Source organism: Pandoraea sp., from assembly GCF_041919235.1.
In the GTDB taxonomy this organism is placed as follows: Bacteria; Pseudomonadota; Gammaproteobacteria; order Burkholderiales; family Burkholderiaceae; genus Pandoraea.
Genome location: NZ_JAYRUC010000002.1, coordinates 56,448 through 262,867 on the forward strand (window position 1 = coordinate 56,448; position 206,420 = coordinate 262,867).

Sequence of the window (206,420 nt, forward strand, 5' to 3'; positions counted from 1 at the left end):
TTGCCGAACTGGCGCAGTTCCTGAGCCCGGATATCGATGTCCAGGTAACGGCGGCGCCCCGAGGTGAGCGCGTCGAGAAATTCGCGTTTGGTTTCGCGTTTGCCGTTCGAATGAACGTAATGAAGACCGTCGGCCAGGAGTGCGTCGAGTTGCTCAACGTCGCCCTCGACCATCGCGTCAAAGCGCGCCGATTCGCGTTCACGTACCGCGTCGATATGCTTCCCAGCCATGTTGATCTCCCATCTTCATCGCCCCCAAACGCGCGCGGCGTGGGTTGAAATTTACACCATCCACGCGACGTTTGCGCCGATGACTTCGCTCGTTTCATGGCGGTTGCTGGAAAACCCCGAGACACCGGAAACTTCCCGTCCGGCAAGGGTTCTAACGTCTTTAGCACTCTTCTGGAGAGAGTGCTAAAATATTTCCCCAGAGGCTAACCAGGAGTCCACCACTTGAGTACTGCCGCCACTTTGCATCCGACGACGCCGGCCACCGGCACGGCGCCGACTTCGCGTGCCCTCGCTCTCGCCCCGTCGGCCTTGATGCTGCCGGGCAGTCTGGGCAATATCGACAGCTATATCCAAGCTGTCAATCGCATTCCCCTGCTTTCCGCCGAGGAAGAGCAATCGCTCGCCAAGCGTCTGCGCGACAACGAAGACCTTGAAGCCGCCCGTCAGCTCGTGCTCTCGCACTTGCGTCTGGTGGTGTCGATCGCGCGCAACTACCTCGGCTACGGTCTGCCGCACGCCGATCTGATCCAGGAAGGCAACATTGGCCTGATGAAGGCGGTCAAGCGCTTCGATCCGACCCAGGGCGTGCGACTCGTGTCGTATGCCATGCATTGGATCAAGGCTGAGATTCACGAATACGTGCTGCGCAACTGGCGCACGGTCAAGGTCGCTACGACCAAGGCCCAGCGCAAGCTGTTTTTCAATCTGCGCAGTCAGAAGCAAGGCCTGCATGCGTTCACGCCGGAAGAGATCGATCAGGTCGCCCGCGATCTGAACGTCAAGCGCGAGGACGTCATCGAGATGGAGACGCGCATGTCGGGTGGCGATATCGCCCTCGAAGGCCACAGCGACGATGGCGACAGCGCGAGCTTCGCGCCCATCGCTTACCTGGCCGACTCGCATCAGGAGCCGACCGCCGTGATCGCCGCGCGCGAGCGCGACACGCTGCAAAGCGACGGCCTGCAAACGGCACTCGCTCGCCTCGACCCGCGCAGCCGTCGCATCATCGAAGCGCGCTGGCTGGCGGTCGCCGACGACGGCAGCGGCGGCGCCACGCTGCACGAACTCGCAGACGAGTTCGGCGTGTCCGCCGAGCGCATCCGCCAGATCGAGGTCGCCGCGATGAAGAAAATGAAAGGCGCGCTGCAAGCCTATGCGTGATGCGTCGATCCGATCGACGATGGCAACGCGGCAAATGGCCGCATGCCCCGGTTGATCGCCCTCGGGCATCGCTCGCCGAGACCCAAAGCCCCGTGAAAACTCACGGGGCTTTTTTTGTTGGACTTCGAAAGTTCACCCGTGATTTGCACCTGACTTGATGCATCGCAAGGTCGCCCGGAGGACGTGTCGTTAGAATGAATGAGTACGTGGTCATGCTGCGTGCGAAGGACGGCCCGGGGGCCGTTCGCTGCGCCGAACCCTTGTCTCGAATCCGCTCATGGTCTGCCGCCTTTCGGGGTCGCAGAACCGCTTCGAACTGGCGTCATCTGCGTGTCATCCGCCCCCGCGCTGCGGTTTGACATTTTCATGCGATAAGGCAAAATGCGCCGAAAGTCGACGCTGCTTCCAACACCCCGACTTTGCGACGCCAGGAGCCGTCACGGATGGACACCCAATCTCCTAGCAGTCTGAAGCCTCCCGCCGCCACCGCACCGGTCGCGGCGTCGCGCTCCGCCTTCGCCGCTCTGCCCGCCTGGGTGATCAAGCGCTGGCGCAACCGCCCTTCCCGTTTCATGTTCGAGATCCTGATCGTCCTTGCGATCAAGGTCGTACTCCTGTTCATCCTGAAGCACGCGTTCTTCGACGCGCCGATGGCCAAGCACATGCAACTGCCACCGGACGTCGTGGCCCGCGCCCTGATCGGGCCGCAAGCCGTAGAAGCGCCATCCCCCACCCCAAGTCAAGGTGTCCGCCATGATCAGTAGCGAAGTCGTTGACCTCTCGCGCTTGCAGTTCGCCATAACGGCGCTGTATCACTTCCTGTTCGTCCCACTCACGTTGGGCCTGTCGTGGCTGCTTGTCATCATGGAGTCGGTCTATGTGATGACCGGCAAGCACATCTACAAGGACATGACCCAGTTCTGGGGCAAGCTCTTCCTGATCAACTTCGCGATGGGCGTGACCACAGGGCTTACGCTCGAATTCCAGTTCGGTACCAACTGGGCGTACTACTCGCACTACGTCGGTGACATTTTCGGGGTGCCGCTCGCGATCGAAGGGCTGATGGCGTTCTTCCTCGAAGCCACGTTCGTGGGGCTGTTCTTCTTCGGCTGGAATAAGCTCTCGCGCATTGGCCACCTTGCAACCACGTTTGCGGTGGCGTTGGGCTCGAACCTCTCGGCGCTGTGGATTCTCGTGGCCAACGGCTGGATGAACAATCCGGTCGGGGCGCACTTCAACTACGAAACCATGCGCATGGAGCTGAGCAGCATCTGGGACGTGATCTTCAACCCGGTTGCGCAGGTGAAGTTCGTGCACACGCTCTCGGCCGGGTACGTGACCGCCGCCATGTTCGTGCTCGGCATCTCTGCCTGGTATCTGCTCAAGCGCCGTGACGTACCGTTCGCGCTGCGTTCCTTCGCCGTCGCGGCCGGCTTCGGTCTGGCCTCGACGCTGTCGGTCATCGTGCTGGGCGACGAATCGGGCTACACCACGGGCGAAGTACAAAAGGTCAAGCTCGCCGCGATCGAAGCCGAATGGGAAACGGCCAAGCCGCCCGCATCGTTCACGCTGTTCGGCTTCCCGAACCAGAAAGAAGCGCGTACCGACTACGCGGTGAAGATTCCCTGGGTGATGGGCTTGATCGCGACCCGCTCGATCGACACACCGGTGATCGGTCTCACGCAACTTCGCGACGAGCACAAGGAGAACATTCAGCGCGGCATGCTGGCCTTCGCAGCGCTTGAGAAACTGCGCAGCGGCGACCCGTCGCCGGCCGTGCGCGCCGAGTTCGACAAATACAAGGACGATCTCGGCTACGGCCTGTTGCTCAAGAAGTACACGCCGAACGTTGTCGACGCCACGCCGGAGCAGATCCTCATGGCGGCCAACGATACGATTCCGCCGGTAGCGCCCGTGTTCTGGTCGTTCCGTATCATGGTCGGGCTGGGCTTCCTGTTCCTCTTCACGTTCCTGTGGGCCTTCTGGCTGTGCGCGCGCCGTCGTCTGCTCAAACCGCGCTCGGCATGGTTCCTGCGCTGGACGGTGTGGGCGATTCCGCTGCCGTGGCTCGCCGCCGAATTCGGCTGGATCGTTGCCGAAATGGGCCGGCAGCCCTGGACCATCGCAGGCATTCTGCCGACGCACCTCTCGACCTCGTCGCTCTCCGCGAGCGACCTGTACATGAGCCTCGCGGGCTTCATCATCTTCTACACCGCGCTGCTCGTCATCGAAATGTTCCTGATGGTCAAGTACGTCAAGCTCGGCCCGTCGTCGCTGCATACCGGCCGCTACCACTTCGAGACGGAAGGTCCGGACGGTGCCGCCATCGCGGGCGAGCGTCCGGCGACTTCGGTCTGATCGTCAGGGAGAAACCATATCATGATGATCGATTACACCGTACTCAAGCTGATCTGGTGGGTGCTCATCGGCGTGCTGCTGATCGGCTTCGCCTTCTTCGACGGCTTCGACATGGGCACAGCCACGCTGCTGCCGTTCCTGGGCAAGACCGACGCCGAGCGCCGCGTCATCATCAACACCGTTGCCCCCACTTGGGAGGGCAACCAGGTCTGGTTCGTGACAGCGGGTGGCGCCATGTTCGCCGCCTGGCCGCTCGTCTACGCCGCCGCGTTCTCAGGCTTGTATTGGGCCATGCTGCTCGTGCTCTTCGCGCTGTTCCTGCGTCCGGTGGGCTTCGACTACCGCAACAAGCTGCCGAGCGCACGCTGGCGCAATTCATGGGACTGGGCGCTGTTCGTGGGCAGCGTGGTGCCGTCGCTGGTCTTCGGTGTGGCCTTCGGTAACCTGCTGCTCGGCCTGCCGTTCTCGTTCGACAACATCATGCGCTCGACGTACACCGGCTCGTTCTGGGCCCTGCTCAATCCGTTCGCACTCCTGTGCGGTCTGGTGAGCCTGCTGATGCTGCTCACGCACGGTGCCGCGCATCTGCGCATGAAGGCCGATCCGATCGTGGCCGAGCGCGCCGGACGCATTATGCGCATCACCGCGCTGGGCACGCTGCTGTTGTTCCTCGTTGCGGGTGTGCTCGTCGCCACGCATGTCGACGGCTTCGCCATCACGCAGATGGGTCCGACCGACTCGCCGGCCAACCCGCTCCTGAAGCAGGTCACGACCGGCCCCGGCCTGTGGCTGACGAACTATCACACCTATCCGTGGATGATCGCGGCACCGGTCGTCGCCTGCCTGTGCGCCTTGCTTGCCGCAGGGCTGGCGACCAGCCGCGCCTACGCCTGGACGTTCGTGGTCACCGGGCTGATGATGGCCGGCATCATTCTCACCGCCGGCTTCTCGATGTTCCCGTTCGTGATGCCTTCGGCCACGGCCCCCGGCAGCAGCCTGACCGTCTGGGACGCCACATCGAGCCAGCTCACGCTGCAGATCATGTTGATCGCCGTGGTGATCTTCCTGCCCATCATCCTGCTTTACACCGGCTGGGTGTATCGCGTGATCCGTGGCCGCGTGACGCTCGAGACGGTCAACGACAACCCGCACACGATGTACTGATCAAGGAGTCACGACATGTGGTACTTCTCTTGGATTCTCGGCCTTGGCCTCGCACTCGCGTTCGGCATCATCAACGTGATGTGGTTCGAAGCGCATGACGACCTCGAACGCCGCAGCCAGGAAGGCAACTGAGCCTGACCCGCCTGCTCGATACGAGCAAAGCGGAAATAAAAATCGCGCCCCAAGGGGCGCGATTTTTTATGCCGTGCACGTCTACCCAACCGCCTTGACGCAATGCGCGGGCTTGGCTCAACTCAGCAGCGTCTTCAGATCCTTGGCCATTGCGTCGACCGACTCGTCCGGACGCATGAACAGACGCAACTGGCCGCTCGGGTCGAAGACGTAGATGCCGGCGGTGTGATCGATGGTGTAGTTCGTCGGCGTTGAGCCTTCGACCTTGTTGACCACCACGCGGAACGCCTTGGTGACTTCCTTGAGCGCAGCGTCGTCGGCCGGACGAAGGCCCACGAAGGCCGGGTTGAACGCGGGCACGTATTGGCCCATCAGCGCCGGTGTGTCGCGCTGCGGGTCGACGGTCACGAAAATGACCTGCACGCGCTGCGCATCCGGGCCGAGCTTCTGCATGACCTGATTGAGTTCGGCCATCGTGGTCGGGCACACGTCGGGACAATGCGTGTAGCCGAAGAACATCACCACGGCTTTGCCCTTGTAATCGGCGAGCGTGCGCGTCTTGCCCTGGGGGTCTTGCAACGAAAAGTCCTGTGCGAATTCCTTGTTCCCGGTGATGTCGAGACTCTGGAACGACGGGCCGGCCTTGCCGCACGCGGCGAGAAGCACGGTGAGCCCCATGAGCAGCGTTGCGCGACGCAAGCGATTCACAGCCTGATTCATGAACGAATGACCTCAAAACGTATGGAAAGGCGCCTTCCGGACGTACAACAGGCGCGCCGGCCGAGCATGCCGTCACGCGCCTGTCTTCAGGATGCCCGCGACGGCCGAAGGTCAGCCGAGCAGGAAGATCTGGACGTAATGGTCGACCAGCAACGCCGCAAACAGCAGCGACAGGTAGACGATCGAATAGCGGAACATCGAACGCGAGAGCGCATCGGAATAATTGCGCCACAGCTTGATCGCGTAGCCGAGGAAGATGCCCGAGAGCACAACCGCCGAGACCAGATAGAGGTAGCCGCTCATGCGATGGGCGAACGGCAGCAGCGACACCGCGAACAGCACCACACTGTAGAGCAGGATCTGCAGACGCGTGTATTTCTCCCCATGCGTGTTCGGCAACATCGGCAGTCCCGAATTCACGTAATCCTGGCGGCGATAGAGGGCAAGTGCCCAGAAGTGCGGCGGCGTCCAGACGAAGATGATGAGCACCAGAATCCACGCATCGGCCGGCACGGCACCGGTGGCGGCCGCCCACCCCAGCGCTGGCGGCATGGCCCCCGCCGCACCGCCGATCACGATGTTCTGCGGCGTGGAAGGCTTGAGGATGATGGTGTAGATCAGCGCATAGCCGACGAACGTGGCGAGCGTGAGCCACATCGTGAGCGCATTGGTGTACGTATAAAGCACCGCCATGCCGGCCGCGCCGAGGATCGTCGAGAAGACAACGATCTGCCACGGTGCGATCTCGCCACGGGCGGACGGGCGCCACGCCGTGCGGCGCATGAGCGCGTCGACACGCTGCTCGATCAGGCAATTCACGGCGAAGGCGGACCCGGCGAGCAGCCAGATACCGATGGTGCCGCCGATCAGCACCTGCCACGGCACCATGCCGCGTGTCGACAGGAACATGCCGATCACGGCGCAGAAGACGGCGAGCTGCGTCACACGGGGCTTGGTCAACGCCCAGTATTGTGCGATACGGCTAGCCGGCGGATGGGGAAGGGTCGTGCTTTTCATACACTCAGAGGCAATGCGCTACGCCGAGCCAGTCGGGGCGCCAGCGAGTGGTGCGGCTGCCGGCTCCGCTGCTGGGAGGGGCTTCTGGCGGGCCGCCGGAAGATCGGCCTGATCTGCAAGGCCGACCGTAACGGACGCCGTTCTGGCGGCGCGAATGCGGTAGTTTAACATAACGAGCAAAAGCAACAGGACCGCCGCCCCGCCGTTATGGGCGATGGCATTGAGCAACGGCCATTGGAAAACGATGTTCGACAATCCGGTCGCGAATTGCACCAGCACCAGGATCAATACCAGTATCGACGGCTTTCTGAGCGCTGCATGACGCCGCAATCGGCTCGCCAGCCAGGCCAGATACAGCACCACCACCACGGCGAACGTTCGGTGCACCCAATGGATCGCCACGAGTGCGTCCATCGGAATCGCCTCGCCGCCGGCGGTTTTGCCCAAAGCGCGCCAGAGCCTGAAGCCGTTATGGAAGTCCATCGGCGGCACCCACTGGCCCTGACACGTCGGGAAGTCGGTACACGCGAGCACGGCGTAGTTGGTGCTCACCCACCCGCCAAGCGCAATCTGGAACACCAGCAACGCCAGTCCGACAAGCGCCGCCCAACGCCAGCGCAAGGCACCCGGGTCGGCCGCGACGCTGGCGAGCGGCATCTGGCGTGACGCCAGCCACCCGAGCGACCCCAGCAAAGTAAGCGCCAACATCAGATGCGTGGTGACGATCACCGGCTGCAGTTTCATCGTAACGGTCCACGCGCCGAACGCCCCTTGCACGCAAACAAGGAAGAACAACCCCGTGGCGAGCCAGGGCGACTGCTTCAACTCACGCCGCTTGACCCAGGCCATCACCATCAGCGCAATGATGAGTACGCCGACCGCCATCGCGAAATAGCGGTGAACCATCTCGATCCACGCTTTGACGAAGGTTACCGGGCCGGTAGGCAACAGCGCCTGCGCGGCGTGAATGTCCGCATGCGCGGCGAACGGCGACGACGTACCATAGCAACCCGGCCAGTCGGGACACCCGAGGCCCGAATCCGTGAGCCGCGTGAAGCCGCCGAACATAATCAGATCGAGCGTGAGGAATGTCGTCACCCAGGCCAGTTTGCGGTACTTGTTCGCGTCGCGGCGCAACAGCACCCAGCCGAGCGGCAACACCGCGATACACAGGCCAATGAAGCCCAGTTCCAGAAGGTAAAGCATCGGTTTTACGTCAGTTCTTCGTCATGTCCGGCGCTGACGCGCGCGGTCTCGGTTAGTTGGCCGGAGCGCACTCCTCAACCCGTTCCCGACCATTTGAGCAGTCGGGACAGATCGCTCTTGACCTTGCCGGGATCGGCATGCTTTGGGAACGCCATCATCAGGTTACCCAGCGGATCGACCAGGTAGATGTGATCGCGCAGGCCGGTCCCGTCCTGCGTCGGCAGCCACGCTGCCAGCGCGACCGGATCGGCGCGCAGACGACGCGTGTCCTCATACGCGGCGTCGAGCTTGTCGGACACCGGGGCATCGTCCGTCACCAGCCAAACCGTCTCGACGCGCGTGCGTTCATTGCCCTGCAACACGCGGATCTGCCGCATGTAGAACAACTTGCTCACACAATTCTCGTCACAGGCGGCGGTGTCCGCACTGATCATCAACCACTTGCCTTTGAGCGACGACAACGGCAGCGTCTCCCCCGTCGTGTCATCGCGCACAACCAACGCCGGCAACGGCCGCTGTGGCTCGATCAGCTTGCCATATGCCGACGTGCCGCCTTGCGGCTTGAACACGTAGTACATCAGATACGCCGCCACCGCAGGCGCCGCACAAACGGCGAACAGCAGCACCAGCATACGGCGTGCACGACGCCGCTGCGCCGGATCGATTGCAGGATTGCCCGTGCGCTCGGTACCTACATCTGCACTCATGCTCGCCTCATGCCCGCTTGAAGTTGTCGGTGGCGCTCGCCAGCCGGCGCCCTCGTCGATACGCCAGTCGCAGCCCCAGCAGTGCAAGAATCAGCGACATGCCGGCCCACTGCGCCATGTAACCGTAGTTGCGGTCCGCACCGGTCGCCGGCGCAGGCCAGTCACGCAGCAGATGATCGCCGGTGTCGTTCGTCTGCATGATGACGAACGGTTGCAGCGCCAACGACGTCTCGCGCGCGTAATCCGCCACATCGAGATTCTGGCGAATGGCGAGCCCCGGCGCCGAACCGCCATGACCCAACTCGAAGGCACGCGACGGATCGGGTTGCGCAATGCCCTCGATGGTGACGTCGCCTGCCGGCGTTGCATACGGCATGATCGATGTGCGATCGCGCAGATCGCGCGGCAACCATCCGCGATTGACAAGCACCACGTGATCCGGCGCGATCTGCAGCGCCATCACCACGTAGAAACCGGGCAGCTCGTTTCGCGGACGATTGTCCAGATACACCACGCGGTTCTGCAGGAACCGGCCCGTGACGCGCACGCGACGGTTCGCCACGTCGGCCAGCGAATACGCTTGCGCGCCCAACGCCATCACCGGCGCATGTTCCGCCTGCTCGATCTGCGCCTGACGGGCCAGGCGCATCTGCGCGCGCTGATACTGCCACACGCCCAGCGCCGCAGTGAGCAGCACGCCGAGCAGAATCAGCACCGCCGGTGCCGGGCGCATGCCGCGCAAAAGGGTTTTCAACACGTACGTTCCTTGTCTGACAGCGCAACGGGCGCTGGCCGAACACACTGCATTGCAGCGTGCCAGCGCGTGCCCGTTGCCCGATAATAACGAATCACCGTCATCGGACAGATCATGCGCATTATCGTTGCCATCGCCTTCGTCCTGATTCTCGGCAGTCTGGCGTCCGCATTGTTTTTCATGATGCGGGACAAGGGCCGATCGAATCGCACCGTGCATTCGCTCATGGTGCGCGTCGGCCTGTCGGTGACGCTGTTCCTGCTCATCCTGTTCGCCAACTGGATGGGATGGATTCACAGCACGGGCATAAGATACTGAGTCTCGCCCGGCCGCCCTGCGGCAAATCGCCGCACCCCATGTTTGCCGCCCCGCTTCGATCGTCGTCGCGCCATCGGTCGTCGCACGGTGCGGTGGCTAACGGCCGCGCCGCGTCCATGCGACATAAAGCCGCATTCTGCGCCTATTGCATCGGGACCGGCCGTAAAACCCTGCTGGCGGTGCCGGGGCAGTGGCCGCCCTGCAAATGGAAACGCCGCCGGAGACCGGCGGCGTCAGATACGCGTGCCGGTCTTGGCGTCAGAGCCAGTAGACCACAACGTACAACCCCAGCCAGACCACATCGACGAAGTGCCAGTACCATGCGGCGCCCTCGAAGCCGAAGTGATGCTCCGGGGTGAAATGCCCCCTGATCAAACGAATCAGCATGACGGAGAGCATGATCGCGCCCAACATCACGTGGAATCCGTGAAAACCGGTGAGCAGGAAGAATGTCGAGCCATACACGCCCGAGGTCAGCTTCAGATTCAATTCGGTATAGGCGTGGTGATATTCGTACGCCTGAAAGCCCAGGAAGACGAAGCCCAGCACCACGGTGGAGAATAGCCAGAAGATCGCGGCGCCGCGATGGTTGGCGCGCAGGGCATGGTGCGAGATCGTCAGCGTGACGCCCGAGGTCAGCAGCAGTGCCGTGTTGAGCGTCGGGATCGGCCACGGGCCCATCGTCTTGAAGGCATCGACAACGCCCGCCGGCCCGCTGTTCGGCCACACGGCGGTGAAGTCCGGCCAGAGCAGCTTGTTGTCGAGATCGCCAAGCCACGGCATCGCCAGCGTGCGCGCGTAGAACAGTGCGCCGAAAAACGCCGCGAAAAACATGACCTCCGAGAAGATGAACCAGCTCATCCCCCAGCGATAGGACGCGTCGATGCGTCTGCCGTACAGGCCGCCTTCGGACTCGGCAATCGAGTCGCCGAACCAACTGCGCAGCACCCACAGCACCCACAGCAGGCCGGCCAGCGCCGTCCATGGGGCCCAGGGTTGTCCGTTGACCCAGGCAGCGGCCGAGGCAAGCACCACCAGCAGACCGATGCTGCAGCTCACCGGATGGCGCGAGGGGGCCGGCACGAAGTAGTAAGGCGCCGTTTGGTGTTGACCGCTCATTCTTCTCTCTCCAGGCTTGGTTCTCTTTGTCTATGCCATTCACGTCGCGAGCCGAATGGCGAGCTTCGCCAGAAACACCAGCGCCACGACAAACAGGATGCCCCCGATCAGGCCCGCGACGATCAGATGCACAGGATTGAGCTGCGCCATGTCGCTGTCGTGATCCCGCCCCTTGCGCACACCGAAAAACGACCAGAACACCGCCTTGATGGTCTGGGCGAATGACAACTTGCGCCGGGTCGCTTCCTTCAGGTCATCCATTCGTGCCCTTGCCTCCTCCCGTCGCCCCGGCGTTCAACCCGCCAACCTGCGTGGCCTTTGACGCATCCGTGCGCGGGTCGGCATTTTTCTCGCCGAGGTCGAAAAAAGTATAGGACAGCGTGATCGTATTCACATCTTTGGGCAGCTTCGGATCCACCACGAACACCACCGGGAATTCCTTGGCCTCTCCGGCCTTGAGGGTCTGTTGCGTGAAGCAGAAGCATTCGATCTTCTTGAAGTAACTCGCGGCCTGCGCCGGTGCGTAGCTGGGGATGGCCTGAGCGCGCACTTCGTGGCCCTGTTGATTCGCCACTTCGTACTCGATGGTCGCGATCTGTCCCGGATGCACCGTCAAACTGCTCTTCGCCGGCTTGAAACGCAGCGGTCCATGCGCGTTGGCATCGAACTCGACGGTGATCGTGCGGCTTTCGTCCACCTGCGAATTGCGAGCGGTGATCTCGCTCGCACGATCGCCGAGCTGGTTGATGCCCACGAGTTCGCAGAACGCCCGGTAGAACGGCACCATCGCGTAGCCGAAACCGAACATCACCGCGACCATCAGCAACAACTTGCTCAAGGTACGCACATTGATTCTTCGCAAACCGCCCATATTCGCCTTGATGGCTCCCCGCTTGTTGCCGTTGCCGTCGTTGCTGTCGTTGCTATCTGTGCCTGCGGACCCGCATCGCCCGGCACGCCCGACCCTCGTGGCGGGCGTGCCGTGTCAGATACCGCCCATCAGCTTGGTCTTGATCATCACGCCGAAGAAGAAGATCAACACCACCGAGGCAAGAATCAACCCCGTGCGCAGGTTCTTCGCGCGCTGTTCCCGACTGGCGGCCATGGTCAATGCACCTTCGGCGGCGTCTCGAACGTATGGAACGGTGCCGGGCTCGGCACGGTCCACTCCAGGCCCTCGGCGCCGTCCCACGGCTTGGCTTCGGCCGCCGGGCCGCCGCGCCATGTCGGCAGCGCCACGAAGAACAGGAAATACACCTGCATCAGACCGAAACCGAACGCGCCGATCGTCGCGATCTGGTTGAAATCCGTGAACTGTGCCGGGTAATCGGCATAGCGACGCGGCATGCCGGCCAGCCCCAGGAAATGCATCGGGAAGAACGTCACATTGAACGTGATGAGCGAGCCCCAGAAGTGGAACTTGCCGCGCCATTCGTTATACATGTGGCCTGTCCACTTCGGCACCCAGTAATAGAACCCCGCGAAGAGCGCGAATAGCGAACCGGCCACAAGCACGTAATGGAAGTGCGCCACCACGTAATAGGTGCCGTGCATCTGGATATCGAGCGGCGCCAGCGAGAGCATCAGGCCGGTGAAGCCGCCCATCGTGAACACGAAGAGGAAGCCGACGGCGAAGAGCATGGGCGACTCGAACGTGAGCGAGCCCTTCCACATGGTGGCCACCCAGTTGAACACCTTCACGCCGGTCGGCACCGAGATCAACATTGTGGCGTACATGAAGAAGAGCTGGCCGGTGACCGGCATGCCCGTCACGAACATGTGGTGCGCCCACACCATGAACGACAGAATCGCGATCGACGCCGTGGCGTACACCATCGAGCTATAACCGAACAGCGGCTTGCGCGAGAACGCCGGAATCACCTGCGAGACGATCCCGAACGCGGGGAGAATCATGATGTACACCTCCGGGTGCCCGAAGAACCAGAAGATGTGCTGGTACATCACCGGATCGCCACCGCCCGCCGCGTTGAAGAACGACGTGCCGAAGTGACGGTCCGTGAGCAGCATCGTGATCGCGCCGGCGAGCACCGGCATCACGGCGATGAGCAGGTAGGCGGTGATCAGCCACGTCCAAACGAACATCGGCATCTTCATGAGTGTCATGCCCGGCGCGCGCATGTTCAGAATGGTCACGATGATGTTGATCGCGCCCATGATCGACGAGGCACCCAGAATGTGCGCACCGAAGATCGCCAGATCCTGGCCTGGCCCCATCTGCACCGACAGCGGCGCGTACATCGTCCAGCCCGCAGCCGTCGCCCCGCCCGGCACGAAGAACGACGAGATCAGCAACAGACCGCCGACCGGCAGCAGCCAGAAGCTGAAATTGTTCATGCGCGCGAAGGCCATGTCCGACGCGCCGATCTGCAGCGGGATCATCCAGTTCGCGAAGCCCACGAACGCCGGCATGATCGCGCCGAAAATCATCACCAGCCCGTGCATGGTGGTGAGTTGGTTGAAGAACTCCGGACGAATGAACTGCAGGCCCGGCTCGAACAATTCCGCACGGATCATCAACGCCATCACGCCGCCCGAGAGCAGCATGACGAACGAGAAGATCATGTACATCGTGCCGATGTCCTTGTGATTCGTCGCGAACAGCCAGCGACGCCATCCGTGCGGATGGTCGTGCGCGTGATCGTCGTGATCCGCCACGTGATCGTGAGCGATGGAACTCATACCCAATCTCCTTCCTCGAACTGGTCGAACGGCACTTAACTGTTCTTCGCTGCGCCAGCGTCGGCAGCCCCTGCGGCATTTGCCGACTTGTTGCCACGCGCTTCGCGCACCTGCGCCGGCTGCACCACGTCGCCGGTCTTGTTGCTCCAAGAGTTGCGCTCGAACGTGATAACGGCCGCAAGCTCCACGTCGTTCAGATGCGACCAGTTAGGCATTGCATTCTTGCCATGCAGCACGATGCTGATGTGGTCTGCCACCGGGCCGTTCGCGATCTTCGAGCCGTCGAGCGCGGGGAAGGCGCCACCGCCTTTGCCGTTCGGCTGGTGGCACACCGCGCAATTCGACGAATAGACCTTCTGGCCGCGTTCCATCAGTTCCTGCACGGTGTAGGTCTTGTTCGGATCGTCGGCCGACGCCGCCATGAGCTTCTTCTGCGCATCGACCCACTTGTTGTAGTCCGCTTCCGAGACGACCTTCACCACGACCGGCATGAACGCATGCTCCTTGCCGCACAGTTCGGTGCAGAAGCCACGATACTCGCCCACCTTCTCGGCCTTGAACCAGGTGTCGCGCACGAAGCCCGGAATCGCGTCCTGCTTGATCCCGAAGGCCGGCACGTAGAACGAATGAATGACGTCGTTGGCCGTGGTGATCAGTCGCACCTTCTTGTTGACCGGCACGACCATCGGGTTGTCGACTTCCTGCAGATAGGTGTTGCTCTTGGGCGTCTCGCCGTCGATCTGGCTGCGCGGCGTGGTGAGCGTGGAGAGGAACTTGATGCCCTCACCTTCGCCCTTCAGGTAGTCGTAGCCCCACTTCCACTGATAGCCGGTGACCTTGATCGTGAGATCGGCGTTGGTCGTGTCCTTCATGGCGACCACCGTCTTCGTGGCGGGCAGCGCCATGAGAATGACGATGATGAACGGCACGACCGTCCAGATCACCTCGACGGTCGTGCTTTCATGGAAATTCGCGGGTTGATGGCCTTTGGATTTGCGGTGTTTGAAGATCGAGTAGAACATCACGCCGAACACACCGAGGAAGATCACCAGGCAGATGATCAGCATCATGGTATGCAGGCTGTGCAGCTCTTGTGCGAGCTTCGTGACCGGCGGCTGGAAGTTGAGTTCGTTGACGGCCGGCCCCCCCGGCATGTCCGTAACCGCCGCCAGCACCGGAGCGCAGGCGAGCAGCGAGGCGCCCGCAAGGAAAGCCGCCAAGGCGTGTTTCGTTTTTTTCATAGCTTCCTTACCCAAAATTACCATCCAAATCCTCCCTGGCGGTCGCCCGAGATCGTCTTCATCTCTCAGGCCTGTTGGGCAAGACAACGGCGCAGCTCGCGCGCAAACGTTTCGCGGCGATGCGGCGCAAGATAGGCACCGACGGTGACCGAGCAGCGACCCGAGCGCAAGACAATGCGCGTACGCGGCGGCTTCTCGATGTCGATGCGCACCCAGCGGGGATTGAACTCGTACTGCGTCAACCTCTGTGCTGAACGTTGCTCGACCACAAGGCTCACGGGCGACAACCGAATGACCTCGTAATCTGTGGCATGCCGGGCATGAATGACGAACGCAACGCCCACCACGAGCAAGTCCAGGCCTGTGAACGGCAAGACCAACCACCCACCGCGCCACGCCGCAATCAAGGCAACACCCAGCGACACGGCGGCCAACGACAGGTAGAACAGGACAAACTGGCGCGGCGATATCGCGCAGTTGCGCTTGTGCTTCCATTCCTTCGTCACCGAACCGGCGTCAGAAGAAGAGGCTGCGAGCATCGCCGTCACCCGTGGGGCATTTTGGGTCTTTCATGTCCGACGGCCAGGAACTTACTGCGTCCGGACCGCGACAAACTGCCGCATTATAGAACGCGCATTCTCCCAGCGACAACATTGATACCGAGTATTTGGCGCGCCATACTATTCTCCTGAACTCATTGATGCAAAAGGGAAATCCGGTAATTCCCCTAGTCGAGAATTCCGGCGGCGAGTCGACTACGGGATACTCCCTATACGCCACGAATTTGACACAATGCAGCACGGCGCGACTCATTGCGGTGTCCTGAATACCTGAAGCATCCCTGCTCGAGACCGATGCCATCGCATCGCCTGACCCACGTCACGTCAATCACGCCAATCACGCGACGCAGCAAACGCCTCCCGACTTCCATCACGACGAGGGATTCGTCCGATATCCATCAACAGTAGATGCTGCGCCGGCTTTCGCATGCGACGTAATGTCGCGCCCTGAGACGGTCCGTCGCGGCCATCGCACAGCGTGCGTGCGCTTCGCTGCGGCGCCCCGCGACGCGCGCGCCGATACCCCGCATGCTACAAGCGAGACCTATTCCCTACATCGCCATGTCATGCGTGCCACGCGTTGCGTCACTCCCCGCTCGTTGACCGACGGTCTGAGCGCCTTGCATTCCGCCGCCGACTTCGACGCCCTGCGCGCGCTGCTGCAATCGTTGTGCGGCTCGCTCGGTCATCGCTATTTCAACTATCGCGGTCATTTCCCGCTACCTGGCGGGAAACGGGCGACACCGCGACTCGGCAACTTCCCCCAGGCATGGCAGGCGCACTACGACGCGCAACGTTACGCGAGCATCGATCCAGTGCTGTCGCGCGCGTGCCAGCAACTCACGCCCGTCGAATGGACCTCGGCGTTATATGCGTCGCCCGAAGCGCGGCAACTGCTTCGCGATCAGCGGGCCGCAGGATTGCGCTGCGGCGTGACATATCCGGTATTCACACCGTCGGGCGCATTGGGAACCCTGAGTCTCGCCTCACCTCGCCGTTCCCCGCGTGCGCCGCACGCGCCCGTTGCCCACGCCTGGACCCAACATGCCGGGGCAGTCCTGGCGATGCACGTGCATGAAGCCGTGTGGCGCATTGTGCAACGCGACGCGTCGCGCCATTGCGCCCCCGTCCTGACGCCCCGCGAACTCGAGTGCCTGCGGTGGGTTGCGCGCGGCAAGACCTCGTGGGAAATCGGGCGCATTCTCGCCCTCTCCGAGCATGGCGTCGTTTTTCATTTGCGCAGCGTCATGCGCAAGTTCGACGTGTCGAGCCGACACCGCGCAGCGAAGCTCGCGAGCGAATACGGATTGCTCGACGACGGCGCGACATCCGGTTCGCAAGTCATCGCTTCTGCGCCGCAAGGTCGGCAAGCGTCTTGTAACGCGTCAACGTAAACGTATCGCTGGCGGCATTCACGAACGAGCCCCCGCCCAGCCGCCCCACAGGACTGAGCGCGTGCAAGTCCACCTGGTGGGTCAGCGGGTCGAGCAACGCATCGTCCACATGCGCCGCCAACACCGTGCCGAGCACCACCCATCCGCCGCCGGGTGCGGCACTGATCTCGATGATGTCGCGCACGCGGCATTCGTAGGCAACCGACGCCTCCTGAACACGCGGCGGCCGCACGCGCGATGACGGGACCGGCGTCATGCCCGTCAAATCGAACTCCGATTCGCCGGGAGGCAACGGTGCCGCCGAGAGATTCACGGCATTGATGCACGACAGGCTCGCCACGTTCACCACGAACTCCGGTACGGCTTCGACATTGCGGAGCGTGTCCTTCTTTCGTTGCGGCGCCGGCGGCACGACGGGGCAGAACAGGACCGTCATCGGCACGCAGCATACGCCCATGAAGTACGCATACGGCGCGAGATTCGGCCGACCCTGTGCATCAACGGTACTCACCCACGCAATGGGCCGCGGCAGGATCGTACTCATCATGAAGTTGTAGATGCTCGCCTCGTCCAGCGTTGCCGGATCCAGTTCCATGTCGACTCCCAAGGTTGTCGTGCCTGTCCACCCATCCGATCGCGCTCACGGGTGGGCGCCCGTGACACCAGCCCGACCAGCCACGCCAGCCACGCCAGCCAACCGGAGCACATCATTCGCGCAACCCCACGACAATGTGAAACCGCCGCCCCCGTGGCCATAGTTGTGAAGCACGCGCGGGTGGCGCTCGTCGCGCGCTACCCGCGCCGCACGTCGCATCGGCCGAAAACCGATGCGGGCCTCGATAACCTGCAGCGCGGCCACGCCTTCGCACAGCCCGTTGCAGCGGCGAACGATGTCCTCGATCTGTCGCTCACCGATCACGGTCGACGTCAGGTCAGGATCGGCGGTGCCGCCAAGCACGATGTCGTTGTCGCGTTCGACGACATACGTCGGCGCCTGCGGATCGGAATCGTCGATGAAGCAGCCGCGCACGGCGTCGTCGCGCTTGGCACGCAGCACAATGGCGCGCGATAACGACAGATCATCGTCGCCAAACTGCCGGCTTCCGTAGCCACAGCAATTCACAACGCGGTCTGCGTTATCAAGCAATGACGCCGGATCGCCCACGCGCCGCTGCACATAGCGACCGCCAAGCTCAAGGAACATGTTCATGAGATAGCGAAGATAGCTCGCGGCGTCCGCCACCGGCACGTTCATGCGGTACGCGCAGGCGAAGCGCGGTGGAATATCCCCCTGCGCGAGGCGCTCGAGACCGGTGGCGCATTCCGCCCACCAGGGCACGCCGGCATCGCGCTGGAAATATTCGGTCAGGGTCCGCATCCGCACGCCTGAAGCCGCGTCGGCCGACAACCGGAGCATCGTTGCGTAGGTCACTCGCGCGCGTTCGAGATAGACGAGGTCGGGCGCCTGATAGAACGGATGCCAGATCGCTGCCGCGAGCGCCGACGTCGTCTGGGCCGGCCCTTCGGCCGCATGAATGGCGACATCGCATCCCGCCAGAGACATCGTCACGGCGGTCGTCAGGCCACTGACCCCGGCGCCCATCACGATAATGCGTTGGCGCGTCACGTGTGCTCCTCCGCGCAAAGCGGTCCGCGATCTTCGGGCATGTGAAGCGAGACCGGGTCGACAAAGTCGTGCGGATGGCCCGGCGTCACGCTATCGAAAGTCTGCGGCGACTTCAGACCGCTTCCCGTACCGAGCAGCACGACGCGAGCGTCAGACCCGATGCGTCCCGTCGCGAGAGATTCGCCCAGTGCGGCGTAGCCGGTGGCCGTGGACGGTTCGAACCACAGACCGAAATGCTGTGCGAGCTTGCGCGACGCAGCCATGGTCCGGACGTCGCTCACCGTGACGCAAGCGCCGCGCGTTGCGCGCAACGCATGCAGGGCCGCGAAATGATCGCGTGGGCGGCCGACCGCCAGACTGTCGGCCACCGTTTCGGGACTGACCAGCGTAGGCGACTCGGGCAATGCCATTGCATCGCCGCATTCCTGCCAATCGAGTGCGATGCTGTTCGAGCTGTCGGCCTGTGCCGCCAGCAGACGCGGCACCGCCGATGTGATGCCGAGTGCGTACAGATCAAGAAACCCCGCTGCAATCCCGGACAAAATGTTGCCGTCCCCTGTCGGCACGATCACCCAATCGGGCACCTGCCAATCGAGCGCCTCGGCAATCTCGAATGCGCATGTCTTCTTGCCTTCTCGCGTGAATGGATTGATGCCCGTATTGCGACAGCACACGCCGGCATCGTCGGCCATGCGTTCGGCGATTTCGAACGCGTCGTCGTAGGTGCCGTCGACCTCGCAGATCTTCGCTCCGTAAGCACGCATCTGCGCCAGCTTGACGAATGGCGCGCCGGCCGGCACGACGACAATGGCCGACATTCCCATCGACGCCGCGATGCATGCCAGCGACGCACCGGCATTGCCGGTCGACGCCGTCACCACGTGCTTGCAGCCGGCCTGTCTCGCGACGGCCAGCACCACTTCGGTGGCGCGATCCTTGAGCGACCCGCTTGGGTTACGCGCTTCGTCCTTGACCCAGAGACGAACGCCCCCCTCGTCGCCGCAGTCGACCAGCGGCGTTCCACCGACGACCAACCGGCTCCCCCAGTGGGCTTCGACGGGCAAAAGCGCACCGTAGCGCCACATCCCTTGTCCGTGAAACATGCTCACGATCTCTGCTGCCGACGGAGATTGCGCACCTGCCTTGCGTTGAATGCGCAAATTCTGTCCGCACACATGGCAGCGGTATCGAATGTCGCCCCACGGCTGCGGCGTCGCGCACCTCACGCACGTATAGCGATAGGAGAATGGCGATGTCACGCGAGGCACCCCGGATTGAGCAGGTGGGCCATCACGGCGTTCTGCGCATGAAGCCGATTCCCGGCCTGTTGAAAAACCCACGACGACGGCCCATCCATCACCTCGTCCGTGACTTCCTGCCCTCGGTCGGCGGGGAGGCAATGCAGATACCCGGCGTTCGGCGCTGCGAGTCGCATCACATCGGCGTCGATGCACCAGTCCCGATGCCGCTCAAACGCGTCGCGCATGGCCGCCTCGTCAACGGCGTCGCCGTGGCGCTCGGGCAGATGTCCGAGATTGCACCATGACTTGGCGTAGACGGCGTGCGCATCGGCCACGCCGTCGCGCAGATCATGGGTCACGCGTAGGCGCGCACCGGTCTGCTCGGCGAACGCGTTGGCAGACTGCATTACCTGGGGATCGAGACCGAACGACGCAGGGTGTGCGAGCGTCACGTCCATCCCCGCTTTCACGGCCGCGAGCAGCAGACTCTGCGGCACGGCCACCGGCTTGTGCCAGCTTCCCGAATAAGCCCAACTGATGCATAAACGCCGCCCGGCGAGCTCGCCCAATTGCTCGCGCATTGTCATCACGTCGGCGAGTGCCTGGCATGGATGAAAGCGGTCGCACTCCATGTTGATGACAGGTATCTGGCTCCATTGTGCAAAGGCTTCGAGATGACGATGCGCCGCACCGTATACCCAACCGGCCGGCGCACCGTACATGCGAATGGCAATCGCATCGCCGTAGGACGAGAGCACCCGTGCCACGTCCGCAATCCGCTCCGTCGAATACGGAATCTCCGCCTCGGGTAGCGCGGGCGTGTATATCCCGTGCTGTGGGTCGAGCACAATGGCATGACCGCCCATGCGCGACAGCCCGGTTTGAAAACTGCTTCGGGTGCGCAGTGACGCGTTGTAGAAGAGAAAGTAGATCGTCCGCCCGCGTAACGCGCCCTCGGTGTGCTGCGGATAGCGACGCTTGAAAGCGAGTGCCGCTTCGAGCAGCGCGCGATACGCCTGCGCGCTCATGGTCAGATCGGGGGCTAGCCAGTTGCAAGTCACACGTTTCTCCTGATCGAATATCGACGAAGCGCCGGAGACAGCACGATGCTGCCCGACTAGTGGAACGTCATCGCCTGCCTGATCGCGTCTAACGCAAACATCGCTTCTACCGCTTCTACCGCTTCTACCGCTTCTACCGCTTCTGCCGCTAATACCGCGGCATCAGCGGCATCCATCGCATCGGTCACACCCATCGAATTCATTGTGACGTCGGCGGGCCGACGGGGCGCTCGTCAAGGCGGACGCCAGCGACTCGCTCTTTGCGCAAAGCCCTCTGCACATGACATGCCCAACCGCTCGAACAAGCGTCGCGGCACCAGCGCGGCCTCCATCATCTGAACGCCGACTTGCAGCGGATCGATGCTGTCACGGATGACGCGATCGGCTTCGCTGGCGTCCAGCCCCACTGCGCACAGATGCGCTCGCCACGCGGGCAGTTCCGGCGCAAGGAAGGCCGACATCAGGTCGGGGAGCAACGCATCGAGAAACGCGCGCTCATCCGGCGACAGCGCCGGGACCCACTCGCTCGCAAAGCGGACGAACGCCGCCTGATGACGCATTTCGTCCGCGCCATGCTCACTCAGCAGAACGCGCACAGGCGGGTAGATGTCGTCACAGGCCCCCGCTTCACGCAGCGTGCCGGTGATCAATGTCTCGGTGACCGTGGCCGCCGCCACCATGGCCAGCCCTCGATGCGTGGCCGGCACCGCTTCGCACAACGCCAGAACGCGCACCACACTCAGCGATGGCCGTTGCGTCAGCTCATATCCCGTATGGGTGAGCAGATGTCTGCGAAAGCGCTCCATCATCCACGTGTGAAAGCCCTCGTCCGTGTAGATCGCAAGCAGGTCGTCACGACTGACCGAGGCGACGCCCGGAATATCGAGCATCTGCTCGACGGCACGATTGACGATGTGCAGTTCGACACGCTCCGTCTTGTTCAGGTAGTCCGCCAGCCGAAGCGCACTCAACTTCTGCCGCACCGCCTGTCCACGGTCGCAAACGAGCGGATGCATCGCGTAAGGCATGAGAGACACATTGAAGAACAGGTGATCGGGCCGAAGCGGCGGGAACGGCGCCTCCGTCGCGCAGCGGACGACAGCCGCGACGTCGCGCCACGGCCGCTGCGTGCAATCACGCTCACCACCGTTGCCGGATACGTGAGGCCCGATTTCGCTCGACGTGTGTCGATCAGGCATGGGGCGACGACGCCTCGACCGGCGCCCATTGGTGTGCCGCCAGCGATACCAGGCTGGCTCGCTCCGGCCCCAGTCCGATCCCGGCCAGCGGTGCGCCAATCTGCCGCTCGACGAAATCGACGAACCCATGCATGGCGGCATCAAGGGTGCCCTCTTGTCCCGGCGTGAGCGAACGCTCCGTCAATCCGGAATAGATCAGCACATCGGGCATTGCATCGCTGGCAAGCACGTCGCGATGCACACGCATGGGGACCCCCTGATAGGCGGAACGGAAGTAATGCGACAGGCAGTCGACCTTGTTGAGATAGACGCAATCCACGGCGTGTGCCTTGACGACGTCTCGCAACTGTGCGAGATCGAGCATGCCGATACGACGCGGCCGGCCGGTTCCCGTTCCGTACTCACCGGTCAGCATTCGAAGTGCAGTTCCAACATCGAACGGATCGTTGGACCGCAGTAGCTGGTCGGGCGAGAAGCGTTCCTGCTCGTGATCCGCACCAACCAGCGACTGGGACGCATCGTGACAATACTGCGCCGAACGCTCGCCCCCCAGCTCCGAGGGAAACGGGCCGCGACCGACGCGCGACATGATCGCCTTCGCCACACCGATGGTTCGACGGTGGTACTTCGGCGACAGATCGCCCCCTACATACGCATAAGCCGGCACGGTGTGGCTTGACGTAACGTACGGCTGGCTTCCATCGACGACGTCGAGCAGCACCGACTGCGCGCCCTCGAACAACACCCTGGCGCCTTGCTTGACGCGATTCGTGATCCATCCACGATCCGTTTCGATATATTCACGCAGTGTCTCGATCACCTTGGGCAGGCTCAGCAGCAAGTCCGACATTTCGGCGATCCACGGCGACGTCCCCCCTTCCGCGTTGATCATGCGCGTGAATACGTCCCGCATCGATGCCACGGTGTCCGCTTCGTTCGCGAGCAGATCGCCGAGCATCAGATTGACACGTGTGTCGTTGCGAACGCGCAAAGCGCGATCCGCGTAACACGGCCCGATGCCGTTGCCCGTGGTGCCGATCGTGCCGCTGCCGCGTCGATCGAGCGCAATGTGGTGGGGCTGCACGAGCGCCGCGCGCGCACTGATGCGCAACCGGCCTTCAAGAGAGATGCCCATCTCGTGCAACTGTTCGATTTCGTCGGCGAGCTTCCAGGGATTGATGGCGCACCCTGACCCGATGTATAGCGCAGCGTGCGGATGAAACACACCGGAGGGCAATTGCTTGAGCGCGATACGTCCGAAAGGCGTATCGATGGTGTGTCCAGCGTTGGCACCGCCATTGAATCGGGCGATCACGTCGTACCCTGCGGCGAGGGCATCGATGATCTTCGCTTTGCCTTCATCGCCGTACTGCAGGCCGACGAGTACGTCAGCGAAGCCGTCGGCAGTGTGCGAAGCGGTGTGGGCGGTGGGCGAGGAGGGGATACAGGTTACAGAGGTCATGCGCGTTGCATATCGTAGAAAAATCGGGGAACGGGCGCCTGCTGCGCAGCCAACTGCTCATAGATCCAGCGGCCCACGGCAATGTCCAGAATGCCCAGGCCGAAGGGCGAGAACACGATCGGCCGGTCACGCGCCGGGGGCTCGCCGCCGCAGAGCAAATGCGGCAGCGATGTGGTGACAAAGCGCCGATGGCCGGTCTCCACCTCCGTGAGGTGCAGCGAAGTCATCGCGCGCAGGCAGTGATCGATATCGTCGACCACGTTGTAGGACTCGAGAACAATCGCCGGCGCCAGGTCGCGTAGCGATAGATGCAGAACGATTGGGCAATGTGAAAACCAATCGGGGTTGTCCAGATAGGGGGACGACGCCGTTGTCGCGAACACAACGACGTCCGACGCGCGAATGGTGCGCTCGAGAGACGCTTCGGTACGCACCTCGTAGCCGAGGCGCATGCCGATTCGCCGCGCGAGCGACATGGCGTAATCGGGGTTCAGGTCGTGCACCGTCACCTCGTCGATCGGCAGCATGGCGAGCGGCAGACACTCCGCCACATGACGTGCGATGACACCCGCGCCGACGAAAGCCACGCGTAGCGGTCGCAACGGTGTCGTCGTCGCAGCACGCGCATCGGCCGCCAGACACCGCAGCGCACTGATCGCACTCGCCGACGTGCGCGCCGCGCTGATGATGCTCGCCTCCATGCACGCCATCGGATAGCCCGTTTCGACGTCGTTCAGAATAAGCACGGCGGATGCGCGCGGCATTCCGCGCTCGATATTTTCGGGAAAACTCGATATCCACTTGATACCGGTCGCCCCCTCCCCGTTGGCGTCGCGAATGTGTGCAGGCAGCGAGATGATGCGATTGCGTTGCCCGTCGGGAAAGCGCAGAAACTGACTCTCGGGATTGACCGTTTGACCGTCGTGGTGCGCCCGATACGCCGCTTCGACCGTATCGAGGACAGCGCGTCTTCCCGCGCCGATGGCGGCGTCGATCTGCTCCCCGGTAAACACGCGAAACTGCGGTAGCGATAATGCGTTCATGGCGATGAAGGTTCGAAAGGTTCGAAAGGTTCGACGAACTGGGAGGGTCCGCGCGGCGCACGCGAGCAAGCCTCGATCGATGCAGCGGACCAATCGGGGTCATAGAGCGTGTCGAGGTATTTGTCGCCCATGTCGGGCGCGATGGCGACAACCGTGTCGTGGGCGGCAATGTCCGCCGACGACATTTGCACCGCTCGCAAAACGCTCCCCGTGGACCCGCCCGCGAGCAAGCCACGCTCGGCCAGCGTGTGGCACATGCGGAGGGTCTCCGTTTCAGGGACGTAGACGATGGCATCGGGCGGCTCGGCACCCGATGCCTCGTTCGACGCCGGGCGGTAGCTCATGCCCAGCCCGGGAATACGGCGAGGCCCCGGCGGACCGCCAAATGTCACCGAGCCCACCGCATCGACGGCGATGACACGCGTCGGCAATCGATGCGTGCGCACATAGCGCAAGCAGCCCATCAGGGTGCCCGTCGTGCCGGCACCGACAAACAGATGGTCGACATCGGGATAAGCCGCGAAGATTTCCGGCGCGGTCCATCGATAGTGCGCGCGCCAGTTACCCGGATTGGCGTATTGATTGACCCACACCCAATGCGGATCGCGTGCCACTTGCGCCCGGATCCACGCGATGCGCGTTCCGAGGTAGCCGCCCTGCGCATCTCGACGTTCAACCCGCACGACATGGGCGCCCGCCGCCTGCATGGCACGGATGGCGTGGCGCGACGTGTTGGGATCGGTCACGCAAGTGAATGAGTACCCGCGATTTGCGCACACCATCGCCAGGGCTACCCCGAGATTTCCCGATGACGATTCGACGATCCGCGTAGTTGCCTGTATCGGCCCTGTCGCCTCGAGGTCTTCGATCAGTTGAAGCGCTGTCTTCAGCTTGATGGAGCCCGCCGGATTCAACCCTTCCAGCTTGACGTGCACCTTGGCGGAACACAGGCCGTCAATCGTCGTGAAGACGGGGGTTGTCGGTCTCAGGAACGCGCCGTCCACCCGCAGCCGCGGGTGGTCGCGCGATCCTTCGTGCTCCGCAGGCCCGACCTGCGGCGGCATCGCCAACGTTTCGTGCTGATACCCCACCGCCCACCTCCCGAAGTCTCGCCCCAAGGCGACGCAATCGCGTGACGTAGCGAATTGAACGCCATCCTGGACGTTCTGCGCTCACGCACGCCGTGAAGCGTCATTTAAGCGAACCGGGCGAGCGCAGAACACCTGCATAGTCGTGTAGGACGCAGGATGCGGCGGTGTGATCAAAATGCAGACAAGGGACAGGGGCCGGGATCGCCCCCGATCGTTCAGAGCGCCCGGAGCGCCTGGATGGGGGCAGCGCTCACGCAATGATTACGCGACAATTACGCGACAATTACGCAACGGTTACGCGACGGTTACGCAGAGATTACGCCGCCGGGCGGCGGGCAAAGGTTCGGCGCAACGCGCGACATACGCTACGTACGCGCGATGTCACCGTCGAGCCAGCCCACCGATAGCGAAACGCCTTCGCTAACGAAGCTCAGCGCGGCCGGCCGCCGCGCCCGATGTCCTGGATGCGCACGACAGCGTTGCCGGCCGCATCGGTTTTTTCGGGTATTTTCCAGGCATGTCCGTAGACGAGCTCGAACGTCAATGCGATCGTGCCGTCCTCACTGCGACGACGCGCCAGTGCCGCACGCAAGGCCGCAAGCCGCGCACGCCCCGTGAGTCCCATGCGACGCTCGGGAAGGGGATTTACGCCGAGCAGGCGCACGTCGCGCAACAGCGTGTCCGGCGACTCGAACGTGAGTGTGAGGCGCTCCATGTCCGTGACCGGCGTATCGAAGCCACTCGCCACCATCATGTCGCCCAGATCGTGCATGTCCGTGGGTTCGAGCACGTGCGGCACCTCATCGACTTCCGCCCAGGCCGCCCGCAATTCGCGCAATGTGTCGGGGCCGTACGCCGAAAACATCAGCAGACCGTCGGTGCTCAGCACACGATGCCACTCGGGAATGACACGATGCGGCTCGCGATACCAATGCAGGGCGAGGTTCGACCACACAAGATCGAACGTGCGCGGGCCAAACGGCAGGGCGGAGAAATCGGCCTGCACAACGCCATGCGGCGGCGCGCTGCGCAGCAGACGGCGCCAGCCTGTCGTCGCCCCCGCGGCCGCGGCGGCTTTGGCCATTGCGAACGACGCATCGAGCCCCACGCGATAAGCCTCGGGGTAACGCTCGCCGAAGCCCAGCAAATCCCCCCCCGTGCCGCACCCGGCGTCGAGCACGCGTGTCGGCTTCAATTTGATGTAATCGAGCCGGCTCGCAAGACGCGAGGCCACCTCCCGCATCAGAAAGTCCGCCTCTGACCAGTGGGGCGCGCGGCGGTCGAAAGCAGTCCGCAAAAAGCGATGGCTAAACGCAGACGGCGGGATTTGGGGAGCGGCTGAAGGCTTCATGGGACGGGCGAAATGGCGAGTCGGCAGTATACTCGCTGCTGTCCGAATGCATCGGGCACCGACGTGCGGGCGTTGTGCGCCGGTGCTTGGCGTCCTTGGACGATGCCGTCCCCTGCCTCCTCAAAGTTGACTTCGTCGCTACCAAAGACGTGCCTATTTCTCATGCTACGTTCCCGACGCTCGCCACGCTCGCTGGCCGACTTTTGCGCGTGGCGTTGCCCGATCACTGTGCGCTCTGCCATCGGCGCGCCGCGCGACAGATCTGCGCGGAATGCGCACGAGCATTCGACACCGGCCGACACGATGCCCCGCTGCGCTGTCGACAATGCGCCGTTGCATTGCCGTCGTCCATGGCACTTGCGGGCGGAAGTGACGCACCTGGCGCCGGCGGCGCGACAATTTGTCGCACCTCGTCAACCCTCGTCTGCGGACAATGCCTGCAATGCCGGCCCGCATTCGACGCGACGCTGACGCTCGCTGACTACGTGGCACCGCTCGATACACTGATGATTCGTCTGAAATACCATGGCGCCCTGCCGTTCGCGCGCGAGTTCGGAGAACGCCTAGGCGATGCGCTGGCGGCCTATGCTGACGAGGCCCCTTGGGTGGTGCCCGTCCCGCTGGCGCGCTCACGACTGGCGTCGCGCGGCTTCAATCAGGCTTGGGAACTCGCGCGCGTCGCGTCGCGACGGGCGCACCTGTGCGCGAGCGCCTATGTGCTGCGTCGCGAGCGAACGACCACCTCGCAGCGACGCCTATCGCGCGAGGCGCGCAAGCGCAATCTGCGCGACGCGTTTGTCGCCAGCGACTGCGTGCGCGGACGGCGCATCGTGTTGATCGACGACGTGATGACGACGGGCGCGACCTGCGACGCGGCCGCAGCCGCGCTCAAACGCGCAGGCGCGGCGCACGTGCTTGCGGCCGTCGTGTTGCGCACGCCGTCCACCCCGGCCTCCCCGCCCTCCCCGCCCACCCCATGACTCGGCCCCCAACGCTCATGTTCAACGTCGTTCTTGTCAGTCCCGAAATTCCCCCGAACACCGGCAACGTGATTCGCCTGTGCGCCAACACGGGCGCGCGATTGCACCTGATCGAACCGCTCGGCTTCCCTCTGGACGACGCTCGCATGCGCCGCGCCGGGCTCGACTATCACGAGTATGCCGAGATGAAGGTCCACCCGGACTGGGCCGCGTTTTTGGCGACCGAGACGCCGGATCCCACGCGGATGTTCGCCCTGACGACTCGCGGCGCGCGGCCGTTCGGGGAATTGTCGTTTGCCGAGGGCGACTGGTTCGTTTTCGGCTCGGAGACCCGCGGCCTCGCGCCAGCGCTGCTCGACACGTTCGCCACCACGCAGCGCGTGCGCCTGCCGATGCGCCCAGGCAATCGCAGCCTCAATCTCTCGAACACGGTCGCCGTGGTCGTCTTCGAGGCGTGGCGTCAACAGGGTTACGTCGGCGGGTCCTGACGGGCGAGTTCCCCGTTCCCCGTTCGATAGCCCGCCAGCATCTCGCTGTCCAAGCCGACGAATACGACGCCTTCACATCGTCAGAATGCGGGTCAATGCATCGCGCACGTCGAATGCGGCGCGCGGTCGACGGGTCAGCCCGGGTGGGCGTCGTCCTCGCGTTCGGCGCGGGCGTCGCGCCGCAGTAGCGCTTCTACCGCCGCGCGCGCGGGCAACCCGTCGAACAGGGTCGCACACACCGCGTCGGTTATCGGCATTTCGACGCCGTGCGCACGGGCCAGATCGCGCACCGCGCGCGCGCATCGCACGCCTTCGGCAACATGGCCCAACGAAGCAAGCACATCGTCGAGCGATTTGCCCGACGCGAGTTGCAAACCCACCGTGCGGTTGCGCGATAAGTCGCCCGTCGCCGTCAAGATCAGATCGCCGATGCCTGCCAGCCCCATGAACGTCTCGGGCTTGCCGCCCAAGGCGACGCCCAGGCGGGTCATCTCGGCCAGGCCACGCGTAACGAGCGCAGCGCGCGCATTGAGACCGAGGCCCAGCCCGTCGCTCACGCCTGTCGCAATCGCCAGCACATTCTTCACCGCGCCGCCGACTTCGACACCCACGAGATCGTCGCTCGAATAGATGCGCAACGCACCGAAGTGGCAGGCAGCGATGGTCAACTCGCACAGAGATGGCACCGCACTGGCAATGGTGAGCGCGGCCGGCAGCCCCTGCGCGACTTCCCGCGCAAAGCTTGGCCCCGAGAGCGCACCGCCCGCGACCTGGGGAAACACCTCGGCAACGATCTGGTGCGGCAGCAGGCCGGTCTCCGCCTCGAAGCCCTTGCACAGCCAGATGAGGTTCGCCGGCGGGTGGGACGCGAGCGCCATATGGCCGGCCAATGCACGCAAGCCAGCGACCGGCACCGCTGCAACGCACAAGGCATGCGCGCCCGTACCATGCGTCAGCGCCGTCGCGAAGTCGGCTTCGAATCGCAAACGAGGCGAGAGCGTGGAACCGGGGAGATAAACGGAATTTTCGTGGGAGGCGGTCAGTTGCTTCACGAGCGCAGCATCGCGCGCCCAGAGGACAACGTCATGGCGTGCCGCCATGTGACTCGCCATCGCGGTGCCCCAGGCACCTGCACCGAATACGGCAATCTTCATGAGGGGAGCCTCGACGCAACCGCCCGCGTGGCGCCGGTGGTCGCGTCGATAGAGCGCAAGCGCTTAGTGGGTCTGGGCGGACGAGCCGTCGGGCATCACGATGCCCGACGCCGGGGCCTCGCCATTGGCCGCCTGTTGCTCGGCCAGTTGCGCCAGGCGCTGCTCGTACAGTGCCTGGAAGTTCACTTCGGCCAAATGGATCGGCTGAAAACCCGCGCGGCTGATGGCGTCGGCCACGTTGGCACGCAGGTAGGGGTAGACGATCGTCGGGCAGGCAATGCCGATGAGCGGGTCGAGTTGTTCGACCGGTACGTTGCGGATCTCGAAAATGCCGGCTTGCTTACCTTCGACCAGGAACGCGACCTTGTCCTTGATCTTGGCCGTCACCGTCGCGATCACGGCGACTTCGAAGATTTCGTCGGCCAGGCGCTCGGCGGCCACGTCGAGTTGGACTTCAACGGTCGGCATCTCCTGTTCGAGGAAGATCGCGGGCGAATTCGGCTGCTCGAGCGACAGATCTTTCAGGTAGGCGCGCTGGATGCTGAAAAACGGCTGATTCTGGTCGGACATTTCGTTTCCTTGGGTATAAGACAGCCGCGCAGGCACGCGGCTGGGCGCGCTATTTTGCAGGCCGGATCAGGCAGCTTGCAAGAGCGGCAAAAGGCCGCCGGCACGATCGAGTGCCGACAGATCGTCGTAACCGCCGATGTGACGCTCGTCGATGTAGATCTGCGGCACGGTGCGACGACCCGTGCGCGTCATCATTTCCTCGCGGCGGGCGGGCTCCTTGTCGATCAGGATCTTCTCGATGTCCTGAACGCCGCGTTGACGCAGCAGGCGCTCAGCCATCTGGCAATATGGACAGACTTGCGTGCTGTACATCACGATCTTCGGCATGACTGGCAACTCCTCAATTACTTCACGACCGGCAGGCCGGCTTCCTGCCAGGCAGCAACGCCGCCCTGGAGGCTGAACGCCTCAGCATAGCCAAGATTGCGCAACAGCGTCTGAGCACGCGCCGAGCGTTGGCCGCTCTTGCACACGATAAGTACCGGTGCCGTCTTGTTCTTGATCATCTGCACGACTTTTTGTTCGACATCGTCGAGAGGCAAGTTGCGCGCAGATGGCAGATGGCCGCCGGCGAATTCCTCTGCCGAACGCACATCGAGCACCACGGCGCCCTTACGGTTGATGAGCTGGGTCGCTTCCAAGGTCGACAGGCCACGGCCGCCGCGCTTGAATACCGGCCAGGCCAGCATGCCACCTGAGACGAGCGCGATAACGATCAGCGCGAGGTTGGTGTAATCGGTCAAGAACGTCACAAACCACCTGAAAAATATCAAAAGAATCCGATCATTATAAAATAATCCGTGATTGCGCCGACGAGTCTCGTTGCCAATCGCTGCGCCGGACGTCGGCGGCCACCTCGCCGCTGCCCCACACGTCCCGGAATTGCTGCCGCAAAACCCCTTGCCGGGCCTTGCTGCACAAGGCGCGGCGAGCCGCGTTCGAGTCTCACCGGCTGCCCCCGCTTTCCAACTCTGACTGAAGTTCACTCATGTACAAGCTCGTTCTCATCCGCCACGGCGAATCGACGTGGAACAAGGAAAATCGCTTCACCGGCTGGATTGACGTCGACCTGACCGAAAAGGGCGTTGCCGAAGCCACGCTCGCCGGCAGTTTGCTCGCCGATGCCGGCTACTCGTTCGACCTCGCGTACACCTCCGTCCTCAAGCGGGCCATCAGAACGCTGTGGCATGTGCAGGACGCCATGGACCAGATGTGGATTCCCGTCGTCCACAGCTGGCGTCTGAATGAGCGTCACTACGGCGCACTGGCCGGCCTGAACAAGGCAGAGACGGCGGCCAAGTACGGCGACGAGCAGGTGCACGTCTGGCGCCGCAGCTACGACACGCCGCCGCCGCCGCTGGCCGCGGACGATGAACGCAGTTCGTACAACGACCCGCGTTACGCCAAGCTCAAGCGCGAGGAGATCCCGCTCACGGAATGCCTGAAGGACACCGTGGCCCGCGTGCTGCCGCTGTGGAACGAGTCGATTGCCCCGGCCGTGCGTGCCGGCAAGCAAGTCCTCATCGCCGCCCACGGCAACTCGCTGCGCGCCCTCATCAAGCACCTCGACAGCATCTCGGACGACGAAATCGCCGGCCTGAACATCCCGAACGGTACGCCGCTCGTGTATGAACTGGACGCCGACCTCAAGCCGATCCGTCATTACTATCTGGGCGATCAGGAGAAGATCGCCGGCGCGCTGGCCGCCGTCGCCGCGCAAGGCAAGTCGAAGTAATTGTCGGGGACCGCGTGAACCGATGACCGGAACCCGAGTACGCTGCCTGACGGTGCACTCGGGTTCCGCCCTCTCCGCCCTCTCCTCCGCCTCACCGCCCCTCACCGCCTCACCGCCCGCACGCCGTAATATGCCGTAACAAGCGGCAAACGCGGCGCCAGCACGCCACAAGTCGGTTCCGGCGCCCTTCGCGCCCGCCTTCGCGCCCTCGGCCCGTCCCCTGCCAACGCGCGTCCTGCCTGCGAGAGCGATGCTTTTTCGGGCGATGTCCGGGAAAATCCCATCACAACACCGCGTTCGACGGAACTTTTCGTAGAACCACTCTGGAAATCTCCCTGTCGAATGGGCAATGCCCGCCCTGCGGGCAAACGGTTATACTTCGCCAAAGTGCGCGCGCCCATTGGCGGGCGCCCCGAAAAATCCGGAATTTTCACGCCTATATGCGCCAAACCCTCAAACACATCGGCCTGATCGTGCTGGGCCTCGCGACCGGCGCGGCTGCCACCCTCGCGTTCTCGCAGGCATCCGCACAGAGCGCTACCACGCCGTTGCCGCTCGAACAGCTTCGCCTGTTGGCTGAAGTGTTCGGCCAGATCAAGCGCGAGTATGTGAAGCCCGTCGACGACAAGAAGCTGCTCACGGCAGCCATCAAGGGCATGGTGTCGAGCCTCGATCCGCATTCGTCGTACCTCGACAAGGACGAGTACAAAGAACTCCAGGAGCAGACGCGCGGGCGCTTTGCCGGTCTCGGCATCGAGATCTCGCAGGAAGACGGGCTCGTGAAGGTGATCTCCCCGATCGAAGACAGTCCCGCCTTCAAGGCCGGCCTGAAGCCCGGCGATCTCATCACCCGCATCGACGACAAACCCGTGCGCGGCATGACCCTCGACCAAGCGGTCAAGCGTATGCGTGGTGCGCCCGGTAGCAAGGTCACGCTGACCATTTTCCGCAAGTCTGAAGAACGTACGTTCCCGGTGTCCATCGTGCGCGCGGAAATTCGCGTCCAGAGCATCAAGGGCAAGATGCTCGAGCCGGGTATCGCTTATGTGCGCATCACGAGCTTCCAGGAACGTACGGTGCCGGATCTGGCCAAGAAGCTGCAGGAGCTGGCCAAGGATCAACCGATCAAGGGTCTGGTGCTCGACTTGCGCAACAACGGCGGCGGCATTCTCCAGTCGGCCGTCGGCGTGTCTGCGGCATTCATGAAGGATGGCGCCACGGTCGTCACGACCAACGGCCAGATCGAAGACGCCAAGCAGAAGTACACGGCAACGTTCGACAACTACCGTCTGTCGGCGAGCCCGGAAGATCCGCTCAAGGGCGAAGCCGCCTTCTGGAAGACAGTGCCGATGGTCGTGCTGGTGAACGCCTACTCGGCGTCGGCCTCGGAAATCGTGGCCGGTGCACTGCAGGATTCGAAGCGTGCGCTGATCATGGGCAAGACGACCTTCGGCAAGGGCTCGGTACAGACGGTACGCCAACTGTCGCCGGACACGGCGCTGCGTCTGACCACGGCGTACTACTACACGCCGAGCGGCCGCTCGATCCAATCCATCGGTATCAAGCCGGACGTGCCGGTCGACCAGAACCCGAACGGCGATCCGGACGACGTGCTGGTGACGCGCGAAATCGATTATTCGAATCATCTGCACAACACGCAGACGCCTGACGAGCAGAAGGAAATCGACGCGCGCGAAGCACGCCGCCTGCAAGAGCTGCGTCGCCTCGAGGAAGAGAACGCCAAGAAGACACCGGAAGAGCGCAAGAAGGAACGCGACCAGCGCCTGCCGGATCTGGGCAGCCCCGGCGACTTCATGCTCCAGCAAGCCGTCCATCAGCTCAAGGGCGAGCCGGTTCAGCGCACGAAGTCGCGCCTGGAGGCCAACGCAGGCCCCATGCCGAAGGACGCTTCGAAGGCCGCTGCCCCGGCAGCAGCCGGGGCCAAGACGGACCCGAAGACCGACACGGTCGTGCCTGCCAAGCCGTCTGACAAGAAATAAGCATCGGCTTTACACTACAAACCGTGCCCGCGAAAGCCGGCACGGTTTTTTTATTCTTTTCCGCTTTGCGATGAACGACGACCAGTTGCTGCGTTACTCCCGCCATATCCTGCTCGACGAACTCGGTATCGAAGGTCAGGAGCGCCTGCTCGCGGCCCATGCCGTGATCGTGGGCGCGGGCGGTCTCGGCTCACCCGCCGCGCTTTATCTGGCGGCCTCAGGCGTCGGGCGCATCACGCTGATCGACGACGACGACGTCGACCTCACCAACCTGCAGCGCCAGATCCTGCACGACACCCAGAGTGTTGGCCGCCCCAAGGTGATCTCCGGACGTGATCGCATCGCGCAGATCAATCCGGGGGTGGTCGTCGACGTCGTCAACGAACGTGTGGACGAAGCGCAGCTCGCGGCACTCGCACGCCATGCCACCGTGGTACTCGACGGCTCGGACAATTTCGCCACGCGTCACGCCGTCAATCGGGCTTGCGTGACGGCAGGCGTGCCGCTCGTGTCCGGCGCAGCGCTGCGCTTCGACGGGCAGATCAGCGTATTCGACGTGCGCGATGATGCATCGCCCTGCTATGAGTGCATCTTCCCGGCCGACGAACCCTTCCCCGAGCAGGCCTGCGCCACGATGGGGGTGCTCGCCCCGCTCGTGGGCATTATCGGCAGCATGCAGGCGGCCGAAGCCATCAAGCTCATCACGGGGGTGGGAACACCGCTTGTCGGCCGCCTACAGATGCTCGACGGACGCAAGATGAGCTGGCACACCATGCACTGCGCCCGCAATCCGGAGTGTAAAGTCTGCGGGCAGCGACACTGAATACATGGGAAAACGCCAGCCACAGAGCGGCGGCGTCCGAATCAGCCTGTGCCTCGATGAAAAAAAGCGGGCGCTCCGTCACCGGAGGCCCGCTTTTTCTCGTTGCCGCACGCGTGAGAGGCGCGCCTGTCCGTCAGGCTGCGGACAGACGCGCCAGCGCCGCCTGCATCTCTTCGGGTTCCGTTGCCGCGAGCAATTCCTGAACCGGTCGCTCCAGGTCCGGTAGATGCGCGCGAAGGATCTCCTGCTTGACCTGCAGTAGTTGGCTCGGATGCATCGAAAACTCTCGCAGGCCCATGCCGAGCAGCAGACGCGTCGCCGTCGGGTCGCCGGCCATCTCCCCGCAAACCGCCACGGGCACGCCGAACGCATGCGCCTCGCGGATCGTCATGGCGATCAGTCGCAGCACGGCCGGATGCAGCGGGTCGTAAAGATGGGCGACGGCGTTGTCCGCGCGATCGATCGCGAGGGTGTACTGAATCAGATCGTTCGTGCCGATCGACAGGAAGTCGAGCCGCTTCAGGAACATCGACACCGTGAGCGCAGCGGCCGGCACTTCAATCATCGCCCCGAGCTTCACCCCCGGGTCGTACAGCAGGCCCGCCGCATCGAGCTGCGACTTCGCTTCGCGCACCAGTTCGAGCGTCTGATCGATTTCCTGCGCGTGTGCGAGCATCGGGAACAGAATCTGGACCTTGCCGAACGCCGACGCGCGCAGAATCGCCCGCAACTGCGTGAGAAACATGCGCGGCTCCGACAGGCTCCAGCGGATAGCCCGAAGCCCCAGTGCCGGGTTCGGCGCAGTCTCGTACGTCTCGTGGCTGTCGAGCGGCTTGTCGGCGCCAACGTCGATGGTCCGGATCGTGAGCGGCAGACCGTGCATCGCCTCGACGGCACGTTTGTAGGCCTCGAACTGCGCTTCCTCCTCCGGCGCCTCCTTCTCGTTCATGAAGAGAAATTCCGTGCGGAACAGCCCAACGCCCACCGCGCCAGCGGCCACCGCCGTTACGGCATCCTCCGGCAACTCGATGTTGGCCAGCAAGGCGATCGGGGTACCGTCGATAGTCACCGCAGGGGAGTGCTTGAGACGTTGCAAGCGGCGTTCTTCCAACGCGCGCTCGCTTTGGCGGTAACTGTACTCTTCGAGCACGATCGGCGCGGGATCGACAATCACGATGCCGCTATCGCCGTCGATGATGATGACGTCGTCCTGCTTGATGAGCAGGCTCGCCTGCGCAACGCCGACCGCCGCAGGAATGCCCAGACTGCGGGCCACGATCGCCGTATGCGACGTCTTGCCGCCCAGGTCGGTGACAAAGCCCTTGAACGTCTGCGTCTTGAATTGCAGCATGTCGGCCGGCGCAATGTCGCGCGCCACGACGATCATGTCGTCGCGCGGTGTCTCGGCCACCACATGACGGATGCCGGGCGTGCCGGCAAGCGCCTTGAGCACGCGCTCGGTCACCTGCTCGATGTCCGCGCGACGCTCACGCAGATACTCGTCGTCGATGTCGTCGAAGCGGGCGACAAGCACCTCTAGCTGCGTGGTCAGAGCCCATTCCGCGTTGTAGCGGCGCTTGCGAATCAGCTTGATGACTGCGTCGGCCAGCAACGTGTCGTTGAGAATCAGCGAATGAACGTCCAGAAACGCGCCCATCTCGCCCGGCGCATCGTCGGGCAGCTCGGCCTTGAGGGTATCGAGTTCGTGTTGGACGGTCGCCTGAGCGCCGTGAAAGCGCGCGATTTCGTCATCGACCTGAGACGGGTCGAGCAGGTAATGCGGAACATCGAGCGTGGCGGGCGCGAGCAGATAGGCGCGTCCGATCGCGATGCCGCGGGAAACGGGAATGCCGTGCAGGGTGAAAGACAAGCGAGTCTCCCCAGTTCAGAGGCGAATGATTCGACCGTAATCTATGTTGCTTCGCTGCGTTCGGGGTCGCGATCGAGGTCGCGTTCAACGTAGCGTAGCGTTCGAGCGAGTGAACGGCGGTTGGGCGAATGCGCGCTCGACGCCCGCGACGCGCCTGCGAGCCGCTGCCACTCACGCAGCGACGCGTTATTCCCGCTACTCCCGCTATTCGCGCTACTCCCGCTACTCCCCTTCGCCGAACTTGTTCGCGATGAGCGCCAGGATCTCATCCATGGCTTGTTGCTCGTCCGCGCCTTCGGTCTCCACTTCGACTGTCGCACCAATGCCGGCGGCCAGCATCATGACACCCATGATGCTCTTCGCGTTGATGCGTCGAGCGTTCCGCGTCAGCCAGACCTCACTCTGAAATTTTGCGGCCAGTTGCGTCAGCTTTGCAGAGGCCCGGGCGTGCAAGCCCAATTTATTTACGATCGTCGTTTCTTGTCGAAGCATGTTTCAGTGTGACGTAGTTGGTGTGGTCGGCGCACCCGCGCCGACTTCCAGAATACCTTTAGATCCGCCGGAAAGCACCTTCTCCACGAGCGTGTCGAGCGGCACGGAGCGGTAGCACACGGCCTTGATGAGCATCGAAAGATTCACCCCGGCGACCACGCGCACTTTCGGCCCGACAAGCTGGGCCGCGATATTCGACGGCGTGGCACCGAACAGATCGGTGAGGACCAGCATGCCATTCTCTTCACGCAGCGGCTCAAGGCGTTCGCGGGCCGTGTGGACGAGCGCCGCCGTGTCCTGGTCCGGCGCGACGTCGATCGCGCCGATGCGCGCCGGGCAACCGCCGTAAATGTGCGAAACACACTCGCGAAGTGCCGAAGCGAGCGGTGCGTGGGCAATAATCAGAATTCCAGCCATGGTGCTAGGCACGCCGAGCGCCGCGCGTGTTCGAAATACAAACACAACGACGAACGCGAACCTGTCGATTTTGGGATTCTCATTTTAGCAGGCGGGCAAAAATCCCGAATTTTCATCACCTTAGAGACCGTCCGAGGCGTTTCGCCTCAAGCCGCTCCCGTCTCGCCCTGCACCGCCAGTTCCAGCGCGTCGATGAACATCTTCGGCACGTCGAATCCGGTCTGAGCCGTGATTTCCTGGAAGCACGTCGGACTCGTGACGTTCACTTCCGTGAGGCAATCGCCGATGATGTCGAGGCCCACGAGCAGCAGGCCGCGCGCCCAGAGAATCGGTGCCAGCGTCTCGGCAATCTGGCGATCACGCGCCGACAGGTCCCGCGCCTCGCCCAGGCCGCCCGCCGCGAGGTTGCCACGCACCTCGTTGCCCTGCGGAATGCGTGCGAGCGAATGGGGCACGACCTTGCCGCCAATCACAAGCACTCGCTTGTCGCCCGACACGATTTCCGGAATGAAGCGCTGCGCCATCACCGAGCTGGCCCCGTCTTCGCCGAGCATTTCGATCACCGACCCGAGGTTGCGACCGTCCGGCCCGATGCGGAAAACGCCCGTGCCGCCCATGCCGTCGAGCGGCTTGTAGATCACGTCGCCATGTTCATCGTGAAACGCGCGCAGTCGTGCAGCGTCGCGCGTGACCAGCGTCGGCGTCACAAACTGAGGGAACTCGGCGATTGCGAGCTTCTCCGAGTGGTCTCGAATCGCACTCGGCTTGTTGAACACCCGGGCCCCGGCACGCTCGGCGATCTCCAGCAACCACGTGGCGTTGATGTACTCCATGTCGAACGGTGGGTCCTTGCGCATGAGCACCGCATCGAACTCGGTGAGCGCCGCCACACGCGTTTCGACGACTTCGTACCAAACGTTCGCATCGCCGGTCAGGCGGATTTCCGTCACGCGAGCATCGACCGCCGCGCCTTGCCATGCCATCTCGTGCGGCTCGCATGCAAAAATGCGATGCCCGCGACGCGCGGCTTCGCGCATCATCGAGAATGTAGTGTCCTTGTAGATTTTGAACTGGCCGAGCGGGTCGGCAATAAAGAGAATCTGCATCGATCGGCGGAAGTCTTGAGGGTTCGAATGCACACACCGCAGCCTGCGGCGACAGGCGTCTATTCTAGCCGAGCCGCCCGTTTGCCGCCCGCTTGCCGCTGCGCGCCGCTGCGCGCCGCCCCGCTCTCCGACACGCCTCGTCCACGCGAATGCGATGCCCGGTCAACGGTTGCCCCCGCCGCCGGCCCGCCCAGTCCGAGCAGGAGCGACGCGTCGCGCACCGGGTCCAGGCGTGCGCGCATGAGCGACAAATGGGTCTTGAGCGTCTGCACGCCGATCGCACAGGCCTCACGCGTCTGGGAACGCGACTGGCCAGCCAGCAGACGCATCGCAATCTCGCGCTGCACCGGCGTGAGCGCCGTGTCCCAAAGCCGCAGCAGGAGGCGGACGGCCGGCGGGACGGTGAGGTGCAAGGCAATGCGCACCCGTTCGGTCGCTCGGCCGCCCATCCCGCACAAATGCGTTGCGTGCAGATGCAGCGTGCCGCCGGGTACCGCCACCGCCTTGCAGACTTGCGCGCCCGGCGCGGTGGGGTCCGACGAATGGAGCGTCAGTTCGTCGGCAAGCGACTGGCACGCCTGCACGACGACACACGCCTCGGGCCACGTCCCCCCCGGCATGAGCTGCCAGACCCGGCGCATGAGGGCCAGCGCCGCCGGGTCGGCCCACTCCGGCTGCCGCCGATGCCAGACGAGCGTGCCCGCCACATCGTCACCGATGGCGCCTGCCGTCTGCGCCCGAAGGTTCGACGCAGGCGGGGACATCGCCGTGAACGGCGGAAAACTCGGCCGTTCCGGCGCAGTGGCAAATTCTGCGGCAGCCATCTCGAACGCCAGGACTTCACGCGCATTGAAGCGTGGACGCAATTTGCTGCGCGACACCAGCAATCGCAAAGCACCGATGGGCGCGACGGCGCGCGCGTCCCACGCAGCCACCTCGCCGGTCTGCCTGGGCGCGGGCAGCAGGCAGACGTCGAGCAAATCGCCGTCGGGAAGGCATCGATCCAGTTCCGCGGGACGACGCAATGTTGGCGGCGAAGCCCCCGCACCATCGCGCGAGCGCCGCGCATGGCCGCATAGCAGCGCACCGTGCGCAAGCGAGCGCTGCAGCTCCGCGACCGGCGGCATGGCCCAGTCGCTGGCGGCGAGCCGCTCGCAGGCCGACAGCGGTGCCTGGGGTGCGTACCAGCGGGTGGCCTCCGATGCGGCGACCGGATCGTCGGACGCGTGACGCCAGAGCGCCACCACGCCGTCTGCCGCCAGCCGTATCCGCAGGGTCTCCAGCCATAGCGGCAGATAACCGAGCGTCGGCACCGGCAATTGATGGATTTGACGAAGGCACGTACGCAAATCCCCCTGCATTCCGATGGGTCTCCCTGTCAAAACAATTCCGAGGAAATTTCCTATTCCGCATGAGCACTGACGAACCTCCCCCATTCGGGGGATGTTGCGTGCGTCAAACGGCCGCATCATCGCTTCATTGCTGACGCGAACCGAACGACGGATGGGCACAGTACCCCGATCCGAAAGTCGAGGGGAGAACGCAGTCAACCAGTTTGCGGGGGGGCCCGCCCAGGGAAGCCCCGATTTCCGGTCGTTGCATGAGGCGACCGGTAAATGTGACGCCCGGCTAGTCGGGGGGCCAGCCGGGCGTCTTTTTCTTTTCGCTACTGGGAACGTGACACGACCGAGGCGTCCGCGCATGTTGCGCGACCTCACATCAAATTCGGAAACTTCTCAAAGTTGTCACGAGGCCGAAAGTGCGTGAACGGCTAGCGCCGCCCCGCCACCTTCGACCCCGTGGCATCAGTACGTTTCCTGATCCGGGTCGGTGCGCTCGAGTTCGACCGACGCCGCAAGCAGCGCCAGACGCGCGACCACGCCGTACATATAGAACCGGTTGGGCGGTGCCGCGCCCGGCTTTGCGTGGACGTCGGGCAGCGCCGTGTGCTCGAACGCGAGCGGCACGAAGTGCATGCCGGGAGCGTTGAGGTTCTCGTCGGTGCCGCGGCCGGTATGCACCCGGTAGAAGCCGCCGACCACGTAGCGATCGATCATGTAGACGACCGGTTCGGCCACGGCTTCGTTGATGCGCTCGAAGGTATAGACCCCTTCCTGCACGATCACGTCGTGCACTTCGAGACCTTCCTTGACCACGCTCATCTTGGTGCGCTCGCGCCGGTTCAGGTTTTTGATCTCGGCAGCGTCGTGCACCATCATCACGCCCATCCCGTAGGTACCGGCATCGGCCTTGATCACGACGAAGGGCTTCTCGCCGATGCCGTACTCGCGATACTTCTTGTTGATCTTCTTGAGCACCGCGTCGACGGTGTCGGCAAGCTTCTCTTCGCCGACGCGCTCATCGAAATCGATGCCCTCGCACTTCGCGAAGTACGGATTGAGCATCCACGGGTCGACGTCGATCATCTTGGCGAACTTCTTGACGATGTCGTCATACGCCGCGAAGTGCTGACTCTTGCGGCGAACCGCCCATCCCGCGTGCAGCGGCGGCAAAAGATACTGTTCGTGCAGCCCTTCGAGAACCGGGGGAATTCCGGCGGACAAATCGTTATTGAGCAGAATCGAGCACGGATCGAAGTTCTTGAGTCCCAGCCGGCGCGGCGAACGCTCGAGCGGCTCGATCACCACGTGCTGACCGTCGGGCAGCTCGATGGTGGTCGGCTCGGTGATGTCGTCCGACAGGCTGCCCAGGCGCACATTCAGCCCGGCGTGGCGCATGATCGTCGACAGGCGGGCGATGTTCTGCAAGTAAAACGAGTTCCGCGTGTGCCGTTCGGGAATGAGCAACAGGTTCTTGGCGTCGGGGCAGATCTTTTCGATGGCGGCCATGGCCGCCTGCACGGCGAGCGGCAGCACTTCGGGCGCCAGATTGTTGAAGCCGCCGGGGAAGAGGTTGGTGTCGACAGGGGCAAGCTTGAAGCCGGCATTTCGCAGGTCGACCGAACAATAGAACGGCGGCGTATGCTCCTGCCACTCGAGCCGAAACCAGCGCTCGATAGCGGGCGTCGCATCGAGAATCTTCTTTTCCAGGTCGAGCAAGGGGCCTTTCAGGGCCGTGACGAGGTGCGGAACCATACTTCGCTCATATCCAGAGGGAATTTCGATTGTAGAGCATCCGTCCCGCGCCCCCGCCATTCGCCATGCGCCGGGAAGGGGCACCGCGCAGTGCAGTGCCGCCTGCGTCGACGATACGTCATGCGCCTGGCGTCAGGGGCGTCAGCGGCGTCAGGCGGGCGTCACGCGGGCGTCACGCGGGCAACATCGGGAGCACGGAATCGGACCGGCCAAATCGGTGAGGCGCGGTGCAATGCCGCGATGTCGGTAGATGGGGGCGAAGCCGGCCATCGCAAGTAAAAAAAACGGGCACCCCTGGGGTGCCCGCACAATGCCGGGGGCCGGCTGTCCGTCCGGCCATCAGCAATTCTTCTCTCGCCGACGACGAATCGTTACCGAATCGTCGCGCTGCTATTTGCGTCAGACCCGACCGGGGCCGAGGCCAAACGGTGCGATGAAACGAATGCAGTCATACGGTCGGCTAATTCGACGATCCGACGATCCGACGATCCGCCGAACCGCCGAACCTGCTGTCATCAGTTGTGGTACGCCGATTCCCCGTGCGAGGTGATGTCCAGACCCTCGCGTTCTTCGTCTTCCGGCACACGCAGACCCAACACGATGTCGGCGATCTTGAAGGCGACGAAGGCAACCACGCCCGACCAGACGAGCGTGGTAATCACGCACTGGAACTGGATCCAGACCTGACCGGCAATCGAGTAATCCGGTGCGACCTTGTTGGCGACGTAGTCGTAGATCCCCGTACCGCCGAGCGACGGCGCAGCGAACACGCCCGTCAGAATCGCGCCGAGCATGCCACCCACCCCGTGCACGCCGAACACGTCGAGCGCGTCGTCGGCCTTGAGCAGGCGCTTCAGGCCGTTCACACCCCACAGGCAGATCACCCCGGCGAGCAGACCGAGCACGATCGAACCCATCGGGCCGACGAAACCAGCGGCCGGCGTAACGGCCACGAGGCCGGCGACGGCACCCGATGCGCCACCGAGCATCGACGGCTTGCCCTTACCGATCCACTCACCGGCCGTCCACGACAGCGTGGCAGCGGCGGTCGCCAGCAGCGTGTTCACAAAGGCGAGCGCAGCACCGCCGTTGGCTTCCAGACCCGAGCCAGCGTTGAAGCCGAACCAGCCGAACCAGAGCAGCGAGGCACCGATCATCGTCATCGTGAGCGAATGCGGCTTGAACGCCTCTTTGCCGAAGCCAACGCGCTTGCCCACCATGTACGAGCCGACCAGGCCGGCAATGGCCGCGTTGATGTGAACCACCGTACCGCCCGCATAGTCGAGCGCACCCTTCTGGAACAGCCAACCGGCATGTGCCGTGGCGGCGTCAGCGGCAGCCGCGTCGGTGTAGGCATCCGGACCGGCCCAGAACCAGACCATGTGGGCCATCGGCAGATACGAGAACGTGAACCAGATCACGGTGAAGAGCAGCACGGCCGAGAACTTGGCACGTTCGGCGAAGGCACCGACGATCAGCGCACAGGTAATGGCGGCAAACGCAGCCTGGAACGCCATGTACGCGTATTCCGGCACATTCACGCCTTTGCTGAAGGTCGCCGCAATCGAGTCCGGCGTCATGCCTTTCAGGAAGAGGCGATCAAAACCACCAAAGAACGCGCCCCCCTGGGTGAACGCAATGCTGTAGCCGTAAATCGACCAGAGCACGACCACCAGCGAGAAGATGATGAAGCATTGCATCAGCACCGAGAGCATGTTCTTCGAGCGCACGAGACCGCCGTAGAACAGACCCAGGCCAGGCAGCGTCATGAGAATCACAAGTGCGGTGCAGGTCAGCAGCCAGGCCGTGTCGCCCTTGTTCGGCGGTACGGGCGTCGCTGCTGCCGCAGCCGGTGCCGGTGCAGCAGCCTCAGCAGCCACAGCAGCCGGTGCAGGCGCCGCAGCCGGCGTTGCCGACATGGCGGCAGACGCTGCGGGTGAAGCGGTTTCCGAAGCGGCGGCAGGTGCCGAAGCGTCCTGCGCGAGCGCGGCGGTCGAGCCGAGGCCCAGAGTACCCGCGACGCCCGCAAAGGCGGCGGCGAGCAAGAGTTTGGCAAGCAGTTTTTTCATGATTGTTGTCTCTTATGTAGGACCTTTACAGCGCGTCTTCGCCGGTCTCTCCCGTACGGATTCGGACCACGTGCTCGACGTTTGACACGAAAATCTTGCCGTCACCGATCTTGCCGGTACGGGCGGCCTGTTCGATGGCGTCGATCGCCTGGTCGAGCAGGGCATCGCCGATGACCGCCTCGATCTTCACCTTCGGCAGAAAATCGACGACATATTCCGCCCCCCGGTACAGCTCGGTATGGCCCTTCTGGCGGCCAAAACCCTTGACTTCGGTCACCGTAATCCCCGCCACGCCGATGTTCGAGAGCGCTTCGCGCACCTCATCGAGCTTGAAGGGTTTCACAATTGCGGTAATCAGCTTCATGATGTGTCGCTCCTTAGAATGTCTTCGACAACCCTACGACGACCGTTGCCTTGGAAAGTACTTTGCCGGAATTCGCGGCGGTGTAGTACTTCTCGTCGGCATTGGTATCGACGTAGGCGACCGACACCGTGAAGTTCTTGCCGAGGTCTTTCGACAGGCCGAGCTTCCAGTCGGTATAGCCAGCGGCGCTGAAGTTGTGCACCCACTGATGCCCCACATGACCAACGGCCGAGAGGCCCCAGAAGCCGATGTCATAGGTCGCCGTGAGGTCGAGATAGCCACTGTTCGACGTGTCCTGACCGTCCGGGCTCACGAGACCGAACAGTCGGGTCAACGAGTGCGAGTACTTCAGCGTTACCGTTTTCCAGCTGAGGGCAGCGTACAGCTCGAACGTATGCGGACGTGCGAAAAACGCCCCCGACGGATACGTGCCCGGGTAGTAGTACTGCAGACCGCCGACATCGACGGTCCAGTCGGGCATGATTTCCTTCTTCCAACCGCCGTAGAAATCCATCTCGATGGGCGCGCTCACCGCCGAATTCCCATCCGAAATCCAACTGATGTTCGACGCCCACACGCCGGCATACAGACCGGATTCGTGCGAGATGTCGAAGCCGCCCTGCACCGCCGGACGCTTGGCCGTTTGCGAAATGCCACGGAAGCGGTAATCCGAGAACAAACCAATGTTGGCAGTTACCGTCAGCGGTTCTGCCGCAGCAGTCGCTGCACCGGCCGGTGCAGTGCTGTCGGCGCTCGCCTGCGCAAAAGCGCCGGTAGACATCGCCATCGCCCCGAAGAACACAGCGCCAGCCATCGCAGTTGACACTTTTTTCATCACTTTCCCCTAAGTTGAAATCTAACGTCTTGATGCAGCGTGCGGCAGTTTTCTCTACGAGTAGAGCAACTCCCGTGCCAGCGCCTGCATCTAAACGCGTGGCGACGCGCAAGATACGGATATCGAGATAAAAAATGGGCAAAATTGCGGGCGGTAGCGTGCCGTGCCAACGATGCCGCACGGCACCACGCAGCCCGTCGAACGAGGCCCGATCCTTGCGGGGCAAAGGTTCGACGGGTTCCGGTGTTGGCTGGGCACCGCAAAGGGTGTTAGAGTTGCGCCAACGTTGGCGTGCGTACCCGATGCACCACCTTGCACCGGTCGGACCGGCACGCCGAAGCACACTGACGGTGCAAGCACCATGTTGGTGCGAAGCACCGAAGCGAGGAAGGCTGATGAAACCGAACGAGATCCTGCACGACATGCAAGCCAAGGTGAGCGAGATGCTCAAGCAATCGCCCGCCAAGGATATCGAGCGCAATGTCAAAAGCCTGCTCAATCAGGGCTTCAACCGGCTCGATCTGGTGACCCGCGAGGAATTCGACGTGCAGGCTCAGGTGCTGGCACGCACGCGCGAGAAGCTCGAAGCGCTGGAGAAGCGCGTGGCTGAGCTGGAAGGCCTGCGCAGCGAGGCGCAAGACTGACACTTCACGGGGGCGCTGCGGCGCCCCCGCTGATTTCCGTGGGCTGCGTGCCATGCGTGCCCGCGAAACCCGCGCGATGGCGCATGCCGCCGATTCGTCCGGCGATACCTCCGGATTCTCGCCCCGCTATCGGAATACTCCTAAATCCGCGCAGACAATGCCGGCGCGTCGCCGCCGTCGTTCCGAAAACCCGTCCCCTTCCCATATTTCCGCCGATCCGGCATTGCACGATGCGGCGTCGGGCGGCGAACATCGACATCGATGCGATGCGTCGCGATGCTCGAAAGGGGGAGATATGTCATTGGCAGTCGTCAGCAGCCGTGCGATCACGGGGATGGCGGCACGCGCGGTCACCGTGGAGGTGCATCTGGCGAACGGGCTGCCGGGCCTGTCGCTGGTCGGCCTGCCCGACACCGAGGTCAAGGAAAGCCGTGAGCGTGTGCGCTCGGCCCTGCAGAACAGCCGGTTCGAATTCCCTGCACGGCGCATTACCGTCAATCTGGCGCCGGCCGATCTGCCGAAAGCGTCTGGCTGCTTCGATCTACCGATCGCGCTCGGCATCCTCGCGGCGAGCGGTCAGTTGCCCGAGGCCGGATTGCGCTCGCACGAGTTCGCGGGCGAGTTGTCGCTCACGGGCGAATTGCGGCCGGTTCGCGGCGCGTTGGCGATGGCCAGCGCCATGCTGGCCGAGCCGTCGGCGCGCGCGCTGGTGCTGCCCACGGACAGCGCACAGGAAGCCGCGCTGGTCGAAGGTGCCACGGTCTATGGCGCGCGCACATTGCTTGACGTCTGCGCCCATCTGGCCGAGTCCGACGAGGCGACACCCCTTGCGCGCGCCGTCGTCCCGCGCGCGCTCGCGGACATGGCCGCGTCCGACGGCAACGCCGTGCACGCAGGCGAGCGCCCCGACATGCGCGACATCAAGGGACAGGGACCTGCCAAGCGCGCGCTGGAAGTGGCGGCAGCGGGCGGACATCACCTCCTGCTCTACGGACCGCCGGGCACGGGCAAATCGATGCTGGCGACACGGCTCGCAGGGCTGCTCCCCGCGCTGAGCAAGGCACAGGCGGTGGAGGCCGCCACCCTCGCCAGCCTCGGTGCGCAGGGCTTCGACATGCGCCACTGGGGACGGCGGCCGTTTCGGGCGCCCCATCACACGGCATCGGCGGCTGCGCTTGTGGGCGGGGGCCGCACGCCGCGTCCCGGCGAAATCAGCCTCGCCCATCGGGGCGTGCTGTTTCTCGACGAGCTGCCCGAATTTCAACGTCGCGTGCTCGAAGTGCTGCGCGAGCCACTGGAACTGGGCCAAGTCACGATCTCACGCGCGGGCGGGCAGGCAACGTTCCCGGCGGCCTTCCAGCTCGTGGCCGCAATGAACCCGTGTCCGTGCGGTGACCTGGGGCATCCGTCGCGTCGTTGCCGTTGCACGAGCGAGGCCGTGGCGCGATATCGCAATCGTCTCTCGGGTCCGCTGCTCGAGCGCATCGATCTGCACGTCGAAGTCCCCGCGCTGAGCGCTGAAACGTTTGCCGCCCCGGCGAGCGGCGAGCCCAGCGAGGTCGTGGCATTGCGTGTCGGGCAGGCGCGGGCGCGCCAACTCTCGCGTCAGGGGCAGTTGAATTGCGAATTGTCGAGCCGTGCGCTGGAGGTGCAATGCGTGCTGCGCACGAGTGCCCAGGATGTCCTGCACCGCGCGCTGACGCAGCACCATTGGTCGGCTCGCACCTATCACCGCGTATTGCGCGTGGCGCGCACCGTCGCCGACCTCGAAGACTGCGCGGCGATCGAAGCCCATCACGTTGCGGAAGCCGTGCAATATCGCGAAGCCCCGCCGTCATGACGGCATCACTCCAGCGTGAAGGAATCGAGAAACTGATCGACCTGCTCTTTCGCGGGGGCTTTCGTCGCCAGGACGACCACCTGATAGACGCGATTGCCGCGTCCAACGAAACGGGCCGCGACGTAGCGCTCGGTCTTGTCGCTGGCCATGCCTTGCGCGGATACGGCCAGGCCGGGAATCGCGGGCGCGTCGCCGGCCTGACGCACCATCACTTGCACCGGTGCGGCGGCCGCCTCGTTCACGTTGGCAAGCAACCCATGCTGCAACTCGGTGAGGACCGTCTGACGCAGCGTGGCGTCGTCGTTGGGCAGCGTCACCACCCCAACGGCGAAGAGTGCGGCGTCGACCCGCGCGGCCTGCATGCGCATCGGCAACGCACCAGAGGCGAACTTCACCTCGCGCGCGTCCTGCGTCGGCTTGGCGGGATACGTCGCGGCATAGGCGCCCTCCACGTCGTGCACCTCGCGCCAATCGTAGCGAGGGGAACAGGCGGCGAGCACCATCGTCGCAGCGAACATGACGCAGACACGGACCATGCGATTCATAGACGGGAGATGACGTTTGAGCACAGGAGGCACCATTATCCGACAGGTATCGCTGACACTAAACGCTTCGTCGCGGATCCCGGTATGATCGGCGACATGAAACGCGCCATGGATTATCCATCCCACCCGTCGTTCGCCGGCGTCGCTGAGCGTTCAGCGTCGCCCGTACGACACGCACCTGCACGCCCGCGAATCGCCGGCCGCGCGGTGACGGTGCTGGCCGTGCTCGCAACGCTCTGCGCCATTGCCCCAGCGGCAGCCGCAGCGGCCGGCGACCCCACCCGGCCTGAGGCATCCCGTCTCGCCTCGGGGCAGGCCACCGGGGTCATATCCCCGCGTGAAGGATCCCCGCTTGAAGGCGACAGCGCGGCGGCGCGCATCGACGGCAAGACCCCGGCGCAACTGCAGGCTACCGTGCCGCTGGCGACGGATTTCGCCGCCCATGCACGCCGCGCCGCTTCGCTCGACGCGCCGTTGATCGTATTGGTGTCGCTGCGCGACTGCGTCTATTGCGCCCCGATCCGTCAGCGCGAACTCGCACCCCTCGTGCGTAGTGGCAAATACGAAGTGCGCGAGATCGGCATGGATAGCGCCGCGCCCGTGCGCGAATTCGATGGCTCGACGACGACGGGCGTCGCCTGGGCGCGCGCCCACGGCGTCAAAGTATCGCCGACGGTTTTGTTCCTCGATACGCGCGGGCACCCGGTCGCCGACCCGTTGATCGGTGCCGGCCTGCCTGACTTCTACGGCGCGTATCTCGACGATGCCATCGCGCGGGGACGCGCCCGTTTGCACGCCGGGAGCAGCGCCGCGACGCACCGGGATTCAGAGTAGAATCGACGTCAAATCCTTGAACAACTCTCCCCAAACGGCTGTGTCATGAGCGCTACGACCTCCCGCAAGTCTCCCTTGGGCAAGATCCTTGCCGTTGCGATCATTGCTGCGGTGGCAGTCGCCGCGTATTTCACGTTCGCCGGACAGAAGCGTGCGCCCGAGGCGACGTTCACCTTGCTGTCGGGCCAGAAACTCGACACGGATCAACTCAAGGGCAAGGTCTATCTCGTCAACTTCTGGGCGACGAGCTGCACCACGTGCATGAAGGAAATGCCGACGATGGTGCGCACGTACGAGAAGTACAAAGGCCAGGGGCTGGAATTCGTGGCCGTCGCCATGAGCTACGACCCGCCGATGTATGTGGTGAACTATGCGCAGTCGCGTCAACTGCCGTTCAAGGTAGCGATGGATTCGGACGGCAGCGTGGCCAAGCAGTACGGCAACGTGCAACTCACGCCGACAACCTTCGTCGTGGATCGCAACGGCAAGGTGCTCAAGCAATACGTGGGTGAGCCCGAATACGCCGAACTCGACAAGCTCATCGAGAAAGCACTGGCCAAACAAGCCTGACCCGAACGCATCATGGCGTCGCGTTGCGCCGCGCCCCGATACATTGACGCGTCGTCACATCAAAAGCGCCCTTCGGGGCGCTTTTGATTGCACCCCGCCATTGGCACCGAACGTCAACGCCCGCCAGCGCCCCTCAGCGTGCCCCTTCAGGATCCCCCTCAAGCGCCCTCAACCGCCCTCAACGCCCGCCGTCACCTCCGTCGCCCTGACCTCGGGTTTGCAGGCCATAACGCTTGAGCTTTTCGTAGAGCGTCGCCTTGGGCACATGCAGCGCCTCGGCCGTCGCCGCCACGTTGCCTTTGCTGTGTTCCAGCGCCTCTTGCAGCACGGCGCGCTCAAATCGGTCCACCTGCTCCTTGAGCGGCAGCGGTGCGAGCGAATCGCCCTCGGGCGCGCTCGCTACGCCGAGCACCAGACGATCCGCCGCATTTCGAAGCTCGCGCACGTTGCCCGGCCAGTCCGCTTGCATCAACTCCTGACGCATGCGCTCGGAAACCACAGGCGCGGGGCGCCCATAGCGCACTGCGGCATCCAGCATGAAGTGCTCGAACAGCGGCAGGATGTCCTCGCGACGCTCGCGTAACGGCGGCAACGCCAGCGTCACCACGTTCAGGCGATAAAACAGATCGCGGCGGAACGCGCCCTCGCGAACGAGCGCCTCCATGTCGCCCTTGGCTGCCGCGACCACACGACAGTCGACGCGAATCGACTGATTCGAGCCAAGCCGCTCCAGCACGCCGTCCTGCAACACGCGCAGCAGTTTCACCTGCAACGCCGCAGGCATGCTCTCGATCTCGTCGAGAAACAGCGTGCCGCCCGACGCATGCTCGAGCTTCCCGATACGACGTTTGGCCGCGCCGGTAAACGCGCCGACCTCGTGGCCGAACATCTCGCTCTCGAAGATCGACTCGGGCAGCGCACCGCAGTTCAGCGCAACGAACGGCGCATCGCGGCGGCGCGACAGCTCATGCAGGCTGCGCGCCACCAACTCTTTCCCCGTCCCCGTGTCGCCGTTGATCAGCACCGGCGCGTCGGTCATCGCCACGTTGGCGATGAGCGTGCGCAGCGTCTCCATCGACGGACTGCGTCCGATGATGCGCGAAGCGCGCCCGCCTTGCTCCGCCAGCTCTCGCCGCAGCGCCTGGTTCTCAAGCATGAGCTTGCGCGTCTCAAGCGCGCGCTTGGCCGATTCGATCAGCCGATCCGGCGCAAAGGGCTTTTCGATGAAATCGTAGGCGCCATCGCGGATCGCCTGAACGGCCATCGAAATATCGCCGTGACCGGTCACGAGAATCACCGGTACCTCCGGCGCATGCTGACGCAGATGCGCGAGCAGTTCCAGCCCGCTCATACCGATCAGGCGAATGTCGGACACGACGATACCGGCGAAGTCCGGCGTGATGCGCTCGCGCGCGGCCTCGGCCGAGGCGAGCCCGAAGGCGTCGAGTCCGGCGAGTTGCAGGCTTTGCAGCGTGGCACGCCGCACAAGTTCGTCGTCTTCGACGAAAAGGATCTGGAGGTTCTTGTACATCATGCGATTGTCGCGCCTGTGCGTTGCACACGGCGCAGCGTCACGAGAAATTCTGCACCACCGCCAGGAACGTTGCGCGCAACCAACTGCCCCCCGTTCTCCTGGGCGATGGACGACGAGATGGCCAGTCCGAGCCCCATGCCCTGACCGCCCTCCTTGGTACTGAAAAATGGCTCGAACAGCCGCGGCATATGCGCCGGCGAAATGCCCGGCCCGTTATCGCGCACATAGATGCGCACCCACGCGTCGTCGGCCTCCACATCGATCCAGATCGACGGCGGCGCATTCGGACTGCTGACACTGCCCACCGCGTCGATCGCGTTACCCACCAGATTGATCAACACTTGTTCCAGGCGCAAGCCTTCGCAGGCCACCTGCACGTCGTCCAGACCATCGGCAAACGTCGTCGTCAGCGAGACGCCGGCAAGGCGCACGCGCAGCAGCATCAATGTGTTTTCCAGCGCGCGGTGCACCGACGTCTGGGTGTCGCCACGGCGCGCCCGGCCCGCGAAGAGCCGCAGTTGCCCGGTGATCTTGCCCATGCGGTCGGTGAGCGACGCGATGGCTTCAAGGTTCTCCTGCGCCGCGCCATATTCGGCACGCTCGAGCAGCACGCGCGTGTTGTCGGAGAAGCTGCGCAGCGCCGAGAGCGGCTGATTGAGCTCGTGCGTGATGCCCGCGGCCATTTGCCCCAGCGCCACAAGTTTCGACGCCTGCACGAGTTCGCTCTGCGCCTCGCGCAGTTCGTGCTCGGTGCGCGAGCGCTCCTGTACTTCCGTCTGCAATCGCTGGTTGGCCGATTGCAGGTCGGCCGTGCGCTCGGCCACCCGCTCGCCCAGCTCGGCATAGGCCGCCTGCAACAGTTCGCGGCTCTTCAACATGTCGCGCACGCGCTGACGCCGCTGATTCCACGCCACGCCCAGCAGGCACGTAAACGCCGCAAGACACGCCGCCGCCACCGCCGCAATCCGTGCGTTGGCGATCACTTGATCGAGTGGCGCGAAATACATCAGCGTCCAGTCCGGCTCACCGAGCTTGCGCTGCACGGCGAGAAACCGCCGCGTCTTGCCTGCGCCACGGCCGTCGCGCACCGTGGCGACCTCGCCGTCGGCGTCGAGCCGTTCGTCCTCGGTCCAGGCGAGCGGCGTAATGTGCTGATTGTAGTACTGACGCGTGCTGTCGAGCGCCGCCTTGACCTGCGGCGTGAGCGGCTTGAGCGAGCGATATTGCCAGCGCGGCTCGGACGACAGGAACACCACGCCGTGATCGTCGGCCACGACGACGGGCTCGGACGCGTCGGCGCCAGCGCGCTGAAACCACTCCAGGTTGAGCTTGACGACCACCACGCCGCGAATCTGCCCGTCCACCATGATCGGCTGCGAGACGAAATACCCCGGCTCACCGGACGTTGTGCCCACACCGTAGAAGCGGCCCAGCGCGCCCTTGATCGCGTCGATGAAATACGGACGGAAGCGATACTCCTGTCCCACGAAGGTGGCCTTCTCGCGCCAGTTGCTCGCGGCCAGTGCCAGCCCGTTGGCGTCGATCACATAGGCCGCCGACGCCTTGGCGCGCTGACTCACGTCGAATAGATAGTCGTTGGCGCGCTGGACGACTGCGGGATCTTCCGGATGAAGCAGCAAGTCGTGCACGTACGGATGCAGCGAGAGCAGATACGGCAGGAATTCGTAGCGGTCGACGGTGCTGCGCAGACTGCCCGCGTAGCGCTCGACGCGCGCACCGGCATTGACGCGCAAATCGGCCACGCCGCGCTGCCAGCTCAGCGCGTACGTCAACCAGCAAAACAGAACGCTCGCCAAAAGCATGACAGCGATCCATGACCATCGGCGCATCGGCACAATCCTCTCGATATCGATAGGAACGTCGTCGCGCCGGCGATTCGAAGGGTCCGCAGCCGACACCGCGGCACCGGCCGGTGCCGGGCGCTGGCGTGTCCGCATCGCGTTGTCGTGCAAAGGGGTCATTGGGGCGCAGCGTACGCCTTGTCGACGTCGATGACGGCCAGTTCCGGCGATGGCGGCAGGCGGCGCACGTTGATGCCGCCTGTCGTCATCGCAAAACCAGGGAGAACCAAAGGACCACCGGGCGGCGAAGCTCAGGCGCTATTGTGCCTGTGCCGCGCCGCCCGGTGGCGAATGTTGTGCTGGCAAGGCGCCGGCGCTCGCGCGAGACGACTCACGCGCAGCGCCGGTGGCCCCGCCACCGACCGTCAGGCCAGTTCCGGCGCCCGATCGCGGGACATGGCCTGAGCGAGCTTCTTGCGATCCAACTCCTTTTCCCAGGCCGACACGACGATGGTCGCCACGCCGTTGCCGACGAGGTTCGTCAGCGCACGGCACTCGCTCATGAAGCGGTCGATACCCAGGATCAGCACCATCCCGGCCACCGGAATCGTCGGGATCACGGCCAGCGTTGCGGCCAGCGTAATGAAGCCCGCGCCGGTCACACCCGACGCCCCCTTCGAGGTCAGCATCGCCACGGCGAGCAACGTGAGCTGCTGGCCCCAGGTCAGATCGATGTTGGTCGCTTGTGCGATGAACAGCACAGCCATCGTCATGTAGATGTTCGTGCCGTCGAGATTGAACGAGTAGCCGGTCGGGATCACCAGACCCACCACCGACTTCGAGCAACCGGCCTTCTCCATCTTCTCCATCAGATGCGGCAGCGCGGCTTCCGACGAGCTGGTGCCCAGCACGATCAGCAGCTCTTCCTTGATGTAGGCGAGGAAACGGAAGATCGAGAAACCCGTGAACCTGGCGATCAACCCCAGCACGACGACCACAAACAGGAACGACGTCAGATAGAACGTGCCCATGAGCTTGGCGAGCGGCACCAGCGAAGCAATGCCGTACTTGCCGATCGTGAAGGCCATCGCACCGAAGGCGCCCAGCGGCGCAACCTTGGTGATGATGTGCACAACGCGAAAGAGCACGCCCGAGACGCTGTCGATCCAGTTCGTCACCACGCGGCCGCGCTCACCGATCATGCCGAGTGCCGCGCCGAACAGGATGGCGATCACCAGGATCTGGAGAACGTCACCCTTCGCGAACGCATCGGTGATGGTGCCCGGAATCAGGTGCAGCAGGAAGTCGACGAACGTCTCGCCGTGGGCCGCCTTCGCGGCATAGCCGGCGATGGCTTTCGGATCGAGCGAATTGATGTCGACGTTGAACCCGGCACCCGGCTTCAGAATGTGGGTCGCCGCCAGGCCGATGATCAGCGCGAGCGTCGAGACGATTTCAAAATAGAGAATCGCCTTGCCGCCGACGCGGCCGACCTTCTTCATGTCTTCCATGCCGGCGATGCCGGTCACGACGGTACAGAAGATCACCGGGCCGATGATCATCTTGATCAGTTTGATGAACGCGTCGCCGAGCGGCTTCATCTGCACAGCGAGATCGGGCTTCAGATGCCCGAGCACGATGCCGATGACGATGGCGATCAGCACCTGTACATACAGGATGCGGTAGAAGGGTTTTTTGGTCTGGGTTTGCATGATGTTTCCTCTCCAGGCAGTGGGGCAAGCCACCACCCTTGTAATCAATCCGCTGTAACGCCGCGGATTTCGCTTTGCGCAAAGCGCATTTGCTCCTCCATCACCATCTGGGCCAGCGTCTTCTTCAATTCGTTGAATTCGCTGCCTGCCGTGTCGCGCGGACGGGGGAGGTCAATGACCATGTCTCGCTTGACCGTGCCCGGCCGGTACGTCATGACGACGACCCGGTCGGCCAGATAGATCGACTCCTCGATGCTGTGTGTGACGAAAATGATCGTCTTCTTGAATTCCTCCCAAATGCGCAGCAGCTCGTCCTGCAACGTGCGTCGCGTGAGCGCGTCGAGCGCGCCGAACGGCTCGTCCATGAGCATGATCGGACTATCGAGCGCGAGCACGCGGGCAATCGCCACGCGCTGACGCATGCCCCCCGACAGATCGCGCGGAAACCGGTCGCGAAACTCGCGCAGGTTGAGCTTGCCAAGCAGCAGGTCCACGCGCTCGTTGATGTCGGCGCGACGCATCCCCTTGATTTCCAGCCCGAAGGCGATGTTCTGCGCCACCGTCATCCACGGAAACAGCGCGTACTCCTGGAACACCATGCCGCGATCCGGCCCCGGCTCGGCGGCAGCATCCGCACGGCCCTCGATACGAATCGCGCCCGACGTCGGTTGCACAAAGCCCGCGAGTGCGTTGAGCAGCGTCGACTTGCCGCAACCCGACGGGCCGAGCAGGCAGACGAACTCGCCCGCGTCGATGTTCAGGTTGATGTCCTTGAGCGCATCGACGACGCCGCCGGGAACGGGGAACTGTTTGCCCACGTGTTCGATTTCGATCAGCATGTCGCTCGCCTCACTTGGTTTCGAGACCACGGTGCCACTTGAGCAGGTGGTTGTTGAGACGGTCCATGCCCAGATCGATCACCAGCCCAAGCAGGCCGATGGTCAGCATGCCGGCGATGATCTTGTCCGACCACATGTACTCGCGCGCTTCCAGAATGCGGTAGCCGAGACCGTTGTTCACCGCGATCATCTCGGCCACGATCACGACGATGAACGCCGTGCCGATGCCGATGCGAATACCCGACAGGATGTACGGCGTCGCCGCCGGCATGATGACGCGGCGAAAGATCGTGAACTGGCTCGCGCCGAGGTTGCGCGCCGCGCGCAGATAGATGCCGTCGACATGGCGCACGCCCGCGATCGTGTTCATCAGCACGGGGAAGAACGCCCCGAGCGCGATGAGGAAGAACGCAGGCGGATTGCCCAGGCCGAACCAGAGAATCGCCAGCGGAATGTACGCGATCGGGGGGATCGGACGCACGACCTGCACCAGCGGATTGAACAGCCCGTAGATGCGCGGGCTCGTGCCCATGAGCAGGCCGAGCGGCAGCGCGATCACCGTGCCCGCGAGAAAGCCCATGACGACGCGATACAGGCTGTTGGCGGCGTCCATGAGCAATTCGCTCGACTGCAACCACGCGCCGAAGCCTTCGGCCATTGCCACGGTCGGTTTGAGGTATTGCCACCACTTGCTCACGACAGCGAGCGGTGACGGGAGAATGATCGGGTTGATCCACCCGAGGCCCGTGACGATCTGCCAGATCGCCACGACCGCGAGCGGTATCAGCACACCGCGCATCATGTGCGCGGTGCGCGAGGCGCCCGAAGCGCCCGAGGAGGCAAGTGCAGCGGCCATTCGTTTGCCTCGCCTTACTTGATGTTCAGCTTGGCTTTCGCCTTGGCCAGCAGGTCGAGCTTGACCCAGTCTTCAGCCTTCGGCACCGGGTCCTGCAGCTTGCCCACACCGTACTTCTTCATGAGGTCGGTCGTGAGCTGCACATGCGCGATACTCAGGTCGTAGCTGTAAGGCGAGTTGCCGATGGCGTCGGTGAAGTCCTGCGTCGTGATCTGATTCTTGAACATGTCTTCACGCACATACTTCTCGGCCGCTTGCGGGTGCTTGATGAAGTAGTCGGTCGCCTCGACGAACGCATACATCAGGCGCTGCGCCACGTCCGGCTTCTCCTTGTAGAGCTTCTCGGTGATCACGAGCGCGCGCACCGGCTCGCCGATCGGCGTGTCGTACGGCTTGAGCATTTCCACGCCGAAGCCCTTGTTGATGGCTTGCGATGCCTGCGGCTCCGACTGGCACATTGCGTCGATGCTGCCGGCGGCGAGCGCCTGGTTCAGATCGGCGAAGGCCATGAACATGATCTGCACGTCCTTGCCCGGCTGATCCGACCACGTCAAGCCCGCCTTGGCCAACTCGGCGTACAGAATCAGCTCCTGAGCGCCGCCGCGGGCGACCCCCACTTTCTTGCCCTTGAGATCGGCCACCTTGGTGATCGGCAACCCCTTTTTCGCCACAAGACGCACACCGCCCTTCGCGAAACCGGCGACAGCGTAAATCGGCGCCCCCTGCGCGCGCCCCGCAATCGCCGCGTCAAGCGCGCTGGCCGAGACGTCGATCTGACCCGCCACGATCGCCGGCATGATGTCCACGCCCTTGGCGAACATGCGCTCCTCGATCTTCAGACCGTACTTCGGACCGATCACCTTCATGTATGAGACAGCGCCGTAGTGGGCGAACTTCAGGTTCCCCAGGCGCACCAGATCGTCGGCAAAAGCGTGTAGCGAAGCCGCGCACAGCGCCACGGCGGCAAGACATTGCTTGAACATAAGGTCTCCTCTTTTATTTGATCGGCTGGCCTTTGCCTGTCTGGATTCCCGTCGGGACACCGGATCACGCGGCAGCACACGTCAAATAAAGCAATACCTATGCCAACGATGCAAGTCTTTGATTTTATTGGGTGAAATTGTGGAAAACCCGATGATCCATCCTACGGAAATCCGGAAAACAGGTGCGGATGGCTTCTGGATTTCCAGAAATCAGGGATGCAGGGGGGATTTCAGGCGAAGTCTCGGGGCCGATCCCGAGTTCGGTGAGGCGCAAACGGCCATTGAGGCCAACAAAGCCTCTCCTGAATGCCCATTGGCCGAGGTGGCCAGGGGCATCGAAGAGAGGCAGGTGCAGCGGCGAACGAGGTGGCGCGGCGTCAGGCCGACAAGGCTTCCGGTAGAGGCGTCTGATAGCCCAGCGCCGTGGAGATCTCGGCAGCGCAGGCCGACAGGCGCGATGAGATGTCGGGCAGCAACGCGCGAGTCATGCGCGACGACGGGCCGGACGCCGACAGCGACGCGATCACTTCCCCGGACGCATCGCGCACGGGCACCGCGATCGACACGGCTTCGGGCGCGAGCTCGCCGAAGCTCACGGCGCAATCCTGACGACGCACGTTGAGCAGTTCGGCGGCAAGGGCTTCGCGCTCGATGAGCGTGCCCGCCGTAAAGCGCTTGCGCGGACGACCCAGCACCTGCGCCCGAACGTCGTCGGACGCGAATGCGAGCAGCACACGGCCCGACGCCCCGACATACAGCGGTCGACGGTTGCCGACCACGCCGTGCACGCGCAACTCATGCGTCGACTCGACACGCGCCACACACAATGACTCTAGGCCGTCGCGAACGCGAAGCTGGATATTCTCGTTGAGCGCGCGATTGAGCGCCTGAAGATGGCGATGGGCGACCTTCACGAGGTTGACCTGCTCGTGCCCCGCCACGCCGAGCACCAGCGCCTGCGCGCCGAGCACGTAGGTCACCGGGCTGCCTTCGCGAACCACCCAGCGGTGCTGTTCGAGCGTTGCCAACAGACGAAACGCTCGCGACTTGTTCAGCCCCGCGCGCTGCGCCAACTCCGTCACACCCAGGCCTGGGCATTCTCCGACCAGCGACAGCAGCGTAAGCGCCGTATCGACCGAAGCGACTGTGTAGTCCATCAAACTTCCTCGCTATGTTGTTCGGCATAAGCGGCAAGCGCCGCCGCGAATTGGCCAAGTTTCGATTGCAGCGCAGAGAACCCGTCGTGCTTCTCGCCGCGCGATTCATTCAGGTAAAGCGCCCGGTTCAACTCGATCTGAACACTGTGGCGCCGTTCGGCAGGCCGCCCGAAGTGGCGTACCAGATCGCCGCCGCGGTAGGGCGTGTTGTGGGCCACGCGGTAACCGAGCCGCGTGAACTCGGCGATCACCCAGCGCGAGAACGCCGGGTCGGCCGTCGTGCCGTCGCCATCGCTGATGAGGACGTCCGCGCGCGACATGCCCGCATCGGGATCGAGCGCGCCGCCGAGCGAGCACATCGAGTGGCAGTCCAGATGCCACACAACGCCGTGCCGGTGCCAGGCGGCGTCCAGCGCGTCGCGCAACGCCTGCCGGTAAGGGCGGTAGTAATCGTGAATGCGCCGCTCGACTTCGGCCACCGACAGGCGCCGGTCGTAGAGCGGCACGTTCGGCGCGGCAAACCGATGCAGCAGCCCGACACCGCGCTCGCTATACGCTTGCGGACGCGCGTCATGCGGCCACAGGCTTGCAAGCATTTCAGGATCGATGTCGTGCTCCGCGCGGTTCGGATCGATGTATGCACGCGGGAAAAGCGCTGCGACGAGCGTCGCACCGTGATGGGTGGCCAGAGACCACAGCTCGTCGACATAGGCGTCGCCGCACGCCAGGATCGCGGACGTCGGTGCGATGGTGTCAAAGTCGGGCGGAAAAACGTGACCGCTGTGTGGCGCGTCGATCACCAGAGGCAAACGCCTCCCCGCCGCCCCTTGTGGCGCCTCCACAAAATATCGGCCCTCGATGACCTGACGGGACATATCGTCTCCTGGCATGCTTCCGGAACTTCCGTGCGTCAGTACTGATGGCAGACGCATCGTTTTGTCAAGCAAAACAAGGTTCGGATATTCTGAAACAACGAGGGGGCGTCGGCAAGGTGAGGCTTGTTACAGCATATTTCTCGACGAAGCGATGTCCGCCGGGCGGCTGGACCGGTCAATTCAACGGCGTTCACCGCAGATAGCGACGCGTTTCGAACGACTTGGCCGGTATGCACCGACGTGCGCGCGTCATATGGCGTGTTCCGCCGGACACTGCCTGTGATGTGTCGTAATCGACGGGCTGCCGTCTGCCCCATTCTCGGGGCCGCGCCACAGAGCACGAGCGTTGCGCACCCAAATAAAAACGCGGGCCGTCTCTCGACGGCCCGCGCGCTATGTCTGACGGCGACGTGACGCTTTCGAGTCAAATGGCGTCGGCCACCCCGGCTTCGTGCGCCTGCACGTCGGCGTGATAGCTCGAGCGCACCATCGCGCCCACGGCCGCGTGCGTAAAGCCCATCTTCCTGGCTTCTTCCTCGAACATGACGAACGTGTCCGGCGTCACGTAGCGGCGCACCGGCAGGTGGTGCGCCGACGGCTGGAGATACTGTCCGATCGTGAGCATGTCGACGTTATGGGCGCGAAGATCGCGCATGACTTCCAGAATTTCTTCGTCGGTCTCGCCCAGGCCGACCATCAGACCCGACTTCGTGGACACATCCGGATGCTTCGCCTTGAACTCCTTGAGGAGATTGAGCGAGTGCTGATAGTCCGATCCCGGGCGCGCTTCCTTGTACAGGCGCGGCACCGTCTCGAGGTTGTGGTTCATCACATCGGGCGGCGCGGCATTGAGGATACCCAGCGCGCGATCGAGACGCGCGCGGAAGTCCGGCGTCAGGATCTCGATGCGGGTTTGCGGCGAGAGTTCGCGCACGTGACGGATACAGTCGACGAAGTGCTGGGCACCGCCGTCGCGCAAATCGTCGCGGTCCACGCTCGTGATGACCACGTACTTCAGGCGCAGCGCGGCAATGGTCTTCGCGAGATTGAGCGGCTCATCGGCATCGAGCGGGTCCGGACGGCCGTGGCCGACGTCGCAGAACGGGCAACGGCGCGTGCACTTGTCGCCCATGATCATGAACGTCGCCGTGCCCTTGCCGAAGCACTCGCCGATGTTCGGGCAACTCGCCTCTTCACAGACCGTGTGCAGGTTGTGCTCGCGCAGAATCTGCTTGATCTCGTAGAAACGGGAGGTGTGAGTGGCGGCCTTCACGCGAATCCAGTCCGGCTTCTTCAGTCGCTCGATCGGCACGATCTTGATCGGAATGCGCGCCGTCTTGGCTTGCGACTTTTGCTTGGCGGTGGCGTCATAGTCGCCGTCGATCGTGTGAACTTCCTTGTTCACGGTGTCGTTCTGAGTCACGGTGGTGGTCATGATGGGGGCTTTCCAGACGTCCAATCAGGCGGCGGCGTTTGCGCTGCCGGCCGGGTCGGCCTGCGGCGCGGCTTCGGCCGACGCGGTGTGCTGTTCGAGGTGACGACCGAGTTGCTGCGCCAGTCGCGCGGCCACTTCGTCCCAGCGGGGGGCCACGCCGAGCGTGGCCATATCTACGGTTTGCAAGCCGGCATAGCCACACGGATTGATCCAGTCGAACGGTCGCAGATCCATCGCGACGTTCAGCGACACGCCGTGATAACTGCATCCGTTGCGGATCTTCAACCCGAGCGCGGCGATCTTCGCACCCGCATGCGCTGCGGTGCCGTCGCCCGCGCTCACATAGATGCCCGGTGCGCCCGCCCGGCGCTCAACGCTGAGATTATACGCGCCAAGGGTGTCGATCACCGCCTGCTCGATCAAGCGCACCATTTCGCGCACGCCGAGCTTGCGCCGGCGCAGATCCACGAGCAGATAGATCACGACCTGTCCCGGGCCGTGATAGGTAATCTGGCCGCCGCGATCGACCTTGACGAGGGGAATACCGGAATTGGCCACCAGCAAGTGGGCTGGGTCGCCCGCCAGCCCGAGCGTGTAGACCGGCGGATGCTGGACGATCCAGAGCTGGTCGGGGCCGTGCGGGCCGCGCGTGTCGGTGTAGGCACGCATGGCGTCGAACGATGTGGCGTAATCTTCGGTGCCGCGCCAGCACACTTCGATCGGGGGGGAGGTCATGGACGCAATTTTAGCGAAACCGCCGCAGTCTTGCTCGCCGCCGCGCGCTGCGGCGCCCTCAGGCGCTGTTGCCCAGCAGCAACGGTCATGCGCGAGCGCGTCTGGCCGCGATTGACCGGCCCTCGCGTCCGCTCACTCGGTCGGCTCACTCGGTCGGCTCACTTGATCCGCCCACCGGGGGGCGGCCCGCGCCGGTCGGTTCGGTTCGCTTGCCGATCGACGCGCCAAGGCCGCAGGCGTCAGCGCCCGAATCGAACAACGCGCACCCCGGCGTTGAGCGCCAGCGCACACGTCATGTCGGGCCCGCTCTGGATAGGCTCAGGCCGCAGCCGTGCAGCCGTTGGCTTCACGAGACGCCCGGCGTCCGGCGAGCCACTTGCGCAGCGCGCGGGCCAGCGGAGAGCGGTGCGTCACTTCGCGCTGCAGTTCGGCTTCCGCCTCGTCGTCGGACGACACCCAGTACCGGCGTCCGGGTTCGATGGCCAGGCGCTGACCGGGCATGAGCCAGTAATCGCGCAGATCGCCTGCGCGTGTGACCCAGACGGCCGCCCCGCGAGCCACCAGCGTATGCTCGTGGTGCAAGTCGAGGGTGACCACTTCCCCCGGACGGATGCCATAGAAGTATTGCACCTTTGTTAAATTGTTTTGCATTTTACGACCCCCACTCAGTGCGAGACAATGATTGCATCATAGGGACTGGCGGGCGTCAGACCAAACGACATATTTTCACGGCCTTGCGAATAAATCTCACATGGATCTTCGGAGACTTCCCAACCTGAGCGCCTTGCGCGCGTTCGAGGCGGCTGCCCGCCTGGAGAGCTTCTCGCGCGCGGCGGAGGAGTTGTTCGTCACGCACGGCGCCATCAGCCATCAAATCCGTGCGCTCGAGCAGGAACTGGGCACGACGCTCTTTGCGCGCAATGGCAAACGCATCAGCATTACACCGGCGGGACGCCAGTACGCCACGTCGATCCGCGGCGCGCTCGGCGACATTGCCCAGGCGACGCGCAAACTGCAGGCGGGCACGCGCAGCGAGCGGCGGCTGGTACTGACCACCATGCCATCGTTTGCAGGCCGGTGGCTTACCCCCCGCATCGGGCGCTTCATCGACCGGCATCCGGAGCTGGAAGTGGAGTTGCGGTGCAGCGCTCAACTGACCGATTTCGAGCGCGACGACGTGGACATCGCGCTTCGCATGGGCAAGGGGAATTGGCCGGGGCTGCATATCGAGAAAGTTCTGGACGACGTGTTTTTCCCGGCCTGCAGCCCGTCTTACAACCATGGCCATCTGCCGCAGACGGCCGAGGAATTCGGCCGCAGCACCTTGCTGCGCTCGGAGCGCGAGCCGTGGGCACCGTGGTTCGCGGCGGCGGGCTTCGATCTCCCCGAGCCGACGCAGGGCATGATGTACGAGGATTCCGGCATGCTCTCACAGGCAGCCATCGTCGGTCAGGGTGTGGCGCTCGTGCGGCGCTCGCTGGCCATAGGCGACATCATGGCCGGGCGCCTCGTCCGGCTCTCGGACGTCGATACGCCATGCGAGTGGGATTACTACTTCGTGTGTCCGCCCGCCGTGCTGGCGACACAACGCGTTCAGGCGTTCAGAACATGGTTTCTGGAGGAATTGACGGCATTCGAATCGGTGAAGCACATGCAGCGCCGCCCGGCACAGCCGAGCCCCGCCGCGTTGGCGGCAGGCATGGCCGACACGGCCGGCGAGATGTCGCCGCCGACACCACCGGGGCGCGACGCCTCTGCACCGCCCGACGACGGCGCAGCGACGCACGCGTGATACGCACATGCGGCCATCGCGTGCGCCGCACGTGCCGCGTGCGTCGGTTACAGCACGACTTTGACCATGGGGTGTCCGGTCAGCGCGCGATAGATGTCGTCGAGGTGCGCTTTCGAGTGCGCGCGCACCGTGACGGTCAGGCCGAGGTACTTGCCCGTGCTGGACGGGCGCATTTCCACGGTCGCCGCGTCGAATTGCGCATCGAACTCGCGCAGCAGCGCCACGATGGCGTCGGCGAAACCGTCCTGCGTCGCCCCCATCACCTTGATGGGAAAATCGCACGGAAACTCGAGCAGGCTTTCCTTCTTTTCCGTCGTCATAGTGCCTCCTTGGCGCGCTGGTAGGCCGCGTACAGCGCGTGAAAGACGGGGCCTGGCCGGCCATCGCCCACCGGCTCGCCGTCGAGCGTGACCACCGCCAGCACTTCCTTCGTGGCCGACGTGATAAGCAGTTCGTCGGCATCGCGAACCTCTGCCTCGCTGACCGGGCGTTCATGGAACGCGATGCCGCATTCGCGCGCGAGGGCTTCGAGCACGCCGTAGCGAATGCCTTCCAGAATGCGATTATCGCGCGGCGGTGCCAACATTTCACCGCCCTTGACCACCCAGACGTTGCTCGACGACGCCTCGGTCAGATTGCCGTCGCGGAACTGGATCGTTTCCTGAACGTCGTGATCTGCCGCGTATTGCGCCATCAGCACGTTACCCAGCAGCGACGTCGACTTGATATGGCAGTTCAGCCAGCGCCGATCCTCGTGCGTGACCGCACCTACGCCGTGCTCCACCTTCTCGCGGCTCGGCAGCGTGAGCGGTGTTGCGATGCCGAACACCGTTGGCACGATGTCCTTAGGGAAGCTGTGCTGACGTGGCGCCACGCCGCGCGTGACCTGTACGTAGACGCTGTGCGGATCGGCCGCGCACGTGGCGGACAAGCGTGCAAAGAGCGCTTCCCACTCGGCGCGCGAGTATGGGTTGGCGATGCGGATCTCGGCGAGGCTGCGCTCGAGCCGGTCCAGATGTTGCGCAAGCCGAAACGGCTTGCCGTGATAAACCGGCACGACTTCGTAAATGCCGTCGCCGAAGAGGAAGCCGCGATCGAGTACGGAGATTTTCGCATCGCTGAGCGGAACCAGTTCGCCATTGAGCCAGACGGTGGGGTTGTCCATGTTTGCAAGGGGCGCGCCAGACGCGCGACGAAAGGAAAAAACGCGCCCACGGGGCGCGCCTTTGCGTTGCGGCAGGCCCGCACTGCGAGCCTGCCGGACCGACGCCGGACAACGCATAGTGCAATGCTACGCGTTTTTGCCGGCGAACGTCCCGGAACCGGGACGCCGCAGCCGGTCGTTACTTCTTCACGAACATGAGACGCAGGGCGTCCCATGCACGGCCGACGAAGCTGGCCTGAGCCACGTCGCCGAGCGCCACGACCGGGAATTCGGCCAGTTGCTTGCCGTCGGCCATGACCTTGACGGTCCCGACCTGCGTGCCGTTGGCGATCGGCGCGATCAGCGGCTCGCGCAATTCGAGCTGCGGCTTGATCTTGTCGGCCACGCCCTTCGGCACGGTGATGAAGGTGTCCTTCTTCACGCCGATCTTCAACTCGCTTTCCTTGCCCTTCCATACTTTCGGCGTGGCGACGACCTGATTCGCACCGTAGACCCGCAGCGTGTCGAAGTTCTGATAGCCGTAGTTCAGCGCCGAGAGGCTGTCCTGCACGCGCGCGCGCTCGGTCGGCTCGCCCACGACGACCGACAGCACGCGGCGGTTCACGCCCGGCGTATTCGGCATCGGGCGCGACGCCGTCGACACGAGGCAGTAGCCCGCCTCGTTCGTGTGCCCGGTCTTCAGGCCGTCGACCGTCGGATCGAGATACAGCAGACGATTACGGTTCGGCTGACGGATGTTGTTGTACGTGAAGCTCTTCTCCGAGTAGATCTTGTAGTACTCGGGGAAGTCCTGAATCAGGTGCGTCGACAGCGCGGCGATATCGGCCACGGTCGTGTAGTGCTGCGGGTCGGTCAGACCGTCGACGTTCATGTAATGGGTGTGCTTCAGGCCCATGCGCTGCGCCGCGCGATTCATCAATTCGACGAAGCCCTGCTGCGAGCCGCCGACGAGTTCGGCCAGCGCGATGGAGGCATCGTTACCCGACTGAATGATCATGCCGTAGACGAGGTCGTGCACCGTGATCGGCTTGCCGGCTTCGATGAACGTGCGCGATTCGTCGCGACCCACCTTGCGAACCGAATCGCTTGGAATGACGGTCTGATCCATCGAGATGCGCTTGTCGCGAAGGGCTTCGAAGACCAGGTACGAGGTCATGATCTTCGTGAGCGAGGCCGGCTCGATGCGTGCGTCCGCGTCACCGGCGGCCAGCACCTGACCACTGGTGATATCGACGATCGTCCACGCCTTGGCCGACATCGGCGGCGGCGGAATCTGTTGAGCACGAGCGGGAAGCGTGGCAAGCGAGCCGCAAGCGACGAGCGCCGCAGCGGCGGCGGCACGGGACAGCGAAGCGTTGAATTTCATGGGCGATGTGGAAAACGATGTGAGACTCAGGGGCATCTGCGCTTGAAGGAACGCCGTGCAGCCGACACGTTCAGAGCGCACGGCACGGCGAAAGAAGACAGCGGCACCGCAGCGCCGGTGCCATGCCTGTCCGGAACATAGACCCGGCACGGCATGACAAGGTTCAGGGGCGAATTATACCCGTCGCGATTTCACGTCCCCAGCGCAGCGGGCCTGAGCGGACGAAATCGGCCGAATTTCACCCCGGGTGTATCAATGACGCCACGCGTCGACCACGATCTGTTTCAGCAGGGGCAACAGGCCATGGAAAAAGTGCTCGCCGCCCGGAATGACCACCACGGGCAACGTCTGGGGACGCGCCCAGTCCAGCACCGATTGCAGCGGCACCGTATCGTCCTGTTCACCGTGAATGACGAGCGTGTCGGCGGGCACGGTCGCCACGTCCCAGTTACTCGCTGCCGTGCCCACGAACACCAGGCGCTGCGCGGGCGTGCCCGCGGCTTCGAGTGTCTTCGCGACATGAGAGAGCACGAACGTGCCAAAAGAGAAGCCGGCGAGTGCGAGCGGCAGCGTCTCCCAGCCCGGTTGCTGGCGCATCCAATCGATCACGGCAAGCAGGTCGTCTCGCTCGCCGATCCCTTTGTCGTGCTCGCCGGCCGACTTGCCGACACCTCGAAAATTCGGGCGTACCACGGCATAGCCAAGCTGGACGAACGCACGGGCGAGTGTCTGCGCCACCTTGTTGTCGAGCGATCCGCCGAACAGCGGGTGCGGATGCGCCACGAGCGTGATGCCGCGCGGCGCGCCGGCCGGACGGTCGATGGCGATTTCGATGGCGCCGACCGGGCCGTCGATAGTGAAGCGTTCAGTCTGAGCGTTCATGGGCGATGTTTGGGCTGGAGTGCAGCGATGCCATTGCGCTGCGCAGCGCAATGGCATCGCGTCTGCCGCCGGGATCAGTCGATCAGCAGACGCTCGACGATTTCGCCTTGCGCCAGGTGCTTTTCAACGATCTCGTCGATATCGGTTTCGTCGATATACGTGTACCAGGTCCCTTCGGGATAGATCACCACGACAGGTCCTTGCTCACAGCGATCGAGGCAGCCCGCCTTGTTCACCCGAACCTTGCCGGGACCGGCCAGACCGAGTTGCTTGACTTTCGCTTTGGCGTACTCCTGCATCGCCTGTGCGTTGCAGTTGGCGCAGGAAGGACGGTCGGCGCCGGGTTCGCGCTGATTCAGGCAGAAAAACACGTGATGCTGATAGTACTGCGGCTGGGTGGCCATGGCGGGGCTTGGGGAGTGGCAACGTATAGCGGGCCATTCTAACCGACCTGCCCAGCCCGTGCGGCCCCGGGCACCGCGCGGGTACCGCACACCGCCTGGCGCAGCATGAGGAAGCGCGAAATCCAGGACGCCCGGCCCCGCATTGCAGCACCCGGCACCCGGCTCAGCGCAGACGTCGCTGCGCCGCCATGAAGATTGCACAAAACGCGGCAAGGCATGCGAAACCGAAGAATACGTTCACGCACGCGAGTACAAGCGCCTGTTGTGACGCCAGCCCCCCCACCCACGCCTGGGCCATGTGCGCCGCGGTCGTTGGGTCGACACTCGCGCCGAACGCTTGCTGCGCTTGCGAGACGGCTGCGTTATACGCCGGGTTGAGCGGCGTCATCGACGGCGTGAGCTGATGCATGAAAACGGCTTGGCGGTCCTGCATCAACACGGACATGACCGACACCGACATCGAGCTCACCAACTGACGCACGATGTTCTTTGTCTGATAGCCGTGTTGGAAGACATACTCGTCCATGCCGCGAAACGTCATTTCGGCAATCGGAATCATGGCGAACACACCGCCAAGGCCACAGAGCACCATGGGCAGGATCAGCCACCGGCTCGATACGCCCGGATAACTTTGCGAGAGGAGAAAGGCAAAGCCGAAGAGGCAGAGATAGCCGAGCAACACGAACGGTTTGAGCTGTACGAACTTCGGGCGGGCCAAGGTATAGATCGCGGCCACGACAAGACTGGTTCCCGACGCCACCGCCTGCAAGTACCCCGTTTGCTCCACGCTCCAGTTCAGCCCTTTCTGCATGTAGATCGGGAACAGATACGAGGTCGAATACGAAAAGAAGTAATACATGGCATAGCCGCCCAACCCGAGCACATAGACCGGGTTGCGCACCAGCGTACGAAAGTCGATCAGCGGCTTGCGGTGCGAGTACTGATGCCACATGTAGCCGATCGCGCAGACGGCCACCACCAGGCACAGCTCGAGCAGGTGCTGCGGATGCGAGAAGAAGTCGAAGCGCGAGCGCTGCATCATCACTTCGACGAACAGCACGCCGGCGGCGAAGAACACGATGCCGCGCATTTCGAACTCGCCCTCGTCGTGCAGGTGTTCGCGAAAATCGGGGATGACGAGCCACGTCGCAAGTGCGCCAGTGAGCGCGATCGGCACCACGGCGAAGAACACCGACGACCAGAGGAAGTGATCGACCAGATAGCTCGCGAGCAACGGCGCGAAGATCTGCCCGCCAAAAAAACCATAAGTGAAGAAGAGCAACGCCTGCAAACGCCGCTCGGGCGCAAAGCAGAGGTTGATGAGAATCCGGCTGGCCGTAAACAGCGACCCTGCGCCCAACCCGAGCACGAAACGCGCGACGGCGAGCTGCGCCGGTGTATGCGCCATGCCGCACAGCCACGCACCGAACGCCATGAGCGTGAGCGCGCACGCGAGAAACGTGCGATACCCCAGGCGTGCCGCCAGCCAGCGCTGCTTCAGAATGACGAGTATCCCCGCCACCGCGTAGAGCGTGGAGACAAAAGCATACTCTTCGGGGGCGGCGCCCACGCCACCTGCGATATGGGACGATGCGAACACGAACATGCCGTTCTCCAGCATTTCGATGCCCGTGGCAGCGGCGATCACCGCCATCAGCACGCGCCGCCGAGTCTCGTGCGAACCCCCCCATCCCCATGAACGCATCACCGCCTCGTCAATGAAAACCGCCCGGGATCTGCCTGAAGATGCCGGGCGGTCATGGCACACCGAGTATCGGCGTGCCTTACACGAGAGTCTAGGCGTTGCGCGCGCCCTCACCAATGGGATGCGGGCCAATACGTTGTTTCAGATATCGCAACAATCCGTCGCGTCGTGAAGCGCTTCAATGGCGCGTGGCGCGACTCAGCGCTGCTTGCCGGCATTGCGGGCCGGGCCGCGATGGCTCGGATCGAACATCGCGAGAAGGTAGATCAATACGAGATACGGCCAGGTCCATGCGAGCCAGCGCGCCAGCACGTTGAAGTGGACGTAGCGTCCTTGCCGCCACGACTGGAGCGCCGCTTCGTAATAGGGGTTCGCCGGCAGCAAATTGACGAGGACCAGCAATATCACGAGCGCTGCCAGCGCGAGGGCCCCGCGCAGGGCCCTCGGGCCGCGTCCGGCGATGAGCAGAACCAGCGCGCCGATCACCACCCCATAAATGGCCCCGGCCGTCACCCAGTCGAACGCCTGCGCGGGCGAGAACTGCCACGCGGACGTGATGGACTTGATCGCGAACGCGCAAACGAACATCGCGCAAAGCAACGGCACACGCGGTGCAGTGCGACGCATGGCGAGCGTCGCGAGCAAACCCGCCAGAACGGTGCCACTCGCGCTCACCACGGTCTCCCACAACGCATGGCTGGCGACGGCATCGAGGTCGGAGAGATAGTCCTGCAACTGCCCGAGTCGCGGCACCCAGTCGAGTACCCGTCCGGTGACATCGGGGTCCTGCCAGAGCCAGATCTGTCGCACCAGATCGCCGTCGCCGAAAAGAAACTGTTGGGGGTAGGCCTGCGCCCATGGCCATAGTGCGAGCAACACGATCAGCACACTCGCGTGACGTTCGAACCATGCGAAACGCAAATGCCGCAACCACCCGCGATCGAGCAGCGGACTGGTGAGCGGCACCGCGATGGCACCGCCGATGAGTGCACCGAGCGCGTTTGTGGCGAGATCGACATTCGACGCCACGCGCGTCGGCAAATACGTCTGCAACGCTTCCATGCCGCCGGAGAGCAACACCCCGAGCACGAACGCCGCGAGGACGGCCCGCGTGCCGCGCCAGGCGGGATGCAGCGCCAGCACGGCGAGCACGCCCAGAGGCAGGTACCCGAGCACGTTGGTGACGACGTCGAACAATGTCATCCAGCGCGGTAGCGGTGCGAAAAGATAGTCGAACGGCCCCACCGCCGCACGCTCGAATTCGAACGGATACAGGCTCGCGTAGGCCATCAGCAAAATCAGGCAAAGCAGCGCCTGACGCGTCAGCGGGGACGCGCGTCGTTGCCACGGTTTGACATCGTGCTCGGGCATTGGCGAGGCAGTCCTAGCGCGCCGACGCGCCCGATGCAGGCGAGGCGCCAGGCAACGCTCGCGACTGCGCCGACGCACGCGTCGTGTCCGACGGCGCGGGCACGCGCCCGGCCAGCCATTGGACCAATTGCTTCTGCACTGCGGCGGTGGCCGCAGCAAGCGCGCGCGTGCCGCCTGCGGCGTCGGCGGTCTCGGCCGGAGCCTGCGCACGCAAGGTCGTCTGCGCGAGCAGCTTTGTTCCATCGAACAGCGTGGCGCGTATCTGCACCACGCCACGGCTCATCGAAGTGCTGTCGAAGTACTGAGCAAACTCCTCGAGCTCCACACGCAACGCTGGCGCGGCCGTCGGATCGCCAGCCGATAACACCGGCCGGTCGACCGACAATGCCGCTCGCAGACGATCTTCGAAGAGCCTCGCGGGCGATGCGAGCCAGCGGCTGTTTGCATACACACGGGCCTGATCGCCGTCGCGGGCAGGCAGGCGGTAATAGATCGTGTCCGAGTCGAGCCAGCTCGGTGCATTGACCACCACCTTGAGCGGCGACAGGCGCAAAGCACCTGCGGCGGCGACGTCCGATGTGGTCACTGCGGCGTTGCTTCCCCTGATGGCCGGAGCGGCCGAAGCGACCGGCGCAACCAAATTCGCAGGCGTCGGCGGCGGGCCAAGATCGAAGCGTGTCAGCGACGCGGACGACATCGGCGCAGCACATCCCGCCACCAGCACGGCGACGCCGGCGCAGAGCCCCCACGTCGTCAACGCACGCACGCGGTCGACGACACGGCGAAGTGCACCGATGGACCGCTTCTCCCGGCCGGTCCGGTTAGCCTTGATCGTCGTGATCGTCGTGATCGCCTTGATCGCCTGCGTCGTCTCGATCGCCTGGTTCACTTCGTTTGCCTCGCTCGGCGGGTTCACGTTGTTCGTCGAGTTCGCCTCGTTGGCGTCGTGGGGGCCGTGGGGTCCGTGTGGGCCGTGCGCGTTGATCGGTTCGATCATCTCGATATCCCTTTGCATAACGGTGTCGCGATTCATCGGCCTGCCCCGCCGGGCCACGAAAAGCCCGCCTCACCCGGGCCGGGTGGCGGCGGCGAAGTGCCGAACAGCAGCGCCCGCGGATTGCGATTGATCGTCTCGGCGGCCTGCCCCACCGCCTGTGTCGTCGTGCGCAGATCGTCGGACAGTGTGTTCAGACGAGGCAGCGCTTCCTGTTGCAACGAACCTTCGAACGTCTGCATGGTGATCTGGAACGCCGCCAGACTCGACGCCGCCTGATCTGCCGCGCGTCCCACACTATCGAGGTTACGCACGAGGGGGCCCTGAGGATCGGTCAACTGATTGGTCAGTCGGTGCGCGCCCTCGAGCGTGCCGGTGAGTTCGCGCACTGTGTCGGGCAACTGCGTCGTCACGGGTTCGAGCTGCTGCGCCAAGCGATTCACGCTTTGCGCGGCAGACTTCACGCTGTTGATCGAATCGACCATGGCCTGACGGTTATCGGGCGAGAGCAGTTGGTTGACCGACGACGTCGCCGCTTCGAGCTGATGCACCAGGTTGTTGCCGCGCCGCTGTAGTTCGTCCACAAAGCTCGGGCGCAGCGGCAATTGCGCAACATGCGTTTCTGACGACGACAGCAACGTTCGGTCATGCCCATCGTCGTCCAGTTGCACGAAGGCCAATCCCGTCACGCCCTGATAGCTCAGGGTGGCGAAGGTCGACTTGGTCATCGGCGTGCCCTTGTTCACGAGAATGCGGATCAGAATCTGTCCCGGCGTGCTCGTATCGAACTTGATCGACTCGACCTTTCCGACGGCCAGGCCGCGATATCGCACGGCGGATTCGGGATTGAGCCCGGTCACGTTGGTGCGCGACACCAGGTCGTAGGGCAGGCGGACGCGATTGTCGCGATTGAACCAGTACACCGACGCGCCAACGGCGGCGAGTAGCATCAGCGTGAAGAGGCCCGCCATGAAAGCGTGCGATTTATTTTCCATCGTCGAGTAACTCCGAAATCTTGGCGCGCCGTGCGGCGGGCAGAGCCAGCAACGCGCGCCTGCCTCGCTCGCCGAGGAAGAAGCTGTGGATGAACGGATGATCGACACACACCACGTCTTCCACCGGCGCATTGACGAGCACCTTGCGATCGGCGAGGACCGCCACGCGTGTGGCAAGCATCATCACCGTATCCAGATCGTGTGTGACCATCACAACCGTCAGTCCGAGCGAGCGGTGCAAGCCGCGAACCATGGCCACGAATTCGTCCGACGCCTGCGGATCGAGACCGGCCGTGGGCTCATCGAGAAAAAGCAGTTCCGGCTCCAGCGCAATGGCGCGTGCAATTCCCACGCGCTTGATCATCCCCCCCGACAACTCCGACGGCATGCGGTTCGCCATGCGCCCCGACAGCCCGACCATCTCGAGCTTGTACATCACGACATCGCGAATCAAATCTTCCGAAAGCGTGTGCAATTCCCGCAGCGGCTGCGCAATGTTTTCGAACACCGTCATCGCTGAGAACAACGCACCGCGCTGAAACAGCATGCCGGAGCGGCGGCGCAACAGGTGCGCGGTGCGCCGGTCGATCGTTGTAATGTCGTGGCCGAAAACGCTGATGTGACCGCTTGTCGGCGACTCCAGCCCGATGATCTGCCGGATCAGTGTCGTCTTACCCGAACCCGAACCGCCGACGAGCGCGATGATCTCGCTCTGGCGCACCGTGAGATCGAGATGCTCGTGAATCGTGTGCGTCCCATAGCGTTTCGTGAGATCGCGCACTTCGATGACCGGCTCGGCTCCACCCGGCAAGGTCGAGGACACTGGCGGACAACCGGCAGTGGCGCCCCAAACCGTATCGTCACCGCGCGCCGGCACCGCCGGGACCGTCGGAGCCGTCGGCGAGGTGGGCGAACGGGGTGAGACGGGGGTTTGGGGCACGTCGGGGGTGCTGGATTCGCTCATCAGCCGATCCCCACACTGCGAAACAGAATCGCGAAGATGGCATCGGCCAGAATCACGACGGTAATCGACGTCACTACGGACTGTGTCGTGCCCTCGCCGAGGCTTTGCGTATTCGGCTTGACGCGCATGCCGAAGTGGCAGGCCACCAGCGCGATCAGCATGCCGAAGACGACCCCCTTGCCCAGTCCGATCCACAGATTGGCAATGGGAACGGCGTTGGGCAGCGTTGAAAAGAAGTATCGCAGTCCAATGCCGAGTTCGTACTTCGCCGCGATCGCGCCACCGAGCAATGCGACGATGTTCGTCCACATGACAAGCAGCGGCATGGCGATGGCCAGCGCAATGACCTTGGGCAGCACGAGCCGCAGCCCATGAGGAATATCCATCACGCGCATCGCGTCGAGCTCTTCGGTCACACGCATCACGCCCAGTTGGGCAGTGATGGCCGACCCCGAGCGCCCTGCCACGAGAATCGCAGAAAGCACCGGACCGAGTTCCCGGATCACCGCGAGACCGAGAATGTTGACGATGAACGTACTCGCCCCGTAAAGCTTCAGTTGCTGGGCAGACAGGTAGGACAGCACGATGCCGATCAGGAATGCGACGAGTGCCGTGATGCCAAGTGCCTTGGTCCCGGCACTGTAGATATTGGCGGACATCTCCAGCCACGGGGCACGAATCGGATGACGAACGACACGGCCCAGGTCGATCACGAAGCGTCCAAACATCGTGATGCCATCGCGCAGGTGCTCGCCCAGCGTGAACAGCGAATAGCCCAGCCGGCTGATCGGATCGATGCGGCGCGTGGGTGCCGGGCTCTGCCGCGTATGGTCGAATTCGGCAAGATGATCGAACAATGCACGTTGTGCCGGCGTCAGCGCAATGCGCTCGGGGTATCGACGTTGCCAATAGCGCCACAGCGCCTGCGCGCCGACGTGATCGAGCCGCTCGACACACGTCAGGTCCCACGCCAGATCGCCCTGCGGCAACGCGTGCACCAGCCGCAGCAGCATCTTCTTGCGCTGCGAGAGTGCCAACGCAGTCCACAGGCCGCGCAGCATCACCACAGGGCCTTGCGCCGAGGTGGTCAGCTCCAGAGTGGGCACGGCATCGAGGTTCAAAACGGACAATCTCCTGGCTATAAACCCGCCGGAATCCGGCAAAACGCGGTCATTGTACGGTACAGGGGCAACCGGTCGATGGCAACCCGGCGAGGGCTGAAAACGCGCCGGCGCCGACCGATTGGCGCCTCGGACAATACCGAAAAGCGAGGATTGGCGCAGCGCAGACCGGCGCGGCACCCGCCTCGCCGCTACAATAGCAGCCATGAATAACGCCGCATCTTCCTCGCCGAACACCGCCCCCGCCACTCCGGCTGCGGAGTCGTCCGAACGTCCGGCCGGCGCGGGCGCCGGATCGCCGCACGCCCCGGCCTCCCGGCGGCTCGACGGCGACCGGATTCGCTCGGGTCTGGCCTCCGCCTGCGGCGGCTGGCAGATCGACGTTGTCGACACCACGGGCTCCACAAATCTCGACCTGCTTGCCCAACTTCGCGAAGACGGGTCGAGCGCGCCTGTCGTGCGAGCGGCGATGCACCAGACGAGTGGACGCGGCCAACGTGGCCGGGCCTGGCAGAGCCTGCCGGGCGACAGCCTTACGTTTTCGCTGGCTTATGTGATGCCGGGCGGACCCGCCGAGTTGGCCGGATTGTCGCTCGCGACGGGTGTCGCGGTCGTGGAGGGGCTATCGGACCTGCCGTTGTCGGCACCGCACGCACTCGGGCTCAAATGGCCCAACGATGTGCTGCTGCGCGGCGCAAAGCTCGCAGGCATTCTGATTGAGACGGTCCCAACGGGGCCGGGACGAATCGGGGTGGTGATCGGTATCGGCGTCAATCTTCGGCGCGCCGACGATGTGGCCACGCGTATCGATCGCGCGGCCTCCCTTTCGGCCGGCGCAGCGGCCGAATCCGGCATCGCCTCACCGGCCGTCATGCCGGCCACCCCGGCAGCGGCGCTCGAATCGGTGCTGCCGGACCCCGACATGTCGTCCGTTCTCGTCGCGTTGATGCTTCGTCTTGCGGCCATGCTGAATCGCTTTGCCGAACATCGGTTCAGCGCCTTCCGCGATGACTGGGAAGCAATGCACGCCTATAGTGGGGCATCGGTTCGCATCATCGAGCACGGCCGCGACAAGCTCCATGGCGTGGCGCTCGGCGTCGATTCTCAGGGTTGCCTGCGCGTCGCGACTCACGAGGGCGAGCGCGCCATCGCCAGCGGGGAAGTGTCCGTGCGATTGCTCGATAGGGCCGACGCACCGGACGCAAAAGGAGTCCGCTGATGGCCGCCTCCCGGCAAATCCCCTCGCCGCGTTCGCCGCGACCGGTAGATGCTGCGACGCCAATGGGAACGACCTCTGACGTCTCAATCGCCGCTATCGCCCGTGCCAGGAATGTCGCGGATGTCACGAATGTCGCGGATGTCACCAAGGTCACAGACGCCACCGCCAAGGATGTCACCGATATCACGGACGCCACAAGCGGCGTCAATGGCGCGCCGTGGTTGCTCGTCGATGCCGGCAACAGCCGAATCAAATGGGCACTTGCGCCGGCGGTGCGCCCTGCGGCATGGCGCGCGGCGGCGCCATCATTTCTTGCCAGCGGCGCGGTAGACCACACCGAATGGCGCACGCTCGCTGCGCAAATTCGCGCTGGCTGGGCTGCGCTGACCTCGGGAACGGGGGACAACACCCACTTCGCTCCGAACGCGGTGCCGTCGGCCGCAGGCCAGGGCGGGCAAGACAAGGGCTTCGTGTGCCCGGCACCGGCTGGCGTCTGGCTCGCAAACGTGGCGGGCGACGCCGCAGAACAGGCAGTGCGCATGACCCTGCAAACGCTGTGGGGCACGGCATCGTCCGGTGGGCTGCACGTCTTGCGCGCCAGCGAATCGCGCGCGGGCGTGCGCAACGGTTATCACACCCCGTCGCAGTTGGGCAGCGACCGTTGGGCAAGCCTGATCGGCGCGCACGCCGCGTGGCCGGGCGAACATCTGTTGATCGTCACATTGGGCACCGCAACAACGGTTGAAGCGTTGCAGGCAGACGGCGATTATCTCGGCGGATTGATCGCGCCGGGCCCCGCGCTGATGCTGCAGTCGCTTGCCCAGGGCACCGCGCAGTTGCCGACGCTCGACGCCACGACGCCGTCCGGCGGGCAGGCGTTCGCCCGTAGCACGGCCGACGCCATCCTGCGCGGATGCGCCGCCGCGCAGGCCGGCCTGGTCGAGCGCAGTCACGCACAACTGCAGGCGCAACTCGGCGCGCCAGTGCGCTGCGTGATCTCCGGCGGGGCCCGTCAGGCGCTCGCGCAAACCCTCGCCTTGCCCTTTACCGAACACGATCAACTGGTAACCGCCGGTTTGTACGAAGTTGCGCTTCGTGCGGCAGAGTCATGCACGACGGCAGCCGGGACATCCCTTCCCGACACCGTCGACACGACGGACAAGATAGCGATGAGAGATATGGCCGGCACGGCGAATACGATCGATAGCGCTGCATCCCCGCCGCACGACGGTGAACATGCCCGAGGGGGTACCTGAGATGTTGCGTGCGCTGTTGCTTGTCATGTTCCTGGCCGCGAACGCGGCGCTTGCGGCCGTGCAGCTCGGCTGGCTGACCTGGCACGATATGTTGCCCGCCACCGGCCGTGAACCGGCGCGCGTCGAAATGCAGCTCGAGCCCGAACGAATCCGTCTCATCGGCGCAGAGATCGGCGATCAGTCACCGGCAACGGCGGCCGCCAGCGCAGCGAATGCATCGCGTGGCCCCGACGGCGCCGATTCCGCCAACGCCAACGCCAACGCCAACGCCAACGCCAACGATCATGCCAACGCGAATGCCAACGACAACGTCAGGGCAAGCGTCGCTGGCACCGACAGCACAAGCACGGGCAATGACAGGCAGCACAATACGGACGTTTCGCTAGCCACGGCATCCGCCGTGTCGGCTTCAGCGCCGGCGGCAGCCCGTCAGACCGTCGCCGCCACAGGGCCGAGCGCGGTATCGGGCGATGCGCCGGCATCCCCGACAACGACCACAACGACGACAACGGCCGCCCCCATCTGCCTCGATGTGGGCCCTTTCCCGGCTAACGACGCGCAGTCGGCGCGTGGCCTGTTGCTCGCGGCACTGCCGGCGGGACAAGGTGATCTTCAATCCGTCGCGCTCGACAAGCGGTACTGGGTGCATCTCAACCCGGTGCCCAACAAGGCGGCGGCCGACAAGCAGATCGCACAGCTTCGCTCGGCAGGCGTGACGGAGTATTTCCTGCTCAACGACGACAGCGCGAATCTCGTCGTCTCGCTTGGCCTGTTCAATGACCGGGAACGTGCCATGCACTTGATGGCGGCAGCGCAAAAGAAAGGCATTACGCCGCAATTGAACGAGCGGCCGAACGCAAAAAGCCGAATCGTGTACCGGATCGTGGGGATCAACGCGAACATCGCCAATCAGATTCGCGGCGTGGTGACGCAACAATGGTCGGCCAAGTGGGTAAGAACTTGCCCGCCGCAGGCAGGCAGCCCGCCTGCGTGAAACCTCAGTTGATGCGCTTCAATTCCACAACGGGACGCACGACGCCCGTGCGCATGCCGCGCGCATTCTTGACGACCGGAGACACCCACGGCGCCAGCCCCGTGGTTTCAGGCGACTCGACCAGACCGAGCGCCTGAAGCACCGCAACCGCAGCGGTATACAGCGCGCGCATATTGCCGTCGACGACTTTGATCGCGATACCGAGCCCTGCGGAGCGCACGCCGATCGTCTGCACACCGTCCGCGCCGATTTTCGCGACCCAGTCGCCGGGTGCCATACGCATGAATGCCAGATCGTTGCGCGCCGTGCCGGAGACCATCTCCGGCTGCTGTGTCATGGCGGCAAACAGCGTCGAGAGCGCGGCATCGTCGCTCGCGGCGAGCCGGGCATACGCGGCAGCCAACTTGTCGAGCGGCAAGGCATAGTTGGGCGCAGAGCATCCATCGATACCCAACGGCAGCGTGTCGCCGCTTACGCCTACGACATCGCCCACGCGCGCACGAATCGCCTGTTGTAGCGGATGCGCAGGGTCCAGATAAGTGTCGAGCGGCAGACCGTGTTGCACGCAATACGCGAGAAAGCCCGCATGCTTGCCCGAACAGTTGTGATGCAACGACGTCGGCCTCAGGTCCGCAGGCGCCCGTTTGCCGGTTGCGGAATAAAACGTCGGCGTGTGGCAGCCGCACTGCAAATGATGTTCGTCACAGCCTGCCTTGTTCAGCAAGCTTTTCACCCCGTCGACATGAAAGCTCTCACCGGAGTGGCTCGCACACAGCAACGCCAGCTCAGACTGCGTTAGCCCGAAATGGGCGACGCCGTCGCCCTCGACGAACGGCAGCGCCTGAAGTGGCTTGAGCGTCGAGCGCGAGAAGGTCAGAAACGACGGATCGCCTGCGGCATAGCGCAAGCGCCCATGCGCGTCGACAACGGCGACGGCACCGTAATGGACGCACTCGACGGTATCGACGCCATTCGCGCCACGTGTCACTTCAACGAGCGGAGCGAGACTCATGACTGGGTGCGAACCTTCTTGAGCAACGACGTTGTCGAGCGCTGATGTTCGAACGGAATCGCCAGCGCCTTGCCGCCCCAACTGCGAACGAGCGCGGATTCCGGCAGCGTGTCCATTTCGTAGTCGCCGCCTTTGACCAGCAGATCAGGACGCACGGCGGCGATCAGCGCCTCGGGCGTCGATTCACCAAACGTCACCACGTAATCGACGCTTTGCAGCGCCGCAAGCAGCGCCGCACGGTCGTGCTCATTGTTGATCGGACGGTCGTCGCCTTTGCCGAGCGTTCGCACCGAAGCGTCGGAGTTCACCCCGACGATCAGGCATGCGCCGAGCGCACGCGCCTGTGCGAGGTACGTCACATGTCCGCGATGCAGAATGTCGAACACGCCGTTGGTGAATACCAACGGTCGCGGCAGGGTCGGCGCCAGCGCCACGAGGGCCTCGCGAGAGAGAATCTTGGCCTCGAAATCGGCCGCAGGAATGGCTTGGGGAGTTGACATGACGATCGGTCGAAGTGAACAGGCTATTGTCCCACGCCGCATGCGTGACAACAAAAAAAGGGGCCGAAGCCCCTTTTTTGTCGATGCGACAGGCTGTCGATGCGACGAGCGCTGCCCGCGAGATTACGACGCGGTGGCGACGGCCGGTGCCGCGACCGCTGCCAGACGGCTGGTGATTTCCTTGCGGTAGCGGTTCAGGTCCTGCGCCGTTGCGAAGGTGTGCTCGAACAACAGCGACATGTTGTGCAGAATGCGCTCGACGACCTTCTTCTCCCAGCTATCGTCGAACTTGATCTGCTCGTCGAGCCAGTGTTCGAGCCACTCCGGCTCAGGCAGACGCGACTGCACCGTGTCGTTCGGGAACAGGTCCTTGTTCACGTGCAGGTTGGTCGGATGCAACGGCTTCTCGGTGCGGCGTGCCGAAGCCATCAGTACGCCGATCTTCGCGAACGCAGCCCGCGCGTTGTCGCCGAAGCTCGTGAGCGCCTTCTTCATATAGCGCAGGTAAGCGCCGCCATGACGGGCTTCGTCACGCGAAATAATTTCGTAGATGGCCTTGATGACCGGCTCGGTGTGCCACTCGGCTGCACGGCGATACCAGTGGTTCAGGCGGATCTCGCCGCAGAAGTGCAGCATGAGCGTCTCGAGCGGCGGGGCAGGGTCGAACGGAAAGCGCACTGCATGCAGTTCGGCCTCGGTCGGCACGAGGTCCGGGCGGAAGCGACGCAGGTACTCCATGAGCACCAGCGAGTGCTTCTGCTCTTCGAAGAACCACACGCTCATGAACGCGGAAAAATCGCTGTCGTCACGGTTGTCGCGCAGGAACATCTCGGTCGCCGGCAGCGCCGCCCATTCCGTGATGGCATTCATCTTGATGGTGCGCGCCTGATCGTCCGTGAGTTGGCTCGCGTCGAACTTGTCCCACGGAATATCCTTCTCCATGTTCCAACGCACTGCCTCCAGCGACTTGTACAGTTCGGGATACAGCATTTCGTTCATTTCAATTACCCCCAAGGTCGCGAGACCTTACACCAGGACTCAAGATAGTATTGTGAAAGTTTACGCCGAATTTCGACAGACAAAACGGTGAGCGTGTCGTGGACAGCCCCCGCTATCCGACTTCACGTCTTGAACCCTGCCGTCGCTGAAGGACGGCGATTTAACGCCTGTAATCTGGCCGCATCCTGGCGATCTCGCTTAGAGCGACCGTACTAAAATATGGGCAAACTCTTGAATCATAACATAAAACCCTCGTCTTCCCGGGCGCTCCGGCACCTGCATGACGGTAATGCGTCGTAATATTGACCCCCATCAAACTGTCACGCAACGCGCTTAAGCTGTAAGGCGCGACAAGCCTACCCTCTGTCAATGCACGATAGGTGTCGCTGCGTTGCCTGTCTCCCGTCTCCGCCAACGCTGGCGCCCAGAACACGTCGGCAGCGCGTCAGGGTATGTCCTCGTGCCACGGGTTGCGCGAGCGGCGTTCGATGGTCTACGCTAAAACTAATCGTTCCGTAGTTGTGACGGGGTTCGGGCAACCTTACCCGTCGGCACAGTGGTTTGTCGCAGTGGTTTGTATTTCTGCGTCTCACCTTGAGGATAGTTCTCAGTCGCAAATACGCAACAAGTTGTACCGGCCGGCGCATCGGCAGAACGACCGGCGCGCCGCCAACGGGCCTACCAACTCGACTGGATCCTTGACCGATAAGGAGCCGAGCATGGCAACTCGTCCCGCACTTTGCGCATGGCTGCGCATCGCCTGCTTTCTGGCCGCGTTGGGCGCAGCGCCCGGCGCGCTCGCATTCGACGCCGGACAACTGGCGTCTCAGGAAATCCCCGCCGCACGCCTGGTCGGCCACGGCTCGTTCTCACGCCTGGGGTTTCACCTCTACGACGCGGAACTCTTCTCCGGCGCTGAACGCGTCAGCGCGAACTGGAGCGCCCACCCCCTGGTACTCGATCTGCGCTACGCGCGCAGCTTCAGTTCCGGTACGCTCGTGCAGCGAAGTCTGATGGAGATGACAAAGCTCAAAGTGGCGACCGATGCGCAACGGCAGCACTGGGGCGAAGCGCTTGCGCGCATTCTGCCCGACGTATCGGCCGGACAGCATTTGACGGGCGTGTTTCGGCCCGGCGACGGCACGCGCTTCTTTTCGGACGGCAAGCTCATCGGCCAGATCGCAGGCGACGCCTTCGGCCGCGCCTTCTTCGCCATTTGGCTGGACCCGCGCACCAGCGCCCCCGATCTTCGCGCCGAATTGATCAGCGACGCGCGCTGAATCTCCGCCCGCGTCGGCAAGCACCGGCCTGCGGACCGACCCCGTACCGGCCACGGATGGGGCCATCCAATCGCGCTGCCTAAGCGCCCACGCGAGCCTGGCTATGGACATCGATCATGCTGCTGCGCTCACGCGCCTGACTCGCTACTTCGAGACCCTCTCGCGCCCAGGCGTCGGGAGTCTGGGCGAGTTCTATACACCCAACGTCTACCTCAAAACGCCCGTGCACGAGGTCCACAGCACGACCGAGATTGCAAGCCTGCTCACGCATTTGTTCGAACGTGTCGACGTGCCACGTGTCGAGTTCACCGCCACATTGCTGCAACACAATCAGGCACTCCTCGTCTGGAATTTGCATTTCCACACCAAGCGGTGGCTCAACGATGAACAGGTCATCCACGGCGCCTCGCATCTGCGCCTCGCCGTAGACGGACGTGTGGCCTATCAACGCGACTATTGGGACGCGACTGAAGATCTTTACATCAAGCTTCCCGTCATTGGGCGCTTATTGCGTTGGGTACGCGATCGACTGTTTCGTTGAGACGTCCGCAAGGGCGGCGAATCTCCAGAAGGCAGTATTCTTCAAAAGGCAGTTTTCTTCAATACGCCGCGCCCGCCGCCGCGTACATTCGGAACCTCGATTCACTGGCCTACGTCCGCATTGAGGCTTCCGATGACACTTTTCTATTCAATGGCGGCGTTCGCGCTAGCCGCTTCGATCACACCAGGGCCGGTCAATGTGGTGGCTTTGAGCTCAGGCGCGCGCTTCGGGCTCGGGCCAAGCCTGCGGCACGTGACGGGCGCGACGGCGGGCTTCGTCGTGTTGCTCGTCGCGGTCGGCTTCGGCGTGTACGAGCTGCTGTCCCGCATGCCCGTTCTGATGCACGTGATTCAGTGGTTCGGCGTAGCGTTCCTGCTCTACATGGCGTACAAGCTAGTGATCGACAACGGCGAACTGAACGATGGCGACACACACGGGGGGCCAACACTGGCGAAAGGCGCCGTCATGCAATGGCTCAATCCGAAAGCCTGGCTCGCGGCACTGGCCGGGATGGGCGCATACACGGCAGGCGATCCCACGCGCATCTGGCAATTCGCGGCGATCTATTTCGTCGTTTGTTGGTGCTCGGTGGGATGCTGGGCCGCCGCAGGCGCAATGTTGCGGCATCGTATGCGTGACGCGCGACGCGTGCGGCATCTGAACCGCGTGATGGCCGCGCTGTTGGCGGGAAGTGCAGTGTATCTCGTCGCGTCGGGATGAAAGCCGCAAGCCGTCGCGTCTTCACGTCTTCACGTCTTCGCATCGTCGGATCAGGCGGCGCGCGGTGCCCGGTAATGCCCCGGCGTCGCCGCGAGGAGTTGCTTGAAGGTGCGCTGGAAATGCGCCTGATCGGCGAAGCCCGCATCGAGCGCCACCTCGGCAATGGCATGACCGCGACGCAATCGTCGCCGCGCATATTGAATCCGCTGGTTCATGAGGAAAGCGTGCGGCGTGAGCCCGTACTGCGCACGGAAGACGCGCGTCAAATAAGAAGCCGAAAGCCCCGCTGCTGCGCAGATCTGCGCGAGCGACAGTGCCTCGCGGCAATGTTCACGGATGAAGTCTGCGGCGTCGCGCAGTTTGTGCGAATCGTCTCGCATCGGCTGCGGTGCGGGATTGAGCCGCTCATGCGCGTCGATAAAGAACTGCTGCACGACGCTCTCGCGCGCCAGCCGATCGTGCGTTGCGTCGGTGCAAACGTCGTAAAGCCGGTTCAACCCTTCGTACAACGCCGGATCGTTCGAGGACATCGGATCGAACAGATGCAGATCCGGTCCATGCGCGAAGCCCAACTCCCGCTGCATTTCGCGCAACCACGCCGTGTCGACGAACAGCATCCGATAGGCCCACGCTTCGTCGTCGATGGGATTGCAGGCATGGACGGCGTCGGGATTCATCACAACCACACTGCCGCGGCCCACCGTCTCACGCGCCCGGCCATTCTGATACGTACTCCTCCCGCCCGTCACGACACCGATGGAAAACGTCTCATGGCTGTGCAGCGCGTAGCACACGCGACGCCCATCGAGGACCTCGCGCGCTTCGAGAAACGGCAACGCCGGATCGCGCCAGAACGTCGATGGGTACGGACACGCCACAGTGGATTTCGACATAGGGATGAGGTTCAGTGAGAACGGCAGTTCATGCGGCCGGCGTGCCGGTGTCCGCCTCGGCGGTGGGCGACTGCGCCGAGAGCGGCGAATTTGCCGGCATTCGGATGCCCCCCACCGCGCCGGCTTCGACATGATCGAGCGGGCTGGTGCCGTCCGCTTCGGCCACGAGCCACGCGGCAATTGCGTCGCGTTGCGCGTAGGCGTCGGCTTCGCCCAGTGCGATGAGCTCCCGCGTGTAAGACGCCTCGAACAGCAGATAGCTGGCGAAGGCCGCGCCCCGCGCCTCGTCCGCGCCGATCGCGCCGAGTATCGTGCGTACGGCGCGCGGCAACTGTTGCAGGTGTCGCGCCGCAATCGGCTCGATGCGTTGACTCGGGGAAATCACGAGCGTCTCGATGGGTCGCCAGCCACTCGATTCACGATGCGCTTCGGGCACGTGCCGCAGCACGTTGTTGATGTGTTGGAGACGCTCCAGATCCGCCGACAGTCCGTCGATGAACACACTCGCGAGCGCTTGCCCGCCAATCTGCGCGAGGCTGGGATAACCGTCGATGCGCTCGCCGCTGCTGTCGAGTCCGTACTGTCCGTGCGACGCGCCGATGATCAGAATGCGAGTGGCCCCCAAATGGATCGGCGGACTCAGCGGTGCGATCTGACGCATCGAGCCATCGCCGAAATACTCCGGCTGGCCGTCGAGATCGAGTTCGATGGCGGGAAAGAGGAACGGGATCGCGCTCGACGCCAGCAAGTGCTCCACGCTCAACGGCACCGCACGCGCGAGGCGCAGCGAGCGCTTCCACGCCTGAATCGGCTCGGCGCTCTGATAGAACGTGACGTGCTGGCCCGACGAATAGGAAAGCGCGGTCACCGACAGCGCCTCGAGCGCCCCCGACGAGAACACCTCCGGCAACCGGTCGAGACGGATCGTATTGCGCAACATCTCGCCAAGCGGCGTCCAATCGAAGAGCGAGCGCGGCGAGCGTCGCAGCGCCCAGCCCAGCGAGAGCGCCGCCAGCCAGCGTGCCCCAGTGCCCGCCATGCCCAGGGAGTCCGCGCGAAACACCTGACCGGCATGGAACTGACGCCATACCGCATCGAGCTTCATCGCGCCGTGCTGGAAATCGTCGGCATGCGATGCGAGCGCCGCCGCATTGATCGCACCGGCCGAAGTGCCGCAGACGATGGGAAACGGTATCGCGCGTCGCGACGGCAGGACCTCGCGTTGAATGGCCGCAATCGCCGCGATCACACCCACCTGATACGCCGCTCGTGCGCCACCGCCCATCAGGACGAGACCGGTACGTTCGCCTGAAATCATGGGGGGCCTCCTCCCACCTTTGCCGTCGTTGTGCCTCGGGTCGCCATCGTTGCGACGCCAACGACGCTATCGCTTCGGCATTCGTTATCGGCTCGCCGGCGTCACCACTTCCACGCACCTTGCTTCGCCGCAGGCATCCCCGCAGCAGGCGCTGCCTTCGTCGATGTCTTCGTCGACGTCTTTGCCGATGTCTTGACTGCCGCCGATTTCGCAGGCGGCTTCTTGGCGGCAGGCGCGCGCTTGGCAGCCGTCTTGCCTGTCGTTTTCTTCGCCGCCCCCTCGGCACCCGCCGCACGCTTGGCGGTCGTACCCGGCTGACCCGCCGCCTTCGCTGCCCCCGTTCCCGGGTCACGCTTGGCCTGCTTCGCGGGCGAGGACTGTGCCGCCTTGGCTGCCGCCTCGGACATTTGCGCCGCTGCGGCATCGGTCATCTGTGCGGCCGACACGCCCGCCGCCTGAGCGGCAGCGGCAATCTGATCGAACTGCGCCCGCATTGCGTTGAACCACAGCGACGGATCGAGCGCGCCGTAAGCATTGGCGGCCTGCGCAAATGGCGACTGCGCGTCGCCGCCGCCCGATGGGTTGGCTTCCGCCGCACCTGCCGCACCCGCCGCTTCCGGCTCGGGTTCGGGCTCTGGCTCGGGCGCCGGCGCGCTCGCTTGCGGCTCGACATCTTGCGCCGGCTCTGCCGCCGCGAACGGCGAACGCCAGAAGTTCGCCGCGCCGCTCTGCCCGAACGGCGAGGCACCCGCCGCGCTGCTCGCGGTCCCACTCGCGTCGGCGCCGCTCGCAGCGCCGAAGTTGCCCGTGCCAAACGCGCGCAGCGTCGCGTAGGTGGCCCGCTGCACTTCGAAGGCCTGAATCGTCGAGCGCAGCACATTCAGATTGAGCGTGAGCCACTGCTCCACCGCACGCATTTCGGCGATGCGATTCTCGATTTCGTCGGGATCGAGCAAGGGTGCCGCGCTCTGCATCAATTGCGAGAGCGGCGAAGTGAATGTCGCGGGCGGGCTGAAGGCTTCCCACATCTTCTTGAGAATGTCGAAGCCGTTGGGCATGGCACTCGTCGAATCGCTCATTACGGTCTCCAGTCACGTTCGGGGACGAACGGCCTGCGGGGCGCTCCCGGCAAGCCGCGCGTATCGTGTGCGCATCGACGCGCAAGGGGTGTATGGGTATCGATCATACGCCGAGCGTGCGCCCGCGGTGTGTCAGAACGGGGCATCGCCGCCGTAGTCGGGCGCACGGCGCTCGCGCAGCGACGCAATGCCCTCGCGCACGTCCGGTCCCGCAAAGCCCATGAATTCGAGCGCGAGCGATGCGTCGAACGACGGCCCCGCGCTGCGCAGCCAGTTGTTGAGCGCATATTTGGTCCACCGAATGGCCGTGGTCGAGCCGCGCGCAAGTTTGTCGGCCACCTCGAACGCGCGGGGCAGCAGGTCCGCCTCGTCGACCGTGAGCGACACGAGCCCGATACGCTCGGCCTCTTCGCCAGACACCGGCTCGCACAGAAGCAGATAGTATTTCGCCTTCGCCATGCCGCACAGCAGCGGCCAGACGATGGCTGCGTGATCGCCCGCCGCGACGCCAAGCCGCGTGTGGCCGTCGATGATGCGCGCGTTCTTCGCGGCGATCGAAATGTCCGCGAGCAGGCCCGCGACCAACCCGGCACCCACGGCCGGACCATGCATCGCCGAGACGATCGGCTTGCTGCAGTTGATCACGTTGTAGACGAGGTCGCGGGCTTCGCGCCATACCCGGGCGCGCACCGCGAAATCGTCGGCCATGTCTTCGACGAGCGAGAGATCGCCGCCACCGGAGAACCCTTTGCCTTCGCCGCGAATCACCACGGCGCGCGTCTCGGCGTCGCGGTCGATATCGCGCCACACATCGGCCAGTTCCCGATGCATGCGATGGTCGGCCGTCGACAGACCGCTCTGGTTCGCCCCGGCGCCCATGATGAGTTCGAGCACGCCATTGGGATGTCGCTTGAACTGCAGCGACTGGTAGTGTTGATACGGGTCTTGCGACATGGCTTACCGCTCCAAAAAAATATCCCCGCACAGGCGGGGATTGGGAAGCGGCGGCACCGGACAAAGCCGGCGCCGCCGACGGTCATCAGGGTGAAATGCGTGGCGTCAGACGCGCCACATCCATGATCTACCGGGCGTGTTCACTGCGTCAGCAACGCGCGCTCACGGCGCGATTTTCCACTTGCCATCGACGATCTCGACCATCACGCGGGCGCGCTGATCGAGGCCGAGGTGATCGGTCGGACTCATATTGATCACGCCGTTCGACACATGCACGTTCCGGCTCGTCTCGAGCGCATCGCGCAACGCCTTGCGGAATTCCGGCGTGCCCGGCTTGGCCGACTTCAGCGCAATCGGAATGGCGCGTTCGAGCAGAATACCTGCGTCCCACGCATACGAACCGAAGGCCGCCACCGTGCCCGCGCCGAACTTGGCTTCGTACTTCTTGATGTAGTCGAGCGCCACTGCCTTGGCCGGATTATCGTTCGGCAGTTGCGACGCCACGAGCACCGGACTGGCCGGCAGGAACGTGTTGTTGCAGTCCTTGCCGCACACGCGCAGGAAGTCGTTATTGCCCACGCCGTGGTTGTGATACACGAGGCCCTTGTAGCCACGCTCGGCCAGCGCCTTCGGCGGCAGCGCGGCCGGCGTGCCCGCAGCGCCCACGACGACGGCGTCCGGATGGGTTGCCATGATCTTCAGGATCTGCCCCGTCACACTCGGATCGGTGCGCGCGAAGCGCTCGCTGGCGACCATCTTGATTTTGTGCAGCGCGGCGAACTTGGCGACTTCCTCATAAAACGCTTCGCCCAGCGCATCGCCCTGACCGATGAACGCCATCGTCTTCACGCCATGACGGCTCGCATGCTCGGCAATGGCCGAGGCCATTTGCGCGTCGGTCTGCGGGGTCTTGAACATCCAGTAGCGTTTGGCGTCGACCGGTTCGATGATGCGGGCCGACGAAGCCAGCGAGATCGTGGGCGTGGTGCCGCTGGCCACCACGTCGATCATCGCCAGCGAGTTCGGCGTGATCGACGAACCGATGATGACGTCGACGTGGTTCTCGGAGATGAGCTTTTTGGTGTTCTGGACAGCCGTCGTGGTGTCCGACGCGTCATCGAGCACGATGTAGTCGATCTTCTGGCCGCCGATCTCGGTAGGCAGCATGGAGATCGTGTTGCGCTCGGGAATGCCGAGCGAGGCGGCCGGGCCGGTGAGCGAGATGCTTACGCCGACCTTGACCTGGGCGGCAGCGCCGCCGGCCAACGCCAGCAAGATCGCACCCAACAGGGCAGTGCGCACGGGGTTTCGCATGAAGAGTCTCCTGATCTGGTCTGGCCCGCGCGCGTTTTTTCTATCTCGCGGAGGTCCCGGAATGGACACCTCGCGCTGCGCGGACGAAAGTTGGGCGGGCTCGCGCACCCGATAGGGGTGCGAACCGACTCAAGGAGACAAAGAATAGCGGAGCCAGAATTCCCCGCCATATCCGGGTTCACCCTATGCACAGTCTCGCCGAGGCACCGCAACCTCCTGCCGGAAGCGACATTTCAGCGCGCGGCGTCATTCGTCCAGCGGCGAGACCGCCTGATCGATGGCGCCGAAGATCGACTTGCCCTGCGCATCGAACATTTCGATGCGCACGCGATCGCCAAAGCGCATGAATTCGGTCTCCGGTGCGCCCTTGTCAATCGTCTCCAACATGCGCTTCTCGGCGATACAGGCGCTGCCCCGGCTGCGGTCCTTGTTCGAGATCGTACCCGAGCCCACGATGGTGCCCGCGCGCACATTGCGCGTCTTGCAGACGTGCGCCACGAGTCGACCGAAGTCGAACACCATGTCCTCGCCGCATTCGGGAGCACCGAACTTCCTGTCGTTCCACTTCACGGTGAGCGGACGGTGCACCCGGCCTTCGCGCCAGGCATCGCCCAGTTCGTCGGGGGTGACGGCCACCGGCGAGAAGCTGCTCGCCGGTTTGCTCTGGAAGAAGCCGAATCCCTTGGCCAACTCGGCGGGAATCAGGTTGCGCAGGCTCACGTCGTTGACCAGCATCAGCAGACGAACGCCTTCCAGCGCGCGCGCCGGGCTCGCCCCCATCGGCACATCCGACGTCACCACGGCAACCTCCGCTTCGAAGTCGATGCCGAAGTCCTCCGACGCGCACACGATGTCGTCCGTCGGTCCGATGAAATCGTCGCTGCCGCCCTGGTACATGAGCGGATCGGTCCAGAATTCGGGCGGCATGTCGGCCCCGCGCGCGCGGCGCACCAGCTCGACGTGGTTCACATAGGCCGAACCGTCGGCCCACTGGTAGGCGCGCGGCAGCGGCGCCATGCACTCGGCCGGATCGAACGCGAAGGCGTTGCGCGCGCGGTGGTGATTGAGTTCGGTGTAGAGCGTCTGAAGCTGGGGCGCGTAGAACGTCCAGTCGTCGAGTACGCGTTGCAGCGTGGGGGCGATGGCGTCGGCAATGCAGGCGCTCGACAGGTCGCGCGAGACGACGACCAGTTGTCCGTCGCGGGTGCCGTCCTTACGGGTAGCGAGTTTCATGTGATGGAGTCTGCGGGCTGGCTCAGGCCCGATAGAATGGCGCTTGAAGCCGAAGATTCTACCTGAGCGCAGCGCCCGCCCCCCCGCTGCGCACGACGGCGAGAAGAACGAAGGAACGAAGCAGACGCATGCCATTGGCTGACATGGACGACAAGATCGACACCGACGACAACGCGGTCGCGCCCTGAACGGCGGCGCACGCGATCTGTCGAACCGAGTTCATCGCAATATGAGATCCTGAGCCCATGACGTTCCGGTTAATCGCATCTCGTGCTCTCGCGCGCCCATCGCCCCTCTCGCCAAGCAGCGTCCAACGTGCCCCCGGCTTCCAACGCTGCTGACGACGCCCGCTCGCCCCCCGCCGGCCCGACCTCGCCGACGGGTTCGCGCAGGCGCGGGTTCGTCTGGGTGGGCGTGCTGGCGGCGGTCTTCTTCGCGCACGTGCTCCTCGCGCTGTGGGTCGACAACCACCGAACCCCGCTCGCCGATACGCCGATCCCCGAAATTCCGATCACGCTGATCCCGCTCAAACCGGTCGCGCCGCCCGCCCCCCCGGCCCCACCGCCCCCGGAGCCGGTCGTCAAACCCGCCCGGCGCAAGCCTGCGCGGCCAGCCCCGCCAGCCCCGCCCAACACGCTCGCCGCCCCGGCAACCGTCGACACGCCGGGGCCGCAGGCCGCCTCGGAAACCGTCGCCGGCACCGGCGATACCGCCGACGCACCCGCCAGCAGCGCACAAGCGTCGCCGCCGGCGGGCCCGCCCCTCACGGCAGCGGCAGCCAACGGCGATAGGTTCGATCCCCCGCCGTCCGTGACGCTGACGTACGACGCGTTCATGAACGGCGTACGCAATCAGACCGGTGAGCTGGCGTGGATCAACGAAGACGGGCACTATCGGCTGCGCGTGGCGGTGCCGATCATCTTCTTCGGCACGTTCGAGTTCATCAGCGAAGGCGGTTTCGACGTGAATGGCATTGCGCCGTCCCGCTACGTGGAAAAGCGCGGACGTCGCGCCGAGTACGTCACCGATTTCCATCGCGACGGCACACCGACGCTGAGCTTCTCGCGCTCGGGCCAGACCGTACCGCTGGCCCCCGGCGCCCAAGACCGGTTCAGCGTAATGATGCAACTGGCGAGCTACGCGAGAGGCAATCCCGAACGCTATACGCAGCTAGGTGTAACGCACGAGTTCACGGTGGTCGACACGGACAGCAGCGAAGTATGGCCGGTGCAATACGTCGGCACCGAAACCTTGCCAACGCCGCAGGGCTACATCGAGACCCGGCACTTCACGCGGTTGCCGCGCAAGTCGGGCGACGAGCGACGCGTCGACATCTGGCTGGCGCCGTCGCTCGACTGGCTGCCGGTGCGCGTCAAGCAAACCGAGCCGTCGGGCAACGAATTCGAACTGATCTTCACGCGTAAATCGCCTCCGTGAACGTGCCCGATGCGGCCGTCGGGCGCGAAACAAGCCCTCGCGTCAACTCTTTAGAAATTCGAGCGATGTCGGCGATTCATGGCGGCGATTCATGGCAACGGTTCATGGCGGCGCGGCGCGACGACGGAGTAGAGTGTTGCCCTGCTACTACGATTCGGCCTGCACAAGTCTGCGGTTCCTGACATAATCAGAAACATCCCATTGCATCGACGCCACTTCGCCAACGCATCGACGACACCAAGGGGCCGCTCACTATGAAAGTCAGTGCTAACGGTGCATCGATTCACTACGCCGTAGACGGCCACGGTCCTTGGCTGACGCTGGCGCATCCGCTGGGGGCCGATCTCACGGTCTGGGACGATCTGGTGCCCGAACTCGCGGCACACTTCCGGGTATTGCGATACGACAGCCGGGGCCATGGCGGCAGCGATGTAACGCGTGGGCCTTACACCGTCGAACAACTGGCGGCCGATGCGACCGCTCTGCTCAGTTCGCTGGAGATCCCGAGGACGCATTTCGTTGGCGTTTCGATGGGCGGCGCCGTGGCACAGCAAGTGGCACTTGAAGCGCCTGAGCGCATCGCCAGTCTGACGTTGATCGACACCACCGCCGGATACGACGACGCCGATGCGCAGCTGTTTCTGCAGCGCGCCGCCACGGCCCGCGAGCATGGGATGAAGGCACTGGCAGACGGCACGCTGGAGCGCTGGCTGGGCGAGCGTTTCCGCAAACGCCACCCTGAGCAGGCCGAACGCATTCGCGCGCTGGTGGCACGGGCGCACCCGGAGGGTTTCGCGGCCGCATGCGAAGCACTGGCCGCGTTCGATGTGCGGGCACGGTTACCGGAAATCGAGGCGCCGACCCTGGTGCTGGTCGGCGAGAACGATCCGTCGACCCCACCGGCCGTTGCGCGGCGCATTGCCAGCGGTATTGCCGGCGCCCGGCTGGAGATCGTGCCCGACGCCGCGCATCTGTCGATGGTCGAGCAGAAACAATTCGTAACCCGTGCCCTTGCAACATTTTTGAAGGGCGCTGCCTCTAATGTCTGAACCCGAAAATAAGCGGGCTCTGAAGCAGGACCTTTGACAAGGAGGGCCAAAAACCGTTGAATTCGTCAGCCGGTGTGCCGATAAGCGAATCATGGGGCGTTGCCTCTTGAAATCGCGCCGTGTCGCCCCTATGTGGGTATCAAGGACCATGCAGGAACACCAGGAGAGTTGCCATGCTCATGATTTACAACAGCCCGAACTATTGTATTGTCGAGTTTGCCGCAGACAACGGCAATCACGCGCTGTCTGCGGGTGGCTATGAAATCGTGGACAAAACCGCTGGCCGTGAGATTTTCCTCGACGGCTCGCTTGCCCGGCAATTCCGTGAAGAAGTGCAGAAGTTGATTGCCAGCGAGCCTTCCGAGGATGAAGTCGATGAATTCCTCGGCCAGTTCGACACCTTCATGACGAGCCCGGTCGTACTCCATTGACGCAGCACCGCACGCGGTGCAGTTGCCCACGAAAAACCCTCGCCACGGCGAGGGTTTTTTCATGGCTGCAAGCTTAACGTCGTGTCAGGCCACGAGGGTGCACGCCTGCCTCGGTACGGCACTCAGCACTGTTCCCAAGGCAGTCCGTCGAAGCGCCAGCCATTCACCGCGTTGCGGTGGTGGGTCGCGTCGAGATCGCCCTCGAAGCCGTGCAGCACCCCGTAGACATTGTGGAAACCGGCCGCCTCGAGCGCCTCGCCCGCGGTCGTGCTTCGATTGCCGCTGCGGCAGATCAGCAGCACGGGCCGCTCGCCCCCGGCGCCGGCCAGCTTGCGCACGGTTTGGACGAAGTGGGGGTTGACTTCCCAATCAGGCCCGTCGTTCCAGGCCACGTGAATCGCCCCGGCCGGGTGCCCCACGAACAAGTATTCCATTTCGCTGCGGCAGTCGACGAACAACGCATTGGCGTTGGCTTGCAGAAACTGGTGAGCCGCGCTCGGGAGCAAGAATTCCATATCGTTGGCGAGAGAGATTGAAAACGGCGCGGCGCAGGGGCGGCCGACGCGAAAACCATTACAATTATAGGTTTTCCGGCCACTCCAAGGCGACGTCCGTCATGACCACCGCTACCGCATCCGCCGCCAGTGCCCGCACGGGGACCGCACCGAACACGACGCAGCCGCCCAGTCAGTCGCCCGTGCAGCCGCGCTACACGCGCGCTCAGGCGCTGCCTGCGCTGCTCGAATCGCGCATCCTGATTCTGGACGGCGCCATGGGAACGATGATCCAGCGGTACAAGCTGACCGAAGCGCAGTACCGCGGCGAGCGCTTCGCCGACTTCGCGTACGACGTCAAAGGCAACAATGAGTTGCTCTCGCTGACCCGCCCGGACGTCATCGGCGAAATTCACCGCAAGTACCTCGCAGCGGGCGCCGATATCCTCGAGACGAACACGTTCGGCGCGACGACGATCGCTCAGAGCGACTATCACATGGCCGATCTGGCGGACGAGATGAACCGCGCGTCGGCGCGACTCGCGCGCGAGGCCTGCGACGCGTTCAGCACGCCGGAGAAGCCACGCTTCGCCGCCGGCGCCATCGGCCCGACCCCCAAGACCGCGAGCATCAGCCCGGACGTGAACGATCCCGGCGCGCGCAACGTCGACTTCGATCAACTGCGCGACGCCTACTACGCCCAGGCCAGATCGCTGCTCGAAGGCGGCGTCGACCTGTTCCTCGTCGAGACGATTTTCGATACGCTCAATGCCAAGGCCGCGCTCTTCGCCATCGACGAGCTCTTCGAAGACACTGGCGAAGTGTTGCCGATCATGATTTCGGGCACCGTCACCGACGCCTCCGGACGTATTCTGTCGGGCCAGACGGTCGAAGCGTTCTGGAATTCGCTGCGTCATGCTCGCCCGCTCACGTTCGGCCTGAACTGTGCGCTCGGCGCGACGCTCATGCGCCCCTACATCGCCGAGTTGGCCAAGCTGTGCAACACGTACGTTTCGGTCTACCCCAACGCCGGCCTGCCCAACCCGATGAGCGATACGGGCTTCGACGAAACGCCCGACGTAACGTCGAGTCTGCTCAAGGAGTTCGCACAGGCTGGCCTCGTGAATCTGGCGGGCGGGTGCTGCGGCACCACGCCGGAGCATATCGCCGAGATTGCCAAGGCGCTGGCCGAAGTGAAACCGCGCCGCTGGCCGACGCAGTACCGCCATGCCGAGGGTGCCGAAGACGACGACGCCTGAGCGCCGCCGCCGTCTGCCGCCCGAACACGACAAGATCGATTGCAAGAAGCCCGGCACGCCGCCATCGCCTCGCACGCGCGAGCGCTGGCGGGCGCGCCAAACACTGAACGGATTGCCCCATGAGCCAAACGCCCTTCGTCCCGCCGATGCGCCTGTCCGGCCTCGAGCCTTTCAACATTGGCGAGGGCTCGCTATTCGTGAACGTCGGCGAGCGGACCAACGTCACGGGTTCGAAAGCGTTCGCGCGCATGATCCTGAACGGCCAGTTCGATGAGGCGCTCGCCGTCGCCCGCCAGCAAGTCGAGAACGGCGCGCAGGTCATCGACATCAACATGGACGAGGCGATGCTCGACTCCAAGGCGGCGATGGTGCGCTTCATGAACCTGATCGCCTCCGAGCCGGATATCGCGCGCGTGCCGATCATGATCGACTCGTCGAAGTGGGAAGTGATCGAAGCGGGACTCAAGTGCGTGCAGGGCAAGGCCATCGTCAACTCGATCTCGCTCAAGGAAGGCAAGGATGCATTCGTGCATCACGCCAAGCTTATCCGTCGCTACGGCGCCGCCGCCGTGGTCATGGCCTTCGACGAGCAGGGTCAGGCCGACACCTACGCGCGCAAGACCCAGATCTGCGAGCGCAGCTATCGCGTACTCGTCGACGAAGTGGGCTTCCCGCCCGAGGACATCATCTTCGATCCGAACATCTTCGCCGTCGCCACCGGCATCGAAGAGCACAACAACTACGCGGTCGATTTCATCAACGCCACGCGCTGGATCAAGGCACATCTGCCCGGCGCGAAGATCAGCGGCGGCGTGTCGAACGTCTCGTTCTCGTTCCGCGGCAACGACATCGTGCGCGAAGCGATTCACACCGTGTTCCTGTATCACGCGATTCAGGCGGGCATGGACATGGGCATCGTCAATGCCGGTCAGCTCGGCGTGTACGAGAACCTGGACCCCGAACTGCGCGAGCGCGTCGAAGACGTGGTGCTCAACCGCCGCGACGACAGCACGGAGCGTCTGCTCGAAATCGCCGACCGCTTCAAGGGCGGTGCGCAAAAGCGCGAAGAGAATCTGGAGTGGCGCAACCAGCCGGTCGAAGCACGCCTCGCCCACGCGCTGGTCCATGGCATCACCACGTTCATCGTCGAAGACACCGAGGAAGTGCGTCAGAAGATTGCCGCCGCGGGCGGCCGCCCGATCCAGGTGATCGAAGGCCCGCTCATGGACGGCATGAACGTGGTGGGCGATCTGTTCGGCGCAGGCAAGATGTTCCTGCCCCAGGTCGTGAAGAGCGCACGCGTGATGAAGCAGGCCGTCGCGCACCTGGTGCCCTACATCGAGGAAGAAAAGGCGCGCATGGCCGCCGCCGGCGAAGACGTTCGCTCGAAAGGCAAGATCGTGATGGCCACCGTCAAGGGCGACGTGCACGACATCGGCAAGAACATCGTGACCGTGGTGCTTCAGTGCAACAACTTCGAAGTCGTCAACATGGGCGTGATGGTGCCGTGCGCCGACATCCTCGCCAAGGCGAAGGAAGAAGGCGCAGACATCATCGGACTGTCGGGCCTCATCACACCCAGTCTTGAAGAAATGTCCTATGTCGCCTCCGAAATGCAGCGCGACGATTACTTCCGTCTGCGCAACATCCCGCTGATGATCGGCGGCGCGACGACATCGCGTGTGCACACGGCCGTGAAGATCGCACCGCACTACGACGGCCCCGTGATCTACGTGCCGGATGCGTCGCGTTCGGTGTCGGTTGCCTCGAACCTGCTCTCGGACGACGCGGCCGAGCGGTACCTCGCGGAGATCAAGACCGATTACGAGCGCGTGCGTCAGCAGCATGCAAACCGCAAGGCCACGCCGATGGTTTCGCTCGCGACCGCGCGCGCGAACAAGTTCAAGATCGATTGGTCGGCCTACGTCCCGCCGAAGCCGAAGTTCATTGGTCGGCGCGTGTTCAAGAACTACGACCTGGCCGAGCTGGCGCACTTCATCGACTGGGGGCCGTTCTTCCAGACGTGGGATCTTGCCGGGCCCTTCCCGGCGATTCTGAACGACGAGATCGTCGGAGAATCGGCCCGGCGCGTGTTCGCCGACGGCAAGGACATGCTCGATCGACTCATCAAGGGGCGCTGGCTGAACGCCAACGGTGTGATCGCGATGCTGCCCGCCAACGTGGTCGGCGACGACGACATCGAGATCTACACCGACGAATCGCGCTCGGAAGTGGCCTTCACGTGGCATAACCTGCGCCAGCAAAGCGAGCGCCCCGTCGTGGACGGCGTGCGCCGCCCGAACCGCTCGCTGGCCGACTTCATCGCGCCGAAGGACAGCGGCGTCGCCGACTACATCGGCGTGTTCGCGGTCACGGCAGGGCTCGGCGTCGACGCCAAGGAGGCCGGTTTCCTCGCCACGCACGACGATTACAGCGCGATCATGCTCAAGGCATTGGCCGATCGTCTGGCCGAGGCGTTCGCCGAGTGCATGCACGCACGTGTGCGACGCGACTTCTGGGGCTATGCGAGTGCCGAGCAGCTCGATAACGAGGCCCTCATCAAGGAAACGTATGTCGGCATTCGCCCGGCACCGGGCTATCCGGCCTGCCCGGAACATTCCGTCAAGGGACCGATGTTCCACTACCTGCAGGCCCATGAAGTCGGCATGAGCGTGACGGAATCGCTCGCCATGCTGCCCGCCGCGAGCGTCTCGGGCTTCTATCTGTCGCATCCGGACAGCACGTACTTCAGCGTCGGCAAGATCGGCCCCGATCAAGTCGAAGATTTCATGGAGCGCGCCAACGTGGACGAAGCCACCGCCCGGCGCCTGCTCGCCCCGCAATTGTCGTAAGCCCTCCGCGCCGTATCCGGTGGCCGGCAAGACTACCGCCCACCGGATCGAGATGCCATAATCGCGGCGGCGCCCTCGCGCGGCGCTCGCGCAGCGATTCGACCGACGGCCGATGACCGATGACCGATGACCGGCGACCGGCGACCGGTTCGGACCGCCTCCCGGGCCGTCGCCGGTGTCATGCGCCTGTCGCAACCGAAGCGTAGTGTCCCGCCCGTTCGCGCCGATCCGACACATCGGATACTCGGCCGCCGGCGCCCGCCATCTTGCCGGCTGGCTCACCTCGAGACATTCCATGCACGCATTGCAAAGCATCCAGAATTTCCAACTCCTGCCGTTGCTCAACACGGCCGTCGCACTGTTCGTCGCGTTCATTCTGGGCGCGATCATCGGCGTGGAGCGACAAGTCCGACAGCGTACGGCCGGTTTGCGCACCAACGTGCTCGTGGCCGTGGGCTCCGCCGCCTTTGTCGACTTGTCCATGCGACTCATGCCCGGGGACACTCGCGTCATTGCCTATGTCGTGTCGGGCGTCGGCTTCCTCGGCGCGGGCGCCATCATGAAAGACGGGGCCTCGGTGCGCGGCCTGAACACCGCCGCCACGCTCTGGGGCTCGGCCGCCGTGGGCGCGGCCGCCGGCGCAGGGCTGATCGTCGAGGCGTTCGTTGTCGCCGCCTTCGTGCTGGCGGCCAACACCCTGCTGCGTCCTATCGTGAACCGCATCAACCGCGCCCCGATCAACGAGGCGACGTCGGAGGCGACTTACGCGTTGTCCGTCATCTGCGCGCGCACCACGCAGCGCGAAGTGCTCGACAAGGTGGAGGCCTGGCTGGAAGCGTCGAACTATCCTGTGCGCGCGCTCGATATCCACCCGTTCGGCGAAGCGGAAGTCGAGATCGAAGCCCTCCTGCTGCCCACGGCCGTCAAGGCCGGTGAGCTCGACGCCCTCACCGACCATCTGGAAACGCTGCCGGGGGTGAATCAGGTGTTCTGGTCGAGCCGCTCGGATGACTAAGGAAGCAACCTGACCCCCGAACGGTGAAAAAATGGCACAAAAAAAGCAGGCCCGCATTTGCGGCCTGCTTTTTTGACATCTCACGAGGTAAGGCGATGGGCACGCCCTGACGGGCGATGGACGATGGACGATGAACGTCGAAAGCCTACCGGCGACCGATTTCCCACATCACGGCTACGTTTTCCTTGCGGGATTCGCGCAGCATATCGAGCAACGGGTACGCTCGTTGCGCTAACCGCAACCGCTCCTCTTCGTCGCGCTCGTTGGACTTCTTGCCTTCGCTTTCCTTCTTCGCAGCAGCGTTGTCCTGCGCGATGGCGGCCTCCAGTTTCGCGATGGCCTCCCCCATTTCGTCTTCACCGATCGCACCGCGCTCGCCGAGCTTCTTGCCGACGAGTCCGAGCAGAAACTGCGCGAGATTTTCCAGCATGGTGATCGTGGGCGAGGCATGCGACTTGAACGTTACCAGCATGGTTGGCTCCCTATTCGAGTTATCACCACCGCCGCCCCCCTCGATCGTGTTACGCAACGCGAGGTACCGGCGGGTACCGTGCGTTCATCATACACCTGTTAAAATCCGTTGCTGACGATTCAATTGCCTGTCCGGACGTGTCCGGACGCACCCGAAACACCCGCCAATGCTACCCGCACAAAAGAATGCTCTCGTCGCGCTGATCGGCGACGTCGTCGCCGGTTTGATGCCCGCAGACGGCGCCGCGTCGACCACGCCGGCCATCCTGCTCGAACGCCCCAAAGTCGCCGCGCATGGCGACCTGGCCTGTAACGTGGCCATGCAGCTCGCCAAGCCGCTGCGGGCCAACCCGCGCGAGCTGGCCCAGAAGATTGCCGACGCCATCCTGGCCGACGCCCGTGCGCAAGGGCTTGTCGATGCCGTCGAGATCGCGGGCCCCGGCTTCATCAACCTGCGACTCGCCAACGCCGCCAAACAATCGGTCGCGCGCGCGATCCTGACCGAGGGCGCTGCCTTCGGTCGCCGTGCCGCCAGCAACGACGCCGCCCCGGTGCTCGTCGAGTTCGTCTCGGCCAACCCGACCGGCCCGCTGCATGTGGGTCACGGCCGTCAGGCCGCGCTCGGCGATACGATTTCGGCGCTGCTCGGCACCCAGGGTCGCCCGGTCCATCGCGAGTTCTATTACAACGACGCCGGCGTTCAAATCCAGACGCTCGCGACGTCGGTGCAGGCGCGTGCGCGCGGCTTCAAGCCGGGCGACGCCGAATGGCCGGAGTCGGCGTACAACGGCGACTACATCGGCGACATCGCAAAGGATTTTCTCGCGGGCAAGACCGTCCAGGCGTCCGATGGCGCGCCTGTCACCGGTAGCGGCGACGTCGAGGACACCGACTCCATTCGCGCGTTCGCCGTGGCGTATCTGCGTCGCGAGCAGGACATCGACCTGCAGACGTTCGGCGTCCGCTTCGATCAGTACTACCTCGAGTCGTCGCTCTACGCCGACGGCAGCGTCGCGCGCACGGTGCAGGCGCTCATCGACGCGGGCGTGACGTACGAGCAGGAAGGCGCGCTGTGGCTGCGCACGACCGACTACGGCGACGACAAGGACCGCGTGATGCGCAAGTCCGACGGCACGTATACGTACTTCGTGCCGGACGTCGCCTATCACATACGCAAGTGGGATCGCGGCTTCCATCAGGTCATCAATGTGCAGGGGTCGGATCACCACGGCACCGTGGCCCGCGTGCGCGCCGGTCTGCAGGCGCTGGGGATCGGCATTCCCAAGGGCTACCCCGACTACGTGCTGCACAAGATGGTCACCGTCATGCGCAACGGCGAGGAAGTGAAGATCTCCAAGCGCGCCGGCAGCTATGTCACCGTGCGCGACCTGATCGAATGGTCGGGCGGCATCACGGCGGAAACGCCGGTCACGGACCCGGCCGAGCGTGAAGACGCCCTGCGTCGTGGCCGCGACGCCGTGCGCTTCTTCCTAATTTCGCGCAAAGCAGACACCGAATTCGTGTTCGACGTGGACCTCGCGCTCAAGCAAAACGACGAGAACCCGGTGTACTACGTGCAGTATGCGCACGCGCGCATCTGCTCCATCCTCAGCCAGTGGGGCGGCGACGAAGCCCAACTGGCCAACGCCGACCTCGCGCCGCTCGACAGCGAACGCGCGCTGGCGTTGCTGCAACTGCTCGCCGAGTATCCGGACATGCTCACCCGCGCAGCCGAGGAACTGGCGCCGCACGCCGTGGCCTTCTATCTGCGGGATCTGGCGGGCGCGTTCCACTCCTTCTACAACGCCGATCGCGTGCTGGTCGACGACGAAACCGTCAAGCACGCGCGTCTGGCGCTGCTCGCGGCAACGCGTCAGGTGTTGCGCAACGGCCTCGGCGTGCTGGGGGTGTCGACCCCGGCAAAGATGTAGTTATCCAACCCTTCCGAACGGCAAACGCATCGGAACTCTGTAAGGACGGAATCGACTCGATGGCAAACAAACGTCGTCCCCCCCGCCAACGGGGCGGTACCTTTCTGGGCATCGTGCTCGGCCTGATCGTTGGGCTGGCCGTTGCCGTCGTCGTCGCGCTCTACATCACGAAGACGCCCACCCCCTTCGTCGAAAAGACGCCGCCGCGCCCGGCCGACAACTCGCCGGCCGCCCAAGCGCCCGATCCGAACAAGTCGTTGCAGCCGCGCACGCCCTTGCCGGGTGGTGTGTCGGTACCCGCTGCGCCGGATGTCGCCTCGCAGGTCGTGACCTCGCCGCTCGTGCCAGGTGTTCCGGTCACGCCGCCGCCGGCGTCTGCACCGGCGGCGCCTGGGCCGACCAAGCCGTCGCCGTCCGACATTCTCAACGGGCGGTCCACGGTGCCGGTCGCGCCCCCGACCACGCCGCCCGCGAGCGCCACGGATAACGCCAATACGGGTTACTACCTGCAAGTCGGCGCCTTCAAGTCGCAAAACGACGCCGAGCAACTGCGTGCCAAACTCACGCTGTCGGGCTTCGACGCGAAGGTCACGCAGCGCGATGCCAACGGTCTGACGCTCTACCGCGTGCGTCTCGGCCCGTATGGCAAACTCGACGAGATGAATCGGGTGCGTCAACGCCTGCAAGATGGCGGCTACGACACGGCCGTCATCCGGTTCACGAAGCAATGAACGCGAAAGGCGTTGCGCAACGAGTGCAACGCCTTTTGTTTTCTCCTCCCGCCGCCACGGCACGCCCACACGGCAGGATCGCGGCAAAGCACGCATCGTTCGGGAGGATCCGGCATTGCCGGGACGTTGAACCCGGCAGCGCATTGCCGGTCATACGCACTAGCTAATTCGCCGGAATCCGCGATATGGTCTCGCAGGGACGCCGCCCAATCGATGGGCGGCACGTCTGCCTCACTCCTAAACAACGATCATGAAAAAACTTCTTGGTGCCGTTCTGATTTCTTTCGGTTTCCTCTGCGGTGCGGCCTCGGCGTCGCCCGAAGCGCCTGTCGCGGGGACCGACTATCTGGTATTGCCGCAAGCACAGCCCACGTCGGCCGGGGCGGGCAAAATCGAAGTGACCGAATTCTTCTGGTACGGCTGCCCGCATTGCAATGCGCTCGAACCGACACTGGAAGCGTGGGTGAAGAAGCAAGGCAAGGACGTCGTGTTCAAGCGCGTGCCGGTCGCCTTCCAGGACCGCTTCGAGCCGCATACGCGCATGTTCTACGCACTGAGCGCGCTGGGCCGCGAAGCGGAACTCACGCCGAAGGTCTTCAACGAGATCCACGTCAAGCACAACTACCTGCTGACGGCGCAAACGCAAGCTGACTTCCTCGCGCAGTTCGGCATCCCCAAGCAGACGTATCTCGATGCGTATAACGGCTTCTCGACCCAGGCCAATGCGAAGACGGCCAACCGGACGTGGCAAGACTACAAGATCGACGGCGTGCCGACGATCGCCATCCAGGGCAAGTATCTCGTCTCGCCGGCCACCTCGGGCGACGCGCTGCAAAAGGCCGGCAAGCCGGCCACGACCGAGCAGCAGACGTTCGACGCGGCGCTCAAGACGGCCGACTCGATCATCCATCAAATTCGCGCGAAGAAGCTGTAAGCTTCGCCGCTAACCAAGCCCGGCCCCAGCCGGGCTTTTGCGTTATATGGCGACACACACGACATCACCGAAGGTCTTCATCACGGGCGCCTCGAGCGGATTGGGCGAAGCGCTCGCGCGTCACTATGCCGCGCAGGGCGCCATCCTCGGACTGGTCGGCCGCCGCGGCGACAAGCTCGCCGATCTTGCGGCATCGCTCCCCCACCCGCACGCGGTGCACAGCTACGCGCTCGACGTGCGCGACGCGCTCGCCCTGCGGGCGGCGGCGGGCGATTTCATGGCACGCCATGGCGTGCCGGACATCGTGATCGCCAATGCAGGCATCAGCCACGGGGTGAATACGGAAGACGCCGCCGATCTGCCGCACTTCGCGTCGGTCATGGACACCAACTGGATGGCCATGATCGCCACCTTCAGCCCCTTCGTCGCACCGATGCGCGAACGCAAGCGAGGTACGCTCGTCGGGATCGGCAGCGTGGCGGGCGTGCGCGGACTGCCGGGACACGGCGCCTACAGCGCGTCGAAGGCGGCAGCGATGACGTATCTGGAAAGCCTGCGTGTGGAACTGCGCGCCGACAAGATCGCCGTTGTAACGATTGCGCCAGGCTACATTCGCACGCCGATGACCGACGGCAATCCGTTCCCAATGCCGTTTCTGATGGACTCGGACGCGTTCGCGCGCAAGGCGGCGGCAGCGATCGCCCGTGGCAGGCGCTTCGTAGTGCTTCCCTGGCAGATGGGCATCGTGGCCTGCGCCATGCGGCGCCTGCCGCGCTGGCTCTACGACATGCTCTTCGCCCGCGCGCCGCGCAAGCCGCGATTGTCCGAGCGAAAGGCGAACGGTGCGGCTTCGGCAAGCGTCGATACGCGACCAGACGATCCGCCGGACGGACGCGCATAACCGGGACATTGGGGGCGCTGGGACATCCCCCAAAATATGGGGCGAAGTGAGGCAAGGCGGTGGGCCGCACGTTAAAGTGCTCCCCAAATACTTAACGCGCGACGTCCCTCATGAACGCCATGTCAACGCAAGCCGCGTCACGCGCTTGCAACCTTCGCGGCGTCGCCCCCCATCGACGCATCGCCCTCATTCTCTGCCTGCCACTCGCCTGGGTCGCTTCCGGCTGCGTGGCGTTGGACCCCGGCAACTGGCAAGTCGTCGGCCCGCCGGAATCCTACGTTCGGCCAGCCCCGGCCATCGTCGCGCCCGCGCCGGTGATCGTGACGCCGGCACCGACCTTCATCGCACCGGCGCCCGTGATCATCGCGCCGCGCCCGCCGATCGTGATCGGCCCGGCACAGCCGTATATCGTCGTGCCGCAACCGCAGCCGCGCACGTCTCGCGATGCCGCCCACTTCCTCAGAGAGCGATGCTATCTCGAGAAGGGCGGCTGCTACACCACGGAATACCAACAAAGGTACGAGTACGATCCCTACACCGGCACATGGGGTTGGGTCGGTCAACGAGACTACCGTTGGAAAGGCAGCCGGGGAAATCGCTAAACCCCGACACGCCTGCGCTGCGCGCCACAAACGCGCCCAAAACGCGCCCAAAACGCGCCCGAACCGCGCCGCCGCCTGCGGTCGCTCGGCGGAATTTTGACCCGTTGTGGTGCATTGCGAACCTGCGCTAGAGTGCGTGTGTAACTCCGATAGGGGTACACACGACGTTAAACCGGACTTGCCGCGATAGTGCGGAGGTATGCCGAAGGACGTTACCTTGCATACCGATCCGACGGCGGCACTCCCTAGCAAGCAGGAGAAGCATATGCAGGCAACCCCCACCAGCGCGCCGGTCATCGATCCGGCATTGCGACGCAAAGCCGTGATCGGCTCCACGCTGGGCAATGCATTCGAGTGGTTCGACTTCACGGTCTACGGTCTTTTCGCCGTGGTCATCGCGAAACTCTTCTTCCCCGCAGAAAACGATACGAACTCGCTGCTCGCGAGTGTGGCCTCGCTCGGTGTGGCGTTTTTCTTCCGCCCCATCGGCGGACTGGCGTTCGGTTTGTACGCCGATCGGGCAGGTCGCAAGTCGGCGCTCTCGGTCATGGTGCTGCTCATGGCGCTGGGCACGGGACTCATCGGTATTGCGCCGACCTATGCCACCATCGGCTTTGCAGCCCCGCTGCTGATTCTGCTCGCTCGCGTGATTCAGGGCTTCTCGGCAGGCGGTGAGTTCGGCGGTTCGACGGCCATGCTCATCGAGTTCTCGCCCCCCAATCTGCGCGGCTTCTACGGTAGTTTCCAGATGTGCTCGCAAGCGCTGGCAGTCGCGCTCGCCGGACTGTGCGCCTACGTGCTCAACTCGGCGCTGACGAAGGAAGCGCTCGAGTCGTGGGGCTGGCGTCTGCCCTTCCTGTTCGGGATTCTGATCGGCCCGGTGGGCTTTTACATTCGACGCCGCATGACCGAGTCGCCGGAGTTTCTGGCCTACGCCGCCGCGCGTGAGCCGACGCGCCGCACGCCACTCACGGACGTCTTCTCGCATCACTATCGCTCGCTCATCGCCGGCTTCGGCCTGACGGTGGCCGCGACAACATCGTTCTACGTGACGCTGATCTACACGCCGATCTACGCGGTCAAGCAGTTGGGTCTGACGCAAGGCGCCGCGAGCCTGTCGACGTTCATCTCCGCCATTCTGATTGCCGTGCTGTGCCCGCTGACCGGCTGGCTCTCGGATCGCGTTGGCCGCAAGCCGCTGATTCTGCTGTTCGTGCTGCTCTACGGCCTGACGTCGTTCTGGATGTTCACGCGACTGCACAATGCACCGTCGATGAGCAATATGCTGCTCGCGCAGATTCTGCCTGCCGTGTGCATGGGCTTCGTTTGGGGCGCGTTTCCGACGGCGGTCACCGAAGTCTTTCCGGTCGGCGTGCGCTCCACGGGCGTGTCGATTCTCTACAACCTCTCGGTGATGATGTTCGGCGGCCTCGCCCCGTTCTGGATCACGTATCTGATCAAGATGACGGAAAATCCGCTGGCGCCCGCGTATTACATTCTGCTGACCGTGACGATCAGTCTGGTGACGTACGGTTTGCTGGGACGCGATGGCCGCCAGGTTCCCGTGTCGGCACAGCACGCCTGACGACGTCGCACCGGCAACGCCAAAATCATGCCCCGGCGACCTCAGTCGGTCACCGGGGCATTTTTCATGGCAAGCCGATCAAACGGGCGAGAAACGCCAGACGCCCTTCGCATCGCGCTCACGCTTGAGTTCCCCCGCGCGCCAGAGCATGTGCAAGTGCGCAAGGGCTTCGCCCATGGCGAAGGTGGTCTGGTGCGCATCGAGCTTGCGATGGAACATGATGGGCACGATATCCCCCGCGCTTTGCGGCGACCGTGCACACGCGTCGCGCACTTCCTGCAACCGCGCGGCGTGGTGATCGCGCAGTTGCTCAATGCGTGTATGCAGTCCGGTGAACGGCCGGCCGTGCGAGGGCAGCACGAGGCAATCGGCCGGCAGATCGAGGTAGACCCCGAGCGAGTCGAGGAACAATTGCAGCGAGTTGGCTTCGGGTTCGATGTCGAACACGCTGACGTTGGTCGAGATGCGCGGCAGCACCATGTCGCCGGAGATCAGGACGTTGTGCCGATCCGAGTACAGCGCCATGTGCTCGGGTGAGTGGCCGTAACCCGCGATCATGCGCCAGTCGCTGCCGCCGATGCGCAAGGTATCGCCATCGCGCAAGCGGAAGAAGCGCGACGGCACTTCGGGCACGAGGTCGCTGAAATAGGTCTTCCGATGGCGGATCTGATCGATCATGGCTTCATCGGCGAGGCCATGCGAAATGAAGTGCGTGACGGCGAAATCGCCACCGGCATTGGCGGCATTGTTATTGTCGCCCGACGACATGAGACGGCCCCATGCGTAATCGCCCTGCGACATCGCGAGCCGAGCGTTCCAGCGCTGCTTGTCGCCGCCCTTGCAGATCCAATGCGCGAGGCCCAGGTGATCGGGGTGGCAATGCGTGACGACGACGCGCAGCACGGGCTCACTGCCAAGCGCGTGCTCGAACACTTGCTCCCAATACGCCTTGATCTGAGGATGCGTAATGCCGCAGTCGACGATGGTCCACCCGTGGACGCCATCGACCTCGTCACGGAGCAGCCACAGATTGATGTGATCGAGCACGAACGGCAACGGCATGCGCACCCAGAAGACGCCCGGCACCACTTCGTGCACGGTGCCGCCTTCCGGCAGGAAATCTCCGAGGGGATAGTTCAGTTGTTGTTCGAGGGCATTCACGGGAACCACACTCCAGATGGGCTTATTCTCTTGTTGTCGGGTTGACGCCGTCACCGATTGCATAGGATGCAAGTTGACGCTAACGTAAACGGCAATTCTATCTGCAATGGTAAGCACCTGCTTAACCCGATGCTCACATACACCATCACCGATCTCGCGCGCGAGTTCGACATCACGCCCCGCGCGATCCGCTTCTACGAGGACCAGGGCCTGCTGACACCTGCCCGAGAAGGCCCTGGCGGACGCCATCGCGTCTACACCGGACAGGACCGCACCCGCCTGAAGCTGACGCTGCGCGGCAAGCGTCTGGGACTCACGCTCTCGGAGATCAAGACGATTCTCGACCTCTACGAATCGCCGAAGGATACAGTGCCCCAGCTCAGAGTGTTCCTCGATACGCTCTCCCAGCACCGGGAAGTGCTTGAGCAACAACTCGAAGACCTCCACGCCACCCTCGACGAAGTCGCACAGCACGAAGCCCAGTGCGTCGCGCTGCTCGAAGCGGCCGGCGAGGCGGCACCGGCATCTGTCGCACGACGTACGAAGGCGGCCGCCGCCTCCCACTGACGCGCTCCCCCGGCGGCGCCCGCCGGTCAATCGCCATCGAATACGCGCTCGCCCCGGGCGGCGCTGCCCGCACCGTCCGCACCGTCTGCACCGACCGCATCGTCTGCGCCGCCTGCGCCGTCTGCACCTCCCTCTCCGCCCACCCCGATCGCCGTGCATCACTTTGGCCTCAGGAAAGCCCTTACTTTACGTTTACGTAAACGTAAAGTAATATCTGAGCACTCCGCTTTGTCGGCCCTTATGCGCTCATCATGGCAACCGTCCCTGTCCCCCACGCTGCACCGCTCGACGACGCCGTCGCCGCGAAGATTCGCGCCAGCTTCGACAAACAGGGCGTCATGACCCACTGGGGCGCGCAACTCTCGCATCTGGCCGACGGCTACTGCGAGATTTCGCTGCCCTTCTCGGACAAGGTCAACCAGCAGCTCGGCTATTTTCATGGCGGGGTGATCGGCGCCATCGCCGACTCTGCGGGCGGTTACGCCGGCTACACCCGCATCCTGCCGGACCAGGAACTGGTCACCGCAGAATACAAACTGAACATTCTCGCGCCGGGCAAGGGCGATACACTGGTCGGACGCGGCCAGGTCGTGAAAGCCGGACGCACGCTCATTGTCGCTACCGCGGAACTGTTCGCGCTCGACAACGGCAAGTGGACGCTTTGCGCACTGATGCAGCAAACGCTGTTCGTGCTGGAGGCGAATCGCTCAGCCACGTCGTCCGGCATGACCCGCTGAGCGCCGCCGGACCGAATTGCCCCCCATCAACACCGCTTCGAACCATCATCGAACATTCGCGCGGGCTAACCGCCACGCGCCACCCTCTGGAGACTGTGTCATGACCATGTTGCCCGGCCTCAATTTCATGCTCGGCGAAGACCTCGACATGCTGCGCGAATCGGTCACGAATTTCGCGTCCAAGGAAATCGCCCCGCGCGCTGCCGAAGTGGACCGGACGGACCAGTTCCCGATGGATCTCTGGCGCAAGATGGGCGAGCTCGGCGTGCTCGGCATGACGGTCTCCGAAGAGTACGGCGGCGCGAACATGGGCTATCTGGCCCACATGATCGCGATGGAGGAAATCTCGCGCGCCTCGGCCTCGGTCGGCCTGTCGTATGGCGCGCACTCGAACCTCTGCGTCAACCAGATTCATCGCAACGGCACCGCCGCGCAAAAGGCCAAGTATCTGCCGAAGCTGGTGTCGGGCGAGCATGTCGGCGCGCTCGCGATGAGCGAACCGAACGCGGGCTCGGACGTCGTCAGCATGAAGCTGCGCGCCGAGAAGCGCGGCGACCGCTTTGTGCTCAACGGCACCAAAATGTGGATCACGAACGGCCCGGACTGCGACACGCTGGTCGTCTACGGCAAAACCGACCCGGAAGCGGGCGCACGCGGCATGACGGCCTTTCTCGTGGAGAAAGGAATGAAGGGCTTCTCGGTCGCACAGAAGCTCGACAAACTCGGCATGCGCGGCTCGCACACGGGCGAGTTGGTGTTCGAGAACGTGGAAGTGCCTGAAGAGAACGTGCTGGGTCAGGTCGGCGGCGGCGTGAAGGTCCTCATGAGCGGCCTCGACTACGAACGTGCCGTGCTTGCAGGCGGACCGCTGGGCATCATGCAGGCAGCCATGGACGTGGTGGTGCCTTACATCCATGACCGCAAGCAGTTCGGACAATCGATCGGTGAATTTCAGCTCATTCAGGGCAAGGTTGCGGACATGTACACGATTCTGCAGGCGAGCCGCGCCTATCTGTACGCCGTGGGCCGTCAGCTCGACGCGCTCGGCAGCGCGCATGTGCGCCAAGTGCGCAAGGACTGCGCCGGCGTGATCCTCTACACCGCCGAAAAGGCCACCTGGATGGCCGGCGAAGCGATCCAGATTCTGGGCGGCAACGGCTATATCAACGAGTATCCGGTCGGACGCCTGTGGCGCGACGCGAAGCTCTATGAAATCGGCGCGGGCACGTCGGAGATCCGGCGCATGCTGATCGGGCGCGAACTGTTCTCGGAAACGATGTAATCGACGCCACTCACGACGCAGATTCAGGCCCAGGCAGCGGCGCTACAATCCACCGAAGTTCGCTCCTGCGCCTGTCCCGACCGGTATGAATCACTTCCCGAAACTCCTGTCGTCGCAGTTTGCTTTCGACGTCGCCCGCACCATGCTGGACGGCTTCGACAAGCATTACCGCATCTTTCGCGAGGTGTGCGTCGCGGCACGGGCATGCTTCGAGGCGGCCGATTTCACGGGCATCCAGAAGCTCCAGCGCGACCGCATCGCGTATTACGACGAACGTGTGCGTGAATGCGTCGTGACGCTCGAAGACGAGTTCGACGCCCAGTCGCTCGACGACGATGTCTGGCAGCAAGTCAAACTGCACTACATCGGCCTGCTCACCGAGCATCGTCAGCCGGAACTGGCCGAGACGTTTTTCAACTCGGTGTGTTGCAAAATCCTGCATCGCTCGTATTTCAACAACCGCTTCATCTTCGTGCGCCCCGCAGTGGCGACCGAGTACATCGAGAACGACGCCCCCGCCGCCAGACCGACGTATCGCGTGTACTACCCGGCGCAAGACGGCATGGCCGCCACGCTCGCGCGCATCGTCACGAATTTTCAGCTCGCGCGCCCGTTTGCCGATCTGACACGCGATGTCGGCTACGTGATGCGTGCCATCGACGACGCGTTCGGCGCATTCGAGCCGGCACCGAATTTTCAGATTCACGTCCTCGCGTCGCTGTTCTTTCGCAACAAGGCGGCCTATATCGTGGGACGCATCGTGAATGGCGACGTGACCACGCCGTTCGCCATCCCGATCATGCACGACGCGAACGGCAAGCTTGCACTCGATACCGTCCTGCTCACCCGCGAGCAACTCCGCGTGGTGTTCGGCTTTACGCACGCGTACTTCATGGTCGACATGGAAGTGCCTTCGGCCTATGTGCAATTCCTGCGCACGATCATGCCGGGCAAGCCGAAAGCGGAGATCTACACGTCGGTCGGCCTGCAGAAGCATGGCAAGAACCTGTTTTATCGCGATTTTCTGCATCATCTCAAGCATTCGAGCGACAAGTTCGTGAGCGCACCGGGCATTCGCGGGCTGGTGATGCTGGTTTTCACACTGCCCTCGTACCCGTACGTCTTCAAGCTGATTCGCGAGCGCTTCGCACCGCCCAAGGAGACGACGCGCGAGCAGGTGAAAGCGAAGTACCTGATGGTCAAGCAGCACGATCGCGTGGGCCGGATGGCCGACACGCTGGAGTTCTCGAGCGTCGCCTTCCCGCGCTCGCGCTTCGACGACGCCCTGCTCGCCGAGCTGCAACGCGAAGTGCCCTCGCTGCTCGAATTCGACGGCGACGCGCTCGTGATCCGTCACTGCTATATCGAGCGCCGCATGACGCCGCTCAATCTGTGGCTGCAGGCCGCGTCGGACGAGCAGGTCGAGCACGCCATGCGCGAGTATGGCAACGCGGTGAAGGAATTGATGGCCGCGAACGTCTTCCCCGGCGACCTGCTGTACAAGAATTTCGGTGTCACGCGTCACGGCCGCGTGGTTTTCTACGACTACGACGAGCTGGAATATCTGACGGATTGCCACATCCGCCGAGTGCCGGAACCGCGTAACGAAGAGGAGGCGATGTCAGGGGAAGTCTGGTACCGTGTAGGCCCGCACGACGTGTTTCCGCAGACGTTCGAGACCTTTCTGACAGGGGATGCGCGCGTGCGGCACTACCTGAGCCAGCATCATCCGGATTTCTTCGACCCCAGCCTGTGGCAGGACTACCAGGACCGGGTGCGAGCCGGACAGATGCACGACTTCTATCCGTACGATGTCTCGCTGCGCTTCGTCAATCGCTTCAGCACCGGCAGCGATGCCCCCGGTGCCCCGCCCCGTGCGGCGGCCGCTTGAGCATGCGACGTTGCCCAGCCCACGACACGCCCGCCGGATGACACGATCATGACCGAAGACAAAGACCAACCTCTCATCCATCTGCTCGATAACAACCGCGCCTGGGTCGCCAGCGTGAACGCGGAAGATCCCGCGTTTTTCGAGCGGTTATCCAAGCTGCAAACGCCCGAATACCTCTGGATCGGCTGCTCGGACTCGCGCGTGCCCGCCAACCAGATCACGGGTCTCGCGCCGGGCGAAGTCTTCGTCCACCGCAATATCGCGAACGTTGTCGTTCACAGCGACCTCAACTGCCTGTCGGTATTGCAGTTCGCCGTCGAAGTCCTGAAGGTCCGCCACATCATGGTGGTCGGCCATTACGGCTGCGGCGGCGTAGGTGCCGCGCTCGACGGCGAGAAGATGGGCCTCGTCGATAACTGGTTGCGTCACGTGCGCGATGTCTACGAGCGCCACGTCGACCAGATCGACGCACTGCCCTCGCGCGACGCCCGTCACGAGCGTCTGTGCGAATTGAACGCGATCGAACAGGTCGTCAATATCTGTCATACGACGGTATTGCGCGACGCCTGGGCGCGCAATCAACCCGTGACGGTGCACGGCTGGGTGTACGGCCTGCGCGACGGTCTGGTGCGCGACCTGCGCATGTCGGTCAACAGCCTCGAGGCCCTGCCGCGTATCTACGACCGCTGCGTGGCCGCGATGGCCGAACTACGCCATCCGCGCGCCTGAGCGATTCGCGCTGTCCGGCAGCACCGGACACCCTTCGCCGGGCACGTGGACGATGGAAGAACTGAAGCATTGGATGTGAGGGGGCTGACGGCCCCCGCCTGGGACGGCGGATCGCCCGTCCCGCAACCGATTACAGGAGACTGCCATGCAACAAGACCCGATCGTCATCGTTTCCGCTGCACGCACGCCGATGGGTGGCCTGCAAGGGGTGTTCGGCGATGTCACCGCGCCGCAACTGGGTGCGGCCGCCATTCGCGCCGCCGTCGAACGCGCCGGCCTCAAGCCCGAGCAGGTCGACGAAGTCGTCATGGGCTGCGTGCTGCCTGCCGGCCAGGGCCAGGCTCCGGCCCGTCAGGCGACCCTCGGCGCGGGCCTGCCACTCGCTGCCGGCGCGACCACCGTCAACAAGATGTGCGGCTCGGGCATGCGCGCTGCGATGTTCGCCCATGACATGCTCGCGGCCGGCAGTGCCGACGTGATCGTCGCCGGCGGCATGGAGAGCATGAGCAACGCGCCCTACCTGCTGCCCAAGGCGCGCACCGGCATGCGCATGGGACACGGCCAGGTCATCGACCACATGTTCCTCGACGGCCTGGAAGACGCCTACGACAAGGGGCGTCTGATGGGCACGTTCGCCGAGGAGTGCGCCGACCGTTACGCCTTCACCCGAGAGGCGCAGGATGCCTTTGCCATCGCCTCGCTCGAACGCGCACAACAGGCCACGAAGGACGGCGCGTTCTCGTGGGAAATCGCCGCAGTGACGGTGCCCGGGCGCAAGGGCGACACAGTCGTCGATCAGGACGAACAACCGTTCAAGGCGAACCGCGAGAAGATCCCGACCCTCAAGGCCGCCTTCCGCAAGGACGGGACCGTGACCGCCGCGAATTCGTCGTCGATCTCCGACGGCGCCGCCGCACTCGTGCTCATGCGCGAGTCGACGGCCAAGCGGCTCGGGCTCACGCCACTCGCCCGCATCGAGGGACACAGCACGTTCGCCCAGCAACCGGGCCTGTTCACCACCGCGCCGGTCGGCGCCATGCGCAAGCTTTTCGAGAAGACCGGCTGGTCGACGAACGACGTCGATCTCTATGAAATCAACGAAGCCTTCGCCGTCGTCACGATGGCCGCGATGCACGAATTCAATCTCCCGCACGAGAAGGTGAACATTCATGGCGGCGCCTGCGCGCTCGGCCACCCGATCGGCGCGTCCGGCGCACGCATTCTCGTCACGCTGATCGGCGCGCTGCGCAAGACCGGCGGCAAGCGCGGCGTTGCCAGCCTGTGCATCGGCGGCGGCGAAGCGACGGCCATGGCCATCGAACTCGTCTGACCGATTCGTCTTCCGCCTCGTCATCCGACCGGGACTCACAGGACTCACACGTTATGAAAACAGCACTCATCATCGGTGCCTCGCGCGGTATCGGCATGGAATTCGTACGGCAATATCGCGCCGACGGCTGGCGCGTCTTCGCCACGGCACGCAATGACGACGGCCTGGCCGCCCTGCGCGACTTGGGCGCCGAGCCGCTCAAGCTCGATGTCACGCGCGTCGAATCGCTCTCCGGCCTGTCGTGGCAGCTCGACGGCGTGGCGCTGGATGTCGCGCTCTACAACGCGGGGGTGAATTCGGAACGTACCACCGGCCTCGCAACGATCACGCAAGCCGAGTTCGATCGCGTGTTTCATACGAACGTGCTCGGCGCCATGCAGGCCGCCCCGCTTGTGTTGCCGCTCGTCGAGGCCGCAAGCGGCGCGTTCGGCTTTCTCTCGAGCCGCATGGGCAGCGTCGCGCTGATGGAGTCGAACGGAAGCTGGCTCTACCGCGCAAGCAAGGCGGCCGTGAACTCGGTGGTCAAGGCCACTTCGCTCGAAGCGCAGCGCGCCACATGCGTCGCGATGCATCCGGGCTGGGTGCGCACGGACATGGGCGGTGAGAACGCCGACATCGACGCGCAGACGAGCGTCGCCGGCATGCGCCGCGTGCTCGCCCGTGCACCGGGCGAGCGCGCCACGCACAACGGCGGATTCTTCAATTACGACGGTGCCGCGCTCGCCTGGTAATCGTCGGGTAATCGCCTGGTAATCGTCGGGTAATCGTGGGGATGGCTGGGGAATGGCCGAGTATCGGCGTGCGCCGCGCCAGTGGACAATGAACGCAGAAATGCAGGAACGCCGGAGCAACCATCGCAAGCGCACGACAGGGCAGCGATCGCACGGCGCCGAACGGAATAACAAGCTGTCGCTACACCGCCATATCGTTTGATTCGCGGGCCAGACGCGTCACTCGGAAACGGAGCCAACATGACGTCCGCCATCGATTTTTATTTCGACTTCGCATCCCCGTATGGGTATTTTGCGAGCACCCGCATCGACGACATTGCGACGAAGCACGGACGCAACGTCGCGTGGCATCCGATCCTGCTCGACATCGTCTACAAGGTCAACGGCTCGGGCGCACCGGTACAGCATCCGGTCAAGACCGAATACCTGCGGCACGACGTGGAACGCACCGCGCGCTTTCACGGCATTGCCTACAAGCGCCCGACGCACTTCCCGATTCCGACACAAGCCGCCGGGCGCGCCGTGCTGTGGGTGCAGGATCACCGCGGCGGCGATCTGGCGGCGGATTTCGCAAAGTCGATCTTCCACGCGCTATACGTCGACGACGTGAACATCGGCGATCCCGCCGAACTCGTACGCCTTGGCCAGACGCTGGGCATCGACGGCGCGAAGCTCGACGCCGGCATGCACGCCCCGGCCACCAAGGACCACCTCAAGGCTGAAATCGACCTGGCGATGGCGCGCGGCGTGTTCGGCTCGCCCTTCGTGATCGTGGACGGCGAACCGTTCTGGGGCTTCGACCGCTTCGCGCAGGTCGAGGCCTGTCTGCAAAAGCGCTGACAACAAGGCAAGCATCACGATGGCAAAACGCCAAACGTCGCGCAGCGGCACGACACCGGACATCACGCGCGAGGCCTGCCCCTGCGGCGGTCCCGCGTTCGACGACTGCTGCGGGCGGTATCTGGAACGCGGCGACATCGCGCCGACCGCCGAAGCGCTCATGCGCTCGCGGTACACGGCGTATGTGCGCCACAACGCCCCTTATTTGCTCGACACGTGGGCGGCACGCACGCGTCCCGCCACGCTCGATTTCGACGACGCGTCGCAATGGCTGGGCCTTCAGGTCAAGGCACATCGGCAACGCGACGACACCCACGCCGAAGTCGAATTCGTCGCCCGCTACAAGGTCGGCGGACGTGCCCACCGGCTGCACGAGCGCAGCCGCTTCGAGCGCGCCGACGACGGCCGCTGGCGCTACATCGACGGCGACCTCTTCGACTGACGTCGCCCCGAGACGGGCCTGCGAAACGAACTCAACGACAACTCACACTCCACCGGATTTCGTCATATGCCGATTCTCGAAAGCAAGCTCAACCCGCGCGGCGAAGACTTTGCACGCAACGCGGCCACGATGCAGAACCTGGTCGACGACCTGCGCGCACGCATCGCGCAACTGGCCGGGGGCGGCGGTGAGGCCGCGCGCAAGAAGCACCTCGCCCGTGGCAAGTTGCTGCCGCGCGAGCGCGTCCAGCAGTTGCTCGATCCGGGCTCGCCGTTTCTCGAACTCTCGCAGCTCGCCGCCTTCGGCATGTATCACGACGACGCGCCGGGCGCCGGCATCATCACCGGCATTGGCCGCGTGTCGGGCCAGGAATGCGTGATCGTGTGCAACGACGCCACGGTCAAGGGCGGCACCTATTACCCGATGACGGTCAAGAAGCATCTGCGCGCGCAGGAGATCGCCGAGCAGAACCATCTGCCATGTATCTACCTGGTCGACTCGGGCGGCGCCAACCTGCCGAATCAGGACGACGTCTTTCCCGACCGCGATCACTTCGGCCGCATCTTCTACAATCAGGCGCAGATGTCCGCGCAAGGCATTCCGCAGATCGCCGTGGTGATGGGTTCCTGCACGGCCGGGGGGGCCTACGTGCCCGCGATGAGCGACGAGTCGATCATCGTCAAGGAGCAGGGCACGATTTTCCTCGGCGGCCCGCCGCTCGTGAAAGCCGCCACCGGTGAAGAGGTGAGCGCCGAAGACCTCGGCGGCGCCGACGTCCATACGCGTCTGTCGGGCGTGGTCGATCACTTCGCGCAGAACGACGCGCACGCGCTGTCCATTGCGCGCAGCATCGCCGCGAACCTCAACCGTCGCAAACCGGCCACGGTTGCCGTCAAACCGCCGGTCGAGCCGAAATACGACGCCCGCGAACTGTACGGCGTGATTCCCGCCGACACGAAGAAGCCGTTCGACGTGCGCGAAGTGATCGCGCGTCTGGTCGACGGCTCCGAGTTCGACGAGTTCAAGGCCCGCTACGGCACCACCCTCGTGTGCGGCTTCGCGCACCTGTGGGGCTATCCGGTGGGCATCGTGGCGAACAACGGCATTCTGTTCTCGGAGTCGGCCCAAAAAGGCGCGCACTTCATCGAACTGTGCTGCCAACGCAAAATTCCGCTGATTTTCCTGCAAAACATCACCGGCTTCATGGTGGGGCGCAAGTACGAGAACGAAGGCATCGCCAAGAACGGCGCGAAGATGGTGACGGCGGTCGCCACCGCCAATGTGCCGAAGTTCACGGTCATCATCGGCGGCTCGTTCGGCGCCGGTAACTACGGCATGTGCGGGCGTGCCTACTCGCCGCGCTTCCTGTGGATGTGGCCCAACGCCCGTATTTCGGTGATGGGCGGCGAGCAGGCCGCGTCGGTGCTCGCGACGGTCAAGCGCGACGGCATCGAAGGCCGAGGCGGCCAGTGGAGCGCCGAGGAGGAAGACGCCTTCAAGCAGCCGATTCGCGATCAGTACGAACACCAGGGCCATCCGTACTACGCGAGCGCCCGCCTTTGGGACGACGGCGTAATCGATCCGGCAGACACCCGCACCGTGCTCGGACTCGGGTTGTCGGCCACGCTCAATGCGCCGATTCCCGAAACGCGCTTCGGCCTGTTCCGCATGTAACCGTGCGCACCGCGCCATCGAGGATTTCCACGTCATGAATCTCGCCACGCTAAAAGTCAGCGTCGACGCCCACGTCGCCACCGTCACGCTCAATCGTCCGGAGGTGCGCAACGCCTTCAACGAAACAGTCATCGAGGAATTGACGGGCGCATTTCGCGCGCTCGCCACCAACGACGACGTGCGCGTCATCGTGCTCGCCGCCGAAGGCGTCGCGTTCTGCGCGGGCGCCGACCTGAACTGGATGAAGAAGATGGCCGGCTACTCGGACGCCGAGAACCGCGCCGACGCCATGACGCTGGCCGTCATGCTCAGTACCCTCTATCGCTGCCCGAAGCCGGTGATCGCCCGCGTGCAGGGCGACGCCTACGCCGGTGGCGTGGGCCTTGCCGCAGTGGCCGATATCGTCGTCGCCGTCGACACCGCGCACTTCTGCCTGTCCGAGGCGAAGCTGGGCCTGATTCCGGCAACCATCGGCCCCTATGTCATTCGCGCCCTGGGCGAGGCGGCGTCGCGCCGTTACTTCCTCACGGCGGAGCGTTTCACCGCATCGACGGCGCACCGTCACGGACTCGTGCACGAAGTCGTTACCGCCGAGGCGCTCGATGCCACCGTGCAGGCGCTGGTCAAGGCGTTGGTCGACAACAGCCCGAACGCTGTAAAGGAATGCAAACGCCTTGTGCAGGATTTCGCGAGCCGTGAGATCGACGACGACGCCATCGCCGACACGGCGGAGCGCATTGCGAAGATCCGCGCCTCCGAGGAAGGCCGCGAAGGCGTGCGCTCGTTCCTCGAGAAACGCTCGCCGTCGTGGCGCGAGGCGTCCTGAGCCTCGCCCGCACGCCAGCGCGCATCATCGGTTACAAATTTTTTGGGGAGGGGTGACGGCGGAGATGCCGCAACGTTATCGTCGGGTTTTGCGAACTTGCCGATAACATCTTGCTACGGCACGTAAGACTACGATTTTTCACGCCATTTCCGCCTATTGCCCTGCCAAAATGCTTTGCCTACCATGCGTCCATCCCCCCACCTCCGGCCCGATGCGGCAGCGCCTCGCGCAATGCACGCCACTGGCCAGCCGGACGGAAGACGCGCGTCAAACAGCGAACGTCGTCCGTTGCGGCCCACCAAGGAGTCAATGATGGACGCCTCCATGCGCCCCCCCGCCGGCCCCGGCGATCTCGCCGCGCGCAGTCTGCGACAGGTCTGGCACCCCTGCACGCAGATGAAGCAACAGGCAAAGCTGCCCCTCGTCGCGTTGTCTCACGGCGAAGGTCCCTGGCTCGTCGATACCGACGGCGAGCGCTACCTCGACGCGATCAGCTCGTGGTGGGTCAATCTGTTCGGCCATGCGAATGCGCGCATCAACGCCGCGCTCGTCGATCAACTCGGCCGCCTCGAACACGCCATGCTCGCGGGCTTCACGCACGAGCCCGTCGTCGCGCTCGCCGAGCGGCTCTCGGCGCTCACGGGTGGCGTGCTCGGCCATGCGTTCTTTGCGTCGGACGGCGCTTCCGCCGTCGAGATCGCCCTCAAGATGAGCTTCCACGCGTGGCGCAATCAGGGGCACAGCGACAAGCGCGAATTCGTGTGCGTGCGTCACGGCTATCACGGCGAAACGCTTGGTGCGCTCGCCGTGACCGACGTCGCCCTGTTTCGCGACGCCTACGACCCGCTGCTGCGTCACGCCCACGTAGTGGCCTCGCCCGATGCACGTAATGCCCGCGACGGCGAAACGCCGGCCGACGTTGCCCGCCGCGCCGCCGCGGAACTCGACACGTTGCTCACGCAGCGCGAGGGGCGCGTGGCTGCCGTCATCGTCGAGCCGCTGGTGCAGTGCGCTGCCGGCATGGCCATGCACGATCCCGAGTACCTGCGCCTCGTGCGCGCGTCGTGCGATCGGCACGGCGCCCATTTGATCGCCGATGAGATCGCCGTCGGATGCGGGCGCACCGGCACCTTCTTCGCGAGCGAACAGGCCGGCGTCTGGCCCGATCTGCTCACGCTGTCCAAGGGCATCAGCGGCGGCTATCTGCCCCTGTCGCTCGTGCTCTCGCGCGACGCGATCTTCGACGCCTTCTACGACGACGACACCACGCGCGGCTTCCTGCACTCGCACTCGTACACCGGCAATCCGCTGGCGTGCCGCGCGGCGCTCGCCACACTCGACATCTTTGCCGACGACGACGTGCTCGCGCGCAACGCGCTTCGCGCAAAGCGACTCACGCAGGCACTCGCCCCGTTGGCGAATGATGCGCGCGCGATCCACTTCCGCCATCGCGGCATGATCTGGGCGTTCGATGCGGTATTGCCGGACACGCCCGGCGCGGCTGGCCGCTTCGCGAAGCGCTTTTATACCGAAGCCCGCGCACGCGGTGTGCTGCTGCGCCCGATCGGCGCGACGGTCTATCTCATGCCGCCGTATGTGCTCGATGACGGCACCATCGATTGGCTGGCGGCACAGACGCTCGCGGCCTTCGATGCGACGATGACACCGGGCACGGAGGTGAGCGCATGACACCCCATCCCCTGTTCGCCCGCCTCGACGCGGAACTCGCGAGTATCGACCGTGCGCATCTGCGACGCCGCCGTCGCGTGGTGTCCACGCCGTGCCAGCCGCACGTACGCGCCGACGGTCGCGACGTGCTTGCCTTCGCCAGCAACGACTATCTGGGCCTGGCCGCGCATCCAAAGGTCGTGCAGGCGCTCATCGAGGGTGCGCGGCGCTACGGCGCAGGCAGCGGCGCCTCGCACCTCATCAGCGGGCATTCGCAGGCCCACGCGGAACTCGAGGATGCGCTCGCCGACTTCATGTCGCCGCACCTCGTCGAGGGCCGCGCGCTGTACTTCTGCACCGGCTACATGGCCAATCTGGCGACGATCTCCGCGCTCGCAGGCAAAGACGCCGAGATCTTCTCCGAAGCGCTCAACCACGCCTCGCTGATCGACGGCGCCCGGCTCTCCCGAGCGCGTACGCACATCTATGCGCATGGCGATGTCGATGCCCTCGCCGCGCTGCTCGACGCCAGTACTGCCGAGACGAAGCTGATCGTCACCGACGGTGTGTTCTCGATGGACGGCGACATCGCGCCCCTGCCGTCGCTGCTCGCGCTCGCCGAGCGGCACAACGCGTGGCTGATCGTGGACGATGCGCATGGCTTTGGCGTCGTCGGCGAGAACGGCCGGGGGGTGTTCGAGCATTTCAATCTGCGCTCGCCCAATCTCGTCGTCATCGGCACGCTCGGCAAGGCCGCCGGCGTCGGCGGCGCGTACGTCGCCGCCAACCGGCGCGTCGTCGAATGGCTCATCAATCGCGCGCGGCCTTACATCTTCACAACAGCCGCTGCTCCCGCGCAGGCCCATGCGCTGCTCACGAGTCTGACGCTGATCGCCGGCGATGAAGGCCGGGCGCGTCGCGCCGCCTTGCAAGCGCGCATCGCCCAACTGCGCGACGCGCTCGCACTGCAACATTGGCAGCACCTGGTTTCACCCACCGGCGTGCAGCCGATCATCCTCGGCGAAAACGCGGCCGCACTGCACGCGCAGGCCGGTCTGGCCGAGGCGGGCCTGTGGGTGCCCGCCATCCGTCCCCCCACCGTGGCGCCCGGCACGTCGCGCCTGCGTATCGCGCTCAGCGCCGCCCACACGCCGCACGACATCACCCGGCTCGCCACCGCCATCAACGAACTCGACCGAGACTGGACGGAGCATGCGCATGGCTGATCCGAATTTCATCGTCCCCCGCGATACCCCGGCCGAACGGCCCACGCCCGCACGCCACGCGTTCTTCGTCACCGGCACCGACACGGAAATCGGCAAGACGCTCGTTGCGTCGGCGCTGCTGCATGCCGCCGCGCGCCGCGGGCTGGTGTGTGCGGGTGTGAAGTCGGTGGCGGCCGGCGCATCCGAGCGCAACGGGCGCTTCGTCAACGAAGACGTCGAACAGTTGCATCTCGCGAGCAATCTGAAGCTGCCCGACGACTGGTACTGTCCGTACGTACTCAAGGACGCCACGGCACCGCACATTGCCGCCGCCGCCGAAGGCGTCGCGCTCGACTGCGGGGTGATTCGCGCGGGCTACGCGCGTGTCGCCGCGCGTGCCGATCTCGTGATTGTCGAGGGCGTGGGCGGCTTTCGCGTACCGCTTGGCGCCGACGCCAACGCCCCGGATACCGCCGATCTCGCACGTCAGCTCGGCCTGCCGGTGATTCTCGTCGTCGGCTTGCGGCTGGGCTGCATCAGCCACGCGCTGCTCACCGCCGAAGCCATCGCCGCGCGCGGACTGACCCTCGCGGGCTGGGTCGCCAATCATGTCGATCCCGCAATGCGCCATGTCGAGGCGAACGTCGACGCGATTGCCGCGCGGCTGTCCGCACCGCTGCTCGGGCGCGTGCCGCACCTGCCCCACCCCGATGCCGCGACGGCCTCCGGCTACCTCGACATTGCGCCGCTCGTCGACGCGGCACGGCCTCGCATGTCTGAAACGCCGCCATCGGCAAGCCGGCACGCAGCGCCCTGAGCGCGCACGCCCATCGCGCGACATCAACGAATCCACAGACTCCACAGAATCCAAGGAACACCCGCATGCAAGTTCACGCACACACCGCTGCTCACGGACACGACGAAGCCCTGCGCCGCAACGACACGCCCTGGACGGTCACCGACATCGAAGCGCTCTTCGCGTTGCCGTTCAACGATCTGATCTTCCGCGCGCAACAGGTGCATCGCGCGCACTTCGACGCCAACGCCGTGCAGCTCTCGACGCTGCTCTCGATCAAGACCGGCGGGTGCCCGGAGGACTGCGCCTATTGCCCGCAGTCGGCCCGCTACGACACCGGCGTGGAAGCCGAGAAGCTCATGCCTGTGGAGGAAGTCGTCGCCGCGGCGCAGCGCGCCAAGGACGCCGGGGCGACCCGTTTCTGCATGGGAGCCGCCTGGCGCAGCCCCAAGCCGCATCAGGTCGACGCCGTGGGCGAAATGGTGCGCAGCGTCAAGGCGCTGGGGCTGGAGACGTGCGTCACGCTGGGCATGCTGCGTGACGGACAAGCCGAGCAACTGCGCGACGCCGGCCTCGACTACTACAACCACAACCTCGATACGTCGCCCGAGTTCTACGGCCAGATCATCACCACGCGCACGTATCAGGATCGTCTGGACACGCTCGCGCGCGTGCGCGACGCGGGACTCAAGGTTTGCTGCGGCGGCATCGTCGGCCTGGGCGAGACGCGCCGCGAGCGCGCCGGCCTGATCGCGCAGCTCGCCAACATGTCGCCGTATCCCGAGTCGGTCCCCATCAACAATCTCATGAAGGTCGAAGGCACGCCGCTCGAGCACAACGACACGGTCGATCCGTTCGATTTCGTGCGCATGATCGCCGTGGCGCGCATCACGATGCCGCGTGCGATGGTGCGCCTGTCGGCCGGCCGCGAGATGATGGACGACGCCCTGCAATCGCTGTGCTTCCTCGCCGGCGCGAACTCGATGTTCTACGGCGAGAAGCTGCTCGTCACGCAGAATCCGCAGGCCGAGCACGACCGCGCGCTGCTCGCGCGCCTGGGCATGCATACGTCGACCGAGGCGCAACTCGGCACCACCGGAACCCCCGGAGCCCCCGGAGCCCCCGGCGAGTGCGACGGCCTGACGGCCTGCGCCACGCACTGAGCGCGCGCCCGTCGCAGGACCGGCGTTGAAGGATGCGTTGACAGAGATTGAACGCCGCGACGGCAACGAGATCGCATGAGACGATCCGCCGGCGCGGCGAAGTTGGATAGCAAAGAGAACGGCGCGGGTGCATCGGCCTTCCGTCACGAGCGGAAGCATGGTGTCTACGTACGATGCGCGAGCGCCACCCCAATCGATCGTTTTCCGGAGGCAATATGTTCGACAAGATTCTCATCGCCAACCGCGGCGAAATCGCCTGCCGCGTCGCCGCGACGGCCGCACGGCTGGGCATTCGCACGGTGGCCGTCTACTCCGACGCCGACGCGCACGCCAAACATGTCGCCGTATGCGACGAAGCGGTGCACGTTGGCGGTGCCGCGGCGCGCGACAGCTATCTGCGCATCGACGCCATCATCGACGCCGCCAAGGCCACCGGCGCGCAGGCGATTCATCCGGGCTACGGCTTCTTGTCCGAGAACGAGGCGTTTGCCGCCGCGTGTCACGAAGCCGGCATCGTGTTCATCGGCCCGCCGGTCGGCGCCATTCACGCGATGGGCAGCAAGAGCGCTGCCAAAACCCTCATGGAAGGCGCGGCCGTCCCCTTGGTGCCCGGCTATCACGGCGACAATCAAGAGGCCGCCTTTCTTCACGCTCGCGCCGACGAGATCGGCTACCCCGTGCTGCTCAAGGCCAGCGCAGGCGGCGGCGGCAAGGGCATGCGCGTCGTGGAGCGCAGCGACGATTTCCGCGCCGCGCTCGCGTCGTGCCAGCGCGAAGCCGCGAGCAGCTTCGGCGACGAACGCGTGCTCGTGGAGAAATATCTGACGCGTCCGCGTCACATCGAGATTCAGGTGTTTGCCGACACGCATGGCAACTGCGTCTATCTGTTCGAGCGCGATTGCTCGGTGCAGCGCCGTCACCAGAAGGTGCTGGAGGAAGCCCCGGCGCCAGGCATGTCCGATGCGCGCCGCCGCGCCATGGGCGACGCCGCCTGCAACGCCGCGCGGGCGGTGGGCTATGTGGGCGCAGGCACGGTCGAGTTCATCGCCAATCAGGACGGCTCGTTCTACTTCATGGAGATGAACACGCGCCTGCAGGTCGAGCACCCGGTCACCGAGATGATCACCGGCCTCGACTTGGTGGAGTGGCAATTGCGGGTGGCCGCGGGCGAAGTCCTGCCGCGCAAGCAGGACGAGTTGCGCATTCACGGCCATGCGCTCGAGGCGCGTATCTACGCCGAGAACCCGGACAACAACTTCCTGCCGTCGACGGGCACGCTTTGCACATTGCGGCCGCCCGCAGCGGTTCAGTTCGACATCGGCAGCGCTGCCGCACCGGCCGCCGTACGCATCGATTCGGGCGTGCGCGAAGGCGACACCATCTCGCCGTTCTACGACCCGATGATCGCCAAGCTGATCGTGTGGGGCCAGGACCGCGACGAGGCGCTTGCGCGCATGCGCCGCGCACTCGGCCAGTACCGCGTGGTCGGCGTGCAAACGAACATCGCGTTCCTCGGCCGTCTGGTCGCCAGCGAGCCGTTCGCCGGGGCCGATCTCGACACCGGCCTGATCGAGCGCCATCGCGACACGCTGTTCCCGGCGGCCGCCCCCGTGCCCGCGACTGCGCTGGCGCTGGCCGTGGCCGCGCAACTGACGCGCGAAACGGTGATCGGTCGCCGCAAGTACCAAGACAGCATCGACCATCATTCGCCGTGGCAGCTTGCGACGGGTTGGCGTCTGAACGGCGACTATCAGCGCACGATGTCGTTCGATCATGGCGAGACGCGTCTGAGCGCCGTCCTCACCAGCGGGCCGCAGGGCAGCACGCTGAGCGTCGATGCGCAGACGTATCCGTATCGCTACGCACACGACGCCGGGGTGTATCGCGTGACGCTCGGCGAGCGGCGCGTTCAGGGACACGTCGACTTCGAACACGAGACGGCGCACGTCTTCGCCGACGCTCAGTCGTGGACGCTGCGCTGGCACGATCCGCTGGCACAGGCCGGTGAACAGGAAGGCGGCGAGGGCCGCTTGACGGCACCGATGCCGGGCAAGGTCATCGCCGTGCTCGCGCCGGCCGGCACGAAGGTCGAGAAGGGCGCACCGCTGCTCGTCATGGAGGCGATGAAGATGGAGCACACCATCAGCGCGCCGGCCGACGGCGAGATCGAAGAAGTGCTGTACGCCGTCGGCGATCAGGTGCCGGAAGGCGCGCAGTTGCTCGCGTTCAAGCGATAGCCCGCGTTCGGGGTGCGGCGCGCCCGCACCCCGTCGACACCACCTCGACACCATCTCGACACCATCTCGACAACATCTCGACAACATCTCGACACCACGCCGCTTTGCACGTCGGGGCGCACGCTGCCGCGCCCGGCACACAGCACACAGCCCCCGGCGCACAGCGAAAGCCAACTCGACAGCGCCGCATCGCCGCGCGTGGGCGGTGTCGCGCATCGCCCTGACGACGGGCACGAATTGACACACGCAGGACGGATTCCTCCGCGCTACCGCTTACTGCGGTATTTATCTGCGAATTTTGAGGAGGGTTCCTAGAAAATCTCACAGCGACCTAGAGAGGCGGTCGCTGCCATGGGGATTTCAGCACATTCGGAATTTTCATAAGGAATCCGAATGGGTGTTCGGAAATATTCTCGGTGTCGATTTCAACCCTGCGCGGCAAAGCCGCTCGACACCATGACTCAACGCCCACATACGTACACCGGCCAGCGCGCCCTTGCGCTTGCCGCAACTCTCACGTTGCTCGCGCTGCCTGCCAGCGTTAGCGCGCAAAACAACGTCGCCCTCTACGGCACGATCGATTCGGGGTTCGTGCACGCCAACCACACCGCCACTGGCAACGGTCCGCAATCGCGCTCGATGATCACGAGCAACATTCTCTCCGGCAGCCGCTGGGGCCTGCGCGGCACGGAGCCGCTGGGCCAAGGGCTGTCTGCGCTGTTCCAGATCGAAAGCGGCTTCAACGCGGTCGATGGCAAGCAGGGTAACGGCGGTCGCGTCTTCGGACGCAAGGCCATCGTTGGTCTGAAGAGCGCCGAGTGGGGTGAGGTCACGATCGGCCGTCAGTACGATCCGGTCGTCAACCTCGTGCAAGGGGTGACTGCCGACGGTTACTTCGGCGGCTTCTTCGCCACGCCGGGCGACGTCGACAACTACGACAACGGCGCCCGCATCGACAACTCGATCCGGTATGCCACGCCGAACTTCGGCGGTCTGCAGTTCGAAGGCATGTATGCGACGGGCAACGTTGCGGGGAAGGAAGGCGCGGGCCGCGCGTATGGCTTCGCGGGTGCCTACAGCAATGGGCCGATTGCCCTCGGCGCGGGCTTCTTCTTCGCGGATGGCGGTTCCAACCGGGTGAACGACATTACGAGTGCCGACTTTGGCGACCGCGGGTGGACCAGCAGCGCCGGCTCGCTGTTCAACTCACCGATCAACAGCGGCTTCCGTACGGCGAGCAAGGTACGCATTGCACGCCTGGGCGGTAAGTACGCCGTGGGCCCGGCGATTCTGGGACTGTCGTTCTCGCACGCGCAATACGCCAGCGATGGCCTTTCGGACTTCACCGGCACGGGGAAATTCGATACGGTCAACGCCTTTGCCACGTACGCATTGACGCCGGCGATCAACACCGGCATCGGCTATAGCTACACGCGTATGCGTGGCGATCGCAACATCGGGGCTCACTACAACCAGTTCAACGCGGGTGTCACCTACGCCTTGTCCAAGCGCACGTCGACCTATGTCATTGGCGGCTATCAACAGGCAGTCGGTAAGACGTTGAGCCACGGCCAGGCGGTGGAAGCCAGCGCATCGGTCGGCTCGTACGGTCTCGACGCCGGCGCACGGACGCAACTGCTGGTCGGTATGGGTCTGAAGCACAGCTTCTGATCGATCACGTCGATATTGGCCCGAACCCGTTGACGCACGCGGGTTGGGGTCAATTTCTCCATGATTTGAAGCACTTAACATTCAAACGAATGTTTGGACAAATGGAGCGCATTCGTCCAAAAAGCGACATTACTTACAATTTTAAGGGTTTACCCTAGAGTCGAATCCATTTAGAATTCGCCGCAGTCATCGCGGTATGCGCGGCAACAAGTGCTGTCGCAGGGAATACCCGCCGCGGTCGTCGTCGGTAGTCCGTTGTCGTAGTTCGCAGTCTCCATGCTGTATTCCGGCACATGCATCTTGGCCGGATGGAGCGTCATCCCTCCTTTTGGTTACGAGGCGTCGCTCTCTCGCGTCAGAGCCGTACCGCCGCCCGCGATTCAGGCGACGGATTGCGCGCCACAGCCTCGTACTGCCCACGCGTTGCATTAGACAACTCGATACCTCGATACCTCGATCTCGCATTGCGCGCATCGCCGGGACCGCAGACCTCGCCACCGCGAGGGCGTCGTTCCGTCGGTCCGGCGTCTCGACGGGTTTGCTGTGCCTGCCGCCGATCGCGCAGTCGGATCACGCTCGCCTGCGCTATCGCGTGGGCGCTTGGCATGCGCGCCCTGCGCGCGGCATGGCCGATGTTTTCAAAAAATGACCCACTGCTAGCCATGAACACCGACTCAGAGCGCATCACCCTCACCCTCACCCTGCATCCGAACGACCTGAAACAACTCGATGTCGTGTGCGAGCGCGTCGGTATGAATCGAGAAGCCTTCTGCCTGCTGGCCACGCACCTCGAAGGCGCTCGTGTGCTCAACGGCGAGGGATTGGCAGCGCTGTCGCGCCCGTTCGGTTTCGCAGCCGCGCTGCCCGCCGCTCTGCGCGGGGCACTGACCCGCCTCTGCAAGCGCTGATCAATGCGGCGCGCCAATGTCATGGGTGGCACCCGCGCCGGCTTCTGAGCCGACGTCTGAGCCGACATCTGGGCCAGCCCCGACTTCGCGAACCCGCCCCCCCTCCCCAACGTCAATGACGACCATACCGTCGCGCCCCCCACGCTTGGCGCGATAGAGGGCACGGTCCGCTTGCTGAAGCCACGATTGGGGCGTATCGAACGCCGCAGAGAACGGCACCAACCCCATACTCACGGTGCACTCGGCCAGCGCCATGGCGTGCCCCGCCTGCATTTGCGATTCGGCCTGCGCCACGCGTGCGCGCAAATCCACCAGCAGGCGATGCATCGTATCCTGACCCGCCACGCTCGCGGTATTCACCAGCACGGCACCGAACTCCTCACCGCCATATCGGCCAACGGCATCGACGTCACGCAATCGTTGGCGCAACAGCCCGGCAAAGCGTGCCAACGCCGCGTCGCCCGCCGCATGGCCCAACGTATCGTTGATTCGCTTGAAGTGATCCAGATCCATCAGCACCAGGCAGGCCGGCTGTCCGGTGCGCATGCAGTGCGTGTGAATCTCCGCCAGTCTCTGCTCCCACGCACGGCGATTGAGCAAGCCCGTCAGACCGTCGTGACGCGACAGATGCTCCATCTCACGCGATCGCTGCGCCAGTTTCTGCGCCAGGTCGTACGTGACCTTCCCCAGCGCTATGGGATAGAGAATCAACATCGGCAAGCTGGTGATGACATTGAACGTGTCGGTCGCCGGCGCCCAATGAAAGCCGAGCACGGCAACACCGACCAGTCCGCCAGCCAAACTCGCGAGCAGCCCCTGAAGAAATAACCGCACGCCCGCCGCGCCAATGTTGTTCATCGACATCATCGCCAGCACCACAACGCTCGGCAGCAAATTGAATTGCATCGCGGCAACCCAGAATCCCCCGAATGCTGCGTCAATGAGCAGATTCGTATGCTCGGCGCGATAAGGAACCGGCCGTGACAGCGCCAGAACGCGCGCCACATGCGGCCAGACAAACCCGTGGAAGATCAGCAGCGCCCAGAGCCAAAGCGGCGTGGACAGCGTATGTTGATAAAAGACACCCGCGACGCAGAAAAAGCCGATGCCCAGACCAATGGCGCGCAGACGATAAAGTCGGCGTACAAAACGTTTCCCCCTCCCCGCGATCGCCGCGTCGATGGTGACGGGCGACGGCACCCTTCGTCGGTCGTGCGAACCGTCCGCCCGCGCCGAATCGTCTTGCTGACTCTCTGGCATCACGCTGCTCCGATCGGCGATCACGTAACGCGCACGATGCCACCGCACCGTGGGGCCCGGAGTGGCACACCGCATACGCGGTCTACGTGTCAGACTCTCCTGATTCATTCTACTCGCGGCGCGCGCGATGCGGGCAACCTCGGCGAAACCGGTCGGAACCCGATGGATCGCACGCACCCGTACGCCGCAACGTTCGTTCAGAAGACCTCGCATCGCCCGCTTGGCCCGCATCGTCGTCCCACGACGCACTGCGGGCAGCGTCAACCTCGTGCAGCTCGTCACCGTCCCCCTCCCGACAGGGGCGCGGAGGGGTCGCGGAAGGGTCGCGACGGGCGAGACCAGACCACCGCCCCGCCTTGCACGGCATGCGCCAGGGCCGTGCACTGCCCAAAGAATTGGGAAACATCCGATAAATTTCGCGCGATAAGCGTCACCGACTCTTTATAGAGGCCCGCCTGTAACGCATGGGGAGGAAAGCGATATAACGTCGCAAGGCGCGGGGGGATTGATTACGCTGTTTGACTCGTCAACGGAGTTCCGCCATGCAAACGAATCCACTCGCGCTGTTCGGAGATCATTTGGCCCGCTTGCGTAAGGCGCGCGGCTGGTCGCAGGAAAAGCTCGCGCTGGAGAGCGGTCTGGCACGCTCGTATGTCAGTGGCATCGAGCGAGGCCGACGCAACGTCGCCCTCGTCAACATCTGCGTACTGGCCGATACGCTGGGGGTGCCCACGTCCGAGATGCTGCGCTTCGCGCAGGCAGCGCCCGGCGCCGCAGACGCCACGGCGTCGACCGATCGCACGCCGCTACCGCAAATCAGCCGCTCGCTGTGCCGCCTCGAAAACCGCGATCAGGTCTGGCTCGCCGAAATCATCCGAAGCCTCAGCTCTCGCCTGAGTCAGGCCGCCCCGCCGCCAGCCAGCGACGCCGGCACGGACACGTGCGCATCGTCCGACACGTCGCCCGACAGCAGTGTTGACGATGAGCGTGAGGATCCCGACGGCATGGACGACATGGACGACGCCAACGCGGCCTGCGCAGCCTTCGCGAGCGCATCCGGGCGACCGACCGCCCCGCCCGGCTTCGACGCAGGCGTGTCCCGGTGTCATCAGCTCGCCGCGCCGGTCGAACAGGATTACGCCATGGCCGAGAACTCCAACGCCCTGCATCCGCCCGCCCGCATCCGCGAACCGCAACGCACACCGTCGGACAGTCAAGACGCTTGCGCCGCGCCGGACATCCCCGTCAGGTCCGAGGCCATCACGCGCGAGGACCCTCCGCGTTTCCCCATCAGCGATGAAGAGTGAGCGATTGCGAGGCAATTGATTCTTAGGACATTGCGCAAAGTCTCCCCAGTATCGAGGAGACATTGCGCGATCGTTCGTCTTGTAAAAGTTACCGAGCCTCTCACCAAAGCGATCGCCTCTGCAAGGACCTCACACCCCCGCAATTGGCGTATTGGCGCGGCGTGCCACGCGCGCGCACGCCCGTCCCATCAGGAGTGTCCGCAAGTTGACGCCTGCCGCCAGTGCGGGCGGCTCGACACGACCGCCGGTTGACGCCGTCGACATCGAGTGACATCCCAAGGCGGAACCTTTCAGAATCCCGTCATCACGTCACCCGGGATGTCCGGTGTCAAACTGCGCGGCTCTGGTTGACGGGCGTGCGACATGACGTATCGCAATGCCGTCGCAGCGGTACGCAGATTGGCGCCACCACTACCGTCGGAAGGCCCGCACTCGTTGTGCCTTCTCCGAAAGTCCGCAAAAAATCCGCGTTGCAGACTCGGTAGTTCGTGCCTCGCAAACGGGGGATACCCGAGGCACCGTCCCCAATGCCGGATTTTTGTTCCAATCTTCTCGTCCCTAACAAGGAAAACATTCTTATGGACACCAATTTATTTCGATTCGGCAGACATCTGGCCGGTTTGCGCAAGAAGTACAACTGGGCGCAAGACAAGCTTGCGCTGGAAAGCGGTCTGGCGCGCTCATATCTGAGCGGTGTCGAGCGCGGCAAGCGCAATATCTCGCTGCGCAACATCTGCATTCTGGCCGACACGCTCGGGCTGCCGCCGCATGAGCTGCTGGCCTTCGACTCGTCGAACGGCGTCGCGGCGGATTCAGGCGTGACGGTGCCCTGCGATCCCTATCCGTCGCTCAACCGGGCCATGCAGAAGCTATCGGATCGCGATCAGGCGTGGATGGCCGATCTGGTGCGCACGCTCAGCTTGCGCCTGGGGCACGGCGTGTTACGCGACGAATGAAGGCAAGGCCCTTGTTCGCGACGGCGCATTCGTGTCCGGTGTCCGGCAGTGCGCTCGTCCGGGCGTCTGACGCCCTCGGGCTTCAGTCGTTTCCGAGGAAGGCGTCCACCGCGCGGTGAAACGCAATCGGGTTGGCAAGATTCATGCCGTGCGAGGCGTCTTGAATCACCATCCGACGGGCCTCCGGCATGGCGTACGCGAGCGCGTTCAACACATCCGGATAGGGCGCGGGGCTTTCCGCGCCGCCCATCAGCAATACCGGCGCATGCAAGGCGCCGAGGGCGTCGATCGGCAGGGGCGTGCGCGGCTCGGCCACCTGACCGATCAAGGTGCGAGCGTTGTCGCGCACCATCTGCTTGAACCACGGCACCATGCGACGCCACGTGTCCGGGCCGCTCACCGTGTCGATGAAGATGGCCAGTCCGCCGTCGATATCGCCGGCCTCGATGGCCGCCAGCGCCTGCTCGCGAAAGTTGCCCCGTTGGCTGTCGAGTGGAATCTGCATGGGGCCGCCGCCGATTTCCACGCCCGGGTCGGCCAGTATCAGTGAGCGCACGGTGTCGGGCGCGAGCAGTGCGGTGCGAAGCGCGACATAGCCGCCGCGCGAATGGCCGAGCACGTGAACCGGGCCGACGCCGAGCGTCGTGATGAAGGCGGCCAGATCCTCGGCATGCTGCTCACCGGAGAACATGCCGTCATGGCCGTTCCAGGCTTCGGGCCAGTAGTGGCGAAGACTCACCGAGATGACCCGCCGCCGCTGCCCCAACGGCGCCATATTCGGTTTGAAGTACCGGCAATCGCAAAGCGAACCGTGAACCAGCACGAGAGGTGCACCGATGGCGTCGGCGGGTGCGGGGGTTTCGACGTACGCCATCGGATAGCCGTTGACGTCGATCGTTTGCGGTGCGGGAGCCGGCATGGGCGACACATCAGGTGAGACGGGGCCGCCAGTATACCGAGCTTACCGCCCCCTTGCCGCAGCGCGCCGTCGACGCAGCGGGCCCGTCCGAGCAGGTTTAGCGAGTTTCCGACGCTGGTGTATGCTTGCGACTTTCCTCATTCCTGCGGCTTCCCGGCATGGCACTCAAAGCCACCATTTACAAGGCCGAGGTGCAAATCACCGACCTCGATCGCCACTATTACGCCGCGCATAGCCTCACGCTCGCCCGGCATCCGTCGGAAACCGATGAACGCATGATGGTGCGACTGCTCGCCTTCATGCTGTATGCAGGCGAACGCCTCTCGTTCGGCAAGGGCCTCTCGAGCGCCGATGAGCCCGACTTGTGGGAGCACGACTTCGGGGGCGACATCGTCCGCTGGATCGACGTCGGGCAGCCTGACGCGCGACGCCTCATCAAGGCCTCGGGCCGTGCGGCGCACGTCGACGTCGTGGCGTATGGCGGCAAGCCTGCCGCCATCTGGTGGCAAGCAACCGAATCGCAGATCACCCGCCTGTCGAACCTCACGGTGCGGATGCTCGACGAAGCGTCTGCGCAAGCGCTCACGGCACTCGCGTCGCGCACGATGCGACTGCAATGCACGATTCAGGACGGTGACGTCTGGATCGCCGACGACAGCCACAACTTTGCGGTCAACCTTGTGACGTTGCGCGCCGCCGCCAACGCCTGAGCGGTCCGGGCGCAGCGGGCCGCTCGACCGCTGCGCCGCACGCACATTCTCACGCCTTCCTCGGGCCTCGCCCCGATACGCCGCCCGCTGAGCGCCCCAATGCGCGCCGCACCTCAAGCTGCGTTACACTTGACGTTAACGTCAACCGAGTGAATGCGACCACGCCGCCGACACCTGCCTGAGCGACGATCTGACGTGTGCCGAGCGCGCGCGCCGGCACCGTCAGTGCGTGCCCGTGTGTCGCCACCTCGTTGACCCTGTCGCTGCGTCAAACGTCGTCAAATTTCGTCGCGCTCTTCGTCACGCTCCAATACGCGCCTGCCCCGCAATACATGGACATCCTGATCTATTCCCCGGACGGCAAGACCGCCCCGTACGAAACCAGCCTCGCCGAGCATCTGCGCGAGGCCAACATTCGCGGCTGGCAGCCCGGCGATGCCGCACCGGCCGACTATCTGGTGCTCTGGAAGCCGAACGCGGAAGTACTGCTGCCGCGCGCGCGTCTGAAAGCCATTTTCAACCTGGGCGCCGGCGTCGACGGCGTGCTCGGCACGCGCGGCGAAGGCGCGCACCACTTGCCGCCGGGCGTGCCGCTGGTGCGCCTGGAAGACGCCGGCATGGCCGACCAGATGGCGCAGTACGTGAGCGCCGCCGCACTGCGTTACTTCCGTCGTCTCGACGTGTTCGACGCTCAGCAAGCGCAAGGCCAATGGAAGTTTCAGAAGCCGAACCGTCTGACGGACTTCCCCGTGGCGGTGCTCGGCTACGGCACGCTCGGCGCGCATGTCGCCAAGGCATTGAAGGCGTTCGGTTTTCCGGTACGCGCGTGGCGTCGCAGCCAGCGCGGCGAGGGCATGCACGACAGCGGTATCGAATTGCATCACGGCGACGCGGGCTTCGACGCCTGCGTGTCCGGTGCCCGCATTCTGGTCAATCTGTTGCCGCTCACGCCGCAAACGGAGAATGTGCTCAACGCCCATTTGTTCGCGAAACTGGCGCAAGGCGCGTTCCTGATCAATGTGGCGCGCGGGGCACATCTGGTCGAAGACGATCTGCTTGCCGCGCTGGACAGCGGCCAGATCGCCGGGGCAACGCTCGACGTTTTCCGCACCGAACCCTTGCCGGCCGATCATCCGTTCTGGCGCGCCCCTCGCGTGACCATCACGCCGCACATTTCGGCCTTGACGTTGCGTGACGAAACCGTCGCGCAGATCGCGGGCAAGATCGCCGCGCTCGAGCGCGGCGAAGCCATTACCGGCATCGTCGATCCGACGCGCGGATACTGAGCGCTGCGCGACAGATCCCTTGCCTGAACCCCTCCGAGGAGACCACCCATGTCCTTGTCCACGTCGCATCTGCCGCAACGCGTGAAGGTGCTCGAAGTCGGCCCGCGCGACGGCCTGCAGAACGAGAAGCAGCCGGTCCCGACCGACATCAAGATTGCGCTGATCGATCGTCTGTCGGCCGCTGGCTTCGCCAACATCGAAACGACGTCGTTCGTCTCGCCCAAATGGGTGCCGCAAATGGCCGACGGCGCCGAGGTCATGGCCGGCATCACGCGCCGCCCCGGCACGATCTACTCGGTGCTCACGCCGAACATGCGCGGCTTCGAAGGGGCCGTGGCGGCCAAGGCGGACGAAGTCGTGATCTTCGGCGCCGCGAGCGAGGCGTTCTCGCAACGCAATATCAATTGCACCATCGAGGAGAGCATCGCACGCTTCGAACCGGTCGCACGCGCGGCAAAGGACGCGGGCCTGCGCCTGCGCGGCAGCATCTCGTGCGCGCTCGGTTGCCCATATCAAGGTGAAGTGCCGGTCGCCAGCGTGGTCGACGTCGTCCATCGGCTCGCGGCGCTCGGCTGCGATGAGATCGACATTGCCGACACCATCGGCGTGGGCACGCCGTCGCGCACGCGCGAAGTCATGGAAGCCTGCGCGAGCGTGTTCCCGATCGAGCGCCTGTCCGGCCACTTCCACGACACCTATGGACAAGCGACAGCCAACATCTACGCTGCGCTGCTCTCGGGCATCTCGATTTTCCACTCGTCCGTCGCCGGTCTCGGCGGCTGCCCGTACGCAAAGGGCGCGACCGGCAACGTGGCGACGGAAGACGTGCTGTATCTGCTGCATGGGCTTGGCCTCGAGACCGGCATCGACCTCGACGCCGTGGTGCGCGCGGGCGACTTCATTTCGCAGGCCATCGGCCGCCCGAACGCCTCGCGCGCAGGACGCGCCATGCTCACGAAGTTGCAGGACGCCGCGACGGCGTGCGCCTGAAGCCTTGGCGACCCATGAACTCGCGGACACTCTGTGCACGACAAGTGCACGATCAGCCATTCGACGACACTGAACCGACCATGAGCGAGACCCCGAAGACTGCCGCATTTGCCCAAGAGGAGGCGCTTCCCGAAAGCGCCCGTCACGTTGCGCGCTTGCTTGCCGGCATGGGCCACGACCAACCGATCGTGATGCTGCCGGCGACCGGCAAGACATCCGCCGAAGCGGCCGCCGGGCTCGGCTGCGAGGTGGCCCAGATCGCCAAGTCGATCATCTTCCGCCGCGCCGCCGACGATACGCCGGTGCTGGTCATCGCGAGCGGCATCAATCGCGTCGACGAGAAGAAGGTCGCTGCACAGGTGGGGGAACTGGCTCGCGCCGACGCGCGCTTCGTCAAGGAAAAGACCGGCTATTCGATTGGCGGTGTCAGCCCGATCGGGCATGTCGTCTCGCCCGTCACGCTGATCGACGAAGACCTGCTCAAGCTCGCGAGCCTGTGGGCCGCCGCCGGGCACCCGCATGCGGTATTCAGCCTGACGCCGAAGCAGCTCGTGGCAATGACGGGGGCGCCCGTCGTCGACGTGGCGCTGCGCGACTGAACGAACGCCGGCGGCGAAGTGGCCGGCGCAGCTTACCGACTCAGCCAGGACCCACCTCAAGGAGACCTGCCATGCCAAGCCCAGAACTTGTGCCGGGCCTGACATTCGAGTGGACCTATCGTGTGCCGCAAAAGGCCGTGGTCCCCGAACTTTACGACGACGTCGCGCTATGCCGCGACATGCCCGCCGTGCTTGCGACCGGCTATCTCGCGGGCATTCTCGAATGCGCGTGCCTGCAGGCAATTCGCCCGTATCTCGACTGGCCGCGCGAGCAATCGCTCGGCACGCTCGTCTCGTTCTCGCATCTGGCGGCCACCCCGGCGGGCGACACGCTGCGCATTCGAGGCACGCTCGTGGATGTCGCCGGCCGCACGCTGCGCTTCGAAGTCGAAGCCTGGGACGGTCTCGACAAAGTGAGCGCCGGCACCCACGAGCGCGTCATCGTCGATCAGGCACGATTCCACGGAAAACTGCGCGAGAAGGCGGCCAAGCTCGGCCTGCCGGTCTGATATCGCGCACCGCCCCACGTCACCTCAAGCGACCTCACGACCGTCACGAAAATTACGACGATGCATGCCTCCCCCGTTCCGTCGCCGTGCACCAACGTCTGCCGCATGAATCCGGCAACGGGCTGGTGCTCAGGTTGCTGGCGCACCCTCGACGAGATCGCCGCGTGGTCGACCATGGACGACGGCGACAAGCGTCATGTCTGGTCGCTGTTGCCCGACCGGCGAGCCGAGCATGAGGCGCCGCCGGTGCAGCATCGTCGTGTGATCGCCAACGACCCCGGTGCCGGCAACGGATGAGCCGCCTGGGCACACCACTCTCTTGTTAGCGCATATGGGAAAAATCGTTACCGTTGGCGAGACGTTCTGCGCCACGCATCATTTCTCGTCCGACTCGATCCGCGAATTCGCCGGGCTGGCGCACGACTTCAATCCATTGCATTTCGATGCCGACTATGCGGCCGCCGATTCGCGCTTCGGGGGACTGATTGCTTCCGGCACGCAGCAAATGTCGTATCTCGCCGCTTTGCTCGCCACGCACTACTCGAAAACAGCCCAGCCGCTCGGGCTTGAATTCGACATGAAACTGCGCCGCGCCGTGCACGCGGGTGACGACATCACAGTGCGCTGGACGGTCACCGACAGCCTGTGGAAGGAGAAACTCGTGGGCGACATCGTGTCGCTCGACGGTGAGGCCGTCAACCAACGCGGCGAGACGGTCATCGCCGCCACGGCCAAGATTCTCGTGTGCGCCAAACCGGTCTGACACGCCGCTCGCCCCCGTACCATCGCCCCTCACGAGATATCGCCATGACCTCGCCTGCCCTGCCCCCCGGACTTCGCGTGTTCGAGCGCGGTTGGCTCTCGTCGAACAATGTTCTGTTCCTCGGCGATGCGCCCGCGCTCGTCGACAGCGGCTACGTCACCCATTCTGACCAGACGCTCGCGCTCGTCGCGCACGCCCTGCCGGACGGTCAGCCGCTCGCGCGACTCGTCAATACGCATCTGCACTCCGATCACTGCGGCGGCAACGCCGCGCTCCAGGCCCGTTACGATTGCCGCACGTGGATACCGGCGGCCGAAGCCGATCCGGTGCGTGATTGGGACGCGCGACGGCTCTCGTTCGAGGCGACGGGCCAGCGATGCGCGCGTTTTGCCTTTGACGAAACGCTATCGCCCGGCGACGCCATGACGCTCGGTGAGCGCGAATGGCGGGTGCTCGGCGCGCCGGGTCACGATCCGCACGCGTTGATGCTTTATAACGCCACCGACGGCATCCTGATCTCCGGCGACGCGCTGTGGGAACGCGGCTTCGGCGTGATATTTCCGGAACTCGACGGCGAGTCCGGATTCGCCGAACAAGCCGCCGTGCTCGATCTCATCGAACAACTCGACGTCGCGCTGGTGATTCCAGGACATGGCAAGCCCTTCGACGATATCGGCGGCGCACTGGCCGCCGCGCGCGGTCGCCTTGAGTATCTGCAAAGCGACCCGGTTCGCAATGCTCGCAACGCGCTCAAGGTGCTGATCGTCTTCCGTCTCATGGCCGAGACGGAGCTGGCATGCACGACGCTCAAGACAACGCTCGACAGCGCGCGCGTGTGGCGCAACGCGGCCGCCATGCTTGCGCCGCCGTCGGGCTGGCCTGAGTTGCTCGACGCGCTCGTTGCAGAGCTCGCGAAGGCAGGTGCACTGCGTTACGAGAGCGCGACCGACCGGGTGTATGCGGTATAGGGCGCGGCGCCCCGAAAAAAACAACGCCGCTTGCCAGATACGGCAAGCAGCGTTTGAGGACGTGACGTGCCGGACGAACGCTACGGTCGCTTACGCGGCGTTCGTCCTGCGGCATCCTGATGCTGACCCCGCTTGGCACGCGATTTCATCGTAGCTCCCGACCTCGCCCGCTCCAAGGGGACTTTCCCTGATACGGCGCGAATCGAGCCTTTGGAACTGAAGCATTCTTCGAGTGCCCGCTCACCGGGCGACGTGCGATTCCCCCTATAATCGAACGATCGTTCGCTAACGCTGGGCACTGCGAATTGCGCGTCCACACGATCGCGCTGCCCGCCGAACGCCTTGCTCAAGGAGACTCCATGGCCCTTCCCAAGATTCTGCAAAACCTGGCGTTGCCTGTCGTGGCCTCGCCGATGTTCATCGTGAGTTATCCAGCATTGGTACTCGCGCAGTGCAAGGCCGGCATCGTCGGTTCGTTCCCGGCGCTCAATGCGCGCGAGCCGCAGATTCTCGAGGATTGGCTGTCGCAGATCACCGAGGAACTCGCTTCGTACAAAGCCGCGAATCCGGACGCGGTCGTCGGCCCGCTCGCCGTGAACCAGATCGTGCATCAATCGAATCAGCGGCTTGAGCACGACGTGCGCGTGTGCGTGGAGCATCGCGTACCGATCTTCATCACCAGTCTGCGCGCACCGCCCAAGGAAGTACTCGACGCGGTGCACAGCTACGGGGGCATCGTGCTGCACGATGTGATCAATCTGCGGCATGCCAACAAGGCGCTCGAAGCCGGCGTGGACGGTCTGATTCTCGTCGCCGCCGGTGCGGGCGGGCATGCGGGCATGCTCTCGCCGTTCGCGCTGGTCGGTGAAGTGCGCAAGATATTCGATGGCCCCGTCGTACTCTCCGGCGCGATTGCCAACGGCGGATCGATACTTGCGGCACAGGCCATGGGCGCCGATCTGGCCTATATCGGCACGCGTTTCATCGCCTCGTCGGAAGCGAACGCCAGCGACACCTACAAGCAGGCGATCGTCGATGCGAGTGCCAACGACATCATCTACACGAACCTGTTCACTGGCGTGTCAGGCAACTACATCCGCCAGAGCATTCTGAACGCGGGCCTCGATCCCGAGAACCTGCCCACGGCTGACAAGACGGCGATGAACTTCTCCAAGGCGAAGGCATGGAAGGACATCTGGGGCGCAGGTCAGGGGGTGGGACTCATGGATGACGTGCGCCCGGTGGCCGAAATCGTGGCGCGCCTGAAGCAGGAATACGACGACACGCGCCGACGGTTGGCCGGCTGAAGTCGCGCGCACGCGCGGCGCACCGCCGGGTCGGCCCGCGACGCGCGACGAAATCGACAACGCGGCCCCGCCCAAGCCCTGCGGGCGCACGATATGGCGTCGTCCCTCCCCAGTTGCCGCAAACGCCCTCTCCGCTCACGATGCGGGCGGCGGCAACGCTTCGTGGAGAGGAGTTGCCATGTCACCGTTGTCGAACCCGCGTGTCGTACCCCTCCCCCCTTGTTATCGTCCGCCCGGCGCAATGTCCGACCCCGCCATCGAGGTGCGGCCGTTGGCCCATTCGGCGATCAAGTCTGAGTACACGCTTCCCGAAGCACTACGCTCGGTGGGCGATGACTAAGCACGGCTCCATTGTTTCGCATACCGAAACATAAATTCGCCCAGGATCGGAATCGGTCGACAAACGTCAAACGTCGTCAGGAGACGACGCCAGCGCCACGTCGTAGCGTGGCAAACGGCGCGGTCTCGCCACGCGGTGACGAAATCAATAGTGCGCTCGGTCGAAGCGCAAACACGCCGCCCCTCCCAATGGCAGTCTTCCCTCACGGTCGCCGGTCGCCGCTCGGCTTCGCGCCGGCGCTGCCGTGCATCCATTCAGGCTCTCTTGAGGAGGCATTTTCATGCGGTATTCGTCACATTGTCGTGCGATCAACGCCCCCCCTTGCTATCACGCCGCCCACTCTGCGCGATCCCATGAGACGCATGCGTTCACAGCGCCCGCCTTTCCTCGCGAATTTCATGGCACACGCAACGCCCGCAAGCGCATGAGCGACAACGCATCCGCGCCCCTGCGCGCGCGCACCGACCCATCGTCCATCGGCCCTTGGTCGGTTGCATTCGCCGTGATGATGGTCGCGAATCTCACGATGCCCGCCGCGATGGCAACCCCCATGCTCTCCCGCATCCCGAACAATCGCCGGGGAGGGGGAAGCACGCCCGACAACGCCACAGCGCTCGCGTCAGAGGCGCAACAGGATTTGCCTGACGATGTCGAAATGCATCCGATCAACGCTGTGCAGATCAAATCGGACTATACCTTCCGGGAGTTTCTCCGGGCCGTGGCTACCGCCAGTGCGCCTTTCCGTCATCTGGGCAAAGCGATCGGCGAGGCGTACAGTGCCGTGAGCGACAAAGCAGTGGATCGGACAACGCTCGACGAAGCGCAGCGCGTCGGTGACGCGGTCGACGCCGCCACTGGGCTGATACCGGACGTGCAACTCGCGCGATTGCCCGGGCATCTGGCCGATCTCGTCGTCGATGCGCTCGATGGCAAGGCACCGCAGCCGGAGCGGCTTGCCGATTTCCTGCAATTGGGCGCGCCGCGCACGCGTGGCAGCCAAGTACCGATGCAGCCAGAATCCGCATCGGCACAGGCGCCGGAGTCCCATGCCGGCATCGATGCGCACGAACCGGTGAAGCGTTCCCACGTCTTCGACGCTGCATCCGATACCATGCCCGACAGCCGCCCTGTGGGAGACAGGGAAATCGTCGAGAGAGGCGCGGTCCATGCAGGCGGCGATACCGCCAATCCCGGCTTTCGCATCGAGGGCGAGCACGCGTACCTTCAGGGATACGAACAGGCGCTTGAGCCCGCGCACTTTCCGCCCGGACCCCGTCGCCAGTGGGTGACCATCGACGGTCGGCACTATCTTGGCGGCGCCTCCGGCTATTACCGCGTGACGCCCGGGGCACGCGCCGGTCTTTGGCTGGTCGACGCCCCACGCGGCACACGCGCACAAGTGCCGGTGACGTACAACGCGCAGACCGGCGAATGGCGGGCAGAGGCACCCTTGCGGCTGTGCGGCGGTGGATGCGGGCCGAGCCGGGAATCCACACCGGACAGCGTCGCCATGAGCAAAAACGACGTCGCCGATGCGATCCGCCACATCGCCGATCGCGACGTGCGCGATGCGATTCAGCAAGCCTACAGCGACCTGGCGCAGTTGCATCTGATGCGAACCAACCGTGAAGATCTGCGTCCCTGGCGCGATAACTCGATTGTCGAACACCGCCGTATCCTGGCACGGCAACTGATGCGGCTCGACCCGTACGCAACGCTGTTCGAGCAACAACGCGAGGCCGCGTTGATCACCGCAATCCACTACGACAACTATGTGGAATACGACCTCCTCAACCTCAGCCCCGAAGCCTTCTGCCAGGAGAATGCGGAAATTCTCTTTCACTACCTGCTGATCCGAGGGGTGCCCAGCCACCACATCCGAATGATCACCGTGCAGCCGCAGGGTCGCCCGCCGCATGTCATGGTGCTCTATACAGAGTCGGACCAGTTTATCGATCTGCTCGATCTCTCCACGCCTCAGCCGCCGGTGACGGGTCATGTCGATGGCATCAGCGGCGAACGATTTACGGCCGCCGTGTATCTGACGCGCGACACGACCGCGCTGCTCGACCCCTGGAGCCGGATCAAGGCGTCGTCGTTCAAGCACGCCAACGACATCGAGGAATTGATGCGTATGTTGGACTTCTCGCTCGCCGATACCGGGCACCGTCCCGCCAGCCCTTACACGGTTTCTCTGACCCGGCCTTATCCCACGCCCCGCGAGCGCGCTGCGGCGGCGATGCGTGGTGCCGCGAACATGGGAAGCTCAGGCCGTTCGGGAACCCCGTCGGGCACCTCGATCCGCTCGAACCCGAGTCTGCGGAACTCACCGATTCAACCGGCGGACGACAACCACGCCGCGTCGGATTGAAGACGATTCCCGGTCCATCTTCGTCTCGTTCCGGCCCTCGGCACATCCGTGCCCCCGCCCCTTCGGAGGAGTTCATGCCCATTGATTCGCACCACCGCGCCATGCGCGTCGCGCCATGCTACGGAACGCCTCATACGCCCCGAAATTGCCGGAACCCGCCAATGCCGTCGGCGGGTTTACCGCAAGCCTTTCGCGGTGCGCGACTCGCACGCCCCCAGTCCGTTTCGTACGGCTCGGAACGCCGCGAACGCACAGGCCCTCGCCAACCGCCGAATGGTACGGCGTGGCCGGCTGCGCTCGCGATCATGCTGGTCGCCAATCTCGCGGCGCCCGCCGCAGGTGCGGTGCCACGGCGCGCATCTCCCTCGGAGGGCGACGGCGAAGTCGGCGGTGCAGTCGCCACGACATGGAGTCCAGATGCACCGCCCACGGCCAACGCGGCGTCGCCAGCGTTCGGCGAGGTGGTCGTCAGGCCCATGGCGCGCGCTTCGATCAAGTCCGATTACACCTTTTACGATTTCGTGAATGCGGTAGCGGCGGCACGCGCTCCCTTTCATCACCTGGGGGAATCGATGGGCGACGCCTACACCATGCTCAGCGGTCAGGAAATCGATCCGCACGTGCGTCAGGGCGTTCAGCAAGGTGCCGACGTGCTCGACCTCGCAACCGGACTGCTGCCCGGTGTGCCGATGCTGCGACTCCCCGGCGATCTGGCGGACATCTTCAAGGATGGTCTCGAAGGCAAGTCCCCTGATTCCGAAAAGATCGCGGGACTTCTGCAGTACGCCGACCCGCGCACCATGGGGGCGGGACTGAAGCCTCACGCCGATTCGTCTGCGCCAGCGCATTCGCCGTCCGCACCTCGTCCTGTAGACCCCTCCTTACCGGCGCACCGCGTTGACGCACCGAGCGCCGAATTCATGCAAGATCGCCTTTCCATGCCACGGTCCGACGCCGTCCAACCCGGCAGCCAAGGCGACACGCATGACAAAGCGGAAGACGCCGGCGCGGAAGACGCGCGAGAAGCCGTGCTTTCCCCCGCTCTGCCACCCGGTGAGCCGGCGCACGTCCTCGAACCGGCGAGTCCGCTTCATATCGTTGACGAACGCCAGTATCTGCACGGCTACGAACAACACTTGCCAGTCGATCAGCTTCCCCCCGGCGAACCGTCGCGCCTCGTTCTGGTGAATGGCCACCATTACCTGAGGGGCGAAGCAGGCGACTACCGGGCACGGCGCGGTCTAAGCGCCGATCATTGGCTTGTCGATGCCCCTCAAGGCAGCGAGCGGCGCGCGCAAGTGCCAGTGACGTACGACGCGAGCACGGGGAAATGGCACGCCCACGCGCCACTGCGCCTGTGCGGCGGTGGGTGTGGTTCGAGTCGCTTGGCCCATCCGGCGGACAGCATTGCCGGCAGCTTCGACGAGATTTTCAGTGCGGTACGACACCTTCCCGACGAAAACGTGCGGGAGGCGATTCAGACGGCGTATTCCGAACTCAGTGAATTGCACCTTCGGCGAACGAATCGCGCCGATCTGCAACCGATTCGCGACAATTCGATCATCAATCACCGTACCGTGCTTCGCGACGCCATGCGCAAGACAATCGACCCGAGTTCACCGCTGATCAAGCAACAGCGCATCGCTGCCGAGATCACGGCGAACTATTATCTGTGGACTGCGGCGGCCGAAGCCTTCTGCCAGGAGAACGCCGAAATTCTCTTTCACTTCCTGCTTGAGAGCGGCATCTCAAAAAGGAAGATCCGCATGATCACGTTCAAGCCGCAAAACCGGCCGCCGCATGTCATGGTGCTCTACACGGAATCCGAACACTTGATTGCACTCCTCGACCGATCGACCCCGGTGCGACCGCTGCATCGGGACGGTATCAGCCACGAGTTCTTCCGGGAAGCCGCCTATCTGACACGCCATTCGACGATCCTTCTGGACCCATGGAGCACCCTCAAAGCCGTCTCGTTTGGAGGCGCCAGCAACCGCTTCGATGCGGGTCGCTTGATCAACCGGGCGCTCGTCGATATCGGACATACCCCCGGCAGTCCCTACATCGTCTCTCTCACGCGCCCGCTCGGCATCCATCGGACAAGCCCGAACGGCTCGTTAGGTCAGGGCAGTTTGGGGAGTTCAGGCAGTTCATCAGGCCATTCCGCGTTAAACCCACCGAGCCGGAGTGACAGTCCGTCATCCGGAGATAGCATGTCGTTGCACGAGGCTGAGCCTGACGGGTCGCGTTGATGTGCCGATCACGTCCCGCCGAACCCTAAGGGCCCCGAAGGACGCGCGTTTGCGGCCAGGAACCCGGCGCGCCTTACGCGCCGGGTTCCTGCCGCTCAGCCGGCCATGCAACCGGGCGTCAGTACGTGTACACGCCGCGCCCGGTCTTGCGTCCGAGATATCCGGCGGCGACCATCTCCTTGAGCAACGGGCACGGACGGTACTTCGAATCCGCAAATTCTTCGTAGTAGACATTCATCACGGACAGGCAGACATCCAGACCGATCATGTCGGCAAGCGCCAGCGGACCGATCGGATGATTACACCCGAGCTTCATGCCTTCGTCGATCTCCTCGGGCGACGCGAGATGCTCCGCCAACACAAAGAATGCCTCGTTGATCATCGGCACCAGAATTCGGTTGACGACGAAGCCCGGTGCGTTCTTCACCGTGATCGGCGACTTGCCGAGCTGGCGTGCGAGCGCATCGACACGCGCGTGCGTCTCGTCGCTCGTCTGCAGACCGCGAATGATCTCCACGAGCGCCATGAGCGGCACCGGATTGAAGAAGTGCATGCCGATGAACTGGTCTGGCTTGGCGAGCACGGCGGCGAGTTTGGTGATCGAGATCGACGACGTGTTCGACGCGAGGATCGCGCCGTCTTTTGCCACGCCCTCAAGTTGCTTGAGGATCTTGACCTTCAGATCGAAGTTCTCGGTCGCCGCTTCGATCACGATGTCGGCCGTGGCAAGCGATGCGTAGTCCGTCGATGTATTGATGCGCGCAAGCGCTGCATCCTTGTCCGCCGCGCTGAGCTTGTCCTTCTTGATCAGGCGGTCGAGACTGCCGGCAATCGTCGCCACGCCCTTCTGCACGGCCGCATCGCTGATGTCGACCATCGTCACCGGCAGCCCCGCCACCGCACACGCCTGTGCAATGCCGTTACCCATGGTGCCGGCGCCAATGATGCCTACGTGTTGAATCGTCATGTTGTCTCTGCTCCGTTTGTGCTGAAAGATGGCGGGAATACCGTCTTGCGCGGTGCACAAATCATAGCGCGGACACGTCGATTCGATGACACATGAAACCGCTGTGCGAAACGCGTCAGATGCGGCGTCGAATACATGCCGGATATACGCGGGATATACGCGGGATATACGCCGAATACACGCCGGATACATGCCGATTTCGCGCAGCGTTCGCGCCCATGGCGCGTCGCGCATTCGTCGTCGCTCAACGAACGAAGGGGGCAGACGCCGCTTCAAACCGCGTCTGCCCCCTTCGACGATGTTCCTTCACACGCCTGTCCGGCGCGCGCGCCTGAATCTCAGAACTTCATGCGCACGCCGCCACCGAAGGTGTCGCCGCCCGAGAGCGTGCTCACCTTGTCGTTCATGTAAGCGGCGTAGATGTCGGTCCGCTTCGACAAGTTGTAGTCGTAGCCGAGAGCCCACGTCTTGCGGTTGACGTTGCTCGCGCCTGAGCTCTTCGTGTACGCGTACGACGCGAGCACGCTGCCGTTACCCAGCGGCACCGATACGCCGAGCTGGCCGCCGTTCTCCGACACCCCGCCGCCGGTGATGTTGTTGCGGATGTACTGATACTGACCGAAGAGCTTCACGACTTGCAGGTCGTACGTCGCGCCCAATTGCACGGCTTGTTGGCTGCGAAAGCCGGCCATGCCGGCGAGGTCGTCCGGCTGCGCATCGAACTTCACTTGCTGGTAGGCGACGGTCGCGGCAAACGGGCCGTTGAAGTACAGCGCCGACGCACTCCACTTGTTCTGCCCCGTCTCACCCGCCTTGTTACCGAACGCGTACGACACGCTGCCCGAGAGTCCCTTGAAGTTCGGCGTGGTGTACATCACGGCGTTGCTCCAGCCGGAGTCGCCCACAATGCCCTGACCGCCCTCGCCAATGAACGTGTGGAACACCATCGGGCTGAACGTGTACGAATCGACGAACGGATTGAACAGAATCGTCGAGACGAAGTACGACGTGGTGAGACGACCGATCGTCACCGTGCCGGCGGTGTCCGACGACAGACCGACGTACGCGTTGCGCGAGAACATCGAATCGCCCTGGAAGCGTCCGTACTGTCCGTTCTGCGGACGGAAGAAGTCTTCGAGCACGAAGACCGCCTTCAGGCCGCCGCCGAGATCCTCGCTTCCCTTCATGCCCCAGTACGACGTCGACATGCCACCGCCGCCCTGCGTCCAGGCACGGTCGCCGCCCGGGTTCTTGACCGCGCCTGCCCAAGCGTCGACCTGACCGTACAGCGTGACGTTCGATTGTGCGAATGCGGGCGCGCTCACGCACGCACCCAAAACGAGCGCCCCGCCAATGCCCTTGGCCATACTCCGCTTCATTGACTTCTCCTTGATTTATGTCTTTTGTGTGCCGGTTCCCGGGTTGCACGGAACCTGCCGGCGCCTGCTTGCGAAGCGCCTCCCTGATAAACGGCCGTGATTCTCGCACAGGCCCGCCCTGCACAGATAGGCCAGGACAGCGTGGAAAAATGCGTCACACGAAGTGACCGGGAAATGGTGGAGAGACAAAAATCGGTCGAACATCCGCGCCACAATTAATCCCGGTATAACGAGATCGATATATTCCTTATATCGGCGGGTTAGCGATGACTCACATTCACGGCAGCATTGGGGAAACGTAGGCAGGCAGCAAGAACGACTGGCGGACGTCGTTGTGGATAGGCGTGCATCTGCAATGTTGCACATGTGCAACATTGCCTGCGTTCTTGAGGAAGGAAGAGCGGGAGGGAGGGAGGGAGGGAGGAAAAGCGTGAACGACGAAGGTACTCAGGCGACGGCGTATCGTGAATACCGTTGGCGACTGCGCTCAGCGAATGCAGTCAGCGACGGCGCTCAGCGACCTCGGCGGCCACCCTGGCCGCCGCGCGGACCGCGTGGCTCGCCTTGGGGCGTGTACAGACGCTCCCGCGGTTCTGCCGGTGCGGCCCAGTTCGGATAGGCTGCCTGGCCACGACCGCGATCGGCGCTGAAACGGCTGATGTCTTCCCGCAGCGACGCCTTGTTCATGTCCAGCATGTCGCGCCGACGCCCGCCATCCGCCCAGGCGGGGTAGGCGCACGCGAGCAACAGAAGGAAACAGTAACGAAGTCGGACACTCATGGGGGTTCAGCCATCACGCCCGGCCGCTAAGGTGGGGCCGGTTGGCACGAGACGCCGCCGACACCTGCGGGTTGCAGGTGCGCCATACGCCTCAAGAATGACTTTACCGGCTCGGCCGAGCGAGCGTCGACTGAAAAAATGTTAACGGCGGGCGTGGTCTGCAACCGTTTGTAACCGGGCCATCGCGCGGACACGAGGCGCGCTGCCCGCCCGGGCCGCCGGGCTCGGAACCGTCGGTTCTGCCCGCAGTGAGCCCGCCGGCAACGCCGGCAGAGACAACCCGTGACTTACTTCTCGATCTGCTTTTCGACGGACAGCGATATCTCGCGCAGACGCTCGCCGCGCGGCGTCACCAGGTCCTGCGCCGTGACCGTGAAATTGACCGGGCGTGCGTACTTCCGGCTCGCGCTCTGCCATTCGGCAGGCAAGCCGGCCGGGTTCGTCGTGGTCGTTCGCAGCGTTGTGACGCCACGCGTGCAGCGCGAGACCTGCGTGGCGAAGCCCTGGGCCTGACGGCGCAGATCCATCGGTGCGATCTTCTGGTAATCCCAAACGCATTCGTAGGTCGGGGCAAGGCCCGTCGCCCGGAACACCTTGCAGTCGCCCCCCGGCATCGAGTAGGTTGCCTCGTAGCTTTCGCCGCGATTGCTCTTGGCCGCCAGCGGGCCGGTGACGTCTACAAAACCGCTCTGCGCGCTCTTGGCGAGCATGAGGATGCCTTCGCACTGATCAGCGGCGAAGGCCGACTGCGCCGCGCACAGGCAGGCAAGCAGCGTCCATCGCTTTAAAGAATTCGTTGCCATCATTGGAATGTTTGACTGAGGGGCGCGGCATCGTACGGCGTGATTGCCGTGCGGGACCGCACCCATTGCAATATTGCCTTGAATGGTGCCATTAAAACCCAAAGTCGGTGCAGACGAAACTACAGGCACACGGGAAATCGTGCGTCAATTCGAGTGCGTGCGCGCCGCAGGGTTCGTACACGGCGCTCGCTCATCCAAATGGTCGATTCGCCCGCGCCACGCGTGATCTATACTCAAGTGGCAGTCGAACTGCATGGGCACTGCCGGGAACCGGTGACGGTTCGGTGCATTGCGGCAATGCCTCTTGGTGCCAAGTCTTCTTGGCCCATACCATGCCGCGCCGGTACGCGTGGCTGGCGATACCCCGATGGGGCCTCAACCGGCGGCTTAGTCCGCCGGTTTCCCTTTGGACGTATCTCTTGAAACGTCTCTTCCTTCCGCCCGACCGGCTTGTGCGATACCTCATGCCGACGGATTAAGCGAAAGTTCGGATTTCGCCTGCGGCACAGCTCTGCAACCATCCAATCACAAGACACAAGAACAACATTCGCCGGGCACGTACCTTCGAGAAGTCAACGGAGTGTTTGTGGATACCTGTACGTCGTCGGCAGTGTTTGGCTTGCGCTGTGCTCGCGCGGTTTCGCGTCGCGCGGGGTGAACCATGGGGCAAGCCACCCATCCCGACAGTCTTCGTCCCGCAAGTTCGCACAGTACCGGTGCCCACGCCCCGTCGCGCGCGCTCAAGCACGTTCGCGGTCACGGCGGCACGCTCGCCCATGTGCTCGGCGCTCTCGGCATGTTCCGCTTCCGGCACGGTCACTGGCCGAGCCGTCTGTATCTCTATCCCGAGACGCTCGCCGCACTCGTGCAGGACCTCACGCCGTTAGGCTTCTATCGGATCCAGCGACGGCTCGACGTCGCGGCCGACCTCGAGCGCGATCTGTTCTGTGTCGACGACCGGGGCAATGTGTCGATCTATCGCGTGCAGGCGCCGTCGGATTCGGCGAGCATCGATGCAGCCGCCGTTTGGCTGGGGCTGTCGCCACCGGCGGCGTGCAGCCCGGACGGACGGTCGCGTCCGGCCGCCACACCCAAGCCTCCCCGCTGACGACGCCCCTCGCACGGCGAGCGTCCGTCGCCGGACGATGGCGTTGCGCGCCGGGTCTCGTCCTCCGCCGGACGCCGCCTTCGCCCACTGACCGCTTGACCGCTTGAGCGCCCACCGGACCCCGTCGCGCCGCGCGGGGAGATCCCACCTCCGCACTTCTTTCTGCCGGAGAGATGTCATGAACCGACTCGCGATCATTCTGAATGGTTTGATGCTGCTCTATCTCGCTGCGGCAACGGTCGTCGGCGTGCAATCGAGCGCCGCCGACGGGCATGCGTTACTCGCCAGCGTGTTGGGCGTGATGCTCGCGCTTTGCGTGCTGGCGCTGCTCGCGGCCCCGTTCTATGTCGCGCTCACCGTGCTGGTCACGCAATCCGAGCGGCATCTACGGCTGGCTGCGTGGCTCCATCGGGTACTGCTCACGCTGATGGTGACGCTGACACTCATCTCGTTCCTCGCCCGCGACACCATCGAAGTCTCCGCCCCCCTCTTTGGCCTCGTCGCTGCGGTGTGCATCGTCAATCTCGTCGCCCTCTCGCGACGGCGTACACACGTCGAGGCATACCACCTCTTCGAGCATTGAGACCCTGCACACATCCCTGGCCGTGCACGCGCGTGCGATGCACGTCCATTTGCGAGCGTCGCGCGGGCGATGCTAGACTGCGCAGCATGAATCGCTGGCGCAAACTTCTCGTGCTGTGGCTGTTGTGCGTGTCCGTGCCGTTACAGGCCATGGCCGCGCTGCGCATGCATTGCGCGCCGGGAATGCCCGCGTCGGCGATGCCACCCGCCGCTGCCCAGGCGCCCGACAATGCGGTCACGGCCATGCAGGGCATGCATCGCGCGATGATGAACGCGACGATCGCGAGCCACGGCGACGCGATGCCGGGCATGGCTGCCAGCGACAGTGCCGCCTTGGACCCTGCCCAATCGCATCCGATGGCACACGCGGACCGCTCGTCAGACAGCGCGGCGTCACACGACTCGCACAGCCAGCCCACCGGTTGTTCCGCCTGCGCGGCGTGCGCCATCTGCACGGCGCTTGCGCCCAGCGGCGGGCTCCGCACACCGGACGCTCAGCCGTCCACCCCCATCCCCTTCCTGCGCACGTCGTCCAGCAGCGCCATCGTTGCCGTGCCTGAACGTCCTCCGAAAGCTCGCGCCGCCTGACGGTCCGTCGTCACGGCGAACGGCGAACGGCAAGGGCGACCTCGCCTGACGTCGCCCGCCCGCCGACCGATCGCGCACCGTCTGCATTGCCCGTCAGACTGACTTACCGCACCGTTGCATGACCGGCGTTCGCGCGCCTGTCGTTCACGCCATGAGTCCGTCTGTCAAATGACCGCGCAACGCCGGACTGTCCCGCAAACTTGCGGCGCAGATGTCCGGCAGCGCCCGCTTGACGAGACTTTCGATGACACTTTCTTCTCTACGACCGCGTGCGTGGATCGTACCGATCGCGCTATCGCTGTGGGCTGCGGGGCTCGCGCCCGCCTGCGGCGCGACAAGTGCGACGCCGGAGACGTCGGGAACGCCGGGAACGTCGGGAGCGCCGGGTACGCCGCCTCCTGGCGGCGATGGCCGCGCCGATGTGACGCGCGCCGACGACCCGGCCTCGCCCGATGCACCTGCCGGACCGCCGCCGAGCGGCGTACTCCGCGACTTCTCCCGGCCTGCACTGTCCGTGCCCGCTGACGATTGGCGCATGATCAATGCGAGCGTGTCCGGTGGGGGCCACGACATGGCAGGCCACGTCAGCGCGAACACGAGCGCCGCACCGTCGCCCTCCCCGCACGCTACTCACGCTACTCACGCTACTCACGCTGCTCCCACCGCTCCCGCCGCTCATGGCGCTCATGGCGCTCATGGCGCTTCGCCTGCGGCGGGTGCAGCGACGCAGGCCCAGGCGAATCACGAAGCGATGGGGCACGCCATGCCGACGCCACCGCCCTCCGGCACGGCACTCGACTCGCAGGCAGCGCCTGCCGGACACGACATGCGGGGAGGTGTGCGATGACGGCCTACCGCTCGCGCCCCGGCCTGCGTCTCGCGGTGGCTGCGCGGTACCGCGCGCCCACCGCATCGCGAACGCGACGGCGCCGCCACGCGCCCCGGCTGGTCGCAACGCTCGCCACGCTGCTCCTGTCGGGTTGCGCCACGTTCAGCCAAGACGGCGGCTTCGGCCCGGTCGCCGACGCGACGCAACGGCATCTCGGAACATCTGCCGTCTGGGCCCGCGACGACGCCACCGCCCAAGCCCTCGCAAAGGCGCGCGACGACCTGCTTTCCCGAACGCTCGACATCGACGCCGCAGTCCAACTCACGTTGCTCAACCATCGCGGCTTGCAGGCTACCTACGCGGAACTCGGCATTGCCGAAGCGTCGCTCGTGCAAGCCGGACGCTTGCCCAATCCCCGTTTCTCGTTTCAAAGGGTGCAAGGCGGCGGCGATATTGGCATCGAGCGCACCTGGGGGTTCGATTTCGTTCGCGTGCTCACGATGCCGCTGGCGTCGCGAATCGAAGCGCGACGGCTTGCTCAAGTCCAGGCGCAAGTCACGCAAGCGATCGTCGAACAGGCAACGCGAACGCGGCGAGCCTGGATCGAAGCCGTCGCGGCGCAGGAGCGCGTGCAGATTCTCGAGCAGACGCGTCTCGCGACACAGGCGGCCAGCGAACTCGCCGACGGCATGGCGCGTGCGGGCAACTTCAGCGCGATGCGCCGCACGCAGGAAGTGCTCGTCGATGCGGACACGGCCGCGCGACTCGCGCGTGCCCGCGAGCAGTCGGATATCGCACGCGAACACCTCGCCCGGCAAATGGGCCTGTGGGGACAACAACTGCGCTTCACGCTACCGGCGCGTCTGCCCGCGCTCCCACGCACTCGCCCGGCATGGCCCGACGCCGAAGCTCGGGCACTGCGCGAGCGCGGCGACGTTCGCGCGGCTCGCGCAGCGCTCGAGAGCACGGCAAGCGACCTGGGACTCACGCGCGCCACCCGCTTCGTCAACGTGCTCGATACCGCCTATCGCGACAACAGCGCGACGGGTTCGCCCAACCAGCGCGGTTACGAGATCTCGCTCGAAGTGCCGTTGTTCGACTGGGGCACGGCGCGTGTGGCCGGGGCGCAAGCGCGCTATCGGCAAAGCGTCGAGCACCTCGCCGATACGGCGGTCGCGGCGCGCGCCGACGTGCGTGCGCGCCGCGCACAGACGCTCGCCGCCTGGGACATCGCGGCGCATTACCGCACCACGATCCTGCCCATGCGCCAGCGTATCTCCGACGAATGGTTGCTGCGCTACAACGGCATGCTCGCCAGTGTCTTCGATCTGCTGAGCGATGCCCGCGAGCAGCGCGACACGGTCCTCGCATACATCGACGCCACCGCCGATTTCTGGCTGGCCGATGCGTCGTTGCGCGAAAGCCTTGGCGGTGGCGACCCGGACACGGACGACGCGTCGTCCGCCCCCGCAGCCACGCAAGGCGCCGGATCGCCGACACGCCCGCCCCCGTCGCCCCCGTCGCCCGTTCAACCCATCCCGACTCACCCACACGGAGGTGGCGCATGACTTCGCGCCGACGATTCCTGCGTGACGCCAGCCTCGCCGTCATGGGCGCGGCCACGGTCGAGCGCACCAGCCTCGCCGCGCTGCCCGAAGCGGCAACGCGTACCGACGCCAGCACTGCCAAGCCGCACTCACCGCCCAACGGCCGGGCGTACCGTCCCGTCGTGACGCTCAACGGCTGGACGTTGCCGTGGCGCATGCGCCATGGCGTGAAGGAGTTTCATCTGATCGCCGAGCCTGTGGTGCGGGAGATTGCCCCGGGCATGCAGGCGAACCTGTGGGGCTATAACGGACAGAGTCCGGGACCGACCATCGAAGTGGTGGAAGGCGACCGCGTCCGCCTTTACGTGACGAACCGCCTGCCCGAGGCGACGAGCGTTCACTGGCACGGCCAGCGCCTGCCCAATGGCATGGACGGCGTAGCCGGCCTGAACCAGCGCGCCATCGCGCCGGGACAGACCTATGTCTATGAGTTCGAAGCGAAACGGGCCGGCACCTTCATGTATCACCCGCACGCCGACGAGATGATGCAGATGGCGATGGGGTTGATGGGCTTCTGGGTCACGCATCCGAAAGACCCGTCGTTCATGCCGGTCGAGCGCGACTATGTCTTCCTCATCAATGCCTACGCCGTCGATCCCGGCAGCCGTACGCCGCGCGTGAACGAGATGACGGACTTCAATCTCTGGACTTGGAACAGCCGCGCATTTCCCGGCATCGATCCGCTGGTGGCGCGTCAGGGCGACCGGGTGCGCATTCGTATCGGCAATCTCACGATGACGAACCACCCGATCCATCTGCACGGTCACGAGTTCAAGGTGACGGGCACCGACGGCGGTTGGGTGCCGCCCTCGGCGCAGTGGCCGGAAGTCACGACCGACGTTGCCGTGGGTCAGATGCGCGCCATCGAGTTCGACGCCACCGAGCCGGGCGACTGGGCGTTCCATTGCCACAAGTCGCACCATACGATGAACCCGATGGGGCACGACGTGCCGACCATGCTGGGCGTGGATCAGCGTGCGATCGCCGCGAAGATTGCGCGCATCATTCCCGACTACATGGCGATGGGCGAGACCGGCGCCTCGATGAACGGCATGGAAATGCCGTTGCCGGAAAACACCCTGCCGATGATGACCGGCACCGGCCCCTACGGCCCCATCGAAATGGGCGGCATGTTCACCACACTGAAAGTCCGGCCGAACCTGCCGCGCGACAGTTACCGCGATCCCGGCGCATATCGCGCGCCACGCGGCTCGGTCGCTGTTCCGTGGCAAGGCAGCACTTCCGCGTTACCCTCTACCCATCGTCAGCCCGCTAACGCAGGCAAAACCGGAGTCAAATCATGATGCGTTCGTTGCTCTCCCGCGCCCTTTTCAACCCCTTCAACCCCTTCACCGCCCTCGCGCCGCTCGTTCTTGGCGCCGCCACACTCGCATTCGCCGCCCCCGCCTTGGCCGACGATCCGCACGCCATGCACATGCAGCACGGTCAAAGCGGCGCCGCGGCAGGCATCGGTGAACCCGGCGACGACGCGCAGGCCACCCGCACCGTGGAGGTCGACATGCGCGACACCATGCGCTTCTCGCCTGCCACGCTCACCGTGCGTCGCGGCGACACGGTGCGCTTCGTCATCACCAACCGTGGCAAGCTCCGTCACGAACTGACCCTGGGCACGGCCGCGTCGCTCGCGGAACACGCCAAAATGATGCAGCAGATGCCCGACATGATTCACGCCGAGCCAAACGCCGTCACGGTCGAACCCGGTGAGCGCAAGACGCTCGTGTGGCACTTCGCGCAAGCCGGGACCGTCGACTTCGCGTGCCTCGAACCGGGACACTTCGCCGCCGGCATGCACGGCGTCGTCAACGTGCGCTGATCGCGAACGCAGCGTTGCATGACAGGCACGCTGCGCTCGCGCCGGTTCAGTTGCAGGGTCAGTCCAGGTTCTGCCCAGGGTCAGTGCGATACCGTGTCAGTCGCACCGCTCGAGACCACCGCTGAGCGCCTGCGTCGCGTCGGCTTCGAACGCCGCCACGTCGCGCACCTTCAGCCGTAGCCGCAGCGTGACAGCGTCGTCATACGCGACGTCGATCACTTCGGCAGCGTGACGCTGCGCCATCCGGCGCAGCGTCGCTTCGTGTGCAAAGGTGCAGCGATAGCGCGGCTCTGTCGTCGGCTCGACGGCGGTGAGCGTGGCGAGCTTGAGGGCTTCGCTGACGGCCTGTCCATAGGCCCGGGTCAGACCACCTGCGCCAAGCTTGATGCCACCGTAATACCGCACGACCACCGCAAGCACGTTCGCCAGCTCCTTGTGCATGAGTACGTTGTACATGGGCTTGGCCGCCGTGCCCCCCGGCTCGCCATCGTCGTCGAAGCCCGACGCGCCTTCGCACAGCAATACCCAGCAGTAATGCGTGGCGTTGGGGTAGCGTGCGCGCAGCGCGTCGAGTTCGCGCATGGCGGCCTCGCGCGAAGTCACGGGCATGACGATGCCGATAAATCGGCTCTTCCTGATATCCAGTTCGTTCTCGACCGGTGCTGCCAATGCGTACATGCGGTTGTGGTCCCCGGGCGCCTTACAGACGCACCACGCCCTGCGCGATTTCGATGACGTTGCCGCCCACCCGGATCTGTCGATCCGCCGTGACTTCGAGCGTCAACCGGCACGGGCGCTCGACGGCATCGCCCTGCGACACCCGCGCGCGTACCGGCAGGGGATACCCCTGCCCGATCAGCCAGCCGCCAAGGTTGGCGCACGCCGACCCCGTGCCCGGGTCTTCGCTCACGCCGCCCCCCTGCGTCGTGAAGAAGTAGCGTGCCGTGACCTGCAACTCCCCATCCGTCTCGTCGTCGATGGAAAATACGTAGCCTGTCTTGCGCTCTAGGCTTGAGAGCGGCCAGCGTTCCAGTCGCGCGCTGTCGGGTTGAGCCCGAGCCACGGCGTCCGCATTGCGCAGCGGGATCAACAACTGGTCGGCCCCCGTATCGACCCATTGCGGCGCATGCGCGAGATCGTCGCGCCCCAGTCGCACCAGCGCGGCGATGTCGGCATCTGCTTCGCTCGCCTTGTGGATCTTCGGTTCGCCCGACGACGGTGCCGTCAGCGTCCAGTGATCGCCGTCGGCCTGCACCGGCACGAGGCCCGCGGCAAACTGCAACGTCACGCGTTCGCCCAGATCGCGCATGTCACGCAGCACATGCGCCGTCCCCAGCGTCGGATGGCCCGCAAAACGCATCTCATAACCCGGCGTGAAGATTCGCACGTGCGCGTCGGCCGTCTCGGAGGGAAGAATGAACGTCGTCTCCGACAGGTTGAACTGCCGCGCCAGCGATCGCATCTCCTCGTCGCTCAGACCGCGCGCGTCTTCGAAAACGCACAGCGGATTGCCGCCGAATGTGGTCTCGGCGAAAACATTGACGATACGAAATGCATAGGTGCGGCTCATGACGAATCTCCGGTTGGGGGCAGCTCAGGCAACGTCGCGACGCGCATGCTTGCGACCGGTGCGCGGTCGACACGGTGCCAACCGCGCATGCCCTGTCGGTGGCGGGCCGGCTGGCGTTGCTGAAGAAGGTTCGTAGTCTCGCACATCGAGCGGGTGCATGCGCGCCAACACCCGCGCTTTCAGCCGCCTGTACCCCTCTCCATAGGAATCGTCCGCCTCATGGCCGCGCGGCAGGCCATCTGCCCCGCGCTCCCAATTGTCACCTATTACGAGACAATCATTCGCAAATCGGATGGATTGTAGTTATCGCTCAGGACTCTAGAATGTCATTCATCGAGGCCCACCCAGCCTCTTAACGAAAGATGAAGACACAGGAGCCCATCATGCTGGACATCAGAAAAGCTGCGGACCGAGGCGTTGCCGAACACGGCTGGCTCAGCTCGCGCCACACGTTCTCGTTCGCGAATTTTTACGATCCGAAGCAAGTCGGCTTTTCCGATCTGCTGGTGATCAACGACGACCGAGTGGCCCCGGCACAGGGCTTCGGCAAGCATCCGCACCGTGACATGGAAATCTTTTCGTACGTGCTTGAGGGTGCACTCGAACACAAGGACACCATGGGCACGGGATCGGTGATCGAGCCGGGCGACGTGCAGTTGATGAGTGCCGGGCGGGGCGTGGCGCACAGCGAGTTCAATCACTCGCGTACCTCGCCGGTGCACTTTCTGCAAATCTGGATTGTGCCGAACCAGACGGGCATCGCCCCCGAGTATCAGCAACAGCGCTTCACGCCGGAGGAAAAGCGCGGTCGTCTGCGCATGATCATCTCGCCGGAGGGCAGCGACAACTCGCTGCACATCCATCAAGATGTCCGCGTGTACGCCGGCCTGTTCGACGGTGATGAATCGGCCACGCTGACGCTCGCGCCGAATCGCTATGCATACGTGCATGTGGCTCGCGGCAGCGTGCGCTTGAACGGTGTGGCGCTGGAGGAAGGCGATGGCGTGCGCGTTCGCGACGAAACCGCGCTTACGCTCTCCGAGGGCAACGACGCAGAAGTGCTCGTGTTCGACTTGCGTCCGACGGAAACGCCTGATTTCTAAGGCAAGGCAGACACACCGTACGGCTGGCTTCTCGCCGTACGGTGTCGTCTTGCACACCGCGTCATGCGCCCTCGTTCTCCATTTGGATCGGCAGCGCGTGCTCGGTGTCGCGCCAGGCCCCGTCGCCCAGCGAGAGTTCGACCACACTCAGACGGCACGCATCGAACGCCTTTTCAATGGCGTCGCGATCCATATCGCGTCCGATGAACACCACCTCGTTGATGCGGTCACCCCACGGCGATTCCCAACTCGCCTCGATGGCCGCGCGCTGCGGATCGTCTTCGGGTGGCCACTGATCCCGATCGACGGCGACCCACCACTGCCCCACCGCTTCGAGCGTCGCAGTATTCCCCGCGCGTGAGTACGCAAGCGCCCACGCCGGATGGCTCGCGGCCCAGACGTAGCCCTTGGCGCGCATGAGTCCGTCGAACGGCATCGACATGAAGGCTGCGAAACGCGCCGGATGCAGCGGCTCACGATGGCGCAGCACAAAGCTCGTCACACCGTAGGTGTCCGCTTCCGACGCGTGCTCGCCTGCGAGCGCCTGCGCCCAACCGGCCATCTGCTCCGCACGCGCCGGATCGAAGCGCGCCGTACCCAGCACCTCGGCAAGCGGCACCTGCCCGTGTTCGCTCGTCACGATGCGGGCCACCGGATTGAGGCCGACGATCAGCGCCTTGACGGCGTCGAGCCGCGCCGCGTCGACGCAATCGACCTTGCTCACCACCACCACATCGGCAAACTCGATCTGCTCGGTCAGCAGTTCGGCAAGACGTCGCCCGTCCTCCTCAGCGGCCACCTCGCCACGCTGCGCAAGCGTGTCGAGACCGTGGAAGTCTTCGAGCACATGCAAGGCGTCGACCACCGTCACCATCGTGTCGAGACGGGCGATGTCCGCGAGCGACTGTCCTGCCTCGTCGCGAAATTCGAACGTCGCGGCCACCGGCATCGGCTCGGCGATGCCGGTCGACTCGATGAGCAAGTAGTCGAAGCGGCCCTCCTGCGCCATCTCGCGTACCGCGATGAGCAAGTCCTCCCGTAGCGTGCAGCAAATGCAGCCGTTGCTCATCTCGACAAGACGCTCTTCCGTGCGCGAGAGCGCCGCCCCCGCGTTCGCGGCGTCGCGCGCCACGAACGAAGCGTCGATATTCACTTCACTCATGTCGTTGACGAGCACCGCCACGCGCAGGCCTTCGCGATTGCGCAGTACATGATTGAGCAGCGTGGTTTTGCCCGCGCCGAGAAAGCCGGAAAGCACGGTGACGGGTAGGCGACGCTCGGCGTCGCCAGATGTCGCGAGGGGAAGCGGCATGGCAGCAAAGTCCTGTGATCTTGTGAGGCAGGCCGGCGTGCGCAGCGCACGCCTCTCCTGACGGAGGCCCGTCGGCGTGCAGACGTGGCGACGCCGGCCGCAGTCGAATTAATGCAACCAAGTTGCAATAATTCAGGATGATACGGGGAGCCTCATGATTTTGCAACTCAGTTGCAATTTAAGACATCCCTCGACGCGCACGGCATGGCGTACGACATCACGCACAACATCCCGTACCCCATCGCTCTCCCTATCGCTCTCCCTATCGCTCTCCCTATCGCTCTCCCTATCACTCTGCCTATCACTGTCCCCATCACGCCCCCATCCCCCCATCCCCCCATTCCGCGCAACATGAGACACGGCAGGGCACATGGCCTTGCCCGCTTGCGCATGACCTCGCATCGTTCGCCTGGGGAACCGGCGGGCGGCTGCGTCGGTCTGCAAGGTCTGCGATACTGCGCGAGCAGCGCGGATCGCGTATCCATGCGGGGGGCCAGATCGGGTGGGAGACACCCAGCGTGTTCGCCTGCCCACGACGCACCCGCCTGCCGCCTCCTTTTCTTTAGCCGAACTCGTTTAGCCGAACTCGATATGCCGACTTTCAACATCGTCTCCAACGCCCCTCGTGCCACCGATTGGCTGCGCCGCACGACGCAGGGACTCGCGCTCGCGGCAATCGTCGGCCTGACGGGACTCTCGCAAGGGGCGTGGGCACACGCGCACCCCGTATCGAGCGAACCCGCTGCGCAGGCCACCGTCGAGGCGCCGACGTCGGTACGTGTGACGTTCGATTCGACGCTCGAAGGTGCCTTCTCGACGCTGGGCGTCGTCGATGCCCGAGGCAAGCCGGTCACCCAGGCCAAGGCCACACTCGACGCCGCGCGCAAAACGCTTTCGCTGCCGCTCCCCGCCCTCGCCGCCGGTCACTATCAGGCGAACTGGATCGCCGTGGCGAGCGACGGCCATCGCACGCAAGGCCACTTCAAGTTCAGCGTGAAGTGATGTCGGCCGATCTGGCCGCCGGGACATGGCAACCCGCCACGGCGGGACTGCTGAATCTCGCGCTGGCGCTCGCCCTCGGCGTGCTGCTCCTGCGCAGCCCGCATGCCGTACGGCGCGGACTCACGCTGCGCGTGCTGCCCGCGTTTGCGGCGGGGCTCGCCGTGTTTGCATGGGCCGCGTACGTACTCGCGAGCACCGACGCCATGACGGGCGGCGGCTGGGAAAGCGCGTCCGCCATGCTTGGCGATGTCTGGCGGGTACTCACGCAATCGCACTTCGGCCGGATGCAATGGCTCGCCGGGCTGGGCGCCGCGCTGCTCTGCGCGGGCGCCTGGGCCTGGTACGACGCCCGTCGGCGTCTGCGCACAACGTTGCCGATCGCGGACGATCCGCGCGACCGGCATCATCGGCGCGAGCATCGTCAGGAGCGTTACGCACGCATGGTCTATGCCGCCGGTGCCGTGGTGCTGGCGCTCGCCCGCGCGGGGACGGGACACGCGGCCGACGCGTCAGTCCCGTGGCTTGCCATCGGCATTCATACCCTGCATGTGGCTGCGGCGGCGTCGTGGACCGGTGCATTGCTTGTGGCGGGTTGCGCGATTCCGGGCTGGCGTCATTGGCCGGTCGGCGCGCGTGCCGCCTACGGCGAACGCCTGTCGTCGGTCGCCACCCTGGCCATGTTGGTCGCGCTCGCGACCGGGGCCTTCAACGCCTGGCGCACGCTCGGCGAGACCCCGGCGCTGTGGTTCGACAGCCAGAATGCACCGTATCTGGCGTGGCTGGGGACCAAGCTCGCGCTCGTCGTCTGCGCCGCATTGCTGGGCGCCTGGAACCGCTGGCATTTCCTGCCACGCCTGGCACTCGACACGGGAGAGACCTCGCTCGACACGACGGCCTTCGCGCGCGTGGTCGCCATCGAAGCGCTCGTCCTGGTGATGGTAATGAGCCTTGCCGCCAAGCTCGGCACGACCATGCCGCCAGGCGTCTGAGCGAATTCGATAGCAAGAAACGGAGCGCTGCATCGCCGTCGGCTCTCTACACTGAAGGCGAATCTTCAGTCATCGGGAGACCACCGAGATGCCGAACCATCCAATGAACCCTGAACATCGGTCTCGCTCCGGCAGCGCCGCCGGTCCGCGCGACGCGCCGGGCCGCGCACGGCCCGCCCCCGCGAACGGCCGCCCAGCCGTGTCGCGATACGCCTCCGACGATGCCAAGTGGGCGGCGGTCGTTGCCCGCGACAAGCAGGCGGATGGCGCGTTCCTCTATTCTGTGCGCACGACCGGCGTGTATTGCCGGGCGTCGTGCGGCGCGAGGCTGGCGCGGCGAGAAAACGTTGCCTTCCATGCGGATAGGGCGGCGGCCGAGCGAGCGGGCTTTCGTCCGTGCAAGCGGTGCAAGCCGGATCAGGACGCGCTTGACGCGCGTCATGCCGCGCTGGTGACGACCGCCTGTCGGCACATCGAGACGGCCGAGGTGCCACCGCGTCTGGAAGCCCTCGCCGCCGAAGCGGGTCTGAGCCCGCACTATTTCCACCGGCTCTTTCGCGCGGTGACCGGTGTGACGCCGCGCGCTTATGCGAATGCGCGCCGGGCCGAGCGAGTGCGCGATGCGCTGCCGGCGGCCGAGAGTGTCACGTCGGCGTTCTACGACGCGGGTTTCAATTCCAATGGCCGCTTCTACGCGAACGCCGACGCGCTGCTCGGCATGAAGCCGGCGGCGTTCCGTGCGGGCGGCCAAGCCGAATCGATCCGCTTCGCTGTCGCGCAGAGCGCACTCGGCGCATTGCTGGTCGCCGCCACCTCGCGGGGGCTATGCGCCGTTTCGCTGGGCGATGACCCAGAGGCGCTGGTCAAGGAATTGCAGGATCGCTTCCCGAAAGCGGAGCTTGTCGGCGCCGACGCCGCGTTCGAGCGATGGGTGGCCCAGGTGGTGGGCTTCGTGGAATCGCCGCGCGTCGGGCTTTCGCTGCCGCTCGATGTCCGCGGCACGGCGTTCCAACAACGCGTGTGGGAAGCGCTGCGCGACGTGCCCGCAGGGCAGACGGCCAGCTACGCGCAGATCGCCGCACGCATTGGCGCACCCCGCGCCGTGCGCGCGGTGGCGCAAGCATGCGCGGCGAACACGCTGGCGGTGGTGATTCCATGCCACCGGATCGTGCGCACCGACGGCGCGCTCTCCGGCTATCGCTGGGGCGTCGAGCGCAAGCGCGCGTTGCTGACCCATGAGCGCATGGCACGCGAGGACGGCGTAGAAAAGGAAACACCGTGACGATGCCGATCCCGTCCCTCGATTGGGCCGCGCTCGAGGACGAACTCAATCGCTTCGGTGCGGCACGCATTCCCGGCTTGCTCAGCGCGAGCGAATGCGCGGCGCTTCGCGAGATGTACGGCCGAACGACGGGACGGGCGAGCGTTACGCCAACGTCGCCCCTGTTCCGCAGCCGTATCGTGATGGCGCGTCATGGATTCGGGCAGGGGGAGTATCAGTACTTCGCTTACCCGCTGCCGCCGCGCGTCGCCGATCTGCGCGAAGCGTTCTATACGCCGTTGCGTGACATCGCGCACCGCTGGCATGCGGCGATGGGCATCGATACCCGCTATCCGCCCACGCACCGTGCCTACCTCGCGCAGTGTCATGCCGCCGGCCAGCACCGCCCTACGCCATTGCTGCTGCGCTATGAAACAGACGACTACAATTGTCTGCATCAAGACCTTTATGGAGAACACGTCTTCCCGTTGCAGGTGGCCATTCTGCTGTCGCAGCCCGGCGACGACTTCACGGGCGGCGAGTTCGTTCTCACCGAGCAGCGCCCGCGCATGCAGTCGCGCGTCGAAGTGGTGCCGCTCGCGCGCGGCGACGCGGTCGTGTTCCCCGTGCATCATCGACCGGTGAGCGGCACGCGCGGTGTGTACCGCGTCAACATGCGGCACGGCGTGAGCCGCGTGCGCAGCGGCCATCGATACACGTTAGGCGTGATCCTGCATGACGCGACATGACACTCGATCTCTTCGCCTCCCCTCGCGACACGGCCTGTCACGATAGTCCGCACATCGACGAACTCGGTCCCGGTGCGTTCGTGCTGCGCGGATTCGCGCAATCGCAACTGACGGTTCTGCAATCCAATATCGACGCGGTGGTTGCGCAAGCGCCATGGCGCCACTGGCTGACACCGGGCGGCAAGCGCATGTCGGTCGCCATGACGAACTGCGGCGACGTCGGATGGATCAGCGACCGGCAGGGCTATCGCTACGGCACGCACGATCCGCTCACGGCGCAACCGTGGCCGTCGATGCCGGACGCGTTCGCCACACTCGCGCGACACGCCGCCGAGACGGCCGGCTATCGCGACTTCGCACCCGATGCCTGTCTCATCAACCGCTATACCCTCGATGCGCGGCTCACGTTGCATCAGGATCGCGACGAGCGCGAGCTGGGCGCCCCCATCGTATCGGTCTCGCTCGGGCTTCCCGCGATCTTCCTTTGGGGCGGCCTGCAGCGCAGCGATCGCACGCGTCGCGTGCGTCTGGCACCGGGCGACGTGGTCGTCTGGGGCGGGCCGTCGCGACTCGTCTATCACGGCATTGCGAGCGTCGAGGGCAGCTTCGACGCGCAAGCCGTGCGTTACAACCTGACCTTGCGCAAGGCGCAATGATCGCGCGGCCCCTCGCCGCACACCGCCGTCATCTTGCGCTCATCTTCTTGCGCTCATTTTCTTGCGCTCACCAACTTGCGCTCATCCTCTCGCGCCGATCATCTCGCGCTTGCTCAGTACCCAACCGTGAAGCGCGCGCGCGGATGCTGGTTTTTCTCCAACTCGTCGACCAGCGCGATGGCGTAGTCTTCCATCGAAATCCAACTCTTGCCATTGGCGTCGACGAGCAGCGCGTCGCCACCGACACGGAACTTGCCCGTACGCTCACCCGGCTCGAAAAACGCCGACGGCGACAGGAACGTCCAGTTCAGCGGCGAGTCCTTCGCCTCTGCGCGCAGCACTTCCAGGAACACTCGGCCTGCGCCGGCCTCCGGCTTGTATGCCTGCGGAAAATCCGGCGCGTCGATGAGTGCCTTGCCCGGCGCAATCTCCAGACTGCCGGCACCGCCCACCACGAGCAGGCGCGGCACGCCCGCACGCTTGACCGCGTCGATGAGCTTGGCGGCGTCCATCGAGGCGAAGCGCCCGGCGCTGATCACCGCATCGTGACCGGCGAGCAGCGGTGCGAGCGACGCGGGCTGCGCGGCGTCGCCGTTGACGACGGTGAGACCCGACTCGGCCTCGACACGCTCGGCGTTACGGGCGATCCCCGTGACGGTGTGACCACGTTGCAGCAATTCGGCGGCAACGCGCGTGCCCACGCGGCCGGTAATACCAATCAAAGCGACTTTCATCAGGACTCTCCAGGGAATGACGGGGATTTCGGGACAGGGGTCAAGCGCCCAACGCGCGCAGCCGTCGTTTGGCGCGTTTCATGAATGCCATCGTAGTCGCGCCAGTCGCGCAAAAAAAGCCCATAATGACGATCACTTTGTTGCATGGATCGAGCAAGTCATGGACCGTCTCACGGCAATGCGGGTCTTCACCGAAGTGGCCGAACGCGGTTCGCTGACGGCGGCAGCGCAGCGGCTGGACATGTCGCGCGCGATGGTTTCGCGGTATCTCGCGGAACTTGAAGCGTGGCTCGGCACCCGGCTACTGCATCGCACGACGCGCGCGGTGAGCCTCACCGACGCCGGTAACGACGCCCTGCCGCGCTGCCGCGAGATGCTCGGCATCGCCGACGAGTTGGCGAGCGCGTCGCCCGCCGACAGCGCGCCGCGAGGTCTGTTGCGCGTGGCTTGCAGTACGTCGCTCGGTCAGGCGTTTCTGGCAGCGGCCGTCACGCGGTTCATCGTGCGGCATCCGGGCGTCGCGATCGATCTCGTGGTGGCGGACCGCACCGTCGATCTGGTGGACGAGCGCATCGATCTGGCAATTCGCGTGACCACGGAACCCTCGCCCGGTCTCATCGCGCGACGGCTCGCCACGTGTCATTCGGTGGTCTGCGCGGCACCGTCGTATCTCCAGCGTCATGGCACGCCCGCGCGCGCCGAAGACCTCGCCCTCCACAACTGTCTGACCTACACATACTTCAGCAAGAGCCTCTGGCAATTCACGCACAACGGCACACCGCTCGGCGTGCCCGTCGGCGGCAATCTGTCGGCCAATGAAGTCAACGTGGTTTTCGCCGCCACGCTGGCGGGCGCGGGCATCTCCATGCAGCCCGTTTATTCGGCGTTGCCGCATCTGCGCGACGGCACCTTGCGCGCGCTGCTGCCCGATTACGTGCCGCGCGAGATGACCGTCTACGGCGTGTACATGTCGCGCAAGCAGATGCCCAGCGCCTTGCGTGCCCTGCTCGACGATCTGGTCGATCAGTTCCGCACCCCGTTGTTCGAGGACACCGGTTACGCCTGATGCCGGGCCGCGCCGCCCGCTTGAGCCTTCCGCAGCGTTGCGTGCGCCGTAACGACGCAACGACGTCACTACGTATTGCCGTATTGCCGTATTGCCGTATTGCCGTATTGCCGTATTGCCGTATTGCCGTATTGCCGTATTGCCGTAATGCCGTAATGCCGTAATGCCGTGCAAGCGTCACCGAATTGACACATTGCCCGCGTAAAAACGTCGTCTGCCTGGCCCGCCCGGAGCGGCTGACGACGCCATTTCCCCATGTCAACGTCAGCCGCCTCCGACCCGATGCGGGTGTTCACGCGCGCTCCCCTGCACGACACGTCAATCGAGGACATCATGACGCACGACGACACGCCCCAACCTCACGATCCAGCGCTCGATGTCGCGCCTGCGCCCGACGACAATCCGTCCGATCCGTCGCGCCGCCGGTTGCTTCAAGGGCTGGCCGCCATCGGTGCCGCTGGCGCGGCAGGCGCCACCACCGCACTGACCGGCTGCGCTGCCGAGAGCGGTGCCGGTGTTCCGACGGCCGTCGCCGGGGGCGGTACGTTCGACGCCCAGCTCAAGGCCAACATCAAGACGGTGGTCGTGATCTATCTCGAGAACCGCAGCTTCAACAATCTGTTCGCCGATTTCCCCGGCGTGGAGAAGCCGCTCTCGAAGGTGAGCGCATCGGCCTACACGCAACTCGACCGCGACGGCAAAACGCCCATGGCGCTGCTGCCTCCGATCTTCGACGGTCTGGTGCCGCGCGCGCAGTCCATCGGCGGCAAGAAGTATCACATCGCCGAGAAAGACCTCGCCCGCCAGCCGAACGCGCCGTTCATGCTCAAGGACACCGAGGGCCAGTTGCTGCCGACGTCCGTCATCACGCGCGATCTGTGGCATCTGTTCTGGCAGAACCAGATGCAGATCAACGGCGGCACGAACAACCAGTTCGCCGCGTGGGCGAACTCGGGCGGACTGACGATGGGCTACTACGGCGAGACCGGCAAAACGCTCGACATGTACAAGATCGCGCAGCAGTACACGATGTGCGACAACTTCTTCATGGCGGCGTTCGGGGGCTCGTTCCTGAACCACCAGTTCCTGATCGCGGGGCGGCCCCCGGTGTATCCGAACGCCGCACAGAGTCCGGCCAGGAACAAGATCGCCGTGCTGGCCGATGGCCCCCAGGGCGTGCGCCTGGCGGTAGCGCCGGATTCGCCTCTATCGGCCGCCGACGGCCCGCCGAAGTTCGTGCGCGACGGCGCCATCACCCCCGACGACTTCGCGGTGAATACGATGATGCCGGCCTACCAGCCGTCTCCGGTCAAGCCCGCCGCCTCGGGCGACAAGCGTCTGGCCGATCCGTCGAACCCCGCCACGCTGCCGCCGCAGACCTTCCCCACCATCGGCGATCTGCTCTCGACCCAGGGCGTGTCGTGGGCCTGGTATGCGGGCGCCTGGCAGTCGGCGCTCGATCACAAGGGCGGTGCCGACAAGCCGAACTTTCAGTACCACCATCAACCGTTCAACTACTTCGCTCAGTTCGCGCCGGGCACGGCCGCACGGGAAACCCATCTGCGCGACGCCGGCGAGGGCGACAGCCCGATATCGAACAAATTCATCGGCGACGCGATTGCGGGCAGGCTGCCGGCCGTCACGTTCTACAAGCCGCAGGGCAATCTGAACCAGCACGCTGGCTATTCGGACGTGGCGTCGGGCGACCAGCATGTGGCGAACGTGCTCGCGCATCTGATGCACTCGCCGCAGTGGCAAAACATGATGGTCGTGATCACGTATGACGAGAATGGCGGCTGGTGGGATCACGTCGCCCCGCCGAAGGGCGATCGATGGGGCCCGGGGTCGCGCGTTCCGGCGCTGGTGGTCTCGCCGTTCGCCAAGCGCGGCAACGTCGATCACACGTTCTACGACACCACGTCGATCCTGCGTTTCATCACACGCCTGCACGATCTCCCGACGCTCGAAGGCATTGCTCATCGCAACGCCGCCTTCGCCTCGCGTGACGCCATGCCGCCAGGCGACCTGACGAAGACGCTCTCGTTCGCATGACATTGAGGCACTCGCCGAACGGGCATCGCACCTGAGGAAACGGCACCCGCCGAATCGCCCCCTGAAGCTTGGATGCAGATCCAACTTTGGGGGCCGGTTCATGCAGGCGCCCGGGGGTGCCGGGTGCCGGGTGCCGGGTGCCGGGTGCCGGGTGCTCGGTGCTTTTCGCTACGCGCTGTTAGGGCAGAGGCGATCACGCCTGTGCGTCGAGTTCGTCCGAGCGCAGCAGCAGTTTGTCGAGCAGCCGCTCGTACATGCGCAGTTCGTCATCCGTCAGCGTTTCGAACAACCGGTCGTAGTGCGAGCGTGCCGTGGCGATCACCACATGCCACGCGCGCTCACCCTGCGGCGTAAGCGTCACCTTGACCGCGCGAGCGTCATGCTCGTCCGGCGCACGACGCACCAGCCCGCGCGAAACCAGGCTGTCCGCCCCGCGGCTCGCCTGGCTCTTGTCGAGATTCGCACGTCGCGCGAGCTCCGAGTTCGACAACGCCCCCGCCGTGCCCACCGCCGCCAACACCCGCGACTCGGCCAGACTCAGTTGCACCGCGTCCGCATACGACTGACCGATGCGTTTGTCGTGCTGCTTCATCAGTCGGTGCATCTTGTACGTGAGGAACTGGTCGAGTGTTTTGTGAGCAGGCCGCATCTCAGTGTTTTTCCTTAATCGGAAACAAGCGATATTTGGTTGCAAACGCAACATTAGCACACTAGAATGGTTGTGTTAGCAACTATGTGCTCGATGGCGTATTTCGCCAATCCCGCGACGTGCACCGCGCCGTCTTTGCGCCGAGATGAGGCGCACCGCGCACGTGCCGAGCGGCCTTCTTGGGTGTCGCAACATGCATCGACCGGAAACCAACCCGCGCGCGTCGCTCTATCACGCGTATCGCGTCTATCCCCACTTTGCGCCGCCTGGCGCCGACTCGGCGGTACCCGTTGCCGTCGTCGGCGGCGGCCCCATCGGCATGGTCACGGCGCTCGCGCTTGCGCGTCACGGTGTGCGCAGTGTCGTGCTGCAGGCCGAGCAGCAAGTCTCCGAAGGCAGCCGCGCCATCGTCTTCACCCGTCGCTCGCAGGAGATTCTGCAGGCTGTGGGCGTGGCCGATGCCGTGGTCGCCAAGGGCCTGCCGTGGACCAGCGGGAATTCGTACTATCGCGGCCGGCGCGTATTCCGCATGGAGTCGCCGCTGGATGAAGACGATCGTTTCGCGCCGCTCATCAATTTGCAACAGAACGTACTCGAGAGCTATCTGGTCGACGCCATCGCGCGTGAGCCCCTCATCGAGATGCGTTGGGGCAACAAGCTCGTCGGGCTCACGCAGGATGCCCACGGCGTCGCGCTGCGAGTCGACACACCCGACGGCGAATACACGCAGCGCGCAGGCTGGGTCGTCGCGGCCGACGGGGCGCGCTCGACGGTGCGCACCGCGCTGGGTTTGCGCTTCGAGGGGGCGAGCTACGAGGGCCGCTTCGTTATCGCGGATATCCGTATCGATCTCGATCTGCCGACGGAGCGTCTGGCCTACTTCGCGCCCGACTGGAATCCCGGTAACACGGTGCTCATGCACCGGGAACCGGACGGCATCTGGCGCGTGGATTATCAATTGCCGGCGTCGGAGACCTCGGCGCATGCCCTGCAACCCGAGACGATTCGCGCGCGCATCGACGCACAGCTCGACATGATGGGACTCGGCGGCAAGCCGTGGGAACTCGACTGGTGCTCGGTCTATTCGGCGCGTGCACTCACGCTGCCGGACTACGTGCATGGCCGCATCCTCTTCGCGGGCGACGCCGCGCACCTGCTGCCGATCTTCGGCGTGCGTGGCGCCAACACCGGCTTTCAGGACGCCATCGATCTCTCGTGGAAGCTCGCCGCCGTCGTCAAGGGCGCTGCGCCGGTGCCATTGCTCGCGTCGTACACGCACGATCGCGTGGGCGCGGCACGCGAGATCATCGCAGAGGCGGGCAAGAGCACACGCTTCATGACGCCGCCCTCGCACGGCTTTCGCGTGCTGCGCGACGCCGTGCTCGATCTCTCGCTCGATCATGAATTCGTGCGGCCGCTGTTTCATTGGCGCACTTCGCGCGCACATGACTATCGCGACTCGCCTTTGAACAGTCCCAACGACGACAATGCGCAGATGGCGACCGGTCCCGCTGCCGGCGCGCCAGCGCCCAACGTCAAGCTCGGCACGAACGACTATCTCTACGACCACCTTGGCGCCGCGTTCCATCTGTTGACGTTTGGCGATGCGCCGCTCGACGAGGCCGTGCGCCGCGAGATCGCGACCTGGCGCGAGCGCGGTGTGCCGGTGACGGTGATTGCGCTGGCGGGATCGCACGCCACCGTCGCAGGCGCAGACCTCACACTGCCCGACCCCGCCGGCCGCGCCGCCGCAAAGTATGGCGCAGGCGAGCGCGCTGCATATCTCGTGCGCCCCGATCATCACGTCTGTGCCCGTTGGCTGCAGCTCGACGCACAGCGTCTTGACAGCGCACTCGCGCAGGCAACGGCTCGCGCCTGAATCCTCAGTCCCAAGTCCTGCGTCGTCACCCCGCCAAGGAAGCACTGACATGACCGCCCAACTCATCGCCAACGCCGGGCTCGAAGAGATTTACGACACCCTCGCGCTGGCCATCGACGCCGCGCCGAGCGACACGCGCGAGCTACTGCTCGCCAAGGTCGCCCTGCTGCTGGCCCATGAAATCCAGAACCCGCAACGGGTGATCGATCTCATTCGTCAAGCGGCCCAGAGCGCACAGCGCTGACCGGCGCGCACGCAGCATCGCAGCTTCAGGCGACGTGAGGTGGCTTCAGGCGGCATCAGGCGGCATCAGGCGATTTTCGTTCGTCAGGCATTGTCCGGCCGTCCGCTGGCGCGCGCCCACGCATCGGCATTGCCGCGCCGTGGTGCGCGCCGCTCAGGCACCGCTGCGGCGGCAATCGAGCCCGATCCCGGCATCGCGGACACCGTTCCGGGCCATAATGCGACACGTCTTCGCGTTCAAGGAACCTCATCATGCCCGTGACAACCCACGCAGCCGCTCAGGGCCCCACGCTCGTCGTGCTCATCGATGCCGATAACGCCGCGCCCGCCATCGTCGAAGGCCTGCTCACCGAAGTGGCCAAGTATGGCGTGGCAAGCGTGAAGCGCATCTACGGCGACTGGACCAAGCCCAATCTCGACGGCTGGAAGAAGTGCCTGCTCGAACACTCGATCCAGCCCATCCAGCAGTTTCGGTACACCGTCGGCAAGAACGCCACCGACAGCGCCATGATCATCGACGCCATGGATCTCCTTTACACGGGTCGGTTCGACGGCTTCTGTCTCGTCTCCAGCGACAGCGATTTCACGCGGCTCGCCTCGCGCATCCGCGAGCAGGGACTGATCGTGTACGGCTTCGGCGAACGCAAGACACCGCAGCCGTTCGTCACCGCCTGCGACAAATTTATCTACACCGAATTGCTCCGTCAGGAAGACGAGCCAGAGGGCGACGAAGCCCCGGCGCCGCGCAAGCGCCGCGAGGCCTCGGAACTCAAGCGCGACACGCGTCTGGTGCGGCTGCTGCGCAATGCGGTGACGGGCGTATCGGACGAGGATGGGTGGGCCAGTCTTGGCGCCATCGGCAGCCATATCGCCAAACAGGCGCCCGACTTCGATTCGCGCAATTACGGTTTCGGCAAACTGAGCGACCTCGTGGCGACCACCGGCCTGTTCGACGTCGAGCAGCATACGGGCAGCAGCGGCAACAAGGGGATCTGGGTGCGCATCAAGCCGAAGCGCGGCACGGCCAAGCGCGGCGAATGAGCGTGCCTGGGCGTTTTCGTGAAAAAATGGCGCGGAACACTTGCCACGTTCGAAAATGCCCCCTATAATCGCGGTCTTTCTAGGCTCGTAGCTCAGCTGGTTAGAGCACCACCTTGACATGGTGGGGGTCGTTGGTTCGAGTCCAATCGAGCCTACCAACGAATAAAAGCACAAGGCGTTGCGCGTTTTCGCGTAACGCCTTTTGTTTTTTCCACGTCGATCTTTCTCTTCGATTCGCTTCGCAGTGCGCGCCAGTCCAGCGCGTCCACCAACGTTACAAAACGACACATCCCAGACAAACTCGTAGCACCTGCTGCGCGAGGCGATCGATACACTTGCATCAACGTTTCCACGAAGGCCTCGCGCGCCGAGTGCATCTCACGGCGCCCTCGCCTTCGCGAATCGATCCGACTCACCGGCTTCATTGCCCACGCGCTCGCAGCGCCATCTCACGATGCATCCGCCTGCGAGCACCTCTGGAGGACACCATGAAACGCATTCTTATCCTCGCTGCCCTGGGCGCTGCCGCCGCTGCCGCTTCGGGCGCTGCATCGGCTCACGTCGACGTTGGCGTCTATCTGGGCATGCCCGCGCCGTACGTGGCCGCACCGCCGGTCTACGTCGCGCCGCAGCCCGTGTATGTTCAGCCGCGTCCGATGTACGAGGCCCCGCGCCCGGTGGTCTACTATGGTCGCGATCGCTGGGACGACTGGCGCGATCGCCGCTGGGAGCGTCGGCATGATCGCGGCGAGCACCGAGGCTGGCGTCATCGCGACGACGACTGATCTCACACCGAACGAAGCGGCCCGCCGGTTGGCGCCGGTGGGCTTTTTTTGGCGGGAAGCGGCTTCGTCGCTTTCCGCGTTCTTTTGTCTAACGCCCACCGTTGCGCCGCCGCTCACACCATCGGCACGTCGCGCAACGCGCGCTTCATCCATTCGACAAACGCCCGCGTTCGCGACGGCAGCAACCTGGCATGCGGATACACGATGCTGACGGGACGTGCCGGCCCCTCGTAGTCAGTGAGTACGCGCACCAGCCGCCCGTCGGCCAGCGGCGCGGCGACCTGATAGGAGAGGAAGCAGCCATAGCCCATCCCGTCGATGCACGCCTCGACGGCCGTGAACCCGTGACTGATTTCGAGATTGCCGTCGACCGCGACGACTATCTCGCGCCCCCCTTCCCAGAACCGCCACTGTCCGTAGCCGCCGCCATGCGTGCGGATACAGCGCTTTGCGGCCAGCTCACGCGGATGCGTCACCTCCCCCTGCTCCGCCAGACACGCCGGACTCGCCACCACCACGCGACGAATCGCGCCGATGCCCTGTGCGACAAGGGTGGAATCGTCCAGTGGCGAGATGCGAATGCCGACGTCGATGCCTTCTTCCCAGAGATTCACCACGCGATCGTTGAGCAACAAACGGCATTTGACGGCTGGATACGCGCGTAAGAATCCGTATAGCGCAGGCGCGACGTGCAATTGCCCGAACAGCACCGGCGCCGTGACCACGAGGGTGCCGCTCGGCGCTTCGTGCCGCGCGGCCAGCCGGGCTTCGGCCTCCTGAAGCGCGCTCAGGATTTGACGACACGTGTCGAGATACGTCCGCCCCTCTTCCGTGAGCGAGATGCGGCGCGTTGTCCGGTTCAGCAGACGAACGTCGAGCGACGTCTCGAGTGCCGCCAACGTACGCACGACAGCAGGAAGCGATGAATCGAGCGCGCGCGCCGCAGCGCTCAGGCTGCCCTGATCGACGATGGCGACGAACGTCTGCATGGCACGTAGTTTATCCATGGCGCCCATCATTACTCCAATTATCGGAGTGGTCAAATCAACTTTACGGCATTTATCCGAAAATCGGCTTGATGGAGAATGGGTCCATCGCGTGACGGCGCTGTCAACAGGGCCGACGCAACGCGCTTACCACAGAGACGCCCGATGAACCACCCTGCCGACGCACACGGTCAAGCCCCCGTTCACCCCATTCGCCCCACTCGCCCCACTCGCCCCGTCCGTCCGATCCGGCTATACCGGCATGCCATTTCCGGTCACTGCCATCGCGTCGAGTTGATGCTGCATCTGCTGAACCTGCCTTTCGAGTCTATCGACATCGACCTCATGACCGGGGAACACAAGCAACCGGCATTTCTCGCAATCAACCCGTTCGGGCAGATACCGGCCATCGACGACGATGGGCGAGCGCTGGCCGATTCGAACGCGATTCTCGTGTATCTCGCGAGTCGCTACGACGCTGGCGGCACATGGCTGCCCCGAGATGCCGAGGCGGCCGCCAAGGTTCAGCGCTGGTTGTCGGTGGCCGCCGGCGAGCTGGCATTCGGCCCGGCGGCCGCGCGCGTGGCGGTCTTGTTCAAGCGCCCCATCGACACCACCGCCATGATCGAGCGCGCCACGCTGCTGCTCTCGCGCACCGAGGCCCATCTGAGTGGGCCGCACGCAACGCCGTTTCTGGCGGGTGACACGCCCACGATTGCCGATGTCGCATGCTATGCGTATCTCGCGCATGCCCCCGAGGGCAATATCTCGCTCGAACCGTATCCAGCCGTGCGCGCATGGCTGGCCCGTGTGGCGGGGCTGCCGCGCTTCGTGCCGATGGCATCGACGGCTTGCGGCCTGAACGCCGCCTGAACATCAGGAGTCCATCATGAGCGCACCCGGACTGACGGCAAGCCCCGCGGCGCCGTTCCACGCAGGTGAGTTGGCCGTGCAGACGCGCGCCGGCTCTCGCGACGCAATGGCCGAAGTCGGGGCGCGCGTCATTCGTACCGCGATGCCGGATCAGCATCGCCAGTTCTTCGCACAGTTGCCGTTTGTGGTGGTGGGTGCGCTCGACCTGCACGGCCAGCCCTGGGCAACGCTGTTGAGCGGCACCCCCGGCTTTGTGCACGCCCCCGACCCGACGCTGTTGCGCGTGAACACCGTGCCGCCGCCGACCGATCCGTTGTACGGCGTCGCGACGGTGGGCGCATCGATTGGCATGCTGGGGCTGGAGCCGTCGACGCGCCGCCGGAATCGCGTCAACGGTCAGATTATCGAAGCGGATGCGCACGGTTTTGCGATTCGCGTCGCACAGAGCTTCGGCAACTGCCCCCAGTACATTCGCAAGCGTGAGATCACGCCACACGGCCATGACGAATCGCCTCGGGCGGAGCCTCCCCAAACGTCGCTCGACGACGACGCGCAACGGCAAATCGCCAGCGCCGACACGTTCTTCATCGCCACCCACTACGCAGGAGAAGGGGCGACCGAACGCAGTGCGGGCACGGATGTTTCGCATCGCGGCGGCAAGCCGGGCTTCGTGCGTGTCGACCACGCAGACACGCTGACCTGGCCCGACTTTCGCGGCAACGCCTTCTACAACACGCTAGGCAATCTACATGTCAATCCGCGTGCGGGATTGGTATTCGTCGACTTCGCGTCGGGCGATTTTCTGCACGTGGCGGGCGATGCCGAAATTCTCTGGCAGAGCGAATCGGACAGCGGCTTTGAAGGTGCCCAGCGACTCGTGCGCCTGCATGTGCGCGAAGTTCGGCGCGTGCGCGGCGCCCTGCCTGCCGAGTGGCGCGACGGCGAGGCGTCTCCCAGCGTCGAGCGCACCGGCGCATGGCCGGCAGCCTGACGTCGCGGCCTCCCCCTGCGCTTGCAGCACGCAAAAGCGCCGTGTAAAGTGTGGGCACGCCCGTCGAGTGACGGGCGTCATTTTCGCCCTCATCGATCCATGACTGCTCACGCGTCCCTCCGACTTGCCGTAGCACCGCCGCAGCGCGGGGTGGGCGCACGTCTGCGCGGACGTTTAGCAGCCGTCGCACCTCCTCCCCCGCCGACCGGCGTAGCACCACCCGCTGTGGTGGTCGCAAGCGTGAGCCCCGTGGCCTGACGCCACGGTTGGCGCGCTGGGCGTTCATCGCCTGGCACAACGCCTTTTCATCCAGATTTCAATTTCGATCCGCTTGTCTGCAGAGCGTGCATCGCGCATGACGATGCGTCGTCGCGCCGCGCATGCGACGGCATTGCGTGCCGGGTAATGGCGTCGGTCAGCCGTTTCCCACGGGTGCGGTGCCTGGCAGGCGGACATCCTGTTCAGGGGAAGATCGATGCAACTCGAAGGTCTCGCGTGGCGCCGACGTGGCGCCACGCTTCTGTTTGTCTTGCTATGGAGCGGCGGCGCACTGGCCGCCCAATGGGGGCTGGCGCATGCGTCGGCGTTTGCGTTTCTCGTCATCCGGCTCGGCGTGGCGCTGACGGCGCTCACACTCGTCGCGCTGACGCGCCGGCAATGGTGGCCGGCCGCCGGCACCCGGTGGCAAGTGGCCGGCACCGGTTTGCTGCTCATCGGCGGCTACCAGGCGGCGTATCTGCTGGCGCTCGCGAACGGCATTACGCCCGGCGCGCTCGCCACGGTGCTGGGCGTGCAGCCGATTCTCACGCTCGTGGCGCTCGAGCGCGGGCGCGACACGCGGCAGATCGCCAGACTCGCCGGACTTGCCGTTGCGCTGGCGGGTCTCGCGCTTGTCCTCGGCCAGAGTCTGCTCTCGGCCCGGCTCTCGGCGACAGGCGCCGTGTGGGCGCTGATCGCGCTCGGATGCATGACACTCGGCACCCTCGCGCAGAAAGGCTCGCGTCAAACGCCGCTCGACGTGCTGCCGCTGCAATACGCGGCCGGACTCGCCCTGGCGTTGCTCGTCGCGCCCACGCAACCGTGGCACATCGACGCGTCGTTGGGCTTCTGGCTGCCGCTGCTCTACATGGCGCTGGTCATTTCGGTCGGCGCCACCCTGCTGCTCTACCGCATGATCGCAACGGGCAATCTCGTCACCGTCACCAGTCTGTTCTATCTGGTGCCCGTGGTAACGGCACTGCTCGACTGGGGCCTCTTCGACCATCGGCCCACGGCGCTCGCCGTCGCTGGCACCGCGGCGATCCTGCTGGGACTGCGGCTCGCGCTTCGATAGGTTGATCGAGCGCCATCTAGGCTAAGATTGTCAGTCTCTGGGTGACAATGACGAGGCAAACCCTCTCGTTGTCACCTGCGCTTTCTCACATCTTGCTCACGACCGGAATCTCATCGATGGATTTGCTCGACGACATGCGTATCTTCGTCAATGCAGTGGACGCGATGAGCTTTACGGGCGCGGCGGCGAAGCTCGGGCTCTCGAAGCAGTTCGTGAGCCGCCGCATCTCGTCGCTGGAGCAGGCGCTGGGCGCGCGTTTGCTGCTGCGCACGACACGACGGCTCGCGGTGACGGACCTTGGCCGCGTCTATTACGACCGCGCGCGACGCATTCTCGACGACGTGGAAGCCGCCAATCTCGCCGTGAGCAGTCAAGGCGAGCGGCCGCGCGGCAACTTGCGGGTCTCCGCGCCGATGTCGTTCGGTACGATGTTTCTCGGATCGGTCATTCCGTCGTTCCTCACGACCTTTCCGGACGTCACGATCGAGCTGGAGTTGAACGACCGTACCGTCGACATCATCGGCGAAGGCTACGATGTGGCCGTGCGCATCGGTGCGCTGGCCGACTCGTCGCTCATCGCCCGGGCGATCGCACCCATGCGGATGGTCACGTGCGCCAGCCCGCGCTATCTCGAAACGCACGATGCGCCGCAAACGCCGGACGACCTGCACGCCCACGCGCTGCTGCCCTATGGACACAGCCAGCGCGTGAATTGGACCTACACGCGGGACGGCCACTCGGTCGAAATTCCCGTGGCCGGACGCTTGCGCGTGAACAACGGCGAACTGGCGCGCGACGCCGCCGTGGCCGGACTTGGCATCACATGGCTGCCGGTATTCATTGTCGCGCCGGCCTTGTTGAGCGGGCGGCTGGTGACGGTGCTCGACGAATTTGCGCCCGCGCCGTCGGCGATTCACGTGGTCTACCCGCAGCATCGTCAGGCATCGCTCGTGATTCGCGCATTTTCCGACTTCCTGTCGTCGGCATGCAGTGTGGCGGGCGCGCAATGGTGACGATTTGGGGGAAAGCCGAGCGTCCCGGTGCACGGGAATCGGCCGTCAGACTTGACCATCCATAGCCCGGACGGGGATACTTGACAGGTTAAAAACCCAGCTTTTCCATGCCGATGACCACGATTCTGCAACACATTCCCACGGGACAACGGGTCGGTATCGCCTTTTCAGGCGGTCTCGACACTAGCGCTGCGCTGCTTTGGATGCGCAAGAAAGGCGCAATTCCCTACGCTTACACGGCCAATCTGGGTCAGCCGGACGAACCCGACTACGACGATATCCCGCGCCGCGCCATGGCTTACGGCGCCGAGAACGCCCGTCTCATCGACTGCCGTGCGCAGCTCGTGGCCGAAGGTATTGCCGCGTTGCAGTCGGGTGCCTTCCACATCTCGACCGCCGGTGTCACGTACTTCAACACCACGCCGATCGGCCGCGCCGTCACGGGCACCATGCTCGTCGCCGCGATGAAGGAAGATGACGTCAATATTTGGGGCGATGGCAGCACGTTCAAGGGCAATGACATCGAGCGCTTTTATCGCTACGGTCTCTTGACCAATCCGGGCCTGCAAATCTACAAGCCGTGGCTGGATCAGACGTTCATCGATGAACTCGGTGGCCGCAAGGAGATGTCGGAATTCCTGATCGCCAACGGTTTCGATTACAAGATGTCGGTCGAGAAGGCGTATTCGACGGACTCGAACATGCTGGGGGCGACGCACGAAGCCAAGGACCTCGAGCATCTGAATTCGGGCATCAAGATCGTCCAGCCGATCATGGGCGTGCCGTTCTGGCGCGACGACTGCGCGATCAAGGCTGAAACCGTCACCGTGCGCTTCGAAGAAGGCCAGCCGGTGGCCCTCAATGGCAAGACATTCGCCAGCGCCGTCGACCTGTTCGAAGAAGCCAATCGCATCGGCGGCCGTCACGGCCTGGGCATGAGCGATCAGATCGAGAACCGTATCATCGAAGCGAAGAGCCGCGGCATCTATGAAGCCCCGGGTCTCGCGCTACTGTTCATCGCGTACGAGCGTCTCGTGACCGGCATTCATAACGAAGACACCATCGAGCAATATCGCGAGAGCGGTCGCCGCCTGGGCCGTCTGCTGTATCAGGGCCGCTGGTTCGACCCGCAAGCCATCATGCTGCGCGAGTCGGCCCAACGCTGGGTGGCGCGCGCGGTGACCGGCGAAGTGACCATCGAGCTGCGTCGCGGCAACGACTACTCGCTGCTCGACACCACCTCGCCGAACCTGACGTACAAGCCGGAACGCCTGACGATGGAAAAGGGCGAGTCGGTCTTCACGCCGCTCGACCGTATCGGCCAGCTCACGATGCGCACGCTCGACATCGTCGACACGCGCGAAAAGCTCATGACCTACGCCAAGGCAGGTCTGCTCAGCGCGTCGAGCGACGACGCCCTGCCGCAGCTCGAAGGCAAGAAGGACTGAGTCGGCCGGTTGACGCAGCGCCCCGCGAGGCGTTGCGTCTGTGCGGTTGGCCGCAACAGGCGGCGCGCCCTGAAAAGGGGTGCGCCGCCTTTGTTTTTGGCCGGTCGCGATTCACGCGCTAAGATAGGGGCCAAATAAGCCATATCCCAATCCTCCCGCATTCGGGGTGCGCGCCATGTCCGGTGGTCGGGACAGGCGCATGCGATGGAGACCCTGCGTTGGTACGTCTGATACTGCTATTGCTCGGCGTCGAATATTTGCGCCGCCGGGCCCGCGCCCTGATCTGGATCGGCGCGATTTTCTTCGCTTTCGGGTTGGCGTTGATCGTCGACGCGCTCGACGGTGTGGTGCACTTCCCGCTCAAGGTGTTCGCCTGGTTGCTGCTGCTCGAAGGGCTGGCCACGCTCGCCATTGTCAGCGTCGGCGTGGGAGGCCAGCGCATCGTTCGCGGACTCAAGGGCGGCACGTTCACGGGCGCCGCGTTGCTCGTCCTTTTCTTCGATCAACGGCATGGCAACTTCTGGCTGTCGATGCTCTTCGGCACCCTGTTCCTCGCCGACGGACTGTTGCAATGCGTCGCTGCCTACGTCGTGAGGTATCCGCGATGGGCCTGGGCCATGGCGGGCGGTTTGCTCGAGATCGCCGTCGCGATCTTCTTCTACCAACCGTATCCCACGCACTACAAAGGCACGCTGCCGTACGCCATCGGGTTGGGCCTCGCATTCACCGGCTGGAATGTGTTGGTACTCGCCATGCGTGCGCGGCGCATGCGCCGCGACTTCCGCGTCGAGCAGATTCTCGGCAGCCCGGAAGACAAACGCCACTTATGGAGCGACCGCCCGCGCGCCCCTCGCTGGGAGGGGCCGCCCGCTGAATCCGAGCCAGCCTTGACGGTGCATGTGTGGACGCCATCGGGCTCGTCCAAGGCGCCGGCGCGCCGCCACCCGGTGATCGATCGTTACATCGCCGCGGTCGACAAGAATGGGGTCATCTCGACAGGCCATGCCGCGCTGGAGAGCCATGAAGGCGTGTATGTGAGTCTTTATCCCGCACAGGAAATCGACCGCTCGCCGGACCAATTCGGGCAACTGTTGCGCGCCACGCGCGAAAACGACGTGCCTGGCGTGTTTCAACCGGACTATGCAACGGAGTCGAAGGCCTGGTGTCCGTCCACGGTCAAGGTCCGCATTCGCAATTACAGCCCTCGGCAATTGAACGCGTTTTGGCAGACCTATCGTCAGAACGCCACGTATAACCTCACACATCGCAACTGTTCGAGCAGCGTGGCCATGGCGCTCGAAGCGGCCATCGAAGGTCGCGTCGGCCAATGGCACGGCGGTGCCGACGCTGGCTGGTGGACATTCGTGCGACTGTGGCTCACCCCCGAGCTGTGGGTTGCGGCGCAATTGCGCAAGCGCGCGGAGACGATGGCGTGGACGCCTGGCCTGGTGCTCGATTACGCTCGCGCGGTCAGCATGCTCGTCGATCCGCGTCCGTTCGGCTGGATCACGATGTCGTCGCTCGCGCTGCGCCGCATGCGCCGAGCGCGCCGCGCGTGGCGCGACGCCGCCGAGCAGGCCGCCGTCGCGCAAGCGCAGGAAAATCGGGCATCGCATGGCTGACGGCGCCCACGGCGCCACGACGGGAAACGATCGAGACCTCGGCAAAGCGACGACGTAACGCCATTTGTACCGGCCGAGGCAACGGCAGCAGACGTCGGGGCAGCGCGGGATCGTGATTCGCGCGCCCTTCAAATGCAAGTTCCAATATGAGGATGGGTCGACATGTTCAATCGCCTATGGCGCATCGCGAGCGCCGCCCTGTTCGCCAGTCTGGTCGTCGGCCGTACCGCGCACGCAATCACGCCCGACGCCGCGCCCGCCACCATTCCTCACGGCGCCATGGTCGACCGGCAGCCGCTCGAGGCCGATCACGGATTGCCCGAGGCGGGCGAGCAGTTTCGTATTCGTTACAGCTCTATCGACGGCGTTGGCGGTATTGAAGCCCGCGAGGACACGGGCGCCGTCTTCCTGCCGAAAGGCGCAACGCCGCCCGGTGGATGGCCCGTCGTCGTGTGGGCGCATGGCACGGTGGGTGTCGCCAGCACGTGTGCGCCGTCGCTCAACGTGCGCAGCCAGCGCGACATTCAATATCTCGGCACGTGGCTCTCGCTCGGTTTTGCCGTCGTGGCGCCCGACTACCCGGGCCTCGGGTCGCGGGGGCTGCATCACTATCTGAATTCGCGCGCGCAAGCCTACAGCGTGCTCGACAGCCTGCTTGCCGCGCGCAGCGTCTTTCCGTTGCAGAACCGTGTGGTGCTCGTTGGCCAATCTCAGGGTGCGCATGCCGCGTTCTCGGCGGCAGGCTACCAGCCGCAGTACGCGCCAGACGTCAAAGTGATCGCGACCGTCCTCACGGGGACGCCGTATTTCAACGCGCAGACGTCGGCGGCCATGCTTTTCGCGAGCCAACCCGATCCGGGCGCACCCGACCCGAAGATTCCCTACGCCATGTATCTGTTCCTGTCGGCCGCCGACCGCGATCCGACGTTACGGGCGTCGCGCTACTTCTCGCCGCAGGCGTTGCCTGTGCTGAACGAGGCCCGCACGCTTTGCATTGGCGAGCTGACCGATCACTCCACGGCTGCGGGCCTCAACGCGGGCAACAGCATGCAACCGGACATCCAGAAACTGCTGGATAACCTGACCCCATCGCTTCGCTATCCAACGCTGCACATCAAGCATCCGGTATTCATCGGCATCGGCATGAAGGACATCGACGTGCCCGTCGTCATGCAACAGGCGTTTGCGCGCGATGTGGCCCAAGCCGGTACGACCACCGTCGTACATCGATATGACGGGCTCGATCACGATGCGACGGTCAATCCGTCCCTGCGCGATTCCGTGCCCTTCGTCCTGGATCAAATGGCATCGAGAAAACGTGCGCGCGCACAATAATTAGAGGATTGACTCGGAATTCTTGGATCGAGACAGGGAAGACACTCGACGAAATATCAAATAAGCCATTGATTTCAATGAGTTTATTTTCAGTTGCGACTACGCAACATGCGGCCACTTACGTAAAAATACATATGGTGCATCGCAACACGTCGTCCTATACTGAATTCGTCTCCTCCATGTCTCCTCCTGATATGGATTTAAGCCCGCATCGCGCGGGCTTTCTTTTTTTCTGCGGCCGATTCCTGCCCGCGAATCACGCACCGCCGTCCGGCGCATAGACAACGCGGCCGAGGCGATCAGTCGATGGCTGCGGCGCACGCGTCTGTCGGGGCTGCCAGCACGCCCCCCACCCCCGGTACAATCTTCAGCCCCGCCGATGCCACCCGGCACGGTGCGGCCAGCAACCCGCATCCGGACACCGACGTCACGAACGGGAGAATCGCGAACAAGGCCCACCATCGGCGCAGCGTGCGCGGCGCGGGCTTCGAGATCGATTCCGCGTCGCCGGCTCCCGAGGCGCCGGGACTGCGTTCGTCGAATGCCTCAGCGCAGGGTTGTGAAACGGTCATGGCCGGAGGACGCATCGGGGACAGCATAGTCATTGGGGGGTGTCCTGAAAAAGGCGGATTGCCGATCGCGCACGCGATCCGAGACAGGCGTTGATAGGCGTGGCGTTGGCAGGTGTCGCAACGCGGCGAATGACACGCGGCTCAGGCCGCAGGCGTTGTGTGGCCGATGAACGTGAAGCGCGGCACGAGTCCGGCGTCCGTCATGACCGGCGCATTCCAGATACGCAACAGCCGGGTACTCATGGGTAATCCGTCACGCGGATAGAGCCGCGTGTAGACAACCACCGGTTCATCGGTCTCATCGGCACGGGCGATGCCCAGCGCGAGATAACAATTGCCTTTGTAGTGACGGTAGACGCCGGCGCGGAACGCCTCGATTTCCGGCGTGGATTCCGCCGACGGCGCGGGCACATTCGTGAACATCGTCCTCTTCTCCTGCATACGACAGCCGGATACGATCCGGCCCTAAAGAACACACACCGCCGTCCCGCGTCAGTGCGGAACGGCGATGCCTACCGATTTCGCCAATGGCGCGGGCGAGATGCCGGAAGCACCGCGGAACGGCTCGTCCAGATTCACAATCAACGCGATCACCATTCCGATCGCGCCCATATGGATCGCAATGATGAAATTGCCCTTCCAAGAGCCCGGATACCGGCCATTCATCGCCATCGCCGCCAGCATGAAGAGCGAGATGACCCACCAGAACACGCCGGGCACGGTCTTCGTCGAGTTCTCGAAGCGTCCCTGCCGCGACTCTTCCAGACGGTCGAGCAAGGTCCGAATCGAGCTGGCGCTGTCCTCATGGCTCGCGACGACACGTCGTGTGGCGCCGACAAACGCCGTCAATGCCGCTTCCGTCGCTGGCGACAGATCGGGATCGGCGGTGCTCAACGTCTTCCACTCGTCGGTGACGGCAGACGTCACGTAGCCGCGCAGCAGCACGCGCGCGGCTTGCGCATCGGCGTCGCCCACCGCCTTGAGTTCGCGATCGAGACGCCGCACAACCGACGCCTCGTGCAGCGCCTGATCGTCTGCGTGGCCAAGGTTGGCCCGCACGTCGGTCAACACGTGGGCGAGCACGAAGACGATAAACGCAAGCAGGCTGCCATGAACGACATCGGCGACCGTGCCGCGAACCTCGGACGGATCGGCCAGCCGATCGAACAGCCAGACGCGTGCAAGCCAGGCGACGACAACGGCGATAAGCGCCGTGCCGAGCGCCATGCACACGAGCAACAGCGCCGTGGGCATCAACGTCATTCGGTCAACCAACCATTGCATTCGCGCACCCTCGCATCCGTTCCGGCAAGCCCTGGCGAAACGTCCAAAACGTTCAAAACGTTCATGATGGCGGTGTGCCTCGCGCCGCCGCCGATGCGGCGACTATACCTGATGCGCGGACGACGGCAACTTTGGAAAATTTCCATCCCTGTCACCGCAGACGCGGCGAACGCGAGCGCCCCGGCGAAGGGGCGCGGTCAGCGGGGGTCGCCAGCGCGTCCACCCTGCAACGTGCGCGCGTGGCACAGCGCGATTTCACGACCATGCGCTACGCAGTTTACGGGCAACATCGATATGCACCGTCACGTCGCCCACCGGTCCCTTCGGGACATCGCCCTCGCGCGGTTTTGGGAAAATTTCGTACAACGGCAACATCGCGTCGGTGACGAAACGGCTGCGTGTGCCATACACATGGCGATCGCCCATGCCCGTTTGTTGATGTACGTAGAATCGCTGCGGCACGACCAGTTGCAGCGATTCCTTTGCCCGCGTCATCGCCACGTACAACAGCCGCCGCTCTTCCTCGATGTCCTCGTCGTCGCCCGTACTCATGTCCGACGGCATGCAGCCGTCCACCACGTTGAGCACATAGACCGAGTGCCACTCCTGCCCTTTCGCGCTGTGGATCGTCGACAGAATCAGATAATCTTCGTCGAGCAACGGGGGGCCGGATTGTGCACTCGTGGCGTCAGGGGGATCGAGCGTGAGTTCGGTCAGGAACTGTTCACGCGAGCCATACGTGCCCGCAATGCGCGCGAGCTGTTCAAGGTCGGCCTGACGCACGGCCGCGTCATCGAAGCGTTGCGTGAGCAGCGGTGCATACCAGCGCAGTGCCAGGTCGACATCGGCGGGCCACGCGAGGCGCGAGTCGTGCAATGTCGTGAAAACGTCGACGAACGCTCGCCAATCGGTCGCGGCAGCCGACGGCGGCTTGAAGTCTGCAAGTACATGCGCGGGCGTGGCCGATGCCGACATGGCGTCGAGCAGGCGCGTTGCGCTCACCGGTCCGATACCGGGGATGAGTTGCGCCACGCGAAACCCCGACAATCGGCTAGCCGGGTTGTGCGCCCATCGCAGGATCGACAGCATGTCCTTGACGTGCGCCGCCTCGAGAAACTTCAAGCCACCGAATTTCACGAACGGAATGTTGCGTCGCGTCAGCTCCAGTTCGAGCGCCGCGCTATGGCTGCCGGTACGAAACAACACGGCCTGCTGCATCAAGCGCGTGCCAGTCTCCCGTTGCGCCAGTACCTGATCGGCGACCCATCGCGCTTGTCCCGTTTCATCGCTCACGTTCACGAGTTGCGGCTTGCGTGCCGAGTGCCGATCGGTCCACAGCGCCTTCGCGTAGCGCTCGCTCGACTCGGCGATGACGGCATTGGACGCATCGAGAATCGGTTGTGTGGACCGGTAGTTGCGCTCGAGCGTAACCACATGCGCAGGCTCGGCAAACTGGCCCGGGAAATCGAGAATGTTGCGGATCGTCGCCGCCCGGAACGCATAGATCGACTGAGCGTCGTCGCCGACGACGCTCAGGCCGCGTCCGTCCGGTTTCATGGCAAGCAGAATCTGCGCCTGCAGCCGGTTGGTGTCCTGATACTCATCGACAAGAACATGATCGAAGCGTGCGCCCAGTTCGCGCGCGAGTTCCGGCGCGCTCATCGTCTCGGCCCAATACAGCAGCAGGTCGTCGTAATCGAGCACGTGCTGCGCCTGCTTCGCGTCGACATAGGCGCCGAAAAGCGTCTTGAGTTGCGCCTCCCATTGCGCACACCATGGAAAGTGCTTCGCGAGCACTTCCGCGAGCGGCGCCTGACTGTTCACCACGCGCGAATAAATCGAAAGACACGTTCCCTTGAGCGGAAAGCGCGATTGCGTCGCGGAAAAACCGAGTTCATGCCGCGCGAGTCCCAGCAGATCCTCGGCGTCGCTGCGGTCGTGAATGGTGAAAGCTTCCGACAAACCGATGCGCGTTGCGAAGTCGCGCAACAGACGCGCGCCGATCGCATGAAACGTTCCAGCCCACGGCAGCGATGGCGGCTGCGACGACGCGAGCCCCAGCACCTTCTGCAGCACGGCGCCCACGCGCCGCTCCATTTCACCGGCGGCACGGCGCGAGAACGTGAGCAGCAGGATGCGATTGGGGTCGGCCCCGCGCACGATCAGATGCGCCACGCGATGCGCGAGCGTGCTGGTCTTGCCCGAGCCAGCCCCAGCGATAACGAGCAGTGGCCCACCGGGCGCGCCGTCGTCACCCACGCCGTAGTCGACGGCCTCGCGCTGGCGGTCGTTGAGTTCGGCCCACGGGTCGCGGGCGGGAGCAGTCGGCTGTTCGGACATGCGAGATCTTGGAGCGTCACGACAATTCAGGCGGTTGCCCGAAAGTACGCTCATCGAGTACTGTATATTCATACATTATAACGACGGCATCGACGCCCATCGAGCCTCTTCGGAAATTGAGACGAATCCTGGTTTCCACCCCGCTGACCGTTCACTGGTTGGCCGCATGACGATTCGCATCGGCACGTCGTCGTGGACCGACCCGACGCTCATTGCATGCCAACGGTTCTATCCGCCGGGCGTCGCCACGCCCGAGGCGCGGCTGCGCCACTACGCGTCGCAGTTCGATCTGGTGGAGGTCGACAGCAGCTACTACCGCTTGCCCGACCCTGCCGTGGCATGGCGCTGGACACAGCGCACGCCCCCGTCGTTTCGCTTTCACATCAAGGCGTTTCGCGCGTTCACTGGCCATGCGACGCCGCGCTCGGCGCTCCCGGCCGATATCGCGCGGGCGCTTGGCGCTCCCGCCGAAGCGCCGCCAGGGCCGGAGCGCCGGCTTGCGCCGCACGACATCCCGACCGAGCTCAGCACCGAATTGTGGCGCCGCTATCTCGAAGCGATTGAGCCGTTGCGTCAGAGCGGGCAACTGGCGGCGATCCACTTCCAGTTCTCGCCGCGCGTGCAAAACGACCGGGCCGGGCGAGCGCTCGTCTTCGAGACCGCGCGGCGGCTCGATGGCGAGCCGCACGCGATCGAGTTTCGTCACCGGAGCTGGTTCGACACGCCCTCGCGCGAAGCCGCCACGCTGGCGATGTTGCGCGAGACCGGGGCGGCACATACCATCGTCGACAGTCCTGGCGGACTCGACAACACCGTGCCAGCCGTGTGGGCGACAACGCGCGACGACCTGTGCGTCTTACGTCTGCATGGCCGGAATGCCGCCGCGTGGAACCGGCAAGGTGTCGGCGCCTCGTCAGGACGCTTCGTGTATGAATACAGCGCGAGCGAACTGATCGACATTTCGGCGCGCGTCCAACGGATCGCCGCGCAGGCCGACGATACCCACGTTCTCTTCAACACCAATCACGAAGATCAGGGCATGAAGAACGCGTCGGCGTTTGCGCGCGCCCTCACCGGTCTCGCCCACGGCGTGTCTTAGGGGCTTCGCGTATCGTCCGTCGCTGCGGCGCCGGCCCTGCGCGCCTTGCGCCACGCAGGCAGGTCGGCGAGACGCGCGCCTTCAGGCACGCCGCCATGCTTGCCCAGTCCGACGCGTTGCGCGCGATAGATGCCTGTGTGTCCCGAGCAGAGGTAGGCCAGCACACAAGCGATCGCCGCATAGCCGCCGATCTGTGGGCCGAAGATCTCGATGGCCATCAGCGTCGAGGCAATGGGCGTGTTGGCCGCTCCGGCGAACACTGCCACAAAGCCAATGCCGGCGAGCACGGCCGCTGGCAACGTCAAGACATGCGATAGCGCGTTGCCCAGCGTCGCGCCGATATAGAACAGCGGCGTCACTTCCCCGCCCTTGAAGCCCGAGCCGAGCGTGATGACAGTGAAGAGCGCCTTGCCGAGAAAGTCGTACCAAGGAAGCGAGGTATGGAATGCGTCGACGATGGTCGGGATGCCCAGGCCGAGGTATTGCGGCGTGCCGAGCACCGTGGCTGCCACCGCGACGAGCGCGCCCCCGGCGAACGGCCGCAGCGGGGCGTAGGCGATGCGTCGCTTCATGAAGGCGGAGGTGGCGTGCGTGGCCTGTGCGAAGGCCATCCCGGCCAGTCCGCAAAGCACGCCGGCGGCGGCGGCACTGAGTGCGCCCGTGAGCGACATCGACGCGGCGAACAAGCCGGGCGCGATCGTGTATGCGGTGTGATGCACACCCAGGGCGCGCGTGACGGCGTCGCCGACCAGCGCCGCGACGACGCACGGCAGCAAGGCGTCGTAACGCAACCGTCCGATGGCAAGCACCTCCAGGCCGAACACGGCGCCCGCGAGCGGCGTGCCGAAAACCGATGCGAAGCCGGCCGCAATGCCTGCCATCAGCAGCACACGGCGTTGTTCGCCGGACAGCCGGAAGACGTGGGTCAGTTGATCGGCCAATGCACCGCCCATCTGCACGGCAGTCCCTTCGCGCCCGGCGGATCCGCCGAACAGATGCGTGACGACCGTGCCGAAGAGCACGAGCGGCGCCATGCGCAACGGCACGACGCGTTGCGGATCGTGAATCTCGTCGATCAACAGATTGTTACCTGCCTCGACACGGGCACCGAAACGCAGATACAGCCAGCCCACGGCGAAGCCGGCGAGGGGCAGCAAACCGAGCAGCCAGGGGTGCAGCAGGCGGGTATCGGTCGCGAAATCGAGCGCTATGAGAAACAGGGCCGAAGCCGTGCCGGCCATCACGCCGACGAGCGCCGCAAGCGCGCTGGCATGCGCCGCGCGCGGCAAGACATCGACCAGATCGCGCAATGGGGAATCGTGGAACATCTTCATGGTGCAGAACGTTGAGACGAGCGACGTCGTCGACACATTGCCTGAACACTGCCGGAAGGGAATCAGGATGCGAGGGAAAACGAGGAAAAAACGAGAGAAGCCCTCGTACGCATAGCCCGCAACCTCCCGGCACGCCAGGATCTTGCAGGCATCATCAGCCCCTGGGAAGGGCGGTTTGCGCAACGAACGCCGGAGGTATGCCATCTCCGCGAAGCAGCCGCCATGCTATCAGGAAGCGCGCGCGCTCACAATGCGCAGCAGCTTCCGACACGCATGGCCCACTCGGCGCCAAGCCCCGCCCGTACCGGAACGACGGTGACGATGGGTGGCATCGTCACCGGCCGGCACCGGCACGTCGGTATTGAAACGCTTACCGCTTACCGCTTCGCGGCCTTCACCGCTTGTTCGATACGCGCGCCGACCTCCGGATCGATTTTCTTCCAGTAGTCGAACGCGCGCTCAAGCACGGGACTTCGCACCCCGGCGAGCAATGCTCCCGACACGGTCTCGACAAGACGTGCACGCCCTTCGTCGTCGAATACCTTGCGCACGAGATCGCCCGGTTGTGAAAAATCGTCGTCCTCCGGATGCAACGTGTAGGCGCTGCGCACCATGTCCCCGTCGGACGCCCAGCCGTCCTCGGCAGGACCGGTCTGGTCGGCATACGGGCGAGCGCCGCTGTTGGGCACATAGGTCGGCGCATTGCCGCTGTGCTCGAATGCCATGTGGCCGTCGAACATGTACGACTGCACCGGCACCTTTGGACGATTGACCGGCAGTTGGTGGAAGTTCGTACCGATGCGATTGCGTTGCGCATCGTTGTAAGCGAAGGCGCGTCCCAGCAGCATCTTGTCGGGCGACAGGCCAATGCCCGGCACCGTATTGCCTGGCGAGAACGCCGCTTGCTCGATCTGCGCGAAGAAGTTTTCCGGATTGCGGTTGAGCGTCATCTTGCCCACCTTGATCAGCGGGTAGTCCTTGTGAGACCACGTCTTCGTCAGATCGAACGGATTGAAGCGGTACTTCTTGGCATCGGCATATGGCATGACCTGCACCGACATGACCCAGCTCGGGTGCTCACCCCGGGCGATGGCATCGAACAGGTCGCGGCGGTGGAAGTCGGCGTCCTGACCGGACATGATCGCCGCTTCCGCGTTGGAGAAGAACGCCATGCCTTGTTCGGAATGGAAGTGGTACTTGACCCAGAATTTCTCGCCGCTCGCGTTGATCCACATGTACGTATGCGAACCATAGCCGTTCATATGGCGCCAGGTGCGCGGCAGGCCGCGCTCGCCCATCAGATAGGTCACCTGGTGCGCCGACTCCGGGTTGTTCGTCCAGAAGTCCCATTGCATGTGGTTGTCACGCAGCCCCGAGTCCGGCAGACGCTTCTGACTTCGGATGAAGTGCGGGAACTTCATCGGGTCGCGCACGAAGAAGACGGGGGTATTGTTGCCGACGAGGTCGTAATTGCCTTCGTCGGTATAGAACTTCAGGGAGAAGCCACGTACGTCGCGCCAGGTGTCAGGGCTGCCAGATTCGCCAGCGACGGTGGAGAAACGCGCGAGCATGTCGACCGTGGCCCCTTTCTTGAACAGCGCGGCCTTGGTGTAACGGCTCACGTCCTCGGTCGTCTCGAACACGCCGAAGGCACCGGCCCCCTTGGCGTGCGGCTGACGCTCGGGCACCTTCTCCCGATTGAAGTGGGCCATCTGTTCGATGAAGTGAACGTCGTGAAGCAGCAGCGGGCCATCCGCCCCGACCGATAGCGTATTTCGATCGCTGGCTGCCGGTGCGCCTGCACCGGTTGTCGATCCGGTGTCCAGACGTTCTTTCTCTTTGCTCATAATGACCTCCGACGTGAAGGTGGGTGGGGAGTGGGGAGAGAATGAGACGGTTGGATTGCGCCATGTCACCCATCGTTCAAAACATCATACAAGACGACAGGACTCACTCGCAGGCGTCCGAAGCGTTGAATATTCTTCAACGGGCGATGGATCGCTCCCGCCCGTCCCTCGCCCCGCTTCCCTTCTCCCCTTCCCCCCTTCCCGCCCTTCTCCTGCGCGCCGTATCACAAGGGGCCCACCCCGGCCGGCGACCGCAGCGAGCGTCAGCGCTCAGGCGGCCAACGCCCGGCACTGACTGACGGCCCGTTCGAAGCAGGCAATCGCGAAGTCGACCGACGCTTGCGTCGTAAAGCGTCCGAGGCTCACGCGCACCGTGCGGCTTGCGGCTTCGCTGTCGAGACCGATCGCGCTCAGCACGTGAGATGGCCGCCCCGAGGCCGAGTTGCATGCCGAGGTCGACGAAACCGCCAGATTGCCGTTGAGCATGAACGTGAAAAACCCCGCATGCCCGACCGTCAGGCTCAGCGTGTGGGGAATGCGCCGGGCGTGCGCGGCGTTGTGCACCACGCCTTCGAGTGCCCCTACCCCATCGAGCAGGTGGCGGCTCAGTTGCGCGATGCGCGCATTGTCGGTCGTCATCGCCTGCATCGCCAGCTCGCACGCGGTCCCCATGCCGACGATCTGATGCGTGGCCAGCGTCCCCGAGCGCAAGCCACGCTCATGGCCACCGCCATGCATCTGCGCCGCGATGCGCGCCATGGCGCTCTTGTTCACATACAACGCGCCGATGCCCTTCGGGCCATAGACCTTGTGCGCCGACATCGACAGCAGGTCGATGCCCATCGCCTTGACATCGATAGGGGTCTTGCCGAGCGCCTGTGCCGCATCGACATGCAACAGTGCACCCGCCGCATGCACCACCTCGGCGATGGCCGCGACGTCGGTCAACGTGCCGAGTTCGTTATTGACGAGCATGACCGACACCAGCCCCGTATCGGGACGCAGCGCCGCCGCAACGGCATCGGCGCTGATCTCGCCGGTGGCCGATGGCAGCAGATACGTGACGGGCACGCCACGGGCTTCCAGACAGGCCATCGTGTCGAGGATCGCCTTGTGTTCGAGCGCACTTGTCACCAGATGCGGGCGAGACTGCGCCAGTTCCGAATACCCCTTGAGCGCGAGATTGTTCGACTCGGTCGCGCCGGACGTCCACACGATTTCGGCAGCGTCGGCCCCGATGAGTGCCGCGACCTGTGCACGCGAGCGCTCCACGAGACGACGCGCACCGACGCCCGCCGCGTGCGAACTCGACGCCGGGTTGCCGAAGACGCCGTCCACGCCGAGACAGTCGGACATGGCGGCAATGACCGCCGCATCCGCCGGCGTAGTGGCTGCGTAATCGAAGTAATGGAGTGGTTCTGTCTCGCGCATGATCGGCCCCGGATAAAAAAGTGCCTCGATCGTACGCGCGAGAAACGAGAAAAGGCTTGCGGAATCGCCCTACAGTTAGGATTTTCGGGTAAATATCCTCCCAAAAATGTCAAAAATATAGAAATTCCATCTCGTCGCAACCGAGTGCACGCCCTGCACTACAACAACGACATGGCTACTTCGCGCGCGCCGCCGGGCGCGTCGTCGCAACGACGGCCCGGGGGTGGCGAACGCTGCTTGGCGGGTTGTCGCGATGCCTTTGCACGGCGTGCCGGGCTTTCGTCACGAGAGGGATTCGATATGCGTCGAATGCGCGTACGCCTGACCGAACCGATTGGCCAGAAAATCCGGCAATGCAATCTGTTCCTGCCGCACGAAGCCGCGTTGAGGCAACTGTCCGGCGAAAAACATGTCGACGGCGGCGCAAATGGCCGATGCCGTGGTGATCTGAATCGCACTGGCGCTGTGCCCGTTGTTGCGCTCCGCGAAGATCTTCCTCGCAAATACCTCCTGGGTGAGCACTCCGGCCCGAAGGCCGCTCACGACCACGAAGATGAGCACCACGTCCTGCAAGGTACTGGGCACGGCGCGCTTGAGAATCGTCTTGATCGTTTCCTGATCGTCCTTGAGCCTCAGTTCGTTGAGCAGCACCTTCATCAAGGCACCATGGCCCGGATAGCGCACCGATTTGTAGTCGAGGTCGCGCACGCGCCCGCTCAAGGTCTCGCACAACGTGCCCAGCCCGCCCGAGGTGTTGAATGCCTCGTATTCCACGCCGTCGAGCGAGAAGTGCTCCAGATCTTCCAAGGGCAGAACGCTCAGTCGAACACCGTCGCGAATCGCCTCGCACGGCTGGCAGTACTCGTTGATGAGGCCATCGACGCTCCACGTCAGGTTGTATTTCAGTGAGTTCGTGGGGAAGGCCGGCAACGCGCCGACACGCATCTTCACGGCGTCGACCTGATCGAAGGTGGCGGCGAGATGATGAGCCGCAATGGCGATGAAGCCCGGGGCCAGTCCGCATTGCGGCATCAGCGCGCTCGACGCGCCCTCGGCCAATTGCTGAATCGCGTGGGTTGCCGCCACGTCCTCAGTCAGATCGAAGTAGTGACATTGCGCGGCGACGGCAGCCGTCGCTGCGCGCGTCGCCATCGTGTAGGGCAGTGCATTGACGACCGCGTCGTGGCCGGCGACAGCCGTTTTCAGCGAGTCGGTGTCGGCGCCGGTCAGTTCAACGAAGGCATGCGCGTACTCACGCACCGCCGCAGACGCTTGCGCGTTCCGGTCGAAAACCGTCACCTGATAGTCGCCGCTATCGTGCAACAGGCGCGCGATGGTCTGGCCGATGTGTCCAGCGCCAAGCAAAGCGATCTTCTTCATGTTTTCCCCCGTTTGGAAGCGCCGCAGTCGAAACGTCGAGTGATGGGCGCGGCGGTACGCCGAATCGAACAAACTGATCGAACTGATCGAATCGAGGTTTGCACGCGCGCTACGACATCAATTCTAGGGAGAGTGATCGATGAAATGTAGCGTTGATTCGTCGAAAAATAGCGTGTTTTCGTCATAATGACGATTGAATTGACGAATTGAATTTTTGGGGCGCACATGACGCCGTTTGCCGACGCGCCATGCCGGGGACATCCCCCAAAGCCGCTCGCCACGACGAACGTAAATTTCCTTCCCGATGACTAAGGTGCACCTCCCCCAAGCGCCATCCGGCCCGGCATCCGGCGTTGGCCTCATCAAGGAATCGCGGTGCACCTGCCTGAATATCTCCCTGTCTTGCTTTTTCTGGTGGTTGCCCTGCTCATCGGCGGTGGGCTGCTGGTGGTCGCCAGGCCCATTCGGCCGCATCGGCCCGACAATGCGAAGAATTCCCCTTATGAATGCGGGTTCAACGCGTTCGGCGACGCCCGAAAGCAGTTTGACGTTCGCTACTATCGCGTCGCCATCTTCTTCATCGTGTTCGACATCGAGTTGGCTTTCACGATTCCGTGGGCCGTCGCGATGCGAGACGTCGGCTGGCCCGGCTTTCTCGCGATGATGTTCTTTCTGTTCATACTTGCCGTTGGATTCGCGTACGAATGGGGCAGAAAGGCGTTGGAGTGGGAGTAGCGTCGGAATCGCTCAGCGGGCCGACACCCGCGTGAGGCATGCCACGCGGGGCCGATGAAGCCGGGTTCAACCTTCAAAAAACTGAACGTGCCCGTTGCGAATTGGCAGAACGTTCGGACTGTCCTCCCCCACCTCCGCGTCGATCATCTCGGTCAGGCGCGCATTCAACGCCAGGAGCACATCGCCGTTGGCTCTCACGTTCATGGCCAAATTGTGCTGCTCGTACGGATCGGCTTCGAGGTCATACAGTTCAACGTCGTTGTCGCGGAACAAGGCCTCGAGCGTTCGGGGGCGATTGTAGGCAGTGGCGGAGAAGTAGCGGGAGAAACGATAGCGGCCGTCGAACGCGCTGCGAATCATGCCTCGATGGCGAAAATCGGGCTGTCGCGTTCTGATCCGTCGTCGAATCTCGTCAGCAGACACACCTTTTTCGTGCAGCACCTTGAGTTCCCAGGCAAGCCACTCGCTATCGTAGAACAACAGCATTGCGTAGTTGAACAACGACGCCGAGCGCACCGCATTGATCTGGGCGCGACCGGGGTCGCGCAGCAACGGCGTCAGGTTGTGGCCATGCGCGCCGTTGCCGGCAATGCGGGCCACGTCAACCGCGTCGAGTCCGGTCAGGCCGAGGAGCGTCGGCGCGATATCGATATGCGAGGTCAGCGCGCGGCACGCCACGCCCCCCGGATACGCTGGGTGACGGATCACCAGCGGCACATTGTTTTGCTCTCGATAAGCCGTCGGCCCCTTGCCTACCAACTGGTGCGCGCCGACATGGTCGCCGTGGTCGGACGTCATCACGACGATGGTGTTCTCGTCGAGTCCCAGCGCGTGCAACGTATCGAGCAGGGTCACAACGTTCGCGTCACAGTCGCGAATGCAATTGAAGTAGTAATTCTGGTAGATCGTCAGACGATCGTCATCGATTGGATAGCTGCCGACCAGTAAGCCCTCTGCGCTGTTGTACTGACGATGCGCCAGCGGACGGCCGGGCGCGTCGTAAGGCTGCTTGCGCGAGACCGAAAGCGGCACATCCCACTTCGCCCCGTAGATCGCATCGCGAGGCGGACGCGCGTTGCCGACCGCCGGTCCATCGGCGTTCTGCCGGTTGACACCAACGGGATCGGTATTCAGAAACATGGCATCGTGCGGATTCACGAGATTGACGGCGATGAACCAAGGTTTCTTCTCACTGGCCAGTTGTTGTGCGCGGGTGCGCAACCACGACACGGCAGAGGCGGTCGTCAAGCGATCGTAGCTATACCCTCCCAACACGCCCCCGACCATGTCGCCAACGCCGAAGTAGTCGTTGAAACCGTAAGACTTGATGATCTCGTTGTACCGCTCGACCGGCGCATCGTACGGCGAGTGATTCACGTGCAACTTGCTCATGTGCCACTTGCCCAGGTAGGCGGAATAGTAGCCTGCGTCGCGCATCATGGTGCCCACGGTTCGGACCTCCGTCGACATGTCGCGCTGCCACGGCACACCCGCATTGTCCAGCACCCCCGTATGCTGGATGTGCCGACCGGTATAGATGGTCGAGCGCGACGGCGAGCAAACGCACGAAGCGATCTGGTGATTGACAAAGGTGATGCCCTCTCGGCGCATGCGCTCGCGACCCGGCACCGGCATCGGCCACGCGTCTGACTGACGCTCCTGGTCGGTCAAGATGAAAAGAATGTTGTAGCCCTTTGGGGGATGCAGCGGCGCTTCGACTGGCATGGCAGCGCGGGGCGACGCCTCCCTCGCCGCCCGATTCTCCCCGGTCGCCCGAGCGTCCGCCGCGATGCTCATCCCCCCACTTGCGGCTATTGCGACGCCCAGCGACTTGAGAAACGTACGACGATCGGCTCCAACCTTCGCACCCTCCGACGAGGTCGAATCGTCGGGAACATCTCTCTCATTCTTCATGTCTGTTGCTCCATGGTTCCTGCACCCAGAATTTCGTACCGATATCCGCATTCATTAAACGCCACATTCCATCGGACTACTTATGATTTAATTGTCTGCATAGTTAATAACAGATATTGTTCAGCCGAATTCATCGCCTTTTTATGAAAGATTGCGCTTGATAATTCACTTTTTCCGCATGAATGGATGAATAGAGGGAGGATGAGATGGCAGACTCTGCAGCGGAAGTGTCGGCCCGCATACAGCAACAACTACCGCAGGCGCTGCGAAAGTTACGGGTCCGCGATCTGGAACTGTTGTGTCTGCTCGCGCGCACACGTAGTTTTGCGCGCACGGCAGAATCGGGCGCGATTACGCAACCGGCGCTTTCGAAGTGGCTTCGCGAGATCGAAGCATCGCTCGACGTGCCTCTGTTCGAGCGAACGACTCGCCGCGTGGCGCCGACCCTATTCGGCGAGGCGCTTGTCGAGCGCGCCAAGCGCGTGTTGAACGATCTGGCGGGCGTGGCCCCGGCGATGCAGGCGTTGCGCGACGGACTCGGTCAGCCGGTCACCGTCGGTGTCCTCCATGGCATGGCCAGTGTGTTGATACCCAACGTGCTCGCGGGCATGAAACGCGACGGTCCGCTACCGCGCATCAATCTATGCATCGATACACTCGAGCGCTTGCTGCCTCGTTTGCATTGGCGCGAAATCGATCTGCTGGTCTGTCGACTCGACGCGAACGCATTGAATGCGGGATTCGACGCGGTACCGCTCTACAACGACGATGATGTTTATGTTTTTGGAGGACCGCAGCACCCCCTGGCGCGCGAAGCGGCCCCGAAGTGGTCACACGCCGCCCGCTACCCATGGATCGTGGCGCCACGAGGCGCTCCGATGCGCAGCGCCATCGAGGCCGAATTCGCGCATCACGGGCTCGCGATGCCGACGGTGATCATGGAATCGACGTCGCTGATGACCAATGCCGCTGCCGCCCGCATGCTGCCATGTCTGTTTCTGAGTTCCAAACTCGCGGTTCAGCGTTCGCCCTATTCCAATGCGCTCCACAACGTTGGGTTGCGCTTCACTCATTTCGAGCGAACGGTCGGCCTGCTTCACGGTCCCAGTCCGACGACGGCCACCGTCGCGCTGATCGACGTCATGCGAGAGGTCGCGCGTACATTTCCATCGTCGGCGTCGTGAGCGGTGAGCGGTGAGCGGTGAGCGGTGAGCGTCATCCGCGTCGTCAGCGAATGGGTAATTCGGCGCCAATGCCCCCGAACGCTGCCAAAAGTACGCGACATGTCACGCAGCGGCGGCGTGCCGGATCGACCCCGCACACGCGCGGGCGAGCGGCCTTCCCCGGAACGCGCGGCTGACCATCGCTAGCGCGACAGTTCCTGACGTCTGAAGAGCCAGAGGCTTGCCAGCGTGAACGCAGCCCCGTAAGCGAAGAGCAGTCCCCATGCGGCGTCCGTCGCGCCCCCAGTGTAGCCAAGCGCACGCAGCGTCACGACGGAAAACTGATAAGACGGCAGAATCGGGGCGAGCGTCTGCAACCACTTGGGGAGCATGTCCAGCGGCACCCAGAGTCCGCCACAGAGCGATAGCGGCAAATAGACGAGATTGATAATGCCAACGGCGGATCCGGGCGCGAGAATCAGTCCCAGAAACACGCCGATCGCGGAGAATGTAAAGACGCCGCCCGCAATGGCGGCCATCAGCCGGAACATCTCGGCAATGGAAATCGTCAATCCGGCCGTCAACACGCCCAACGCAATCAAGGCGAGCGCGATCAGTTCGCCGAAGGCGAGTGCCGCGAGAACCTTGGCGAACAAATAGGCATAGGTCGGCATTGGCGAAGCGCGCTTCAGTTCCAGCCAGCCGTGACTGCGCTCCGTCACCAATCCCACGCCGATGGCGAACATGGCAGCGCCCATCGCGCCGAAGGCCGAGTAGCTGGCGAGCAGATAGTGGGCGACGGGATGGCCTTGCACCACCTGGTTCGGGTGTGCCACACCAAATACCAGAAAAAAGACAATTGGCAGGCCAATGACCGAGAGTACGTAGGCGCGCTCTCTGACCAGCTTCACAATCTCGTACTGCGCTTCTTTCACGAATACGCGGGCCATGCGGCCGCGCGCGCCAAAGCCGACAGCGGTGTTTTCAACATCGATTCGATTCATATGGGTTCTCCCGTCGCCATGACGTCAAGGTGTCACGGCGTTTTATGACGCTCGGTGAGCGAAACGAATGCATCTTCGAGGGCCGCGACGGTGAGTTCGAGGTCGGTCAAATCGGGGTCGAGCGCCATCAATTCACGAACCGTGGCCTCGGGCGCCGAAGTCGATATCAGCGTCTTGGGACCATCCACGAGCACCGACAGTACGGAATCGAGGCATACGAGCCGCTCCTTGGCCAGCGTGGTTTTGCAGGAAATCGTACGATTCCCGTTGATCGCCTTGATCTCTGCCGGCGTGCCCTCTGCGATTTTCCTGCCGGCTTTCAGCACGACAATGCGATCGGCCAGTGCGTCCGCCTCTTCCAGATAGTGGGTCGTCAGGAGGATGGTTTTTCCCGCCGCAGCGAAGCGTCTGATCTGCTGCCACATCGAACGGCGTGTTTCGACGTCCATACTGACGGTTGGCTCATCCAGAAAAAGCAGATCGGGGTTGCCGCAGATTGCAAGTGCGAACAACAAGCGTTGTTGCTCGCCTCCCGAGAGCTTGCCGAACCGGCGTGTCTCCAGCCCTTTGAGTCCGGCAATGTCCAGAATCTCCGACCTTGCCAGCGGGTGGGGATAGTAGCTTCGAAAGAGATCGATGTGCTCTTCGATCCGAAGATTCTCCGGCACGCTCGCTTCTCCCACTTGCAACAAGGCGCCCGTACGTTCGCGCGCAAGGCGTGACCCCGCCTTATGTCCGAACAGGCTGACCTCACCGGCTGTCACGCCACTCAGACCGAGAAGAATCCGGATCGACGTCGTCTTGCCGGCCCCGTTCGGCCCGAGCAGCGCGACAATTTCGCCTGCGTACAGATCGAACGACAGGTTATCCAGCGCCAGGCGTCCGTCGATGGCGCGACTCACCGACTTGAACGATGCGATCAACGGCCGGCGATCCAAATATGTCACGACATCGCGGCGCACACTGCGGGAGGTCTCTGGGTAGGTATCTAACATTTTTTCGATGGGCATGATGCTTGTAACCGTAGGGAAAAGCGAACCTCGTACGGCACGGCGGCCATGCCTGTTCGCGTGGGTGCCCGACCGCGACGGATCGCGCCAAGAGGCATGGGGCGTTCTCCATTACCCGACCCCGACGACGTGTCGGTCTTCCAGCAAACGGACCGACATGGCGCAGGTGCGAATCGAGCAACCGAGCCGCTCGGCGAGTTGCGCGAGGGTGAGTGGCTTGTCCAGGCACTCGACGATGGCACGCTCGCGGCCGTCCAGTTCGATCGGAGGCAGATAGCGCTTGAAGTGGATCCGTAGGCGCTCACCGACGCGCACGATCGCCCCGAGCGCCGCGCCAGGGCGCACGACAAACGTTGCCAGCGCATCGTCCTCGGCCCCCCCGAGGGCGTAGTGCCTGCCGGCATACAGCAGATCCTGAATGTCATAGCGCCAACACGACCAGCATGCTTCACGTGCGGTCATCGGCAATTCGATGCCGTGGCGCGCGTCGGACAGTATGCTGCTCACGCGGGACATATCCATCGTGGGAAACAACGCCGCCAGCATGCCCGTAAGCGTTCGCTTGAGCGCGTCGTATCGCGGACCGGCGTAGGGGCACGGCGCGACGGCCTGCGACGAAAGCGCGACCGTCAAGGCGTCGCTCGCGACGCACGTATCGGCCTGCCCGGGCCGGGTCAACCGGGCAAACGCGACGGCCTTCCCGGCTTGCACGAAAGCCAAGCCGTGTTCAGCGGCTGCTGTGCAGAGCGCCTTGTCGAGCACGTTGCTGATTTCCTCGACGTCGGCCTCGCTGTCGTTCAGTGGCTTGCCGAGAACCGCTTGAGCGACACGCGGCGCGAGCGCTTCGGGCAGTGGATTGGACAACCAATGGACCGCTGCGCGCAGCCAATGACCCAGCGCCTCGGCCGTGTTGCCACGCAGTGTTTCGAGTTGTGCGTGACATAAGTTCATATACAGCAGATCGCTGTCCGTTCGGGCGCCCGAGGTGACATGAAATGCCAAGCGGTAGTACTGCGCGGACTGATGAAGATCGCCGACTTTTTTGTGAATGCGCGCGAGGTTGAGCGCGTTGATATACAACAGATGCCAGTCCCGCCGACGCGGGTCCCGCAAGCTCGCTTCAATCTCCTTCTCCAGCAAGAGCGCCCCGTCGACGTCGCCCGATTTCAACTTCGCGAGTGCGGAAATATTCAGCAAATACAAGGCCAGACGCGGAGAAGCGTCTGGATTGAAGTGTTTGCGCGCAAGGTCGAAATAGTCGTTCGCATCGCGTGCGCGCCCGGTCATCACGAGGCCCCATGCCTTGCTCTGGTACAGCGACGCCTTGACGTCGTCAGGCATCGAATCGCTGGGCAGCATGCCCTGTGCCGTGCGCTCGAACCGCATCAGCGCAATCAGAATGCGCTGCTTTTGCGCCTCGACGGCGGCGCACTGCCTCGCGTCGAGCGCGCGGGTATCGATGCCATCCAGAATTTTCAGCGCAGCATCGTAGCCGCCTTCGGCGAAACATTGCCCCGCAAAGGCTTGCAGCAACGGCACATTCTGAATCGGCGCGCGCAGCGCAAGGTAGGCCCGCAGATAATTAGGCAGCGCAAGCGTCGCGAGCCGTTGCAATTGCGCGGCTTGCATTGTTCCCGCGCTCGCGTTCGGAGAGATCAGCAATCTGCCATCTCGCACACGCAGACAAGGCAACGTCAGGTTGGCTGCGGCCAACCATTGTTCCAGCACCAGCCCTGCAAACCCGCAGCCAGCCTGCGACAAGGCACGGGCAGCGGGCGCATTGAACGGAACCCATTCGATGCCGGCGACTGGCGACATTTCCTCGTCCGAACGAGCGATGCACCAGAGCTGAAAGCCTTCTTGCGGGGCAGCGTCGCTGAGCAGCTTGAGCAGGTAAAGGTTCTCGACGCCCCATAGGAGGTCGTCTTTCGGTGCCACGACAAACACATGACTGATGGCGTACTCGCGAATACGTGCGGCGATGCGGCACGCAAACTCGTAGGCCATCGCGAAGTTGCGGTTCCCGCTGCTTTCCGCGTCGACCAATTGGCTGACCGTATCGGCGTAGGCATCGACCCCTGGATAATCGTCGTGAAGGATCGGCAGTATCGGCGGTGGCTCGCACAGATCCAACTGTCCGCATAACTCACGGGCGAGCCAATGGCCGCGCCAGGGGCCGCAGCTCAGATCGGCGAATATGCACTGTCGGCCCAGCTCGTCCACCTGGGCATCGCGCGCGAGTTGCGCGAAATCATGGAAGCAATAGGCAGTGACCCGCCGCGCGCCTGGCCTTCGGCGGATGTGAACCGTCTGCACTGGAGGTTCGCCCGGATTCCGTTCAGCCGCGCGCGTCATCATCGTCTCTCGCACACAGGCCGTTGAGATACAGGATCGAATGATTGAGTCCATCGAGACCCAACATGTCATCGATCAGTCGATCATGAAAGCCGCCAAGGTTGATTACACCGAGGCCGAGCGCCGTCGCGCCCAGATTGATGTTCTGAGCAACGTGACCAGCCTCTAACAGAGTGAAGCGATAGCCTTTGTCGCGATACTTGAAGACCGAGCGATTGAACAGCGCGGTGATGAAAATGGTCACCGAGAGCTTCGATGGCAGATCGCGTTGGAATTCCACCAATGCGCGCGAAAGCTGGTCGTCACAGTTGCCGGACGAGACTTGATGCAACGCGTTGGCTTCTGGCGAGTAGTGGAATATCCCCGGGGGCAATCCTTCAACGAAGCCTGAGTGGTAAAAGTACAGTTCCAGTGGATAGAGCGCGCCGCCCGATGGGACGCTGCGAAACGCTCGATGAATGTGCGCGTTGTCGTGGTTGTCCCGCGTCAGGCCGTAGGCGAAATGCAGGATAGTGCGCAACGCCAGGAGAGAGATCGATACCGGGCGGATCGCGCTTGGGGTGATGCGTCCAAGCACCGTTTCGGCAAACCCGCGCTCGACCGGCGCCAGGGCATCGGGTAGCGCAATACTCGCCAGATTTCGGTACGGCAAGCTCTCATAGAGGCCATTCATCTCCTCCACGACACGCTCGGTCGGCAGTCCAATGTCGTAGTGGCCGGTCTTTGAGCATTCGTGGAACTGCTCCCAGGCCGTGCCCGACGATTCGCTGGCCAGCTCTGTTTCAAGCCATTTCGTGTTCAGCATCTGTCCTTCTCGCTAAGAAAGGTCCCATTCGCGCCGCTCAGGGGAATGGATGCGGATAATGGAAGTCGCCATCTGCCGGCGTGATGCCGGTGTAGCCGAGGCGCTGCGGTATCGTCCAAAGCCGTTTGCCACCGAGCGCGCGGTGGTGATACCCCATGAACAGCGGGTGATATCCGGGCACGAGCGCACGCACGACGGTCAATCCGAGATCGCGAACGTCGGGTGTGGTGATATCACTCACCAGCGCGCGGTAGCCTGACTCATGGATGCGTGAGACCAACCGCTTGAGCTGCTCGCCTGCGTTGTCGCCACACAAATTCGGCATTGCGCTGAAGTCGATCGTCTGCGCCGACTGAAACAGGAATTCCGCGTGATGCACGTGCGCCGGGTCAGTCCAGAAATTGACGTGATCGACCTGCCCGAGGATGTTGTCGAACTCTGCGTCGGCTTGCACCGGCTCGACTTCGCTTTTGATCTGAAACGCGTATCGCTCCGTGTGCGCCAACTCTTCCAGCGCTTTTCTCACCGCTTCTTCGGCGCTCGGTGCCGCCGACGCCGCGACGACAATGGGCAGAAAATCGCGCGAGTGACGCCCGACCGCCAGCACGGCAGGCACGCCCGTTTCATTACTGATGTTCATCAGGTGGATGCGGTACCCAACGTCTTCGAAGCGCGCCACCAAATCACGATTGTCGGCGGACAGCGTTGCGTTGCGGATGCGCGGCCGGGACAAACGTGCTTGCCACGTCATCGAGAAGCAGTCGCGCTCGATGACCTCGCACAGGCCGCCGAGCGCGGCCTCCTGGTAGCTGCAATGGCACGACAGGCCCGTCGAGATGGGCTGCGTAATGGCGGATTCGTCGCCGCCCTCCTGGAAAAAATAGGGCACGTAGACCATCGCTGCCGGCACATGGGTCACGCCACCGGTTGTCAGATCCACGGCGGGTGCCCAGCGCACCGGCGACGTCGTGGTGAACGGATCGAACATGAAGCCGTCGAAGGCGTGCTGCGCGTCCGAATAGAGGGCGAACTCGGTCGGGTGGACGCAATCGAAGGGGGCGTCTTCGAACGAGACCAGCGGAAATTCCCGCTTGTCGTAGATCGCCGCGCAATAGCGCTCGATGGCTTCGCCGATCGCTTTGGCCAGGGCCATGCTTCGCGTGGTCGCGGCGCCGCCGCCCACCGCGAAGTTCTGATACTCGCCGAAGGCCTCGGTGTTGGCCGCCGTGCAGTTGAACCGAAGGAACCGCGGGGAATCCGCCTCGGCCGGGTGTTCGCGTACCTGTTGAATGAGTCCAACGTGTTCGTCGAGGAGATACGGCAGGATATCGGTAAGGCGCGAGAGCGGCGCATGCACATCAATCTTCATGGTAGCCCTCGAGCTGGCGAATCTGATTCCACGCTTCGGTTGAAGTGAGTTGCTTGTGGATGTTTGTCTGCGCACGCTCGCGCAGTCCGCTGCAAACCGGGCAGCGTGGCGCCTTCATCAACTTGCGCCGATCCATCGCGCCGCTGAGCAGACTGATTTCACAAAGCGAGCCGGTGTCCCATTGAATGTTCGACTTGAACTTGACCAGGTCGAACTGGGCGACGCTTGCCAGCACCTGCAGCATCGAGCGGTGATAAGCCGCTACGTGTTGTCCGTCGAACGCATGGCGCTCCATCACGCGCCTTTCCTCGAACCCGATGGCGTTGGAATTCTGCCGCGTCTGCAGGCACGCGTAGCAAGCCGATTCCGTGGGTATCACGAGCGGTCCGCAGTAGCCGACCAGGTTCTCGAGCAACACCGGATAGAACGCGATGCGCCGGGTTACCGCGTATTCGTTCCAGCGCTCGAGCAGGAAGCTACCGCCGAACTCCGACGCCGCGACGACGAAGCCGCACGCGTCGCGCGGGCCGTCGATGAAGCGGTCCTCGTCGACAATATGGTCATGCTGCTCACGCCAGAACGCCGACGTCAGTTGGAAGTCGTCGTCGTAGAGCGTGACGTTTCGCAACATCGGGTCGTCGACCACGATGTAGTTCTCAAGGCCGTCGTCGAGCATCGCCTGCAACAGATGCTGGTTGAGCCGATTGATACCGACGAAGGCCCAGCATGTTTCGTTCAGGGTTTTGGCGATACGCGTCTGGGACTGATTGAAATGCCAGTAGAAGATGTCCGTCGGACTTTCAGTCGCGCCGCCGGGTTGCTTGATGGCGTCGACATCCGTCGGCACGATGAAGCGTTTCGCCCGAAGCAAGTCCAGCAGCGATTCGACGAGCGGACGTACCGGCCCGGCAAACAGATCCGCGAGTTCCTGCTGTGTGCATGGCTTCTGCAACATCGCTTTCTGGAGCACGCGCATGACGAGCAGTGCATTGAGGTCTGGAACGAGAATCTGCTCTACCCCTCGGCGCAAGACGATTCCGTCCATCTCCCTGGCAATTTGTATCGGCAACAATCTAAGTGTTTCATTCGGGTTCAAATCGACCTCGGCAAGTGGACAGTAAGGCGAATGAGAGATGCGGAGAAGAAGCGACCGCGAAGGAGCGCCCGGGCCGACTGCGGCGCCGAGTCAGGGGGCGAAATCAACGACACCCTGAGCGGCATCGGCAACATGCAGCGGCCCGGGCAAGCACATGCCTGCGTCAGGCAGCGGCCTTGACGACGGCTACCGCTGTGCAGCAACAGGCTGGCGTGCAGCAGCAGCAGGCGCTTGCCATCATGAGCTCGTCAGACGAACCCAGTCGGCTGTGTCGGTTGAACGCCTCCTGAATCGATTGCAGATCGCGCGGCGCATGCTGCTCGACGCGCCGCGTGTCGTCATGCCAGGCAAACGTGATTGGATCGTCCGCAAGCAATTCGAGCGCCGTGGGCGTCAGAAGCGATTGGATGCCGTTGTCGAGAACGGCGTGGGTGGTGATTTGAGACATTGCATAAACTCCTTGGTTAGGGGGAACAACATCGAGGGTTCTATGTGAGGTGACGAGCGCCATACACTGGCAGCCAAGGCGCGTCGCCCGAATCGCGGGTGACGCGTGGCCGCAATCGATGGCATCACTCAAAACATTGCGGTGTGCCCGATCACCTTCGCCGGCACATGCGATGAAGCGCTGTATGCCGTGATTGGAATCATTATTCGACTATTCCCCGCGTTGATTAGTGAAAAGAGACGATGGATAAATGTCTCGCGCGACATGAGTCGACAACGCCTCGAAGTGGCGTTCGGCAAGAATGTTGGATGAGCGTCTTAGGAGCGCTCGCATCGCAAGACGGCGCGGTGGGCGCACCACGAAATGCCGGTGTTGCCGAACGAATAGGCCGTGCCGGACACGTTGCGTCACTTGAGACCGGTAGCGCCGATGTTGGGTCTGCACGCCGAACACTCGGGCGTATGGGTCACGTCTCTCTTGATCGCCAGATTGCCGCTCTGGACGTTCAGAGCCGCGCGAAACGTTGCGGCGCGTGAGAGGTGTGAGAGGTGTGAGAGGTGTGAGAGGTGTGAGAGGTGTGTGAGGTGTGTGAGGTGAGGAAAGCGTGCCGTGAACGCGATTGGTCGGTGCAGTTCGCCATCGGTTCGAAGCAGGCCTGACGCGACTTTTCGCGCGGATGGCAAGGTTTGTCGCAACGTTGGCAGAAATTGTCGCTTTGCATCACTTTCGGTCTGGCGCAACGCATCCCATAATTTCTTGACGATGCGGGCGAAGGTTGGCTCGAGCGAGTCTGGCTGCCACTGAGGCGCCAGCGTATGGCCGAAAGCCAATGAGGACATCATGAGTATTGCAACCACCGCGACGCGATCTGTTCAGCGGCGTAGCTCGATAAAACATCTTCCCGTCAACCTGTTCGCTTCGGTCATGGGCATTTCCGGACTGTCGCTTGCCTGGCGCGGCGCGCATAAGCTGTTTGGCGCCGATGTGGCGATCGCCGAGGGCATCGGCGTCGTTGCCATTCTTACGTTCCTGGTTCTCGCAATTGGCTACGGCGTGAAGTGGGTGCGGTACCCGGCGGCTGTCAAAGCGGAGTTCAATCACCCTATCGCAGGCAACTTCTTCGGCACGGTGACGATTGCGATATTGCTGTTGTCGTCGGTGATCGGCTTTTACAGCACGGCGTTTGGTGAAGTCGTCTGGACCGTCGGCGCGATTCTGACGATCGGGCTGGCCTTCATCGTTGCCGGGCGGTTGTTCCGGGGCAAGGAAGATCCGGCGCACGCTGCACCGGCGTGGCTGATTCCCGGCGTTGCGACGCTTGATATTGCCGTGGCGGGCGGCACCATGCCGATGGCGTGGGCGCACGAGGTCAACATGTTTTCGATTGCCATCGGCACGATGATTGCCCTGGTGTTCTTCACCATGATTTTCTCTCGCGTGGTGCACCACGAGCCGTTGCCGGCTGGCATGGTTCCGTCGCTGATTATCATGATTGCGCCGTTCGAGGTCGGGTTTTTGGCGTACGTGAATATGGTCCAGCATGTGGACATGTTTGCGGGCCTGCTCTTCTACTTTGGCTTGTTCCTGTTCATCTCGCTCTCCTTCAAAGTATTTCGCCGGTCGATTCCCTTCGCCGCCTCGTGGTGGGCCATTAGCTTCCCGATAGCGGCACTGTCCAATGCGGCGATCAGGTATGCGGCTTACTCGGATACGTGGGTGCTGAAGGCGTTGGCCGGCGTTATTCTTGCCTTTCTGAGCGTTGCGATCGTGGTGCTCTTCATTCGCACGTTGCACCGTCTCTTCACGCACCGTCTCCTCGTCGGCTGAGATTGCCGTTACTGCGTGGCACCCTCGCGCGAGGGTGCGTTTTCCCTTCGGGTGGAACGCCCGACGAAACATTGGTCGTACCTTATGTCGTGGACTTTGCTAAGTATTGCTGGGCTTCTGGAAATCGCTTTCGCCTTCGGGATGAAATGGTCCAGCGGATTCAGCCGACTTTGGCCGAGCGTCTTTGCGGTCATCACGGGGTTGGCCAGCATCGGGCTGCTGACCACGGCGCTCAAGTCGCTTCCGGTAGGCACAGCGTATGCGGTCTGGACGGGCATCGGCGCGGCTGGCACCGCCGTTGTGGGGATGGTTTTCCTCGGCGAGTCGACCTCGGTCGCTCGTGTGACGTGCATCACGCTCATCATGTGTGGCGTGGCGGGCTTGCGGCTGTTTGCAGAGCAGGTCGCATAGCATCACGCGCGCACATGCGTCTCTATACCTGCATAAGCCGGGCACGTTTGTGCCGCTCGCGCGGATTGACGAGAGGTTGATTGAACCGGGCTTTCTGGCTACGGGCAAGGATGGCAATCCGGTGTGGGTGCGGTCCAAGACGAAGCACACGACGCTGTTCTATCTGAACGACCATCTGGGCACGCCACAAGAGGTGGTAGACAATACCGGCAAGGTGGTGTGGCTGGGACGGTATCGGGCGTGGGGTAAGACGAAGTCGGTGTGGGGGCAAGACGACCCGGCAGAATTTGCCAATCCGATTCGGTTCCAGGAACAGTACTGCGATGATGGTAATGCCCCCGTTTTCCACGGCCGCGAGAAGTAGAAACTAAGCGGCCATGGCCAGCCGCTGCTTCGGGGTAAAACCGCCCAATGCCATATTGGGGCGCTCGTGATTGTAAGTCCACATCCAGTC

Annotated in this window: 194 protein-coding genes, 1 tRNA gene, 4 pseudogenes and 1 riboswitch (1 of these 200 only partly in view); of the genes and pseudogenes, 100 read left to right on the forward strand and 99 right to left on the reverse strand. The window is 64.2% G+C overall.

The window, feature by feature from the left end:
* Positions 1-230, reverse strand: the 5' portion of a protein-coding gene (locus ACE3UG_RS01790; protein ID WP_374618804.1) for a nuclear transport factor 2 family protein. It extends 154 nt beyond the left edge of the window; the window shows 230 of its 384 coding nt (coding positions 1-230); its start codon is at positions 228-230; its stop codon lies beyond the left edge, outside the window.
* Between the two features lie 222 nt (positions 231-452).
* Between ACE3UG_RS01790 and rpoH the strand changes: the two genes are divergently transcribed.
* From rpoH to cydX, 5 genes are all read left to right on the forward strand, one after another.
* Positions 453-1,391, forward strand: a complete 939-nt coding sequence (rpoH, locus tag ACE3UG_RS01795) for an RNA polymerase sigma factor RpoH (RefSeq protein WP_374618807.1) — start codon at positions 453-455, stop codon at positions 1,389-1,391.
* A 443-nt stretch (positions 1,392-1,834) separates the two neighbouring features.
* Complete coding sequence (gene cydP, locus ACE3UG_RS01800; RefSeq protein ID WP_374618809.1) at positions 1,835-2,155, forward strand: cytochrome oxidase putative small subunit CydP; 321 nt, start codon at positions 1,835-1,837, stop codon at positions 2,153-2,155.
* Entirely contained in the window at positions 2,145-3,749 is a 1,605-nt protein-coding gene (locus ACE3UG_RS01805) for a cytochrome ubiquinol oxidase subunit I (protein ID WP_374618812.1), read from the forward strand. The genes cydP and ACE3UG_RS01805 overlap by 11 nt, the downstream gene beginning before the upstream one ends.
* Positions 3,750-3,776: 27 nt before the next feature.
* The gene (gene cydB / locus ACE3UG_RS01810; protein ID WP_374619293.1) at positions 3,777-4,913 is read left to right on the forward strand and encodes a cytochrome d ubiquinol oxidase subunit II; all 1,137 of its coding nucleotides are present in this window, start codon (positions 3,777-3,779) and stop codon (positions 4,911-4,913) included.
* A gap of 15 nt (positions 4,914-4,928) precedes the next feature.
* On the forward strand, positions 4,929-5,045 hold the full coding sequence (gene cydX, locus ACE3UG_RS01815) for a cytochrome bd-I oxidase subunit CydX (RefSeq protein ID WP_023597792.1): 117 nt from the start codon (positions 4,929-4,931) through the stop codon (positions 5,043-5,045).
* A gap of 117 nt (positions 5,046-5,162) precedes the next feature.
* Here cydX and ACE3UG_RS01820 read toward each other — a convergent pair whose 3' ends face one another.
* From ACE3UG_RS01820 to ACE3UG_RS01840, 5 genes are all read right to left on the reverse strand, one after another.
* Positions 5,163-5,765, reverse strand: a complete 603-nt coding sequence (locus tag ACE3UG_RS01820) for an SCO family protein (protein WP_374618816.1) — start codon at positions 5,763-5,765, stop codon at positions 5,163-5,165.
* A gap of 111 nt (positions 5,766-5,876) precedes the next feature.
* Positions 5,877-6,782 (reverse strand): heme o synthase, encoded by a 906-nt coding sequence (gene cyoE / locus ACE3UG_RS01825; protein ID WP_374618820.1) that lies wholly within the window; start codon positions 6,780-6,782, stop codon positions 5,877-5,879.
* A gap of 18 nt (positions 6,783-6,800) precedes the next feature.
* On the reverse strand, positions 6,801-7,988 hold the full coding sequence (locus tag ACE3UG_RS01830) for a heme A synthase (RefSeq protein ID WP_374618823.1): 1,188 nt from the start codon (positions 7,986-7,988) through the stop codon (positions 6,801-6,803).
* A gap of 74 nt (positions 7,989-8,062) precedes the next feature.
* A complete protein-coding gene (locus ACE3UG_RS01835) occupies positions 8,063-8,695 on the reverse strand; it encodes an SCO family protein (RefSeq protein WP_374618826.1) in 633 nt (210 codons plus the stop codon).
* Positions 8,696-8,702: 7 nt separating this feature from the next.
* Positions 8,703-9,428: an SURF1 family protein gene (locus ACE3UG_RS01840; RefSeq protein ID WP_374619296.1), complete on the reverse strand. Its 726-nt coding sequence runs from the start codon at positions 9,426-9,428 to the stop codon at positions 8,703-8,705.
* A gap of 135 nt (positions 9,429-9,563) precedes the next feature.
* Between ACE3UG_RS01840 and ACE3UG_RS01845 the strand changes: the two genes are divergently transcribed.
* Complete coding sequence (locus ACE3UG_RS01845) at positions 9,564-9,767, forward strand: twin transmembrane helix small protein (protein ID WP_023597799.1); 204 nt, start codon at positions 9,564-9,566, stop codon at positions 9,765-9,767.
* 258 nt (positions 9,768-10,025) lie between these two features.
* Here ACE3UG_RS01845 and ACE3UG_RS01850 read toward each other — a convergent pair whose 3' ends face one another.
* The 7 genes and pseudogenes from ACE3UG_RS01850 to ACE3UG_RS01880 all read right to left on the reverse strand — a co-directional run bounded on the left by ACE3UG_RS01850 (position 10,026) and on the right by ACE3UG_RS01880 (position 15,366).
* Positions 10,026-10,886, reverse strand: a complete 861-nt coding sequence (locus ACE3UG_RS01850) for a cytochrome c oxidase subunit 3 (protein WP_374618829.1) — start codon at positions 10,884-10,886, stop codon at positions 10,026-10,028.
* A gap of 39 nt (positions 10,887-10,925) precedes the next feature.
* Positions 10,926-11,147, reverse strand: a complete 222-nt coding sequence (locus ACE3UG_RS01855; protein WP_374618832.1) for a DUF2970 domain-containing protein — start codon at positions 11,145-11,147, stop codon at positions 10,926-10,928.
* Positions 11,140-11,757, reverse strand: coding sequence for a cytochrome c oxidase assembly protein (locus tag ACE3UG_RS01860; protein ID WP_374618835.1), 618 nt, complete (start codon positions 11,755-11,757; stop codon positions 11,140-11,142). Before ACE3UG_RS01860 ends, ACE3UG_RS01855 begins: the two co-directional genes overlap by 8 nt.
* Positions 11,758-11,871: 114 nt before the next feature.
* On the reverse strand, positions 11,872-11,991 hold the full coding sequence (locus tag ACE3UG_RS01865) for a cytochrome oxidase small assembly protein (protein ID WP_374618838.1): 120 nt from the start codon (positions 11,989-11,991) through the stop codon (positions 11,872-11,874).
* Positions 11,992-11,993: 2 nt separating this feature from the next.
* Positions 11,994-13,586 (reverse strand): cytochrome c oxidase subunit I, encoded by a 1,593-nt coding sequence (ctaD, locus tag ACE3UG_RS01870; protein ID WP_374618841.1) that lies wholly within the window; start codon positions 13,584-13,586, stop codon positions 11,994-11,996.
* Between the two features lie 47 nt (positions 13,587-13,633).
* Positions 13,634-14,851, reverse strand: a pseudogene (gene coxB, locus ACE3UG_RS01875) (cytochrome c oxidase subunit II); the annotation flags it as partial.
* Positions 14,852-14,892: 41 nt separating this feature from the next.
* Positions 14,893-15,366: a DUF2244 domain-containing protein gene (locus tag ACE3UG_RS01880; RefSeq protein ID WP_374618845.1), complete on the reverse strand. Its 474-nt coding sequence runs from the start codon at positions 15,364-15,366 to the stop codon at positions 14,893-14,895.
* 587 nt (positions 15,367-15,953) lie between these two features.
* Here ACE3UG_RS01880 and ACE3UG_RS01885 point away from each other — a divergent pair.
* Entirely contained in the window at positions 15,954-16,781 is an 828-nt protein-coding gene (locus ACE3UG_RS01885; RefSeq protein WP_374618848.1) for an autoinducer binding domain-containing protein, read from the forward strand.
* Here the strand turns inward: ACE3UG_RS01885 and ACE3UG_RS01890 are convergent.
* From ACE3UG_RS01890 to ACE3UG_RS01935, 10 genes are all read right to left on the reverse strand, one after another.
* Positions 16,729-17,376 (reverse strand): flavin reductase family protein, encoded by a 648-nt coding sequence (locus ACE3UG_RS01890; protein WP_374618851.1) that lies wholly within the window; start codon positions 17,374-17,376, stop codon positions 16,729-16,731. The two genes, ACE3UG_RS01885 and ACE3UG_RS01890, sit on opposite strands and share 53 nt — an antisense overlap.
* Before the next feature lie 45 nt (positions 17,377-17,421).
* On the reverse strand, positions 17,422-18,408 hold the full coding sequence (locus ACE3UG_RS01895; RefSeq protein WP_374618854.1) for an FAD-dependent oxidoreductase: 987 nt from the start codon (positions 18,406-18,408) through the stop codon (positions 17,422-17,424).
* Positions 18,405-19,511, reverse strand: coding sequence for a threonine synthase (gene thrC, locus ACE3UG_RS01900; RefSeq protein ID WP_374619299.1), 1,107 nt, complete (start codon positions 19,509-19,511; stop codon positions 18,405-18,407). The genes ACE3UG_RS01895 and thrC overlap by 4 nt, the downstream gene beginning before the upstream one ends.
* 152 nt (positions 19,512-19,663) lie before the next feature.
* Positions 19,664-20,710 carry an ornithine carbamoyltransferase gene (locus ACE3UG_RS01905; protein WP_374618856.1) on the reverse strand — a complete coding sequence of 349 codons (1,047 nt, stop codon included), beginning with the start codon at positions 20,708-20,710 and terminating at the stop codon, positions 19,664-19,666.
* Between the two features lie 56 nt (positions 20,711-20,766).
* Positions 20,767-20,913 (reverse strand): hypothetical protein, encoded by a 147-nt coding sequence (locus ACE3UG_RS01910; RefSeq protein WP_374618858.1) that lies wholly within the window; start codon positions 20,911-20,913, stop codon positions 20,767-20,769.
* Positions 20,914-20,943: 30 nt separating this feature from the next.
* Positions 20,944-21,909 carry a diiron oxygenase gene (locus tag ACE3UG_RS01915; protein ID WP_374618861.1) on the reverse strand — a complete coding sequence of 322 codons (966 nt, stop codon included), beginning with the start codon at positions 21,907-21,909 and terminating at the stop codon, positions 20,944-20,946.
* Positions 21,902-23,371: an adenylosuccinate synthetase gene (locus ACE3UG_RS01920; RefSeq protein WP_374618863.1), complete on the reverse strand. Its 1,470-nt coding sequence runs from the start codon at positions 23,369-23,371 to the stop codon at positions 21,902-21,904. The genes ACE3UG_RS01915 and ACE3UG_RS01920 overlap by 8 nt, the downstream gene beginning before the upstream one ends.
* On the reverse strand, positions 23,368-24,414 hold the full coding sequence (gene sbnB / locus ACE3UG_RS01925; RefSeq protein ID WP_374618865.1) for a 2,3-diaminopropionate biosynthesis protein SbnB: 1,047 nt from the start codon (positions 24,412-24,414) through the stop codon (positions 23,368-23,370). The genes ACE3UG_RS01920 and sbnB overlap by 4 nt, the downstream gene beginning before the upstream one ends.
* Positions 24,411-25,505 (reverse strand): 2,3-diaminopropionate biosynthesis protein SbnA, encoded by a 1,095-nt coding sequence (sbnA, locus tag ACE3UG_RS01930; protein ID WP_374618868.1) that lies wholly within the window; start codon positions 25,503-25,505, stop codon positions 24,411-24,413. The genes sbnB and sbnA overlap by 4 nt, the downstream gene beginning before the upstream one ends.
* A gap of 430 nt (positions 25,506-25,935) precedes the next feature.
* Positions 25,936-26,856, reverse strand: coding sequence for a methyltransferase domain-containing protein (locus ACE3UG_RS01935; protein ID WP_374618871.1), 921 nt, complete (start codon positions 26,854-26,856; stop codon positions 25,936-25,938).
* A 506-nt stretch (positions 26,857-27,362) separates the two neighbouring features.
* Between ACE3UG_RS01935 and ACE3UG_RS01940 the strand changes: the two genes are divergently transcribed.
* Positions 27,363-27,836 carry a ComF family protein gene (locus ACE3UG_RS01940; protein WP_374618873.1) on the forward strand — a complete coding sequence of 158 codons (474 nt, stop codon included), beginning with the start codon at positions 27,363-27,365 and terminating at the stop codon, positions 27,834-27,836.
* A gap of 17 nt (positions 27,837-27,853) precedes the next feature.
* The gene (trmL, locus tag ACE3UG_RS01945; protein WP_374619302.1) at positions 27,854-28,324 is read left to right on the forward strand and encodes a tRNA (uridine(34)/cytosine(34)/5-carboxymethylaminomethyluridine(34)-2'-O)-methyltransferase TrmL; all 471 of its coding nucleotides are present in this window, start codon (positions 27,854-27,856) and stop codon (positions 28,322-28,324) included.
* Positions 28,325-28,458: 134 nt separating this feature from the next.
* Here trmL and ACE3UG_RS01950 read toward each other — a convergent pair whose 3' ends face one another.
* The 4 genes from ACE3UG_RS01950 to ACE3UG_RS01965 all read right to left on the reverse strand — a co-directional run bounded on the left by ACE3UG_RS01950 (position 28,459) and on the right by ACE3UG_RS01965 (position 30,800).
* Positions 28,459-29,478 carry an NAD(P)H-dependent glycerol-3-phosphate dehydrogenase gene (locus tag ACE3UG_RS01950; protein WP_374618876.1) on the reverse strand — a complete coding sequence of 340 codons (1,020 nt, stop codon included), beginning with the start codon at positions 29,476-29,478 and terminating at the stop codon, positions 28,459-28,461.
* Between the two features lie 63 nt (positions 29,479-29,541).
* Positions 29,542-30,048 (reverse strand): protein-export chaperone SecB, encoded by a 507-nt coding sequence (secB, locus tag ACE3UG_RS01955; protein ID WP_374618879.1) that lies wholly within the window; start codon positions 30,046-30,048, stop codon positions 29,542-29,544.
* 66 nt (positions 30,049-30,114) lie between these two features.
* Positions 30,115-30,375, reverse strand: coding sequence for a glutaredoxin 3 (grxC, locus tag ACE3UG_RS01960; protein WP_039365451.1), 261 nt, complete (start codon positions 30,373-30,375; stop codon positions 30,115-30,117).
* 17 nt (positions 30,376-30,392) lie between these two features.
* Positions 30,393-30,800, reverse strand: a complete 408-nt coding sequence (locus ACE3UG_RS01965; protein ID WP_374618883.1) for a rhodanese-like domain-containing protein — start codon at positions 30,798-30,800, stop codon at positions 30,393-30,395.
* Between the two features lie 236 nt (positions 30,801-31,036).
* Here ACE3UG_RS01965 and gpmA point away from each other — a divergent pair, with 236 nt between their 5' ends.
* The 3 genes from gpmA to ACE3UG_RS01980 all read left to right on the forward strand — a co-directional run bounded on the left by gpmA (position 31,037) and on the right by ACE3UG_RS01980 (position 34,606).
* Positions 31,037-31,783, forward strand: coding sequence for a 2,3-diphosphoglycerate-dependent phosphoglycerate mutase (gpmA, locus tag ACE3UG_RS01970; protein WP_374618886.1), 747 nt, complete (start codon positions 31,037-31,039; stop codon positions 31,781-31,783).
* A gap of 440 nt (positions 31,784-32,223) precedes the next feature.
* On the forward strand, positions 32,224-33,783 hold the full coding sequence (locus tag ACE3UG_RS01975) for a S41 family peptidase (protein WP_374618889.1): 1,560 nt from the start codon (positions 32,224-32,226) through the stop codon (positions 33,781-33,783).
* A gap of 70 nt (positions 33,784-33,853) precedes the next feature.
* Complete coding sequence (locus tag ACE3UG_RS01980; RefSeq protein WP_374618892.1) at positions 33,854-34,606, forward strand: ThiF family adenylyltransferase; 753 nt, start codon at positions 33,854-33,856, stop codon at positions 34,604-34,606.
* Positions 34,607-34,739: 133 nt separating this feature from the next.
* Here the strand turns inward: ACE3UG_RS01980 and ptsP are convergent, their stop codons facing one another.
* The 9 genes from ptsP to ACE3UG_RS02025 all read right to left on the reverse strand — a co-directional run bounded on the left by ptsP (position 34,740) and on the right by ACE3UG_RS02025 (position 44,854).
* Positions 34,740-36,476 (reverse strand): phosphoenolpyruvate--protein phosphotransferase, encoded by a 1,737-nt coding sequence (gene ptsP / locus ACE3UG_RS01985; RefSeq protein ID WP_374618894.1) that lies wholly within the window; start codon positions 36,474-36,476, stop codon positions 34,740-34,742.
* A gap of 222 nt (positions 36,477-36,698) precedes the next feature.
* Positions 36,699-36,968, reverse strand: coding sequence for an HPr family phosphocarrier protein (locus ACE3UG_RS01990; RefSeq protein WP_374618896.1), 270 nt, complete (start codon positions 36,966-36,968; stop codon positions 36,699-36,701).
* A 3-nt stretch (positions 36,969-36,971) separates the two neighbouring features.
* Complete coding sequence (locus ACE3UG_RS01995) at positions 36,972-37,385, reverse strand: PTS sugar transporter subunit IIA (RefSeq protein WP_374618899.1); 414 nt, start codon at positions 37,383-37,385, stop codon at positions 36,972-36,974.
* Between the two features lie 146 nt (positions 37,386-37,531).
* Positions 37,532-38,491, reverse strand: coding sequence for a glutathione synthase (gene gshB / locus ACE3UG_RS02000; protein WP_374618902.1), 960 nt, complete (start codon positions 38,489-38,491; stop codon positions 37,532-37,534).
* 59 nt (positions 38,492-38,550) lie between these two features.
* The gene (locus ACE3UG_RS02005) at positions 38,551-39,852 is read right to left on the reverse strand and encodes a hypothetical protein (protein WP_374618904.1); all 1,302 of its coding nucleotides are present in this window, start codon (positions 39,850-39,852) and stop codon (positions 38,551-38,553) included.
* Between the two features lie 444 nt (positions 39,853-40,296).
* Positions 40,297-41,586, reverse strand: coding sequence for a glutamate--cysteine ligase (gene gshA, locus ACE3UG_RS02010; protein ID WP_374618906.1), 1,290 nt, complete (start codon positions 41,584-41,586; stop codon positions 40,297-40,299).
* A 515-nt stretch (positions 41,587-42,101) separates the two neighbouring features.
* The gene (gene amt / locus ACE3UG_RS02015; RefSeq protein ID WP_374618908.1) at positions 42,102-43,655 is read right to left on the reverse strand and encodes an ammonium transporter; all 1,554 of its coding nucleotides are present in this window, start codon (positions 43,653-43,655) and stop codon (positions 42,102-42,104) included.
* Between the two features lie 25 nt (positions 43,656-43,680).
* Entirely contained in the window at positions 43,681-44,019 is a 339-nt protein-coding gene (locus ACE3UG_RS02020) for a P-II family nitrogen regulator (RefSeq protein ID WP_010804740.1), read from the reverse strand.
* Between the two features lie 13 nt (positions 44,020-44,032).
* Complete coding sequence (locus ACE3UG_RS02025; protein ID WP_374618913.1) at positions 44,033-44,854, reverse strand: TorF family putative porin; 822 nt, start codon at positions 44,852-44,854, stop codon at positions 44,033-44,035.
* A 395-nt stretch (positions 44,855-45,249) separates the two neighbouring features.
* On the opposite strand from ACE3UG_RS02025, the gene ACE3UG_RS02030 reads away from it, so the two are divergent.
* Complete coding sequence (locus ACE3UG_RS02030; protein ID WP_374618916.1) at positions 45,250-45,498, forward strand: accessory factor UbiK family protein; 249 nt, start codon at positions 45,250-45,252, stop codon at positions 45,496-45,498.
* 295 nt (positions 45,499-45,793) lie between these two features.
* Entirely contained in the window at positions 45,794-47,338 is a 1,545-nt protein-coding gene (locus ACE3UG_RS02035; RefSeq protein WP_374618919.1) for a YifB family Mg chelatase-like AAA ATPase, read from the forward strand.
* A 5-nt stretch (positions 47,339-47,343) separates the two neighbouring features.
* On the opposite strand, the gene ACE3UG_RS02040 is transcribed toward ACE3UG_RS02035, so the two are convergent.
* On the reverse strand, positions 47,344-47,856 hold the full coding sequence (locus tag ACE3UG_RS02040) for a hypothetical protein (protein ID WP_374618922.1): 513 nt from the start codon (positions 47,854-47,856) through the stop codon (positions 47,344-47,346).
* Between the two features lie 36 nt (positions 47,857-47,892).
* Between ACE3UG_RS02040 and ACE3UG_RS02045 the strand changes: the two genes are divergently transcribed.
* Both ACE3UG_RS02045 and ACE3UG_RS02050 read left to right on the forward strand, forming a co-directional pair.
* A complete protein-coding gene (locus ACE3UG_RS02045) occupies positions 47,893-48,717 on the forward strand; it encodes a thioredoxin fold domain-containing protein (protein ID WP_374618924.1) in 825 nt (274 codons plus the stop codon).
* A gap of 45 nt (positions 48,718-48,762) precedes the next feature.
* The gene (locus tag ACE3UG_RS02050; RefSeq protein WP_374618927.1) at positions 48,763-49,287 is read left to right on the forward strand and encodes a TlpA disulfide reductase family protein; all 525 of its coding nucleotides are present in this window, start codon (positions 48,763-48,765) and stop codon (positions 49,285-49,287) included.
* A 178-nt stretch (positions 49,288-49,465) separates the two neighbouring features.
* Here the strand turns inward: ACE3UG_RS02050 and ACE3UG_RS02055 are convergent, their stop codons facing one another.
* The 11 genes from ACE3UG_RS02055 to ACE3UG_RS02105 form a co-directional block, all read right to left on the reverse strand.
* Positions 49,466-50,821, reverse strand: coding sequence for a sigma-54-dependent transcriptional regulator (locus tag ACE3UG_RS02055; RefSeq protein WP_374618930.1), 1,356 nt, complete (start codon positions 50,819-50,821; stop codon positions 49,466-49,468).
* Entirely contained in the window at positions 50,818-52,779 is a 1,962-nt protein-coding gene (locus ACE3UG_RS02060) for an ATP-binding protein (RefSeq protein ID WP_374618933.1), read from the reverse strand. Before ACE3UG_RS02060 ends, ACE3UG_RS02055 begins: the two co-directional genes overlap by 4 nt.
* A 269-nt stretch (positions 52,780-53,048) precedes the next feature.
* On the reverse strand, positions 53,049-54,335 hold the full coding sequence (locus ACE3UG_RS02065; protein WP_374618936.1) for a dicarboxylate/amino acid:cation symporter: 1,287 nt from the start codon (positions 54,333-54,335) through the stop codon (positions 53,049-53,051).
* Positions 54,336-54,379: 44 nt separating this feature from the next.
* Positions 54,380-55,174, reverse strand: coding sequence for an ABC transporter ATP-binding protein (locus tag ACE3UG_RS02070; protein ID WP_374618939.1), 795 nt, complete (start codon positions 55,172-55,174; stop codon positions 54,380-54,382).
* 10 nt (positions 55,175-55,184) lie between these two features.
* Positions 55,185-56,030 carry an ABC transporter permease gene (locus ACE3UG_RS02075; protein ID WP_374618942.1) on the reverse strand — a complete coding sequence of 282 codons (846 nt, stop codon included), beginning with the start codon at positions 56,028-56,030 and terminating at the stop codon, positions 55,185-55,187.
* A 14-nt stretch (positions 56,031-56,044) separates the two neighbouring features.
* Positions 56,045-57,013, reverse strand: coding sequence for an ABC transporter substrate-binding protein (locus ACE3UG_RS02080; RefSeq protein ID WP_374618945.1), 969 nt, complete (start codon positions 57,011-57,013; stop codon positions 56,045-56,047).
* A gap of 377 nt (positions 57,014-57,390) precedes the next feature.
* Positions 57,391-58,170, reverse strand: a complete 780-nt coding sequence (locus ACE3UG_RS02085; RefSeq protein ID WP_374618948.1) for an IclR family transcriptional regulator — start codon at positions 58,168-58,170, stop codon at positions 57,391-57,393.
* A complete protein-coding gene (locus ACE3UG_RS02090; protein ID WP_374618951.1) occupies positions 58,170-59,045 on the reverse strand; it encodes an N-formylglutamate amidohydrolase in 876 nt (291 codons plus the stop codon). Before ACE3UG_RS02090 ends, ACE3UG_RS02085 begins: the two co-directional genes overlap by 1 nt.
* 424 nt (positions 59,046-59,469) lie before the next feature.
* Complete coding sequence (gene lipA, locus ACE3UG_RS02095; RefSeq protein WP_374618954.1) at positions 59,470-60,480, reverse strand: lipoyl synthase; 1,011 nt, start codon at positions 60,478-60,480, stop codon at positions 59,470-59,472.
* Between the two features lie 24 nt (positions 60,481-60,504).
* The gene (gene lipB / locus ACE3UG_RS02100) at positions 60,505-61,215 is read right to left on the reverse strand and encodes a lipoyl(octanoyl) transferase LipB (protein WP_374618956.1); all 711 of its coding nucleotides are present in this window, start codon (positions 61,213-61,215) and stop codon (positions 60,505-60,507) included.
* A gap of 318 nt (positions 61,216-61,533) precedes the next feature.
* Positions 61,534-61,866 carry a DUF2917 domain-containing protein gene (locus ACE3UG_RS02105; RefSeq protein ID WP_374618959.1) on the reverse strand — a complete coding sequence of 111 codons (333 nt, stop codon included), beginning with the start codon at positions 61,864-61,866 and terminating at the stop codon, positions 61,534-61,536.
* A 100-nt stretch (positions 61,867-61,966) separates the two neighbouring features.
* Here ACE3UG_RS02105 and ACE3UG_RS02110 point away from each other — a divergent pair, with 100 nt between their 5' ends.
* Complete coding sequence (locus ACE3UG_RS02110) at positions 61,967-63,007, forward strand: transcriptional regulator GcvA (RefSeq protein WP_374618962.1); 1,041 nt, start codon at positions 61,967-61,969, stop codon at positions 63,005-63,007.
* Positions 63,008-63,054: 47 nt separating this feature from the next.
* Here the strand turns inward: ACE3UG_RS02110 and ACE3UG_RS02115 are convergent, their stop codons facing one another.
* The 11 genes from ACE3UG_RS02115 to ACE3UG_RS02165 form a co-directional block, all read right to left on the reverse strand.
* Positions 63,055-63,327 (reverse strand): DUF493 family protein, encoded by a 273-nt coding sequence (locus ACE3UG_RS02115; protein WP_374618964.1) that lies wholly within the window; start codon positions 63,325-63,327, stop codon positions 63,055-63,057.
* A complete protein-coding gene (locus ACE3UG_RS02120) occupies positions 63,324-64,172 on the reverse strand; it encodes a D-amino acid aminotransferase (protein WP_374618967.1) in 849 nt (282 codons plus the stop codon). The genes ACE3UG_RS02115 and ACE3UG_RS02120 overlap by 4 nt, the downstream gene beginning before the upstream one ends.
* A 178-nt stretch (positions 64,173-64,350) precedes the next feature.
* On the reverse strand, positions 64,351-65,538 hold the full coding sequence (locus ACE3UG_RS02125) for a D-alanyl-D-alanine carboxypeptidase family protein (RefSeq protein ID WP_374618970.1): 1,188 nt from the start codon (positions 65,536-65,538) through the stop codon (positions 64,351-64,353).
* Between the two features lie 252 nt (positions 65,539-65,790).
* Positions 65,791-66,420 (reverse strand): alpha/beta hydrolase, encoded by a 630-nt coding sequence (locus tag ACE3UG_RS02130; protein ID WP_374618973.1) that lies wholly within the window; start codon positions 66,418-66,420, stop codon positions 65,791-65,793.
* A 74-nt stretch (positions 66,421-66,494) separates the two neighbouring features.
* A complete protein-coding gene (locus ACE3UG_RS02135; protein WP_150611231.1) occupies positions 66,495-66,824 on the reverse strand; it encodes a ferredoxin in 330 nt (109 codons plus the stop codon).
* A gap of 163 nt (positions 66,825-66,987) precedes the next feature.
* Positions 66,988-68,529: an MFS transporter gene (locus tag ACE3UG_RS02140; RefSeq protein ID WP_374618976.1), complete on the reverse strand. Its 1,542-nt coding sequence runs from the start codon at positions 68,527-68,529 to the stop codon at positions 66,988-66,990.
* A gap of 198 nt (positions 68,530-68,727) precedes the next feature.
* Positions 68,728-69,900, reverse strand: a complete 1,173-nt coding sequence (locus tag ACE3UG_RS02145; RefSeq protein ID WP_374618979.1) for a VanZ family protein — start codon at positions 69,898-69,900, stop codon at positions 68,728-68,730.
* Between the two features lie 13 nt (positions 69,901-69,913).
* Entirely contained in the window at positions 69,914-70,897 is a 984-nt protein-coding gene (locus ACE3UG_RS02150) for an ABC-type transport auxiliary lipoprotein family protein (protein ID WP_374618982.1), read from the reverse strand.
* Between the two features lie 32 nt (positions 70,898-70,929).
* Positions 70,930-71,889 (reverse strand): MlaD family protein, encoded by a 960-nt coding sequence (locus tag ACE3UG_RS02155; protein WP_374618985.1) that lies wholly within the window; start codon positions 71,887-71,889, stop codon positions 70,930-70,932.
* The gene (locus tag ACE3UG_RS02160; protein WP_374618988.1) at positions 71,879-72,853 is read right to left on the reverse strand and encodes an ABC transporter ATP-binding protein; all 975 of its coding nucleotides are present in this window, start codon (positions 72,851-72,853) and stop codon (positions 71,879-71,881) included. The genes ACE3UG_RS02155 and ACE3UG_RS02160 overlap by 11 nt, the downstream gene beginning before the upstream one ends.
* The gene (locus tag ACE3UG_RS02165) at positions 72,853-73,974 is read right to left on the reverse strand and encodes an MlaE family ABC transporter permease (RefSeq protein ID WP_374618991.1); all 1,122 of its coding nucleotides are present in this window, start codon (positions 73,972-73,974) and stop codon (positions 72,853-72,855) included. Before ACE3UG_RS02165 ends, ACE3UG_RS02160 begins: the two co-directional genes overlap by 1 nt.
* A gap of 205 nt (positions 73,975-74,179) precedes the next feature.
* Between ACE3UG_RS02165 and ACE3UG_RS02170 the strand changes: the two genes are divergently transcribed.
* The 3 genes and pseudogenes from ACE3UG_RS02170 (at position 74,180) to ACE3UG_RS02180 (ending at position 77,443) form a co-directional block, all read left to right on the forward strand.
* The gene (locus ACE3UG_RS02170; protein ID WP_374618993.1) at positions 74,180-75,193 is read left to right on the forward strand and encodes a biotin--[acetyl-CoA-carboxylase] ligase; all 1,014 of its coding nucleotides are present in this window, start codon (positions 74,180-74,182) and stop codon (positions 75,191-75,193) included.
* A gap of 182 nt (positions 75,194-75,375) precedes the next feature.
* Positions 75,376-76,293 (forward strand): annotated as a pseudogene (locus ACE3UG_RS02175) (type III pantothenate kinase); the annotation flags it as partial.
* A 136-nt stretch (positions 76,294-76,429) separates the two neighbouring features.
* Positions 76,430-77,443: an SPOR domain-containing protein gene (locus ACE3UG_RS02180; protein ID WP_374618995.1), complete on the forward strand. Its 1,014-nt coding sequence runs from the start codon at positions 76,430-76,432 to the stop codon at positions 77,441-77,443.
* 4 nt (positions 77,444-77,447) lie between these two features.
* On the opposite strand, the gene ACE3UG_RS02185 is transcribed toward ACE3UG_RS02180, so the two are convergent.
* The 3 genes from ACE3UG_RS02185 to ACE3UG_RS02195 all read right to left on the reverse strand — a co-directional run bounded on the left by ACE3UG_RS02185 (position 77,448) and on the right by ACE3UG_RS02195 (position 79,945).
* Positions 77,448-78,455: an asparaginase gene (locus ACE3UG_RS02185; protein WP_374618998.1), complete on the reverse strand. Its 1,008-nt coding sequence runs from the start codon at positions 78,453-78,455 to the stop codon at positions 77,448-77,450.
* A complete protein-coding gene (gene rfaE2 / locus ACE3UG_RS02190) occupies positions 78,452-78,955 on the reverse strand; it encodes a D-glycero-beta-D-manno-heptose 1-phosphate adenylyltransferase (RefSeq protein ID WP_374619001.1) in 504 nt (167 codons plus the stop codon). Before rfaE2 ends, ACE3UG_RS02185 begins: the two co-directional genes overlap by 4 nt.
* Before the next feature lie 123 nt (positions 78,956-79,078).
* Positions 79,079-79,945, reverse strand: a complete 867-nt coding sequence (locus tag ACE3UG_RS02195) for a ferritin-like domain-containing protein (protein WP_374619304.1) — start codon at positions 79,943-79,945, stop codon at positions 79,079-79,081.
* Positions 79,946-80,673: 728 nt separating this feature from the next.
* On the opposite strand from ACE3UG_RS02195, the gene ACE3UG_RS02200 reads away from it, so the two are divergent.
* From ACE3UG_RS02200 to ACE3UG_RS02210, 3 genes are all read left to right on the forward strand, one after another.
* A complete protein-coding gene (locus ACE3UG_RS02200) occupies positions 80,674-81,234 on the forward strand; it encodes a chalcone isomerase family protein (RefSeq protein WP_374619004.1) in 561 nt (186 codons plus the stop codon).
* A 103-nt stretch (positions 81,235-81,337) separates the two neighbouring features.
* Positions 81,338-81,775: a nuclear transport factor 2 family protein gene (locus ACE3UG_RS02205; RefSeq protein WP_374619007.1), complete on the forward strand. Its 438-nt coding sequence runs from the start codon at positions 81,338-81,340 to the stop codon at positions 81,773-81,775.
* A 132-nt stretch (positions 81,776-81,907) separates the two neighbouring features.
* Positions 81,908-82,495 (forward strand): LysE family translocator, encoded by a 588-nt coding sequence (locus ACE3UG_RS02210; protein ID WP_374619010.1) that lies wholly within the window; start codon positions 81,908-81,910, stop codon positions 82,493-82,495.
* A gap of 50 nt (positions 82,496-82,545) precedes the next feature.
* Here ACE3UG_RS02210 and ACE3UG_RS02215 read toward each other — a convergent pair whose 3' ends face one another.
* From ACE3UG_RS02215 to ACE3UG_RS02240, 6 genes are all read right to left on the reverse strand, one after another.
* Positions 82,546-83,388: an AraC family transcriptional regulator gene (locus ACE3UG_RS02215; protein WP_374619013.1), complete on the reverse strand. Its 843-nt coding sequence runs from the start codon at positions 83,386-83,388 to the stop codon at positions 82,546-82,548.
* Positions 83,389-83,416: 28 nt separating this feature from the next.
* Positions 83,417-84,706: a patatin-like phospholipase family protein gene (locus tag ACE3UG_RS02220; protein ID WP_374619015.1), complete on the reverse strand. Its 1,290-nt coding sequence runs from the start codon at positions 84,704-84,706 to the stop codon at positions 83,417-83,419.
* A gap of 101 nt (positions 84,707-84,807) precedes the next feature.
* Positions 84,808-85,785 (reverse strand): PhaM family polyhydroxyalkanoate granule multifunctional regulatory protein, encoded by a 978-nt coding sequence (locus tag ACE3UG_RS02225; protein ID WP_374619018.1) that lies wholly within the window; start codon positions 85,783-85,785, stop codon positions 84,808-84,810.
* Positions 85,786-85,917: 132 nt separating this feature from the next.
* Positions 85,918-86,739, reverse strand: coding sequence for an enoyl-CoA hydratase/isomerase family protein (locus ACE3UG_RS02230; protein WP_374619020.1), 822 nt, complete (start codon positions 86,737-86,739; stop codon positions 85,918-85,920).
* Positions 86,740-86,901: 162 nt separating this feature from the next.
* Positions 86,902-88,053 carry an ABC transporter substrate-binding protein gene (locus ACE3UG_RS02235; protein ID WP_374619023.1) on the reverse strand — a complete coding sequence of 384 codons (1,152 nt, stop codon included), beginning with the start codon at positions 88,051-88,053 and terminating at the stop codon, positions 86,902-86,904.
* Positions 88,054-88,299: 246 nt separating this feature from the next.
* Positions 88,300-89,286, reverse strand: a complete 987-nt coding sequence (locus tag ACE3UG_RS02240; RefSeq protein ID WP_374619026.1) for a fumarylacetoacetate hydrolase family protein — start codon at positions 89,284-89,286, stop codon at positions 88,300-88,302.
* A gap of 315 nt (positions 89,287-89,601) precedes the next feature.
* Here ACE3UG_RS02240 and ACE3UG_RS02245 point away from each other — a divergent pair, with 315 nt between their 5' ends.
* The 3 genes from ACE3UG_RS02245 (at position 89,602) to ACE3UG_RS02255 (ending at position 92,203) form a co-directional block, all read left to right on the forward strand.
* Positions 89,602-90,723 (forward strand): DUF3108 domain-containing protein, encoded by a 1,122-nt coding sequence (locus tag ACE3UG_RS02245; RefSeq protein WP_374619029.1) that lies wholly within the window; start codon positions 89,602-89,604, stop codon positions 90,721-90,723.
* 254 nt (positions 90,724-90,977) lie between these two features.
* Positions 90,978-91,772, forward strand: a complete 795-nt coding sequence (gene pcaD, locus ACE3UG_RS02250) for a 3-oxoadipate enol-lactonase (RefSeq protein ID WP_374619032.1) — start codon at positions 90,978-90,980, stop codon at positions 91,770-91,772.
* A gap of 173 nt (positions 91,773-91,945) precedes the next feature.
* Complete coding sequence (locus ACE3UG_RS02255; RefSeq protein WP_374619034.1) at positions 91,946-92,203, forward strand: DUF3567 domain-containing protein; 258 nt, start codon at positions 91,946-91,948, stop codon at positions 92,201-92,203.
* A gap of 122 nt (positions 92,204-92,325) precedes the next feature.
* On the opposite strand, the gene ACE3UG_RS02260 is transcribed toward ACE3UG_RS02255, so the two are convergent.
* Entirely contained in the window at positions 92,326-92,718 is a 393-nt protein-coding gene (locus ACE3UG_RS02260; RefSeq protein WP_374619036.1) for a rhodanese-like domain-containing protein, read from the reverse strand.
* A 101-nt stretch (positions 92,719-92,819) separates the two neighbouring features.
* On the opposite strand from ACE3UG_RS02260, the gene ACE3UG_RS02265 reads away from it, so the two are divergent.
* From ACE3UG_RS02265 to ACE3UG_RS02275, 3 genes are all read left to right on the forward strand, one after another.
* Positions 92,820-93,956 carry a homocysteine S-methyltransferase family protein gene (locus ACE3UG_RS02265; protein ID WP_374619038.1) on the forward strand — a complete coding sequence of 379 codons (1,137 nt, stop codon included), beginning with the start codon at positions 92,820-92,822 and terminating at the stop codon, positions 93,954-93,956.
* A gap of 119 nt (positions 93,957-94,075) precedes the next feature.
* A complete protein-coding gene (gene metH / locus ACE3UG_RS02270; RefSeq protein ID WP_374619040.1) occupies positions 94,076-96,808 on the forward strand; it encodes a methionine synthase in 2,733 nt (910 codons plus the stop codon).
* 304 nt (positions 96,809-97,112) lie between these two features.
* Entirely contained in the window at positions 97,113-97,823 is a 711-nt protein-coding gene (locus tag ACE3UG_RS02275; RefSeq protein ID WP_374619307.1) for an MgtC/SapB family protein, read from the forward strand.
* Positions 97,824-97,968: 145 nt separating this feature from the next.
* Here the strand turns inward: ACE3UG_RS02275 and ACE3UG_RS02280 are convergent, their stop codons facing one another.
* On the reverse strand, positions 97,969-98,295 hold the full coding sequence (locus ACE3UG_RS02280) for a DUF1840 domain-containing protein (RefSeq protein ID WP_374619043.1): 327 nt from the start codon (positions 98,293-98,295) through the stop codon (positions 97,969-97,971).
* A gap of 166 nt (positions 98,296-98,461) precedes the next feature.
* Here ACE3UG_RS02280 and argS point away from each other — a divergent pair, with 166 nt between their 5' ends.
* From argS to ACE3UG_RS02310, 6 genes are all read left to right on the forward strand, one after another.
* On the forward strand, positions 98,462-100,225 hold the full coding sequence (argS, locus tag ACE3UG_RS02285) for an arginine--tRNA ligase (RefSeq protein ID WP_374619046.1): 1,764 nt from the start codon (positions 98,462-98,464) through the stop codon (positions 100,223-100,225).
* Between the two features lie 59 nt (positions 100,226-100,284).
* On the forward strand, positions 100,285-100,956 hold the full coding sequence (locus ACE3UG_RS02290) for an SPOR domain-containing protein (protein ID WP_374619049.1): 672 nt from the start codon (positions 100,285-100,287) through the stop codon (positions 100,954-100,956).
* A gap of 250 nt (positions 100,957-101,206) precedes the next feature.
* A complete protein-coding gene (locus ACE3UG_RS02295; protein ID WP_374619051.1) occupies positions 101,207-101,890 on the forward strand; it encodes a thiol:disulfide interchange protein DsbA/DsbL in 684 nt (227 codons plus the stop codon).
* A gap of 46 nt (positions 101,891-101,936) precedes the next feature.
* Positions 101,937-102,791, forward strand: coding sequence for an SDR family oxidoreductase (locus tag ACE3UG_RS02300; protein ID WP_374619053.1), 855 nt, complete (start codon positions 101,937-101,939; stop codon positions 102,789-102,791).
* 110 nt (positions 102,792-102,901) lie between these two features.
* On the forward strand, positions 102,902-103,393 hold the full coding sequence (locus ACE3UG_RS02305) for a hypothetical protein (protein ID WP_374619055.1): 492 nt from the start codon (positions 102,902-102,904) through the stop codon (positions 103,391-103,393).
* A gap of 199 nt (positions 103,394-103,592) precedes the next feature.
* On the forward strand, positions 103,593-104,978 hold the full coding sequence (locus tag ACE3UG_RS02310; protein WP_374619057.1) for an MFS transporter: 1,386 nt from the start codon (positions 103,593-103,595) through the stop codon (positions 104,976-104,978).
* Positions 104,979-105,056: 78 nt separating this feature from the next.
* Here ACE3UG_RS02310 and ACE3UG_RS02315 read toward each other — a convergent pair whose 3' ends face one another.
* Complete coding sequence (locus ACE3UG_RS02315) at positions 105,057-106,139, reverse strand: MBL fold metallo-hydrolase (RefSeq protein WP_374619060.1); 1,083 nt, start codon at positions 106,137-106,139, stop codon at positions 105,057-105,059.
* A 129-nt stretch (positions 106,140-106,268) separates the two neighbouring features.
* On the opposite strand from ACE3UG_RS02315, the gene ACE3UG_RS02320 reads away from it, so the two are divergent.
* The 18 genes and pseudogenes from ACE3UG_RS02320 (at position 106,269) to ACE3UG_RS02405 (ending at position 126,836) form a co-directional block, all read left to right on the forward strand.
* Positions 106,269-106,706, forward strand: a complete 438-nt coding sequence (locus ACE3UG_RS02320) for a MerR family DNA-binding transcriptional regulator (RefSeq protein ID WP_374619063.1) — start codon at positions 106,269-106,271, stop codon at positions 106,704-106,706.
* A 251-nt stretch (positions 106,707-106,957) separates the two neighbouring features.
* On the forward strand, positions 106,958-107,443 hold the full coding sequence (locus tag ACE3UG_RS02325) for a PaaI family thioesterase (RefSeq protein ID WP_374619066.1): 486 nt from the start codon (positions 106,958-106,960) through the stop codon (positions 107,441-107,443).
* A gap of 100 nt (positions 107,444-107,543) precedes the next feature.
* On the forward strand, positions 107,544-108,725 hold the full coding sequence (locus ACE3UG_RS02330) for an isovaleryl-CoA dehydrogenase (protein ID WP_374619068.1): 1,182 nt from the start codon (positions 107,544-107,546) through the stop codon (positions 108,723-108,725).
* Between the two features lie 85 nt (positions 108,726-108,810).
* Entirely contained in the window at positions 108,811-110,616 is a 1,806-nt protein-coding gene (gene aceK / locus ACE3UG_RS02335) for a bifunctional isocitrate dehydrogenase kinase/phosphatase (RefSeq protein WP_374619070.1), read from the forward strand.
* A 48-nt stretch (positions 110,617-110,664) separates the two neighbouring features.
* Complete coding sequence (can, locus tag ACE3UG_RS02340) at positions 110,665-111,345, forward strand: carbonate dehydratase (protein ID WP_374619072.1); 681 nt, start codon at positions 110,665-110,667, stop codon at positions 111,343-111,345.
* A gap of 145 nt (positions 111,346-111,490) precedes the next feature.
* The gene (locus ACE3UG_RS02345; RefSeq protein WP_374619074.1) at positions 111,491-112,675 is read left to right on the forward strand and encodes an acetyl-CoA C-acetyltransferase; all 1,185 of its coding nucleotides are present in this window, start codon (positions 111,491-111,493) and stop codon (positions 112,673-112,675) included.
* A 53-nt stretch (positions 112,676-112,728) separates the two neighbouring features.
* On the forward strand, positions 112,729-113,406 hold the full coding sequence (locus tag ACE3UG_RS02350; protein ID WP_374619077.1) for an SDR family oxidoreductase: 678 nt from the start codon (positions 112,729-112,731) through the stop codon (positions 113,404-113,406).
* Between the two features lie 240 nt (positions 113,407-113,646).
* A complete protein-coding gene (locus tag ACE3UG_RS02355; RefSeq protein WP_374619080.1) occupies positions 113,647-114,246 on the forward strand; it encodes a 2-hydroxychromene-2-carboxylate isomerase in 600 nt (199 codons plus the stop codon).
* 19 nt (positions 114,247-114,265) lie between these two features.
* Complete coding sequence (locus tag ACE3UG_RS02360) at positions 114,266-114,688, forward strand: YchJ family protein (protein WP_374619082.1); 423 nt, start codon at positions 114,266-114,268, stop codon at positions 114,686-114,688.
* A 66-nt stretch (positions 114,689-114,754) separates the two neighbouring features.
* The gene (locus ACE3UG_RS02365; RefSeq protein ID WP_374619085.1) at positions 114,755-116,362 is read left to right on the forward strand and encodes a carboxyl transferase domain-containing protein; all 1,608 of its coding nucleotides are present in this window, start codon (positions 114,755-114,757) and stop codon (positions 116,360-116,362) included.
* A 34-nt stretch (positions 116,363-116,396) separates the two neighbouring features.
* Positions 116,397-117,188: an enoyl-CoA hydratase/isomerase family protein gene (locus tag ACE3UG_RS02370; protein ID WP_374619088.1), complete on the forward strand. Its 792-nt coding sequence runs from the start codon at positions 116,397-116,399 to the stop codon at positions 117,186-117,188.
* Between the two features lie 312 nt (positions 117,189-117,500).
* Positions 117,501-118,877, forward strand: coding sequence for an adenosylmethionine--8-amino-7-oxononanoate transaminase (gene bioA, locus ACE3UG_RS02375; RefSeq protein WP_374619309.1), 1,377 nt, complete (start codon positions 117,501-117,503; stop codon positions 118,875-118,877).
* A complete protein-coding gene (gene bioF, locus ACE3UG_RS02380; RefSeq protein WP_374619092.1) occupies positions 118,874-120,082 on the forward strand; it encodes an 8-amino-7-oxononanoate synthase in 1,209 nt (402 codons plus the stop codon). Before bioA ends, bioF begins: the two co-directional genes overlap by 4 nt.
* Entirely contained in the window at positions 120,075-120,878 is an 804-nt protein-coding gene (gene bioD / locus ACE3UG_RS02385) for a dethiobiotin synthase (protein ID WP_374619095.1), read from the forward strand. Before bioF ends, bioD begins: the two co-directional genes overlap by 8 nt.
* Positions 120,879-121,018: 140 nt before the next feature.
* Positions 121,019-122,020 (forward strand): annotated as a pseudogene (gene bioB, locus ACE3UG_RS02390) (biotin synthase BioB); the annotation flags it as partial.
* A gap of 215 nt (positions 122,021-122,235) precedes the next feature.
* On the forward strand, positions 122,236-124,257 hold the full coding sequence (locus ACE3UG_RS02395; protein WP_374619097.1) for an acetyl-CoA carboxylase biotin carboxylase subunit: 2,022 nt from the start codon (positions 122,236-122,238) through the stop codon (positions 124,255-124,257).
* 456 nt (positions 124,258-124,713) lie between these two features.
* Positions 124,714-125,928 (forward strand): porin, encoded by a 1,215-nt coding sequence (locus ACE3UG_RS02400; RefSeq protein ID WP_374619099.1) that lies wholly within the window; start codon positions 124,714-124,716, stop codon positions 125,926-125,928.
* 605 nt (positions 125,929-126,533) lie between these two features.
* Positions 126,534-126,836 carry a hypothetical protein gene (locus ACE3UG_RS02405; protein WP_374619102.1) on the forward strand — a complete coding sequence of 101 codons (303 nt, stop codon included), beginning with the start codon at positions 126,534-126,536 and terminating at the stop codon, positions 126,834-126,836.
* Here the strand turns inward: ACE3UG_RS02405 and ACE3UG_RS02410 are convergent, their stop codons facing one another.
* Positions 126,837-128,096 (reverse strand): diguanylate cyclase, encoded by a 1,260-nt coding sequence (locus ACE3UG_RS02410; protein WP_374619105.1) that lies wholly within the window; start codon positions 128,094-128,096, stop codon positions 126,837-126,839.
* 542 nt (positions 128,097-128,638) lie between these two features.
* Here ACE3UG_RS02410 and ACE3UG_RS02415 point away from each other — a divergent pair.
* Both ACE3UG_RS02415 and ACE3UG_RS02420 read left to right on the forward strand, forming a co-directional pair.
* Positions 128,639-129,403, forward strand: coding sequence for a helix-turn-helix domain-containing protein (locus ACE3UG_RS02415; protein WP_374619108.1), 765 nt, complete (start codon positions 128,639-128,641; stop codon positions 129,401-129,403).
* Positions 129,404-129,981: 578 nt separating this feature from the next.
* Positions 129,982-130,359: a helix-turn-helix domain-containing protein gene (locus ACE3UG_RS02420; protein ID WP_374619111.1), complete on the forward strand. Its 378-nt coding sequence runs from the start codon at positions 129,982-129,984 to the stop codon at positions 130,357-130,359.
* Between the two features lie 82 nt (positions 130,360-130,441).
* Here the strand turns inward: ACE3UG_RS02420 and ACE3UG_RS02425 are convergent, their stop codons facing one another.
* Complete coding sequence (locus ACE3UG_RS02425) at positions 130,442-131,278, reverse strand: alpha/beta fold hydrolase (protein WP_374619113.1); 837 nt, start codon at positions 131,276-131,278, stop codon at positions 130,442-130,444.
* A gap of 158 nt (positions 131,279-131,436) precedes the next feature.
* On the opposite strand from ACE3UG_RS02425, the gene ACE3UG_RS02430 reads away from it, so the two are divergent.
* The 11 genes from ACE3UG_RS02430 to ACE3UG_RS02480 all read left to right on the forward strand — a co-directional run bounded on the left by ACE3UG_RS02430 (position 131,437) and on the right by ACE3UG_RS02480 (position 143,373).
* Entirely contained in the window at positions 131,437-131,988 is a 552-nt protein-coding gene (locus tag ACE3UG_RS02430; protein WP_374619116.1) for a YaeQ family protein, read from the forward strand.
* Positions 131,989-132,320: 332 nt separating this feature from the next.
* Positions 132,321-133,274, forward strand: coding sequence for a 2-hydroxyacid dehydrogenase (locus ACE3UG_RS02435; protein WP_374619311.1), 954 nt, complete (start codon positions 132,321-132,323; stop codon positions 133,272-133,274).
* Between the two features lie 48 nt (positions 133,275-133,322).
* Positions 133,323-134,264, forward strand: coding sequence for a hydroxymethylglutaryl-CoA lyase (locus ACE3UG_RS02440; protein ID WP_374619118.1), 942 nt, complete (start codon positions 133,323-133,325; stop codon positions 134,262-134,264).
* A gap of 80 nt (positions 134,265-134,344) precedes the next feature.
* Positions 134,345-134,863 carry a YbaK/EbsC family protein gene (locus tag ACE3UG_RS02445; protein WP_374619121.1) on the forward strand — a complete coding sequence of 173 codons (519 nt, stop codon included), beginning with the start codon at positions 134,345-134,347 and terminating at the stop codon, positions 134,861-134,863.
* 71 nt (positions 134,864-134,934) lie between these two features.
* A complete protein-coding gene (locus ACE3UG_RS02450; RefSeq protein ID WP_374619124.1) occupies positions 134,935-135,372 on the forward strand; it encodes a thioesterase family protein in 438 nt (145 codons plus the stop codon).
* 60 nt (positions 135,373-135,432) lie between these two features.
* Positions 135,433-135,669, forward strand: coding sequence for a DUF1289 domain-containing protein (locus tag ACE3UG_RS02455; RefSeq protein WP_374619126.1), 237 nt, complete (start codon positions 135,433-135,435; stop codon positions 135,667-135,669).
* Between the two features lie 34 nt (positions 135,670-135,703).
* On the forward strand, positions 135,704-136,135 hold the full coding sequence (locus ACE3UG_RS02460) for a MaoC family dehydratase (protein WP_374619128.1): 432 nt from the start codon (positions 135,704-135,706) through the stop codon (positions 136,133-136,135).
* A 44-nt stretch (positions 136,136-136,179) separates the two neighbouring features.
* Positions 136,180-137,103: an MBL fold metallo-hydrolase gene (locus ACE3UG_RS02465; protein WP_374619130.1), complete on the forward strand. Its 924-nt coding sequence runs from the start codon at positions 136,180-136,182 to the stop codon at positions 137,101-137,103.
* A 359-nt stretch (positions 137,104-137,462) separates the two neighbouring features.
* Positions 137,463-138,410: an NAD(P)H-dependent flavin oxidoreductase gene (locus ACE3UG_RS02470; RefSeq protein ID WP_374619133.1), complete on the forward strand. Its 948-nt coding sequence runs from the start codon at positions 137,463-137,465 to the stop codon at positions 138,408-138,410.
* A gap of 764 nt (positions 138,411-139,174) precedes the next feature.
* Positions 139,175-141,121, forward strand: a complete 1,947-nt coding sequence (locus ACE3UG_RS02475) for a hypothetical protein (RefSeq protein WP_374619136.1) — start codon at positions 139,175-139,177, stop codon at positions 141,119-141,121.
* Between the two features lie 305 nt (positions 141,122-141,426).
* Positions 141,427-143,373, forward strand: a complete 1,947-nt coding sequence (locus ACE3UG_RS02480; protein ID WP_374619138.1) for a hypothetical protein — start codon at positions 141,427-141,429, stop codon at positions 143,371-143,373.
* A 118-nt stretch (positions 143,374-143,491) separates the two neighbouring features.
* On the opposite strand, the gene ACE3UG_RS02485 is transcribed toward ACE3UG_RS02480, so the two are convergent.
* The 4 genes from ACE3UG_RS02485 to ACE3UG_RS02500 all read right to left on the reverse strand — a co-directional run bounded on the left by ACE3UG_RS02485 (position 143,492) and on the right by ACE3UG_RS02500 (position 147,209).
* Complete coding sequence (locus tag ACE3UG_RS02485; protein WP_374619141.1) at positions 143,492-144,340, reverse strand: 3-hydroxybutyryl-CoA dehydrogenase; 849 nt, start codon at positions 144,338-144,340, stop codon at positions 143,492-143,494.
* 338 nt (positions 144,341-144,678) lie between these two features.
* Positions 144,679-145,719 (reverse strand): porin, encoded by a 1,041-nt coding sequence (locus tag ACE3UG_RS02490; protein WP_374619144.1) that lies wholly within the window; start codon positions 145,717-145,719, stop codon positions 144,679-144,681.
* 513 nt (positions 145,720-146,232) lie between these two features.
* Positions 146,233-146,499: a hypothetical protein gene (locus tag ACE3UG_RS02495; protein WP_374619147.1), complete on the reverse strand. Its 267-nt coding sequence runs from the start codon at positions 146,497-146,499 to the stop codon at positions 146,233-146,235.
* Between the two features lie 287 nt (positions 146,500-146,786).
* Positions 146,787-147,209, reverse strand: coding sequence for a hypothetical protein (locus ACE3UG_RS02500; protein ID WP_374619149.1), 423 nt, complete (start codon positions 147,207-147,209; stop codon positions 146,787-146,789).
* Positions 147,210-147,963: 754 nt separating this feature from the next.
* Here ACE3UG_RS02500 and ACE3UG_RS02505 point away from each other — a divergent pair.
* From ACE3UG_RS02505 to ACE3UG_RS02535, 7 genes are all read left to right on the forward strand, one after another.
* The gene (locus ACE3UG_RS02505; protein ID WP_374619151.1) at positions 147,964-148,410 is read left to right on the forward strand and encodes a hypothetical protein; all 447 of its coding nucleotides are present in this window, start codon (positions 147,964-147,966) and stop codon (positions 148,408-148,410) included.
* Between the two features lie 178 nt (positions 148,411-148,588).
* Complete coding sequence (locus tag ACE3UG_RS02510; protein ID WP_374619154.1) at positions 148,589-148,993, forward strand: hypothetical protein; 405 nt, start codon at positions 148,589-148,591, stop codon at positions 148,991-148,993.
* 86 nt (positions 148,994-149,079) lie between these two features.
* Positions 149,080-149,580, forward strand: a complete 501-nt coding sequence (locus tag ACE3UG_RS02515; RefSeq protein WP_374619157.1) for a hypothetical protein — start codon at positions 149,080-149,082, stop codon at positions 149,578-149,580.
* Positions 149,581-149,824: 244 nt separating this feature from the next.
* Entirely contained in the window at positions 149,825-150,427 is a 603-nt protein-coding gene (locus ACE3UG_RS02520) for a hypothetical protein (protein ID WP_374619159.1), read from the forward strand.
* A complete protein-coding gene (locus ACE3UG_RS02525; protein WP_374619162.1) occupies positions 150,424-151,977 on the forward strand; it encodes a TolC family protein in 1,554 nt (517 codons plus the stop codon). Before ACE3UG_RS02520 ends, ACE3UG_RS02525 begins: the two co-directional genes overlap by 4 nt.
* Positions 151,974-153,320, forward strand: coding sequence for a multicopper oxidase family protein (locus tag ACE3UG_RS02530; RefSeq protein ID WP_374619165.1), 1,347 nt, complete (start codon positions 151,974-151,976; stop codon positions 153,318-153,320). Before ACE3UG_RS02525 ends, ACE3UG_RS02530 begins: the two co-directional genes overlap by 4 nt.
* A complete protein-coding gene (locus ACE3UG_RS02535) occupies positions 153,317-153,850 on the forward strand; it encodes a plastocyanin/azurin family copper-binding protein (protein ID WP_374619168.1) in 534 nt (177 codons plus the stop codon). The genes ACE3UG_RS02530 and ACE3UG_RS02535 overlap by 4 nt, the downstream gene beginning before the upstream one ends.
* Positions 153,851-153,946: 96 nt before the next feature.
* On the opposite strand, the gene ACE3UG_RS02540 is transcribed toward ACE3UG_RS02535, so the two are convergent.
* Positions 153,947-154,528: a YigZ family protein gene (locus ACE3UG_RS02540; RefSeq protein WP_374619170.1), complete on the reverse strand. Its 582-nt coding sequence runs from the start codon at positions 154,526-154,528 to the stop codon at positions 153,947-153,949.
* Between the two features lie 22 nt (positions 154,529-154,550).
* Positions 154,551-155,420 (reverse strand): PhzF family phenazine biosynthesis protein, encoded by an 870-nt coding sequence (locus tag ACE3UG_RS02545; RefSeq protein ID WP_374619173.1) that lies wholly within the window; start codon positions 155,418-155,420, stop codon positions 154,551-154,553.
* 383 nt (positions 155,421-155,803) lie between these two features.
* Here ACE3UG_RS02545 and ACE3UG_RS02550 point away from each other — a divergent pair, with 383 nt between their 5' ends.
* Positions 155,804-156,523 carry a pirin family protein gene (locus tag ACE3UG_RS02550; RefSeq protein ID WP_374619175.1) on the forward strand — a complete coding sequence of 240 codons (720 nt, stop codon included), beginning with the start codon at positions 155,804-155,806 and terminating at the stop codon, positions 156,521-156,523.
* 61 nt (positions 156,524-156,584) lie between these two features.
* Here the strand turns inward: ACE3UG_RS02550 and ACE3UG_RS02555 are convergent, their stop codons facing one another.
* A complete protein-coding gene (locus tag ACE3UG_RS02555) occupies positions 156,585-157,835 on the reverse strand; it encodes a GTP-binding protein (protein ID WP_374619178.1) in 1,251 nt (416 codons plus the stop codon).
* A 591-nt stretch (positions 157,836-158,426) separates the two neighbouring features.
* Between ACE3UG_RS02555 and ACE3UG_RS02560 the strand changes: the two genes are divergently transcribed.
* The 5 genes from ACE3UG_RS02560 to alkB all read left to right on the forward strand — a co-directional run bounded on the left by ACE3UG_RS02560 (position 158,427) and on the right by alkB (position 162,492).
* On the forward strand, positions 158,427-158,837 hold the full coding sequence (locus ACE3UG_RS02560; RefSeq protein ID WP_374619181.1) for a copper resistance protein CopC: 411 nt from the start codon (positions 158,427-158,429) through the stop codon (positions 158,835-158,837).
* Positions 158,837-159,826 carry a copper resistance D family protein gene (locus ACE3UG_RS02565; protein ID WP_374619183.1) on the forward strand — a complete coding sequence of 330 codons (990 nt, stop codon included), beginning with the start codon at positions 158,837-158,839 and terminating at the stop codon, positions 159,824-159,826. The genes ACE3UG_RS02560 and ACE3UG_RS02565 overlap by 1 nt, the downstream gene beginning before the upstream one ends.
* Before the next feature lie 88 nt (positions 159,827-159,914).
* Positions 159,915-161,108, forward strand: a complete 1,194-nt coding sequence (gene ada, locus ACE3UG_RS02570; protein ID WP_374619186.1) for a bifunctional DNA-binding transcriptional regulator/O6-methylguanine-DNA methyltransferase Ada — start codon at positions 159,915-159,917, stop codon at positions 161,106-161,108.
* Between the two features lie 2 nt (positions 161,109-161,110).
* The gene (locus ACE3UG_RS02575) at positions 161,111-161,836 is read left to right on the forward strand and encodes a 2OG-Fe(II) oxygenase (protein ID WP_374619313.1); all 726 of its coding nucleotides are present in this window, start codon (positions 161,111-161,113) and stop codon (positions 161,834-161,836) included.
* Positions 161,833-162,492: a DNA oxidative demethylase AlkB gene (alkB, locus tag ACE3UG_RS02580; RefSeq protein ID WP_374619189.1), complete on the forward strand. Its 660-nt coding sequence runs from the start codon at positions 161,833-161,835 to the stop codon at positions 162,490-162,492. Before ACE3UG_RS02575 ends, alkB begins: the two co-directional genes overlap by 4 nt.
* Positions 162,493-162,605: 113 nt before the next feature.
* On the opposite strand, the gene ACE3UG_RS02585 is transcribed toward alkB, so the two are convergent.
* Positions 162,606-163,226, reverse strand: coding sequence for an NAD(P)-dependent oxidoreductase (locus ACE3UG_RS02585; protein ID WP_374619192.1), 621 nt, complete (start codon positions 163,224-163,226; stop codon positions 162,606-162,608).
* A 160-nt stretch (positions 163,227-163,386) separates the two neighbouring features.
* On the opposite strand from ACE3UG_RS02585, the gene ACE3UG_RS02590 reads away from it, so the two are divergent.
* Together ACE3UG_RS02590 and ACE3UG_RS02595 are read left to right on the forward strand one after the other, a co-directional pair.
* Positions 163,387-164,292 (forward strand): LysR family transcriptional regulator, encoded by a 906-nt coding sequence (locus ACE3UG_RS02590; RefSeq protein WP_374619194.1) that lies wholly within the window; start codon positions 163,387-163,389, stop codon positions 164,290-164,292.
* A 333-nt stretch (positions 164,293-164,625) separates the two neighbouring features.
* Complete coding sequence (locus ACE3UG_RS02595) at positions 164,626-166,344, forward strand: acid phosphatase (protein ID WP_374619316.1); 1,719 nt, start codon at positions 164,626-164,628, stop codon at positions 166,342-166,344.
* 193 nt (positions 166,345-166,537) lie between these two features.
* Here the strand turns inward: ACE3UG_RS02595 and ACE3UG_RS02600 are convergent, their stop codons facing one another.
* Positions 166,538-166,993 (reverse strand): MarR family winged helix-turn-helix transcriptional regulator, encoded by a 456-nt coding sequence (locus ACE3UG_RS02600; protein WP_374619197.1) that lies wholly within the window; start codon positions 166,991-166,993, stop codon positions 166,538-166,540.
* Between the two features lie 193 nt (positions 166,994-167,186).
* Here ACE3UG_RS02600 and ACE3UG_RS02605 point away from each other — a divergent pair, with 193 nt between their 5' ends.
* The 5 genes from ACE3UG_RS02605 to ACE3UG_RS02625 all read left to right on the forward strand — a co-directional run bounded on the left by ACE3UG_RS02605 (position 167,187) and on the right by ACE3UG_RS02625 (position 170,941).
* Positions 167,187-168,872, forward strand: coding sequence for an FAD-dependent monooxygenase (locus ACE3UG_RS02605; protein ID WP_374619199.1), 1,686 nt, complete (start codon positions 167,187-167,189; stop codon positions 168,870-168,872).
* A 49-nt stretch (positions 168,873-168,921) separates the two neighbouring features.
* Entirely contained in the window at positions 168,922-169,116 is a 195-nt protein-coding gene (locus ACE3UG_RS02610) for a hypothetical protein (protein WP_374619202.1), read from the forward strand.
* A 251-nt stretch (positions 169,117-169,367) separates the two neighbouring features.
* Positions 169,368-170,156 (forward strand): NYN domain-containing protein, encoded by a 789-nt coding sequence (locus ACE3UG_RS02615; protein ID WP_374619204.1) that lies wholly within the window; start codon positions 169,368-169,370, stop codon positions 170,154-170,156.
* An 81-nt stretch (positions 170,157-170,237) separates the two neighbouring features.
* Positions 170,238-170,314 (forward strand) — tRNA-Val (locus tag ACE3UG_RS02620).
* A gap of 330 nt (positions 170,315-170,644) precedes the next feature.
* Positions 170,645-170,941: a hypothetical protein gene (locus tag ACE3UG_RS02625; RefSeq protein ID WP_374619207.1), complete on the forward strand. Its 297-nt coding sequence runs from the start codon at positions 170,645-170,647 to the stop codon at positions 170,939-170,941.
* A 113-nt stretch (positions 170,942-171,054) separates the two neighbouring features.
* On the opposite strand, the gene ACE3UG_RS02630 is transcribed toward ACE3UG_RS02625, so the two are convergent.
* Positions 171,055-171,948: a LysR family transcriptional regulator gene (locus ACE3UG_RS02630; protein WP_374619210.1), complete on the reverse strand. Its 894-nt coding sequence runs from the start codon at positions 171,946-171,948 to the stop codon at positions 171,055-171,057.
* Positions 171,949-172,092: 144 nt separating this feature from the next.
* Here ACE3UG_RS02630 and ACE3UG_RS02635 point away from each other — a divergent pair, with 144 nt between their 5' ends.
* The 7 genes from ACE3UG_RS02635 (at position 172,093) to ACE3UG_RS02665 (ending at position 180,542) form a co-directional block, all read left to right on the forward strand.
* Positions 172,093-172,800 (forward strand): glutathione S-transferase family protein, encoded by a 708-nt coding sequence (locus ACE3UG_RS02635; RefSeq protein ID WP_374619212.1) that lies wholly within the window; start codon positions 172,093-172,095, stop codon positions 172,798-172,800.
* Between the two features lie 16 nt (positions 172,801-172,816).
* Positions 172,817-173,791 (forward strand): pyridoxamine 5'-phosphate oxidase family protein, encoded by a 975-nt coding sequence (locus ACE3UG_RS02640; protein WP_374619214.1) that lies wholly within the window; start codon positions 172,817-172,819, stop codon positions 173,789-173,791.
* Between the two features lie 475 nt (positions 173,792-174,266).
* Complete coding sequence (locus ACE3UG_RS02645; protein ID WP_374619216.1) at positions 174,267-175,124, forward strand: DMT family transporter; 858 nt, start codon at positions 174,267-174,269, stop codon at positions 175,122-175,124.
* 116 nt (positions 175,125-175,240) lie between these two features.
* Entirely contained in the window at positions 175,241-176,137 is an 897-nt protein-coding gene (locus ACE3UG_RS02650) for a LysR substrate-binding domain-containing protein (protein WP_374619219.1), read from the forward strand.
* 113 nt (positions 176,138-176,250) lie between these two features.
* Positions 176,251-177,585, forward strand: a complete 1,335-nt coding sequence (gene argG / locus ACE3UG_RS02655; protein ID WP_374619319.1) for an argininosuccinate synthase — start codon at positions 176,251-176,253, stop codon at positions 177,583-177,585.
* A 218-nt stretch (positions 177,586-177,803) separates the two neighbouring features.
* On the forward strand, positions 177,804-179,207 hold the full coding sequence (locus ACE3UG_RS02660) for an HdeD family acid-resistance protein (RefSeq protein WP_374619221.1): 1,404 nt from the start codon (positions 177,804-177,806) through the stop codon (positions 179,205-179,207).
* A gap of 162 nt (positions 179,208-179,369) precedes the next feature.
* On the forward strand, positions 179,370-180,542 hold the full coding sequence (locus ACE3UG_RS02665; protein WP_374619224.1) for an alpha/beta fold hydrolase: 1,173 nt from the start codon (positions 179,370-179,372) through the stop codon (positions 180,540-180,542).
* A 299-nt stretch (positions 180,543-180,841) separates the two neighbouring features.
* Here the strand turns inward: ACE3UG_RS02665 and ACE3UG_RS02670 are convergent, their stop codons facing one another.
* The 4 genes from ACE3UG_RS02670 to ACE3UG_RS02685 all read right to left on the reverse strand — a co-directional run bounded on the left by ACE3UG_RS02670 (position 180,842) and on the right by ACE3UG_RS02685 (position 184,738).
* Positions 180,842-181,012 (reverse strand): DUF6726 family protein, encoded by a 171-nt coding sequence (locus tag ACE3UG_RS02670; RefSeq protein WP_374619322.1) that lies wholly within the window; start codon positions 181,010-181,012, stop codon positions 180,842-180,844.
* A 243-nt stretch (positions 181,013-181,255) separates the two neighbouring features.
* Positions 181,256-181,537: a DUF1653 domain-containing protein gene (locus ACE3UG_RS02675; protein ID WP_374619227.1), complete on the reverse strand. Its 282-nt coding sequence runs from the start codon at positions 181,535-181,537 to the stop codon at positions 181,256-181,258.
* A 69-nt stretch (positions 181,538-181,606) separates the two neighbouring features.
* A complete protein-coding gene (locus tag ACE3UG_RS02680; protein ID WP_374619229.1) occupies positions 181,607-182,398 on the reverse strand; it encodes a hypothetical protein in 792 nt (263 codons plus the stop codon).
* 255 nt (positions 182,399-182,653) lie between these two features.
* Complete coding sequence (locus tag ACE3UG_RS02685; RefSeq protein ID WP_374619232.1) at positions 182,654-184,738, reverse strand: ATP-dependent helicase; 2,085 nt, start codon at positions 184,736-184,738, stop codon at positions 182,654-182,656.
* A gap of 166 nt (positions 184,739-184,904) precedes the next feature.
* Between ACE3UG_RS02685 and ACE3UG_RS02690 the strand changes: the two genes are divergently transcribed.
* Complete coding sequence (locus tag ACE3UG_RS02690) at positions 184,905-185,837, forward strand: DUF72 domain-containing protein (RefSeq protein ID WP_374619234.1); 933 nt, start codon at positions 184,905-184,907, stop codon at positions 185,835-185,837.
* On the opposite strand, the gene ACE3UG_RS02695 is transcribed toward ACE3UG_RS02690, so the two are convergent.
* The 4 genes and pseudogenes from ACE3UG_RS02695 to ACE3UG_RS02710 all read right to left on the reverse strand — a co-directional run bounded on the left by ACE3UG_RS02695 (position 185,834) and on the right by ACE3UG_RS02710 (position 191,829).
* Positions 185,834-187,171, reverse strand: a complete 1,338-nt coding sequence (locus ACE3UG_RS02695; protein ID WP_374619237.1) for a voltage-gated chloride channel family protein — start codon at positions 187,169-187,171, stop codon at positions 185,834-185,836. The genes ACE3UG_RS02690 and ACE3UG_RS02695 overlap by 4 nt on opposite strands.
* A 138-nt stretch (positions 187,172-187,309) precedes the next feature.
* A riboswitch (Fluoride riboswitch) is annotated at positions 187,310-187,388 on the reverse strand.
* 160 nt (positions 187,389-187,548) lie between these two features.
* Positions 187,549-189,018: a catalase gene (locus tag ACE3UG_RS02700; protein ID WP_374619240.1), complete on the reverse strand. Its 1,470-nt coding sequence runs from the start codon at positions 189,016-189,018 to the stop codon at positions 187,549-187,551.
* 273 nt (positions 189,019-189,291) lie between these two features.
* A pseudogene (locus tag ACE3UG_RS02705) lies at positions 189,292-190,449 on the reverse strand (cysteine desulfurase family protein); the annotation flags it as partial.
* A gap of 282 nt (positions 190,450-190,731) precedes the next feature.
* The gene (locus tag ACE3UG_RS02710) at positions 190,732-191,829 is read right to left on the reverse strand and encodes a saccharopine dehydrogenase C-terminal domain-containing protein (RefSeq protein ID WP_374619242.1); all 1,098 of its coding nucleotides are present in this window, start codon (positions 191,827-191,829) and stop codon (positions 190,732-190,734) included.
* 375 nt (positions 191,830-192,204) lie between these two features.
* On the opposite strand from ACE3UG_RS02710, the gene ndhC reads away from it, so the two are divergent.
* Entirely contained in the window at positions 192,205-192,564 is a 360-nt protein-coding gene (gene ndhC, locus ACE3UG_RS02715) for an NADH-quinone oxidoreductase subunit A (RefSeq protein ID WP_374619245.1), read from the forward strand.
* 66 nt (positions 192,565-192,630) lie between these two features.
* On the opposite strand, the gene ACE3UG_RS02720 is transcribed toward ndhC, so the two are convergent.
* Entirely contained in the window at positions 192,631-194,478 is a 1,848-nt protein-coding gene (locus ACE3UG_RS02720; protein ID WP_374619248.1) for a sulfatase-like hydrolase/transferase, read from the reverse strand.
* A 206-nt stretch (positions 194,479-194,684) separates the two neighbouring features.
* Here ACE3UG_RS02720 and ACE3UG_RS02725 point away from each other — a divergent pair, with 206 nt between their 5' ends.
* Positions 194,685-195,662 carry a LysR family transcriptional regulator gene (locus tag ACE3UG_RS02725; protein ID WP_374619251.1) on the forward strand — a complete coding sequence of 326 codons (978 nt, stop codon included), beginning with the start codon at positions 194,685-194,687 and terminating at the stop codon, positions 195,660-195,662.
* Positions 195,663-195,844: 182 nt separating this feature from the next.
* Here ACE3UG_RS02725 and ACE3UG_RS02730 read toward each other — a convergent pair whose 3' ends face one another.
* The 7 genes from ACE3UG_RS02730 to ACE3UG_RS02760 all read right to left on the reverse strand — a co-directional run bounded on the left by ACE3UG_RS02730 (position 195,845) and on the right by ACE3UG_RS02760 (position 203,728).
* On the reverse strand, positions 195,845-196,645 hold the full coding sequence (locus ACE3UG_RS02730; RefSeq protein WP_374619254.1) for an ABC transporter permease: 801 nt from the start codon (positions 196,643-196,645) through the stop codon (positions 195,845-195,847).
* A 32-nt stretch (positions 196,646-196,677) separates the two neighbouring features.
* Positions 196,678-197,568: an ABC transporter ATP-binding protein gene (locus tag ACE3UG_RS02735; RefSeq protein WP_374619257.1), complete on the reverse strand. Its 891-nt coding sequence runs from the start codon at positions 197,566-197,568 to the stop codon at positions 196,678-196,680.
* A 198-nt stretch (positions 197,569-197,766) separates the two neighbouring features.
* Positions 197,767-200,013 carry a hypothetical protein gene (locus ACE3UG_RS02740; RefSeq protein ID WP_374619259.1) on the reverse strand — a complete coding sequence of 749 codons (2,247 nt, stop codon included), beginning with the start codon at positions 200,011-200,013 and terminating at the stop codon, positions 197,767-197,769.
* The gene (locus ACE3UG_RS02745; protein WP_374619261.1) at positions 199,994-200,815 is read right to left on the reverse strand and encodes a SagB family peptide dehydrogenase; all 822 of its coding nucleotides are present in this window, start codon (positions 200,813-200,815) and stop codon (positions 199,994-199,996) included. Before ACE3UG_RS02745 ends, ACE3UG_RS02740 begins: the two co-directional genes overlap by 20 nt.
* Before the next feature lie 37 nt (positions 200,816-200,852).
* Positions 200,853-202,184, reverse strand: coding sequence for a YcaO-like family protein (locus tag ACE3UG_RS02750; RefSeq protein ID WP_374619264.1), 1,332 nt, complete (start codon positions 202,182-202,184; stop codon positions 200,853-200,855).
* Positions 202,174-203,229 carry a TOMM precursor leader peptide-binding protein gene (locus ACE3UG_RS02755; protein ID WP_374619267.1) on the reverse strand — a complete coding sequence of 352 codons (1,056 nt, stop codon included), beginning with the start codon at positions 203,227-203,229 and terminating at the stop codon, positions 202,174-202,176. The genes ACE3UG_RS02750 and ACE3UG_RS02755 overlap by 11 nt, the downstream gene beginning before the upstream one ends.
* Positions 203,230-203,443: 214 nt before the next feature.
* Positions 203,444-203,728 carry a hypothetical protein gene (locus ACE3UG_RS02760; RefSeq protein WP_374619269.1) on the reverse strand — a complete coding sequence of 95 codons (285 nt, stop codon included), beginning with the start codon at positions 203,726-203,728 and terminating at the stop codon, positions 203,444-203,446.
* A gap of 105 nt (positions 203,729-203,833) precedes the next feature.
* Here ACE3UG_RS02760 and ACE3UG_RS02765 point away from each other — a divergent pair, with 105 nt between their 5' ends.
* The 4 genes from ACE3UG_RS02765 (at position 203,834) to ACE3UG_RS02780 (ending at position 206,330) form a co-directional block, all read left to right on the forward strand.
* Positions 203,834-204,040 (forward strand): hypothetical protein, encoded by a 207-nt coding sequence (locus ACE3UG_RS02765; RefSeq protein WP_374619272.1) that lies wholly within the window; start codon positions 203,834-203,836, stop codon positions 204,038-204,040.
* A gap of 528 nt (positions 204,041-204,568) precedes the next feature.
* Complete coding sequence (locus ACE3UG_RS02770; protein ID WP_374619275.1) at positions 204,569-205,555, forward strand: SLAC1 anion channel family protein; 987 nt, start codon at positions 204,569-204,571, stop codon at positions 205,553-205,555.
* 84 nt (positions 205,556-205,639) lie between these two features.
* Positions 205,640-205,966: a multidrug efflux SMR transporter gene (locus ACE3UG_RS02775; RefSeq protein ID WP_374619277.1), complete on the forward strand. Its 327-nt coding sequence runs from the start codon at positions 205,640-205,642 to the stop codon at positions 205,964-205,966.
* Entirely contained in the window at positions 205,947-206,330 is a 384-nt protein-coding gene (locus ACE3UG_RS02780) for an RHS domain-containing protein (RefSeq protein ID WP_374619279.1), read from the forward strand. The genes ACE3UG_RS02775 and ACE3UG_RS02780 overlap by 20 nt, the downstream gene beginning before the upstream one ends.
* The last annotated feature ends 90 nt before the right edge of the window (positions 206,331-206,420 follow it).

Coding starts and splice junctions, on each gene's coding strand:
- cydP (WP_374618809.1), top strand. CDS start 1,835: ATGGACACCCAATCTCCTAGCAGTCTGAAGCCTCCCGCCGCCACCGCA.
- ACE3UG_RS01805 (WP_374618812.1), top strand. CDS start 2,145: ATGATCAGTAGCGAAGTCGTTGACCTCTCGCGCTTGCAGTTCGCCATA.
- cydX (WP_023597792.1), top strand. CDS start 4,929: ATGTGGTACTTCTCTTGGATTCTCGGCCTTGGCCTCGCACTCGCGTTC.
- ACE3UG_RS01820 (WP_374618816.1), bottom strand. CDS start 5,765: ATGAATCAGGCTGTGAATCGCTTGCGTCGCGCAACGCTGCTCATGGGG.
- cyoE (WP_374618820.1), bottom strand. CDS start 6,782: ATGAAAAGCACGACCCTTCCCCATCCGCCGGCTAGCCGTATCGCACAA.
- ACE3UG_RS01830 (WP_374618823.1), bottom strand. CDS start 7,988: ATGCTTTACCTTCTGGAACTGGGCTTCATTGGCCTGTGTATCGCGGTG.
- ACE3UG_RS01835 (WP_374618826.1), bottom strand. CDS start 8,695: ATGAGTGCAGATGTAGGTACCGAGCGCACGGGCAATCCTGCAATCGAT.
- ACE3UG_RS01840 (WP_374619296.1), bottom strand. CDS start 9,428: ATGCGCCCGGCACCGGCGGTGCTGATTCTGCTCGGCGTGCTGCTCACT.
- ACE3UG_RS01845 (WP_023597799.1), top strand. CDS start 9,564: ATGCGCATTATCGTTGCCATCGCCTTCGTCCTGATTCTCGGCAGTCTG.
- ACE3UG_RS01850 (WP_374618829.1), bottom strand. CDS start 10,886: ATGAGCGGTCAACACCAAACGGCGCCTTACTACTTCGTGCCGGCCCCC.
- ACE3UG_RS01855 (WP_374618832.1), bottom strand. CDS start 11,147: ATGGATGACCTGAAGGAAGCGACCCGGCGCAAGTTGTCATTCGCCCAG.
- ACE3UG_RS01860 (WP_374618835.1), bottom strand. CDS start 11,757: ATGGGCGGTTTGCGAAGAATCAATGTGCGTACCTTGAGCAAGTTGTTG.
- ACE3UG_RS01865 (WP_374618838.1), bottom strand. CDS start 11,991: ATGGCCGCCAGTCGGGAACAGCGCGCGAAGAACCTGCGCACGGGGTTG.
- ctaD (WP_374618841.1), bottom strand. CDS start 13,586: ATGAGTTCCATCGCTCACGATCACGTGGCGGATCACGACGATCACGCG.
- ACE3UG_RS01880 (WP_374618845.1), bottom strand. CDS start 15,366: ATGCTCGCAGCCTCTTCTTCTGACGCCGGTTCGGTGACGAAGGAATGG.
- ACE3UG_RS01885 (WP_374618848.1), top strand. CDS start 15,954: ATGCGTGCCACGCGTTGCGTCACTCCCCGCTCGTTGACCGACGGTCTG.
- ACE3UG_RS01890 (WP_374618851.1), bottom strand. CDS start 17,376: ATGGAACTGGATCCGGCAACGCTGGACGAGGCGAGCATCTACAACTTC.
- thrC (WP_374619299.1), bottom strand. CDS start 19,511: ATGTTTCACGGACAAGGGATGTGGCGCTACGGTGCGCTTTTGCCCGTC.
- ACE3UG_RS01910 (WP_374618858.1), bottom strand. CDS start 20,913: ATGAATTCGATGGGTGTGACCGATGCGATGGATGCCGCTGATGCCGCG.
- ACE3UG_RS01915 (WP_374618861.1), bottom strand. CDS start 21,909: ATGCCTGATCGACACACGTCGAGCGAAATCGGGCCTCACGTATCCGGC.
- ACE3UG_RS01920 (WP_374618863.1), bottom strand. CDS start 23,371: ATGACCTCTGTAACCTGTATCCCCTCCTCGCCCACCGCCCACACCGCT.
- sbnB (WP_374618865.1), bottom strand. CDS start 24,414: ATGAACGCATTATCGCTACCGCAGTTTCGCGTGTTTACCGGGGAGCAG.
- ACE3UG_RS01935 (WP_374618871.1), bottom strand. CDS start 26,856: ATGAAGCCTTCAGCCGCTCCCCAAATCCCGCCGTCTGCGTTTAGCCAT.
- ACE3UG_RS01940 (WP_374618873.1), top strand. CDS start 27,363: ATGATTCGTCTGAAATACCATGGCGCCCTGCCGTTCGCGCGCGAGTTC.
- trmL (WP_374619302.1), top strand. CDS start 27,854: ATGTTCAACGTCGTTCTTGTCAGTCCCGAAATTCCCCCGAACACCGGC.
- ACE3UG_RS01950 (WP_374618876.1), bottom strand. CDS start 29,478: ATGAAGATTGCCGTATTCGGTGCAGGTGCCTGGGGCACCGCGATGGCG.
- secB (WP_374618879.1), bottom strand. CDS start 30,048: ATGTCCGACCAGAATCAGCCGTTTTTCAGCATCCAGCGCGCCTACCTG.
- grxC (WP_039365451.1), bottom strand. CDS start 30,375: ATGCCGAAGATCGTGATGTACAGCACGCAAGTCTGTCCATATTGCCAG.
- gpmA (WP_374618886.1), top strand. CDS start 31,037: ATGTACAAGCTCGTTCTCATCCGCCACGGCGAATCGACGTGGAACAAG.
- ACE3UG_RS01975 (WP_374618889.1), top strand. CDS start 32,224: ATGCGCCAAACCCTCAAACACATCGGCCTGATCGTGCTGGGCCTCGCG.
- ACE3UG_RS01980 (WP_374618892.1), top strand. CDS start 33,854: ATGAACGACGACCAGTTGCTGCGTTACTCCCGCCATATCCTGCTCGAC.
- ACE3UG_RS01990 (WP_374618896.1), bottom strand. CDS start 36,968: ATGCTTCGACAAGAAACGACGATCGTAAATAAATTGGGCTTGCACGCC.
- ACE3UG_RS01995 (WP_374618899.1), bottom strand. CDS start 37,385: ATGGCTGGAATTCTGATTATTGCCCACGCACCGCTCGCTTCGGCACTT.
- gshB (WP_374618902.1), bottom strand. CDS start 38,491: ATGCAGATTCTCTTTATTGCCGACCCGCTCGGCCAGTTCAAAATCTAC.
- ACE3UG_RS02005 (WP_374618904.1), bottom strand. CDS start 39,852: ATGCAGGGGGATTTGCGTACGTGCCTTCGTCAAATCCATCAATTGCCG.
- gshA (WP_374618906.1), bottom strand. CDS start 41,586: ATGGTTCCGCACCTCGTCACGGCCCTGAAAGGCCCCTTGCTCGACCTG.
- amt (WP_374618908.1), bottom strand. CDS start 43,655: ATGAAAAAACTGCTTGCCAAACTCTTGCTCGCCGCCGCCTTTGCGGGC.
- ACE3UG_RS02020 (WP_010804740.1), bottom strand. CDS start 44,019: ATGAAGCTGATTACCGCAATTGTGAAACCCTTCAAGCTCGATGAGGTG.
- ACE3UG_RS02025 (WP_374618913.1), bottom strand. CDS start 44,854: ATGAAAAAAGTGTCAACTGCGATGGCTGGCGCTGTGTTCTTCGGGGCG.
- ACE3UG_RS02030 (WP_374618916.1), top strand. CDS start 45,250: ATGAAACCGAACGAGATCCTGCACGACATGCAAGCCAAGGTGAGCGAG.
- ACE3UG_RS02035 (WP_374618919.1), top strand. CDS start 45,794: ATGTCATTGGCAGTCGTCAGCAGCCGTGCGATCACGGGGATGGCGGCA.
- ACE3UG_RS02040 (WP_374618922.1), bottom strand. CDS start 47,856: ATGTTCGCTGCGACGATGGTGCTCGCCGCCTGTTCCCCTCGCTACGAT.
- ACE3UG_RS02045 (WP_374618924.1), top strand. CDS start 47,893: ATGACGTTTGAGCACAGGAGGCACCATTATCCGACAGGTATCGCTGAC.
- ACE3UG_RS02050 (WP_374618927.1), top strand. CDS start 48,763: ATGAGCGCTACGACCTCCCGCAAGTCTCCCTTGGGCAAGATCCTTGCC.
- ACE3UG_RS02055 (WP_374618930.1), bottom strand. CDS start 50,821: ATGATGTACAAGAACCTCCAGATCCTTTTCGTCGAAGACGACGAACTT.
- ACE3UG_RS02060 (WP_374618933.1), bottom strand. CDS start 52,779: ATGCGGACACGCCAGCGCCCGGCACCGGCCGGTGCCGCGGTGTCGGCT.
- ACE3UG_RS02065 (WP_374618936.1), bottom strand. CDS start 54,335: ATGCAAACCCAGACCAAAAAACCCTTCTACCGCATCCTGTATGTACAG.
- ACE3UG_RS02070 (WP_374618939.1), bottom strand. CDS start 55,174: ATGCTGATCGAAATCGAACACGTGGGCAAACAGTTCCCCGTTCCCGGC.
- ACE3UG_RS02075 (WP_374618942.1), bottom strand. CDS start 56,030: ATGGCCGCTGCACTTGCCTCCTCGGGCGCTTCGGGCGCCTCGCGCACC.
- ACE3UG_RS02080 (WP_374618945.1), bottom strand. CDS start 57,013: ATGTTCAAGCAATGTCTTGCCGCCGTGGCGCTGTGCGCGGCTTCGCTA.
- ACE3UG_RS02085 (WP_374618948.1), bottom strand. CDS start 58,170: ATGGACTACACAGTCGCTTCGGTCGATACGGCGCTTACGCTGCTGTCG.
- ACE3UG_RS02090 (WP_374618951.1), bottom strand. CDS start 59,045: ATGTCCCGTCAGGTCATCGAGGGCCGATATTTTGTGGAGGCGCCACAA.
- lipA (WP_374618954.1), bottom strand. CDS start 60,480: ATGACCACCACCGTGACTCAGAACGACACCGTGAACAAGGAAGTTCAC.
- lipB (WP_374618956.1), bottom strand. CDS start 61,215: ATGACCTCCCCCCCGATCGAAGTGTGCTGGCGCGGCACCGAAGATTAC.
- ACE3UG_RS02105 (WP_374618959.1), bottom strand. CDS start 61,866: ATGCAAAACAATTTAACAAAGGTGCAATACTTCTATGGCATCCGTCCG.
- ACE3UG_RS02110 (WP_374618962.1), top strand. CDS start 61,967: ATGGATCTTCGGAGACTTCCCAACCTGAGCGCCTTGCGCGCGTTCGAG.
- ACE3UG_RS02115 (WP_374618964.1), bottom strand. CDS start 63,327: ATGACGACGGAAAAGAAGGAAAGCCTGCTCGAGTTTCCGTGCGATTTT.
- ACE3UG_RS02120 (WP_374618967.1), bottom strand. CDS start 64,172: ATGGACAACCCCACCGTCTGGCTCAATGGCGAACTGGTTCCGCTCAGC.
- ACE3UG_RS02125 (WP_374618970.1), bottom strand. CDS start 65,538: ATGAAATTCAACGCTTCGCTGTCCCGTGCCGCCGCCGCTGCGGCGCTC.
- ACE3UG_RS02130 (WP_374618973.1), bottom strand. CDS start 66,420: ATGAACGCTCAGACTGAACGCTTCACTATCGACGGCCCGGTCGGCGCC.
- ACE3UG_RS02135 (WP_150611231.1), bottom strand. CDS start 66,824: ATGGCCACCCAGCCGCAGTACTATCAGCATCACGTGTTTTTCTGCCTG.
- ACE3UG_RS02140 (WP_374618976.1), bottom strand. CDS start 68,529: ATGCGTTCATGGGGATGGGGGGGTTCGCACGAGACTCGGCGGCGCGTG.
- ACE3UG_RS02145 (WP_374618979.1), bottom strand. CDS start 69,900: ATGCCCGAGCACGATGTCAAACCGTGGCAACGACGCGCGTCCCCGCTG.
- ACE3UG_RS02150 (WP_374618982.1), bottom strand. CDS start 70,897: ATGATCGAACCGATCAACGCGCACGGCCCACACGGACCCCACGGCCCC.
- ACE3UG_RS02155 (WP_374618985.1), bottom strand. CDS start 71,889: ATGGAAAATAAATCGCACGCTTTCATGGCGGGCCTCTTCACGCTGATG.
- ACE3UG_RS02160 (WP_374618988.1), bottom strand. CDS start 72,853: ATGAGCGAATCCAGCACCCCCGACGTGCCCCAAACCCCCGTCTCACCC.
- ACE3UG_RS02170 (WP_374618993.1), top strand. CDS start 74,180: ATGAATAACGCCGCATCTTCCTCGCCGAACACCGCCCCCGCCACTCCG.
- ACE3UG_RS02180 (WP_374618995.1), top strand. CDS start 76,430: ATGCCCGAGGGGGTACCTGAGATGTTGCGTGCGCTGTTGCTTGTCATG.
- ACE3UG_RS02185 (WP_374618998.1), bottom strand. CDS start 78,455: ATGAGTCTCGCTCCGCTCGTTGAAGTGACACGTGGCGCGAATGGCGTC.
- rfaE2 (WP_374619001.1), bottom strand. CDS start 78,955: ATGTCAACTCCCCAAGCCATTCCTGCGGCCGATTTCGAGGCCAAGATT.
- ACE3UG_RS02195 (WP_374619304.1), bottom strand. CDS start 79,945: ATGCTGTATCCCGAACTGTACAAGTCGCTGGAGGCAGTGCGTTGGAAC.
- ACE3UG_RS02200 (WP_374619004.1), top strand. CDS start 80,674: ATGGCAACTCGTCCCGCACTTTGCGCATGGCTGCGCATCGCCTGCTTT.
- ACE3UG_RS02205 (WP_374619007.1), top strand. CDS start 81,338: ATGGACATCGATCATGCTGCTGCGCTCACGCGCCTGACTCGCTACTTC.
- ACE3UG_RS02210 (WP_374619010.1), top strand. CDS start 81,908: ATGACACTTTTCTATTCAATGGCGGCGTTCGCGCTAGCCGCTTCGATC.
- ACE3UG_RS02215 (WP_374619013.1), bottom strand. CDS start 83,388: ATGTCGAAATCCACTGTGGCGTGTCCGTACCCATCGACGTTCTGGCGC.
- ACE3UG_RS02220 (WP_374619015.1), bottom strand. CDS start 84,706: ATGATTTCAGGCGAACGTACCGGTCTCGTCCTGATGGGCGGTGGCGCA.
- ACE3UG_RS02225 (WP_374619018.1), bottom strand. CDS start 85,785: ATGAGCGATTCGACGAGTGCCATGCCCAACGGCTTCGACATTCTCAAG.
- ACE3UG_RS02230 (WP_374619020.1), bottom strand. CDS start 86,739: ATGTCGCAAGACCCGTATCAACACTACCAGTCGCTGCAGTTCAAGCGA.
- ACE3UG_RS02235 (WP_374619023.1), bottom strand. CDS start 88,053: ATGCGAAACCCCGTGCGCACTGCCCTGTTGGGTGCGATCTTGCTGGCG.
- ACE3UG_RS02240 (WP_374619026.1), bottom strand. CDS start 89,286: ATGAAACTCGCTACCCGTAAGGACGGCACCCGCGACGGACAACTGGTC.
- pcaD (WP_374619032.1), top strand. CDS start 90,978: ATGAAAGTCAGTGCTAACGGTGCATCGATTCACTACGCCGTAGACGGC.
- ACE3UG_RS02255 (WP_374619034.1), top strand. CDS start 91,946: ATGCTCATGATTTACAACAGCCCGAACTATTGTATTGTCGAGTTTGCC.
- ACE3UG_RS02260 (WP_374619036.1), bottom strand. CDS start 92,718: ATGGAATTCTTGCTCCCGAGCGCGGCTCACCAGTTTCTGCAAGCCAAC.
- ACE3UG_RS02265 (WP_374619038.1), top strand. CDS start 92,820: ATGACCACCGCTACCGCATCCGCCGCCAGTGCCCGCACGGGGACCGCA.
- metH (WP_374619040.1), top strand. CDS start 94,076: ATGAGCCAAACGCCCTTCGTCCCGCCGATGCGCCTGTCCGGCCTCGAG.
- ACE3UG_RS02280 (WP_374619043.1), bottom strand. CDS start 98,295: ATGCTGGTAACGTTCAAGTCGCATGCCTCGCCCACGATCACCATGCTG.
- argS (WP_374619046.1), top strand. CDS start 98,462: ATGCTACCCGCACAAAAGAATGCTCTCGTCGCGCTGATCGGCGACGTC.
- ACE3UG_RS02290 (WP_374619049.1), top strand. CDS start 100,285: ATGGCAAACAAACGTCGTCCCCCCCGCCAACGGGGCGGTACCTTTCTG.
- ACE3UG_RS02295 (WP_374619051.1), top strand. CDS start 101,207: ATGAAAAAACTTCTTGGTGCCGTTCTGATTTCTTTCGGTTTCCTCTGC.
- ACE3UG_RS02300 (WP_374619053.1), top strand. CDS start 101,937: ATGGCGACACACACGACATCACCGAAGGTCTTCATCACGGGCGCCTCG.
- ACE3UG_RS02305 (WP_374619055.1), top strand. CDS start 102,902: ATGAACGCCATGTCAACGCAAGCCGCGTCACGCGCTTGCAACCTTCGC.
- ACE3UG_RS02310 (WP_374619057.1), top strand. CDS start 103,593: ATGCCGAAGGACGTTACCTTGCATACCGATCCGACGGCGGCACTCCCT.
- ACE3UG_RS02320 (WP_374619063.1), top strand. CDS start 106,269: ATGCTCACATACACCATCACCGATCTCGCGCGCGAGTTCGACATCACG.
- ACE3UG_RS02325 (WP_374619066.1), top strand. CDS start 106,958: ATGGCAACCGTCCCTGTCCCCCACGCTGCACCGCTCGACGACGCCGTC.
- ACE3UG_RS02330 (WP_374619068.1), top strand. CDS start 107,544: ATGACCATGTTGCCCGGCCTCAATTTCATGCTCGGCGAAGACCTCGAC.
- aceK (WP_374619070.1), top strand. CDS start 108,811: ATGAATCACTTCCCGAAACTCCTGTCGTCGCAGTTTGCTTTCGACGTC.
- can (WP_374619072.1), top strand. CDS start 110,665: ATGACCGAAGACAAAGACCAACCTCTCATCCATCTGCTCGATAACAAC.
- ACE3UG_RS02345 (WP_374619074.1), top strand. CDS start 111,491: ATGCAACAAGACCCGATCGTCATCGTTTCCGCTGCACGCACGCCGATG.
- ACE3UG_RS02350 (WP_374619077.1), top strand. CDS start 112,729: ATGAAAACAGCACTCATCATCGGTGCCTCGCGCGGTATCGGCATGGAA.
- ACE3UG_RS02355 (WP_374619080.1), top strand. CDS start 113,647: ATGACGTCCGCCATCGATTTTTATTTCGACTTCGCATCCCCGTATGGG.
- ACE3UG_RS02360 (WP_374619082.1), top strand. CDS start 114,266: ATGGCAAAACGCCAAACGTCGCGCAGCGGCACGACACCGGACATCACG.
- ACE3UG_RS02365 (WP_374619085.1), top strand. CDS start 114,755: ATGCCGATTCTCGAAAGCAAGCTCAACCCGCGCGGCGAAGACTTTGCA.
- ACE3UG_RS02370 (WP_374619088.1), top strand. CDS start 116,397: ATGAATCTCGCCACGCTAAAAGTCAGCGTCGACGCCCACGTCGCCACC.
- bioA (WP_374619309.1), top strand. CDS start 117,501: ATGGACGCCTCCATGCGCCCCCCCGCCGGCCCCGGCGATCTCGCCGCG.
- bioF (WP_374619092.1), top strand. CDS start 118,874: ATGACACCCCATCCCCTGTTCGCCCGCCTCGACGCGGAACTCGCGAGT.
- bioD (WP_374619095.1), top strand. CDS start 120,075: ATGGCTGATCCGAATTTCATCGTCCCCCGCGATACCCCGGCCGAACGG.
- ACE3UG_RS02395 (WP_374619097.1), top strand. CDS start 122,236: ATGTTCGACAAGATTCTCATCGCCAACCGCGGCGAAATCGCCTGCCGC.
- ACE3UG_RS02400 (WP_374619099.1), top strand. CDS start 124,714: ATGACTCAACGCCCACATACGTACACCGGCCAGCGCGCCCTTGCGCTT.
- ACE3UG_RS02405 (WP_374619102.1), top strand. CDS start 126,534: ATGCGCGCCCTGCGCGCGGCATGGCCGATGTTTTCAAAAAATGACCCA.
- ACE3UG_RS02410 (WP_374619105.1), bottom strand. CDS start 128,096: ATGCCAGAGAGTCAGCAAGACGATTCGGCGCGGGCGGACGGTTCGCAC.
- ACE3UG_RS02415 (WP_374619108.1), top strand. CDS start 128,639: ATGCAAACGAATCCACTCGCGCTGTTCGGAGATCATTTGGCCCGCTTG.
- ACE3UG_RS02420 (WP_374619111.1), top strand. CDS start 129,982: ATGGACACCAATTTATTTCGATTCGGCAGACATCTGGCCGGTTTGCGC.
- ACE3UG_RS02425 (WP_374619113.1), bottom strand. CDS start 131,278: ATGCCGGCTCCCGCACCGCAAACGATCGACGTCAACGGCTATCCGATG.
- ACE3UG_RS02430 (WP_374619116.1), top strand. CDS start 131,437: ATGGCACTCAAAGCCACCATTTACAAGGCCGAGGTGCAAATCACCGAC.
- ACE3UG_RS02435 (WP_374619311.1), top strand. CDS start 132,321: ATGGACATCCTGATCTATTCCCCGGACGGCAAGACCGCCCCGTACGAA.
- ACE3UG_RS02440 (WP_374619118.1), top strand. CDS start 133,323: ATGTCCTTGTCCACGTCGCATCTGCCGCAACGCGTGAAGGTGCTCGAA.
- ACE3UG_RS02445 (WP_374619121.1), top strand. CDS start 134,345: ATGAGCGAGACCCCGAAGACTGCCGCATTTGCCCAAGAGGAGGCGCTT.
- ACE3UG_RS02450 (WP_374619124.1), top strand. CDS start 134,935: ATGCCAAGCCCAGAACTTGTGCCGGGCCTGACATTCGAGTGGACCTAT.
- ACE3UG_RS02455 (WP_374619126.1), top strand. CDS start 135,433: ATGCATGCCTCCCCCGTTCCGTCGCCGTGCACCAACGTCTGCCGCATG.
- ACE3UG_RS02460 (WP_374619128.1), top strand. CDS start 135,704: ATGGGAAAAATCGTTACCGTTGGCGAGACGTTCTGCGCCACGCATCAT.
- ACE3UG_RS02465 (WP_374619130.1), top strand. CDS start 136,180: ATGACCTCGCCTGCCCTGCCCCCCGGACTTCGCGTGTTCGAGCGCGGT.
- ACE3UG_RS02470 (WP_374619133.1), top strand. CDS start 137,463: ATGGCCCTTCCCAAGATTCTGCAAAACCTGGCGTTGCCTGTCGTGGCC.
- ACE3UG_RS02475 (WP_374619136.1), top strand. CDS start 139,175: ATGAGCGACAACGCATCCGCGCCCCTGCGCGCGCGCACCGACCCATCG.
- ACE3UG_RS02480 (WP_374619138.1), top strand. CDS start 141,427: ATGCTGGTCGCCAATCTCGCGGCGCCCGCCGCAGGTGCGGTGCCACGG.
- ACE3UG_RS02485 (WP_374619141.1), bottom strand. CDS start 144,340: ATGACGATTCAACACGTAGGCATCATTGGCGCCGGCACCATGGGTAAC.
- ACE3UG_RS02490 (WP_374619144.1), bottom strand. CDS start 145,719: ATGAAGCGGAGTATGGCCAAGGGCATTGGCGGGGCGCTCGTTTTGGGT.
- ACE3UG_RS02495 (WP_374619147.1), bottom strand. CDS start 146,499: ATGAGTGTCCGACTTCGTTACTGTTTCCTTCTGTTGCTCGCGTGCGCC.
- ACE3UG_RS02500 (WP_374619149.1), bottom strand. CDS start 147,209: ATGCTCGCCAAGAGCGCGCAGAGCGGTTTTGTAGACGTCACCGGCCCG.
- ACE3UG_RS02505 (WP_374619151.1), top strand. CDS start 147,964: ATGGGGCAAGCCACCCATCCCGACAGTCTTCGTCCCGCAAGTTCGCAC.
- ACE3UG_RS02510 (WP_374619154.1), top strand. CDS start 148,589: ATGAACCGACTCGCGATCATTCTGAATGGTTTGATGCTGCTCTATCTC.
- ACE3UG_RS02515 (WP_374619157.1), top strand. CDS start 149,080: ATGAATCGCTGGCGCAAACTTCTCGTGCTGTGGCTGTTGTGCGTGTCC.
- ACE3UG_RS02520 (WP_374619159.1), top strand. CDS start 149,825: ATGACACTTTCTTCTCTACGACCGCGTGCGTGGATCGTACCGATCGCG.
- ACE3UG_RS02525 (WP_374619162.1), top strand. CDS start 150,424: ATGACGGCCTACCGCTCGCGCCCCGGCCTGCGTCTCGCGGTGGCTGCG.
- ACE3UG_RS02530 (WP_374619165.1), top strand. CDS start 151,974: ATGACTTCGCGCCGACGATTCCTGCGTGACGCCAGCCTCGCCGTCATG.
- ACE3UG_RS02535 (WP_374619168.1), top strand. CDS start 153,317: ATGATGCGTTCGTTGCTCTCCCGCGCCCTTTTCAACCCCTTCAACCCC.
- ACE3UG_RS02540 (WP_374619170.1), bottom strand. CDS start 154,528: ATGTACGCATTGGCAGCACCGGTCGAGAACGAACTGGATATCAGGAAG.
- ACE3UG_RS02545 (WP_374619173.1), bottom strand. CDS start 155,420: ATGAGCCGCACCTATGCATTTCGTATCGTCAATGTTTTCGCCGAGACC.
- ACE3UG_RS02550 (WP_374619175.1), top strand. CDS start 155,804: ATGCTGGACATCAGAAAAGCTGCGGACCGAGGCGTTGCCGAACACGGC.
- ACE3UG_RS02555 (WP_374619178.1), bottom strand. CDS start 157,835: ATGCCGCTTCCCCTCGCGACATCTGGCGACGCCGAGCGTCGCCTACCC.
- ACE3UG_RS02560 (WP_374619181.1), top strand. CDS start 158,427: ATGCCGACTTTCAACATCGTCTCCAACGCCCCTCGTGCCACCGATTGG.
- ACE3UG_RS02565 (WP_374619183.1), top strand. CDS start 158,837: ATGTCGGCCGATCTGGCCGCCGGGACATGGCAACCCGCCACGGCGGGA.
- ada (WP_374619186.1), top strand. CDS start 159,915: ATGCCGAACCATCCAATGAACCCTGAACATCGGTCTCGCTCCGGCAGC.
- ACE3UG_RS02575 (WP_374619313.1), top strand. CDS start 161,111: ATGCCGATCCCGTCCCTCGATTGGGCCGCGCTCGAGGACGAACTCAAT.
- alkB (WP_374619189.1), top strand. CDS start 161,833: ATGACACTCGATCTCTTCGCCTCCCCTCGCGACACGGCCTGTCACGAT.
- ACE3UG_RS02585 (WP_374619192.1), bottom strand. CDS start 163,226: ATGAAAGTCGCTTTGATTGGTATTACCGGCCGCGTGGGCACGCGCGTT.
- ACE3UG_RS02590 (WP_374619194.1), top strand. CDS start 163,387: ATGGACCGTCTCACGGCAATGCGGGTCTTCACCGAAGTGGCCGAACGC.
- ACE3UG_RS02595 (WP_374619316.1), top strand. CDS start 164,626: ATGACGCACGACGACACGCCCCAACCTCACGATCCAGCGCTCGATGTC.
- ACE3UG_RS02600 (WP_374619197.1), bottom strand. CDS start 166,993: ATGCGGCCTGCTCACAAAACACTCGACCAGTTCCTCACGTACAAGATG.
- ACE3UG_RS02605 (WP_374619199.1), top strand. CDS start 167,187: ATGCATCGACCGGAAACCAACCCGCGCGCGTCGCTCTATCACGCGTAT.
- ACE3UG_RS02610 (WP_374619202.1), top strand. CDS start 168,922: ATGACCGCCCAACTCATCGCCAACGCCGGGCTCGAAGAGATTTACGAC.
- ACE3UG_RS02615 (WP_374619204.1), top strand. CDS start 169,368: ATGCCCGTGACAACCCACGCAGCCGCTCAGGGCCCCACGCTCGTCGTG.
- ACE3UG_RS02625 (WP_374619207.1), top strand. CDS start 170,645: ATGAAACGCATTCTTATCCTCGCTGCCCTGGGCGCTGCCGCCGCTGCC.
- ACE3UG_RS02630 (WP_374619210.1), bottom strand. CDS start 171,948: ATGGATAAACTACGTGCCATGCAGACGTTCGTCGCCATCGTCGATCAG.
- ACE3UG_RS02635 (WP_374619212.1), top strand. CDS start 172,093: ATGAACCACCCTGCCGACGCACACGGTCAAGCCCCCGTTCACCCCATT.
- ACE3UG_RS02640 (WP_374619214.1), top strand. CDS start 172,817: ATGAGCGCACCCGGACTGACGGCAAGCCCCGCGGCGCCGTTCCACGCA.
- ACE3UG_RS02645 (WP_374619216.1), top strand. CDS start 174,267: ATGCAACTCGAAGGTCTCGCGTGGCGCCGACGTGGCGCCACGCTTCTG.
- ACE3UG_RS02650 (WP_374619219.1), top strand. CDS start 175,241: ATGGATTTGCTCGACGACATGCGTATCTTCGTCAATGCAGTGGACGCG.
- argG (WP_374619319.1), top strand. CDS start 176,251: ATGACCACGATTCTGCAACACATTCCCACGGGACAACGGGTCGGTATC.
- ACE3UG_RS02665 (WP_374619224.1), top strand. CDS start 179,370: ATGTTCAATCGCCTATGGCGCATCGCGAGCGCCGCCCTGTTCGCCAGT.
- ACE3UG_RS02675 (WP_374619227.1), bottom strand. CDS start 181,537: ATGTTCACGAATGTGCCCGCGCCGTCGGCGGAATCCACGCCGGAAATC.
- ACE3UG_RS02680 (WP_374619229.1), bottom strand. CDS start 182,398: ATGCAATGGTTGGTTGACCGAATGACGTTGATGCCCACGGCGCTGTTG.
- ACE3UG_RS02685 (WP_374619232.1), bottom strand. CDS start 184,738: ATGTCCGAACAGCCGACTGCTCCCGCCCGCGACCCGTGGGCCGAACTC.
- ACE3UG_RS02690 (WP_374619234.1), top strand. CDS start 184,905: ATGACGATTCGCATCGGCACGTCGTCGTGGACCGACCCGACGCTCATT.
- ACE3UG_RS02695 (WP_374619237.1), bottom strand. CDS start 187,171: ATGAAGATGTTCCACGATTCCCCATTGCGCGATCTGGTCGATGTCTTG.
- ACE3UG_RS02700 (WP_374619240.1), bottom strand. CDS start 189,018: ATGAGCAAAGAGAAAGAACGTCTGGACACCGGATCGACAACCGGTGCA.
- ACE3UG_RS02710 (WP_374619242.1), bottom strand. CDS start 191,829: ATGAAGAAGATCGCTTTGCTTGGCGCTGGACACATCGGCCAGACCATC.
- ACE3UG_RS02720 (WP_374619248.1), bottom strand. CDS start 194,478: ATGAAGAATGAGAGAGATGTTCCCGACGATTCGACCTCGTCGGAGGGT.
- ACE3UG_RS02725 (WP_374619251.1), top strand. CDS start 194,685: ATGGCAGACTCTGCAGCGGAAGTGTCGGCCCGCATACAGCAACAACTA.
- ACE3UG_RS02730 (WP_374619254.1), bottom strand. CDS start 196,645: ATGAATCGAATCGATGTTGAAAACACCGCTGTCGGCTTTGGCGCGCGC.
- ACE3UG_RS02740 (WP_374619259.1), bottom strand. CDS start 200,013: ATGATGACGCGCGCGGCTGAACGGAATCCGGGCGAACCTCCAGTGCAG.
- ACE3UG_RS02745 (WP_374619261.1), bottom strand. CDS start 200,815: ATGCTGAACACGAAATGGCTTGAAACAGAGCTGGCCAGCGAATCGTCG.
- ACE3UG_RS02750 (WP_374619264.1), bottom strand. CDS start 202,184: ATGAAGATTGATGTGCATGCGCCGCTCTCGCGCCTTACCGATATCCTG.
- ACE3UG_RS02755 (WP_374619267.1), bottom strand. CDS start 203,229: ATGGACGGAATCGTCTTGCGCCGAGGGGTAGAGCAGATTCTCGTTCCA.
- ACE3UG_RS02760 (WP_374619269.1), bottom strand. CDS start 203,728: ATGTCTCAAATCACCACCCACGCCGTTCTCGACAACGGCATCCAATCG.
- ACE3UG_RS02770 (WP_374619275.1), top strand. CDS start 204,569: ATGAGTATTGCAACCACCGCGACGCGATCTGTTCAGCGGCGTAGCTCG.
- ACE3UG_RS02775 (WP_374619277.1), top strand. CDS start 205,640: ATGTCGTGGACTTTGCTAAGTATTGCTGGGCTTCTGGAAATCGCTTTC.